The organism is Sulfuriflexus mobilis, assembly GCF_003967195.1.
In the GTDB taxonomy this organism is placed as follows: domain Bacteria; phylum Pseudomonadota; class Gammaproteobacteria; order AKS1; family AKS1; genus Sulfuriflexus; species Sulfuriflexus mobilis.
Map to the genome: position 1 here is coordinate 1 of NZ_AP018725.1, position 230,027 is coordinate 230,027.

Annotated in this window: 223 protein-coding genes and 3 tRNA genes (1 of these 226 running past the window's edge); 126 read left to right on the forward strand and 100 right to left on the reverse strand. The window is 53.4% G+C overall.

The genetic code is table 11. The features are described from left to right. Positions 1-50 precede the first annotated feature (50 nt). The 4 genes from dnaA to gyrB all read left to right on the forward strand — a co-directional run bounded on the left by dnaA (position 51) and on the right by gyrB (position 6,288). A complete protein-coding gene (gene dnaA, locus EL386_RS00005) occupies positions 51-1,394 on the forward strand; it encodes a chromosomal replication initiator protein DnaA (protein ID WP_126452037.1) in 1,344 nt (447 codons plus the stop codon). Positions 1,395-1,626: 232 nt separating this feature from the next. Continuing rightward, complete coding sequence (gene dnaN, locus EL386_RS00010) at positions 1,627-2,733, forward strand: DNA polymerase III subunit beta (protein ID WP_126452039.1); 1,107 nt, start codon at positions 1,627-1,629, stop codon at positions 2,731-2,733. Between the two features lie 39 nt (positions 2,734-2,772). Then, entirely contained in the window at positions 2,773-3,846 is a 1,074-nt protein-coding gene (gene recF / locus EL386_RS00015; protein WP_126452041.1) for a DNA replication/repair protein RecF, read from the forward strand. 27 nt (positions 3,847-3,873) lie between these two features. After that, positions 3,874-6,288, forward strand: a complete 2,415-nt coding sequence (gyrB, locus tag EL386_RS00020; RefSeq protein WP_126452043.1) for a DNA topoisomerase (ATP-hydrolyzing) subunit B — start codon at positions 3,874-3,876, stop codon at positions 6,286-6,288. Between the two features lie 3 nt (positions 6,289-6,291). Here gyrB and EL386_RS00025 read toward each other — a convergent pair whose 3' ends face one another. From EL386_RS00025 to glyQ, 5 genes are read right to left on the reverse strand one after another with little or no spacing between them, the layout of a single operon-like run. Beyond that, positions 6,292-7,005: a lysophospholipid acyltransferase family protein gene (locus EL386_RS00025; RefSeq protein ID WP_126452044.1), complete on the reverse strand. Its 714-nt coding sequence runs from the start codon at positions 7,003-7,005 to the stop codon at positions 6,292-6,294. A 2-nt stretch (positions 7,006-7,007) separates the two neighbouring features. Beyond that, positions 7,008-7,562: a D-glycero-beta-D-manno-heptose 1,7-bisphosphate 7-phosphatase gene (gene gmhB, locus EL386_RS00030; protein WP_126452045.1), complete on the reverse strand. Its 555-nt coding sequence runs from the start codon at positions 7,560-7,562 to the stop codon at positions 7,008-7,010. A gap of 2 nt (positions 7,563-7,564) precedes the next feature. Then, positions 7,565-7,903, reverse strand: coding sequence for a MazG nucleotide pyrophosphohydrolase domain-containing protein (locus EL386_RS00035; RefSeq protein ID WP_197722123.1), 339 nt, complete (start codon positions 7,901-7,903; stop codon positions 7,565-7,567). Positions 7,904-7,920: 17 nt separating this feature from the next. Beyond that, positions 7,921-10,011, reverse strand: a complete 2,091-nt coding sequence (glyS, locus tag EL386_RS00040; protein ID WP_126452049.1) for a glycine--tRNA ligase subunit beta — start codon at positions 10,009-10,011, stop codon at positions 7,921-7,923. Then, on the reverse strand, positions 10,008-10,919 hold the full coding sequence (glyQ, locus tag EL386_RS00045) for a glycine--tRNA ligase subunit alpha (RefSeq protein ID WP_126452051.1): 912 nt from the start codon (positions 10,917-10,919) through the stop codon (positions 10,008-10,010). Before glyQ ends, glyS begins: the two co-directional genes overlap by 4 nt. 160 nt (positions 10,920-11,079) lie before the next feature. Between glyQ and EL386_RS00050 the strand changes: the two genes are divergently transcribed. The 7 genes from EL386_RS00050 to glnG all read left to right on the forward strand — a co-directional run bounded on the left by EL386_RS00050 (position 11,080) and on the right by glnG (position 18,617). After that, a complete protein-coding gene (locus EL386_RS00050) occupies positions 11,080-12,126 on the forward strand; it encodes a tRNA (5-methylaminomethyl-2-thiouridylate)-methyltransferase (protein ID WP_126452053.1) in 1,047 nt (348 codons plus the stop codon). Between the two features lie 17 nt (positions 12,127-12,143). Beyond that, the gene (locus EL386_RS00055; protein ID WP_126452055.1) at positions 12,144-12,377 is read left to right on the forward strand and encodes a sulfurtransferase TusA family protein; all 234 of its coding nucleotides are present in this window, start codon (positions 12,144-12,146) and stop codon (positions 12,375-12,377) included. Next, entirely contained in the window at positions 12,378-13,541 is a 1,164-nt protein-coding gene (locus EL386_RS00060) for a cation diffusion facilitator family transporter (RefSeq protein ID WP_232020216.1), read from the forward strand. 232 nt (positions 13,542-13,773) lie between these two features. Next, on the forward strand, positions 13,774-15,183 hold the full coding sequence (gene glnA / locus EL386_RS00065; protein ID WP_126452057.1) for a glutamate--ammonia ligase: 1,410 nt from the start codon (positions 13,774-13,776) through the stop codon (positions 15,181-15,183). 137 nt (positions 15,184-15,320) lie between these two features. After that, positions 15,321-15,914 (forward strand): DUF4124 domain-containing protein, encoded by a 594-nt coding sequence (locus tag EL386_RS00070; protein ID WP_126452059.1) that lies wholly within the window; start codon positions 15,321-15,323, stop codon positions 15,912-15,914. A gap of 221 nt (positions 15,915-16,135) precedes the next feature. Further along, entirely contained in the window at positions 16,136-17,224 is a 1,089-nt protein-coding gene (gene glnL / locus EL386_RS00075; protein ID WP_269471109.1) for a nitrogen regulation protein NR(II), read from the forward strand. Continuing rightward, positions 17,217-18,617 (forward strand): nitrogen regulation protein NR(I), encoded by a 1,401-nt coding sequence (glnG, locus tag EL386_RS00080; protein ID WP_126452061.1) that lies wholly within the window; start codon positions 17,217-17,219, stop codon positions 18,615-18,617. Before glnL ends, glnG begins: the two co-directional genes overlap by 8 nt. 185 nt (positions 18,618-18,802) lie before the next feature. On the opposite strand, the gene EL386_RS00085 is transcribed toward glnG, so the two are convergent. From EL386_RS00085 to EL386_RS00140, 12 genes are all read right to left on the reverse strand, one after another. Continuing rightward, positions 18,803-23,182 (reverse strand): LamG domain-containing protein, encoded by a 4,380-nt coding sequence (locus EL386_RS00085; protein ID WP_172597561.1) that lies wholly within the window; start codon positions 23,180-23,182, stop codon positions 18,803-18,805. 102 nt (positions 23,183-23,284) lie between these two features. Then, entirely contained in the window at positions 23,285-23,704 is a 420-nt protein-coding gene (locus EL386_RS00090) for a pilus assembly protein MshP (protein WP_126452066.1), read from the reverse strand. A gap of 17 nt (positions 23,705-23,721) precedes the next feature. Then, complete coding sequence (locus EL386_RS00095) at positions 23,722-24,633, reverse strand: type II secretion system protein (protein WP_126452068.1); 912 nt, start codon at positions 24,631-24,633, stop codon at positions 23,722-23,724. Continuing rightward, entirely contained in the window at positions 24,630-25,106 is a 477-nt protein-coding gene (locus EL386_RS00100) for a type IV pilus modification PilV family protein (RefSeq protein WP_197722124.1), read from the reverse strand. Before EL386_RS00100 ends, EL386_RS00095 begins: the two co-directional genes overlap by 4 nt. Positions 25,107-25,170: 64 nt before the next feature. Then, positions 25,171-27,123, reverse strand: a complete 1,953-nt coding sequence (locus tag EL386_RS00105) for an O-antigen ligase family protein (RefSeq protein ID WP_126452070.1) — start codon at positions 27,121-27,123, stop codon at positions 25,171-25,173. 151 nt (positions 27,124-27,274) lie between these two features. After that, positions 27,275-27,748 (reverse strand): pilus assembly FimT family protein, encoded by a 474-nt coding sequence (locus tag EL386_RS15835; protein ID WP_126452073.1) that lies wholly within the window; start codon positions 27,746-27,748, stop codon positions 27,275-27,277. 39 nt (positions 27,749-27,787) lie between these two features. Beyond that, positions 27,788-29,794 (reverse strand): O-antigen ligase family protein, encoded by a 2,007-nt coding sequence (locus tag EL386_RS00115; RefSeq protein WP_126452075.1) that lies wholly within the window; start codon positions 29,792-29,794, stop codon positions 27,788-27,790. Positions 29,795-29,863: 69 nt separating this feature from the next. Continuing rightward, positions 29,864-30,289 (reverse strand): type II secretion system protein, encoded by a 426-nt coding sequence (locus tag EL386_RS00120; protein ID WP_126452077.1) that lies wholly within the window; start codon positions 30,287-30,289, stop codon positions 29,864-29,866. Positions 30,290-30,344: 55 nt separating this feature from the next. After that, on the reverse strand, positions 30,345-30,968 hold the full coding sequence (locus tag EL386_RS00125) for a prepilin-type N-terminal cleavage/methylation domain-containing protein (protein ID WP_269471110.1): 624 nt from the start codon (positions 30,966-30,968) through the stop codon (positions 30,345-30,347). A 13-nt stretch (positions 30,969-30,981) separates the two neighbouring features. Next, positions 30,982-32,202: a type II secretion system F family protein gene (locus tag EL386_RS00130; protein WP_126452081.1), complete on the reverse strand. Its 1,221-nt coding sequence runs from the start codon at positions 32,200-32,202 to the stop codon at positions 30,982-30,984. Positions 32,203-32,208: 6 nt separating this feature from the next. Further along, the gene (locus tag EL386_RS00135; protein WP_126452083.1) at positions 32,209-33,993 is read right to left on the reverse strand and encodes a GspE/PulE family protein; all 1,785 of its coding nucleotides are present in this window, start codon (positions 33,991-33,993) and stop codon (positions 32,209-32,211) included. Between the two features lie 132 nt (positions 33,994-34,125). After that, positions 34,126-35,055 (reverse strand): dihydroorotate dehydrogenase, encoded by a 930-nt coding sequence (locus EL386_RS00140; RefSeq protein WP_126452085.1) that lies wholly within the window; start codon positions 35,053-35,055, stop codon positions 34,126-34,128. A 91-nt stretch (positions 35,056-35,146) separates the two neighbouring features. Between EL386_RS00140 and trmL the strand changes: the two genes are divergently transcribed. Next, positions 35,147-35,611 (forward strand): tRNA (uridine(34)/cytosine(34)/5-carboxymethylaminomethyluridine(34)-2'-O)-methyltransferase TrmL, encoded by a 465-nt coding sequence (gene trmL / locus EL386_RS00145; protein WP_126457173.1) that lies wholly within the window; start codon positions 35,147-35,149, stop codon positions 35,609-35,611. Positions 35,612-35,782: 171 nt separating this feature from the next. Here the strand turns inward: trmL and EL386_RS00150 are convergent, their stop codons facing one another. Further along, on the reverse strand, positions 35,783-36,754 hold the full coding sequence (locus tag EL386_RS00150; RefSeq protein ID WP_126452087.1) for a cyclase family protein: 972 nt from the start codon (positions 36,752-36,754) through the stop codon (positions 35,783-35,785). Between the two features lie 152 nt (positions 36,755-36,906). On the opposite strand from EL386_RS00150, the gene EL386_RS00155 reads away from it, so the two are divergent. Both EL386_RS00155 and EL386_RS00160 read left to right on the forward strand, forming a co-directional pair. After that, a complete protein-coding gene (locus EL386_RS00155; protein ID WP_126452089.1) occupies positions 36,907-38,073 on the forward strand; it encodes a dipeptidase in 1,167 nt (388 codons plus the stop codon). Positions 38,074-38,099: 26 nt separating this feature from the next. Continuing rightward, complete coding sequence (locus EL386_RS00160) at positions 38,100-38,621, forward strand: rod shape-determining protein (RefSeq protein ID WP_126452091.1); 522 nt, start codon at positions 38,100-38,102, stop codon at positions 38,619-38,621. Positions 38,622-38,733: 112 nt separating this feature from the next. On the opposite strand, the gene gpsA is transcribed toward EL386_RS00160, so the two are convergent. From gpsA to EL386_RS00185, 5 genes are all read right to left on the reverse strand, one after another. Continuing rightward, complete coding sequence (gpsA, locus tag EL386_RS00165; protein ID WP_126452093.1) at positions 38,734-39,732, reverse strand: NAD(P)H-dependent glycerol-3-phosphate dehydrogenase; 999 nt, start codon at positions 39,730-39,732, stop codon at positions 38,734-38,736. Between the two features lie 15 nt (positions 39,733-39,747). Continuing rightward, entirely contained in the window at positions 39,748-40,221 is a 474-nt protein-coding gene (gene secB / locus EL386_RS00170) for a protein-export chaperone SecB (protein ID WP_126452095.1), read from the reverse strand. Between the two features lie 29 nt (positions 40,222-40,250). Beyond that, entirely contained in the window at positions 40,251-40,511 is a 261-nt protein-coding gene (gene grxC, locus EL386_RS00175; RefSeq protein ID WP_126452097.1) for a glutaredoxin 3, read from the reverse strand. A gap of 61 nt (positions 40,512-40,572) precedes the next feature. Beyond that, positions 40,573-41,010, reverse strand: coding sequence for a rhodanese-like domain-containing protein (locus EL386_RS00180; protein WP_126452099.1), 438 nt, complete (start codon positions 41,008-41,010; stop codon positions 40,573-40,575). 106 nt (positions 41,011-41,116) lie between these two features. Further along, positions 41,117-41,443: an ArsR/SmtB family transcription factor gene (locus EL386_RS00185; protein WP_126452101.1), complete on the reverse strand. Its 327-nt coding sequence runs from the start codon at positions 41,441-41,443 to the stop codon at positions 41,117-41,119. A 315-nt stretch (positions 41,444-41,758) separates the two neighbouring features. Between EL386_RS00185 and gpmI the strand changes: the two genes are divergently transcribed. The 5 genes from gpmI (at position 41,759) to EL386_RS00210 (ending at position 47,292) form a co-directional block, all read left to right on the forward strand. Next, positions 41,759-43,309: a 2,3-bisphosphoglycerate-independent phosphoglycerate mutase gene (gpmI, locus tag EL386_RS00190; protein ID WP_126452103.1), complete on the forward strand. Its 1,551-nt coding sequence runs from the start codon at positions 41,759-41,761 to the stop codon at positions 43,307-43,309. A gap of 41 nt (positions 43,310-43,350) precedes the next feature. Beyond that, positions 43,351-44,541 (forward strand): murein hydrolase activator EnvC family protein, encoded by a 1,191-nt coding sequence (locus EL386_RS00195; RefSeq protein ID WP_126452105.1) that lies wholly within the window; start codon positions 43,351-43,353, stop codon positions 44,539-44,541. 132 nt (positions 44,542-44,673) lie between these two features. Further along, positions 44,674-45,993: a S41 family peptidase gene (locus tag EL386_RS00200; RefSeq protein WP_126452107.1), complete on the forward strand. Its 1,320-nt coding sequence runs from the start codon at positions 44,674-44,676 to the stop codon at positions 45,991-45,993. A gap of 40 nt (positions 45,994-46,033) precedes the next feature. After that, positions 46,034-46,807: a divergent polysaccharide deacetylase family protein gene (locus EL386_RS00205; RefSeq protein WP_232020217.1), complete on the forward strand. Its 774-nt coding sequence runs from the start codon at positions 46,034-46,036 to the stop codon at positions 46,805-46,807. Beyond that, a complete protein-coding gene (locus EL386_RS00210; RefSeq protein ID WP_126452112.1) occupies positions 46,753-47,292 on the forward strand; it encodes a DJ-1 family glyoxalase III in 540 nt (179 codons plus the stop codon). Before EL386_RS00205 ends, EL386_RS00210 begins: the two co-directional genes overlap by 55 nt. 374 nt (positions 47,293-47,666) lie before the next feature. Here the strand turns inward: EL386_RS00210 and ubiB are convergent, their stop codons facing one another. From ubiB to lptM, 11 genes are all read right to left on the reverse strand, one after another. After that, positions 47,667-49,289 (reverse strand): ubiquinone biosynthesis regulatory protein kinase UbiB, encoded by a 1,623-nt coding sequence (gene ubiB, locus EL386_RS00215; RefSeq protein ID WP_126452114.1) that lies wholly within the window; start codon positions 49,287-49,289, stop codon positions 47,667-47,669. 13 nt (positions 49,290-49,302) lie between these two features. Further along, positions 49,303-49,926 carry a ubiquinone biosynthesis accessory factor UbiJ gene (locus tag EL386_RS00220; protein WP_126452116.1) on the reverse strand — a complete coding sequence of 208 codons (624 nt, stop codon included), beginning with the start codon at positions 49,924-49,926 and terminating at the stop codon, positions 49,303-49,305. Beyond that, positions 49,923-50,681, reverse strand: a complete 759-nt coding sequence (ubiE, locus tag EL386_RS00225) for a bifunctional demethylmenaquinone methyltransferase/2-methoxy-6-polyprenyl-1,4-benzoquinol methylase UbiE (protein WP_126452118.1) — start codon at positions 50,679-50,681, stop codon at positions 49,923-49,925. The genes EL386_RS00220 and ubiE overlap by 4 nt, the downstream gene beginning before the upstream one ends. Before the next feature lie 28 nt (positions 50,682-50,709). Next, the gene (locus EL386_RS00230) at positions 50,710-51,096 is read right to left on the reverse strand and encodes a gamma-butyrobetaine hydroxylase family protein (RefSeq protein ID WP_126452120.1); all 387 of its coding nucleotides are present in this window, start codon (positions 51,094-51,096) and stop codon (positions 50,710-50,712) included. 50 nt (positions 51,097-51,146) lie between these two features. Then, a complete protein-coding gene (gene hslU / locus EL386_RS00235) occupies positions 51,147-52,481 on the reverse strand; it encodes an ATP-dependent protease ATPase subunit HslU (RefSeq protein WP_126452122.1) in 1,335 nt (444 codons plus the stop codon). A 20-nt stretch (positions 52,482-52,501) separates the two neighbouring features. Beyond that, on the reverse strand, positions 52,502-53,050 hold the full coding sequence (gene hslV / locus EL386_RS00240; RefSeq protein WP_126452124.1) for an ATP-dependent protease subunit HslV: 549 nt from the start codon (positions 53,048-53,050) through the stop codon (positions 52,502-52,504). A gap of 112 nt (positions 53,051-53,162) precedes the next feature. Next, positions 53,163-54,068 (reverse strand): tyrosine recombinase XerC, encoded by a 906-nt coding sequence (gene xerC / locus EL386_RS00245; RefSeq protein ID WP_126452126.1) that lies wholly within the window; start codon positions 54,066-54,068, stop codon positions 53,163-53,165. Positions 54,069-54,080: 12 nt separating this feature from the next. Continuing rightward, positions 54,081-54,779, reverse strand: coding sequence for a DUF484 family protein (locus tag EL386_RS00250; protein WP_126452128.1), 699 nt, complete (start codon positions 54,777-54,779; stop codon positions 54,081-54,083). Next, a complete protein-coding gene (dapF, locus tag EL386_RS00255; protein ID WP_126452130.1) occupies positions 54,776-55,606 on the reverse strand; it encodes a diaminopimelate epimerase in 831 nt (276 codons plus the stop codon). The genes EL386_RS00250 and dapF overlap by 4 nt, the downstream gene beginning before the upstream one ends. 169 nt (positions 55,607-55,775) lie before the next feature. Further along, the gene (gene lysA, locus EL386_RS00260) at positions 55,776-57,029 is read right to left on the reverse strand and encodes a diaminopimelate decarboxylase (protein WP_126452132.1); all 1,254 of its coding nucleotides are present in this window, start codon (positions 57,027-57,029) and stop codon (positions 55,776-55,778) included. 9 nt (positions 57,030-57,038) lie between these two features. Then, positions 57,039-57,167 (reverse strand): LPS translocon maturation chaperone LptM, encoded by a 129-nt coding sequence (gene lptM / locus EL386_RS00265; protein WP_126452134.1) that lies wholly within the window; start codon positions 57,165-57,167, stop codon positions 57,039-57,041. Between the two features lie 133 nt (positions 57,168-57,300). On the opposite strand from lptM, the gene EL386_RS00270 reads away from it, so the two are divergent. The 5 genes from EL386_RS00270 (at position 57,301) to EL386_RS00290 (ending at position 62,459) form a co-directional block, all read left to right on the forward strand. After that, the gene (locus tag EL386_RS00270) at positions 57,301-59,232 is read left to right on the forward strand and encodes a sensor histidine kinase (RefSeq protein WP_126452137.1); all 1,932 of its coding nucleotides are present in this window, start codon (positions 57,301-57,303) and stop codon (positions 59,230-59,232) included. Beyond that, complete coding sequence (locus tag EL386_RS00275) at positions 59,225-60,577, forward strand: sigma-54-dependent transcriptional regulator (RefSeq protein WP_126452139.1); 1,353 nt, start codon at positions 59,225-59,227, stop codon at positions 60,575-60,577. The genes EL386_RS00270 and EL386_RS00275 overlap by 8 nt, the downstream gene beginning before the upstream one ends. Positions 60,578-60,763: 186 nt before the next feature. Continuing rightward, entirely contained in the window at positions 60,764-61,234 is a 471-nt protein-coding gene (gene soxY / locus EL386_RS00280) for a thiosulfate oxidation carrier protein SoxY (protein ID WP_126452141.1), read from the forward strand. Between the two features lie 29 nt (positions 61,235-61,263). Continuing rightward, a complete protein-coding gene (gene soxZ, locus EL386_RS00285) occupies positions 61,264-61,578 on the forward strand; it encodes a thiosulfate oxidation carrier complex protein SoxZ (protein WP_126452143.1) in 315 nt (104 codons plus the stop codon). Between the two features lie 206 nt (positions 61,579-61,784). Beyond that, on the forward strand, positions 61,785-62,459 hold the full coding sequence (locus tag EL386_RS00290) for an alpha/beta hydrolase (protein WP_126452145.1): 675 nt from the start codon (positions 61,785-61,787) through the stop codon (positions 62,457-62,459). Here EL386_RS00290 and EL386_RS00295 read toward each other — a convergent pair whose 3' ends face one another. From EL386_RS00295 to EL386_RS00315, 5 genes are all read right to left on the reverse strand, one after another. Next, the gene (locus tag EL386_RS00295; RefSeq protein ID WP_126452147.1) at positions 62,460-63,056 is read right to left on the reverse strand and encodes a DUF938 domain-containing protein; all 597 of its coding nucleotides are present in this window, start codon (positions 63,054-63,056) and stop codon (positions 62,460-62,462) included. A 61-nt stretch (positions 63,057-63,117) separates the two neighbouring features. Continuing rightward, positions 63,118-63,579, reverse strand: coding sequence for an RT0821/Lpp0805 family surface protein (locus EL386_RS00300; RefSeq protein WP_126452149.1), 462 nt, complete (start codon positions 63,577-63,579; stop codon positions 63,118-63,120). Between the two features lie 162 nt (positions 63,580-63,741). After that, complete coding sequence (locus EL386_RS00305; protein ID WP_126452151.1) at positions 63,742-64,689, reverse strand: homoserine kinase; 948 nt, start codon at positions 64,687-64,689, stop codon at positions 63,742-63,744. Between the two features lie 66 nt (positions 64,690-64,755). Beyond that, the gene (locus EL386_RS00310) at positions 64,756-65,103 is read right to left on the reverse strand and encodes a DUF2782 domain-containing protein (RefSeq protein WP_126452153.1); all 348 of its coding nucleotides are present in this window, start codon (positions 65,101-65,103) and stop codon (positions 64,756-64,758) included. A gap of 37 nt (positions 65,104-65,140) precedes the next feature. Next, entirely contained in the window at positions 65,141-65,866 is a 726-nt protein-coding gene (locus EL386_RS00315; RefSeq protein ID WP_126452155.1) for an LOG family protein, read from the reverse strand. Between the two features lie 124 nt (positions 65,867-65,990). Between EL386_RS00315 and polA the strand changes: the two genes are divergently transcribed. After that, positions 65,991-68,705 carry a DNA polymerase I gene (polA, locus tag EL386_RS00320; protein WP_126452157.1) on the forward strand — a complete coding sequence of 905 codons (2,715 nt, stop codon included), beginning with the start codon at positions 65,991-65,993 and terminating at the stop codon, positions 68,703-68,705. A 176-nt stretch (positions 68,706-68,881) separates the two neighbouring features. On the opposite strand, the gene yihA is transcribed toward polA, so the two are convergent. After that, entirely contained in the window at positions 68,882-69,484 is a 603-nt protein-coding gene (yihA, locus tag EL386_RS00325; RefSeq protein WP_126452159.1) for a ribosome biogenesis GTP-binding protein YihA/YsxC, read from the reverse strand. A gap of 257 nt (positions 69,485-69,741) precedes the next feature. Between yihA and EL386_RS00330 the strand changes: the two genes are divergently transcribed. The 9 genes from EL386_RS00330 to EL386_RS00370 all read left to right on the forward strand — a co-directional run bounded on the left by EL386_RS00330 (position 69,742) and on the right by EL386_RS00370 (position 80,029). Beyond that, positions 69,742-70,059: a c-type cytochrome gene (locus EL386_RS00330; protein ID WP_126452161.1), complete on the forward strand. Its 318-nt coding sequence runs from the start codon at positions 69,742-69,744 to the stop codon at positions 70,057-70,059. Positions 70,060-70,106: 47 nt separating this feature from the next. Then, complete coding sequence (locus EL386_RS00335) at positions 70,107-70,709, forward strand: c-type cytochrome (RefSeq protein ID WP_126452163.1); 603 nt, start codon at positions 70,107-70,109, stop codon at positions 70,707-70,709. A gap of 78 nt (positions 70,710-70,787) precedes the next feature. Continuing rightward, a complete protein-coding gene (locus tag EL386_RS00340; RefSeq protein ID WP_126452164.1) occupies positions 70,788-72,800 on the forward strand; it encodes a cytochrome c biogenesis protein ResB in 2,013 nt (670 codons plus the stop codon). A gap of 8 nt (positions 72,801-72,808) precedes the next feature. Next, entirely contained in the window at positions 72,809-73,978 is a 1,170-nt protein-coding gene (ccsB, locus tag EL386_RS00345) for a c-type cytochrome biogenesis protein CcsB (protein ID WP_126452165.1), read from the forward strand. Positions 73,979-74,028: 50 nt separating this feature from the next. Beyond that, positions 74,029-74,682 (forward strand): thiol:disulfide interchange protein DsbA/DsbL, encoded by a 654-nt coding sequence (locus EL386_RS00350; RefSeq protein WP_126452166.1) that lies wholly within the window; start codon positions 74,029-74,031, stop codon positions 74,680-74,682. A gap of 112 nt (positions 74,683-74,794) precedes the next feature. Continuing rightward, positions 74,795-76,426 carry an acetolactate synthase large subunit gene (locus EL386_RS00355; protein ID WP_126452167.1) on the forward strand — a complete coding sequence of 544 codons (1,632 nt, stop codon included), beginning with the start codon at positions 74,795-74,797 and terminating at the stop codon, positions 76,424-76,426. A 3-nt stretch (positions 76,427-76,429) separates the two neighbouring features. Further along, positions 76,430-77,194, forward strand: coding sequence for an endonuclease/exonuclease/phosphatase family protein (locus EL386_RS00360; RefSeq protein WP_126452168.1), 765 nt, complete (start codon positions 76,430-76,432; stop codon positions 77,192-77,194). A 9-nt stretch (positions 77,195-77,203) separates the two neighbouring features. Beyond that, positions 77,204-79,108 carry a sensor domain-containing diguanylate cyclase gene (locus EL386_RS00365; protein ID WP_126452169.1) on the forward strand — a complete coding sequence of 635 codons (1,905 nt, stop codon included), beginning with the start codon at positions 77,204-77,206 and terminating at the stop codon, positions 79,106-79,108. Positions 79,109-79,129: 21 nt separating this feature from the next. Then, positions 79,130-80,029 (forward strand): DUF368 domain-containing protein, encoded by a 900-nt coding sequence (locus tag EL386_RS00370; protein WP_232020293.1) that lies wholly within the window; start codon positions 79,130-79,132, stop codon positions 80,027-80,029. Between the two features lie 146 nt (positions 80,030-80,175). Here the strand turns inward: EL386_RS00370 and EL386_RS00375 are convergent, their stop codons facing one another. Further along, entirely contained in the window at positions 80,176-80,442 is a 267-nt protein-coding gene (locus EL386_RS00375; protein WP_126452173.1) for a hypothetical protein, read from the reverse strand. A 117-nt stretch (positions 80,443-80,559) separates the two neighbouring features. On the opposite strand from EL386_RS00375, the gene EL386_RS00380 reads away from it, so the two are divergent. The 18 genes from EL386_RS00380 to EL386_RS00465 all read left to right on the forward strand — a co-directional run bounded on the left by EL386_RS00380 (position 80,560) and on the right by EL386_RS00465 (position 98,256). Next, positions 80,560-81,243 carry a Crp/Fnr family transcriptional regulator gene (locus EL386_RS00380; RefSeq protein ID WP_126452175.1) on the forward strand — a complete coding sequence of 228 codons (684 nt, stop codon included), beginning with the start codon at positions 80,560-80,562 and terminating at the stop codon, positions 81,241-81,243. 182 nt (positions 81,244-81,425) lie between these two features. Beyond that, positions 81,426-81,860: a c-type cytochrome gene (locus EL386_RS00385; protein ID WP_126452177.1), complete on the forward strand. Its 435-nt coding sequence runs from the start codon at positions 81,426-81,428 to the stop codon at positions 81,858-81,860. A gap of 13 nt (positions 81,861-81,873) precedes the next feature. After that, on the forward strand, positions 81,874-83,253 hold the full coding sequence (locus EL386_RS00390) for a cbb3-type cytochrome c oxidase subunit I (protein WP_126452179.1): 1,380 nt from the start codon (positions 81,874-81,876) through the stop codon (positions 83,251-83,253). A gap of 199 nt (positions 83,254-83,452) precedes the next feature. Next, a complete protein-coding gene (locus tag EL386_RS00395; protein WP_126452181.1) occupies positions 83,453-84,274 on the forward strand; it encodes a CbbQ/NirQ/NorQ/GpvN family protein in 822 nt (273 codons plus the stop codon). Then, on the forward strand, positions 84,255-84,677 hold the full coding sequence (locus EL386_RS00400) for a hypothetical protein (RefSeq protein WP_126452184.1): 423 nt from the start codon (positions 84,255-84,257) through the stop codon (positions 84,675-84,677). The genes EL386_RS00395 and EL386_RS00400 overlap by 20 nt, the downstream gene beginning before the upstream one ends. Positions 84,678-84,832: 155 nt before the next feature. Beyond that, on the forward strand, positions 84,833-85,648 hold the full coding sequence (locus EL386_RS00405) for a 4Fe-4S binding protein (protein ID WP_197722125.1): 816 nt from the start codon (positions 84,833-84,835) through the stop codon (positions 85,646-85,648). Then, complete coding sequence (locus EL386_RS00410; protein WP_232020218.1) at positions 85,648-87,555, forward strand: nitric oxide reductase activation protein NorD; 1,908 nt, start codon at positions 85,648-85,650, stop codon at positions 87,553-87,555. Before EL386_RS00405 ends, EL386_RS00410 begins: the two co-directional genes overlap by 1 nt. Before the next feature lie 82 nt (positions 87,556-87,637). Continuing rightward, the gene (locus tag EL386_RS00415) at positions 87,638-89,134 is read left to right on the forward strand and encodes a NosR/NirI family protein (protein ID WP_126452188.1); all 1,497 of its coding nucleotides are present in this window, start codon (positions 87,638-87,640) and stop codon (positions 89,132-89,134) included. Positions 89,135-89,305: 171 nt separating this feature from the next. Continuing rightward, complete coding sequence (locus EL386_RS00420) at positions 89,306-91,030, forward strand: nitrite reductase (RefSeq protein ID WP_126452190.1); 1,725 nt, start codon at positions 89,306-89,308, stop codon at positions 91,028-91,030. Between the two features lie 74 nt (positions 91,031-91,104). Then, complete coding sequence (gene cobA / locus EL386_RS00425; RefSeq protein WP_126452192.1) at positions 91,105-91,905, forward strand: uroporphyrinogen-III C-methyltransferase; 801 nt, start codon at positions 91,105-91,107, stop codon at positions 91,903-91,905. Between the two features lie 40 nt (positions 91,906-91,945). Next, positions 91,946-92,263, forward strand: coding sequence for a c-type cytochrome (locus EL386_RS00430; RefSeq protein ID WP_269471125.1), 318 nt, complete (start codon positions 91,946-91,948; stop codon positions 92,261-92,263). Continuing rightward, positions 92,260-93,429 (forward strand): cytochrome D1 domain-containing protein, encoded by a 1,170-nt coding sequence (locus EL386_RS00435; protein WP_269471111.1) that lies wholly within the window; start codon positions 92,260-92,262, stop codon positions 93,427-93,429. Before EL386_RS00430 ends, EL386_RS00435 begins: the two co-directional genes overlap by 4 nt. Before the next feature lie 17 nt (positions 93,430-93,446). Further along, a complete protein-coding gene (locus EL386_RS00440; protein WP_126452196.1) occupies positions 93,447-93,941 on the forward strand; it encodes an Lrp/AsnC family transcriptional regulator in 495 nt (164 codons plus the stop codon). Next, positions 93,938-94,480, forward strand: coding sequence for a siroheme decarboxylase subunit beta (ahbB, locus tag EL386_RS00445; protein ID WP_126452198.1), 543 nt, complete (start codon positions 93,938-93,940; stop codon positions 94,478-94,480). Before EL386_RS00440 ends, ahbB (EL386_RS00445) begins: the two co-directional genes overlap by 4 nt. A 2-nt stretch (positions 94,481-94,482) precedes the next feature. Further along, positions 94,483-94,926, forward strand: coding sequence for an Lrp/AsnC family transcriptional regulator (locus tag EL386_RS00450; protein WP_126452200.1), 444 nt, complete (start codon positions 94,483-94,485; stop codon positions 94,924-94,926). 12 nt (positions 94,927-94,938) lie between these two features. Next, positions 94,939-95,466, forward strand: coding sequence for a siroheme decarboxylase subunit beta (ahbB, locus tag EL386_RS00455; protein WP_232020219.1), 528 nt, complete (start codon positions 94,939-94,941; stop codon positions 95,464-95,466). Between the two features lie 10 nt (positions 95,467-95,476). Next, positions 95,477-96,673 carry a heme d1 biosynthesis radical SAM protein NirJ gene (nirJ, locus tag EL386_RS00460; RefSeq protein ID WP_126452202.1) on the forward strand — a complete coding sequence of 399 codons (1,197 nt, stop codon included), beginning with the start codon at positions 95,477-95,479 and terminating at the stop codon, positions 96,671-96,673. Between the two features lie 11 nt (positions 96,674-96,684). After that, on the forward strand, positions 96,685-98,256 hold the full coding sequence (locus EL386_RS00465; protein WP_126452204.1) for a cytochrome D1 domain-containing protein: 1,572 nt from the start codon (positions 96,685-96,687) through the stop codon (positions 98,254-98,256). Between the two features lie 128 nt (positions 98,257-98,384). On the opposite strand, the gene EL386_RS00470 is transcribed toward EL386_RS00465, so the two are convergent. Then, a tRNA-Arg gene (locus EL386_RS00470) sits at positions 98,385-98,461 on the reverse strand. 359 nt (positions 98,462-98,820) lie between these two features. On the opposite strand from EL386_RS00470, the gene EL386_RS00475 reads away from it, so the two are divergent. Continuing rightward, positions 98,821-99,306, forward strand: coding sequence for a c-type cytochrome (locus EL386_RS00475; protein ID WP_232020220.1), 486 nt, complete (start codon positions 98,821-98,823; stop codon positions 99,304-99,306). A 221-nt stretch (positions 99,307-99,527) separates the two neighbouring features. Here EL386_RS00475 and EL386_RS00480 read toward each other — a convergent pair whose 3' ends face one another. From EL386_RS00480 to EL386_RS00490, 3 genes are read right to left on the reverse strand one after another with little or no spacing between them, the layout of a single operon-like run. Further along, on the reverse strand, positions 99,528-100,286 hold the full coding sequence (locus EL386_RS00480) for an alpha/beta hydrolase family protein (protein WP_126452206.1): 759 nt from the start codon (positions 100,284-100,286) through the stop codon (positions 99,528-99,530). A gap of 60 nt (positions 100,287-100,346) precedes the next feature. Next, the gene (locus EL386_RS00485) at positions 100,347-101,855 is read right to left on the reverse strand and encodes a YifB family Mg chelatase-like AAA ATPase (RefSeq protein ID WP_126452208.1); all 1,509 of its coding nucleotides are present in this window, start codon (positions 101,853-101,855) and stop codon (positions 100,347-100,349) included. Between the two features lie 60 nt (positions 101,856-101,915). After that, positions 101,916-102,161, reverse strand: a complete 246-nt coding sequence (locus EL386_RS00490; RefSeq protein WP_126452210.1) for an accessory factor UbiK family protein — start codon at positions 102,159-102,161, stop codon at positions 101,916-101,918. A gap of 270 nt (positions 102,162-102,431) precedes the next feature. On the opposite strand from EL386_RS00490, the gene EL386_RS00495 reads away from it, so the two are divergent. The 3 genes from EL386_RS00495 to EL386_RS00505 all read left to right on the forward strand — a co-directional run bounded on the left by EL386_RS00495 (position 102,432) and on the right by EL386_RS00505 (position 104,827). Further along, positions 102,432-103,133, forward strand: a complete 702-nt coding sequence (locus EL386_RS00495) for a TorF family putative porin (RefSeq protein ID WP_126452212.1) — start codon at positions 102,432-102,434, stop codon at positions 103,131-103,133. 62 nt (positions 103,134-103,195) lie between these two features. After that, positions 103,196-103,534 (forward strand): P-II family nitrogen regulator, encoded by a 339-nt coding sequence (glnK, locus tag EL386_RS00500; protein WP_126452214.1) that lies wholly within the window; start codon positions 103,196-103,198, stop codon positions 103,532-103,534. 18 nt (positions 103,535-103,552) lie between these two features. Continuing rightward, positions 103,553-104,827 carry an ammonium transporter gene (locus EL386_RS00505; protein WP_126452216.1) on the forward strand — a complete coding sequence of 425 codons (1,275 nt, stop codon included), beginning with the start codon at positions 103,553-103,555 and terminating at the stop codon, positions 104,825-104,827. A 65-nt stretch (positions 104,828-104,892) separates the two neighbouring features. Here the strand turns inward: EL386_RS00505 and EL386_RS00510 are convergent, their stop codons facing one another. Further along, entirely contained in the window at positions 104,893-105,132 is a 240-nt protein-coding gene (locus tag EL386_RS00510) for a CDGSH iron-sulfur domain-containing protein (RefSeq protein ID WP_126452218.1), read from the reverse strand. A gap of 46 nt (positions 105,133-105,178) precedes the next feature. Here EL386_RS00510 and EL386_RS00515 point away from each other — a divergent pair, with 46 nt between their 5' ends. From EL386_RS00515 to EL386_RS00540, 6 genes are all read left to right on the forward strand, one after another. Then, the gene (locus tag EL386_RS00515) at positions 105,179-105,781 is read left to right on the forward strand and encodes an ABC transporter ATP-binding protein (RefSeq protein WP_126452220.1); all 603 of its coding nucleotides are present in this window, start codon (positions 105,179-105,181) and stop codon (positions 105,779-105,781) included. Continuing rightward, the gene (locus tag EL386_RS00520; protein WP_126452222.1) at positions 105,778-106,569 is read left to right on the forward strand and encodes an ABC transporter permease; all 792 of its coding nucleotides are present in this window, start codon (positions 105,778-105,780) and stop codon (positions 106,567-106,569) included. The genes EL386_RS00515 and EL386_RS00520 overlap by 4 nt, the downstream gene beginning before the upstream one ends. A 69-nt stretch (positions 106,570-106,638) precedes the next feature. Then, positions 106,639-107,610: a hypothetical protein gene (locus EL386_RS00525; RefSeq protein ID WP_126452224.1), complete on the forward strand. Its 972-nt coding sequence runs from the start codon at positions 106,639-106,641 to the stop codon at positions 107,608-107,610. Between the two features lie 83 nt (positions 107,611-107,693). After that, positions 107,694-108,104, forward strand: a complete 411-nt coding sequence (locus EL386_RS00530) for a DUF4124 domain-containing protein (RefSeq protein ID WP_172597564.1) — start codon at positions 107,694-107,696, stop codon at positions 108,102-108,104. After that, positions 108,058-109,017, forward strand: coding sequence for an NAD(P)-binding domain-containing protein (locus tag EL386_RS00535; protein ID WP_126452228.1), 960 nt, complete (start codon positions 108,058-108,060; stop codon positions 109,015-109,017). Before EL386_RS00530 ends, EL386_RS00535 begins: the two co-directional genes overlap by 47 nt. Positions 109,018-109,125: 108 nt before the next feature. Continuing rightward, positions 109,126-110,304, forward strand: a complete 1,179-nt coding sequence (locus tag EL386_RS00540) for a methyl-accepting chemotaxis protein (RefSeq protein ID WP_126452230.1) — start codon at positions 109,126-109,128, stop codon at positions 110,302-110,304. 10 nt (positions 110,305-110,314) lie between these two features. Here the strand turns inward: EL386_RS00540 and EL386_RS00545 are convergent, their stop codons facing one another. The 3 genes from EL386_RS00545 to EL386_RS00555 form a co-directional block, all read right to left on the reverse strand. Further along, entirely contained in the window at positions 110,315-110,890 is a 576-nt protein-coding gene (locus tag EL386_RS00545) for an SPOR domain-containing protein (RefSeq protein WP_126452231.1), read from the reverse strand. A gap of 2 nt (positions 110,891-110,892) precedes the next feature. Then, a complete protein-coding gene (argS, locus tag EL386_RS00550) occupies positions 110,893-112,662 on the reverse strand; it encodes an arginine--tRNA ligase (protein ID WP_126452233.1) in 1,770 nt (589 codons plus the stop codon). A gap of 113 nt (positions 112,663-112,775) precedes the next feature. Beyond that, the gene (locus tag EL386_RS00555) at positions 112,776-114,989 is read right to left on the reverse strand and encodes a primosomal protein N' (protein WP_126452235.1); all 2,214 of its coding nucleotides are present in this window, start codon (positions 114,987-114,989) and stop codon (positions 112,776-112,778) included. 506 nt (positions 114,990-115,495) lie between these two features. Here EL386_RS00555 and EL386_RS00560 point away from each other — a divergent pair. After that, positions 115,496-117,175 (forward strand): HDOD domain-containing protein, encoded by a 1,680-nt coding sequence (locus EL386_RS00560; RefSeq protein WP_126452237.1) that lies wholly within the window; start codon positions 115,496-115,498, stop codon positions 117,173-117,175. Positions 117,176-117,178: 3 nt separating this feature from the next. On the opposite strand, the gene EL386_RS00565 is transcribed toward EL386_RS00560, so the two are convergent. Then, positions 117,179-118,378: a GGDEF domain-containing response regulator gene (locus EL386_RS00565; RefSeq protein WP_172597565.1), complete on the reverse strand. Its 1,200-nt coding sequence runs from the start codon at positions 118,376-118,378 to the stop codon at positions 117,179-117,181. 402 nt (positions 118,379-118,780) lie between these two features. On the opposite strand from EL386_RS00565, the gene EL386_RS00570 reads away from it, so the two are divergent. The 3 genes from EL386_RS00570 to EL386_RS00580 all read left to right on the forward strand — a co-directional run bounded on the left by EL386_RS00570 (position 118,781) and on the right by EL386_RS00580 (position 121,425). Continuing rightward, positions 118,781-119,377, forward strand: a complete 597-nt coding sequence (locus tag EL386_RS00570) for an HNH endonuclease (protein WP_126452241.1) — start codon at positions 118,781-118,783, stop codon at positions 119,375-119,377. Between the two features lie 17 nt (positions 119,378-119,394). After that, positions 119,395-120,282, forward strand: coding sequence for a fructosamine kinase family protein (locus EL386_RS00575; RefSeq protein WP_126452243.1), 888 nt, complete (start codon positions 119,395-119,397; stop codon positions 120,280-120,282). 129 nt (positions 120,283-120,411) lie between these two features. Continuing rightward, a complete protein-coding gene (locus EL386_RS00580; protein ID WP_126452245.1) occupies positions 120,412-121,425 on the forward strand; it encodes a tetratricopeptide repeat protein in 1,014 nt (337 codons plus the stop codon). A 141-nt stretch (positions 121,426-121,566) separates the two neighbouring features. On the opposite strand, the gene EL386_RS00585 is transcribed toward EL386_RS00580, so the two are convergent. From EL386_RS00585 to EL386_RS00650, 14 genes are all read right to left on the reverse strand, one after another. Continuing rightward, a complete protein-coding gene (locus tag EL386_RS00585) occupies positions 121,567-124,080 on the reverse strand; it encodes a bifunctional diguanylate cyclase/phosphodiesterase (protein WP_126452247.1) in 2,514 nt (837 codons plus the stop codon). 155 nt (positions 124,081-124,235) lie between these two features. Next, positions 124,236-125,300, reverse strand: coding sequence for a uroporphyrinogen decarboxylase (gene hemE / locus EL386_RS00590; protein WP_126452249.1), 1,065 nt, complete (start codon positions 125,298-125,300; stop codon positions 124,236-124,238). Positions 125,301-125,412: 112 nt separating this feature from the next. After that, a complete protein-coding gene (locus EL386_RS00595) occupies positions 125,413-126,813 on the reverse strand; it encodes an FAD-dependent oxidoreductase (protein ID WP_126452251.1) in 1,401 nt (466 codons plus the stop codon). Between the two features lie 26 nt (positions 126,814-126,839). Then, positions 126,840-131,309 (reverse strand): glutamate synthase large subunit, encoded by a 4,470-nt coding sequence (gene gltB, locus EL386_RS00600; protein ID WP_126452253.1) that lies wholly within the window; start codon positions 131,307-131,309, stop codon positions 126,840-126,842. Positions 131,310-131,491: 182 nt separating this feature from the next. Continuing rightward, entirely contained in the window at positions 131,492-133,084 is a 1,593-nt protein-coding gene (locus EL386_RS00605; protein ID WP_126452255.1) for an AAA family ATPase, read from the reverse strand. Next, complete coding sequence (locus tag EL386_RS00610; RefSeq protein WP_126452257.1) at positions 133,081-133,338, reverse strand: hypothetical protein; 258 nt, start codon at positions 133,336-133,338, stop codon at positions 133,081-133,083. Before EL386_RS00610 ends, EL386_RS00605 begins: the two co-directional genes overlap by 4 nt. Before the next feature lie 37 nt (positions 133,339-133,375). Beyond that, positions 133,376-134,533 (reverse strand): deoxyguanosinetriphosphate triphosphohydrolase, encoded by a 1,158-nt coding sequence (locus EL386_RS00615; RefSeq protein WP_126452259.1) that lies wholly within the window; start codon positions 134,531-134,533, stop codon positions 133,376-133,378. A 3-nt stretch (positions 134,534-134,536) separates the two neighbouring features. Next, positions 134,537-135,631, reverse strand: coding sequence for a 3-dehydroquinate synthase (aroB, locus tag EL386_RS00620; RefSeq protein ID WP_126452261.1), 1,095 nt, complete (start codon positions 135,629-135,631; stop codon positions 134,537-134,539). Positions 135,632-135,683: 52 nt separating this feature from the next. After that, complete coding sequence (gene aroK / locus EL386_RS00625) at positions 135,684-136,217, reverse strand: shikimate kinase AroK (RefSeq protein ID WP_126452263.1); 534 nt, start codon at positions 136,215-136,217, stop codon at positions 135,684-135,686. Between the two features lie 55 nt (positions 136,218-136,272). Next, complete coding sequence (locus EL386_RS00630; RefSeq protein ID WP_232020221.1) at positions 136,273-138,384, reverse strand: type IV pilus secretin PilQ; 2,112 nt, start codon at positions 138,382-138,384, stop codon at positions 136,273-136,275. A gap of 11 nt (positions 138,385-138,395) precedes the next feature. Then, positions 138,396-138,947: a pilus assembly protein PilP gene (locus tag EL386_RS00635; RefSeq protein ID WP_126452267.1), complete on the reverse strand. Its 552-nt coding sequence runs from the start codon at positions 138,945-138,947 to the stop codon at positions 138,396-138,398. Further along, a complete protein-coding gene (locus EL386_RS00640) occupies positions 138,944-139,543 on the reverse strand; it encodes a type IV pilus inner membrane component PilO (protein WP_126452269.1) in 600 nt (199 codons plus the stop codon). The genes EL386_RS00635 and EL386_RS00640 overlap by 4 nt, the downstream gene beginning before the upstream one ends. Next, positions 139,540-140,112 carry a PilN domain-containing protein gene (locus EL386_RS00645; RefSeq protein ID WP_126452271.1) on the reverse strand — a complete coding sequence of 191 codons (573 nt, stop codon included), beginning with the start codon at positions 140,110-140,112 and terminating at the stop codon, positions 139,540-139,542. Before EL386_RS00645 ends, EL386_RS00640 begins: the two co-directional genes overlap by 4 nt. Further along, positions 140,112-141,182 (reverse strand): pilus assembly protein PilM, encoded by a 1,071-nt coding sequence (locus EL386_RS00650; RefSeq protein WP_126452273.1) that lies wholly within the window; start codon positions 141,180-141,182, stop codon positions 140,112-140,114. The genes EL386_RS00645 and EL386_RS00650 overlap by 1 nt, the downstream gene beginning before the upstream one ends. A 201-nt stretch (positions 141,183-141,383) precedes the next feature. On the opposite strand from EL386_RS00650, the gene EL386_RS00655 reads away from it, so the two are divergent. Together EL386_RS00655 and EL386_RS00660 are read left to right on the forward strand one after the other, a co-directional pair. Further along, entirely contained in the window at positions 141,384-143,942 is a 2,559-nt protein-coding gene (locus EL386_RS00655; RefSeq protein ID WP_126452275.1) for a penicillin-binding protein 1A, read from the forward strand. Positions 143,943-143,996: 54 nt separating this feature from the next. Next, on the forward strand, positions 143,997-144,623 hold the full coding sequence (locus tag EL386_RS00660) for a hypothetical protein (protein ID WP_126452277.1): 627 nt from the start codon (positions 143,997-143,999) through the stop codon (positions 144,621-144,623). A gap of 44 nt (positions 144,624-144,667) precedes the next feature. Here the strand turns inward: EL386_RS00660 and EL386_RS00665 are convergent, their stop codons facing one another. The 8 genes from EL386_RS00665 to trxA form a co-directional block, all read right to left on the reverse strand. Further along, on the reverse strand, positions 144,668-145,078 hold the full coding sequence (locus tag EL386_RS00665; RefSeq protein ID WP_126452279.1) for a DUF4124 domain-containing protein: 411 nt from the start codon (positions 145,076-145,078) through the stop codon (positions 144,668-144,670). 111 nt (positions 145,079-145,189) lie between these two features. Next, positions 145,190-146,434 (reverse strand): malic enzyme-like NAD(P)-binding protein, encoded by a 1,245-nt coding sequence (locus EL386_RS00670; protein WP_126452283.1) that lies wholly within the window; start codon positions 146,432-146,434, stop codon positions 145,190-145,192. 63 nt (positions 146,435-146,497) lie between these two features. Then, positions 146,498-147,973, reverse strand: a complete 1,476-nt coding sequence (locus EL386_RS00675) for a M48 family metalloprotease (RefSeq protein ID WP_126452285.1) — start codon at positions 147,971-147,973, stop codon at positions 146,498-146,500. A 25-nt stretch (positions 147,974-147,998) separates the two neighbouring features. Next, complete coding sequence (locus EL386_RS00680; RefSeq protein ID WP_126452287.1) at positions 147,999-148,802, reverse strand: thermonuclease family protein; 804 nt, start codon at positions 148,800-148,802, stop codon at positions 147,999-148,001. A 23-nt stretch (positions 148,803-148,825) separates the two neighbouring features. Beyond that, the gene (rpmE, locus tag EL386_RS00685; protein ID WP_126452289.1) at positions 148,826-149,041 is read right to left on the reverse strand and encodes a 50S ribosomal protein L31; all 216 of its coding nucleotides are present in this window, start codon (positions 149,039-149,041) and stop codon (positions 148,826-148,828) included. A 101-nt stretch (positions 149,042-149,142) separates the two neighbouring features. Next, positions 149,143-149,502, reverse strand: coding sequence for a DUF3135 domain-containing protein (locus EL386_RS00690; protein WP_126452291.1), 360 nt, complete (start codon positions 149,500-149,502; stop codon positions 149,143-149,145). A gap of 254 nt (positions 149,503-149,756) precedes the next feature. Further along, positions 149,757-151,016 (reverse strand): transcription termination factor Rho, encoded by a 1,260-nt coding sequence (gene rho, locus EL386_RS00695; protein WP_126452293.1) that lies wholly within the window; start codon positions 151,014-151,016, stop codon positions 149,757-149,759. 270 nt (positions 151,017-151,286) lie between these two features. After that, a complete protein-coding gene (trxA, locus tag EL386_RS00700) occupies positions 151,287-151,613 on the reverse strand; it encodes a thioredoxin TrxA (protein WP_126452295.1) in 327 nt (108 codons plus the stop codon). Positions 151,614-151,772: 159 nt separating this feature from the next. Between trxA and rhlB the strand changes: the two genes are divergently transcribed. The 12 genes from rhlB (at position 151,773) to gspM (ending at position 163,202) form a co-directional block, all read left to right on the forward strand. After that, positions 151,773-153,068, forward strand: a complete 1,296-nt coding sequence (gene rhlB, locus EL386_RS00705; RefSeq protein WP_126452297.1) for an ATP-dependent RNA helicase RhlB — start codon at positions 151,773-151,775, stop codon at positions 153,066-153,068. A gap of 131 nt (positions 153,069-153,199) precedes the next feature. Then, complete coding sequence (locus tag EL386_RS00710; protein WP_126452299.1) at positions 153,200-153,727, forward strand: type II secretion system protein N; 528 nt, start codon at positions 153,200-153,202, stop codon at positions 153,725-153,727. 121 nt (positions 153,728-153,848) lie between these two features. Further along, entirely contained in the window at positions 153,849-155,837 is a 1,989-nt protein-coding gene (gspD, locus tag EL386_RS00715) for a type II secretion system secretin GspD (protein ID WP_172597566.1), read from the forward strand. Continuing rightward, on the forward strand, positions 155,827-157,347 hold the full coding sequence (gene gspE / locus EL386_RS00720; RefSeq protein WP_126452301.1) for a type II secretion system ATPase GspE: 1,521 nt from the start codon (positions 155,827-155,829) through the stop codon (positions 157,345-157,347). Before gspD ends, gspE begins: the two co-directional genes overlap by 11 nt. A gap of 26 nt (positions 157,348-157,373) precedes the next feature. Beyond that, on the forward strand, positions 157,374-158,585 hold the full coding sequence (gene gspF, locus EL386_RS00725) for a type II secretion system inner membrane protein GspF (protein WP_126452303.1): 1,212 nt from the start codon (positions 157,374-157,376) through the stop codon (positions 158,583-158,585). Between the two features lie 26 nt (positions 158,586-158,611). After that, positions 158,612-159,043, forward strand: coding sequence for a type II secretion system major pseudopilin GspG (gene gspG, locus EL386_RS00730; RefSeq protein WP_126457179.1), 432 nt, complete (start codon positions 158,612-158,614; stop codon positions 159,041-159,043). A 14-nt stretch (positions 159,044-159,057) separates the two neighbouring features. Next, positions 159,058-159,564 (forward strand): type II secretion system minor pseudopilin GspH, encoded by a 507-nt coding sequence (gene gspH, locus EL386_RS00735; RefSeq protein ID WP_126452305.1) that lies wholly within the window; start codon positions 159,058-159,060, stop codon positions 159,562-159,564. Beyond that, positions 159,554-159,928 (forward strand): type II secretion system minor pseudopilin GspI, encoded by a 375-nt coding sequence (gspI, locus tag EL386_RS00740; protein ID WP_172597567.1) that lies wholly within the window; start codon positions 159,554-159,556, stop codon positions 159,926-159,928. Before gspH ends, gspI begins: the two co-directional genes overlap by 11 nt. Next, a complete protein-coding gene (gene gspJ, locus EL386_RS00745) occupies positions 159,928-160,560 on the forward strand; it encodes a type II secretion system minor pseudopilin GspJ (protein ID WP_126452309.1) in 633 nt (210 codons plus the stop codon). Before gspI ends, gspJ begins: the two co-directional genes overlap by 1 nt. 17 nt (positions 160,561-160,577) lie before the next feature. Next, complete coding sequence (gspK, locus tag EL386_RS00750) at positions 160,578-161,504, forward strand: type II secretion system minor pseudopilin GspK (RefSeq protein ID WP_172597568.1); 927 nt, start codon at positions 160,578-160,580, stop codon at positions 161,502-161,504. Positions 161,505-161,508: 4 nt separating this feature from the next. Beyond that, the gene (gene gspL / locus EL386_RS00755) at positions 161,509-162,726 is read left to right on the forward strand and encodes a type II secretion system protein GspL (RefSeq protein WP_126452313.1); all 1,218 of its coding nucleotides are present in this window, start codon (positions 161,509-161,511) and stop codon (positions 162,724-162,726) included. Then, on the forward strand, positions 162,723-163,202 hold the full coding sequence (gene gspM, locus EL386_RS00760) for a type II secretion system protein GspM (RefSeq protein WP_126452315.1): 480 nt from the start codon (positions 162,723-162,725) through the stop codon (positions 163,200-163,202). The genes gspL and gspM overlap by 4 nt, the downstream gene beginning before the upstream one ends. Before the next feature lie 13 nt (positions 163,203-163,215). On the opposite strand, the gene EL386_RS00765 is transcribed toward gspM, so the two are convergent. Beyond that, positions 163,216-164,907 (reverse strand): ATP-binding protein, encoded by a 1,692-nt coding sequence (locus tag EL386_RS00765; RefSeq protein ID WP_126452317.1) that lies wholly within the window; start codon positions 164,905-164,907, stop codon positions 163,216-163,218. A 33-nt stretch (positions 164,908-164,940) separates the two neighbouring features. Then, complete coding sequence (gene yrfG / locus EL386_RS00770) at positions 164,941-165,594, reverse strand: GMP/IMP nucleotidase (protein WP_126452319.1); 654 nt, start codon at positions 165,592-165,594, stop codon at positions 164,941-164,943. Positions 165,595-165,744: 150 nt separating this feature from the next. Here yrfG and EL386_RS00775 point away from each other — a divergent pair, with 150 nt between their 5' ends. Genes EL386_RS00775 through cysQ form a run of 3 tightly spaced genes read left to right on the forward strand, consistent with a single transcriptional unit; the run spans position 165,745 to position 167,885 of the window. Beyond that, complete coding sequence (locus EL386_RS00775) at positions 165,745-166,488, forward strand: hypothetical protein (RefSeq protein WP_126452320.1); 744 nt, start codon at positions 165,745-165,747, stop codon at positions 166,486-166,488. A gap of 39 nt (positions 166,489-166,527) precedes the next feature. After that, positions 166,528-167,082 (forward strand): ADP compounds hydrolase NudE, encoded by a 555-nt coding sequence (gene nudE / locus EL386_RS00780; protein WP_126452322.1) that lies wholly within the window; start codon positions 166,528-166,530, stop codon positions 167,080-167,082. Continuing rightward, positions 167,082-167,885 carry a 3'(2'),5'-bisphosphate nucleotidase CysQ gene (gene cysQ, locus EL386_RS00785; protein WP_126452324.1) on the forward strand — a complete coding sequence of 268 codons (804 nt, stop codon included), beginning with the start codon at positions 167,082-167,084 and terminating at the stop codon, positions 167,883-167,885. The genes nudE and cysQ overlap by 1 nt, the downstream gene beginning before the upstream one ends. 9 nt (positions 167,886-167,894) lie before the next feature. On the opposite strand, the gene EL386_RS00790 is transcribed toward cysQ, so the two are convergent. Both EL386_RS00790 and EL386_RS00795 read right to left on the reverse strand, forming a co-directional pair. Next, positions 167,895-168,086 (reverse strand): hypothetical protein, encoded by a 192-nt coding sequence (locus EL386_RS00790; RefSeq protein WP_126452326.1) that lies wholly within the window; start codon positions 168,084-168,086, stop codon positions 167,895-167,897. Positions 168,087-168,233: 147 nt separating this feature from the next. Beyond that, positions 168,234-168,309, reverse strand: a tRNA-Phe gene (locus tag EL386_RS00795). Between the two features lie 167 nt (positions 168,310-168,476). Between EL386_RS00795 and amrS the strand changes: the two genes are divergently transcribed. Further along, a complete protein-coding gene (amrS, locus tag EL386_RS00800) occupies positions 168,477-169,565 on the forward strand; it encodes an AmmeMemoRadiSam system radical SAM enzyme (RefSeq protein WP_172597569.1) in 1,089 nt (362 codons plus the stop codon). A 275-nt stretch (positions 169,566-169,840) separates the two neighbouring features. Here amrS and EL386_RS00805 read toward each other — a convergent pair whose 3' ends face one another. The 7 genes from EL386_RS00805 to EL386_RS00835 form a co-directional block, all read right to left on the reverse strand. Continuing rightward, entirely contained in the window at positions 169,841-170,113 is a 273-nt protein-coding gene (locus tag EL386_RS00805; protein WP_126452330.1) for an oxidative damage protection protein, read from the reverse strand. Between the two features lie 32 nt (positions 170,114-170,145). Further along, the gene (gene mutY / locus EL386_RS00810; RefSeq protein ID WP_126452332.1) at positions 170,146-171,237 is read right to left on the reverse strand and encodes an A/G-specific adenine glycosylase; all 1,092 of its coding nucleotides are present in this window, start codon (positions 171,235-171,237) and stop codon (positions 170,146-170,148) included. A 2-nt stretch (positions 171,238-171,239) separates the two neighbouring features. After that, positions 171,240-171,812, reverse strand: coding sequence for an SRPBCC family protein (locus EL386_RS00815; protein ID WP_126452334.1), 573 nt, complete (start codon positions 171,810-171,812; stop codon positions 171,240-171,242). 14 nt (positions 171,813-171,826) lie between these two features. Further along, positions 171,827-173,929, reverse strand: coding sequence for an AsmA family protein (locus tag EL386_RS00820; RefSeq protein ID WP_172597570.1), 2,103 nt, complete (start codon positions 173,927-173,929; stop codon positions 171,827-171,829). Between the two features lie 91 nt (positions 173,930-174,020). Beyond that, positions 174,021-174,094, reverse strand: a tRNA-Gly gene (locus EL386_RS00825). 16 nt (positions 174,095-174,110) lie between these two features. Further along, positions 174,111-175,073, reverse strand: a complete 963-nt coding sequence (locus EL386_RS00830) for a GGDEF domain-containing protein (protein ID WP_126452338.1) — start codon at positions 175,071-175,073, stop codon at positions 174,111-174,113. Then, complete coding sequence (locus EL386_RS00835; protein ID WP_126452339.1) at positions 175,073-176,887, reverse strand: AMP-dependent synthetase/ligase; 1,815 nt, start codon at positions 176,885-176,887, stop codon at positions 175,073-175,075. Before EL386_RS00835 ends, EL386_RS00830 begins: the two co-directional genes overlap by 1 nt. Before the next feature lie 100 nt (positions 176,888-176,987). Here EL386_RS00835 and thiS point away from each other — a divergent pair, with 100 nt between their 5' ends. The 10 genes from thiS to EL386_RS00885 all read left to right on the forward strand — a co-directional run bounded on the left by thiS (position 176,988) and on the right by EL386_RS00885 (position 184,704). Beyond that, complete coding sequence (thiS, locus tag EL386_RS00840; RefSeq protein ID WP_126452341.1) at positions 176,988-177,188, forward strand: sulfur carrier protein ThiS; 201 nt, start codon at positions 176,988-176,990, stop codon at positions 177,186-177,188. Between the two features lie 88 nt (positions 177,189-177,276). Then, positions 177,277-178,083: a thiazole synthase gene (locus EL386_RS00845; RefSeq protein ID WP_126452343.1), complete on the forward strand. Its 807-nt coding sequence runs from the start codon at positions 177,277-177,279 to the stop codon at positions 178,081-178,083. A gap of 106 nt (positions 178,084-178,189) precedes the next feature. Next, the gene (gene trmB, locus EL386_RS00850; protein WP_126452345.1) at positions 178,190-178,891 is read left to right on the forward strand and encodes a tRNA (guanosine(46)-N7)-methyltransferase TrmB; all 702 of its coding nucleotides are present in this window, start codon (positions 178,190-178,192) and stop codon (positions 178,889-178,891) included. Positions 178,892-179,108: 217 nt separating this feature from the next. Next, the gene (locus EL386_RS00855; RefSeq protein WP_126452347.1) at positions 179,109-179,561 is read left to right on the forward strand and encodes a hypothetical protein; all 453 of its coding nucleotides are present in this window, start codon (positions 179,109-179,111) and stop codon (positions 179,559-179,561) included. A 254-nt stretch (positions 179,562-179,815) separates the two neighbouring features. Continuing rightward, positions 179,816-181,177 carry a KAP family P-loop NTPase fold protein gene (locus EL386_RS00860; protein ID WP_126452349.1) on the forward strand — a complete coding sequence of 454 codons (1,362 nt, stop codon included), beginning with the start codon at positions 179,816-179,818 and terminating at the stop codon, positions 181,175-181,177. Between the two features lie 110 nt (positions 181,178-181,287). Next, a complete protein-coding gene (locus EL386_RS00865) occupies positions 181,288-181,509 on the forward strand; it encodes a hypothetical protein (RefSeq protein WP_126452351.1) in 222 nt (73 codons plus the stop codon). Between the two features lie 346 nt (positions 181,510-181,855). After that, entirely contained in the window at positions 181,856-182,509 is a 654-nt protein-coding gene (locus EL386_RS00870) for a hypothetical protein (RefSeq protein ID WP_126452353.1), read from the forward strand. Between the two features lie 91 nt (positions 182,510-182,600). Then, entirely contained in the window at positions 182,601-183,062 is a 462-nt protein-coding gene (locus EL386_RS00875; protein ID WP_126452355.1) for a GNAT family N-acetyltransferase, read from the forward strand. Positions 183,063-183,576: 514 nt separating this feature from the next. Beyond that, entirely contained in the window at positions 183,577-184,053 is a 477-nt protein-coding gene (locus EL386_RS00880; protein ID WP_126452357.1) for a methyltransferase family protein, read from the forward strand. 120 nt (positions 184,054-184,173) lie between these two features. After that, positions 184,174-184,704, forward strand: a complete 531-nt coding sequence (locus tag EL386_RS00885) for a P-loop NTPase family protein (protein ID WP_126452359.1) — start codon at positions 184,174-184,176, stop codon at positions 184,702-184,704. A 113-nt stretch (positions 184,705-184,817) separates the two neighbouring features. Here EL386_RS00885 and sthA read toward each other — a convergent pair whose 3' ends face one another. The 4 genes from sthA to hemW form a co-directional block, all read right to left on the reverse strand. Then, positions 184,818-186,203, reverse strand: a complete 1,386-nt coding sequence (gene sthA / locus EL386_RS00890; RefSeq protein WP_126452361.1) for a Si-specific NAD(P)(+) transhydrogenase — start codon at positions 186,201-186,203, stop codon at positions 184,818-184,820. A gap of 275 nt (positions 186,204-186,478) precedes the next feature. Further along, on the reverse strand, positions 186,479-186,730 hold the full coding sequence (locus EL386_RS00895; protein ID WP_172597571.1) for a transcriptional antiterminator, Rof: 252 nt from the start codon (positions 186,728-186,730) through the stop codon (positions 186,479-186,481). Further along, the gene (locus EL386_RS00900) at positions 186,720-186,905 is read right to left on the reverse strand and encodes a CPXCG motif-containing cysteine-rich protein (RefSeq protein WP_126452365.1); all 186 of its coding nucleotides are present in this window, start codon (positions 186,903-186,905) and stop codon (positions 186,720-186,722) included. Before EL386_RS00900 ends, EL386_RS00895 begins: the two co-directional genes overlap by 11 nt. Beyond that, positions 186,902-188,080, reverse strand: coding sequence for a radical SAM family heme chaperone HemW (gene hemW, locus EL386_RS00905; RefSeq protein ID WP_126452367.1), 1,179 nt, complete (start codon positions 188,078-188,080; stop codon positions 186,902-186,904). Before hemW ends, EL386_RS00900 begins: the two co-directional genes overlap by 4 nt. 122 nt (positions 188,081-188,202) lie before the next feature. On the opposite strand from hemW, the gene EL386_RS00910 reads away from it, so the two are divergent. Further along, the gene (locus EL386_RS00910; RefSeq protein WP_126452369.1) at positions 188,203-188,880 is read left to right on the forward strand and encodes a BamJ family beta-barrel-assembly machinery protein; all 678 of its coding nucleotides are present in this window, start codon (positions 188,203-188,205) and stop codon (positions 188,878-188,880) included. On the opposite strand, the gene EL386_RS00915 is transcribed toward EL386_RS00910, so the two are convergent. Further along, positions 188,877-189,824 carry a phosphoribulokinase gene (locus tag EL386_RS00915; protein ID WP_126452371.1) on the reverse strand — a complete coding sequence of 316 codons (948 nt, stop codon included), beginning with the start codon at positions 189,822-189,824 and terminating at the stop codon, positions 188,877-188,879. The genes EL386_RS00910 and EL386_RS00915 overlap by 4 nt on opposite strands. Positions 189,825-189,912: 88 nt before the next feature. Here EL386_RS00915 and EL386_RS00920 point away from each other — a divergent pair, with 88 nt between their 5' ends. After that, positions 189,913-190,494, forward strand: a complete 582-nt coding sequence (locus tag EL386_RS00920) for an NUDIX hydrolase (protein WP_126452373.1) — start codon at positions 189,913-189,915, stop codon at positions 190,492-190,494. Beyond that, positions 190,487-191,275: a spermidine synthase gene (locus tag EL386_RS00925; protein ID WP_126452375.1), complete on the forward strand. Its 789-nt coding sequence runs from the start codon at positions 190,487-190,489 to the stop codon at positions 191,273-191,275. Before EL386_RS00920 ends, EL386_RS00925 begins: the two co-directional genes overlap by 8 nt. 420 nt (positions 191,276-191,695) lie before the next feature. Here EL386_RS00925 and EL386_RS00930 read toward each other — a convergent pair whose 3' ends face one another. The 4 genes from EL386_RS00930 to EL386_RS00945 are packed head-to-tail and all read right to left on the reverse strand — an operon-like array spanning position 191,696 to position 194,848. Then, positions 191,696-192,286, reverse strand: coding sequence for an XTP/dITP diphosphatase (locus tag EL386_RS00930; protein WP_126452377.1), 591 nt, complete (start codon positions 192,284-192,286; stop codon positions 191,696-191,698). Between the two features lie 4 nt (positions 192,287-192,290). Then, positions 192,291-193,010, reverse strand: a complete 720-nt coding sequence (gene rph, locus EL386_RS00935) for a ribonuclease PH (RefSeq protein ID WP_126452379.1) — start codon at positions 193,008-193,010, stop codon at positions 192,291-192,293. A 42-nt stretch (positions 193,011-193,052) separates the two neighbouring features. After that, positions 193,053-193,937 (reverse strand): PP2C family protein-serine/threonine phosphatase, encoded by an 885-nt coding sequence (locus EL386_RS00940; RefSeq protein ID WP_126452381.1) that lies wholly within the window; start codon positions 193,935-193,937, stop codon positions 193,053-193,055. 5 nt (positions 193,938-193,942) lie between these two features. After that, a complete protein-coding gene (locus EL386_RS00945; RefSeq protein WP_126452383.1) occupies positions 193,943-194,848 on the reverse strand; it encodes a serine/threonine protein kinase in 906 nt (301 codons plus the stop codon). A 109-nt stretch (positions 194,849-194,957) separates the two neighbouring features. On the opposite strand from EL386_RS00945, the gene EL386_RS00950 reads away from it, so the two are divergent. The 15 genes from EL386_RS00950 (at position 194,958) to EL386_RS01020 (ending at position 210,082) form a co-directional block, all read left to right on the forward strand. Next, the gene (locus EL386_RS00950) at positions 194,958-195,824 is read left to right on the forward strand and encodes a YicC/YloC family endoribonuclease (protein ID WP_126452384.1); all 867 of its coding nucleotides are present in this window, start codon (positions 194,958-194,960) and stop codon (positions 195,822-195,824) included. A 17-nt stretch (positions 195,825-195,841) separates the two neighbouring features. Then, positions 195,842-196,453 carry a guanylate kinase gene (gmk, locus tag EL386_RS00955; protein WP_126452386.1) on the forward strand — a complete coding sequence of 204 codons (612 nt, stop codon included), beginning with the start codon at positions 195,842-195,844 and terminating at the stop codon, positions 196,451-196,453. Between the two features lie 76 nt (positions 196,454-196,529). Further along, the gene (gene rpoZ / locus EL386_RS00960; RefSeq protein ID WP_126452388.1) at positions 196,530-196,820 is read left to right on the forward strand and encodes a DNA-directed RNA polymerase subunit omega; all 291 of its coding nucleotides are present in this window, start codon (positions 196,530-196,532) and stop codon (positions 196,818-196,820) included. A gap of 56 nt (positions 196,821-196,876) precedes the next feature. After that, positions 196,877-199,009 (forward strand): bifunctional GTP diphosphokinase/guanosine-3',5'-bis pyrophosphate 3'-pyrophosphohydrolase, encoded by a 2,133-nt coding sequence (spoT, locus tag EL386_RS00965; protein WP_232020222.1) that lies wholly within the window; start codon positions 196,877-196,879, stop codon positions 199,007-199,009. A gap of 19 nt (positions 199,010-199,028) precedes the next feature. Then, a complete protein-coding gene (locus EL386_RS00970) occupies positions 199,029-199,412 on the forward strand; it encodes a RidA family protein (RefSeq protein ID WP_126452392.1) in 384 nt (127 codons plus the stop codon). Between the two features lie 27 nt (positions 199,413-199,439). Then, positions 199,440-201,515, forward strand: a complete 2,076-nt coding sequence (recG, locus tag EL386_RS00975; RefSeq protein WP_126452393.1) for an ATP-dependent DNA helicase RecG — start codon at positions 199,440-199,442, stop codon at positions 201,513-201,515. A 38-nt stretch (positions 201,516-201,553) separates the two neighbouring features. Next, the gene (locus tag EL386_RS00980) at positions 201,554-202,105 is read left to right on the forward strand and encodes a chorismate--pyruvate lyase family protein (RefSeq protein ID WP_126452395.1); all 552 of its coding nucleotides are present in this window, start codon (positions 201,554-201,556) and stop codon (positions 202,103-202,105) included. A gap of 116 nt (positions 202,106-202,221) precedes the next feature. Further along, positions 202,222-203,079, forward strand: coding sequence for a 4-hydroxybenzoate octaprenyltransferase (gene ubiA / locus EL386_RS00985; RefSeq protein WP_197722185.1), 858 nt, complete (start codon positions 202,222-202,224; stop codon positions 203,077-203,079). A gap of 245 nt (positions 203,080-203,324) precedes the next feature. Then, positions 203,325-204,251 (forward strand): pilus assembly protein PilM, encoded by a 927-nt coding sequence (pilM, locus tag EL386_RS00990; protein ID WP_126452399.1) that lies wholly within the window; start codon positions 203,325-203,327, stop codon positions 204,249-204,251. 3 nt (positions 204,252-204,254) lie between these two features. Beyond that, the gene (locus EL386_RS00995; RefSeq protein ID WP_126452401.1) at positions 204,255-204,869 is read left to right on the forward strand and encodes a PilN domain-containing protein; all 615 of its coding nucleotides are present in this window, start codon (positions 204,255-204,257) and stop codon (positions 204,867-204,869) included. Beyond that, positions 204,866-205,543, forward strand: coding sequence for a type II secretion system protein GspM (locus EL386_RS01000; RefSeq protein WP_126452403.1), 678 nt, complete (start codon positions 204,866-204,868; stop codon positions 205,541-205,543). The genes EL386_RS00995 and EL386_RS01000 overlap by 4 nt, the downstream gene beginning before the upstream one ends. Positions 205,544-205,547: 4 nt before the next feature. Then, the gene (locus EL386_RS01005; RefSeq protein ID WP_126452405.1) at positions 205,548-205,904 is read left to right on the forward strand and encodes a hypothetical protein; all 357 of its coding nucleotides are present in this window, start codon (positions 205,548-205,550) and stop codon (positions 205,902-205,904) included. An 18-nt stretch (positions 205,905-205,922) separates the two neighbouring features. Then, entirely contained in the window at positions 205,923-207,713 is a 1,791-nt protein-coding gene (mshL, locus tag EL386_RS01010; RefSeq protein ID WP_126452407.1) for a pilus (MSHA type) biogenesis protein MshL, read from the forward strand. A gap of 33 nt (positions 207,714-207,746) precedes the next feature. Then, positions 207,747-208,667: an ExeA family protein gene (locus EL386_RS01015; protein WP_126452409.1), complete on the forward strand. Its 921-nt coding sequence runs from the start codon at positions 207,747-207,749 to the stop codon at positions 208,665-208,667. Continuing rightward, the gene (locus EL386_RS01020) at positions 208,601-210,082 is read left to right on the forward strand and encodes a tetratricopeptide repeat protein (protein ID WP_126452411.1); all 1,482 of its coding nucleotides are present in this window, start codon (positions 208,601-208,603) and stop codon (positions 210,080-210,082) included. Before EL386_RS01015 ends, EL386_RS01020 begins: the two co-directional genes overlap by 67 nt. On the opposite strand, the gene EL386_RS01025 is transcribed toward EL386_RS01020, so the two are convergent. Further along, positions 210,079-211,179 carry a GGDEF domain-containing protein gene (locus EL386_RS01025; protein WP_126452413.1) on the reverse strand — a complete coding sequence of 367 codons (1,101 nt, stop codon included), beginning with the start codon at positions 211,177-211,179 and terminating at the stop codon, positions 210,079-210,081. The two genes, EL386_RS01020 and EL386_RS01025, sit on opposite strands and share 4 nt — an antisense overlap. 108 nt (positions 211,180-211,287) lie before the next feature. Next, entirely contained in the window at positions 211,288-211,968 is a 681-nt protein-coding gene (locus EL386_RS01030; protein ID WP_232020223.1) for a ComF family protein, read from the reverse strand. 148 nt (positions 211,969-212,116) lie between these two features. On the opposite strand from EL386_RS01030, the gene bioB reads away from it, so the two are divergent. From bioB to EL386_RS01080, 10 genes are all read left to right on the forward strand, one after another. Further along, positions 212,117-213,124, forward strand: a complete 1,008-nt coding sequence (gene bioB / locus EL386_RS01035) for a biotin synthase BioB (RefSeq protein WP_126452417.1) — start codon at positions 212,117-212,119, stop codon at positions 213,122-213,124. A gap of 23 nt (positions 213,125-213,147) precedes the next feature. Next, positions 213,148-214,296 (forward strand): 8-amino-7-oxononanoate synthase, encoded by a 1,149-nt coding sequence (bioF, locus tag EL386_RS01040; protein ID WP_126452419.1) that lies wholly within the window; start codon positions 213,148-213,150, stop codon positions 214,294-214,296. Continuing rightward, on the forward strand, positions 214,293-215,087 hold the full coding sequence (bioH, locus tag EL386_RS01045) for a pimeloyl-ACP methyl ester esterase BioH (protein ID WP_126452421.1): 795 nt from the start codon (positions 214,293-214,295) through the stop codon (positions 215,085-215,087). Before bioF ends, bioH begins: the two co-directional genes overlap by 4 nt. Continuing rightward, positions 215,080-215,940 (forward strand): malonyl-ACP O-methyltransferase BioC, encoded by an 861-nt coding sequence (gene bioC, locus EL386_RS01050; protein WP_126452423.1) that lies wholly within the window; start codon positions 215,080-215,082, stop codon positions 215,938-215,940. The genes bioH and bioC overlap by 8 nt, the downstream gene beginning before the upstream one ends. 2 nt (positions 215,941-215,942) lie before the next feature. Further along, positions 215,943-216,626, forward strand: coding sequence for a dethiobiotin synthase (bioD, locus tag EL386_RS01055; protein ID WP_126452425.1), 684 nt, complete (start codon positions 215,943-215,945; stop codon positions 216,624-216,626). Between the two features lie 242 nt (positions 216,627-216,868). Continuing rightward, positions 216,869-217,342 carry a DUF2244 domain-containing protein gene (locus EL386_RS01060; RefSeq protein WP_126452427.1) on the forward strand — a complete coding sequence of 158 codons (474 nt, stop codon included), beginning with the start codon at positions 216,869-216,871 and terminating at the stop codon, positions 217,340-217,342. A gap of 56 nt (positions 217,343-217,398) precedes the next feature. Continuing rightward, the gene (gene coxB, locus EL386_RS01065) at positions 217,399-218,544 is read left to right on the forward strand and encodes a cytochrome c oxidase subunit II (RefSeq protein WP_126452429.1); all 1,146 of its coding nucleotides are present in this window, start codon (positions 217,399-217,401) and stop codon (positions 218,542-218,544) included. A 23-nt stretch (positions 218,545-218,567) separates the two neighbouring features. Beyond that, on the forward strand, positions 218,568-220,142 hold the full coding sequence (gene ctaD / locus EL386_RS01070) for a cytochrome c oxidase subunit I (RefSeq protein ID WP_126452431.1): 1,575 nt from the start codon (positions 218,568-218,570) through the stop codon (positions 220,140-220,142). Positions 220,143-220,299: 157 nt separating this feature from the next. Beyond that, a complete protein-coding gene (locus EL386_RS01075) occupies positions 220,300-220,938 on the forward strand; it encodes a cytochrome c oxidase assembly protein (RefSeq protein ID WP_126452433.1) in 639 nt (212 codons plus the stop codon). Positions 220,939-220,994: 56 nt separating this feature from the next. After that, positions 220,995-221,882 carry a cytochrome c oxidase subunit 3 gene (locus tag EL386_RS01080; RefSeq protein ID WP_126452435.1) on the forward strand — a complete coding sequence of 296 codons (888 nt, stop codon included), beginning with the start codon at positions 220,995-220,997 and terminating at the stop codon, positions 221,880-221,882. A gap of 73 nt (positions 221,883-221,955) precedes the next feature. On the opposite strand, the gene EL386_RS01085 is transcribed toward EL386_RS01080, so the two are convergent. After that, positions 221,956-222,165, reverse strand: a complete 210-nt coding sequence (locus tag EL386_RS01085) for a DUF2909 domain-containing protein (protein ID WP_126452437.1) — start codon at positions 222,163-222,165, stop codon at positions 221,956-221,958. Between the two features lie 75 nt (positions 222,166-222,240). Between EL386_RS01085 and EL386_RS01090 the strand changes: the two genes are divergently transcribed. The 3 genes from EL386_RS01090 to cyoE are packed head-to-tail and all read left to right on the forward strand — an operon-like array spanning position 222,241 to position 224,541. Next, positions 222,241-222,990, forward strand: a complete 750-nt coding sequence (locus tag EL386_RS01090) for an SURF1 family protein (RefSeq protein WP_126452439.1) — start codon at positions 222,241-222,243, stop codon at positions 222,988-222,990. Between the two features lie 2 nt (positions 222,991-222,992). Then, on the forward strand, positions 222,993-223,616 hold the full coding sequence (locus tag EL386_RS01095; RefSeq protein WP_126452441.1) for an SCO family protein: 624 nt from the start codon (positions 222,993-222,995) through the stop codon (positions 223,614-223,616). A 10-nt stretch (positions 223,617-223,626) separates the two neighbouring features. Then, the gene (gene cyoE / locus EL386_RS01100) at positions 223,627-224,541 is read left to right on the forward strand and encodes a heme o synthase (protein ID WP_126452443.1); all 915 of its coding nucleotides are present in this window, start codon (positions 223,627-223,629) and stop codon (positions 224,539-224,541) included. 125 nt (positions 224,542-224,666) lie between these two features. Here cyoE and rpoH read toward each other — a convergent pair whose 3' ends face one another. The 5 genes from rpoH to ftsY all read right to left on the reverse strand — a co-directional run bounded on the left by rpoH (position 224,667) and on the right by ftsY (position 229,811). Further along, on the reverse strand, positions 224,667-225,506 hold the full coding sequence (rpoH, locus tag EL386_RS01105; RefSeq protein WP_476756003.1) for an RNA polymerase sigma factor RpoH: 840 nt from the start codon (positions 225,504-225,506) through the stop codon (positions 224,667-224,669). A 154-nt stretch (positions 225,507-225,660) separates the two neighbouring features. Then, on the reverse strand, positions 225,661-227,022 hold the full coding sequence (locus tag EL386_RS01110; RefSeq protein WP_172597572.1) for a diguanylate cyclase: 1,362 nt from the start codon (positions 227,020-227,022) through the stop codon (positions 225,661-225,663). 130 nt (positions 227,023-227,152) lie between these two features. Continuing rightward, positions 227,153-228,076, reverse strand: coding sequence for a permease-like cell division protein FtsX (gene ftsX, locus EL386_RS01115; protein WP_126452449.1), 924 nt, complete (start codon positions 228,074-228,076; stop codon positions 227,153-227,155). Continuing rightward, on the reverse strand, positions 228,073-228,750 hold the full coding sequence (gene ftsE, locus EL386_RS01120) for a cell division ATP-binding protein FtsE (protein WP_126452451.1): 678 nt from the start codon (positions 228,748-228,750) through the stop codon (positions 228,073-228,075). The genes ftsX and ftsE overlap by 4 nt, the downstream gene beginning before the upstream one ends. Before the next feature lie 35 nt (positions 228,751-228,785). Continuing rightward, positions 228,786-229,811, reverse strand: a complete 1,026-nt coding sequence (ftsY, locus tag EL386_RS01125) for a signal recognition particle-docking protein FtsY (RefSeq protein WP_126452453.1) — start codon at positions 229,809-229,811, stop codon at positions 228,786-228,788. A 120-nt stretch (positions 229,812-229,931) separates the two neighbouring features. Here ftsY and EL386_RS01130 point away from each other — a divergent pair, with 120 nt between their 5' ends. After that, positions 229,932-230,027 carry the beginning of a M16 family metallopeptidase gene (locus tag EL386_RS01130; RefSeq protein ID WP_476756009.1) on the forward strand. The gene runs 1,299 nt beyond the window's last position, so 96 of the gene's 1,395 nt are visible here — the first part of the coding sequence; it begins with the start codon at positions 229,932-229,934; its stop codon lies off the right edge, out of view.

The window sequence follows — 230,027 nt, forward strand, 5'->3', positions numbered from 1 at the left end:
GGTAAACTCCGGGTTTTACATCAAAGAACAATCAGGGGAAAACCTCGTCCGTGTCCGCACCATTGTGGCAAGCCTGTCTAAACCAGCTCGAAGGTGAACTCACCGCCGAACAGTTCAATACCTGGATCCGCCCCTTACACGCGGTCGAAGATAATGATTGTTTGCGGCTGTTGGCACCCAACCGCTTCGTCCTCGACTGGGTCAATGAGCAATTTCTTCCGCAAATTACGGACATCGCCAGCCGCCTGGCGAATGGCTCAAGCCCGGCGATTCTGCTCGAAATCGGCAGTCGCCGTGTTGCCGACAAGGCCGTAAGCAGCCCGGAACCGGTAGCCGGCCAGCATCGGCCACGCGAGGAAAAACCGCCACAACACTTCAGTGCCCTGAACAAGTCCTTCACGTTTGAGAGCTTTGTTGAGGGTAAATCTAACCAGTTGGCGCGGGCGGCCTCCAGTCAGGTGGGTGAAAACTCCGGCGGCGCCTATAACCCACTGCTTATTTACGGTGGTGTTGGCCTCGGCAAAACCCATCTTATGCACGCCGTGGGGAATCTCATTGTCGAACGTAACCCCAATGCTCGTGTGGTGTATCTGCATTCCGAGCGCTTTGTCGCCGACATGGTCAAGGCCCTGCAACATAACGCCATTAACGAATTCAAACGCTATTACCGCACGCTTGATGCGCTGCTCATTGACGATATCCAGTTTTTTGCCGGCAAGGAACGCTCCCAGGAAGAATTTTTCCATACATTTAATGCCTTACTAGAACGCCAGATGCAGGTGATCATGACCTGTGACCGCTACCCGAAGGAGGTCAATGGCCTCGAGGAGCGACTGAAATCACGTTTTGGCTGGGGCCTGACCGTGGCCATTGAGCCACCGGAACTGGAAACACGTGCCGCCATCCTCATGAACAAGGCCTCGCTGGCCCAGATCGAATTGCCCAGGGATGTCGCCTTCTTTATCGCCAAGCGTATTCACTCCAATGTGCGCGAGCTGGAAGGGGCCCTGCGTCGCGTGATCGCCAACGCGCATTTCATGGGCAAGGCCATCACCGTAGATTTTGCCAAAGAATCGCTGAAAGACCTGCTTGCCATGCAGGAGCGGCTAGTCAGTATTGATAATATCCAGAAGACCGTGGCAGAGTATTACAAAATCCGGGTGGCTGACCTGCATTCAAAGAGCCGTACCCGTTCGGTCACTCGGCCACGACAACTGGCCATGGCCCTGGCCAAGGAATTGACCACGCATAGCCTGCCTGAGATCGGTGATGCCTTTGGCGGTCGTGATCACACCACGGTTTTGCATGCCTGCCGCAAGGTGACGGAATTGAAAGAAGCGGATAATCGCATTAACGAGGATTATGCGAACCTGTTGAGAACCCTGTCAACATAGTTGTTGATAAACTGTGGACAGTATTGTGGATAAATATTTTACATGACTTATCCACAACCCATACACAATTTATATAGATGTTTACATACGTTATTAACAGCCTTTGTTTGTTTTTAACATATTGACTAATAAGGGTATTTTACGGTTTTCCACAGGAAGGCCTTGGACTAATAATAACAATAATAAATTAAATATATATAATATATATTAATAACTAATCAGGATAAGAGATATGAATTTCACCATACAACGCGAAGCACTGTTAAAACCTTTGCAGACCATATGCGGTGTTGTTGAACGCAGACAGACCTTACCTATTCTGTCGCATGTCCTGATTCAATGTGATGGTCAGAAACTGACCATGACCACGACGGACCTGGAAGTTGAAATGGTTGCCTCGGCGATGGTCGAGGCCTGTGAGGCAGGTGAAACCACTCTGCCGGCAAGAAAATTCATGGATATTTGTCGAACCTTACCGGAGGGGGCAAAGATCAGTCTCGCCGTTGAAGGGGAACGGGCTATCCTCCGGGCCGGTAAAAGTCGCTTTACCTTGTCTACCCTGCCGGCGGGGGATTTCCCGAATATTGAGGCGGTGGCCGATAGTCTGAATTTTTCTTTGCCGCAACGGGCGCTGAAGTCGCTTATTGACCATACTGCCTTTGCCATGGCCCAGCAGGATGTTCGTTATTATCTCAACGGCCTGATGTTAGAACTGGATGAGGGAGTCTTGCGCAGTGTCGCCACAGATGGCCACAGGTTGGCCATGTGTGAGCAGGAGGCGGATCTCGAGGGCGGCAATGCACGCCAGATCATCCTGCCACGCAAGGGGGTGACCGAATTGGCCCGCCTGCTCGAAGAGGATGATACGCGGGTAAAACTCGAAGTGGGCAATAACCACCTTCGTCTGAGTATCAATGAGTTGATTTTTACCTCGAAGCTGATCGATGGAAAATTCCCCGATTATCAACGGGTTCTGCCACAAAAACCGGATAAATTACTGGTCGGTGAACGTGAATTATTGCGTCAGGCCCTGGCCCGTGCCTCGATCCTCTCTAATGAAAAATACCGTGGTATCCGCCTGTTACTCGATACCAACGCCTTGCGTATCGTGGCCAATAATCCGGAACAGGAGGAGGCCGAAGAGGAGATTGAGGTCGAATATGGCTACGATGCCCTGGAAATAGGCTTTAACGTTAACTATATCCTCGATGCCCTGAATACCATCGCCAATGATAAGGTTCAAATCGCCTTTAGTGACTCGAACAGCAGCTGTCTGATCACTGCAGCGGGTGAAACAGCCGGCCAGTGCAAATATGTTGTTATGCCGATGCGCCTCTAAGTCGCTATTGCCTGATCTCAACAGCCGCTTGTTGCTCCAATGACCCTGGAACGCCTGGACATCCAGCAACTGCGTAATATTCACCAGACACGCCTGCTTTTTGGTGAGCAACTCAACCTGATCGTGGGTGCCAATGCCAGTGGCAAGACCAGCCTGCTGGAAGCCATTTACTTGTTAGGTACCGGCCGCTCGTTTCGTACTAACCGTTTGCAGCATGTCATCGAGGCGGAAACCGACCAGTTTACGGTGAGTGCGAGGATCCGTGCCGAAAGCGGTGCCCTGATTACGGCGGGCATGGCCTTGAACAGGCAAGGGCGTATCCTGCGCGTCGACGGTAAAAATGCCCGTAGTAGTGCCCAGTTGGCTGAAATATTGCCCTTACAGCTGATTAATCAGCAATGTTTTAACCTGATTGATGAGGGCCCTGCTCATCGCCGGAAGTTCCTTGACTGGGGTGTGTTTCACGTGGAACAGGGTTTTTTTGTCATATGGCAGCGCTATATGCGGGCCTTGAAACAGCGTAATGCCGCCTTAAAGCGTGGTAATACCAATACCCGTGCCTGGGAAAAAGAAATGTCGGAGGCGGCGGTGCAATTGCATGGTATGCGCGAGGCCTATGTCGAGGCCTTAAAACCCATCCTGCATGAAAGCATGCTGGATATGCTGGAAATCGAAGATATCAGTGTGGATTACCGACCAGGCTGGGATACCGGGCGGCCTTTGGCAGATGTCCTGGCCGAGGAGGCGGAACAGGACCGTGGACAGGGGTTTAGCCGTTATGGACCACAGCGTGCTGACCTGATCTTCAGGCGAGGTACGGTGGCGGCTAAAGAAAGGTTGTCACGCGGTCAGCAAAAACTCCTGGTCAGTGCACTGATATTGGGCCAGGCCCGTTTGCTGGCAAAAAGGCAGACCCGCCGTAGTACCGTGCTGATTGATGACATTACGGCAGAACTTGATGCCAGACATTGCGCGCGCCTGATGAAGGCCCTGGCGGATACCGGTGCCCAGTTAGTGGTGACCGCCATCGATGCGGAATCCATACCCAAGGTGGAAAACATGGATAGCAGGATGTTTCACGTGGAACACGGTGTACTCAAAACAATGGTATAATGAGCCGCTTATTCATGGAGAATGCAGATGTCTGAGGAAAAAACCTACGACTCGTCGAATATCAAGGTCCTAAAGGGTCTGGATGCCGTTCGTAAACGCCCCGGTATGTATATTGGTGATACCGATGACGGCACGGGCCTGCATCACATGGTCTTTGAGGCCGTCGATAATTCTATTGATGAGGCACTGGCGGGACACTGTAGCGAGATTCGCGTGGTTATCCACGGTGATGACTCGGTGACGGTTTCTGACAATGGCCGTGGTATCCCGGTCGACATGCATAAAGAAGAGGGTATCCCGGCCGCGCAGGTCATTATGACCGTGCTGCATGCCGGGGGTAAATTTGACGATAATTCTTATAAGGTTTCCGGGGGGCTGCATGGCGTGGGTGTGTCTGTGGTCAACGCCCTGTCAGATGAGCTACGCCTGACCATTCGTCGTCACGGCAAGATTTATCAACAAGATTACAAACTCGGTGATCCGGTGACGGGACTCGAGGTGATCGGTGATACCGATACCACGGGTACAGAGGTGCGCTTCAAACCGAGCCCGACAATCTTCACCAATATTGAGTTTCACTACGATATTCTCTCTAAACGATTGAGAGAATTGAGTTTTTTGAACTCCGGGGTGCGTATCGTCCTGTTTGATGAGCGCAATAGTAAGGAAGATATATTCGAATACGAGGGCGGCATCCAGGCCTTTGTGACCCACCTGAACCGAAAAAAGACCCCTTTGCACGACAACGTGTTTTACTTTGATGTCGAGCGCGATGACATCACGGTCGAGGTCGCAATGCAGTGGAATGACTCCTACCAGGAGAATATCTTCTGTTTCACCAACAATATCCCTCAGCGCGATGGCGGCACACATTTATCCGGTTTCCGTGCTGCATTGACCCGTACGCTGAATCAATACATCGAGGGCGAGGCGGTCGCCAAGAAGGCCAAGGTCTCCACAACAGGTGATGATGCCCGCGAGGGGCTGACGGCGGTGTTGTCGGTAAAGGTGCCGGACCCGAAGTTTTCCTCGCAGACCAAAGATAAGCTGGTGTCTTCCGAGGTCAAGGGTGTGGTCGAGTCGACCATGAATGAAAAGCTGGCGGACTTCCTCCAGGAACGTCCGGCGGATGCTCGAGCGATTGTAGGTAAAATTGTCGATGCGGCCCGTGCCCGGGAGGCGGCCCGCAAGGCCCGTGAAATGACCCGTCGTAAGGGTGCGCTGGATATCGCCGGCTTGCCCGGCAAGCTGGCCGATTGTCAGGAGAAAGACCCTGCACAATCTGAGTTATTTCTCGTCGAGGGTGATTCCGCCGGCGGTTCGGCCAAACAGGGCCGTGATCGTCGTACCCAGGCCATCCTGCCGCTGAAGGGCAAGATCCTCAACGTCGAAAAAGCCAGGTTTGACAAGATGTTATCGTCCGTTGAGGTCGGTACGCTGATTACGGCACTCGGCTGCGGCATTGGTAAGGATGAGTATAATCCGGATAAGTTACGTTACCACCGCATTATTATCATGACCGATGCGGATGTCGACGGCTCCCACATCCGCACCCTGTTACTGACTTTCTTCTATCGCCAGATGCCCGAGATCATTGAGCGCGGTTACATGTACATCGCCCAGCCACCGCTATACAAGATGAAAAAGGGTAAGCAGGAGCGCTATCTGAAGGACGATGCTGAACTGAGTAATTACCTCGTACAGGAGGCCCTCGACGGCGCCGGCCTGTATGTGAACAGCGAGGCACCGGCCATTAGCGGTCCGGCGCTCGAGACCCTGGTTAAGCAGTACCAGACCGTGATGGCCACCACTCGCCGTCTGGCAAAGCGCTTTAATCTTGCCGCACTGGAAAAGATGATCTACGTGCCGGGCCTGGATGAAAACACGCTGCAGGATCAGCCGGCCTTCAACACCTGGGCAACGGAATTGGCGGATCGTTTGAATAGTGATGAAGATGGCTCGCACTATAAGGCAAGCGCCGAACAGGATACGGATCATGGTGGCCTGCGCCTGCGTCTGACCATCACCAAGCACGGTCTCGATAACGATGTTGTGTTTGGAAACGATTTCTTCGCCTCGGGTGAGTACGCGGCCATTGCCGATTTGTCGCGACAGCTGGAAACCTTGATAGGCGAAGGCGCCTATGTGCAGCGCGGTGATCGTAAGCAGGATGTCAGTAGTTTCCGTCAGACGGTTGAGTGGTTTATGAAAGAGGCCAAGCGTGGCCAGGCGATTCAGCGCTACAAAGGACTGGGTGAAATGAACCCCGACCAGTTATGGGAAACCACCATGAATGCCGAGACACGTCGCCTGATGCAGGTGCGAATTGAAGACGCCGTGGCGGCCGACGACCTGTTTACAACCTTGATGGGTGACCAGGTTGAACCACGCCGCGAGTTTATTGAGCAGAATGCATTATTGGTGACGAATCTGGATGTTTGAGGTTTAGATAGTGTTGAGCGAGGCGCGGGTGGTGTTGATCCACTGCTCAGCTTCAGCATTGATCTCGGCGGGCTTACGTCCCGCGGTTTGAATGGGTTTACCGATAACGACCTTGATGGTGCCGGGTTTTTTCAGAAAACCGCGCTTCGGCCAGAATTCACCGGCGTTGTGTGCAACGGGGATGACGGGATAACCACTCTTCGCGGCGAGAAAGGCCCCGCCAACGCCAAATTTCTTTGTTTCCCCCGGTGCGGTGCGAGTCCCCTCAGGGAAGACCACGATCCAGCGCCCGGCATCAAGCCTGGCAATACCTTGAACGATAATCTGGTTAATCGCCTTGCGGCCGGCATTGCGATCAATGGCGATGGGTTCGAGTACCGCCAGTGCCCAGCCAAAAAAGGGCACCCATAATAATTCACGCTTCAGCACCCAGGCCTGTGGTGGAAAGATCTTGGTCAGGGCCAGGGTTTCCCAGGTCGATTCATGTTTGGCGAAGATGATCCCGGCACGCCCCTGCGGAATATTTTCCAGCCCTTCAATTTGATAACGAATCCCGCAGGTGAATTGTAACCACCACAACACCGCACGATGCCAGACACCGACAATACGGTAACGTAGCCGATAGGGAAGTACATAGCTGAGGCAACTGGGGATGGCATAGATCACGGTGATCAAGATCATGCCGATGGAAAACAGTAACGAACGAAGAAAGCGCATAGTTAAATATTTTCGAGCAGCTTATCCGCGAGTAGGGCATTAGCCGCCTGTTTCAGGTCACAATAAACCGGTACGCCTTCCAGGCCTTCACCCTTATAAAGCGTCTCTGTACCCTTGCCGGTTCGCACCAGCACCGGTTGTGCGTTAACAGCCTGGGCCGCCTGCAGGTCACGCAATGAATCACCGATAACAGGAACACCATTAAGCTCGATACGCAGTCGCTGCGAGATTTGTTCAAGCATGCCGGGTTTCGGTTTGCGACAATCACAATGGTCTTTCGGCGCATGTGGGCAAAAGAATACAGCGTCAATGACACCGCCGTATTCATTCACCATGCTGTACATCTTGTCGTGAATGGCATTGAGGGTATCAATATCGAATAGTTTACGTGAGAGACCGGACTGGTTGCTAGCCACGACCACACGCCAGCCTGCATTGCTCAGTTGTGCAATGGCCTCAAGACTGCCAGGTATAGGTATCCATTCATCCGGCGATTTGATGAACTCATCCGAGTCTTCGTTAATCACACCGTCACGATCGAGGATGACCAGACGCATGGCTAGTTTACATCCCGGAATTCAGAAACACGGATACGGCCGTTTACCATCTTTGCTTCGCGTTGCATGATCTTGTCTATCTTCTGCCAGAAGGCGGCGTTCAGATCAAACTCGGCGGAGATGGCCGTGCCCATGAGCAGGATAAACAGGTCGGCGCACTCTTCGGCCAGCTGCTCGCTCGACTTGCCCTTGGTCACAGCCGAGGAGATTTCACCCAATTCCTCGGCCATGAGGGCGACGCGGTAGGTCAGGTCTTCACCGCCGGTGCCCTTGAAGTCGTGTTTGTCATGGAAAGCCTGAATGGCCTTTAACATGTCGGCGTAGGAATCCGGGTTGCTCATAATAACCTCTGTGGGCGTTAGGCTTGCAGTCGCGACAAATCGGCAATACGTAAGAACAGTGTACGCATGCCATCGAGTAATGCCAGTCGGTTATTACGTACCGCGACGTCATCGGCCATGACCATAACATTGTCGAAGAAGGCATCGACGGGGCCGCGCAGGGCTGCCAGTTCGGTCAGTGCGGTGGTGTAATCACCTTTGTGTAGCAGGGGTTCGAGTCTTTCGCGCATACTGGTGATGACTGTGGCGAGGGTCTTTTCACTGTCTTCGCTCAACAAGCTGTTATCGACCTGCTCCGGCCAGGAACCGTCTGCCGCCTTTTTCAGGATATTGGTAATGCGGGTATTCGCCGCCGCCAGGCTTTCCGCCTCCGGCAGCTTGCGAAAGGCGGCGACAGCGCGTAGACGCTGGTCAAGTTCATGCAGGCGACCCGGTCGCAGGCTGAGCACGGCATCGATCTCATCGGCGGCAAAGTCCTGGTTACCGTAATAAACATGCAAGCGACCAAGGATGAAATCAAAGACCTCGTCCAGGGTGGTCTCGGGCACGACAAGCTTCGGCGCCAGGCTCTGGTAATTATGCAGCGCCTCACGGATCAGTTCGCGGACATCGAGGTCCAGGTCACACTCCATGCAGATACGCAGTACGCCGAGGGCGGCACGGCGCAGGGCGTAGGGGTCTTTTTGCCCGGTCGGTGGCTGGCCGATGGCAAACAGGCCGAGCAGCGAATCCAGCTTGTCGGCAATCGAGACGGCCTGTCCGATCACCCCGGCAGGCAGCCGGTCACCGGCGAAGCGCGGCAGGTAGTGGTCTTCAATGGCCTGGGCCACGGCCGGGTCTTCACCATCATTGGTCGCATAGTAACGGCCCATAATGCCCTGCAGTTCGGGAAACTCGAAGACCATTTCACACAATAGGTCACATTTGCACAACTGTGCTGCCCGTGCAGCCTGTTGCGCATTGGCACCGAGTTGCGCGGCAATACTGCCGGCCAGTGCGGCGATGCGTGCGCTCTTGTCGCTGAGTGTGCCGAGTTGTTTCTGAAACACTACGGTATTCAGGTTAGCCACACGATCAGCCAGTTTGTGTTTTTTATCCTGATGCCAGAAAAATTCTGCGTCGGCCAGGCGTGGACGGATCACGCGCTCGTTACCCTTGCGCACCTGATCGATATCTTTACTGTCGATATTGCTGACGGTGATAAAACAGGGCATCAGTGCACCCTTGTCATCGACGACATGGAAATATTTCTGGTGGCCCTTCATCGAACTGATCAGGCACTCGGCGGGCACATCGAGGAAACGTTCATCGAAGTTACCGAGCACCGCAATTGGCCACTCGACCATGGCGGTGACCTCATCGAGAAGGTCGGCATCCATCACGGCCTTGCCGCCATGCTGGATGGCGATCTCCTGAACCTGCGCCTGCACGGCCTCGCGACGACTGGCGAAATCCGCGATGACATGGCCCTGTGATTCGAGCAGCGGCGCGTAGGCCTGGGCCTCGAACAGGGTCATGGCGGTCGGGTGGTGGAAACGATGGCCGCAAGTTGTACGGTCGGCCTTAACGCCGAGGACCTCGGCATCAATCACCTTGTCACCAAACAGCAGCACCACCCAGTGCACCGGGCGAACAAACTCGGCCGTGCCCGCGCCCCAGCGCATACGCTTTGGGATCGGCAGGTCATCCAGGGCTTTCTGCACAATAGCGGGGATCAGCGCTTCGGCCGGCTTGCCGTTTTCATGAACGGTATGGGCGAGCCAGGCACCCTTGTCGGTTTCGAGTCGATCGAGTTCATCGACACTACCAAGTCCGCAGGAGCGAGCAAAACCCTCGGCGGCCTTGGTCGGGCAACCATCATCGCCAAAGGCGGCAGTCAGCGCCGGACCACGGCGCTGGGTTTGACGGTCGGCCTGCCTGTCTTCCAGTGCCTCAACCAGCAGGGCCAGGCGGCGCGGTGCGGCATATTCCTTGGCGGTGATAAAGGCCAGGCCCGCCTCTTCCAGGCCTGACGTCACCCCAGCTAAAAAGGCGGCAGAGAGTTTTAGCAGGGCCTTTGGCGGTAGTTCTTCGGTGCCGATTTCAACTAACAGGTCACGGTTATTCATGATTTGGCCCCTTTGGTCATCGGGAAGCCAAGGGCCTCGCGGGCGGCATAGTAGGCCTCGGCGACGGCACGTGACAGGCTACGTACACGCAGGATATAGGCCTGGCGCTCGGTGACCGAAATGGCATGGCGGGCATCGAGCAGGTTAAAGGTATGCGAGGCCTTGAGGACCTGTTCGTAGGCCGGCAGCGGCAGGCCGGCTGCGATCAGGCGCTGGCTTTCGCGTTCACAGGTATCAAACCAGCCAAACAGTGACTCAACATCGGCGTGTTCGAAGTTGTAGGTCGACATCTCGACCTCATTCTGGTGGAAGACATCGCCATAGGTGATGGTGCCGTGTTCACTTTTTGACCACACCAGGTCGAAGACGCTGTCGACACCCTGGATATACATGGCCAGGCGCTCGAGGCCGTAGGTGATCTCACCCGTGACCGGGCGACATTCAAGGCCGCCAACCTGCTGGAAATAGGTAAACTGGCTCACTTCCATGCCGTTCAGCCAGACCTCCCAGCCCAGGCCCCAGGCACCGAGCGTCGGGGATTCCCAGTTATCTTCAACAAAGCGGATGTCGTGCACCAGCGGGTCGAAGCCCATCAGGCGCAGCGAGTCGAGATACAACTCCTGGATATTGTCCGGCGAGGGTTTTAGCGCGACCTGGAACTGATAATAATGCTGCAGGCGGTTCGGGTTTTCGCCGTAACGGCCATCGGTGGGGCGGCGCGAGGGCTGCACATAGGCGGCGCGCCAGGGCTCCGGGCCGATAGCGCGCAAAAAGGTAGCCGGGTGGAAGGTGCCGGCACCGACCTCCATATCATAGGGCTGGAGTACGGCACAGCCGTGCCCGGCCCAGAAGGCCTGCAGACCCGCAATCAGGCCGTGGAAGGTCGAAAAATCTGTATGGGTAGTCATGGACGTTTAATGATTGCCTGAAAATCCTCAATAAGCGCGCAAGTATACCGTGAGCGAGCGCAGAGTTGTATGCAGGCGATACCTTTTATATAAGGGTCTATTGCCCGTGATGGCGCGACCTCTGCTATAATGGCCGCCCTTTTCGTCGCATTTTACCAGCATGAGCTCACCACAACGTAAAGCCGTCGCCCTCATTTCCGGAGGCCTGGATTCCCTGCTCGCCGCCAAGGTGATCATGGAGCAGGGCATCCATGTCGAGGGTATTAATTTCTTCACCGGTTTTTGTGTCGAGGGGCATACCCATGCCATTCGCAAAAAAGACCGTGCCAAGCCAAAGCGCAATAATGCTTTGTGGGTAGCGGAACAGCTGGGCATAAAATTACACATTGTTGATGTCATCGAAGAATATAAAGACGTTGTGATTAATCCAAAACATGGCTATGGCAAAAACCTGAATCCCTGTCTCGACTGCAAGGGTTTTATGGTGCGCAAGGCACAGGAGTGGATTGAGGCTAATAACTTCGATTTTATTATCACCGGTGAAGTGATGGGTCAGCGCCCGATGTCACAACGTAAGGACACCATGCCGGTGGTAGCCAGAGAGTCCGGAGCCGGCGATTTATTGTTACGCCCCCTCTGTGCCAAACATATGTCACCGACCAAACCGGAAACAGAGGGTTGGGTTGATCGTGAACAGTTACTCGACTTCAGTGGCCGTACACGGAAACCACAGATGGCACTGGCCGAGAAATATGGTTTTACGGATTACGCTCAGCCAGCGGGTGGTTGTTGTTTCCTTACCGATGCGCAGTATTCGAAAAAGATATCCGACCTGTGGGAGTCGCGAGGTAACCGCGATTACGAACTCGATGACATTATGATGCTCAAGGTCGGTCGGCATATTCGTCCACGTCCGCACTTCAAGTTGATCATCGGCCGTGAAGAAGGTGAGAATAATTTTCTTTCTGGTTATCGCAAGAGCTTTGCCAGTTTGAAACCCACTAGCCATGCCGGGCCACTGGTATTACTCGATGGTGAGTTAACGGCTGAGGATATTGAGTTCGCCGCCCGTATCGCGGCACGCTATAGTCAGGGTCGCGATGCAGAGAAGGTTGCGCTTGAATACACCAGTAAAGACGGTGTCGCGAAAATCCTGGAGGTAGTACCCATGCCGCAGAGTGAGATCCCTCCGGCATGGCATATATAAGGTAATAACAGCCTAAAATGGCCCACTATACACTCGATGCGCACCGCTTGATGTGCCCGATGCCGGTGATACGTACGCAGGATCGTGTTGCCGAACTGCAACCGGGCGATACGCTCGAAGTATTTTGCACCGATCCTGGCGCACTCAACGATATCCCGGCCTGGTGCCGTATTAATGGTCATGAAGTGATCGAGACTAAAGAACAAAAAGGCGAAGTCATCATTACCGTGCGTGTCGGAGAACAAGACTAAATGGCTCATTCACATGTTGAAGACATGAACCCGCAGGATGTGCGTTACAGGGAAGTTCGCAAGGTCACGCTGATCGGTAGCGTTGTCGACTTGCTGCTGGGCGTGGCCAAGATCGTCGTTGGCTCTATTGCACATTCGCAGGCCCTGATCGCCGATGGCATCCATTCGCTGTCAGATCTCGCCACCGACTTTATGGTCTTGTTTGCGGCCAAGCATGCCAGCCGCGATGCCGATGACGAACACCCCTATGGGCATGGCCGTATAGAAACCGTAATGACCGTGGTGCTGGGTGTGGCACTCATACTCGTATCAATCGGCATCGGTTGGGATGCCGTGCGGCGCCTGTTTGCACCCGATACCTTATTACAGCCGGGCTGGTTGGCATTACTGGTTGCAGCTATCTCGGTCGTTGCCAAAGAGGCGATTTATCATTACACCATGCATGTCGCGCGCAAGCTGCGCTCGCGTCTGTTGCGCGCCAATGCCTGGCACAGTCGCTCCGATGCAATCTCTTCGATTATTGTGTTTGTGGGTGTGCTGGGTGCGATGTCCGGCCTGGATTATCTTGATGCGATTGCCGCCATCGGTGTGGCCTTCATGATTACCAAGATCGGCTGGGATCTGGCCTGGCACAGTATCCGTGAATTAATCGATACGGCACTGGATGAAGAGCGTGTCGAGAAGATCCGTGAGTCCATCAAGGGCGTGGGGGGTGTCGAGGCCCTGCACATGCTGCGCACCCGGCGCATGGGACCCGATGCGCTGGTTGATGTCCACATCCAGGTAATGCCGAAACTCAGTGTCTCAGAAGGGCACCAGATCAGCGAAATGGTTCGTCAGCAGGTGATCGAGGATATCGAGGAGGTCACGGATGTCATGGTGCATATCGACCCGGAAGACGATGAACTTGCTACGCCCTGTTGCCATTTACCCGATAGAGGGCAGATAATGGCCCGCCTGCAACAGTACTGGGCCGGCATCCCTGAGGCGCAACAGCTGACGGTTGCTGACCTGCATTACCTGAATGGCAAGATCCACCTGGAGGTAGAGCTACCCCTGGCGGTGTTAAGTGAGATCGCTGCGGCTGGGCCATTGGTTCAGCGCCTGCAAGACGCAGCGGGCAACGATAAAGATATTGCAGAGGTGAGGGTCGCCTTTGTATAAAGCGCACTAGTATGGTGCGCTTTGTGGGGTATCGCACCAGTACGGTGCATATGTACGGGTTTTTATTAGTATTTTTATAGTAAATTTTAATGAATTCAGTGGGTTATCTTGTGGCATGGTTCATGCACTAAGGTGATACCAAGTTTAATAGCGTCGCCCGGCAAAGCTAAGGCCTAACCCTAAGGCGACAAACACTCGTTCAGGACAATCGGTTGATTTCGGAGGAGACAAAATGTCCGTAGCAAAAGTTAACAAGATGATGAAAGACAACGATGTCGCATTCGTTGACATGCGTTTCACAGATACACGCGGTAAGGAGCAGCACGTTAGTTTACCGGCTTCACAAATTGATGCGGGCTTTTTCAAAGAAGGCAAGATGTTTGATGGTTCATCGATTTCCGGCTGGAAGGGCATTAACGAGTCAGACATGATCCTGATGCCGGACGTGACCACCGCATTTATGGACCCGTTCATGGATGAGCCAACCATGATCATCCGTTGTGACATCCTCGAACCCGCCACCATGCAGGGTTATGAGCGTGATCCACGCTCCATCGCCAAGCGTGCCGAGGCCTATCTGGCATCAACCAAGATCGGCGATAACGCCTTCTTTGGTCCTGAAAACGAATTCTTTGTGTTTGATGACGTTCGCTGGGGCGCCGACATGAGCGGTTCCTTCTGCAAGATCGATTCTGAAGAAGCCGAGTGGAACTCCGAGCGTGTCTACGAAGACGGTAACATCGGTCATCGTCCTGGCATGAAGGGGGGTTACTTCCCGGTTCCGCCCGTCGATTCCCTGCAGGACATGCGTTCTGCCATGTGTCTGGCCCTGGAAGATGTCGGCCAAACCGTAGAAGTGCATCACCACGAAGTGGCAACAGCCGGCCAGTGTGAAATTGGTGTTGGCTTTAATTCGCTGGTGGCCAAGGCCGACGAAGTCCAGGTTCTCAAGTATGTCATCCAGAACGTCGCCCATGCCTATGGCAAGACAGCGACCTTCATGCCGAAGCCACTCGTTGGTGATAACGGCAGTGGTATGCATGTGCATATGTCGATTGCCAAGGCTGGTAAGAACCTGTTCACGGGTAACAAGTACGGTGGCCTGTCTGACATCGCCCTTTACTACATTGGCGGTATCATCAAGCATGCCAAGGCCCTGAACGCCTTTACCAATGCCTCAACCAACTCTTACAAGCGTCTGGTTCCGGGCTTTGAAGCCCCGGTTATGCTGGCTTATTCTGCCCGCAACCGTTCTGCTTCGATTCGTATCCCATTCGTGTCTAACCCGAAGGGCCGCCGTATTGAAGTGCGTTTCCCGGATTCAACGGCCAACCCCTACCTGGCCTTCTCTGCCATGCTCATGGCCGGCCTTGATGGTATTCAGAATAAGATCCACCCGGGCGATGCCATGGACAAGGACCTGTATGACCTGCCGCCGGAAGAAGAGGCCCAGATCCCACAGGTTTGTCACTCATTTGATCAGGCACTGGATGCCCTGGATCAGGATCGTGACTTCCTCAAGGCAGGCGGTGTATTCACCGATGACGTGATCGATAGCTACATCAAGCTGAAGATGGAAGAAGTCACCCGTATGCGTATGACCACGCACCCGGTTGAGTTCGATATGTATTACAGCCTGTAAAGTCGGTTATCAGCCATACTGAAAACGCCTCCCACTCGGGAGGCGTTTTTTTTATGTGAAAACGTGACCGCGTAGCCAGATAAAATATTGAGTACTGTCACAGACTTGGCTATGCTCAGGGCAGGAGAGAGACCCTTATGCGCAAAATCATCGTATTCTGTTTGCTGGCCGTGTTTGCACAACCGGTACTGGCGAAGCTGTATAAGTGCAAGGATGCCGAGGGTAATACCGTCTATACCGATGAACCCTGTGCTGATGGCAAGGAACTCAAACTGCCGCCGCTGCATACCTATACGCCGGTGATCATCCCGCCTGCATTCCCGACGACTAATGAGGCTGATAAAAAGGCTGTGACCTACGAGTCGTTAAAGATCCTCGAGCCGGCTAATGACAAACCCGTCTACAATAATACAGGGACAGTGACCGTCAGTTATCAGCTCAAACCCTCACTTGATACCAGTCAGGGCCACCAGTTTTCGATTGCCCTGGATGGCAAGCAGTTAAAAACCAAGGGTGTCACCAACCAGATCCAGCTCCAGAACCTGGATCGTGGCAGCCACAGTGTGCAGATATTTGTCGTCGATAAGGATAACGGCATCCTCCTCTCATCGCCGACCGTGACCTTCCATTTGCGCCAGGAAAGCCTTCTCAACACACCTCTGCCGGGCAGCCCGCAAAAGGCCCCCCAGGCACCAAGTGTCCCCGCCGCGCCGCGCGCCACGGGTCTATAAATCCTCACACACAGCCCCTATATGCACTATAATGGTGCAATACCTGCCCGTTATCGGCGCGATTAGTCCAAAGAATTTTCAGAGATACCTGGATAGTGGCGTAAGTCACGATCATGTGTTCGTATATTATTGTTTTAATTAGAGTTTCATAATCGAAAAAAGTGCCGAATTTTTTACCAGGAAGGCATGAAAATGGTTCGAGAATTGCACAAGGGGTAGGCATGATGGTGAAGCAGACACGCCCGCTTAAATTGGGGGGCCTGGTTTTAGAATACATGAATACCGCCGTATTGGTGTTCGATGCGGAACTGCGCCTGAACTACCTGAATCCCGCCGCCGAGATGTTGTTTGCCGTCAGCGCCAGGCAGATGGTGGGCACGAGTGTTCAGGAGTTGTTGCCGGCCGAACCGACCTTTCGCGAGAACCTGCACCAGGCCCTCACCACGGGCCAGGGCATGACCGAGCGTGAGCTGACCCTGATGCTGAATAGTGAGAAAAAGATCACGGTGGACTGCTCGGTAACCTCGATAAGGGGCGAAGCAGAGGATGACCTGGTGTTGGTCGAGATCATGCAGGTTGATCATCATTTGCGTATTTCGCGTGAGGAACGTCTGCAGGCGCAGAATCTGGCAACCCGGGCCCTGGTGCGCGGCTTTGCGCATGAGGTGAAAAACCCCTTGGGTGGCCTGCGCGGTGCCGCGCAGCTTCTCGAGGGCGAATTGGCCGAGGAGTCACTAAAGGAATACACGCAGATTATCATCGGCGAGGCCGACCGGCTGCAGAAATTGGTCGATGAAATGCTGGGCCCAAATCGCCTGCCGAAAAAGTCATTGGTCAATATTCATGAAATCCTGGAGCGGGTGAGGAGTCTTGTCCTCGCAGAGATGCCGGAAGGTGTGCAAATTAAACGCAATTACGACCCCAGTATTCCTGAATTTACCGCAGACCGGGATCAGCTCTTCCAGGCCATTTTGAATATTGTCAGAAATGCCATTCAGGCCGTTGAGGGTAAAGGCATTATAGAGCTGAGCACACGAATAGAAAGACAGTTCACGATTGGTAATGTCAGGCATCGCCACGTGTTAAGACTGGATATCAGTGATGATGGTCCGGGTATACCAGAAGACATGATACAAAAGATTTTTTATCCCATGGTAACAAGCCGCGCAGAAGGTACCGGCGTCGGTTTGTCTATCTCACAATCACTCATAAGTCGCCATGACGGCCTTATTGAATGTAGTAGTAGTAATGAAGGCGCAAATTTCAGGATATTGCTGCCGTTAGAAACGGAGATGAAAGACGATGGCTAAGGAAAAGGTATGGGTCATTGATGATGACCGATCAATTCGCTGGGTGCTGGAAAAGGCACTTGAAAAGGCAGACATGGACGTGGTGTGTTTTGAAAATGCAAACCGGATCATGGCCAAGCTGGCAGAGGGGAAGCCCGATGTTATTCTTACCGATATTCGCATGCCGGGCATCAATGGCCTGGAATTACTCAATGACATCAATACTGCCTACCCGGACCTGCCGGTGATTATCATGACCGCGCATTCCGACCTGGATAGTGCGGTCTCGGCCTATCAGGGCGGTGCATTTGAATATCTGCCAAAACCCTTCGATATCGATGATGCCGTTGACATGGTCAGGCGTGCGGTGGATCTAAAGAGAACGCAGGAGCCCGTAAGCCTGGATAGCCAGGTAACCAAGACCGAGATCATCGGTGAGGCACCGGCTATGCAGGAGGTGTTCCGCGCCATTGGCCGGCTGGCCCGCTCAAACATCACCGTGCTGATCAACGGTGAGTCGGGTACGGGTAAAGAACTTGTGGCCCATGCCCTGCACCGCCACAGTCCACGTGCAGACAAACCCTTTATTGCGATCAATACCGCGGCGATACCCAAGGACTTGCTGGAATCTGAATTATTCGGCCATGAAAAGGGCGCCTTCACCGGCGCACAGGCTATGCACCGCGGCCGTTTTGAACAGGCCGACGGTGGCACGCTATTTCTGGATGAGATTGGTGATATGCCGGCCGAGTTACAGACACGCCTGCTGCGTGTGTTGGCAGAGGGCGAGTTTTACCGGGTAGGTGGGCGAACGGCCGTTAAGGTCGATGTACGCATTATTGCAGCCACGCACCAGGACCTGGAGAAACTGGTGAAGGAAGGTCGCTTCCGTGAGGACCTGTTTCATCGTCTGAATGTCATACGCATTCATGTCCCGGCCCTGCGTGAACGCAAGGAAGACATCCCCGCGCTATTAAGGCATTTTATGGCACAGGCAGCGAAGGAGTTGAATACCGAGGTCAAGACGCTCACGGCCGAGGCAGAGAAATTTTTAAGCCAGGTTGAATGGCAAGGTAACGTCCGGCAGCTTGAAAACTTGTGCCGATGGTTGACGGTGATGGCCGCGGGTCAGGAAGTTATGGTCGAAGACCTGCCGCCGGAAATAAACAAGGCCGAGGAGCCTCGCGGCAATGAGGGCAGCTGGCAGAAATCACTCGAGCGCTGGGCAGACCAGCGCCTGAACGGTGGCGAAAATGGAATTCTGGATACTGCCGTGCCGGATTTCGAACGCATCATGATCCGTACCGCGCTGCGCCATACCGGTGGTCGCCGCCAGGATGCCGCCAAGTTGCTCGGCTGGGGACGCAACACCCTGACACGCAAGATCAAAGAGCTGGGGATGGAGCTTAATTGATTGATGATTTCCTGGCTCATAGAATCCCTTCGGGTTACACCATAGAACCTTACAGGTTCATCATGGATACCTCACCCATTTCCAATGGGTCGAGGCAATTATGAGTACCCTAACCTTCGTCCAGAAGATTCAGGGCAATTGGTGGTTGATGATTTTATAGGGTGAATTACTATCATCAATCTTTTTTAATAGAGTTCACGACGGTAAATGGTTGCATCATTGCCACGGAAGATGCCAAAGGTAGCGGTGGCGGAAGGATCATCATCGTAAGGACCATCTTCCAGACCATCGGTATTATCCCAGTCAAACTGTAACCAGGGCTCAACCGTCAGGCTTATCGTGGCACTGCCGTCATTGCCGGCGCCCGGGCCGAGGGTAACATCGCCCGGCAGGTGCAGGACAAGTGGTTTAGCGGGGTCACTGAGACCACTTATCAGGTCTGCAGGCGGCATGGTGACGGTGGCGGCGACCTCACCGGCATCGAGGCTACCAAGATAATTCGAGAATACGAGATTGTTGGCATTGGAGACGGGGTTGTTGGCGACATCATAGCTGACGCAGACATCATTCGCGTTGGTTATGAAACCACCCCCGCCAGCATCGCTTAAGAAATATTCCGTCGACAAGGGAATCGACAGTGGCAGCAGTTCCGAACCATACGCATTTGCGATGCGGAAGCGCCCGAAGCGCACGTCCGTCGGCATACCTATGGTGATACTGTCGCAATCACCCACCATAGTGCAATCACTCATTACGCCAGGCTTTTGATCACGACCGGCAATATTACGGCTGTCCAGTTCATCGTTCATCTGCAGGCTCAACTGCAAAGTTTGAAAGGCACCATCCGGGCCGGCGGCTGCGCGATCAAAGCTCGCCGCCGGGTCATTGACGCTGTATTCACCGGCAACCCAGTTGCCCGCTACACTGGACACGCGTGCCGTCATGTCGACACCGTCATTGTTATCCTCGGCATGCAGGCTCAGCGTGTCATTGTCCATCGAATCAGTCGTCTTATAGCCAGCAGCAGTATCGTAGTTATCCGTTTTGTTGTTGTTTAGGCTGCGTGCCTGAAGCGAATAACTGATGCTCAGCTCGGGTTGGCTCATATAGGTAAAGGCACCACAGGCCGCCGCGACGTTGCTCGCCGTTAACGTAAAGTGGTCCGGGAAGAAACGGCCAACAACGCCAGCACCCATATTGGGAACAATGATGTCATCATACCGGCTGGTACCATTAATATTAACACCGGGCGAATTCAGGTAGTCGCTTGCATCGGCCTGCATGAAAATACTGCCGACCTCGCTATAGGCCATGTTCATGATAGTGACCTGGCCATCGGCAAAGGTCCCCTTTGCAAGCATGGTCGGAGTCAGGCTACCGAGTATGCCGCCAGCAGGGGTATCGAGTATCGGACTCAGCGCGGTATCCCAGTCATAATGGGGGGTCAGGCCATTATTGGTGAGATTGGTTATCGGTGTGTCAGGGACACCGTTATTATTCAAATCGTCGGCGGTCTGCCACAGATAGGCGCCCAGCGTGGCATTGAAACTGGCATCGGCGGCGACAAAGCCGTCACCGGCGGTGGCAGTGCCTCGCGGGTTGGGTATGCCGCCGGCATCCTGAATATTCGTAAAGGCAAAACCAAACGGCCGGGTGGTGATGCTGTCCGAACTGCCACGGCGGTTACCGTCACGAATATTCAGGATATATTTACCCACATCGGTCGTGTCGAGGTTAAAGCTGGCGACGCCGTTGATGAAGTCGAGTTGGTTGGCGCCGGTTAGATTGTTACCTCCGGGGTCGGCATTGGGTAATGATACGCCATTGATGCTGGGGGCAATGCCGTTGGGGTCATTGATGTCACGCGTGATCCAGGCACGGACCTGGCGGTCATCATTAAAATTGGTATCAATCATGCAATTGTTATCCAGCCTGGCCACGCTCATGGCTTCTGGTCGTCCAGCGATATTGATCGGGTCTGCAACTATGAGCGGATCAACACTAAGAATTCTGTTGGTTACGAGTAATGAGCGGTTGCCGCGACGAAAATCAATGGTTGCAGAGGTTGAAATGATCCCGGCAAAAGCATCCTGTACCGTGATAGCGACATCAGCATCATCAGACATGCCGAGGTCGAGTACAACAATGCCGTTATCAATAGCGACAAACTGGTAAGTGCCGGCACCATCATCGGCAGCGCCATTACTCAGGGGGCCGTTACCCGCGACCAGGCTCCAGTCACCGAGGCCGTTAGAAGTCGAGAGGTTAATCAGCCCGGTGTAATCGGTTATCGTATTGCCGAGGAAATCCCTGGCGATAATCGTGATCTCGGAATTATTCGTATTACAGACACTGCCAAAAACGGGGACGATGATATCAAAGTGATCAAGTATCCCTAGCGCACAGCCATGGGTTGCATTCCTGTCAGCCTGTATTTGTGCGGTTGTCTGCACGAAATTATAAATACGTGCTTCGTCAATGGAGCCATTAGCCGAACGATTGCTTGAACCCGAGGCAAAATAGGAGCTTCGATTATCACCAAGGTAAATTGTATTGAGTCCGCCTAATTCCCCATTGGTATTGAAGGTAGTATCTTCAGCGGCCAGGTTGCCATCGATATAGATCTGCAGCGTGTCGTTCGGCAGGTCCCAGGTAATGGCGATATGTACCCAGTCATCGGCGAGAATAATGTTGTCGCCGGTTTCAAGCTGAAAATCACCGTCATTGCTGTCTTCGAGGGCAAAACGTAAGCGGCTGCCGTTGCGGACTTGCAGGAAGAAGTACTTTTGGCCATTGGCGGTCGTCGAGGCATCGAGCAGTTGCCGGTTCTCGCCGCCGTCCCAGTCGACGTTGCTCTTATACCAGAAACTAATCGAACCGGTATTACCGACATCGGTAGTTACATTGACACGCGTATCGACAGCTTCAGTGGTACCGGTGGCATTATTCTCCGGAATTTCTCCATAGCGACAGGTGCCAGGACTGCCCGGCCGCGCCGGGCTGACAGAACGGGTACTAATGCCATCCACCGCTGTGCCGTGCCGTCCATTCCCTGACAAATCCACCACCTCACCAGCAGAGCCGCCCCAGGAGATCTCATCCATGCGGAAATAGGCAAGCAGTTGTGGCGGCGGTGGCGGTGCGGGTAGCAGGGAGATGGACTGGGTCGCCCCTACGTCGGCGTTACCACCGACGCTGGCCGTGCGCGGCCCGGTAGCGCTGGCCGTGGGACGAGCCTCATAATTGATCTCCATTGCGATACCAATGGCATTGTTTGGCGGCAGTGACGAAACATCAACGGCTTCCGTCATGCCGGCCGGCGGGGTCCACATCCTGGAACTGGTGAACTCGTGAGTCGTTACCAGCATGCCGCCGTCTTGCGTGGTGGTGATATCCGGTGCGGTATGTGTCGTGCCGTTGGGCGTGGGGTTGCCCAGCTCGGCATCGATGGGCGTGGCGGTATCCACGCCACTGAAGCTGGCAATGCCGCCGGCGGCGCCGGTAAATCCTGCAGCGGAGAATGTCCAGGTATAATCGGCTGGCTCGCTGGCACCGGCTACCCGGTAGTAGGTTTCCAACACACTGGAATTGGCGTTAGGCTGGGTAACTTTCCGGATCAGTGTCCAGCCAGCCGGTGCGGTAATGGTGATACTGGCGGGGCGGGCAGCGACCGAGGCGATCATGACATCGTCCCGAATGGTCCCGGTAGGGACGTTGATGGCAAGTCCCGCCGCACTGACTAAAGGTGCAGGGCTCAGGGCAAAAATGGCACCGATGTTCTCATCGGTACCACCAGTAGGCCAATTACTGATGCTTCTCGGACCTGCGGTGGTTTGCCGCTGGTAATTCAGGGTGATGCCCAGGTCTGGCTCAGCACCACCGTCGTTATAAGCGAAGTCGAAGGCTTCGCTCCAGTTTCCGTTTGCATCTGCTTGTTCAGTTACGTTGCGGTTATTACTGATAAACCCGGCAACAAGTAGCATGGCTGTAGGCGAGGTTGTGGTGATAGACCCCGTATCGATATTGTTGGAATCCTGGGCGACGACGCCCGGTCCAGGTGTTTCGAACGGGCTGGCGGGATCCACGCCCCGGAAACGGGAGATTTGGCCACCCAGACCGCTGCCATCGCCGGCGTTACAGAAAGAACCGGCCTGTGTGATCGTGTTCGGGTCAGTACTGTTAGCAAAGCGCCAGAAGATACGCACCTGCATTTCGTTAGTATCACTAGGGTTGCCCGGATACGTCGCGGCGTAATAGGTGTTCCAGCCGGGCATGGTCACGTCATTGCCGCCATCATCTTCCTTGGCCATCGCCAGGGCGATCAGCAGATCACCGTTTGTACCTGGGGGGATTGAAGGGTTGATACTGCCACAGCCCGTGATCCCCTGAGGGGAGCCGGTACCAATGTGGCTGATAGTCGTGGCCGTAGGTATCGTGTTAATGGCATTTTGCGCAGCGGCGCGAAAATTGACGGCAGCCTGTGCCAGAGCCGTGAACAGCAGGCAGCCGATGAGGCTGCTAATCAGTAATAGCCAAGATAGTAGAGGTCGTCTAGGTAGATTCATAGGCATTACTATTGCTTACGCTGAGTGGGCTGCCAAATATTCTCTAATTTTAGCATTTTGTAAGGCCATGGGCCTTGATCAGGTTTTTTCAACGACCCGGCCTCAGGGGGGCGGCAGCGAGATCGTCGCCGTGATACGCCGTCGCACGAAATCCGCACTGCCGTAATTGCTGAAACGGGCCTCAGAGGTGATAACAAAAATATTGATGTTGTTGCCAGCCTCGGTATGGGAGCTGGACGTGCACATAACAGTGACAGCAAAGCCGCCCTGGCCCGGTGCAGTAGCTGCGAAGCTCGGATTGTCGGTAATGCTTGTACAGGTGGCATTGGGTACCAGCACTCGTGCTATGGCCCACTCGATACCGCTACGTGCCGCCTGAAAGGCACGTGCCCCCTGGAGGGCGGCAGTCGTAGTGGTGCGTTGTGTACCACCAATGGTGACCATGAAAGCACCGATCGCAGAAAGGACCACCAGCAAAAAAATTGCCGTCACCAGTGAAAAGCCTTTTTGCCTAGGTAGCATAATATTGTCTGGCCTGATCATGGCGCATTATCCACGTGGACCTGGTGCAAGAGACGAATTTGTTCGCCCGTAGCGGCATCGAGAATGGTCAGGTCAAGGGTTGCCAGGCCGGCACGCTGGCTGGTGCCCGGTGCATAGGTAAAAGTGCATGAATCCACATTATCGGCCATGAGATTGCGCATTGTGTTGGGACCAACAAAGTCTGCTGCCTGCACGGGTTGGGTGACATTGGTGAAGTTATAGCCGGTGTAACGTAGCAATTGGCCATTTTCGCAGACATACGAAACAGGCGTATCGACGATATATACGCGGTGATTTAAAGAGGAGTCATGTCTGAACTGGAAACCACCATCAATGTTAACATGGTCTTCATTTCCTGAGTCAGAATAAGTAATCTTTCGACCCATGGGCGTGATGACATTTCGACCCAAACCATCAGGACCGGCATAGGCATTGGAGCCGGCGACGGGCACGCCCATGGCGTCAACCTGACCAATATTGTAAATAGCGATGCGATGGGTTGTGGAATCAAATGGCATCGTGGGAAAGGGCGCGGGTAAATTGCTAAAGTTGCCAAGGATATCGAAATCGCTGTCAAGTATGTTGAACTGAAGGCGGTTCAAAGGGTTTCCGGGTGGTGGCATAGCGCGGTAGCGTGCGCCCTCGAGCGTATGCAACAGCTCAAGTGCTGTATCGCCTGCATCAACGCGAACCCGTACACTGTTCGGCAAGGCACGACGGACATCACGCTGCATACGGCGCAGGGCGCTTTCTGCCGAATAGACCAGCGTCGCACGTCGACTCAGGTCGATAAAGCCCTGAATCGGCTGGGCAATAAACACCGACACGATACTCAACAGGATACCGCTGATGACGATGACAATAATCATCTCCACCAGGGTAAAGCCTTGCTGTTTCAGGCGCATCATGGGTACGCTGTCCGGTAACCGGCCAATACAATATCCGCCCCATCAGGCGGCGTAACGGTAACGGTGACGCGCAGGGCCGGAACCTGTGCGACGACAGGGCCGAGCATTTCGGCAACGACATTGACATTGACTGCGTAATTATCAAGACCGGCAATCGCCTTACCGTTAGGGTTAGCGGCATCACCTTGATCACGTACAACACTGTCCGGCAGACCGTTATAGTCATCGACATCATCAAACAGGTAACGCGATGCCTCGCCATCGGCATCCGGATCGGTAAATGCCTTGGCAAGTATCTCATCAAGATAAGACTCGGCAATCGCAATCGCCTGATGGCGCAGCATCGGGTCGGCACTGGAGCGGGTATTAATAGTCATGACCTGCAAGACCCCCGTCACGGCAATGCCGATCACAATGATCGAAATGATCAGCTCAACGAAGGTCACACCCTGTTGGTTGCGAAGCTGCCTCACTATAATTTCTCAATAAAGCCAATGGTTTTGATCATAATAAGCATTAAAAAATTAATCTGTCCCTTTATAGTTTGTAATTATCAAGACTAACGGTGCTGACGGCGTCGTAGATATCCTCAGCTGTCAGATTAGTATTATTGGGTACACGTTCATGTATCATTTTGGCTATCTCCATAGCACCATTGAAGTCATTATGCATAAACCGTTGTCTTAATGTTAATTCAAGATAAGGAACGAAATGCTTACCTTCATGAGGATAATACTCTGCAATTCCTGCATTCAAAATATTTAGCGCTTTCTCGCTTTCATCGCGGCGCAGGAGTGAAAGCGCGTATGCGTAGCGAATTCGATATTGACGAGCATCTAACGACAGGCATTTTTTAAAATTTAAGATTGCCAGGTCAGCTGAATTGGCCGGACCAAGATCGGGATTTTTAGCATAGAGCCAGGCCCTTAATTCATAGATTATGCTTCGATAATGATTAAGGTTTTCAGATGCGACCAGCAATGAAAGTGCTTTGTTGAATAATAATTTACGCGACTGTATTTCTGATTTTGGATAGGAAGATAAAACCGTATAAATAATATTCGCATGCGTTAAAAGCAGGGCATCATTCGCATGTAAGCTTTCAGCCTTTAGTAAGTTCTGCTCAGCAGATGCATAGTCGTTCTTTTCTATGAATGCATTTGCAACACGTTGATATTCATTGGATTGCCACATTTTAAAAAGGATTAAGGAAAGACTTAAAAATGCTGCAGATAAAATGATTTTATATATTATTGGTTTTACAGCCCTATGGAGTGAAATAGGTACTTTATTATCGTTGGACAGTAATTCATTCAGTCTGCCAATGAATAATCCTGTGATGATAATATGAGCGGTTATAAAAAAATTAAAAGTAAATAGACTGTGCATGCTCACAGCAAGAATCGCACAAAATATCCCGGCCGCCTCTGTTAATCGATCGGGTTTGTTTAGAGCAAATTTTATAAAAGAAACACCAATAGTGATTAATATTAGAAGGAAAAGTAACAGTCCTGGAAGCCCTGATTCAAGCCACATTTGCATATAATCATTATGGACAAAATATCCCCCGCTGGAGTCTGAGGCAAGGCGGTATTGCGGATATATTAACCAGAACATGCCTGGGCCAATTCCCAGAATTGGATGGTCTTTAATCATTTCCCAGGCTTGTTGCCAGATAACAAAACGATTGGCACCGGATGACTCGATATCAGTCATGGAAGAGAGGCGGGAAAATAATTTTGCATCAGAGAAGATGTCAGAAATAAACAATGTGATAGGCACAACCAGCGCGAGGAACATAATATGTTTTCGATTCGAGGGTTTTGCCGCAAGAAAAAGCAGAATTGCCAGTGCTATGAGCAGGCTTAGCGAAGCCCCGCGACTTTTCGATAGTCCGGAGACAAAAGTCATTAGTAAGATAGTCGCAGCAAGGAGCAGAGTAGACAGGTTGATTTTCTGGCTATTTATTGCGATTAAATACCTGGAGCAGGTCAGTAAAATAATGATATTTAATAGCGCGGCAAGAGAGTTGCGGTTTATAAATACAGAGCTTGGACTTAGGCCAAGGGCATACTGCTGATATATGGCGTGTATAGAGAGTGCACAGGCAATAAAGATTAAGAACAGACTAATATTTCTCCACCCGGCATCGTTTATTTTTGCGAACTGATATACGAAAAAACTTGCCGGCAACAGGCTGAGTATAAATACATTGTGTCGGCTGATGTGCGGCGATTCGCTCCAATTAACAGACAATAGAAACCAAACCCAGAATAAAAACAGGAAGAGACTCAAATAATTCCTGGTCAGGCTGATCGGGGATTTTGGCAGATTAAAAAAAATATAAAAATATGTAAGCAGGAATACAAATTGTGTTAATAACAGCAGCCTGTAATCTACGCCGGTGAAAAAAAGTGCTGACAGCCAGGCGATCAATAAGGCGATACTTATTAGTGAGGAACGGGCAGGTAAGATTTTTATATTGTTCATATTATATAAGGCTCAAGCAAAGAATGATGTCCTGCCGAATAGACGGGTGGTGCACGACGGCTCAGGCAGATAAGGCTCGACATGGTAGTGTTGGTGATGAACGGGATGATCAATTCAATTAAGGTAATGCCTGACTGTCGTTTAAACACCGTCACGGGAGTTCCTCTATGTAACCGGTTGCTTGATGAACTCTGAACGTATATCCATCAACATCACCGACAGTTATATCAATACCAATATCTGCTGCTCCCAGCGCATCAAAGATGATAGTTGCCGCTGTAATTGATACATCAGGATTACTACCTGTAAACCCAGGCTGTCCAGTAACAGGGTTCGGGGCAGCCGTTGTAAGAGAATCTCCGGGACAAGCATCGTTTGGTTTATCTGGTTCATCATCAATTGTGACGGTATAGGTGTTGTCCACAATAGCGACCTGGGTATTGCAGTTAATGGCCACGGCGAGTTGCTGGGCATAACGCACGGCGTTTAAGACCTCAGTGTAAAAGCCGCGGTTTTCAAAGCTGTCCTGGTTAAAAAAGCGAGGCAGGGCGGTGGCTGCTAGCAAGCCGGCAATGATCATCACCAGAACCAATTCTATCAGGGTAAATCCACGTTGATGCAGCATGGTTAAAGGTCCTGTTTCCTTATCATTTAAGCCTATAAGTTATTTGGCAATTGTCAATTCTGACGGGTCAATAGCTATATTCAATTCATTCGACTTATCGGGGCTGTCATCATTCAAAATAGTTTCTATATCCTTTCGTTTGTCTTCGGCTTGTCGTGTTTGGATAGAAAGCGCAAGATTGCGTGCCCCAGCTTCATTGCCTTGGCTTAGGCGCAATGCCATGGTTAGTTTTAGATATGGTGTAATATTTTGTCTAGGTAAATAGGTTTGTATTAGGCCCTGTTCCAGCACCTCAAGTGCCTCGTTTTCCCTGTTCTCAGCCAGCAATAGTTGTGCCAGTAAGTAACGGACTTTGTAAAGACGTGGATTGAGATAAAGCGCGTGTCGGTAGGCGTTACTGGCAAGTCTCAAGTAGTCTTTTCCGGTAAATTCCGGGTAAGATGAATATAAATGGCCACGGACGTGATATTGATATGTTCTAAGCGGGTTGATGGTCTCTGCTTTATCAAGTAGTTGTAGTGCCTCATTGTACAAGGCCATTCTCTTTTCTACAGCAGACTCAGGCCAGGTATGTATAGAGTCAATAAGAAGGCTGGCGTGTGATACGAGCGAGGCATTAGTAGCGTTTAACCGTTTTGCTAAGGTAAAGCTCTTGTCGGCAGCCTCGAATTGTTTCTGCTGGTATTCCTTTATTGCACGACGGTAGTAGTGTTGGTGTGCCCAGTCTGAGGCGAGCAATATCAATGCAATAAGGCTGATGATAATAATCAGCAGGCGTATTAAAGATGGTTTTATATATAGCTCTGGTCGTATATAAATATATGAGTTGGAATCTTTAATGCAAAGCTGATTTAAGCGCCCAAGAAACAAACCTGCAAGAACAAGAATAGAGAGAATATATAAGTTAAAGGTAAAAAAACTATGCAAGGCAACACTTAGCAGGCCACAAAATAAGCCACTTATTTCTAGGCGTGTTGGTAGGTCAATTGATCGCCGTAATGTTCCTCGAAAGGTGGTGATTGTGCTGATAAGCAATGCGATCAGAATTAGCAGGCCGAGTAGGCCCATCTCGAGCCAAATCTGTAGATAGTCATTATGTACATATTTTCCGCCACTGATTTCTTCCGGCAAGCGGTATTGTGGGTATAGCAATGAAAACATACCTGGCCCATGTCCAAGCCAAGGTGACTCCTTAATGATGCTCCAGCTTGCTTGCCAAATGTATAAGCGGTCAAGACCAGCGGAGCCGAGATCACTAAGTGTTAATAGTCGGCCAATAAGACCACCTTCAGTTTGTATATTGGCCAGTAGCAGGGCAACTAGTAGTATAAAAAGCAAGCTGAACCAGATGCCTTTATCAAGCCGGCGGTAAATGAGAATGCCCAGTAATGATTGACCAGCAAAAAGAGCGGCCAAGGCACCACGGCTTTGTGTTATGCCTACTGCGTAGGCCATCATGAATATCGAAGCCCCGAGCATTATTTGAATAACAGGATGTAGTCTCTGTTGCCTAAGGCTTAGAAACGTTGCACTAGCTGTAAGGAGAACCAGATTGAGCAGGGCTGCGAGTGTATTTCGAGTATAAAAGACAGAGGCACTACCAGAGTTATCATGGAATGTTGCACCAGAAATTAGCTCATAGGTATAGTGAAGTGAGAGCCCTGTAGCAATGGCAACAACAAGCGCCAGGATAAGATTCCACCGCTGTTTTTTGATGTCGGCAAGCTGGAAAAGGAAAAAAGCCGCCGGCAACATACCAATTAACCAGGCTGTATACTTGTTGTATATAGGAATTGAGCCAAGTGGAATAGAGAGTATTAGGTATAACCAGAATAGTGCAGTAGCCACGGCCAGACTGTTACGTGGTAGTTTTATACCAGGCTTTGCAGAACTCCAAAAAATATAGGCAGCGAGTAGCACAAATGAGGCCTGGGCAAAAACCAGGTAGCCGATGTGCACGCCGTGATAAAAGACGGCAGCTAACCAGGCGCTGCCCAATAAAATAGTGGGCAATAGACTAAGCAGACGGCTAACAGTGGCTGTCATAATGAAAAGCCAGACTATATAAAGAAGGGCGCATCATGCGCCCTTCTTTATTTATAACAATACTGATTATTACTGACAGCCTGTGACGTCACCACTGATTGTTGGTCCGCTCGTTGCAGAGGTGGCTTCTGCATAGGTGACCGTACAGTTCGGGGCGATTGTCCATGTAACGGGAGCGGTACCAGTAGCGGTTATGCTTGAATCTAAGGCAACGGTAATGCCGTCAGTCTCATCAGGATAGCCGTAGGCAAGGTTAACGGTTTGGCCTTCCATTACAATTGATGCAGTCGCTCCTGTTGCACCTTCTACCAGTGCCTGCGCGTGGGCGATGGCGCTGGCAGAGCGAACACCACCCAAGACACCGTCACGTGAAGCGCGTTCGGCATCTTCGGTCAGGTCGGCAAAACGCGGCAGGGCGGTCGCAGCCAGCAGGCCAAGGATGACGATGACGATAACGAGCTCAATCAGGGTAAAACCGCTTTGTTGCTTTTTCATACTCATACTCCTCAAATCTTCAATAATAAATCCGTCGCGAAAGGTGATGGCGCAGTCACTTGCTATGGGTATAGTCCTCTACAGTGACCGGCTCATTCAACCATGTGTATGGCTCAACGGCCGCCAGTCTTAAGCCGTGAATTTCATCGATGCCCGCGTTGTATTGCCCGTCATCATCGATATCAGTGTAGTCCAATTCTACCCGGAAGCGCGCGACGGCCGGGCCCTTCAGGTCACTCTTGAAATATTCCGCATTACTGACGCGATATATCAGGTAACCGTAATACTGGTCAAAATACCAGTGAGCGGGCGCAATGTCGGCCGGGTCGGCCTCGTTCTTGAGCCCGAGATAGTTATCCGGCCGTGTCGACAGCCAGCGCATCGGGTTTTTACCCCGCTCCCCGGCAATCGCCTGGATATTGCCCCCGGCGATCTTGTTCGCCATATCGATGCTCATCGCGCTGCGCAGGTTGCCCAGGACCTGCTGCATGCTGGTGCGTTCGGCCTCGACACGCAGCAGCAGTAGCCGGTCGATAGCCAGAATGATCAGCAGGCTGATGATCGCAATGACCAGCACCAACTCTAAAAATGAAAAGCCGCGCTGCGAATGCCTGGCTTTCCAGCAGAGTATTTTGCTGTTACCACAATAGCTTATAGCACATATCTTAGGCGATTTCACAGCTTTGTCAACGTCAGCCCCTGGCCACGGCGGCCAGGTCCCACATCGGCAGGAACACCCCGAGGGCAAGGACAAAGACCATGATGCCGATGATGACGATCATAATCGGTTCAATCGCCGAACTGAGGTTTTTCAGGTCGTAATCGACCTCGCGTTCGTAGTATTCCGCGACCTCGAGCATAAGTTCATCAATGGCGCCGGTTTCCTCGCCAACGGCCATCATTTGCAACACCAGCGGGGTAAACATGCCGGTGGCGGCGGCGGTGCGGGTCAGGGTGTCGCCGCGTTCGATGCCATTACGCATCTGCAGGATACGCGCGGCCAGGTAGTCATTATCCGCCGCGCGTGAGACCACGGTCATGGTCTGGATCAGCGGCACGCCCGCCCGCATGGCCATGGCAAAGGAACGGGAAAAACGGGCCAGCAGCGAGCGGTTAACAATGCTGCCGACAATCGGCAGGCGCAGTTTGTATTTGTGCCATTTGTACCGGCCTGCCTCGGTCTTCAGGTACATATTGATACCGACACCGCCAAGGATAAGGCCGGCGAGGATGTAGGGCCAGTTGGCGACAGTGAAATTGGAGGTGGCGATCAAGAACTTGGTGGCCCAGGGCAGGTCGGCATGGAACTTGGCGTAGATCTTGGCAAAGGCCGGAATCACGAACAGGTTAATAATGGCGATGGCGGCGACAATGGTAAGGATCACCACTATGGGGTAACGCATCGCGGTCTTGATGCGATCACGGGTGTCCTTTTCCAGCTCCTGGTAGGCCGCTATCTGCTGGAAGGACTCATCGAGACGCCCGGTATTTTCCCCGACCTGGATGATGCTCACATACAGGTTGGTGAATATCTTCGGGTGTCGCGACAAGGCATGGGAAAGTTCGCGGCCCGATTCAAGGTCTTCTACGATGTTGCGCAGCACCTTCGACAGGGCCGGGTTGCGCGTGGATTCGGCAAGACTGGTGATGGAGCGGACGATAGGCACGCCGGATTTCATCAGGGTGTACATCTGGCGACTAAACAGGACCAGGTCATCGAGTTTTACACCCGGCCCAAACAGGTTGCCAAGATGGATATCTTTACTCTTGGTGACCTTGGTTTCAGAAATATCGATCGGGGTAACGCCGGAGTTAAGCAGTTGCGCGGCAACGACGTCGGCATTCACCGCCTCAATATTACCCTCGATGGCATCACCGTGGTTGGTACGTCCCTTGTAATGAAAGCTACCCATGTGGTGTTAGTCCTCGGCGAGGACGTCATCCACCTCTATGGGTGCTAAGGGCAGGTCAAATTCCTCCGCGTCGGTGTTGACATCACCGGCAATGCGCATGACCTCTTCTATCGTGGTAATACCGGCCTCGGCATTAGCCATTGCTGCTTGCGCCAGGGTACGGAAGTTCTTTTGGCGTTGGGCCGCACGGGTAAAGCCGGCGGGGTCATTTCTGCGCAGGGCATCGGCCAGGGTATTGGTGATTTCGAGGAGTTCATAGACACCGATACGGCCACGATACCCCGTATTATTGCAGTGCGGACACCCTGCGCCGTGTTTAAACTGCACCGTGTCGGCGCGGCCATCAATCAGTTGTTGTGCCCAGGCCCATTCATGGGTCTGCGGCGTATAGTCTTCAATGCAGCCTTCGCAAATACGCCGGATCAGGCGTTGTGCAAGGACACCACGCAGGGCCGAGGCAACGAGGAAACCCTCGGCGCCCATATCCAGCAAACGCAGGGCGGTACTGACCGCGTCGTTGGTATGCAGGGTAGATAATACCAGGTGCCCGGTCATGGCGGCACGCAGACCCATCTCCACCGTTTCATGATCACGCATCTCACCGACCAGCACGATGTCCGGGTCCTGGCGCAGGGCGGCGCGCAAGACGCGGGCAAAAGTCAGGTTAATGGTGGGATTGATCTGGACCTGGTTTATACGCGGCAGACGGTATTCGACCGGGTCTTCGACGGTAATGATCTTGCTCTCAGGGTGATTTAACAGGCTCAGTGCGGCGTAAAGAGTCGTCGTCTTACCGCTACCCGTTGGCCCGGTAACCAGGGCCATGCCATGCGGCTGCTGGATGATGCGTTTAAAACGCGTGGCGATGTCTTCTGGCATGCCGAGCTGGTTCAGGTCCAGCATGCCATGCGACTGATCGAGCAAACGCATGACCACCGATTCACCAAACTGTACCGGCATGGTCGATAGACGCACGTCGATATTTTTGTCTTTAACCTTGATATTAAAGCGGCCGTCCTGGGGCATGCGTCGTTCCGAAATGTTCAGTCCGGACATGAGTTTCAGACGAGAAACCAGCGCGTTGGCAATGCGTTTTTCCTTCATTACCGTTTCATGCAAGATACCATCGATGCGCTGGCGCAGGCGCAATACGGTTTCATCCGGTTCAATATGGATATCCGAGGCGCCGACCTGTGCGGCATCTTCAAACATGGATTGCAGCAGCTTAACGACCGGCGCATCGGTAATGTCAGCGGCTTCGCTGAGTGCGGCAATATCAAAGTCGGTATCAGAAAGTTCGTCGCCGAGCTCTTCAGCAAATTCGGAAATCTCCTGGGTACGGCGAAACACCGCATCGATCGTCTTCAGCAGGTCTGTTTCACGTACCAGTGCCTGGCGGATGGGGCGCTTGAGGATACCGGCGATTTCGTCATAACCGAAGATGTCGGTGGGGTCGGCCATGCCGACCAGTACGTCATCGCCATTCGAGTCGAGGGCGATGGCGCGGTAACGCCGGGCATAGGTCTCCGGCAGCAGGCGCACGGTATCGGCATCGTACTTATAGTATTTGAGATCGATAAACGGGATGCGCAGTTGGCGAGAGAGGACGTCGAGCATTCTGCCCTCATCGGTAAAGCCATTTTCGATCAGGACCTTGCCGAGCTTGCGGCCGGATTTTTTCTGGTCGGCGAGGGCCAACATGAGCTGTTCCTCGGAAATGACCTTGTGCTCGACGAGCAGGTCACCGAGACGAATTTTTTTACGTGTTTGTCCAGTTAACTCTGGTTCCATTTACCAAACCCCGTCAACGGCAAGCAAATTGCCATTTATCCCTGACGATAAGACTAAAATAAGCATGAAAAATCAAGAAGTTTTATGTCAAACTTCGTGAATTATCTTAACGTATTGGTCACCCGCGGGTATCTACCCGTTCAAACTCAGGCTGCCGACCAGTTCCCCCACAGAATTAAGGCCGTGCCTTTGAAGATAGTCGAGTATGCCATGATTGATAGTCTGGCAGGCCAACGGCTCGTAAAACAGCGCCGTGCCGACCCCGACCGTGGTCGCCCCGGCGATGAGGAACTCTAGCGCATCCTCGGCGGTGGTGATGCCGCCCTGGCCGATGATGGGGATATTGTGCCCCTTGGTCGCCTGGTAGACCTGGTGCACCTTGAGCAGGGCCACGGGTTTGATGGCCGGGCCCGACAGGCCGCCCTGGTTGTTACCGATCACCGGCCGACGCTGTTCGATATCGATGGCCATGCCCATCAGGGTGTTGATCACGGCCAGGCCATCGGTACCCGCCTCGATACAACGTCGGGCATTTTCGGCGATATCGGTCTGATTGGGCGATAACTTGGTGATAAGTGGTTTGGAGGTATTGGCGCGGCAGGCCTCGACCACACGCGCCGACATATCCGGGTCGTTGCCAAAGGCGACGCCGCCTTCCTTCACATTCGGGCAGGAGATGTTGATCTCCATGGCGTCGATGGCGGAGTCGTCGAAGATCTTCGCCACCTCGGCATATTCCTCGACACTGGAGCCGGAGATATTGGCGATATAGCGGGTCTCCGAGAAATCCAGTGTCGGCAGGATCTCGTCGACCACGTAGCGGGCGCCCGGGTTTTGCAGGCCAATGGCGTTGAGCATGCCGGCCGGGGTCTCGTAGACGCGGTGCGGCGCATTACCGAGGCGCGGCTCGAGGGTGGTGCCCTTCAGGCAGACCCCACCGACATCGGCATGGGAAAAGCCCTCGACGCGGGTATATTCGTGCCCAAAGCCGACACAGCCGGAGAGCAGCATAATGGGGGTATTGAGTTTCAGACCACAAAAGTCGATAGCGAGTGGATTCATGGGGCTTATTGTATAGCAGATAAAAGCTAAATTGATGAATTATGATCGCTGATCGAGGAATGCAACGTGATCATCCATGTACTATAGCGCTATGTTTCATATCGTCCTTTTTGAACCCGAGATCCCACCGAACACCGGCAACGTCATGCGCCTGTGCGCGAACACGGGCATGCGCCTGCACCTGATCCACCCGCTGGGTTTTGATTTGAATGAAAAGAGTGTCCGCCGTGCCGGGCTGGATTACCGTGACATGGCCACCGTCACCGAGCATGAAAGTCTGGAACATTTTATCGAGCAGATAAAACCCAGACGCCTGCTGGCCTGCTCGACAAAAGGCACGCAAAACTACGCCGAGATTAACTATATAGAAGGTGATGCCCTGTTATTTGGCCCCGAGACACGTGGCCTGCCACAAGCGGTGCTGGATAGTTTGCCCAAGGAGCACTGCCTGCGCGTGCCCATGCAGCCCGGCTCGCGCAGCCTGAATCTGTCCAACACCGTGGCGGTGATCGCCTACGAGGCCTGGCGACAAAATCATTTTCCAGGCAGTGTTTGATAAAGTAAATGAGTCGATAAGAGGTACGGGATTAACGGTTTACGCCCATCGCGGAGATAGTGAAAATGTCTACTGCAGGCGAAAGTGCTTTGTTTATTACGAAAACAAGAGAGGCCCAGGACATAGATACAGGTAGTATCTATGTCCTTGATCCCGCCTGATCAATTTGTGTCAGTGATCGGATTTATCCTCTGCGGCCAATGCAAACACACGCAGCGCTGAGCCGGTTCCACCACGAATTTTTAAGGGCGGCACAACGGCAATAAACGTATAGACCTTCTCAGCGGCGAGCTCTTCAAGTAAAAGATTTTCAATAATATAAATGCCATGATCAGCAAGCAGCAGCATGTGGACAGGGAAGACCTGAAACCGCGGTTCAAATATTAGCGGCGGACGTTTTTCAAACGTCAGCGTATCATTACCCACGACCCGTGCACCTTTATCAACCAGATACTGTGCCGCACCAACCCCCAGCCCTGCGGCCTCATCTGCGAGATACAGCTGTGGGTTGTCACGAAAATATTGTCCCCATCCGGTACGAATGAAGACGGTATCACCGGGCTTGATACGAACTTTTTGCGCTTTGGCGGTCTGTTCAAGGTGTGCGGCGGTGATCTCAAAGTCGGCGGCCAATGGCGTGTCATCATTATTAATAAATCTCGCTACATCCAGCAGGACCGCTCGGTTTGCCAGTAAGTCGCGAGGAAAATGATCAATGTCCAGCTCTGCACCGATACCACTTCGCCCCAGGCCTCTGAGGTCACTGGTTGCCGCGGCGGCATCAACGGCACCGAAGAGGTGGCCGTCACGGCCAATATGACCGATGGCATCAATGCTCGGTGCGCCATGCTGACCACTCCATTGCATGATTTCTGAAGTAAAAGACAATTGGCCGCCGTCACCAAATATGCCACGTGTTGATTCATGCGTAGCATTTAATGACATGGAAAAGGGTGGGTTTACAGAGGCGACAGGGGAGTTTTCATCCCAGGTGTGGGATAAATCAAATGTCTGTGCGGTGCTTATAGAGTGAATCCAGGCTTTATTTTCTCTATCGTCATTATCTGATGCATTGGCAAGACCGGTAAAAAAAGACACAACCAGGAGAGTAGCGGATACAGTATGCAGAGCGGTATTGAACATAACATCAATCCCTTGTTGCTGATAGATAGTTTATTTCCATCACAACGATACCTGAGAAGCGGCGGTGTGGGTATATGAAATACGTGGGAATCGCCTAGAAATATTAAGCCTTCGGCCATCAATCTAGATTCCATGATGATAGTATTGAAAATATGATATCAAAAAAACAATACATTCTAGCCATCACCATTATCGTGCTTGTCGGCGTTGTCGCGGTGTTACCCCGATATGTTGAACAGCGGCATAACCGGGTAACAGCCGGGCCCTTGCCGGAAATCACCGCCGCCGCCAAGCGGCTGCATAAATCCCTGCTGGTTGCAGACCTGCATGCTGACTCGTTGCTTTGGGACCGTGACTTAGCCAGTTCATCAACCTACGGCCATCTTGATTTGCCCCGCATGCGGCGCGGTGGCGCGGCCTTACAGGTTTTTTCTATCGTCAGCAAAACCCCGCACGGGCTTAATCTGCATGAGAATGCGGATGATTCGGATGACATCACCTGGCTGGCCATGGCCCAGCGATGGCCATTGAAGACCTGGTTTAGCCTGCATGAGCGCGTGTATTACATGAGTTCACGCCTGACAGCACTGGCCGCAGACCCTGATAAGCAGTTTATGCTTATTCGAAATCAAGGTGATCTGGCCGAGTTTTTGTCACGCCGCCAACAGCAGCCCGAGATGTTGGCCGGGCTCCTCAGTATCGAAGGCGCGCATGCACTGGAAGGCTCTTTGGATTTGATTGATGCGTTTTATGCGCGCGGTATCCGTCTGGTCGGGCTGACACACTTTTTTGATAACGAAGTAGGCGGTTCGGCACATGGTGAACGCAAAGGCGGGCTAACGCCGTTTGGTAAACAAGCCATTGCCAGAATGCAGTCCCTGGGCATGCTTATTGATTTGGCGCACAGTTCTGAAAAACTCTTTGCTGACGTTGTCAGCATAAGCCGGTACCCGCTGATTGTCAGCCATACCGGCGTGGCCGGAACCTGTAATAAAAGTCGGAATTTATCCGATACGCAATTACGCCAGATTGCTGCCACCGGCGGCGTTATAGGTATCGGTTACTGGCCAAGTGCAACATGTGGCAGCGACGTCGAGTCTATCGTGCGCGCCATCGACTATGCGGTGAAGGTTGCCGGGATTGATGCTGTCTCGTTGGGTTCGGACTTTGATGGTTCTGTGAGCACGCCCATTGATGTCACCGGCCTGCCGTATCTGACCGATGCCTTGCTACGACATGGCTTTAGTGAAGTAGAGGTCAGCAAGATTATGGGCGGGAATTTTTTTCGTCTTTTGGGTACGGCCCTGCCTGCTGCGTGAGGCTAAATATTTTTTAAGGGTTACGGATGATTAAAAGATTTATAAATAGCTTCGGCACTACGATGTATGTGCAAATATGGGAAAAACGCATCAAGGTTACCAATATTGAGACAGGTAAGATATACGATGAAGCACCATTGGTAGCGATCGAAACAGTCAATAAAGATAAGAAAGCTGTAAATGCTGTGGGTAATAAAGCAGCGTTGCTAATGGGGAAAAATATTGAAGTAATTAATCCCTTTTCTCACCCAAGAGTTTTATTTTCAGACTTTCATGTTGCTGAGAAGCTGCTTCAGCATATTTTCAAGCTATTAACAGGTGGAAAAATATTCATATTGGCACCAGCTGTGGTTATTCACCCAATGGAAAAAACGGAAGGTGGACTTACCCTGATCGAAGAACGCGCTTTCAGAGAGCTCGCCCTTGGTGCGGGCGCCCGGGACGTGGTTATTTATCAAGGCTCTCCGTTGCCAATTCATGGATTTAATTACGAGGCAATAAAAGCTATGGATAAAGAATCAACGATAAATAGGGGCAGTAGTTTTTAAATACATCAATGATGTCTGGCGAAACCATAAACAATCATCACTCAGCAAGCCGTTCCCAGGCGTCCATGGCTCACACGGCATAAGTACATCTGACCGCCATGGTCAGTCCGTTTTACTCTGCCTTCTGCGCCCGATGCAGTAAATCCCGCACGGCCCGATGCGGGTCATGGCCTGCATAGATAACCTGGTAGACTTGCTCGCTGATGGGCATATCGACAGCCAGTGACGCCGCTAAATCATGCAGAACTTTTGCCGTCTTGGCACCTTCAACAACCTGACCAATATCGATGTAGGCCTGTTCGGCACTGTTGCCGGCGGCAAGGGCCTTGCCAAAGCGGCGATTGCGGGACTGATCATCGGTACAGGTCAGGACCAGGTCACCGAGGCCTGCCAGTCCCATAAAGGTTTCGGCCTCGGCACCGAGGCGATGGCCCAGGCGCGACATTTCGGCCAGGCCACGTGTGATCAGTGCCGCACGGGTATTGGCGCCAAAACCCAGGCCATCGGCGATGCCGGCGGCGATGGCAAGCACGTTTTTTACCGCACCGCCGATCTCAACACCGACCACATCCGTACCGGTATAGGCCCGGAAGGTTTCGGTGTGCAGGCGCGCGGCAAGCTGTTCGGCAAAGTCGCTATCCTTGGAAGAGACGGTGACGGCGGTAGGCAGGCCCATGGCAACCTCACGGGCAAAGGTCGGGCCCGATACCACGGCAAGCGGATAGTGCTGGCCCAACTCTTCTTCGGCAATTGCGTGGAGCAACTGGTGGGTGTCGGTTTCAAGGCCCTTGGTCGCCCAGGCAACACGCTGGCCTTTTTGCAGGAAGGGTTGAATCTGTTTCAGGGTGTCGCGAAACACGTGGCTGGGGACAACGATAAGCAGGGTTTCCGAAGCGGCAACGGCGGCCTGGGTATCAGGCTCTATCTGCAGGCTGTCAGGAAACGGGATACCCGGCAGATAGCCCTCATTGCATCGCGAGGCGGCCAGTGCCGCCTGGTGTTCGGGGTTATGTCCCCAAAGCACGGCGGGGCGCTGGTTTTTGGATAACAGGATAGCCAGCGCGGTGCCCCATGAACCGGCACCGAAGATACTGACGCTGTTGGCATCCATGATGGTCACCGCCGCTTATTGCAGGGTTTCGCTGCTTGCCGATTCCTGTTCCTGCTGCTGGGCAAACAGGGCATCGAAGTTAACCGGTGACAACAGTAGCTGTGGGAAGCCGCCGCGGGTTACCAGATCGGATATAACCTCACGGGCAAACGGGAAGAGGATATTGGAACAATAGCTGCCCAGCATGTAGGACATTTCTTCATCCCCAAAGCCGGCAACACGGAAAATACCTGCCTGCTGAACTTCGGCGAGATAGGCGGTAGTGTCATCATCGACTTTAGCCGTGACCGTTACCATCAAGACGATTTCAAAGACATGCTCATCGAGTGATTTGGAACGGCTTTGTAGTTGCAGATTGATGTTGGGTTGCCAGTTATCTTCACGGAAGATCTCGGGCGTATTCGGTGTCTCGAATGAAATATCCTTGGTATAGACCTTCTGGATAACAAAGACCTGTTCAGGTGTTGCGTTTGTGTTTTCTTCGCTCATGATGGCTTCCGTTTTTAATTCGGTGGTCGTTAATTCAGGCCCAGCATGGGATCGAGTTCGTCATCAATATCCAGTTCCGAGAGGTCATCAAAACCGCCAACGTGAATATCATCAATAAATATTTGCGGTACGCTGCTGCGACCATTGGCGCGGGCTTCCATTTCAGTGCGTCGCTCGGGAAATTGATCAACGCGGATCTCTTCGACTTCGACGCCCTTATTGGCGAGTAACTTCAGGGCGCGTACACAATAGGGGCATGCAGCAGTGCAGTAAACAGTAACATGGGGCATAGATATTTGACTCAGATAAAAGTGATAATGGTTAGGTTATTTATTACGCTTATTTTTACGACTATTTTTTACGGCCATTTTTACTCAGGGGCAAACTGGCATTTTGCCAGGCCATCACGCCGCCTTTGAGGTTGGAAACGTTTTCAAAGTTATGTTTGCGCAACCAGCCGCATACGGTACCGGAACGTGCGCCACTGCGGCAACTAACGATAACCGGCTTTTGTTTGTATTTTTCTATTTCAGCAATGCGTTGTTGCACACTGCCCATCGGTATGTGTAGTGAGTTGATGATATGTCCTTCAGCGAATTCTTTATCTTCTCGTACATCAATGACGATACCACCCTGGTGGTTAATCAGTTGTGTCGCCTCAGCGGGACTGATCTGTTTAATACCGCGAATGACACTTATCAGGTTTGTGCCCGAGAGCATGAGCAGAATAATCAGCAGGGCAAGAAATAGATCCCAGTGGTTAGTGGCGAATTCGATGAATTGTTGCATAGTATTTGTCTTGAGAGTCAGAAGTCGTGCTGAAAAAAAGGTATGATGAGAACGATCAGAACAGTCGCTCACCTATGTTACAGATTGTAAATGTACCGTCCCTGGATTAGCTACTAGGGTTACAAAAGACTTCACGCATCATGCCTATCAGGCGCAGGGTACGTTCATCACCCACACGATAAAACACGCGGTTGGCATCTTTGCGCGAAGCGAGAATGCCCTTGTCGCGTAATATCGCCAGATGTTGAGAGATATTACTCTGCGAGGTGCCGACATTTTCGACAATGTCCTGTACGCTGATTTCTCGTGCACCGAGGGTGCAGAGGATCTTTAGTCGCAGCGGGTGAGACATGGCCTTGAGTGAACGCGAGGCGCGATCGATGTCTTCATCACGAGATATAAGCAAGGTATCTATAACTGTAACTGTATTCATACTGACTACCTGTATAAATTAACCGGCCAGCGCCGGACTTCCATGTTTGCCCCAAGGAAATGCAAGGCGCACGTAGTTTCTATATGTTCATATATAATAAAAAGGTTATACAATAATGTACCGTTTTTAAAGGAAGTGCAAACGTACGGCACGGGGCGTGCCGCACGGCCGGAGGCGCTTGTGTTACACTACGCGCCCTTTTGAGGATGACGTCTTTCCCGCTTTCGAGTTAGACTTAGTCTAAGACGAAAGAGGAACAAATGTGTCACCATTTAGCAACCAACAAATGGAAATAAGTCATTGATTCCTAAACCAATGATGCTCATTATTCTGGATGGCTGGGGGTATAGCGAAGACCCGGAGGCCAACGCGATCGCGGCGGCCAAGAAGCCCGTCTGGGATAAGCTCTGGAACGATTACCCGCACACGACGATCCGTGGCTCGGGGGCCGAGGTCGGCTTGCCCGCCGATCAGATGGGCAATTCCGAGGTCGGCCACCTGAACCTGGGTGCCGGGCGCGTGGTGTATCAGGAATTTACCCGCGTTTCGCGCGCCATCAAGACCGGATCCTTCTTCAAGAATCAGACCCTGACCGACGCCGTCGACGTGGCGATTGAGAACGACAAGGCCGTGCATATCCTTGGCCTGCTCTCGCCCGGTGGTGTACACAGCCACGAAGAACATATCCAGGCCATGGTGCGCCTGGCCGTGGAGCGCGGCGCGAAGCGGGTCTACCTGCACGCCTTCCTCGATGGTCGTGATACCGCGCCGAAGAGTGCAGAGGGTTCCATCAAGGCCATGCAGGCGGTATTCGACGAGCTCGCTAATGGCTGTTTTGCCTCGGTGATTGGCCGCTACTACTCGATGGACCGTGACCACCGTTGGCCACGTATCCAGGCGGCCTACGACCTGATCACAGAGGGTAAGGGTGAGTTCACGGCGGCCACAGCCAGCGAGGCGCTCGAGATGGCCTATGCCCGTGAAGAGACCGATGAATTTGTAAAGGCCACGGCGATTGTCCCGAAGGGCGGCACGCCGGTACAGGTCGAAGACGGCGATGTGGTTGTCTTCATGAACTTCCGCTCGGACCGCGCCCGCCAGATCACGCGCCCCTTTATCGAAGAGGATTTTGACGGTTTTAAGCGCGAAAAAACACTCAAGCTGGGTTCTTACGTCAGCCTGACCGAGTACAAGGAAGACTTTAACGTGCCTGTGGCCTTCCCGCCCGAGCGCCTGAAGAATGTCTTCGGCGCCTATATCTCAAGCCTGGGTCTGCGCCAGCTGCGTATCGCCGAGACCGAGAAATATGCCCACGTCACCTTCTTCTTTAATGGTGGTGAAGAGGACCCGTTCGAGGGTGAAGACCGCATCCTGGTCAATTCACCGAATGTCGCCACCTATGACCTACAGCCAGAGATGTCAGCCCCGGAACTGACAGACAAGCTCGTCGACGCCATCGAAAACGGCAATTACGACGCGATCATCTGCAACTATGCCAACCCCGATATGGTCGGCCACACCGGTAAACTTGAGGCCACGACCAAGGCTATCGAGGCCCTGGATGCCTGCCTCGGGCGTGTCAAAAATGCCCTGGACAAGGTGGGCGGCGAGATGTTTATCACCGCGGACCATGGCAATGCCGAGCTGATGCGAAACAAGGAAACCGGTCAACCACACACCGCGCACACGACCAACCCAATACCGCTGATTTACGTCGGTCGTCCGGCCAGCTTTGATATAAACCACGGGGCACTGTCCGATATTGCGCCGACCATGCTTTATTTAATGGGTTTGCCGCGGCCAGAGGAGATGAGCGGGCCGTTATTGCTGACCCTCGATGCCGACCGCGACGCCGCAGACGCCTGAACGGCGTGACGCGGCAGGTCTGCTCGTGGCATGCTAGCGCCGTGCAGAGTCCAGGCAGAAAATTCCTACCCCTTAGCGCCTTGCTACTGCTGGGCCTTGCCGCCGGTTTGCCGTCCGACGCCCGGGCCGAGAGTGACGAGCAGGAGCAGATCGAGGCCCAGCGCCAGCGTGACAGACTGGTCAAGCTGAAAAAAACCATTAGTGAAATGCAGGGGACACTGGATCGTGACCGTAGCAAACACGGCAAGTTGGGCAGCCAGCTACGCCATGCGGAAAAGGCCATAGGCGGGCTGATTCGCCAGATCGATATCATCGATCGCAAGCTCAGACAGCAAAAACAACGTATGAAAGACCTGCAGGGCGAGCGTCAGTCCCTGTGGACTGACCTGGCACGCCAGCGCCGGGTGCTCGCCGGACAAATTCGGACGGCCTATGCCATGGGGCGCCAGGAATACATGAAGTTGCTGCTGAATCAGAAAGACCCGTCGGTGATCGGTCGCACCCTTGTCTATTATGATTACCTGAACCGGGCCCGTACCGCCAAGATCGGCGCCATTGACACGGCGGTGCTCAAGCTGGAAAGGATTGAGGCACACATTCAGGATCAGACGGCGCGCCTGCAACGGACCCGTGAGGAGCAGCTTGCGCAAAAGAAAAAACTGGAAAAGAGCCGTATTGAACGCACCCGGGTGCTGGTCAAGCTGGACAAGCAGATAAAGACCCGAGAGGAAAAGCTGCAGCTCTACCGCGCCGACGCCAAGCAGCTTGAGCAACTTATGCAGGGCCTGCGTGAGGCGCTGGCCGATGTCCCGGCCAATGCCGGGCAGCGCCAACGCTTTAAAAGCCAGCGCGGACGCCTGCGCCTGCCGGTACGGGGGACGATCACTGCCAATTTTGGCTCACACCGCAAGGCCGGGGGCTTTCGCTGGCAGGGTGTGATGATCCGTGCCAAACAAGGCGCCGACGTGAAGACGATCTCGCATGGCCGGGTCGCCTTTGCCGATTGGCTACGCGGTTTTGGCCTCATGGTGATCGTCGACCACGGTGATGGCTATATGTCCTTATATGGTCATAATGAGAGCCTGTATGTGGAAACCGGGGACTGGGTCGAGGCCGGGGACGTGGTGGCCGCAGTCGGCAGTAGTGGTGGACAAAAGCGCACGGGACTGTATTTCGAGATCCGCGCCAATGGCAAGCCCACCGACCCCTTGCACTGGTGCAAACGTCGCTAGGACCCGGGAACCGGGGTTATTTACCGGTGCCTTTTCCGGTGCCTTTTATAGAGTTCACAGGATCGGTGCTTGTATATGGCCGGATTTTAGAAAATACTTAGGCTTTGAGGCCTTAATTGCATGGAGCAGTGGATGAACGCGCTCATTCGTAACTTTTTAGTACTGACCGTTGGGTTGATGTTGGGGGTATCGTTGGCCATTGGCCGTAGCGGTCTGGCAGAGCGTAGCGAGGCACCGGGGCCACTGCCGCTGGATGACCTGCGCGTATTCACCGAGGTCTTCGAGAAGATCAAGAATGACTATGTCGAGGCCAGGACTGACAAGGACCTGATCGAATCGGCCATCAGCGGTATGCTGACAAATCTTGATCCACATTCCGCCTACCTCAACGAAGAGGCTTTTACCGAGCTACAAGTTGGCACCACCGGCCAGTTCGGCGGTCTTGGAATCGAGATCAGCATGGAAGACGGTTTTGTAAAGGTCGTGGCACCGATTGATGATACCCCTGCACAACGTGCCGGCATGCAGGCCGGCGACCTGATTATTCGCCTGAATGAGAAATCCGTGAAGGGCATGACCCTGACCGAGGCCGTGAAGATCATGCGTGGCGATGTCGGCACCAGCATTGAGCTGACCGTAGTGCGCGAGGGTGCCGAGAAACCGATCAAGTTCAACATCACCCGCGCCATTATCCGCGTCAAGAGTGTGAAATTCAGAACCCTGGACAAGGGCTATGGCTATATCCGCATCACCCAGTTCCAGAGCCGCACCGGCGATAGTCTCGCCAAGGCGATCAGCAAGCTGAAAAATGAAAACAAAACCCTCAAGGGTATCGTGCTTGACCTGCGCAACAACCCGGGTGGGGTACTGAACGCCGCGGTACGTGTCTCGGATGCCTTTATCGACAAGGGGCTGATTGTTTACACCGAAGGCCGTACCGAAGACTCGGATAACAAGTTCCACGCTACCCCGGGCGACCTGCTCAAGGGTGCACCGATTGTGGTGCTGATTAACGGTGGTTCGGCATCGGCGTCGGAGATCGTCGCAGGTGCCCTGCAGGATCACAAACGTGCCGTGATCATGGGTACGCGCAGCTTTGGTAAAGGTTCGGTACAGACAATTTTACCGATGAACAACGGTACCGCCGTGAAGCTGACTACCGCACGTTACTTTACGCCGAATGGTCGTTCGATTCAGGCCGAGGGCATCGTTCCGGATATTGAGACCGAACGCCTGAGTGTGAGTAATGCCGACAAGCCCGCCCTTGATCGCATCAAGGAGGCCGATTTGAGTGGCCACCTGGAAAATGGCAATGGTAAGAAAAAGACGGCCGACAAGGAGAAAACGGACAAGGAAGACAAGAAGAATCTGGCCAGTGAAGACTACCAGCTCTACGAGGCGCTTAACCTGCTCAAGGGTATAAACATCATGCATACCCGTATGGGTCGCTAGGGTCGGCCTTCAGGTGAAGCGACGGGGAAAAATGCTGGCAATGGCCGGGTTGTTACTCTGCAGCGGCCTTGCCTTTGCGCAGCGACCGGCCATCGCCATCATTATTGATGACCTTGGTAACAATACCAAAGATGAACGCGCGGTAGACCTGCCTGGTGCTATTGCCTGCGCCTTCCTGCCTTATGCCCCCTATACAAAGGCCCTTGCAGGTAAGGCTCATAGCCTGAACAAGGAAGTCATGCTGCATGCGCCGATGGAATCCCTGCATGGCCATGCCATGGGTCCCGGCAGCCTGACCCTGCACATGACCGAAAAACAATTTATCAGCACTTTGCAAGAAGACCTGGCTGCGGTGCCACACGTGCAGGGTATTAATAACCACATGGGCAGCCTGCTGACACGTCACCCCGGTCACATGCTCTGGCTGATGCAGGAGATGAACCGCCACGGTGATTTGTTTTTTGTCGATAGTCGCACAACCCTTGGCAGTGTCGCGCAGAGTGTCGCGGCAGAGAACAGTATTCCAAACCTGGATCGCGACATCTTTCTCGATGCCGAACCGGGTGCTGAATTTGTTGAGAAGCAGTTTGCACGCCTGCTAAAGATCGCCCAGACGCAGGGCATGGCCCTGGCCATTGGCCATCCTTATCCCGAGACAATGAAAGTACTGGAACAGCGCCTGCAACAGCTGGATACACACGGCATTGACCTGGTCTCCGTGGCTGAACTCATTCAACGTAAAAAACAGGAGCCACCCTCATGGCAACTGTCCTCGTCCCCCTTGCACAAGGTTGCGAAGAGCTCGAAGCCGTAACCATTATTGACCTGTTACGCCGTGCCGGCATCGAGGTCATCTCGGCCGGACTCGACGACCAGCCCGTGCGTGCCAGTCGCGGCACGGTACTGATCCCCGATACCGATCTTGATAGTGCACTGCAACAGGAATTCGATATGCTCGTCCTGCCTGGTGGCCTGCCCGGTGCCGATCACCTCGACAAGGATCCGCGTATCCAGTCCCTGGTAAAGGCGATGGCGACAAAGGATAAATATATTGCCGCGATCTGCGCCGCGCCGAAGGTCCTGGTCAGCAGCGGTGTGCTGGAGAATAAAAAGGCCACCGCCTACCCGGGTGTGCTCGATGCACTGGGCAGGGCCGCCGAGGCCGAGGCGGTGGTGCAGGATGGCAAGGTCATTACCTCGCGCGGCCCCGGCACGGCGATGGACTTTGCCCTCAAACTTATAGAAGTACTGGTGGGTAAGGCGAAATGCGATGAGGTAGAGGCGGGGCTGGTTAGATAACTTGATGATTTGTAAATGGGTGTACGAATGTCACGAGAGGGCAGGCAGCCCGGAGTGAGGAGTGACTGGCCGAGAACGGCTTGCGAAATGTTGATGGATGGATGATTGATTACCAATATTGAAGTAAACAGCTCATTTAAATTTCATAGTTAGTAATGCAGAGGTCGCAAAGACGCAAAGGATGCAAAGGTTTTTAGTTAAAGGCATACAGGCGAATAAACACTATCGAGCCTGTTCTCCGGATCGATAGTGTTTTTTAATATTTTCTTTGCGACCTCTGCGTCTTTGCGCGCTTTGCGTTTATTACCAGAAAGCAAAACCTGGCTGTGTAGATCATAATGGCATAGTAGCTTTATTTACGATCAGCAAATCATCTATTTCGACCAGGTTATGAGTAATATTGCGGCACCAAGTCCGGCACTGACATAACTCACTAATGGTTCATTGGACTGAAACAGGATCGCGGCGACGATGATCAGTGCGGCACCACTGATACCTGCAACGGTGCGGCGATTGTTCTGACGCATCTCCTGACGCAATTTTACCAGTTCTTCAGACTTCCACTCGATCTCGAGTTTGCCGTCGCGTGCCTTGTCCAGTACCTCGTGCAGGAGCAGCGGTAGCTCCGGCAACTTTTCCGCCATCAGCGGTGCGTTACGACGCAGGGATTTGGCAAGGCCACGCCAGCCGACGTGTTCATTCATCCAGCGTTCGAGGAAAGGCTTGGCCGTGGTCCACAGGTCGAGGTCAGGGTAGAGCTGGCGACCGAGGCCCTCGATGTTCAACAGGGTCTTCTGTAGCAGCACCAGTTGTGGCTGGATCGGCATGTCGAAGCGACGCGCGGTCTGGAACAGACGCAGCAATAGATTACCAAATGAGATTTCCTTTAATGGCCGTTCAAAGATCGGTTCACACACGGAACGGATCGCGGCCTCAAATTCGTCGACGCGGGTAGTGCGCGGTATCCAGCCGGACTCAACATGTAACTCGGCGACGCGGGCATAGTCGCGGTTGAAAAAGGCAAGGAAGTTTTCTGCCAGGTAACGCTGGTCATCGGGGTTGAGGGTACCCATGATACCGAAGTCAACGGCGATATAACGGCCGCTGTCTTCGACAAAGATATTTCCCGGGTGCATATCGGCGTGGAAGAAGTTGTGGCGGAATACCTGGGTGAAAAAGATCTCGACGCCGCGCTCGGAGAGCTCCTTCAGGTCGATGCCCTTGGCACGCAGCGTGGCGATGTCGCTGACCACGGTACCGTGTATGCGTTCCATGACCAGCACGTTACGCCGTGCCAGTGGCCAGTAGACTTCGGGGACATACAATTTGTTCGAGCCACTAAAGTTGCGGCGCAACTGCGAGGCATTGGCGGCCTCGCGCATCAGGTCGAGTTCATCGAGGATAGTGTGTTCGTAATCGCTGACCACTTCGCGTGGCCGCAGACGGCGACCATCGGCCCAGTAAGACTCGGCGAGGCGCGCCAGTGTATGCAACAGGGACAGGTCGCGGCGGATGACCTTTTCTATGCCGGGGCGCAGCACCTTGACGATAACGCGCTTGCCGCCGGGCAGGGTGGCGGTATGCACCTGGGCAATCGAGGCCGAGGCCAGCGGGGTTTCATCAAACTCGGTAAACAACGTGTCGGTGCTCTCACCGAGCGCCTTTTCGATAATGCGGCGCGCCTCGGCACCGGGGAAGGCGGGCACATTGTCTTGCAGTTGCGCGAGTTCATCGGCGATATCATCGGGCAACAGGTCGCGACGCGTCGAGAGGATCTGGCCGAACTTGACGAAGATCGGGCCGAGGTCTTCGAGGGTGCGACGGATACGCTCACCGCGCGAGGCCCTGATGCGTCGGAACCAGGTCCACGGCGCAAAAATATACAAAAAGCGTAGCGGTCGCAGCAGGTGCGTGGCGAATACCAGTTCATCAAGGCCATGCCGGGTCAGGACAAAGTTGATATGTGCCAGACGTAGCAGTTGTCTCGGTCCAAACATTATTCGTGGTCGCTCAGGCGTTGTTATTATTCATACGTTGCTCGAAACGAGCAAGACGCAATTCAAAACGTTCAAAGTCGGCGCGTAGCATATCGACCTCATCAAGGAATTGTTCAACGTCGACGCGTTGCGGCAGTATGCGCATCTCGTGTTGTAACAGCTCGGCGAGGTCTTGTTGCAGGCTGTCGGCGGCCTGTTCGCCCCAGTTGATCAGCCCACGTACTCCGCGCCCAACCTGGTGGGCGGCGACATCGCCGACAAGCTTTGACAGCAGTTCTTCCCAGTCGATATCGATAGCGCCGAGCAGTTCCTGAATGGACTGACCGAACTCCACGTCACCGACAATCTTCACCTCACCCTTAAACATCGCATCACTCGCCTCTGTTTGCAGGGCAAGGCGGGCCAGACCAAGCGGGGTCGCGGAGATGGTCGTATCCACATGGCCCTCGGCAAAGGCGTGTACCTGCAGGCGGCCATCGACCGGTAACAGGTACACGGTCAGGTTTGGGCCACGGATGTGCAGGGCCAGGAGTTTGCCCTCGAGGGCATGAATGCGTTGTGCGGCCTGCGGGTCGAGTTGCAGCACACGATTCAGTGCTACATCGAGTGCCGACACCAGCGGCACCGGCGCTCTCACAGTTTATAACCCTTGTGCAGGGCGACCACACCGCCGGTCAGATTGTAATACTCGCAGCGTTCAAGGCCGGCCTGCTGCATCATGCCGAGCAGGGTCTCCTGATCGGGGTGCATGCGAATGGACTCGGCGAGGTAACGATAACTGTCGGCGTCATCGGTGATGAGTTTACCCATCATCGGCAAGAGCTTGAAGGAGTACAGGTCATAGGCCTTGGACAGCAGGGGCAGGGTGGGTTTGGAGAACTCAAGGATGAGTAACTTGCCACCCGGCTTGAGAACACGCTGCATGGCGCGCAGGGCCTTGTCCTTGTCGGTGACATTGCGCAGGCCGAAACCGATGGTCACGCAGTCAAAATAATTGTCCGGAAAGGGCAGCAGTTCGGCATTGGCCTGCACGTATTCGACATTACCGACGATACCCTCATCGATAAGGCGTTCACGACCGACACCGAGCATGCTGCCATTGATGTCGCTGATGACCACGCGGCCCTTTTGGCCGACACGCCTGGCCATGAGTGCGGTCAGGTCACCGGTACCCCCGGCGAGGTCCAGCACCTGCTGGCCCGGACGTAACGCGCTGACCTCGACGGTAAAACGTTTCCAGAGGCGGTGCACACCGAAAGACATGACATCGTTCATGATGTCATAACGGCTGGCGACTGAATCGAATACGCCACGAACACGGTTTTGCTTGTCCTTGCGGTCGACGGTCTCGAAACCGAAGTGCGTGGTAGGACCCTGTTGTTCGTTGCTCATGTCGTGCCCCTGTTATGGTTGGCGGGTGTTAAATATTACTCAGGTCTTTCGCCAGGTCGCGTCGTGAACGGCCAGCCGCCTTCAGGCGTTGCAGGTAGTCTTCCCACATGGCATCACGGTTCATGCCGAAATTATACAGGGTATCCCAGGCATAAATCCCGGTATCGTGGCCGTCATCGAAACGCAGCAGCACGGCATAACTGCCAACCGGCTCGATGGCCTCGATGTTGACGCCTTCCTTACCAACCTGCAACACGCCCTCACCGGGGCCATGTCCCTGTACCTCGGCGGACGGGGAGTTTACACGCAGGAATTCGCAGCTGAGTTCAAAGTGCTTGCCATCGTCGAAGGTCAGCTCGAGCATACGTGCCTGTTTGTTAAGTTTAATCTCTGTGGGTATAGGTTTTTTTGACATGGTACTTACCTCGTTGGACCCGGGCGACTACTTTCACCCCGAGAGTGTATTTAGAGTATATAACGGCTCATGTCTTCGTCACCGGCCAGTTCACCAAGGTGTTCGTCGACATAGCCACCATCAATGGTGATGCTTTCGCCAGGCTTGTCGCAGGCCTCGAAGGAGATGGTTTCCAGCAGGCGCTCCATGACCGTGTGCAGGCGGCGGGCACCGATGTTCTCGGTGGTTTCGTTGACCTGGAAGGCCATCTCGGCGATACGCGCGATGCCGTCGTCGGTGAAATGCAGCGTCACCGACTCGGTCTGCATCAGGGCGATGTACTGCTCAGTGAGCGAGGCATCCGGTTCGGTAAGGATGCGCACGAATTCTTCAGCGCCGAGGGAGTCGAGTTCGACACGGATCGGCAGGCGGCCCTGCAATTCCGGGATCAGGTCGGAGGGCTTGGTCAGGTGGAAGGCACCCGAGGCGATAAACAGGATGTGGTCGGTCTTGACCATGCCGTACTTGGTGGAGACGGTGCAGCCTTCGACCAGGGGCAGCAGGTCGCGTTGCACACCCTCGCGGGAGACATCCGGGCTGCTGCTGTGGCCGCGTTTGGCGATCTTGTCCATTTCATCGAGGAACACGATGCCGTTTTGCTCGACCGCCTCCATGGCACGGGCCTTGAGGCTGTCTTCATCGACCAGCCGTGCGGCCTCTTCCTCGATGAGGATCTTGAGGGCGTCAGACACGGCGAGTTTCTTGGTCTTGGTACGCGTGTTGCCCATGTTCTGGAACATGTCCTGCAGCTGCGAGGTCATTTCCTCCATGCCGGGCGGGGCCATGATCTCGACGCCGACACTGCTGGCGCGGGTCTCAATCTCGACTTCTTTGTCATCGAGTTTGCCCTCGCGCAGCATCTTGCGGAATTTCTGCCGGGTCTCGTTAGTGTCCTTTTCGGCGTCATCAATACCGCGCGGGGGTGGCAGCAATAGGTCGAGGATCTTGTCCTCGGCGGCGTCCTCGGCTCGATGACGGACCTTGTGGGTTTCCTGCTCACGGAACATTTTCATTGCGAGGTCTGCAAGATCGCGGATAATCGACTCCACATCGCGTCCAACATAGCCGACTTCGGTGAATTTGGTCGCTTCAACCTTCATAAACGGTGCATTCGCCAGTTTGGCAAGGCGGCGGGCGATCTCGGTCTTGCCGACCCCGGTCGGGCCGATCATGAGGATGTTCTTCGGCGTGATCTCGTTGCGCAGGCTGTCTTCAACCTGCATGCGGCGCCAGCGGTTGCGCAGGGCAATGGCTACGGCGCGTTTGGCGGCGGCCTGGCCGATGATGTGCTTGTCGAGTTCCTGCACGATCTCGCGCGGGGTCATGGATTGAGTGGTATCAGGCATAGTGCTATCGGCGACGCGACTTATTTGGCCGCGCCGTTCAGTTCTTCAATGGTCAGGTTGTCGTTGGTGTAAACGCAGATCTCGGCGGCGATCTTCAGGCCCTTTTCGACCACCTCGCGAGCCTCGAGCTCGGTATTCTGCAACAGGGCGCGGGCCGCGGCCTGGGCAAAGGGGCCGCCGGAGCCGATGGCCATGATGTTGTTTTCCGGCTCGATGACATCACCGTTGCCGGAGATGATCAGCGAGGTCTCCTTGTCGGCGACCACAAGCAGGGCCTCGAGGCGGCGCAGCATGTTGTCGGTACGCCATTGTTTGGCCAGTTCCACGGCGGCACGGGTCAGGTTACCGGAGTGTTTTTCCAGTTCGGCCTCGAAACGCTCAAAGAGGGTAAAGGCGTCGGCGGTACCGCCGGCGAAACCGGCAATGACCTGGTCGTTATAGAGGCGGCGGACCTTGCGGGCATTGCCCTTCATGACCGTGTCGCCCATGGAGACCTGGCCATCACCGCCCACGGCGACTTTGCCGTTGCGGCGCACGGAGAGGATCGTTGTGCCGTCAAACTGTTTCAAGACTGTATTCCTTAAATGAATTGCAAAAAAGGGTGGTCGATTGTACACGAGATGGGGCCGGGTATGGATTTTTTCAAGCGAATCAGGGAGTAACCCTGTACCGCAAAAGGGTTCAGGGACGCTTGCGCTTGGCCCGCGGGTGAGCGGCATCGTAGACCTTGGCGAGGTGCTGGAAATCGAGGTGGGTATAGATCTGGGTGGTGCCGATATCGGCGTGACCGAGTAGCTCCTGTACCGCACGCAGGTCGCCGCTCGATTCGAGCAGGTGGCTGGCAAAGGAATGACGCAGGCGGTGCGGGTGGACGCGGACATCGAGCCCCTGTTTCAGTCCCCACTGCTGCATGCGCTGTTCGATACCACGCCCGGACAGGCGTGTCCCGTTGCGGCTGACAAACAGGGCCTGCTCATCCGCCTTAGCCAGTCCGTCGCGCCGCCCAAGCCAGTCCTTGAGGGCCTTTATGGCAAGACGACCGACAGGCAACACGCGGGTCTTTGCGCCCTTGCCGGTGACGCGCACCAGTGCGTCGGCGTAATCGATATCGTTCAGGTCGAGACCGGCCAGTTCAGAGAGGCGCAGGCCGGAGGAGTACATGAGTTCCATGATGGCACGATCCCGGATCGACAAGGGGTCTTTGGCCTTGATCTCGAGCAGGCGATTGACCTGGTCGGCATCCAGTACCTTGGGCAGGCTGCGTTTGACCTTGGGGGCGCTGACCCCCTCGGCCGGGTTGTGTGTGACCTGTTCCTCGCGCAACAGGTAACGGAACAGGCTTCTTAGCGAAGACAGCAGGCGTGCGATACTGCGTCCATGCAGGCCCTCGCGGTGCAGCTGTGCCACCAGCGCCCGGACCTGATGGATATCCAGTTGCGGCCAGTGCTGGATGTGCCGTGCCTCGCAAAAGGCGCAGACGCGCCGCAGGTCGCGACGGTAATTAATAACTGTCTGTGGAGAAAGACGCCGTTCGAGCTCAAGGTGGCTAAAGAATTTTGTCAGCCAGTCTGTTTTGGTCTCTGGCATGTTGACGTCCGCTTACAGATGGGGGCGCAGGGTGCGGCCGACCATATCACCAATGTGACTCAGGAAAACCGTGCCCATTGCCGGATTAAAGCGTTGCTCGTCATAACTGCCGATGGCGAGCAGACCGAAGCATTCCTTGTCGCATACCGGCACCAGCGCCGCCGAGGCGATATCCGTGGCGGCATCGACAAACAGGAAGCGAGCCTGGGCCTCATCGAGCGCGCCACAGAGCGGCTTCTTCTGGCGGAAGAACTTGCTGAATAATTGCTCGAGCATCTCGTCACGAGTGATAAACGCAACATCATTGACGTCACTGGCCTGTTCTGGCGAGTTGAACAGGCGCAGGACAACGCTGTCGGCGAGGAATTCACTGCGCAAGCTATCTTGTACGGCATAGAAAACCTCATCGAGCGAGGTGGTTTCCATCAGGGCCAGTGCCATCTTCTGGATGCGGGCATTGAGTTTGTCGTTGTCGCGGGCGATTTGGATCAGGTTATTGAGTTTTTGTTCCAGCTTCTGATTATTGTCACGCAGGATATTGACCTGGCGTTCAATCAGGGAGACGGCGGTACCACTTGGGTGTGGCAGGCGCATCTCGGCGAGCAGGTTGATGTTATTCTCAAAAAAGCGTGGGTGCTTTTGTAAAAATTCGGCCACATCCTTCTCGGAGGCGCCATCGATATTCAGGTCTTTTCCCTGGTGTGAGCTCATATTTCTATCTGGCCATCAAATACATGGGTGGCGGGGCCGGTCATCCAGACAGGGCTGTCGTCACCTGCCCAGCTGATCTGCAGCGTGCCGCCGCGTAAAGCTAGGGCTACCTTATCATCAACCAGCCCCTGTTGACGAGCGACAACCATCGCCGCGCAGGCACCACTGCCGCAGGCCTCGGTTTCTCCGGCGCCGCGTTCATAGACGCGCAGGCGCATATGTGTACGGTCTACGACCTCGGCAAAGCCGACGTTAACCCGATTGGGAAAATCGGGGTGCGCCTCGAGCCGTGGTCCGAGCTCGGCCACCGGTGCGCTATCGACATTATCGACAAAAAGCACGGCATGCGGGTTGCCCATGGAGACGGCAGAAAAGTGGACTATCTCATCATCAATGTTCAGGCTGTACTCGGTCTCAACCGTATCATGGTGCATGGGGATATCGGCCGGTGCAAAGCGTGGTTGGCCCATGTTGACGGTCACCTCACCATTGGCCTCGACCTGCAGGCTGATACGGCCGGAGGCCGTATCGACGAGAATGGTGTTGTTGTCGGTTAGCCCCTTGTCACGGACGAAACGGGCAAAGCAGCGCGCACCATTGCCACACTGTTCTACCTCGCCGCCATCGGCATTGTAGATGCGATAAAAGAATTCGCTGTCGCTTTGCTGCGGCCTCTCAACAATCAATAGCTGGTCACAACCGATGCCGCGGTGGCGATCGGCAAGGTGACGGACCTGTTCCGTATCGAGCGATACAGACTGGTTGATGGCATCGATAACGACAAAGTCATTACCCAGTCCATGCATTTTGCTGAAGTTGAGTATCATGTTGCCAAGGGTAGCGCGCCCGCCCGGTTTTGCAAAGCTATTGTGTATAAAACAAAAAAATGCAATGGACAGGATTCACTGGATTAACGTGATATTTTGAGTGTAAATAAATACGTCGTTTTTTAATCCAGTGAATCCGGTCCAAATAGATTTTGCTCTTAGTCCGGTCTTAATCGGGCAACAGATGTTCGCCCCTGGTGAGGTCGGCGAGGCTTTCTCGCTCACGGATCACATGCACCTTGTCGGCATCGATCATGACCTCGGCGGCGCGCGGTCGTGAGTTGTAATTCGAACTCATGCTAAAGCCATAGGCACCGGAAGAGCGTACCGCGAGCAGGTCGCCTTGCTGCAGGGCCAGCAGACGCTGTTTGCCGAGGAAGTCTCCGGTCTCACAGACCGGGCCGACGATGTCATACATCTGCGCCATCGGTGCCGGCCGTGGGCAGACAGCATCTATAGCCTGCCAGGCACCATACAACGAGGGTCGCATCAGGTCGTTCATGGCCGCATCGACAATGGCAAAGTTACGTTCATCGCCGTGTTTGAGGAACTCGACCCGGGTCAGCAGCACACCGGCATTGCCGACAATGGCCCGGCCCGGTTCAATAATGATTTCCTGCGGGCGGTTGCCGAGTACCTCTGTAATCGTCCTGGCATAGTCAGCCGGGCTCGGCGGGGTCTCGTTGGCATAACAAATACCGACACCGCCACCGATGTCGATGTGCTGCAGGCTGATGCCACCTGCGGCGAGTGTGTCGACCAGCGTCAGGGTGCGGGCCAGCGCCTCGGCAAACGGCGACAGCTCGGTCAGTTGCGAGCCGATATGGCAGTCAATACCGTGGATCTGGAGGTGTTCCAGTTCGGCGGCACGGGCATAGGCATCGGCGGCCTTTTCAATGGGAATACCGAACTTGTTCTCTTTCAGGCCGGTGGAAATATACGGGTGCGTGCCGGCATCGATGTCCGGGTTGACGCGTAGCGAGACGGGCGCGGTCTTGCCGACTCGCCCGGCAACCTGGTTGATACGCTCCAGTTCTGCTTCGGATTCGACATTGAAACAGCGAATACCCACCTCGAGTGCACGGGCGATCTCGTCCGGGCGCTTGCCGACGCCGGAGAAGACCACGCGGGAGGCATCACCGCCAGCGGCGAGTACACGCTCAAGCTCGCCGACCGAGACGATGTCAAAGCCCGAGCCAAGGCGGGCGAGGATGTTCAGCACCGCGAGGTTAGAGTTGGCCTTGACCGCGTAGCAGACCAGGTGGGCGCGCCCGGCAAAGGCCGCATCAAAGGCGCGCCACTGGCTCTCGATGGCCGCGCGCGAGTAGACATAACACGGGGTGCCACACTGCGCGGCGACCGCCTCCAGCGAAACAGCCTCGGCGTGCAGCACCTTGTCTGCATAGGCAAAAAAGTCAGTCATGGACGTCGATCAGGCCTGGGTGTGTTGCGTCTGCTTGGCCACAGGCAGATATAAATCGCCCTTTTGGCCACAGGCCGTGAGCAGTGGCAGGCTGAGCAGTAGGGCAAAAACAAGTCGGCCGAGTCTTTTGTTATTCATTACGCGATACCATATAAAGGTGACTTGTGCGGGAGTATACCAAACGGCGCGGCTCGCGCACGCGGCTACGTGTTTCGCTATATTGGGGTCCTGTCGACGAGAATGACCTCAGCCAACAGATAAAAGGTGCAGTTTGCAGTTAAGGACCCATATATTCCTGCGTGTCGCCCTGGCCATCCTCCTGCCGATGACCTTGCTGGTCTTTGCCGCGACCTATTACAGCGAGCAACGCTACCGGCAGGAGGTCGAGGCCGGGCTGAACGGCAGCCTGAACACGATCATCGCCGAGATCGACCGTCGCCTGGTCTATGAGCGTGAGACCTTCCGCGCCCTGGTGAATGCACCGGTCTTTGAACAGTACCTGCCGGTTATGCACGATGCCAACGAGGGGCGCTTGCACGCCGAGTTCTTTGCCCGCACGGAACAGATCAACGGTTTTCTCGAAACCTTTCAGCAGATCGTGCCTTCACTACATACCCTGCGCATCCTCGATTCGCAGGCCAATACCCTGGTTAAGGTGCGCTACGGTCAGCGTAGTCCGGCACTGTTCGATGGTATCGAGAGCTTTCCCCTCGCAGAGGAAGAGATCGATGATGAGGAATACCTGGAACGGCTTTATACATTACCGAATAACGAGATCGGCGTCACCTTGTTAACCCAATCACGACTCGAACAGGAAGAGGACGGTAGCCTGCCGATGCTTGATTACATCATGCCGATTGCCCGTGATGGCGAGTTTCTTGGTTATGTCGTGGTGAACATACTTGGTGACCAGATTGATCGCATACTTGACCTGGCACCACGACCCAATAAAGGTCAGTTAATGATCGCGGAGATCAATCCCGAGGATCGGGACCGTAATGGTGTGATCCTTTATGACGATGCAGCTAAGTTACGATTTGTTGACGTAAAGTCACAGCAACGTCGCCTGCAGGATCTGTTTGCCGGCCAGCTTTATGATGCGGTACAGGAGTTTCCCTATGGCAGAATCAAGACCAGCCAGGGGCAGGAAGAAATCTATTACATCGAGTACTTGCCCTACCCGGACCTGCTGGTGCACTGGGTTGTGGCCTTGCGCATCGACAGCCAGGCGATTAGCGCACCCTTTGATCGTTTTCGTATTGCGATTGCAACTTTTGCCTTTATCGGCGTGCTGGTGAGCTTGTGGCTGGCCGGCATAACAGCGGGGCGGATCGCGAGGCCGATTACCCGGCTTGCACAAACCTTAAAGAATTATGCTAACGGTGATAACAAGGCACGTAGTCGGCAAACGGGTAGTGATGAAGTGCAGCAGCTGGCAGAATCATTTAATTATATGGCCGACACACTTGATCGTGCCGCTGCAGATCGTGATCAGGCACAACATATTATGTTGCAACAGGCCAAGCTGGCGAGTATTGGGCAGATGGCGGCGGGCATTGGACATGAGCTGAATAATCCGCTGAATAACATTTTGACGATTAGTAAATTACTTGAACGCGACAATAAAGATAAGGATCCGGGTTTGCATCAGGATATCGAATCCCTGCGTGATGAAACACTTCGCGCCTCGGAGATCGTCAAGGGCGTGCTCAACTTTGCCCGCCAGGTGCCACCGCAATTTTCATGTTTCAGTATTCGGGAATGGCTGAAAAATACCGTGTCCCTGGTTCAGCAGCAGGCCAGATCACAACATATTAATCTGTATATAGACTGTGAAAATGATTTGAATATTACCGGTGACCGTGCACAGTTACAGCAGGTGCTGATTAATCTGCTATTAAACGCTATACAGGCCAGCGAAAGAGGTGCGAAAATTATAATCGAGACAGAGGTTTCTGATAAGAAATGTGTGGTAAGCGTAAAAGATGAGGGTGACGGTATCGCTGAAGAGGATCTGGAAAAAGTTTTTGACCCGTTCTTTACCCGCAAAGTGGTGGGTGAGGGTAATGGTCTTGGTCTATCGATAAGCCTTGGCATCATGGAACAGCATGGGGGTAGTCTTGATATTGTTAATAACTTGGACAAAGGGGTGACAGCAAGCATGCGCCTGCCAATAGAGTGTTGCGAGGTGGAACATGGCTGAAAAAGAAAAAAGGCCATTGATACTCTTTATTGATGATGACGTGCGCGCCGGCGAACTCATGCAACGCTTTATGGCAGATTCGCCATACCGTTGTGAAGTCTTTCAGAATCCGGACTTTGCGATCGAATATTTTAACGAGCACGGCGCAGACCTGATCATTACCGATCTGCGTATGCCGGGCATGACCGGTATGGAAGTGCTGGCCGAGGTCAAGTCACAGAATGCCGATACGCCGGTGATAATAATCACAGCATTTTCGACGGTGGATAATGCGATTGAGGCCATGCGTCTGGGGGCCACAGATTTTATTAAAAAGCCCTATGACATGGATGAATTATTTGTCTTGATTAACAAGACACTTCAGCATCATCATCTCGAACAGGAAAATCTGTTACTCAAACGTCAGCTTAGTGACGAAAAAAACCGTTATGGCATGATCGGCCATAGCCAGGCCATGCAGGATGTCTATGCCCTGATTGAAAAAATCGCCGACATTCGTTGTAACGTAATCATTGAGGGTGAGTCGGGCTGTGGCAAGGAACTGGCCGCGCGTGCCATCCATTACCAAAGTCGCGATGCGGAAAAACCCTTTATCGTCATTGACTGTGGTTCACTGTCAGACACCCTGCTCGAGTCTGAGTTGTTTGGCCATGAAAAGGGTGCCTTTACCGGCGCCACGCAAAGCAAGCCGGGTATGCTGGAAATGGCTTCGGGCGGAACCGTGTTCCTTGATGAAATCTGTAATATTTCCGACGCCATGCAAACCAAACTCATGCGCGTAGTCCAGGAACAAACCCTGCAACGTGTCGGTGGGGTAAAGCCAATTCAAATCGATGTGCGTTTTCTTGTCGCTACCAACCGCAACCTCGAGGAGATGGTGGCACAGCAACGCTTTCGGCATGACCTTTATCACCGCCTCAATGTGGTGAAACTGCGCCTACCGTCATTGCGTGAACGGCGTGATGATATCCCCGAGTTAATCCAGCATTTTGTCGAGCACTTCGCCGAACGCTTCCAGCGTGAGGTAAGAGGCTTTGATGCCGCCTCGGTGCAACAGTTATGCGAGTACGATTGGCCGGGTAATGTACGCGAGTTGCGTAATCTCGTGGAACGTCATGTGGCCTTGGCCGATGGCCCGGAGTTGCATCTCGAGAGCCTGCCGGTCATGCCGCGGGGCGAGGCGATTGATAGTGATAACCCGACACTCGAGGAACTGGAGCAGCGTTATATCCTCAAGCTACTCGATAAGTTTGACGGTAACCGGGAAAAGACCGCGGCCGCGCTAGGGGTCAACAAGTCGACGTTGTGGCGGCGCCTGCAACAATACCAGGCCGTGGGTGAGTAAAGCAGAGACCGGGAAAAACTAAAATTGCAATGCGGGGATTGCATATTGCAATCTGCAACGGGTAGAATTAACGAATATATCATCAGTAAAATCACTATCTATATGATTATTAAGTGAATAATAAAGTTGGTACGCGAATTGCGATAGAGTAAGTGAGAGCAAATTTTATTTTAGGAGTTATAAGCGATGATTGAATCACGTCGTACATTTTTAAAAGGCAGTATGGCCGGCAGTGCCATTGCTGTGGCAGTGGGCGCAGGCCTGCTGACCCCGCAAAGCGTCCTCGCGGCCTGGCCGAAAGAGGCCTTTGAAGCCAAGGGCGTGGATAACGCCATGAGCACCCTGTTCGGCAGCAAAGATTCAGCCGCCAGCAAGGACATCAAGATCAAGGCCCCGGACATTGCCGAAAACGGCGCCGTGGTCCCGGTCAGCATCACCGCCGCGCAGTCCGGCATCGAAAGCATCTCCATCCTGGCGGCGGCCAACGCCTCGCCACTGTGTGCGAGCTTCGACATGGGCGCCAACGCCGAAGGCTATGTCTCCACCCGCATCAAGATGGGCAAGACCTCCAAGGTCATCGCCGTCGTCAAGGCCGGTGGCAAAGTCTACAGCGCCAGCAAAGACGTCAAGGTCACCATCGGCGGCTGCGGCGGCTAAGGCAAACAGGAATTTAAGAGGAAACTATCATGGCAAAAGGTATCAAAATCCGCGCCACGGCAAAGAAAGACTCCACCACGGTCAAGGCCCTGATGAGTCATCCGATGGACACGGGTCTGCGTAAAGACAAAAAAACTGGCAAGGTGATCCCCGCGCACTTCATTCAAGAAGTGAAGTGTGAGCACAACGGCAACGCCGTGCTGACCGCCCTGTGGGGTCCGGCGATCTCGAAGAACCCGTACCTGTCGTTCAAGTTCAAGGGCGGCAACAAGGGTGACAGCATCAAGATCAGCTGGGTCGACAACAAGGGTGAAAGTGCTTCCCAGGAAGCTCAGATCCGTTAAGTATTGCTTGTTTTACCCGTAAAAAAGGCCGCCTTGTGCGGCCTTTTTTTATGAAAAAAATATACCGCAAAGGATGATGCATCAGGGCTCGGGGTGTACTACTTGACTACGCGTAAAAGAAAATACGCTACACTCTGCAAATGAGAGCGGTAAAGTCACTCCTGATTCTGTTAACACTTATAACAAACCCCGTGTGTGCAAAGATAATGAATGCCCCCCTGGAAACAATAGAAATCAATCCGCCTGAGAAGGCTGATGCCGTGGTGATCTGGTTGCATGGCCTGGGTGCTGACGGTCATGACTTTGAGGCCATTGTGCCTGAGCTGGCCCTGCCACAATCTGCCAGGATACGCTTTGTCTTCCCGCATGCACCGCTGCGACCTATTACAATTAATGGTGGTTATGTTATGCGTGGCTGGTATGACATTGCACAGGCTGATCTCGGTGCACAGCAGGATGCCGAGGGTATCAGGGTATCGCAACGACAGCTTGAGGCACTGATAGAAGCCGAAATAGCCGCGGGTATTCCGGCTCACAGGATCATCCTGGCCGGGTTTTCGCAGGGCGGGGTGACCATCCTGCACACCGGTTTGCGCTACCCGGTACGCCTGGGCGGATTGATGGTGTTATCCGCTTATGTACCACTGGCAGAAACGCTGCAGACAGAGCGACATGCCGCCAATCAGGAGACGCCAGTATTTATGGCCCATGGCAGGAATGATGACATCATCCCCTTTGCCCTGGCTGAGCAATCACGCGAACAACTTATCAAGCTTGGCTATCAAGTAGAGTGGCATGGCTATACGATGCCGCATGGCGTCCTGCCGGAAGAGATCGAAGATATCGCGAGTTGGCTGCGTAAGGTCCTGAAGCTGGACTGATCAGTCCCTTTGCCAGACCAGGATACGGTTGTTGGCCGGCATTTCATGGTCGTTGCGTAAAGAAAGCCCGATTTGCCGGGCGAGCGCATCAAGCGCTTCAAAATCACGGATGCCGCTTTGCGGGTCACGTTGTTTTAGCCAGACATCAAAGCGGGCGTTACTCTCGCTGCTATAGTCTCCAGCGTAGTTAAACGGGCCATACAGGCAGAGTAAACCCTTTTCTTCCAGAATCTCGCCAATACCATTAAACATGGCCTCGACGGCAGGCCAGCCCATAATGTGTACGGCATTGGCGCTGAATACGCCGTCAAATTGCCTCTCGGGCCATGTATCGGCGAGGACATCGAGTTGCAGGGGTGGCGGGGTGTTAGCCAGGTTGGTCTCGTCCAGCCAGGTACGGATGCCGGCAAGGGTTTCTGCGCGGTCACTGCATTGCCAGACCAGGTGGGGGAGGTGTCGGGCAAAGAATACGGCGTGTTGCCCGGTACCACTGCCAACTTCAAGCACACGGCCTGTATGGGCAAATTCTTCACGCAGGATATCGAGGATCACCTGCTTGTTCTGCTCGCAGGGCTCGGCAAAGGGTTTGTTGGGCATGGCCTTAAGACAAAACAGCCGGTGCGAACACCGGCTGTGATGCAAGGATTGTCGTTATCGATTAATTAATGACGCGCCAGGTACCGTTTTCGCGGCAGGCGGTACCGGTGGCCGTTTCACGGCGGCCGTCTATAACAACATCAGTCGTGTATTCACGGCAAGCATTACCGCTGGCCGAATTATAGGTTTTGGTGGGTGTAACGGTATAGGCATTGCCCGAATCCGGGTTACGCCAGCTACTGGCCTGGTTGGTCGGGTTGTTTTCGAGGGCGTTGTAGGCCTTCTGGCGGTCGACTTCATCCATGGTCTTGCCGATCTTGCCGCCGAAATAGGCGCCGGCCAGGGTTCCGGCAATGATCGCCGCGGTACGGCCCTTGCCCTTACCGACCTGGGAACCGAGTACGCCACCGAGCACGCCGCCCACGACTGTGCCGGTGCCTTCACTGCTGGGGGTGGACTGGCAGCCAAGCAGCGACAAGGTCATGATGCTGGCAAACAGGGTGATTAGCGTTTTCTTTAACATGGTAATTCCCTCTGGGTGGTTCATTAAATAGTCAGTTATCGAGCTAACAAATTGGACCAGCAAGGCGGTCGCGGGTTCAAAAAGAAGATGGGTAAATTCTGTTACAATTTTTTTAATAGAACAAGAGAAATAGTTGGCATAAATGGAGCTTATTGAAACTCTTTATAGGCAATCGTGGATACTCCCTACATCCTCGATGCGGAGCTGCAGGATACGGCGAAAGGCCTCGGGGTCTTTGATGTGCGTCAATTCGCCCTCTTTCGGAAAGTGCTTGTCCAAAAGGCGTGAAAGCCAGAAGCGTAGCGCCGCGGCACGTAACATGACCGGCCAAGCGGATTTTTCTGCGTCATTGAGTGGCCGCTGCGAGGTATAGCTACCGAGCATGGCGGCCAGGCGTTTAGCATCCAGTGAACCGTCGCCGTTTGAGCACCAGTCATTTACCGTCACGGCCAGGTCGTAAATCAGCACATCGTTACAGGCATAATAAAAATCAATAATCCCGGTCAGTTCATCACCGACGAACAGGGCATTGTCACGGAACAGGTCGGCATGGATCACGCCTGTCGGCAGCTCATCGTGGCGATGGCTGTCCTGAAAGGCCAGCTCGCTATCCAGGAGGTCGCGTTCACTACTGCTCAGGTGCCCATGCAGGGCCTTGGCCGTCTCATGCCACCAATGCGGACCGCGGACATTTTCACGTCGCCCCGTAAACTGATGGCCGACGGCATGCAGGCGGCCGAGGGCGGCACCGAGGGCTCGACACTGCGCGACATTCGGTTGTTCGACCCCGGCACCGTTAAGGCGGTCGACGAGGGCGGCAGGCTTGTCCTTGAGCTGTCGCAGGTAATGCCCGTTTCGATCGGCTACGGGATGCGCACTGGGCACCTCGTGCTCGGCAAGGAATGCCATTAAATCAAGGAAGTAGGGGAGCTCATCGGCACTGAGTTGTTCAAAAATGGTCAGTACATAACGACCATTGCTGGTGGTAACAAAATAGTTGGTATTTTCAATGCCGGCAGTGATGCCATGAAAGTCGGTAAGTGTTCCTACATTATAATTTTGCAGGAAGGCCTCAAGCTCGTCTTGCTCGATGAGTGTGTAAACAGACATAGTTGTAATGAATAACTGATAGTGCCAAACGGCTTGCCTTTACAGCCCGGCCGTCTCGACACATGATTATTTCCAGCTAAAGATTATCCACTGCGGGACTTGCATGCCGCGCTCGATATCATTGTTGCGGGTTTCCAGGTCACCATCACCATCGGTATCGATCAGGTAGTAGGCGGGACCGCTCTTGGGTGTGATCTTCACGGCATAGACACGGCCATTGACGCTGTATTGCTCAATGCGCTCTTTGCCATTTTCGATAATGGTCACATCCGGCTCAATCGCCTCGCCACTTTGCACGCGCGGTGGTGGTGGTGGCACGATGGCATCTTCAGGGACCTTATTGTCCGCATGGGCGGACAGGCTGAGGCCGCTGGCAAGCAGCAGGCTGGCGAATGTCTTGATTCCGTATGGCATGATCATTTCCTGTTTCTTGGATAGGCCCATTATAACGCTACAATTCGAGCAGAATCTCCTGTTCTTCGGCAGAAGGCTCAAATCCGCGTGATCCATAATGCTCAAAGATAGCATCCACGACCTCTTGCGGCTTGTCGAGTACCCTGAACAGTTTGAGGTCCTCCTGGCTAATTGTCCCTTCCTCGACCATGGTATTGGCAAACCAGTCGATCAAGCCGCTCCAGAAGGTGCTATCGACGAGGATCACCGGGATGCGGCGGGTCTTGCCAGTCTGCACCAGGGTCAGGATCTCGGCCAGCTCGTCGAGGGTGCCGAAGCCCCCGGGCAGGACGACGTAGGCCGAGGCATATTTAACAAACATGACCTTGCGCGAAAAAAAGTGTCTAAAATGCAGCGGAATGTCCTGATAAGCGTTGTCAGTCTGTTCATGCGGCAGGAGGATATTCAGGCCGATACTTGGCGATTTACCGGCATAGGCACCCTTGTTGGCGGCCTCCATGATACCGGGGCCGCCGCCGCTGACCACGGAAAAGCCGGCATCCGACAGCAGGCGCGCGATCGCTTCGGCCTGCCGGTAGGAGGGGTGCCCGGGGGCCGTGCGGGCTGAGCCGAAAATGCTCACCGAGGGCTTGATACGCGCCAGTCGCTCAAAGCCTTCGACAAACTCGGCCATGATCTGGAAGATCTTCCAGGATTCGCGAGTCAGCTGCGCATCATTGATCGGCGACATGCCCGGGTGAGCGGATTTCGGTTTTTTTTCCATATACTGACGTCCTTATTTCTCTGCCTGCCGGCGTGTAATCATGCAGGCTTTCCGACATAATCAATCACTCGCGGCCAGGCGCCGTTCTCTATTTTTAATTAAAGCATTTCCACACCGAATACGCATGACTAAAACCACGAAAAAACCACTCATCCTCGTCGACGGCTCTTCGTATTTGTACCGCGCTTTCCACGCCATGCCTTCGCTGACCAATTCGCAAGGCCAGCCTACCGGGGCGATTTACGGGGTTATTAACATGTTACGCCGCCTGTTGCGCGAACATGAGCCGCAACACATCGCCGTGGTCTTTGATGCCAAGGGCAAGACCTTTCGCGATGCGATGTATAAGGAGTACAAGGCCCACCGACCGCCGATGCCGGATGAGCTGCGTGGTCAGATCCAGCCTATTCACGACATCATCAAGGCCATGGGGTTGCCGATCCTGGTCGTAGATGGCGTCGAGGCTGATGATGTGATCGGCACCCTGGCCGTTGAGGCGAGCAGACAGGGTATGCCGACACTGATATCCACTGGCGACAAGGATATGGCACAGTTGGTGGATGATTCGGTGACCCTGGTTAACACCATGACCGAACTCGTCTCCGACCCGGCGATGGTCGAGGAAAAGTTTGGCGTGCGCCCGGATCAGATCATCGATTACCTCACCCTCATCGGCGACAAGGTCGATAACGTGCCGGGTGTGCCCAAGGTCGGGCCGAAGACGGCGGTGAAGTGGCTGGCCGAATACGGCGATCTGGAAACCATCATGGCCAATGCCGATCAGATCAAGGGCAAGGTGGGTGAATACCTGCGCGACAGCCTCGAGCAGTTACCGCTGTCAAAGCAGCTCGTGACCATCAAGTGCGATGTCGAACTGGGTGATGGGCCGAACAGTTTGCAGCGCCAGCCGGTGGATAGCGAGGCCCTGCGTGAGCTGTACAGCCAGTTTGAATTCAAGACCTGGCTGGCCGAGTCGCTTGAGAGTGGCGATAAAAAGCATGGCAATCCCGCAGCGAATGCCACCAAGGCTGAGTATGTAACGGTTTTAAAGAAAAAAGAGTTTAATGCCTGGTTGAAGCAGTTGCAGGCGGCAGGCCTGTTCGCCTTTGATACCGAGACCACCAGCCTGGATTATATGCAGGCCGAGATCGTCGGGGTATCGTTTGCCATTGAAAGTGGCAAGGCGGCTTATGTGCCGGTTGCACACGATTATGAAGGCGCGCCTGTGCAGCTTGAGCGTGACTGGGTGCTCGAACAACTACGGCCATTACTGGAAAATCCAAAGCAGGCCAAGCTCGGTCAGAACCTCAAGTACGACATGAATGTGTTGGCAAATTACGGTATTCGCCTGCAAGGTATCGCACACGACACCATGCTCGAGTCTTATGTGCTCGACAGTACCGCCACCCGTCATGATATGGATTCACTGGCGCTGAAATACCTGTCATACAAGGCCATTTCTTATGAAGACGTTGCCGGCAAGGGCAAGTCGCAGGTGACCTTTAATAAAGTCGACCTTGAAACCGCCGCACCGTATGCTGCTGAAGATGCCGACATCACCCTGCGCCTGCATGAAAGCCTGTGGCCAAGACTGAAAGGCGATGCCCCCTTGCAGTCCGTGTATCGTGATATGGAAATCCCCTTGGTGACGGTATTGGCAGACATAGAGCGTAACGGTGTGCTGGTTGATGCCAAGATGCTGGGTAAGCAAAGCGAGCTGCTGGCAACGCGCCTAATGGAGATCGAAGCCGCCGCCTATAATGAGGCCGGTGAAGAATTTAACCTGAGTTCACCTAAACAGATTCAAACCATTCTGTTTGAGAAACAGGGTTTGCCGGTGTTAAAGAAAACACCCAAGGGACAACCGTCAACCGCCGAGAATGTCTTGCAGGAACTTGCCGAGGATTACGATTTTGCGCTGCCGAAACTGATTCTTGAGCATCGAGGGTTGAGTAAACTCAAATCGACCTATACCGATAAACTGCCCTTGATGATCAATGCAAAAACGGGTCGCGTCCACACCTCTTATCATCAGGCCGTGGCGGCGACCGGGCGACTTTCGTCGAGTGACCCGAACTTGCAAAACATTCCGGTACGCAGCGAAGAGGGGCGGCGAATCCGCCAGGCCTTTATTGCACCGAAGGGCCACAAGATTGTTGCCGCTGACTATTCGCAGATTGAGTTACGTATCATGGCGCACCTGTCGGGCGATCAGGGCCTGTTAACCGCCTTTGCCGAGGGCGAGGATGTACATCGTGCCACCGCCGCCGAGGTGTTCGGGGTCGGTCGTGACGCCGTCACGTCCGGCCAACGACGCAGTGCCAAGGCGATCAATTTCGGTTTGATCTATGGCATGTCGGCCTTTGGCCTGGCCAGACAACTCGATGTCAGTCGTGGTGAGGCGCAAAACTATATCGATCTGTATTTTGCCCGCTACCCCGGTGTTAAAAACTTTATGGAAGAAACCCGCGAGCGTGCACGTGAGCAAGGTTACGTTGAGACGGTGTTTGGCCGTCGCCTCTATGTACCGGACATCAAGGCCTCGAACATGCAGCGCCGCCAGTATGCCGAGCGTACCGCGATCAATGCCCCCATGCAGGGGACCGCGGCGGATATTATCAAACATGCCATGATCGCCTGCGCCAACTGGATTGGGCGTGATAACAGACAAGTACGTATGATCATGCAGGTTCACGATGAACTCGTGTTTGAAATCGCCGAGGCCGCTGCAGATGAGGCGGTCGGCCAGATCACGGCTTGCATGAGCCAGGCCGCCGAACTGGCCGTGCCACTCGAGGTCTCGGTAGGCATGGGTAAGAACTGGGACGAGGCCCATTAAAAATTTGCAGGTAGACGTGGGAACTTTTCTCCCCCTGGGGCATCTTATTTGTATACGCCATTTGGCGTCTTTCCGGCCCACTCCCTGGTCGGAAGGAAGGTTCGGCCCCCCTCATTGCCGAACTTTTATTTTGGCCCCGTTCACCCCCCTGAACGGGGCTTTTTTATGCCGCTAATTTATTTCGTTGGCGCACCCAACCAGTTTGCAATATGCTCGCGGGCCTCTTCAACCCCTTGTTTATTAAGGGAAGAAAACAACTGCACGGTACTATTAGGATAGTCCTTATTCAGTTGATGACGAAGTTTTTGCAGTATCCCGCCGCCGGCACCGCGTGAGAGTTTGTCGGCCTTGGTGAGGAGGATATGCACGGGTAGCTTGGAGGATTGGCACCAATCGAGCAATTGGCGGTCATACTCTTTAAGTGGATGACGGATATCCATAAGCAGGATCAGGCCCCGTAAGGCCTGGCGCTTTTCGAGATAGAGGGTAAGTTCACGCTGCCACTCCTGCTTGACCCGTTCAGGGACCTTGGCGAAACCATAGCCGGGCAGATCAACCAGCCGGCGTTCGTCATCAAGGGCAAAAAAATTGATTAACTGGGTGCGTCCAGGTGTCTTACTGGTACGTGCGAGGCTGCGAACACCGCTAATGGTATTCAGTGCACTGGACTTGCCGGCGTTGGAACGTCCGGCAAAGGCCACTTCGGCACCACTGTCGGCGGGGCACTGATTGAAGCGTTGAGCGCTAACCAGGAAGTTGGCGCGTGAAAAATCGATCATAGTCCGAACCGGGGCATAATTGAATGAAGGGCGTAATTTACTGTAAATATTGGTAAAAATACAGAAAAACCGAATTGTACGGAGGGTTTTCAGGTTGACCGCGACAAGCCCCCTCTGGTATATATTCAGGCCATTTTTGCGCACCGTGAGCGGCGCGGGTCAGCGAAGCCGTTTCTGCACACAAAGGGGCAGGGCGGCGCGGCCCAGATGACAGAATTTTTAGCTAACTAGAGCCCCTTGTGGGCAGGAGTAAAACGATGAAAAAGACAGTATTGTTTGCAGCCCTGGCTGTTGTGAGTGTTTCTGCACAGGCTACAGATATACAGGCCGGCAAGAAGACGTATGACACAGCCTGTTTTGCCTGTCATGCTACGGGCGCCGCGAATGCCCCGAAGGTGGGTGACAAGGCTGCATGGAAAGACCGCATCGCCCTGGGCGAAAAGATGATGAATGAGCATGCCATCAAGGGCTACCAGGGCAAGAAGGGTTTCATGCCTGCCAAGGGTGGTCGTTCTGACCTGACCGATGAGGCCGTCAAGGATGCCGTTGCTTACATGATTTCACAAAGTAAATAAGCGTTAATACCGGTGCTGCCGGTGAATATATTTAAGGTGTACATCACATGATGAAGCGAATCGCAACAGTTGCCATGTTATTGGGTATGGTCAGCACAGCTTGGGCAGCCGGTGACCCTGTCATCGGTAAACAAAAGGCCGCCCTTTGTATTGGTTGTCACGGCGTTGACGGCAACAGCTCAAACCCGGATTGGCCAAACCTGGCCGGTCAGCATGCCGAGTATCTGGCCAAGCAGATCAATGATTATAAATCCCAGGCACGTAAAGACCCTACCATGAATGCCATGGTGGCCAGTCTCAGTGCTGACGATACTGCAAACATTGCGGCGTTCTTTGCCAGTAACAAGGTAAATATCACGGGTGCGAACAAGGGCTCGATTGAGCTGGGCAAAAAAATCTACCGTGGCGGTATCGCCAAGCGTGGTATTGCCGCCTGTGCCAGTTGTCATGGCCCAAGCGGTGCCGGTAATCCGGCCGCCAAGTTCCCGGCCGTATCCGGTCAGCACGCCAAGTACACTGCCAAGGCCCTTAACGATTTTGCTTCGGGTGCCCGCAGTAATGACCCACAGAGCATGATGCGTGATGTCGCTGGCAAGTTGAAGGCAAACGAAATCAAGGCTGTGGCGGAATACATCGCTGGCCTGCATTAATCAATGGCATGATAGTTGTGAAAAAGGGTGGTCTCGTGCCACCCTTTTTTGTTGAAGGCATAAAAAACCATAAATACCGTGACACAATTGAGTAAAGCAAAAAACAAAAAACCGACAGGCGCTATTCTGCTTGAGTTCCTGGGTTCCATGAACCTGGCCATTACCGTGCTGGTGACGATCGCGATCGCCTCGGTGATTGGAACGGTGTTGCAGCAAAACAAGCCCTACGAAGATTATATTATCAAGTTCGGCCCTTTCTGGCACGATACCTTCAAGACGATTGGATTGTACGATGTGTACAGCGTCTGGTGGTTTTTGCTCTTACTCGGGTTTTTGCTTCTGTCGACGAGTGTTTGTGTCTATCGCAACGGTCCGACCATGTTGCGCGAGATGAAGCAGTTCCGGCTCAATGCGGCGCGTAATTCCCTCAAGGCATTTCATCATCAGACCAGCTGGCAGTTAACGCAATCAGAGGATGAGAGTATCAGGCTGATCACCTCGCAGTTGGAAAACGAGGGTTTCAAGGTTCGTCGTAAACAACATGATGATCATGTCTTGTTGGCCGCCATGAAGGGAGGGGTTAACCGTCTTGGCTATCTATTCACACATATTGCAATCGTTGTGATCTGTGTTGGCGCGTTGGTCGATGGTAACCTGCCACTACGTCTGGCGATGCTGAGTCATGACATTGAAATTGAAACACGCAACATCCCCGCCTCGCAGGTACCGAAAAAAAGTGTTCTGGGTAACGATAACCCGGCCTTCCGCGGTGCGGTAAGTATCAACGAAGGCGAATCGGCGAATATTGTATTCATCAACATTCGCGATGGTTACCTTGTGCAAAAGCTGCCGTTTTCTGTCGAGCTGAAAGATTTTCGTATTGAGCACTATGCAACCGGACAACCCAAGTCGTTTGAAAGTGATCTGGTTATTTATGATAAGGATCTGCAAGAACCGCTACAACAGACTATCGCCGTAAACCACCCGCTGATCTATAAAGGCTATCGTATCTTTCAGGCCAGCTTCAGTGATGGGGGTTCCAAGCTGGTGATGAAGGCCTGGCCGCTGAGGGATAACGGCCTGGAGACACTGGAGTTGAAGGGCGATGTTTTCGGCAAGTTACCACTACAGGTCGGTGATGATGTCATGACGATTGAGTTGACCGAATTCCGCAAATTCAATATCAATCCGGTAACAGGCGAAGACGGCAAGACTGAGCAGAAGAACTTTGGCCCCAGTTTTGGCTATAAGCTGCGTGATCAGAGTGGTCAGGCCCGCGAGTTTATTAATTATATGTCACCGATTCAGCAGCAAGGCCGCTGGTATTATTTGAGTGGTGTGCGTGAAAGTGTGGCTGATCCGTTCCGCTATCTGTATATCCCGACGGATAGTGATACCAGTATTAATCGTTTTATGAAATTCCGCGCCTTGCTACTCGATGCCGACCGTGTGCAAAAGGCTGCCGAGTTAACAGTGAAGGACTTATTGCTTGATGTTAAACAGGCCGAGGATCAGGTACAGCAGGGCATGGTCACTACGGCCAATCGCCTGGTTACGATGTATGCGGCGAATGGTCTGACAGCGGTAACGAAGTTTATCGATACCAATATCCCTGAAGGTCAGCGAGAAGTGGCCGCACAGGCCTATTTTAATATGCTGCGCACGGTGCTTGGTAACCTTTATGTAGAGATACTGGAAGAAGAGGGCGTAGACCTGCAGCAGGGACTCACTGAGAGCGATTCGATCTTCTTTGATGACGCCATTAGCGTTATGGGTAATCTTGAGGCCTATGACACCCCCCTTTATCTGCAGCTGACGGATTTCGAACATATTCAGGCATCGGGCCTGCAGATTACCCGTGCACCGGGTAAGGATACCGTCTATCTGGGCTGTGTTATGCTGATTATGGGTATTTTTATGATGTTCTATATCCAGCACCGCCGGTGTTGGGCATGGGTCGGCAAGACCGACAATGGTACGGAAGTGATCTTTGCCGGTTCGAGTAACCGCAATGAACGTGATTTCGCCGAGGACTTTGCCCGTATCAGTGGGCGAGTCGCCGCACGGCTGGGGCTGAATAAACAGGAGTGAGGTGAGACATGTCTGTGACACATGATTCAATACAAAATGAATTCAAGCGCAAGGCCTTCATAAAAACACTGAGCGTGTACGACTGGTTGTTTGCGGTGGCCACCCTGTACGGGACGTATTTTGCCTGGGATGAATACAAAGCATTGATGGATGTCTATGAGGTTGGCATCCTGTTTGGTACGGGCCTGGCAATGATTGCCCTGGGCTGGTTATGGAAGCCCTCCCGCACCTTGATGCTGGTAGTGGCAGGTTTGAGTCTGTTTGGGGTGATGCAGTACGGCAGCGGTCTGGCACCGGCCGAGACCAATTTCTTCCTGCGTTTTCTGCTCTCCAGTCAATCGGCGATCATGTGGATGAGCGCCCTGTACGTATTGGCAACGGTTACCTACTTCATTGGTTTGTTCATGCAGTCTGAATTTACCAATAAGGTCGCCTCAGCCATGACCTGGTCGGCAACGACAATGGGACTAGTAGGGCTGATGGTGCGCTGGCGCGAGTCTTACCTGATCAGCCACGACGTCGGCCACATTCCGGTGAGTAACCTCTATGAAGTCTTTATCCTCTTTGCCATCATTACCGCCTTGCTCTATCTGTTTTATGAGGCCAAGTACAAGACTCGCGCCATGGGTGGTTTTGTATTGCTGATCATCAGTGCTGCCGTGGCCTTCCTGCTCTGGTACACCTTTGACAAAGGTGCCGACGAGATCCAGCCACTGGTACCGGCACTGCAAAGTTACTGGATGAAAATTCACGTACCCGCCAACTTTATTGGTTACGGCTGTTTTGCCCTGTCGGCGATGGTTGGTGTGATCTTCCTCATCCGCGAACGTGCCGGCGAGGGCAGTTATGCCGCGCGTATTCTGCCGCATGGTGATTTGCTCGACGACGTTATGTACAAGTCGATTGCGCTGGGTTTTGCCTTCTTTACCATTGCGACGATACTCGGTGCGATGTGGGCCAACGAGGCTTGGGGGGGTTACTGGTCATGGGACCCGAAAGAGACCTGGGCGCTGATCGTCTGGCTGAACTATGCGGCCTGGTTGCATATGCGCCTGACCAAGGGCTGGCGCGGCGCAGGGATGGCCTGGTGGGCGGTCATTGGCCTGTTTGTGACCCTGTTCGCCTTCCTTGGTGTGAACATGTTTCTCTCCGGCCTGCATTCTTATGGTGAACTTTAAGGCTGGGTCTGTGGTCTTTTAGTCTGGAAGTGATTAAAGGAAGCTGAATAATGAAAAGACGCCTGTTTATCCTGTTTGCCCTGCTCAGCCTGTCGCTGCCGCTGGCGGCCTATGACGAGGGTTTCGAATACAAACAGATCACGCCTGCACTACCGACCAGTAGCAAGGACAAGGTCGAGGTAGTGGAATTATTTTGGTATGGCTGCCCGCATTGTTATGACTTTGAGCCAAGCCTGGGCGAGTGGGCCGGGAAACTACCTGAAAATGTGGAGTTTATCCGTATCCCGGCAATCTTCCGCCAGGGCTGGCTGCCACATGCACGTGCCTATTACACGGCCGAGGCGCTGGGGGTATTGGACAAGACCCATGCCGCCTTCTTTGATGCCGTGCACAGGCAAAAGCGCGCCCTGCAAACCGAAAAGGACATTGCCGACTTCTATGCCCAGCATGGCGTGAAGCGAGAAGACTTCAAAAAGGCCTGGGATTCCTTTGTGGTGCAATCCAGGGTGCAGCGCGCGGTCAGTATGACCAAGCGTTACGGCATCACCGGAGTGCCGGCCATGGTCGTTAATGGCAAGTACCGTACCGGTGGCCCGGAGGCCAACATCAACAGCCCGGGCAATACCAAGCAAGAGCAGCACGAAAATGTCCTCAAGCTGGTCGACTGGCTGGTCGCGCGCGAGGTGGCGGCTATCAAGCAATAAGTCCTGCCACCATCCTGTGGCAACTCACTTGACAGAGTGGGGCGGCAGGACGGGCATCTTGTCCACGGGTAGGCTAGAATAATCCTTAGTTCATTTTCTGGCGTAGTAACCCATGAAGGCTGCGGTTCTCTTTGTAAAATGCCTGGAACACGAGGGCGTCGAATACATTTTTGGTATCCCGGGTGAGGAAAACCTCGACCTTATGGATGCCCTGCTGGATTCCAACATCCGCTTTATTACTACCCGTCACGAGCAGGGTGCGGCCTTTATGGCCGATGTCTATGGCCGCCTGAGCGGCCGCGCCGGTGTCTGCCTGGCAACACTCGGCCCGGGCGCCACGAATCTGGTGACGGGTGTCGCCGATGCGAATATGGACCATGCCCCGGTCGTGGCCATCGCCGGGCAGGCCGGCACGGATCGCATGCACAAAGAGTCTCATCAGGTGCTGGACCTGGTCAGTATGTTTGCGCCGATCACAAAATATGCCTCGCGACTGCCGACGCCCGATATCATTCCCGAGGTGCTGCGCAAGGCCTTCAAACTGGCGCAGAGTGAAAAGACCGGTGCCTGCTTTGTCGAGTTTCCGGAAAATATTGCCAAGATGGAGACCGAGCATGAGGTCTTGCCGATCAAGGTGCCGAGTCGTTCCGAGCCCGCCGCTGATCGTGTGGCGTACGCCATTGAGCTGATTTCAAAGGCCAGACACCCGATGATCCTTGCCGGCAACGGCGTCGTCCGGGCAGGTGCCTGGCACGAACTGGCCGACTTTGCCGAACGGCTGAACATCCCGCTTGCCAATACCTTTATGGCCAAGGGCGTGATCCCCTTTGGCCACCCGATGGCCCTGGGCAGCGCCGGCCTGCAGTCGTATGACTACGTAAATTGTGGTTTTGATCGGGCAGACCTGATTATCTGCGTCGGTTATGACCTGGTCGAATACCACCCCTACTTATGGCACCCGACACGAGACCGCCAGATCATCCACATCGACACGACCTCTGCCGAGGTCGATGAGTCCTACCCAATTGAGTGTGGTGTGGTCGGGGATATCAAGCAAAGTCTCATACGGATTGCCGCAAAGGCCAAGCCGCATAAAGGCCACCTGATGCGACCCCTGCGTGAGGCGCTGATCAAGGAAATGAACCGTCATGCCGATGACACGGATTTTCCTATCAAGCCACAAAAGCTGATCTGGGAACTGCGTACCGCCATGGACATGAACGATATTGCCATTTGTGACGTCGGTGCACACAAGATGTGGATGGCACGCATGTTTCGTTGTGAGCACCCCAATACCTGTATTATTTCCAACGGTTTTGCCAGTATGGGCATCGCCGTACCGGGTGCGGTCGCCGCCAAGCTGAGTTTTCCTGAACGGGCGGTGGTAGCGGTGACCGGTGATGCCGGCTTCCTCATGAACTCACAGGAGATTGAAACCGCCATGCGCCTGCAGACGCCGATTGTGATCCTGATCTGGAATGATGGTGGCTATGGTCTAATCGAATGGAAGCAGATGGCCCAGTTTGGCCGCAAGTCACATGTTGACTTTACCAATCCGGACTTCGCCAAATACGCCGAGGCCTTTGGTGCCAAGGGTTACCGTGTGGAAAAAGCACAGGACTTGGCGGGTATATTAAAAACCGCACTGGCCGATAATACAGTAAGTATTATTGATTGCCCGGTCGACTACAGCGAGAACCTGAAGTTGACTGAGCAGCTGGGTGAGATGGTTTCACCCATATAATATATGCCAACAGAACATAAATTACGTCTGCTGAGTTACAACATCCAGGGAGGCATCGGTACAGCCGGTTACCATCACTATGTTACCCAGAGCTGGAAGCACATCCTGCCTCACCGGAGTAAACACAGAAACCTTGATCGGGTCGCTCAGATTGCCAGTGATTACGACATAGTGGCCTTGCAGGAAACCGATGCAGGCAGCATACGGAGTAATTTTATTAATCAGGCCGAGTATATTGCCGAGGAGGCAGGTTTCCCTTTCTGGCATGATCAGATCAACCGGAACATGGGAAAATTTGCCAAACACAGTAACAGCCTGCTGAGCAAGATGCGCCCCAGTGAAGTGGTAGACCACAAGTTACCGGGACTGATACCCGGGCGCGGTGCCTTGATGGTCCGGTTTGGAAACAAGAATGCTTCGCTGGTGATCTTTGTGGTGCACCTGGCACTGAGTCGTCGTACGCGCAAGAGCCAGCTGGCCTTTATCAGCGAGCAGGTTCAGGAACATAAACACGTAGTCATGATGGGTGACATGAATTGCGAAGTCGACAGCCATGAAATGAAGCTGTTATTCAGGCAGACACATTTAAAAGAACCTGAGTGCCGCCCACATACCTTCCCGAGCTGGCGACCACAGAGGCACATTGACCATATTCTGGTAAGTGATGAGGTGCATGTTCTGGATGTACAGGCACTGAACCAGGGTGTGTCGGATCATTTGCCGATGGTGATGGAAATTGGTCTACCAGATACGATTAAACTTGTTTGAGGATAAGTAATGGCGGATTGGAAAGAAAAATATTTTGCCAGCCTTGAAAATCTCGAGGAAAAGGAAAAAGGATGGCATGAGACCGATCAGTTATTAAGACGCTGCCTGTCACGTATTACACTGTCCGCGGATGGCCAGGATAAAAAACTCGACGACTTGCTTGAGCGGTTACGTAATTCTGTACGCAATGAAAAAAACCTGTCACGCATCCAGAATACCGTCGATGCCATCATCGAAACTGCAGCGGAGATTGCAGATAGCAAGCCTAAAAAAATTACTGTGCCACAGGTGTTGCTGGAAATACTGAAAAAGATTGAATTCCCCAAGAAATTTGCCAATGATGTAAAGCGAGTTCGCAAGAAAATTGAATATGCGAACGAGAATCGTGATCCCGCTGAGCTGATAGACAGCCTGGTAAGTCTGCTATCCGAAATAATTGAAGAGGCTGAAGATTCCGCAGGCGTGGAAAAAGAGAAAAAAGGTCTGTTTAGTGGTCTGTTTGGTAAAGGTGATAAAGCCCCTATAGAAGAGAAACAGCCGGATGTCGGCGTTGCTAAAAGTGAAGAAGTTAACAGCGAAGTTAACAGCGAAGTCAAACAAGCTAAGCAGGCAGATATAAAGCCGGGCACAAGCGATGTTGATGAAGCCTTAGTGCTGGTAAGGGATGTATTGACGGACTACCTGCGACAGATACAGGTGCTTGAACCTGATGCAGCCAGCATGGGTAAGGTGCGATTACGCGTACAGAGTATTAGTGCCCGGGGTGAGTTAAAGCAACTTGTTGCTGATATGGCGAAGATAATAAAGCCGGCCAACCCGGAACACGGGCAAGAGGATAGTGCAGGAAATTCAGAAGAAAAACATGGCTTCGAGATAAATGAGATCCTGATCCAGTTACTGGAAAGAATGGGCCTTCCAGTAGAACTGAATGAGCGCGTTGAAGCACTAAAGTTAAAATGGCAGGATGGTGTCAGCGAAGATCAAATTGTTGATGCGCTTGAAGATATTGCCGAACTGGTAATAGAAATACGTACCCGGATAGAGCGGGAAAAGAACGAGATTCAGTTATTTCTACAACAGGTTACCGATCGACTTCTTGAGTTAGACAAACATATTCAGGAAGATACTGCGCTGAGTGCAGGTATCTTTGAAGAAAACAAGAGCTTTGGTGAAGCCGTCGATGGTCAGGTAAAGAATATTCGTAGTGATGTACAGGATGCCACCGACCTTGCAAAACTGAAACTCAGTATTTATGAAAAACTCGAAATTATAAACGGACATGTTGAGGGTTTCAGAGGCAAGGAAGAGCAGCGTAAAGAGGCGATGCAGGCGCGTGTGGAGGCATTGACGAAGAAGGTCAGTGAACTTGAAGGTGAATCCAGCCAGCTACGAGAAAAGATCGTTGAAGAAAAGCAACAATCCATGCTCGATGCACTGACCCGGATACCCAACCGGCTGGCATGGAACGAAAGAATAACCTTGGAATACAATCGCTGGCGTCGCTACAAGTCACCCCTGGTGATTGCGGTGTGGGATGTAGATGACTTCAAGAAGATCAATGATACCTACGGCCACAAGGCTGGTGATAAGGTGCTAATGACCATTTCCAACGTATTCAAGGATCAGGTTCGTGAAACAGACTTCCTGGCCCGTTTTGGTGGCGAGGAATTCGTCGTGTTGCTGACGGAAACAAGCCTGAATGACTCCGTTGCGGTGATGGAAAAGTTACGCAAGGCCATTGAAGGCTGTCAGTTCCATCATGGTGAAAAGGCGGTAAAGATCACGGTGTCAGGCGGCTTCACCGAGTTCAAGGGTGATGATACGGAGGAATCGGCCTTTGAACGCGCCGATCAATTTATGTACCAGGCCAAGCGTAGCGGCAAAAATCGCTGCATCAGTGATAATGATAATTAAAAGGCTCGCCTGTTGAAGTTAATGGATTCTGCCTGGCTGGTGGTGAAGGGCTTTTGCATGGGTATGGCCGATCTGGTGCCCGGGGTCAGTGGCGGTACCATGGCCTTTATCCTTGGCATCTATGAACGTCTGCTGGCCGCTATCCGTTCATTCGATAAGGCCTGGCTACTGGCGGTACTCCGCCTCGATATGCTGACGGCCCTCAGGCGCCCGCACTTTCACTTTATCCTGCCCTTGCTGGCGGGGATAGCGGCCGCGCTGATCTTTTTTACCCAGGTGGTGCCCTTGCCGGTATTGCTGCGCGAATCACCCGAACTGGTGTATGGTCTGTTCTTTGGACTTATCCTCGGTTCCATAATTGTCCTAATGGGCGAACTCAAGGGCTTTGGTCCGGGCGATGCGATCACCTTATTGATCGGCACGGTAGTGGGACTGTTGGTGGTTAACATGGTGCCTGTCGAGACGCCGGATGCCGGCTGGTTTATTTTTCTTGCCGGCGCGATTGCGATCTGCGCCATGATTCTGCCGGGTATATCCGGCTCCTTCCTGTTGTTGCTCATGCACAAGTACAGCACCATCATCACGGCCATAGGCGAACTGAATGTCTCCATCCTGCTGCCGTTTGCACTCGGTTGTATTGCCGGCCTGGCCAGTTTCTCGCGCCTGTTGGGCTGGTTGCTGGGGCATTTTTACCAGCGGACCTTATTGGTCATAAAGGGGATTCTGCTTGCCTCGCTCTGGGTGATCTGGCCATTTCAGCTACGCGGTTATGAAATTGTTGCGGACAAGGAACGCCTGGTCAGCAGCCTGCCGCAGTGGCCAGGTCGCCTCGATGAGACGGTCATCGCTTCGTTGGGACTGATGCTTCTAGGTCTTTTCGTCGTATTAGGCATCCATGCCCTGAGCCGGCGTAAGTCTTGAAATAACATGTCTGCGAGAGCAGGCGAGTGTGTTGAATCACTTGGAGGAGGCTGGGTAACGTTCTCCTATCACATATATAGACGCTATTAGTGGTTTATTCCCGTTGCGTTACAGGTGTCACGCATACGCAACACATTTGTAATACGTCATATCTCTTTCCTAGCCATCCTCAAGTCAGCGATGATTCTTTCAGCAGTGTGCTTGTCAGGATGGCCAACAGCGATCACTGTTGTATCAACGATTAGTGCGGGAAAGGATTTCAGATTAAGTTGTTTGGCGAGGCCTTGTCCATTTTCATCTTCTAAAGAAATCACATCAAGTTCGATATGATATTTCAAACATTCCATGTTCCATATCTGCTGTGTATTTTCACAGGAAGAATAGGGGCCAGCGAGTATCAATACTAATTTCATATATTATAAATATCTTATATACCTTGTGCGCTATTTTGGATAAAAATGTTACTATAATTGCGGCACTGAAAATGATCCTTGATCAAGGTCAAGTCATTAATTACATAGAATGAATTTATGCAATACGACAAAACTATATTAGACGAGTTTCAACATATTCCTCTATTCGAAGCATTGGATGATTCGCAGCTTGAGGAAATACTTGCAACGACGCTGAAAATTTCCTTGCCTGCCAAGACAACTTTATTTGAAAGGGGCGCGCGGGCAGAACACTTTTATATGGTACATAGCGGGCAGATAAAGCTATTTTGTCTATCACCCCAAGGCGATGAAAAGGTAATGGAAATCCTGTACCCAAAACAAACTTTTGCAGAAGCGGTAATGTTTATGCCTGGGCATGTTTACCCCGTCAGTGCCGAGGCCATCGCAAATAGTGAAGTTTTCCGCTTTGATATGAGCTTGTTCCACAGAATACTAAAAGAGTCACAAGAAAGTTGTTTTCGGTTATTAGGTATTATGAGCATGCACTTACATGCAAAGATTAGTGATATCAATAATCTCACCTTACATAATGCGACATATCGCTTGATTGTCTATTTATTGGGGCAATTGCCGGCCGATGCGGCAACATTATCCGATATTCATTTAAGTACCCCTAAAAACATTATTGCTTCACGGCTATCAATTAAGCCAGAGACTTTTTCCCGCATCCTGCTGCAATTAAGCAAGCAGAACCTGATAAAAACCCACGATAATGATATTACCTTACTGGATGTTGACGGCCTGCGAGCCTTGTTATAGCTGAATCCTTATATATCCGCCCCTGCAAGCCCAGAATTTAGCCATTTATCTGCATCCTCTCAGGTTTGGGTAAGGTACTTGATATAGATCAAGGCTGTTACCTTGCTACTATGAGTAAATCAGGCTATTAGATTTGGCTATAAACTTTACGTATATAGAGTCAGGGGATAAGGGAGTCAGTCATGAGTGAAAAATTCACAAAATCCATGGCCCGAAACATCTTTTATGGTGGGACGGTCTTTTTTTTCCTGTTCTTCGTGGCGTTAACCTTTGATACGACGGGCGTACTGCCGGAGCGTGATCACAGAGAAAACATCACAGAACAGGTGGTCTTGGGCAAGAAGGTCTGGGAAGTAAATAATTGTATTGGTTGCCACACCTTACTGGGTGAGGGTGCGTATTTTGCGCCGGAACTGGGTAATGTCTACCAACGCTTTGGTAACAGTAAAGAGGCCATTATTGGCTTTATCAAGAGTCGACCAGTTAATGGCATTAAAGGACGTCGCAGTATGCCTCAATTCAACCTGAGTGACGAAGAACTGGAAGCAGTGGCAGAATTCCTGAAATGGACCTCGGAAGTTAATACGGCTAATTGGCCACCAAATATCCAGGGTTAAGGGGGATAATAGAATGCAATATCAATCACAAGCTGTTTCCAAACCGTACTTTATTGCGGCCATTGGTTTGTTTGTCGGACAAATTTTGTTCGGTGTCATACTGGGGATGCAATATGTCATTGGGGATTTTCTATTTCCTGAAATTCCCTTTAACGTCGCCCGCATGGTGCATACCAACCTTTTAATTGTCTGGTTGTTATTTGGTTTTATGGGTGCCACCTATTTTATGGTGCCGGAAGAGGCTGAAACAGAGCTATATAGCCCCAAGCTGGCGATAGGGCTGTTCTGGATATTCCTGATTGCCGGGGCATTAACCATTGTAGGTTATCTGGCGGTGCCTTATGCAACACTCGCCAAGATAACCGGTAATGACTTATTGCCAACCATGGGCCGTGAGTTCCTTGAACAACCCACGATTACCAAGATTGGTATTGTCATCGTCGCCTTGGGATTTCTGTTTAATATCAGCATGACGGTGCTTAAAGGCCGTAAAACCGCTATCAGCATGGTGCTGTTACTGGGTTTATGGGGGCTGGCAGTGTTCTTCCTGTTCTCATTCTACAATCCTGACAACCTGATTCTGGATAAATACTTCTGGTGGTGGGTTGTGCATCTGTGGGTAGAAGGTGTATGGGAATTGATCCTCGGCGCTATCCTTGCCTTCGTGCTTATCAAGATGACGGGTGTGGATCGCGAGATTATTGAAAAATGGTTGTATGTCATTATTGCCATGTCCCTGATCACCGGTATTATTGGTACAGGGCATCATTATTACTGGATTGGTGCCCCGGAATACTGGCAATGGTGGGGCTCTATATTCTCTGCCCTTGAACCTATTCCATTTTTCATGATGGTGATTTTCGCCTTCAATATGATTAACAAACGTCGGCGTGAGCATCCCAATAAGGCGGCGATGTTATGGGCGATGGGTACGCCGGTGATGGCATTTCTCGGCGCAGGCGTCTGGGGTTTCATGCATACCCTGGCACCGGTAAATTACTATACTCATGGCAGTCAAATTACCGCTGCACATGGTCACATGGCATTTTATGGTGCCTATGTCATGGTGGTGCTGGCTATCATTTCCTATGCGATGCCCTTGCTACGTGGTCGTGCGGCGGCCAATAGTAATAAATCCCAGGTTATGGAAATGTGGTCATTCTGGTTAATGACGGTTGCTATGGTATTTATTACCTTGTTCCTGACCGGGGCCGGCATTCTGCAAACATGGTTACAGCGTATTAGCGATAACCCACTACCCTTTATGGAGGTGCAGGATAAGATCTCGGTTTTCTACTGGATGCGCGAAGTCGCGGGTATAGTCTTCCTGATTGGCTTGATACTTTATATCATCAGTTTCTTTATCGGTGGTAAGGAAGAGGCCAGGGCATAAACATAACTGGATTAACCCGGGGCCATTCTTTATGGCCCCGGTGTTAGTAATCAATGCCCCAATCAGGTCCTAATCTCAAAAATATCTTCCAGGTGAATTTTCCACCTGAATAATTATTTTTGCAGAATTAACAGCCGGTTATTGTAGTGATTGAGTGTAATAATGTATCTATGGATAGGTATTTCATAGGGGAAGCCTGATGGCAGATTCGGCAAAAGAGGTAACGGCAGTGTCTGAGACGCAGGCTGCGCCGTATTATTTATCAACTGGAAACGAAGAAGCCCTGTTCGAGCATGCCTGGCAACACCAATTACCCGTACTGATTAAAGGCCCTACAGGTTGTGGCAAGACCCGTTTTATTCGCTATATGGCAGAAAAATTGGGGCGTCCACTTTATACCGTTGCCTGTCATGATGATTTGACGGCCGCTGATTTAGTGGGTCGTCATCTTATCGGCGAGGGCTCGACCTACTGGGTAGATGGCCCGTTGACCCGTGCAGTGCGTGAAGGGGGGATTTGTTATCTGGATGAAGTGGTTGAGGCTCGAAAGGATACCACCGTTGTGTTACATCCACTCTCAGATGACCGGCGAATATTACCGATAGAGCGTACCGGCGAAACCCTCGAGGCATCACCGGACTTTATGCTGGTGGTCTCGTATAACCCGGGATACCAGAACTTGCTCAAGGGAATGAAACCCAGTACCCGGCAGCGATTTGTTTCAATGCGGTTTTCCTACCCAGGGCCCAAAAAGGAACAGGCCATTATTCTGGCTGAAACCGGTATCACCGAGCATCGGGCCAAGCAGCTGGTGTCATTGGCGAATGCACTTAGGGCCTTAAAGGATCATGACCTGGAGGAAAGTGCCAGTACCCGCTTATTGGTCTATACGGCAACCCTTATCAAAGGTGGGTTTGACCCGGTAGAGGCCTGCCGGGCGGCATTGGTTGAACCCCTGACCGATGATGAAGAAACTGTTAATGCCTTAATGGAAGTGGTCTATGCCACGTTTGGCCGCTGAAAATAACAACCTGCCCCCATCAGATGAAAAACCGGGGCAGGGTTTGGCAACCGTTGCAGAACTATTGTATCTGTTTAACCTGCTATTGTTGCCAGGCATTGCTTTTATTATTCTGTTGCTTGTTTATATGCGTTATCGCAACACCTCTCCACCATTGGCTGTCTGCCACCTGCGTCAAACAGTATCGGCCAGCATATGGGCTGGTGTAATGCTGGTGCTGGTCAATGCATTAATCATCCTGCTCGGCGGCTATGATTCCCCCTCAACCTGGATAGTCGTAATCCTTTATTTCACAACCATTCATGCGACACTGATTTTGCTTGGCAGCCTCGGGTTGGCTAAGGCCATGGCAAATAAGCATTATCATTTTCCATTGATTGGGCGTAGTTGTTCGGGGGAGTAGGTATAATGAACTCCTGTTCTTCATGTGCATCGGCAACCACATCTGAATCAAAAGAGGCAATTGCTCCCCGTTTGCAGCTGAGACGACGTTTATTTCAGAGCAGTTTCTTCATCTTTTTCATCTTTGCGCCTGTACTCGACATATTCAGACTGGATTTGACACTGGGTCATTTTATCTTCTTTGGATATAACTGGACGCTGGGCCTGGATCCGCTGCTGGCAGGAGAAGCAAGCTCGCTCGAGGCGGTATCCAATATCATTGTACGTGGATTTTTACCCCTATTAGGGGTTGTGCTGGCTTTCGGCTGGACCTCATGGAAATATGGCCGTCTTTACTGTGGCTGGTTATGCCCGCATTTTTCGGTAGTGGAAATGGTTAACGGCCTGATGCGGCGTGCCAGTGGGAAGCTCAGCATTTGGGACAGACAGAAACTATCAAGGCAACGCCCCGATGGGCAGATAGTCGAGACAAATAACCGATACTGGTGGCTGGTGTTTATCGCCGTTGTGGGGTTTGCTTTTTTATGGGCTGTGGTCTTTCTGACGTATTTATTACCGCCAAAAGAGATTTATCATAATCTTCTGAATTTGAGTTTAACGCGTAATCAAATGCTGTTCATTAGCGTGGCAACGTTGTTACTCAGCATCGAGTTCATGTTTGCCCGTCACCTGTTTTGTCGCTTTGCCTGTGCTGTAGGGGTTTTTCAGAGCCTGGTATGGATGGCCAACAAACACGCGATGGTTGTCAGTTTTGAGCGCCAGAGTGCAGCGGACTGCCTGGGTTGTCATCATGCCTGTGAAGATGAATGCCCTATGCGCCTTAAACCCCGATCTATTAAACGACGTATGTTCAACTGTACCGAGTGCGCACGATGTCTTGTTGCCTGTGAACAGGTGCAGTCAGAGAAAAGCAGGCCCTCATTGCTAAAGTGGCAAGATGGGCAATCTGCATTGCAGGAAAGTGACCGCTAATGGCACTCAGGGCACCGAGGGCATTACAAGTTATACACCGCCTGGTAGAACTGGAAGAGCATGTTGGTACCTTATGGCATCGTTTGGTAACGCAAACAGCAACGCAACGTTATCCTGATGCGGCGGTATATCTGGAAGATGTGCGACGTAGTGTTGGTGTGCTGTTTCGAGCTATGGGTGGCGATGGTGGTCTCAAGATAGCATCGACACCGGCCACAGAATACGGTGCGCAACGTACCTGGTTGCAACGCATTGCCGGTACGAATAAGCATGTGGAGCTGGCCTGGCGTAATGAATCATCATTAAATCTTCCGGCCTGTATTGATGTATTTGCCAAACAGGAACTAAACCATGATCTGTATTTGTGGCTGGCTGCACTGGCATCGGCAGATGGTGGCATCAGGCAAGAGCAGAATGACTGGATTAATTATAACCAGTGGTTGAGTTGCAAGGTATTAAAACGCTTTCCGGGCCTGATAAACCGTTATCAACGTCTGGTCGAGGCGCAGTTGGCATTACGACCCGATGTGAGAAATTTAACTACTGATGCCGCCAAACTGGAACTCGCTATCCAGCATGCTTTAGAGCATCCGGGGCAGGCAAGAGCCTTACCCGATCTATCAAAGCCTCCACGTTATCTACCGCAGCCCGTTTTCCTGTGGCTGCATCCCTCACCGCCGCTGTCTGCAACGGCTTCAACCTTACCCCAGGATGATGAAGCTATGCCCGAGGCTAATGGAGAGGTTATTGACCCACAGGAACAACGTCGCTATCGGGCGGAAAAAGTCGATATGCCTGATGGTAAAAACGGCCTGGTACTGGATCGATTTGAAAATATATTCAGCTGGGCCGAATACATCAAGGTTGATCGTAGCACGGACGAGGATGAAGACCTGGAATCAGCAGAAGATACGGCAAAAGACCTTGAACAGCTGAGCGTCGCACGTGACAGTAAAACCACGGCAAAACGCATACGGTTTGACCTTGATCTACCATCGGCTGAGAGTGATGACAGCCCCTTGGGGGAAGGTATCCTGTTACCAGAATGGGATTACCGAAAAGGTGAATTAATCAAAGACTATTGCTGCCTGCAGCCAATGATTGCCGATACAGCGGAGGCAATAGAATTACCCACAGCATTGCGTAGCACAGCAAAGCGGCTTCGCAGTCAGTTTGAAGCACTGGTTCCATCACGGATCTGGTATCGCGGCCAGCAGGAAGGCAGTGAAATTGATCTCGATGCTTACCTTGATTTTATTACTGAGCAAAAACAGACGCGGGCAATTGCCGAGCAGGGTATGTACCGTGAATTCCGTGGCGGGATACGTGACCTGGCCTGTTTATTACTTGCGGATCTGTCACTCTCAACCGACTCCTGGGTAAATAATCATGCAAGGGTTATTGATGTAGTACGTGATAGCCTGTTGTTATTTGCCGAGGCACTTTCGGCCACGGGTGATCAATTTGCCATGTATGGATTTTCATCACGTTATCGGCAACATATTCGTTTTCATACCTTAAAGACATTTAACGAAGCGCATAACAATATTTCGCGTGGCCGTATTAATGCCATCAGGCCAGGTTTTTATACTCGCATGGGTGCGGCAATCCGGCAGGCAAGTGAGATACTAAGTAAGCAACCCGCCAGCCAGCAATTATTATTATTGCTCACTGATGGCAAGCCCAATGACCTGGATCAGTATGATGGGCGTTATGGTATTGAAGACACACGCATGGCGTTGATTGAGGCACGTCGCCGAGGCCTGCAGCCATTTTGTGTGACCATTGACGAAAAGGCAGGCGATTATTTACCCTATATGTTTGGCGCGGATAATTATGTAGTGATACGTAAACCCTCTGAACTGCCACGTGAATTACCTTTGTTGTATGCGCGACTCACGCATTAGTTAATTATGAATATTAAAGAATTACTCATGCTACGCACTGATGTCTAAAATTAAATGATCATTTTCATTGTATGGTGAAACATTGAAAGAATATCTACACAAAGTCCGAAACCTGGCAATCATCTTTATATTACTGATTGTCAGCGGGCAGGTTGCTGCTGCGGGAATTCAGGATCATTTTCCATTAATCCAGAAATTCTTTCCAGAAGCTGATGGTGTTGGTGATCTTGAAGGCCAACCAGCATCTGCTGCGGTACTTAAAGGCTCGAATGTCCTGGGTTATGTCTATTACACAGATGATGTTATAAAAATTCCCGCCTACTCAGGTAAACCAATACGAACCCTGGTTGGTTTTGATATAGAGGGCAAGATCGTGGGGTTGAAGATAGTACACCACGAGGAACCTATTCTTGTGGTGGGTATATCCGATGCGGATTTACAGGCGTTCATAGATCAGTATCTAAATAAATATGTTAATGACAAAATAAAAGTTGGTGGCAGGGATCGAGATGGATATAAATCGATTGATTCCATCAGCGGTGCAACCATTACGGTTATGGTGCTTAATGCGACGATAAATCAATCAATGCGTAAAGTCGCAGAGGCACGTGGCCTGTTGAGTCTCGACGGTGAAATATTGGCCCAGACGAAAGCATTTGATGAAGAACCAATTTGGATTTATGTCTGGCGCGGCAAAGTGTTCCAGATTTCAGTTTTAATTCTTGGTCTGGCCGTATTGATGCTGATTCTGGTTATGCAGGACTGGATTGCACAGCACCCAACTTTTTTAATCTATTTGCGTACTGGATTCCTCATCTACACGGTAGTCTTTATTGGCTGGTATTCGCTGGCACAACTTTCAATTGTCAATATCTTTACCTTTGTTAATTCTTTTATGCATGGTTTCAGCTGGGATAATTTTCTTATTGACCCGATGATGTTTCTTTTATGGGGCTTTGTTGCAGTCACGGTTCTATTGTGGGGCCGTGGCGTGTATTGCGGCTGGCTTTGCCCTTTTGGCGCCATGCAGGAATTGATTTTTCGTATTACGGAGCGTTGTAAGTGCCCAACATTCGAATTCCCTGAAGTCGTGCATGAACGTTTATGGGCGATTAAATATATTATTTTGCTGGGATTATTTGCAGTATCGATGCAGTCATTGGTTATGGCGGAAAAACTGGCTGAAGTAGAACCTTTTAAAACCGCGGTAACATTACGCTTTGCCCGGGAATGGAGTTATGTGCTCTATGCTGCTGGATTGTTATTGATATCTGCATTTAATCGAAAATTTTATTGTCGCTATGTTTGCCCGCTTGGGGCGGCACTAACGTTCCCGTCTAAATTTCGAATTTTTGAGTGGCTACGACGCTACAAAGAATGTGGGCGACCCTGCCAGATCTGCAGAAATGAATGTGAAGTCCGCGCCATACGCTCAACTGGTGAGATTAATGCCAATGAATGCCATTATTGTCTGGATTGCCAGGTCACCTACTGGAATGCCTATAAATGCCCACCGCTGGCAGAAAAACGTAAAAAAAGAGAACGTACCAGTAAATTGAGTGAGTCTATGCAGAAATAATATATTGATATATATAGTTATTTATATATGTAGGGATTTTTTTATTTTTTCCGCGCCTCCTCAGGTTTTCTCGCTTGACCTATATCAAGGAACTTCTGAAATATAAGTAATAGTTTTCCAAACATAGGGGATTGATATTTCTAACCATAACCACTCTATGAGGAAGCTGTTATGAACTATACGAAACTGTCTATTACAAGCGTGATACTGGCCGGGGTTCTAGCCGGTACTGCGGGGTATGCGGCAACGGGTGAGCATCCTGGAACGCCTGAAGAAGAAATGCGTTACAAGGGTGCGCCAGTACCTATTGACCCAGGCGCAGCAAAGGAGCAACTCACACCCGGTGCACCAGCAATAAGCGAGGATGAATTTGCCCGTGCCAAGACAATCTTCTTTGAACGTTGTGCCGGTTGTCATGGTGTTTTACGCAAAGGCGCCACGGGTAAGCCGTTAACCCCGGATATTACCTTACCCAAGGGAACTGAGTACCTGAAGGCTTTCATTGGCTATGGTTCCCCTGGTGGTATGCCAAACTTTGGTTCGTCAGGTGAGCTAGCACAAAAAGATGTCGATTTAATGGCGCGTTATTTGCAGCATGAGCCACCCGTGCCCCCAGAATATGGCATGAAAGAAATCAGGGATAGCTGGAAGGTTCTTGTTCCGGTAAATAAGCGCCCTAAAAAGCAGGAGAACAAATATAATCTGAAAAATGTCTTCTCGGTCACCCTGCGTGATACAGGGGAGGTCGCCATCATTGACGGTGATAGCAAAAAGATTATCAACATAGTCAAGACAGGTTATGCGGTTCATATATCACGCATGTCAACCTCAGGTCGTTACCTTTATGTTATTGGTCGTGATGCCAAGATCAATCTGATTGACCTGTGGATGAAGACGCCTGACAACGTTGCCGAGATCAAGGTCGGTATGGAGGCGCGATCAGTAGAAACCTCCAAATACAAGGGCTATGAAGATACTTATGCCATTGCAGGTTCATATTGGCCACCGCAGTACACCATTATGAAGGGTGATACCCTGGAACCGCTGAAAATCGTGGCAACGCGTGGTATGACTGTAGATACACAGGAATATCATCCGGAACCTCGTGTAGCCGCAATTGTTGGATCACACGAGAAACCGGAATTCATTGTCAACGTCAAGGAAACCGGCAAGATCCTGATGGTGAATTATTCGGACCTGGAAAATCTCCAGGTTACTACTGTGAATGCAGCGCGTTATCTGCATGATGGTGGCTGGGATTCATCTTTGCGTTACTTCCTGACTGCAGCCAACAAATCAAACAAGATCGCGGTAGTGGATTCAAAAACCTCCAAGCTGGAGGCATTGGTTGATGTTGGTCAGATTCCTCATCCTGGACGTGGCGCCAATTTCAAGGATTCAAAATACGGTCCGGTATGGGCAACCAGTCACCTGGGTGATGACACCATCTCTTTGATTGGCACAGATCCAAAAGGCCATAAGAAGAATGCCTGGAAAGTTGTGCGCACACTGAAGGGGCAGGGGGGAGGCTCGCTGTTTATCAAGACTCATCCAAAATCCAGCCATCTGTATGTTGACACACCTTTAAATCCAGATAGCGCAGTCAGTCAATCAGTTGCCGTGTTCGATTTAAAGAACATCGACAAGCCTTATACGGTTCTGCCAATTGCTGACTGGGCGAAGCTGGGTGAGGGCCCCAAACGTGTTGTACAGCCTGAGTTCAATGCCAAAGGTGATGAAGTCTGGTTCTCCGTCTGGAGTGGCGCAAAGCAGGAATCAGCGATTGTTGTTGTTGATGACAAGACTTTGAAGCTTAAAAACGTCATTAAAGATAAACGTCTGGTAACACCAACCGGTAAGTTTAATGTGTATAACACTATGCATGATGTTTACTGAACGTAACTGAAGCTGGATTGGCGGGGGGATTACTCTCCCCGCCTATTCTTAAGTCGCAGGCCAGAGGCAATGTAATGAATCAGTCAAAAAAAGTGTATCTGGTAGGAACCGGGCCTGGAGACCCTGAATTATTAACCGTTAAGGCTTTGCGTTTATTGCAAAATGCTGATGTGGTTATTTATGACCGACTGGTATCCGAAGCCATCCTGGAGCAGATCCCAGCAGGCGTTAGCCGGATTTATGTTGGCAAGAAGTCAGGCAATCACACCTTGCCACAAGACGAAATTAATCAATTATTATTAAATCTGGCAGAAGGCCAGCGCAGTATAGTTCGCTTAAAAGGGGGCGACCCTTTTATCTTTGGACGGGGTAGTGAAGAAGCCTTGTCACTAGCAAAACATGGTATCGCATATGAAGTTGTACCCGGTATAACGGCCGCATCTGCCTGCACGACATATGCGGGTATCCCGCTTACACATCGCGGACTGGCACAGGGGGTGCAGATTGTTACGGGGCATAGTCAGGCAGGTCAAGCCCTTGAACTGGATTGGGCGGTCCTGGCCGACTCGAATAAAACAATCGTTATTTATATGGGTCTGGCAAATATCGATTTAATTACCAGTAAGCTGATGGATGCAGGTCTGGATGCGAATATTCCTGCTGCAGCTATCCAGAATGGTACTACAGCACGCCAGCAGCGGGTATTATCGACCTTGTCTTTGCTATCAGCCGATGTAAAAAAAGCAATGTTACAACCACCTGTTATTTTCGTCATTGGCAAGGTTGTTTCACTCGCCAGGGAACTAGACTGGTTTGAGACTGAAGACGCTATGAGCGATTATTTTGCAGACAGGAATCAAAGTCTGCATGGCTAGTCTAAATATGAAAATCTTAAGACTATGCCTTTCGATCATGATGACGTCACTGTTATGTAGCCCGGTTTATTCCGCAGACAGTCATACTAACGACTATCAGTCATTATCCAAACAGAGGCGTGAAGAATTACACAACCTTCTTCTCCAGGACTGTGGTTCCTGCCATGGTATGACAATGAAGGGCGGCTTAGGTCCGGCATTGACACCGGATGCGCTCAGTAACAAATCTCGGCAGATGATTGAGGCGACGATATTATATGGGCGGCCGGGGACGCCAATGCCACCCTGGAATACATTATTAACCAAAGAAGAAGTGCGATGGTTAGTTGATACATTATATTCGGGTATAGCGCCATGAATATTATGCCTAAAGTGTTTTTAGGTTGTTCGTTCAGCCTGTTGGCAGCCTGTACAAGTTTGCGCGGCACGGGTGACCTTGGTGTTGTTATTGAGCGCGGCAGCGGCAGTGTTCAGATCGTGGAAACAAGCAATATAACAGCCTTGTCACAAATTGATGGATTAGGTGACCTGTCCCATGCTTCTGTCGTGTATTCGCGTGATGAACGTTACGCCTACATCTTTGGACGTGATGGCGGGCTTACCAAAATTGATATTCTTACAGCAAAAATAACCAAACGTATTATCCAGGCCGGCAACAGTATAGGCGGCGCAATCTCGCAAGACGGGAAGCTCGTGGCCGTGTCAAATTACAAGCCGGGGGGGGTGAAAGTCTTTGATTCCAATAGACTCGAACTGCTTGCAGATATCCCGGCCACTTATGCCGATGGCAAGCAGAAATCAAAAGTGGTGGGACTGGTTGATGCACCGGGTCAACGTTTTGTATTTTCACTCTATGACGCAGGCGAAATCTGGCTGGCAGACCTTAGTCATGGAACACCGGAAATTACCCGGTTTAAAAATATCGGTAAGCAGCCTTATGATGGTTTGATTACACCGGATGGTCGTTACTATATCGCCGGCCTGTTTGGAGAGGATGGTTTGGCTGTATTGGATCTATGGCATCCGGAACAGGGTGTGAAACGCATCCTGAATAATTATGGTCGTGGTAGTAAAAAAATGCCGGTTTATAAAATGCCTCACCTGGAAGGTTGGGCTATGACCGAGGACTATGCATTTCTGCCGGCAGTTGGTCGTAATGAGGTCCTGGTGGTGAATCGTCGCAACTGGAAGCAGGTTGCGTCAATTCCTGTGCATGGCCAGCCGGTATTTGTCATGGCGCGGCCGGATGGCAGGCAAGTATGGGTGAATTTTGCCCACCCACGCAATGATACAGTACAGGTGATTGATACTGAGCGTCTGCAGGTCGAGAAAATACTTAAACCGGGTAAAGCCGTGCTGCATATGGAATTTACCCCTCGAGGCGAGCATGTCTGGATATCGGCACGTGATGCCGGGAAGGTCACTGTTTATGATACAGAGAGCTTTAATGTCATTAAGACAGTACCGATGGCAAAGCCCAGTGGCATCTTCTTCACAAACCGTGCGCACCGTACTGGATTATAAGTCAGCTGGAGTTTTTCATGCATAGAGCGAATACTGACATTGAACAATTTGCTAAGTATCAGCCTGACAGTCTGGAGAAGCGCTTATTAAACGATTTTCAGCATAATTTTCCACTAATATCACGTCCATTTCAGAAAATTGCTGAGAAATTAAACACCAGTGAAGAAGTCATTATTGACGCCTTGGCTCAGCTACAGGAGCAGGGGTTTATCAGCCGTGTGGGTGCGGTGTTCCGGGCTAACAGCGTTGGTGCCAGTACCCTGGCAGCGATGGCCGTACCGGAGCATCGACTAGAAGAAATCGCAGCAATGGTCAGTGACTATAGCGAGGTCAACCATAACTACCAGCGTGAGCATCACTTTAATCTGTGGTTTGTGCTGACTGCCAGCGATGAACAGGTACTCAATGCGGTGCTTGATGATATTGAGCATCGTAGTGGCATTCCTGTGATGTACTTACCGATGCTGGAGGATTATCACATCGACCTGGGATTTGACTTGAAATGGACATGAAAGTCACACTTCGCCTGCCGGAATTGCCTGCGCAGGCCATACTGGATGAACAGGATCAGTCATTAATCACCTTGATCCAGACAGGCCTGCCTCTCAGCGCAACGCCTTATGCTGATCTGGGTAAGCAGCTTGGTATGGACGAATATGAGGTTATCGAGAGACTGAAACGATTAACCAGTGAAAATATTATCAAACGTTTCGGCGTAGTAGTACGCCATCATGAACTCGGGTACCACGCCAATGCCATGACGGTATGGAATATCCCTGATGAGATTGTCAGTGAACTGGGTTCATGCATGGGGCAGTTTGAATTTGTGACCTTGTGTTATCGTCGTCCGCGTCGATTACCGGAATGGCCGTATAACCTGTTTACCATGATTCACGGGCAGGATCGGGATGATGTGTTGGCTAATATTCGATTATTGATAGAACGCTGCGGCCTGGATGCGATTGAGCATGATGTGTTGTTCAGTACGCGCCGATTCAAGCAACGCGGCGCTATTTACCATAAGACGAATACTATACATGCGGCAAGCTAACCATGGATGAAATTGACCGTAAAATCATTAACACATTGCAGACAGGCTTCCCCTTGAGTGAAGAGCCCTATGCAGAGGTTGCGGATCAGCTAGGCGTAAGTGAAAAAGACTTGTTAAATCGCCTGTCAGGCTTGCTTGAGAATAAAGTGTTAACCCGTTTTGGTCCGATGTACGACGCACAAAAGCTAGGCGGTGCATTCAGCCTGGTAGCCGTGCGTGTGCCTGAAGGGGATTTTCACAGGATTGCCGAGATAGTGAATAGCTATCCGGAGGTGGCGCATAATTACCAGCGTGATCATGACTTTAATATGTGGTACGTGCTGGCAACGGAAACGCCCGAGAAAATTAATGAAGTCAATTACGACATTGAGCAACGCACGGGCTTGAAAGTATTTAATATGCCCAAGCTGGATGAATATTATATTGGTCTCCAATTACCGGTTTGATGTGAAGAAAATATGATGAATACCGTAGCTACAGCGCACAAGTCAGAATTGGAGCAGGGTGCCCTGCTGGACGAGATTGATCGAAAGATTATTCGTGCCACCCAGTCGGGTTTGCCGCTTGTTTCCCGCCCGTATGATGATGTCGCCAGTCGTGTAGGGATTAGTGCTGGCGAGGTCATTGCACGTATGCATACTATGCAGCAACGGGGCATCATTCGTCGCATTGCCGCCGTGCCGAATCATTACTCCCTGGGTTATAAAAGCAATGGTATGACTGTATGGGATGTACCAGACGATCGCGTCAATGAGCTTGGCCGGCAGGTCGGGGTACTTGGGTTTGTCAGCCATTGTTATCATCGCCCACGTTATTTACCTGACTGGCCGTATAACCTGTTTGCCATGGTGCATGCGCATAATCGTGACGAAGCGATGTTGCTGGTATCCAGAATTGCCGATTTGCTGGGGGATGCCGACCGGGGACATGATGTCCTGTTTAGTCAGCGTATCCTGAAAAAAACCGGCCTGCGACTGTCCACCTGAGAGATTAACTATGTTTCGTATAAGCGAATACATGCGCGAGCTGAAAGCCCCGAGCCCGATTGGCAATAAACGCAATCCGCCGGGGCCAGTCGTTATCTGGAACCTGATACGGCGTTGTAACCTGACCTGTAAGCACTGTTATTCGATTTCAGCTGACAAAGACTTCCCTGGCGAGCTCTCGACACAGGAAGTATTTGATGTAATGGACGATCTGAAAGCATTCAGGGTGCCGGTTTTGATTCTATCCGGCGGGGAGCCGTTATTGCGCCCCGATATCTTTGACATTTCCAAACGGGCTAAAGAGATGGGCTTTTACGTAGGCCTTTCTACCAACGGAACCATGATCGATGAGTCCAATATCGATGCCATTGCCGGAATAGGCTATGACTATGTTGGCATCAGTATTGACGGTGTTCGTGAAACCCATGACAGGTTTCGTCGCAAGCAGGGCGCATTTGATGAATCTATGCGGGGTATACGCCTCTGTCATAAGGCGGGGATTAAAGTCGGCATGCGCTTTACCCTCACCATGGATAACGCGCATGAGCTCCCCGAGCTATTAAGCATTATGGAGCAGGAACAGATTGACAAATTTTACCTCTCACATTTGAATTACGCAGGGCGCGGCAATAAAAATCGTAAAGATGATGTTATTCATCAGCTTACTCGAAATGCGATGGACTTGTTATTTGATACCTGCTGGCTTCATATTGAAGAAGGGCGCAGACGTGAATTTGTCACGGGTAATAATGATGCAGACGGTGTTTACCTTTTATACTGGATAGAAAAACATTTCCCCGAAAAGCTGGAGCATATGCGGGCAAAACTGGCACAGTGGGGAGGTAATTCTTCCGGGGTTAATATTTCCAATATTGATAACCTGGGCAATGTTCATCCCGATACCTTCTGGTGGGATTATGATTTGGGCAATGTTAAGGATCGTCCCTTCTCTGAAATCTGGCCGGACCGTACAGACCCGCTAATGGATGGACTAAAGTCCAGCCCGCGCCCGTTAAAAGGCCGTTGTGGCCAATGCACGTACCTGGATGTATGCGGCGGTAATACCCGCGTACGCGCCTACCAGTTAACCGGTGATTTCTGGGCAGAAGACCCCGCCTGTTACCTTGACGATGAAGAAATTGGCGTGGAGACGACTGAAGCGCGTTTACAGGTCACACCCTGGTCGCGAAAGAAAAAACTCGCATGACGACTCCCAGTATGAATAGATTCGTTGGCGCGATTTTTTTCAGTTATTTGTCGTTAATTTCTATCAGCAGTCATGCCGAAAAGGCTCACACAGAAATAAATGCAGCACAGGGGGTGTATCAGCAACATTGTGCAAGTTGTCATGGTATCAGCCGCCTGGGCGGTATGGGGCCGGCACTGTTACCGGAAAACCTGAAACGGCTGCGAAAAGGTAAGGCGCTGGAGGTTATTAAGAGCGGCCGTGCAGCAACCCAGATGCCTGCCTTTGGTGAAATTATAGCGCCCGAACAAATAGCGTTACTCGCAAAATACATCTATACGCCATTACCCAGCATTCCGCACTGGGGGATGTCTGAAATAGAAAAATCCCATCTTATCCATTACAAAACAGGCAGTCTCGGTAATAAACCCGTGTTCAAGGCGGATATGCTCAACCTGTTTATCGTGGTTGAGCTGGGTGATCACCATGCCACGTTACTGGATGGCGACAAGTTCGAGGCCATTCATCGCTTTAAAACGCGGTTTGCCTTGCATGGTGGCCCCAAATATTCACCCGATGGACGCTATGTCTATTTTGCCTCTCGTGATGGCTGGATCAGCAAGTTTGATATCTACAATCTGAAAATGGTCGCGGAGATAAGGGCCGGCATTAATACCCGTAACCTGGCCGTATCCGGTGACGGTCGTACCGTCATGGTAGGCAACTATTTGCCCCACACACTGGTCGTGCTGGATGCAGAAAACCTGAAGCCCATTGAGGTGATCCCGGTCAAAGACAAAACCGGCAAGACATCACGGGTCAGTGCTGTTTATGCGGCGGCGCCACGTAACAGTTTTATTGCAGCACTGAAAGATATTCCCGAGGTCTGGGAGGTTTATTACAACGATAAACATGAACCGGTTTATAACGGCCTGGTTCATGATTACCGGCAGGCTGAGGGTATTGAAGACAAGGGGGCATTCCCGATTCGGCGGATACCACTGGATGATTATCTTGATGATTTTCAATTTGACCAGTCATATACCCATTTAATGGGGGCCGCACGTAATGCAAAAAATGGTCAGGTCATCAATCTGGATATCCGCCGCAAGGTCGCTGATTTGGAACTAACCGGTCTGCCGCACCTGGGTTCCGGTATCACCTGGCTGTACAAGGGTCACCCGGTGATGGCAACACCCAACCTGAAGAAGGCCGAAATCAGTATTATTGATATGACAACCTGGAAAACCATTAAGCGTATCAAAACGCTGGGGCCGGGCTTCTTCATGCGTAGCCACGAAAACTCACCATATGCCTGGGCAGATGTGTTTTTTGGGCCAAATAAAGAAGCCGTACACGTGATCGATAAACAAAGTCTTGAAATCATAAAAACCCTCAGGCCTTCCCCGGGCAAGAATGCGGCGCATGTTGAGTTTGACCGTTATGGTAAACACGCCTTACTGAGTGTGTGGGATATTGACGGTGAATTGATTGTTTATAATGCAGATACGCTAGATGAAATTAAGCGCCTGCCTATGAAAAAACCATCGGGTAAATATAATGTGTTTAACAAGATCAATCGTTCAGCGGGCACTAGTCACTGAATAGGATTGATGAAAGCCCGGTAGTGGTCACGGGTGGATGGGTATCGAATTGCCTCTCAGTGCTGTGGGACGGCTGAATGCCCGCCTCACAGGCCCTGATAAGATTGTCGCTAACGTATTGATTTAAATGGCGCGCTCGGCGGGAGTCGAACCCACGACCTTTGGCTTCGGAGGCCAACACTCTATCCAGCTGAGCTACGAGCGCATAATGTAGTTGCAAAGCGATGAGTCGCTTAAGGTGATTGGCCCCTGGTCGGCCAGCACCACACCGCTATGGCGGCCTATCGATCCCCGGCATCCGTGATGCTTGGGGGCCTGGAGATATCCATGCTGCATATATGGATAAAAGGGAGCCACAGGTATCCCACAAATCCCGTAATAAACGCGGTCAGGCGGGGCTAGGATACCGTTGTGGCCGCGCGGCGTCTATCTTTGATGGGACTATTACTTATTTTTCCGTAGTTTAGTGTTTTACCCATGCCCGTTTGTAGCTATACTTTGCCCCTGATTTTTAGTGGGCGGCCTGTTGTCGCCTCTCTGGCCATATTTTCAAGGGGAAAGACCGTGGGACAGCAAGATAGCCATGTAATGAAGACCCTGACACAGTTCATTCTGGGTCTGGTAGCCTTTGCCGTAATTATTTTTGTCATTGCCCAAATCATGACGGGTGGTTTCTACAGTGGCGACAAGCCCGCCGCCAGTATGAACGATGATGCCGCGATCGCCGAGCGCATTGCGCCTGTAGCCAAGGTCATGGAGGCCGGTGCGGCACCCGTGGCGGCTGCTGCCCCTACTGAGCAGAGTGGCAAAGACGTATACAACAGTGCCTGTTTCGCCTGTCACGGTACCGGTGCCGCCGGTGCGCCAAAACTGGGTGACAAGGCCGCCTGGTCTGCACGTATTGCCCAGGGGCTGGATGTGCTGTCTGGACACGCCATTAACGGTTTCCAGGGCAAGAAAGGCTTCATGCCTGCCAAGGGTGGTAACCCGGCCCTGTCTGACGATGCCGTCAGCGCCGCAGTGAAGTACATGGTCGATGAAAGCAAGTAATGCCCTGAACCATCGTGGGTGGTTAGGGTTGCCTCGACCTCATTTTTGGGTGAGGTACTCATAATGAAGCCTGCAAGGCTTCTATGAGACAGCATAATGAACCCGTAGGGTTTTATGCCCGACCTGAACCATCGTGGGTGGTTAGGGTTGTCTCGACCCATTTTTGGGTGAGCATCTTGATATAAAAAAGGTCAGCCTCGGCTGGCCTTTTTTATTGCCCGCTAGAGATAGCGGGCGGACCAGGCGGTGATGATGTGAGCGAGATAGCTGGCGTCTTCGCGAACCTTAAGCAGATGATCGGCGTGTTCCAGACTGAAAATCGAGGTAGGTTTACCGGCGTGTCGGTAAATACGTTCGGCGTGTGTAAAGTCAATTAATTCATCATCACGTGACTGACAGATTAACAAGGGTTTTTGAAAGGCACTCAGTGTCGAACCGTCTTCGGCATAGGCGAGGTCCTGAAAAAACTTTTCACCGATTTCAAAATGATTACCGCCCACAGTGATCATGGCCTTGCCGGTCTTGCTGACCTCCGGGCGTTTGCCGATAAAATGCCGCGCCACATGCCCGGGGTCGGCCGGGGCGGCAAGCGTCACGGCGGCCGTGCAGCTGGGGATACGTGCGGCGGCATGCAGCATCGCCGTGCCGCCCATGGAGTGACCGATTAATAATTTTACCGGCGCATAATTAGCCGCCATGTATTCGGCAACGGCAACGATGTCATCGACATCGGTAGCAAAATTGGTTTGAGAAAAGCGTCCTTCACTGTCGCCAATGCCGGTAAAGTCAAAGCGCAATACGGCAATGCCCTGCCTGGCGAGTTCCTCGCAAATAACATGAAAGGATTTCAGGTTACGTGAACAGGTAAAGCAGTGACTGAACAAGGCATAGGCACGTGGGGTGTGTGTATCAGGTAAGTCGAGTTCAGCACCGAGTACTGCACCGAGGCTGCCCGGTATCCGGAGTCGTTTTTTGAGCATGGGTCAATCATTGGTGATGAGGTAGGGCAATAATAAAACAAAGCCGAGCAGAATGCAGGTTTAGTGACCGAGGGCCCGGTCAAGGCGACGCAGACCGATGGCCTCTTGCAGGTGTGCGGTACTGATCTGATCGGCCTGATCAAGGTCGGCAATGGTGCGGGCAAGTTTGAGGATACGATGCCAGGCACGTGCCGACAGGCCGAGTTTTTCAATGGCCTGTTCGAGCATTTGCGCATCAGAAGTATCGAGTTGGCAGTATTGTTCGATCTCACTATTACTGAGTAAGTGATTGGCCCGGCCGCTACGGGAAAGTTGTCGCTGCCGTGCCAGGGTGACACGTTGTCGAACACTGGCGCTGTCTTCACTCTGACACGGGCGATGTAATTGTGCCTGCTTCAGGCGCGGCACTTCGATATGCATATCAATACGGTCGAGTAGCGGGCCGGATATCCGCGAGCGATAACGCAGTACCTGTTCGCTGCTACAGTGACAACGTCCCCCCGGGTCACCGAGGTAGCCACAGGGGCAGGGGTTCATGGCGGCGATCAGCTGAAAGCGTGCAGGAAATTCCGCCTGGCGTGCCGCGCGCGAGATAGAGATCTGTCCACTCTCCAGGGGTTCACGCAAGACCTCGAGTACGCGGCGTTCAAATTCAGGTAACTCATCGAGAAACAGGATGCCGTGGTGGGCGAGCGAGACCTCGCCGGGCCGGGGCTGGCTGCCACCACCCACCAGGGCCACGGCCGAGGCGGTATGGTGTGGGGCACGAAAGGGGCGATGTCGCCATAGCGACTTATCGAAGCCCTGTGCACTGATAGACAGTACCGCCGCCGATTCGAGCGCCTCAAGGTCTGACATCTCCGGCAGGATGCCCGGCAGGCGACGGGCCAGCATGGTCTTGCCGGTGCCGGGTGGGCCGATCATGAGCAGGCTATGGCCCCCTGCCGCGGCGATCTCGAGTGCCCGCCGGGCATGGTGCTGGGCGCGTACGTCGCTGAGGTCATCCTGCAAGATACGGCTATCCAGGTTCAGGGGCATGTCTGTGGTCGCCAGGGGTTCACTGCCGTTGAGGTGGGCGCAGACCTCAAGCAGGTGCCGGGCGGCGTGTTGCCGTACATCCCGTATCAGCCCGGCCTCAGTGGCATTGTCTAGCGGCAGGATCAGGGTACGTGAGGCCTCGCGTGTGGCGAGGGCTATCGGTAGGGCACCGTGCACAGGCCGCAACTCGCCGGTCAGGGCCAGTTCGCCGCAGAACTCGTAATCCCCAAGTTGGGGTGCCTCGAGCTGACCGGAGGCGATGAGGATACCGAGGGCGATCGCCAGGTCGAATCGTCCGCCCTGTTTGGGCAGGTCGGCCGGGGCGAGGTTAATGGTGATACGGCGTGCCGGGAACTCGTAGCGTGAGTTGAGGATGGCGCTACGCACGCGGTCCTTGCTCTCGCGGACCTCGGTCTCGGCAAGGCCGACGATGGAGAGCGAGGGTAGGCCATTGGAGATATGAACCTCAACCCGTACCAGCGGGGCGGCGATCCCCGCCGCCGCACGGCTATAGACAATGGCGAGTGACATGGCAGACTTCCTTGTAGTGTCGTTTGGGCGTCCAGCCCGAATACATTATATAGAGTAGCGTTACAGCTTATTTTCCATTTCCTGCAGCTGCGCGGTTAACTGCTCGAGTTTCTCGCGGGTGCGTGCCAGTACAGCAGCCTGGACATCAAACTCCTCTCGTGTGACGAGGTCCATTTTCTGTACCGCGGCGGAGATGGCCGCGCGCAGGATGTCATCAAGGTCATCACGGGCGGTATTCAGGCTGCTGGGCAAGGTCTCGCGCAACTGCCGGGTCAAATCCTCAATAAAGCTTTGTGAACGGTTCATAAAGGTTTCCTGTAATGGGCCTGCTAAGTGTATCGAAAAATGACGGAGTTGGAATCCTGCATAAGCACCAAAACAGGGCACCATCTTTGTGCGTTGTTTCTTATTGGTGCATAGATAGCCTTAAAAAAATCCAGAAAAATCTGTAACCTATTGTTTTTAAATTAAAACTAAAAGATGGCATAGCTTGTGCAAAACACGGGCAGGTCGCAGAGGGCGTCCGTCAGAATTCAATACATTTACATATTTATTTAATATTAAGGGGTAACGACAATGAACAAGACACTTACAAGCATCGCAGCGGCCGGCCTGCTGGCTGGCTCCGGTATGGCAATGGCTGAGGTCACATTTAGTGGCAATGTCGGTATTACATCAAATTACATTTTCCGTGGTGTTTCACAAACTGACAATGCGCCAGCCATCCAGGGTGGTTTTGATGTTGAGCATTCCAGTGGCCTGTACGCCGGTATCTGGGGCTCAAACGTGGACTCAGGTTTTTACTCTGGTGCCGAGGCAGAGTTTGACCTGTATGCGGGCTTTGGTGGCGAGTTTGCCGGTGGTATCGGTTATGACATTGGTTACCTGGCCTACCGTTACCCGGATACAACCTTTAATCCCAACGATACCGAAGAAGTCTATGGCTCACTGAGCTATGACTTTGGTCCTGCTGCGGTCACTGTCGGCCTGGCCTACTCAGACGACTGGTTTGGCACGGATGAAAGCCTGTATACGAGTCTGGATGTTGATATCCCCTTAGCCTATGACTTCTCCCTGGGTCTGCATTATGGCGTGGAAGATTTCGATCAGCTCGACGATTATGATGAGTGGAAGGTAAGTCTGGGCAAGTCATACGGTGGTTTTGACTTCGCTCTCGATTACACCGATACCAACATTGATGAGAACGATGCTCAGGCAGCGGCAACTGATGCGCTGGCAGACGACAAGATCGTCTTCACCATTTCCAAGAGCCTCTAAATATATTCTAAAGTGGTTATGCCTGCCCTGTAGGGCAGGCATAACAATTGGGAGGAGATGTAATGAAACTAGTTAGTGCGATTATTAAACCCTTCAAGCTCGATGACGTGCGTGAAGCGTTGTCTGATATTGGTGTGCAGGGGATCACCGTAACCGAGGTCAAAGGCTTTGGCCGCCAGAAGGGGCATACTGAATTATATCGTGGTGCAGAATACGTAGTGGATTTTCTGCCCAAGGTAAAACTCGATGTTGCCATTAATGATGACCTGGTTGAACAGGTACTGGAAGCTATCGCCAAGGCAGCCAATACCGGCAAGATCGGCGACGGCAAGATCTTTGTTTTTGACCTGGAACAGGCCGTGCGTATTCGTACCGGCGAAACCGGTCCAGAAGCACTTTAATCAAGGGGAGCAAGAAAGATGGAAAATAATATTTTTGAATTGCAGTATGCCATCGATACCTTTTACTTCCTGGTATGTGGTGCACTGGTTATGTGGATGGCAGCAGGGTTCTCGATGCTTGAAGCCGGTCTGGTTCGGGCCAAGAATACGACCGAGATCCTGACCAAAAACGTGGTCTTGTTTGCGGTAGCCTGTACTGCCTATATGGTCGTGGGTTACGACCTCATGTATGACGGCGGTCTGTTCCTGGCAGGTATCGCCGGTGGTGAAACGCTGGCCGCTGATGCCCTGAAGGCCTCGGCCGAGAATGGTTTCGCTGGTGATTCAGTCTATTCATCCGCGTCAGACTTTTTCTTCCAGGTCGTGTTTGTTGCCACCGCGATGTCGATTGTCTCCGGTGCCGTGGCCGAACGCATGAAACTGTGGGCCTTTGTCCTGTTTGCCGCGGTTATGACCGCCTTCATCTACCCGATGGAAGGTGCCTGGACCTGGGGCGGTAAGGCAGTATTCGGTATGTTCAGCCTGGGTGATGATTTCGGCTTCTCCGACTTTGCCGGTTCCGGCATTGTGCATATGGCCGGTGCGGCCGCTGCCCTGGCGGGTGTACTGCTGCTTGGCGCACGTAAGGGCAAGTACGGTGCCAATGGCCAGGTTAACGCCATTCCGGGTGCCAACCTGCCATTGGCCACACTCGGTACCTTTATCCTCTGGATGGGCTGGTTCGGTTTCAATGGCGGTTCAGTACTGAAACTCGGTGATATCGCCAGTGCCAATTCCGTTGCCATGGTGTTCCTGAATACCAATGCGGCAGCTGCCGGTGGTGTCATCGCGGCACTCATCGTTGCCAAGCTGATGTTCGGCAAGGCTGACCTGACCATGATTTTGAACGGTGCCCTGGCCGGTCTGGTCGCGATCACCGCTGAGCCGTCAACACCCACGGCACTTGAGGCTACCTTGATCGGTGCCGCTGGTGGTGCCCTGGTCGTGTTCTCTATCATCGGCCTCGACAAGCTGAAGATCGATGACCCGGTCGGTGCCATCTCGGTTCACGGTACGGTGGGTATGTGGGGTCTGCTGGCCGTGCCGCTGACCAACACCGGTGCAACTTTTGTGGGTCAGTTAGTCGGTCTGTTGACTATCCTTGTTTGGGTATTTGCTGTCAGCTTTATTACCTGGATGGTGATTAAACTCATCATGGGTATCCGCGTCAGCGAGGAAGAAGAATACGAAGGTGTGGATTTGGCCGAATGTGGTATGGAGGCCTATCCGGAGTTCACTGCCTCGAAGATATAAACCTTTCCTCTCAACCATGGTGGTTGATATTAGCGGGCGCCTCGGCGCCCGCTTTCTTATGCGTATCAGGGCAGGTTATTATGGCTGCCGTCGCAAAAGGGCTGGTCGGCGCTGTGTTTGCAGCCACAAAGCCAGAATTTGGCTTTTTCGGCCACGGTAAATTTAACCGGCTCAAAGTCCGTACCCTTATGTGAGCCATCACAAAACGGCTGGTTTGCCGAACGGCCACAAGAACACCACCAGTAGTCACCGGCCTCGAGTTCAATATTATAAGGTGTCTTCTGGGGGATCGTCGGTTCTGCCATAATGCTCTCCTGAGGTTTGCGAAGGCGCTATTCTAAAAAAGAAATCATGAAACAATTACGTGCAGAAGGTGTGGCTACTGACCACTTGCCAGAAATGGACCTGACCCTGGAGGCGGGTGAGCGGCTATGCCTGAGTGGGCCGTCGGGTGTCGGTAAATCATTATTATTACGCGCGCTGGCCGACCTGGACCCGCATCGCGGCAAGATCTGGCTCGATGATAGGGAACAGGTCGAGATACCGGCTGTGGCCTGGCGAAAACAAGTGGGTTTACTGCCGGCGGAGAGTGCCTGGTGGGCAGAGACAGTGGGCGAACACTTTAGCGAGCCGCCCGCGGAGGGCCTGCGACAATTGGGATTTGATGAGAGCACCCTGGGCTGGTCGGTAGAACGGCTGTCGAGCGGTGAAAAGCAACGTCTGGCCTTATTACGCCTGCTGGCGAATATGCCCAGCGTCCTGTTACTCGATGAACCAACGGCCAACCTGGACCGGGAGAGCACGGCCAAGGCCGAGGCCTTGATTAAGGACTACAGCCAGCGGCACCAGGCAGCAGTCTTGTGGGTGAGCCATGACCCGGAGCAGATTAGGCGGGTTGCGACACGTCATGTGCGTCTCCAGGCAGGTAAACTCGGGGAGGTCGCACTTTCATGAGTATTATCAGTCTGTCGACACTGGACCTGTCACTGGCGGCGCTGTTGGTCGTGTTACTGGCGGCTCTGAGTTTATGGTTACAATTGGGCATTGCCCGCCAGTTACTGGTAGCCGCACTCAGGACCACCGTGCAGTTGATGTTGATTGGTGTGGTCCTGAAAGTCTTGTTTGATAGCGTTAATCTGCTCTATATGACACTGGTGGCAACGGCGATGTTGCTGCTGGCCGGGCGCGAGGTCATGGCGCGACAGACGCACCGCTTCAGGGGCATCTGGGGATTTGCGATGGGCACCGTGTCGATGTTTTTCTCGACCTTTGTCGTCACCCTGCTGGCCCTGACCATCATTATCAATACCGACCCCTGGTATACCCCGCAGTATGCCATCCCCTTGTTGGGCATGATGCTGGGAAACACCATGACGGGTATCGCGCTGGGCCTGGAGCGCCTGACCCAGGCGGCACGTGAGCAGCGCCGGCAAATCGAGGCACGCCTCGTGCTTGGGCACAGTTCGGCACAGGCGATCAGCGGCTTGAGAAAAAACGCCATGCGCCTGGGCATGATACCGATAATTAACGCTATGGCGGCGGCGGGCATTGTCAGTCTGCCGGGCATGATGACCGGTCAGATCCTCGCCGGCACGGCACCGCTGGAGGCAGTGAAGTACCAGATACTGATCATGTTTCTCATTACGGCCGGTACAGGTTTCGGCACGGTGGCCGCCGTGATGCTGGCAGGTCGTCGCCTGTTTGATGGCCGGGCTCGCCTTCGTCTGGACCGCCTGAGTTAAACAGCCGCCCTTGCTGCGGCTATCATGCTAAAGTTATTACGACATACTAGGTGTAAAAAAGGCGAGAGGATGGATAAACACACATTACAGGGGGCCGTAGTCAGGGGCATTATCAAAGATGAACAGGTTGAACCCCTGCTGGTCTTTCTTAATGAAGATGAACAACAGACGGCAGATACGGGTACAGGTGAGGAACAGCTGCGATTTGTCAGGAGCTTTGGCGATATCTTTATTACCCTGGGTATTCTATTCGTTGCTGTCTCGCTAAGTCGTTTTGAGTTACAGGCCTATGCCAACCTGATCCCGGTGGCCGCATTTGCCCTGACGGCCGAGTGGCTGGTTCGTGTGCGGCGTCTGGCCTTGCCAGGTATCGCAATTTTGCTTTCAATGTTGTATTTCACCAGCCAGGTCGGTGATTTTCAGACGCAGCAACATGGCCTGTTTACGGCTGGCCTGATGACAGCCGTGGCAGCGGCTTTTTACCTGCGGCACAAGATGCCCTTTAGTCTGTTACCCATTGCTGCAGGGATCATAGGTATTGTTACCTTCTTGCTGCGTATCGATCTTGGCGAATTATCGATAGTCCTGGCTGGATATGGCCTGGCAATCTTTGCTGTGGCAATGTGGTTTGATATACAGGACACCGCGCGGCAGACACGTCTGAGCGACTGCGCCTTCTGGTTACACTTGTTGGCGGCACCGCTAATTGTGCACGGTGTCATGGTCAGCCTGTTGAGTCCGGCCGGGATAGAGGCGCCGTATAGGGAAATCCTGACGATCCTGTTCTTTATTGGCTTCTTCCTGCTGGCATTGTATGTCGATCGCAGGGCGCTGTTAGTCTCGAGTATTTCCTACGCCATTTACGCTGTCATTCAGTTGGCTGAGGGCCACGTGATCCGGCTTGAAAATATCACCCTGTTTGTTTTTTTACTGTTTGGGGTGTTTATTGTCTTTTTTGGCACCTACTGGTATAGGGCGCGCAGTTTGATCTTTGCACCCATCGCCAAAAAGTCAATTTCAGCTTACGTGCCACGTATATAAAGGTTGTGTGAAGACGGTCACGGCCATGGAGGCGCAGCTCAGTGAAATTAATTAAGTTCTTAATGTGGCTAGGCCTTGTCGCGATGACAGCATTTGTTCAGGCTGGCGTTTACAAGTGGGTCGATGCAGACGGTCGTGTGCACTATGGTGACAAGCCCACCTCAAATCAGGCCGACGAGATAAAGATAAAAAAACAGCCGGCGAGCGGCCAGACAGATCAGTCGGCCAAGCGTAAGGACTTGCGTGAGCGTTTCTTGCGTGCCCGTGAAGAAGAGCGAGCAGAAAAACAAAAGGCTCGCGCGGAGGAAAAACAAAAAAAGGCCGAAGCGAAACGAAATTGCGCACAGGCAAAAAAGGAATATGATAAATACCGTCATGCCTCGAGTCTTTATATAAAAGGTAAGGATGGCGAGCGCCAACATCTGTCTTTCAAGGAAAGGGATGAATATGAAAAGTCACTCGCCGCCAAGGTCAAAAAATGGTGCGGTAAATAGTCAGGGTAGTGGGCCGGTGCCGGCCACGATGAAGGCCTCGGTGATCGGCCTGGGTGCCATGGGTGCGCCCATGGCAAAGAATCTACACAAGGCCGGCTTATTGCAAACGGCCTGGAATCGCAGTCCGCAACGGGCAAAAGCCTTTCAACAGGAAACCGGTATTTCAACGGCCGAGACACTGCAGGCCGTCGCTGAGCAAAGCCAGTGCATTATCATCAGCGTCTCTGCCGATAATGACCTGCGAGAAGTGATTCATGCACTCTTACCACATTTAAATACCGGCACCTTAATCATTGATACCTCGACCGTGGCCGTGGATACGGTGCGCGAGCTGAGTACTGTGCTCACCGACAAAGGTTGCTTTCTGCTGGATGCACCGGTGTCCGGTGGTGTGGAAGGTGCCCGGGATGGAAAGCTGGTCATGATGGTTGGTGGTGAAGAGGCCGTGCTGGAAAAGGCCCGCCCGTTATTAATGGCGATCAGCAGCAAGCAGGCATGGATGGGGCCCACAGGCAGCGGCCAGGCGACCAAGGCCGTCAACCAAGTCATGGCGGCCGGCATCAACCAGGCCGTGAGCGAGGCGCTGGCCTTCGCCGAGGCGATGGGCCTACCGCTGGATCAGGTCATTGATGTGATCGGTGGTGGCGCGGCCGGAAACTGGTTTCTCAGCAAGCGCGGCAAGAGCATGGCCAAGGGACTCTTTGCCCCGGGTTTCCGTGTCGCCCTGCATAAAAAAGACCTCGAATTATGCCGGCAGATGGCCGAGGCGGTCAGCGCCGATGATATGCGCCTGCCTCTGGTTGAAATGACCTGTCTGCACTATGCCCGGTTGATGGAACAAGGTTATGCCGATGAGGATATTTCGGCGCTGTATCGCCTTAAGCAGGCTTTATTTACTGGAAAAAAGGCCTAACTTCAGGAAAAACCTAAAGAAAAAAGTATTAAAGTATGGGCTGGTATGGGCCGATAAATAACAATAATTCTCGTTAGGTTATTTTCGCGTTCCTAAGCAGGTGTCTCCATGAAGCCCAGTATTCTCCGTAATCTGTTTGTCTCCTTTACCGGGTTTGGCCTGCTCATGGGCATCGTCTTCCCCTTCTATGCGCAGTTTTTTGTTGAATGGAAACCCGGCATGCACCTCTGGTTTGCCGTGGGCTGTCTGGTAGCGGGCATCTCAATCGGGCTCATCAATTACCTGCTGGTGAAGATGGTCCTGCTGAAAAAAATGGACAGGCTGTCAGATATCGCCAATGCCATTAGCGGCAATGATTTTTCTCAAACTTGTTCAATACGAAGCAATGATGTCATTGGCAGAATTGTTGATAGTGTAAATCGTATGGTGGCCAACCTGCAGACAATGGCAAGTTCAATGGGTCAGTCATCACAACGTCTGGATACGTCGGTTACGCATATTGGTGAACTGGTTGACAACACCAATGAGGCCGTCGCAAATCAACAAAGAGAAACCGGGCTCGTTGCCAGCGCAATACAAGAAATGAGCCAGGCCAGCGAGGATGTGGCGAGCCATGCAATGAATGCAAGTATGGCTGCTGAGCAGGCGAGTGCCGATGCGGTTCACGTACGTGAAACCATGAAGAGCAATGTGGAATCAATAGCCGTGCTGGCAAGTAATGTTGCTGAAGCCTCATCAGTGATTGAAGTATTACAAACGGACAGTGCTGAGATAAACAAGGTACTTGATGTCATTATCTCTATCGCGGAAAACACTAACCTGTTGGCCCTGAATGCAGCGATAGAAGCGGCCCGTGCCGGCGAGCAAGGACGGGGCTTTGCCGTAGTGGCCGACGAAGTGCGAGTATTGGCGACACGTACACAAGAGTCTTCACAAGAGATTCGAGATATCATCGAACGTCTTCATACAGGCATCAAGCAGGTGGTTGATGTCATGGCAAAAGGCAGCCAACAGGCGGATACATCGGTAAAAGGTGCAGAACAGGCTGATAGTGATATCGCAAAAATGCTTGAGGCATTCACCAGTATTACGGCAATGAACAAACAGATTGCTGAGAGTACGCAGACTCAGCACAGTCGTGCAGGTACAGTAAATAACAGTGTGCGTAGTGTGGATGAGGCCGTGCTGGTCACCAGTCAGGTAGCAAATGAACTTTCAGCTATGAGTGCAGAGCTTGGCCAGGTAAGCCAAGAACTCAATGGGATGGTCAGGAAGTTTAGTTTTTAGCGCGGTCGTCTCAGGTTTTCAGTTTTAATAACAACACATCAATATTGTTTTGCTTCAAACGACTACGGGTGCGATTCAGGGCATCGAGATTAGTGTACGGGCCGATACGCACACGATGCCAGCTTTCTTTATTATTGATCGTCACCGACTCGATGTTGGCCTCGACTCCGAGCAGGGCAAGGCTGGCCTTCATGCGGTCGGCCTGCTCGAGGGTCTTGAAGGAGCCCGCCTGCAGGATATAGGTACCCGGTTTGGTCAGGGGTTTGGCCGCTGTACCGGGGCGTTTATCCAGCTCATCCTCGGGGATGGCGATTTCCATCTCCGGCAGTATGGTATAGAAATCGAAACGGGTTTTTTCTTTCGTCGGCGCGGTTAACGAGGCCTGTTTACGTACGGCACGGGCATCACTACTGGAGGAGGACGGTTTATTGTCCTTTAGCGTCAGGCCGGGATAGTTGTCCTTGATATGGACCAGGAAGGCGATGAACAGGCCGATCATCAGACCGGTGCTCAGCCAGACCCAGCCGGGCAGGGGCGTTGAGTTATTCGGTTTTCTTTTTTTCTTTGCCATAGATTTTTCTGACATGGCTACATGGTATCCGGTGCGCTGACACCAAGCAATTGCAGGCCATTCTTCAGGACCTGTTGTGTCGCCGCAATCAGCGCCAGACGTGCATCACGCAGGGCCGCATCCTCGACAATGAACTGGTGGGCGTTGTAATAGGTATGGAAGGCCGTCGCCAGCTCACGTACATAGTAGGCGATCTGGTGTGGCTCATGGTTGCGCGCAGAGGCCTCAATGAGTTCCGGGTAGCGGGCCAGTGCGGTCATCAGGTCGGTTTCATGTGTCTCACCGAGTTTGTCGAGATTCGCCAGACCGTTGGCCTTGTCCCACTCGACAGCCTTTTCCGCCAACTGACGGTAAACACTGCAGATACGCGCATGTGCGTATTGTACGTAGTAAACGGGATTATCATTACTCTGCGACTTGGCCAGATCCAGGTCGAAGTCCATGTGTTGTTCACACTTGCGCATGGCATAGAAGAAGCGCGCGGCATCATTACCGACCTCATGACGCAGTTCACGCAGGGTCACGAACTGGCCGCTACGCGTCGACATCGGTACTTTCTTGCCACTACGATAGAGCACGGCAAACTGCACCAGTAGCACGTCGAGCTTGGAGGGGTCGTCGCCGATCGCGGCCAGTGCCGCCTTGACGCGTGGCACGTAGCCGTGGTGGTCGGCGCCCCAGATATCAATAACACGATCAAAACCGCGTTCGAGTTTTTCCATGTGGTAGGCGATGTCCGCGGCGAAATAGGTCTTGACGCCGTTGTCACGGACCACGACACGATCCTTTTCATCACCATAGTCGGTGGAGCGAAACCAGAGTGCGCCAGCTTGTTCATAGACGTGGCCGGAGTTTTGTAAACGCTCGATGCACTCGTCGATGCGGCCACTGCTGTGCAACGTACGTTCGGAGTACCACTCGTCGTAGTCAACACCGAACTCGCCGAGGTCCTGGCGGATGTCGTCAGTAATGCGGTTCAGGCCGGCATCGAAGATCAACAGGTAGTCGTCCTCACCGAGCAGTGTGCGGGCACGTTCGATGAGGCCATCGATGTGGCGTTCCTTGTCGCCGTCCGGCTGGCCTTCATCGGGCGGCAGGTCGGCAAACACGGCATCGATGTTATGTTCAAAGCGATCAGAATATTCATTTCGTAACGCAGTGCTGATGTCGCGCACGTAATCGCCCTGGTAGCCATTGGCCGGGAAGCGCTCTTCAAAATCGGCATTGCCGAGTTCGAGGTAACGCAACCAGACACTGGCGGCGAGGATGTTCATCTGCCGGCCGGCATCATTGACATAGTATTCGTTGTGAACCTCGTAGCCGGCGGCGCGTAGCAGGTTGGCAAGCGAGGCGCCGTAGGCTGCGCCGCGGCCATGACCGACGTGCAGTGGCCCCGTCGGGTTGGCCGAGACGAATTCGATCTGGATGCGCTGGCCTGCGCCGAGCTTGACGCGGCCATAGGCCTCAGCCTGTTCCAGCACCGTCTGCACCACGGTACTCTGGGCATCCTCGGCGAGGGCAAAATTGATAAAGCCGGGACCGGCGATCTCGACCCTGGCGACGGCAGGGTCGGCGGGCAGGGCCTTGACGATCATCTCGGCCAGCTGACGCGGGTTCATGCCGGCGGGCTTCGCTAGCACCAGGGCAATGTTGCTGGCAAAATCGCCGTGGCTCTTGTCGCGGACACGGTCGACATTGATCTGGTCGGGGATCTCACATTTGATCGCCTCGTTGCTGGCAAGGCCGGCAAGCGCGGTATGGAGAAGGTGTTGTATGGCCTGTTTCATGGCAGTGAACGATACCGGAAGCTGTCGATGGGTACAAAGTAAAGGCGGCTATTATCCTTGCCTGCTGCGGGCTTGCAAGTTCTGTTAGCGCGGTTTTGCGAAGGGGTCGCTTTCTAGAGCGTATCGATGGGGTCGACATCGATCGACCAGCGGACCTTGCGTGCCTCGCTCAGGGCATCCAGTTGTGGTAGCAGGGCACTGAGCAGCTGTTGCAGGGGGCCGCGTTGCGGGGCCTGTAACAGCAGCTGGGCGCGAAAGCGCCCGGCACGCCTTTCCATGGGTGCCGGCAGCGGGCCGAGCAACTCAACCTGTTCGATGCCCAGGGCATGGGCCAGTTCGTAGGCGCGACGCAGAAAATGCTGTGGGCTGTCGCGGTCAGCGGCCTCGGCCCGCAGTAGCGCCATGGCGGAATAAGGCGGTAGCTCGGCCTCGCGGCGCTCGTGCAGGGCCTTGTTGGCAAAGGCGGCATAGCCCTCGGTGAGCAGGCTACGTAAGAGCGGGTGATCCGGATGGTAAGTCTGCAGCAGGACCTGGCCAGGTTTGTCGGCGCGCCCGGCGCGGCCAGCGACCTGGATAATCAGCTGTGCCATGCGTTCACTGGCACGGAAATCGGCCCCGAACAGGCCCTGGTCGGCATCGAGGATCCCGACCAGGGTCACGTCGGGGAAGTGGTGACCCTTGGCGAGCATCTGCGTGCCAACAAGCAGCTGGTTTTCGCCGCTGTGAATGCTGTCGAGAATGGCCTGCATGGCACCCTTGCGTCGCGTGCTGTCCCGATCAATGCGGACAATGCCGGTATCCGGGAACAGCTCCGCCAGGGTCTCCTCGATGCGCTCGGTGCCCTGGCCGAGGGCGCGCAGGGCGGTGCTGCCGCAGTCCGGGCAACTCGGCATGAGGCGCTGTTCGGTGCCACAGTGGTGACAGCGCAGGCGCTGGCTGCCGGCATGGAAGGTCAGGCGCGCATCGCAACGCGGACAGTCGGCCAGCCAGCCACAATCGTGACAACACAAGGTCGGTGCGTAGCCGCGGCGGTTGATAAACAGCAGGGCCTGTTCGCCCCGGTCGAGGTGTGCGTGCAGAGTATCGATGAGTGTTTTCGACAAACCCTGGTTGAGCGGCTGACGACGCAGGTCGATGGTCTGGATCGGGGGTAACTCGGCACCGGTGGCACGGGTCGGGAGCTTGAGTGACCGGTAACGGCCCTGTTCGACATTGACCAGGCTTTCCAGCGAAGGGGTTGCTGAGCCGAGCACGATCGGGCGCTGCAGGCGCTGGGCGCGGAGGATGGCCAGGTCACGGGCGTGGTAGCGGACACCATCTTGCTGTCGGAACGAGGCGTCGTGTTCCTCATCGATAATGATGACGCCGGGTCGGGCGAGGGGCGTAAACAGCGCCGAGCGTGTGCCGATGATGATCCCGGCCTCGCCTTTGCCGGCGGCCAGCCAGGCATCGAGGCGTTCGCGGTCGCTCAGGCCCGAGTGCAGCACGGCGATTGGGCAGGCAAAGCGCCGTCGAAAGCGTTCAACCGTTTGCGGGGTGAGGCTGATCTCGGGGACCAGCACCAGTGCCTGTTGGTCCCGATCGAGCACCTGTTGAATAATGCCAAGATAGACCTCGGTCTTGCCACTGCCGGTCACCCCATCGAGCAAGTGACAGGAAAAGACCTCAGGCTTGGCCGTGACGGCATCAATGGCGGCCTTTTGCCCGGCATTCACCGGCAAGGCGGCCTCGATGGTGCCGGTCTGTTCACTCAAACCATAGAAAAGCACTTCCTCGACCCAGCCACGCTCGAGCAGGGCGCGAAGGGGGGCACGCCAATGGCTATGTTGGGCGGCAAAGTCGGAGGCCGAGAGGGGCGCTGGCCGCGCCGCATGCAATTGGGCCAGTAAGGCGGCCTGTTTGGGTGCCCGTTTCAGCACATCCTGGTCGACGTCCCCGCCCGAGGAGGTCAACTGCCAGCGGACCTCGGCCCGTGCCTGGGCGGGCTCGCCCTTGCGCAGCAGCGCGGGCAGGGCATGGGCCATGACCTCGCCAATCGGCTGGTGGTAGTAGTCACTGGCCCAGCGTAGCAGGCCGAGTAGTTCCTCGGGCAGGATCGGCGCGTCATCGAGGAGCGCGGCGGCGCGGCGCAGGCGCTCACTATCGATATCGGTTTTTCCACTGACCTCCAGTAAGACGCCGACTTGTTCGCGGCGACCGAAGGGGATGCGTAGCCGTTGTCCGGCCCGTAGCAGGGCGGGGTCGACCTTGGCCGGGGGCAGGTAGTCAAAGCTGCGTCGCAGGGGAGAGGGGACGGCAATACGTAAATAGACCGGTGCGGATGACATGGGGCGCACTCTAGCATGCCGCCGGGGCCAGGTACGAGTAAGAACCGGCCTTGCGCGGCTAGATTGATGTGCAGAGGCAGGTAACATCGCTAAGTGATTGAGCGGCCATCAAGAATCAATCTTATGCACAAAATCTGTGGATAACTTTGTGGATGAAGTGAAAAAAATCGCTGTTTTTCCGGTTCATGATAAGCATTTTGTTGGATTGCTCAGAAAACCGCCAATCAAGAAAAAGATAATTAAATCAATATGTTTAACTATATCCATAGGTTTTTTTACAGTTCCGTGACGGCCCCGATGGGGCTAATTACTTGATTGTAAAGTGACTGTGTATAAAGTCGTTTGATGAAATGTGTGACCAGTGGGTATAGAGGGAAGTGAAATAGGGTTACGGGCTTGTGGTTTCTGGTCTTGGGCGACGCCGGGCGGGGCCATGCGGTATTAATGCTTCGGGCTCAGGTGTCGATATATTACATGGGTCTATTAATAAAGCTGGAACAGATTTTATGGTTGGACGTGGCGCGCATAGCAGTACAGAAGCCGTAAAGCTCAAAGACACCTTCAGGGAGATCGACAAGCGCATGGAGCAACTTGGCGATTTGCCGATTTTCAGCGCTACCGTGAATCGCGTCAATCACGTTAGCAGCGACCAGGATAGTGACGCCATGGCCCTGGCGGTAGAGGTCATGCGGGATGCCAACCTGACCACAAAGCTGTTGCGGCTCGCCAACTCGCCATACTACAACCGTGGACTGGGCAAGATCTCGGCGGTCTCACGTGCCGTGGTGCTGCTCGGCTTCGAGACGGTGAGTAACCTGTGCCTGACCCTGAAGCTCATAGACAGCTTTCATAGTGAAAACCCTGATATCGATATGAATGCGATGCTGGTGAATGCCTTTCTCACCGGCGGCCTGATGCGGGAGGTCGCGGCCAAGGCTGGTGTCGAGGATATTGAACAGAGTTATATCTGCGGACTGTTGCACGGCCTGGGTGAGATTATCGTTGCGTACGCACTGCCGGAAAAATACATACAGATGCAGCGTCTGCGTGAAAAGGGCGATGACAGCTGGGTAGATATTCAGAAGTCTATGCTTGGTGGCCCATTTTCTGAAGTCGGTCAACGCCTGGCGAAGAGCTGGGAGTTTCCACATACCGTGGTCAATACCATGGAGCCGGTAGCGCTGAGCCATGCGATTACCAAGCGTGACAGGAAAGAGATTAATCGCTCCATGGCGACTCTCGCGCAGATCAGTCTCGATATGGTATACGGACGTGCAGATATAAGCAGTGAAACCTTAGGCGAAGTGCTGCATGACATGGGTGAACTGGCCGGTGTTTCGCGCGCAGAGATAGAAAAATCTCTGACCAAGACCTTCCATACCTGTTGTGAACTGGCCAGTGACTATGGGTTGGATACCCGGACACTCATGCCACCGGTAGAGGAAACGGATGACCCCTTGCTGAACAGGACGGCACGCCAGTTTGCCTATTACGCGGGAACAATGCTTGGTAATAGTGAGCCGAAAACTGCCGAGTCGTCTTCGCCACCAGGGGGTAATGGGAAGGCGCCTGACTCTACTGTCACGGTGACAGCTAAGGAAAAGGCTGCCCTGGCGCAGGCACCAGCCGTGGTTGAAACCTTACAGAAAAAATCTGCCAGTCACGGCAGCCCACAGGTCCAGCTCGAAATCCTGCAACAGATTACCGGTCTGATGGCTTCACAGGCCGGTGTTCATCACGTGTTTTCTAAAACAGTGGAGGCGATCCAGCGTGGTGTAGGATTTGATCGGGCAATCCTTTGCCTGCTGAATGCAGACCATTCACAGTTAATCGGGCGCATCAGCTATGGTGATGGGGTCGAGGTGCTGAAGGATTACTTCACTTTACCGGTACGTGATCAACGTAACCTGTTTATACGTATATTGCGCGACGGTAACGAGGTCTTTGTGCCGAATCTCACGGAAGATACCTGGAAAAAAACGGTTCCTGAAACATATCAGACAAAAGTGGCTGCACCCGGTTTTGTGATAGGTGCCCTGCGTGCGGGAAAACGCCCGGTAGGATTGTTCTATGCCGATAATGGCATGTCACGACGTCCTATCAATGATGCTGAATACCAGGGTTTTCTGCAATTCGTCAATCAGGCGAGGCTTGCATTACAGGTGGCAGAGCTGAGTCGTAACTAGAGGCTAGTCACGCCGGCGAACATGCTGGCGAATCTTTTCGAGGGCCTCATCGATGCCCAGTTGTAAGTGCCGGTTACAATAATCAAGCAGCGGTAACAGTCTTTCCAGCAAGGCGGAGAGGTGGGGTTGCAGGGTGGCGCTGTCATCCGAGTTTGCCAGCGCTGTCGCCGTTTCCAGGTCGGGCGCCTCGGTAATGGTAACTGCTGACGCATCGGTACTCGTTGTGCCAACCGGCGCCGCCTCTTCCATGGGACTGTCAGAGGCCTCTTTAAAAACTACGCAATTAGTGCGTTCGAGCGCAGTGCGTAGATATTCTTTTGCGACGTCCATGATCTCATTAAGGCTGGTATCACGCTGTATAGCCACCGCGGCAATGCCCGCACTGATCGTCGTTGGCAGGGTAGTGTTGTCATAGACAATATTGAGTTCTTCGATTTGCTTGCGAATACGTTCGGCCAGTTGGCGTGCACCAATCCGGTTAATGGATGGCATGAGAAAGGCAAGCTGGGCAACACCGATGCGTGCCACGGTGTCTTCATGGCGAACATTTTCGAGCATGATGTGACCGACTTCCTTCAATACATGGCTGGCCGCATCCTTGCCGAAAGAGGTGAAAAGCTTGTTGAAGTTGTCAACCTGGATCAGGAGTATCGATAACTCGCCATGGTGTCGTTTGGCAAAGGCCAATTCCTTGTTGGCGTGTTGCTGAAAATAATTTTTGTTGGCCAGACCGGTGAGTTCATCGCGGCTGGTTTGTTCTTCCAGCTGGTTGGCGGTTTCATTAAGTTGCCGATGGGTACTGTCAAGTCGCAAGTGAGTAGTGGTACGCGTGCGTAATTGAATAGACTCAAAAGGCTTGCTGATAAAGTCTGAGGCACCCCTGGCGAGGGCACGCTGTTTGGTCTCCTCATCATCTTCGGCACCGGTGATGATAATGACCGGGACATTTTGTATCCGCGGGATATCACTGTTACGAATGCGTTCGAGCAGACCATAGCCATCGAGGTTTGGCATGGACAGGTCGGAAAAGATGATTTGTATATCTTCCTGTTCCTGTAATATCTTCCAGCCCTCTTCGCCGTCACTGGCCTCGGTGAGTCGATACTCCTTGCCCAGGATCTTGGTAATGGCGCGTCGCATCAGGCGCGAATCATCGACGACTAATATATGCGGTCGTTTATCGGCAGTGACTTCATTGATCATACATTTGGTATTTTTATGGAAAAAACCTTTATAAAGCATAGAGCTTAGCACAGACTCTTCAAGTAAAATTTTTATACAAATAGTAATGGATTTGTCATCGTTTTGGCGTGTCGAGTCGGCTTAGTGACATATAACCATTTTAAATTAATGGTTATATGGAATAAGTCTATGATTCGCCACTTCGTCTGGCTGGCATGGGCATTGCATCATCCAGTTCAAGGTGCCGGCCGGACCACTGGCGGGCATCGACAGTGTTTATGTGTTTCTCCTTCTCGTAACATATTTGGGGTGCCGGTCAGGCACCCCATTTTTTTTGCCCTTTTACTTGATTATTTTGCGTAAAAGAGAGTAGCGTATTGGCAGCGTAAAACCCGTAAGAGCACCGCACAGATGGAGTAGAGCATGATCGGTTTATCGCAACAGGTACTACGTACAGATGCCTCGGGTATGCCCCTGGAGTGGGTGGATTATCAGGCCGCCGTACGGCTTTATCACCTTGGCCAGGTTGCCTATAGTTGTGGCAGCCTGCTTTACCGTGTGCATGGTGGTATCAATGCCCGGACCGGTCTGCGCAGCCGAATCGAGGTGAACTCGATCATTGCCACCTATGGCAATAGTCGCGCGCTCAAGCGGGTGCGCGCCCACTACACCCCACCATTAAATAACCCGGCCCTGTTCAAGCGTGACGCCCATTTATGCATGTACTGTGGTGAGCACTTCCCCCGCGCTGAATTATCCCGCGACCACGTCACCCCGATTAGCCTGAAAGGTCAGGATATATGGAGTAACGTGGTCACGGCCTGTAAACGCTGTAACAACCACAAGGCGGGGCGCACCCCGGAACAGGCCGGGATGGAGTTACTGGCGGTACCGTTTATGCCCACTCACGCCGAATATGTTTATCTGCAGGGCAAGCGCGTCCTCGCGGACCAGATGGAATTTTTGCTCGCCCACTTTCCCCGCAAGAGCCCCCTGCATGCCCGCCTGAGCCTGCGCTAGTCGTCCGGAGAATAGTCATGTCAGTCACCGACGCCATTTGCGCCGAGATCAGTGCGACCACCGGACAGGCCTTCAGCCTTGATGCTGAGACTCAGGTCGGCGGAGGCTGTATCAATGCCAGTGCCCGTTTCAGGGGACGCTGTGGACGGGAGTTTTTTGTGAAACGCAATGCCGCAGACAAACTGGACATGTTTGAGGCGGAGGCCGAGGGCTTACAGGCCCTGGCCGGGGCGCGTGCCATCCGTGTGCCCGCGGTCGTCTGTGTGGGTAAGGTCGGGACTGAGGCCTTTATTGTCATGGAGCATATCGAGTTTGGCCGAGGTGATGCGGGTTCTCAACAACGCCTGGGCAAGGAACTGGCGGCCCTGCATCGACACACGGCGAGCCGATACGGTTGGCACCGCGACAATACGATTGGTGCTACCCCGCAGATAAATACCCAGACAAGTGGCTGGGTCGAATTTCTGCGTGACCAGCGTCTGGGTTATCAGTTGCAACGTGCTGAGACGAAGGGCGCCAAGGCGGGTCTATTAAAAAAGGGCCGACGTCTGCTCGATGGTCTGGACTATTATTTTGAGGCCTACAGGCCAGAGGCCTCGTTGCTGCACGGTGACCTGTGGTCAGGAAATTACGCCTTTGATAGTGAAAATGCGCCAATCATCTTTGATCCTGCGGTGTATTTCGGCGATCGTGAGTTTGATATGGCAATGACAGAGCTGTTTGGTGGTTTTCAGCCCAGCTTCTATATGGCGTATGAACGGGCCTGGCCGCTAGACTCGGGTTATGTACGACGCAAGGGGCTATACAAACTTTACCATATCCTCAATCATTTTAATCTGTTCGGCGGTGCTTATGCCGACCAGGCAGAATCCATGTTAGATGAATTACTGCACTGTTTGCCTTGAGAATCCGCCAATTCCAGACTATATCTAGTAATACTATCTAAACATCTGTAATTCAAAAAAAAGATGCCAGTGGATAGAGGCGCCGAGAAGGCCTGGGCGTATGTTATGTAAGGTGGGGATGGAAATTATATGAAGAAGATCATCGCAATCTCGATACTGTTGTTCGCTGCCGTGGTGGAGGCTGACACCAGTGACTATATTTGGAACCAGCAATTTGAGAAAAAACTCGCCCTCGCTCAGCAAGGCGATATGAAGGCGCAGTATGATATTGGCAACATGTACCTGAAAGGCCAGGGCACGGCGCGTGATGCAAAAGAGGCCTTCAACTGGTTTGGCAAGGCCGCGGAACAGGGGTATTCGAGGGCCGAATACAAACTCGGCTATCTTTACCAACGGGGAAATGGCGTCACCAAGGACCAGGACAAGGCCTATCACTGGCTGCGTAAATCTGCCGACAAGGGTTATACCCCGGCGATGTTCTACCTGGGCAAGCTGTATGTCAGTCGTGGTGATTATGAAAAGGCCCTGATCTGGTATACGCGCGCCGATGAAAATGCCTATCACCCGGCGAAAGATGAGATCCCCAAGGTCAAGGCCAAGATTGCCAAGTTGCAGGCACAACGTAGCCCGGTAAGCGTAGTAAAGCCACCGCCCGCGGCAAAGCCGGTGCCAGTAGCAAAGCCGGCGCCTGCTGCTGTGGTGAAACAGGCCCCCGCCCCGGCAGCAGCAGCTAAAACAGCCAGTAAGCAGGCGCGCTATGCCAGGGCGATGGTCAGTACCGGTAGCTGGAAGCTGGGTGGAAAACCGGCCGATGTATTGCCCTCGGATAGTAATGTTTGCCAAAGTCAGGGCAACAAAATTGTCTGCCAGAGCGATGAGCTGGAGGTCGAGGAGAAATACGGCGTCGTCTCCTACAAGCTGAATACCGAGATCACTGATTTTAATAACGAGGGTGAGTTTAATATCGAGTACCAGAAGAATGTAACCCTGATCTTTCCGAGTGACCCGGATAATCCCGATCTCGTGATCCCCATCAATTATGGCCTGCAGGCCAAACAGCTGATGCGTTGCAAGGTCATCAAGAATGACATTACCTGCTATCGTGGCAAGACTCGGGAGCGAGTGACCTATATCCGTAGCTAGATATTGGCTTGGAAAAGGGTAAAAAAACAGGTTGCTTTCGCAACCTGTTTTTTTTGTGAAAAATTCACGTTTTAACCGTGGCGAGACCCATCAAAAGAAAACAGCGCAGACTACGCCTGTGATGAGGGCAAAGGCAACAAACTAGGCGGCATGACAGTTAATGAGTTCCTGGAATTGATCGGCAGGGATGGGCCTGCCAAGGTGAAAGCCTTGTGCAATATCACAACCAAGTCTCTCAAGAGTGTCGAGGGTCGCCTGACTCTCTACACCCTCGGCGACGACATTCATGCCAAGATTATGGGCAAGGTCGATGGCTGAACGTACAATAGAAGCTTTACCTTCATCAGTATGCATTTCAATGACGAAGGATTTGTCAATCTTGAGTTCGCTTAGCGGTAACTGTTTAAGGTATGCAAGTGACGAGTAACCGGTACCAAAATCATCCAATGAGATATTAATACCCAGTGTGGCCAGTGCAGTCAGGATGATCCTGGCCCGTTCCGGGTCAGTCATGAGGGCATTTTCAGTGATTTCGAGTCGCAGGTTACCCGGGTATACCTGGTACTTATCAAGAATTGCCTTGATATGTTTTTCAAGGCTTTGATCCTGGAGACTGGAGGGGGACAGGTTGATTGAAAGGCTAAAAGGGGTTCCACCTTTATCCCAGAGTGCATATTGCTGAAGTGCCGCATCAATTACCCATAAGGTCAGCGGCCTGATAAGACCGGTCTGTTCGGCAAGAGAAATAGTTTCCATTGCCGATGCAGGAGTCTGGGCCGGATGAGGCCAGCGTAGTAGTGCCTCTGCCCCAATCAGTTTACCCGTATGGACTGAAAATTTCGGCTGGTAATGAAGTTCGAGCCGATCATACTGAAGGGCATGACGAAAATTGTTTATGCGTGTCAGACGGTCAAGGCTATGTTGATCCTGCTGAGTATTGTAGAAGCTATAATGTTTATTGGCCGCCTTGGAAATATACATGGCAACATCCGCATGTTGAATGAGGCTGTTGGAATTATCGCCATGTTCAGGGAATACAGCGATACCCAGGCTGGCGCGGGCATAGAGCTTGTGACTATCTACAGTGAAGGGTGCTTCGAGCTCCTGAATAATTTTTTCGGCTACCAGTTGTGCATGTGCGGCATCAGTATTAGGCAGCAGGATCGCAAATTCATCGCCACCAAGACGGGCAATGGTATCTTCCTCGCGCAAGGCGTTTGTCAGGCGTAGACCAACCTGCTGCAGGATAGCATCACCAAAATGATGACCAAGGGTGTCGTTAATTTCCTTGAATCGATCAAGGTCCATGATCATCAGGGCACAGGTGGAGTTATCACGAATACCCCTGGCGATGGTTTGCTGCAAACGGTCCTGAAGAAGAACACGGTTCGGCAGGCCAGTCAGGGAATCATGCAGGGCCTGATATTCAAGCGCCTCCTGACGGGTCTGCACCTGATCACGCATATCCAGAAAGGCAGAAATAAGCTGGCGTGTCTCTATGGTATTAAATTGCGGTAGAGGATTTTCAGTATCCTTTAGTGATTCGCTGCGCAGGGCCGTGGTAATCCGCGAAAGTGGTGAAAGGATGTTTCTGGACAGGAAATAATAACCAATAATGATCGAGGAGAGTGTAAAGATGATGACAAACCAGAAGGTATTCAAGACACTTGATGAAACCTTACTGAGTACACCGAGGTCTTCTTTGTTTGAGAGTTCTATTGCGATATCCAGTCTGACCAAACGTTGCTGAATACTATTTTGTATTGGAAATATTTTCTGGTGCATATAGGGGGCGTCTGCACGCCATTTAGAAGTGCCGTAAATTTCCCTGACATGCTTATATGCCTGATACCAGGTCTGGGCGGCAGTGTGCATCTGCATTAGTGATTCTATGGTCTGAAAACCAAGTTCATTCCGGTCAAGTGCCTGCAGCTCATGAAGGACGTCCATCACCTGTACATAAAGAAGTTCTATATTTTTTTCCTGTTGCAGGATATCCGGATTATCGGGGCCAAAGGTACCGGTAAGCAGGGCAACATAACCCCGAAAGGTAATAATCATATTGGCCCAATGTTGCCTGGCCGCAGAGATTTTTTGATAAATGGGGTCGTCGATCGGATTGAATAGCTCACTGGCCAGGTCATCGTGCGCGAGGCTGGCAGCCGTATTAAAAGATACATTATTCGGCGTTAACACATCACGCAATAAGGTCATGGCAGGAAACAGGCTTTCAGTATTATCGCGTAGTTGCATGAGTGCAATGCCATGCTCACGCAGTGAGCCCAGATCGGCAATGAGCAGTTTGATGTCTTCCGCCTGTTCGCTAATGTAGTGCCAGTTCTGAATGGAGAGTTCTTGTGAGGCCTGAATGGAATCGCCAATACGGGTCTTAAAAACCTGGCGCATACTTTCATTCGGTGAAAGCACATAGGCATTCAGGGCATTTACTGCATCATGCACGGCATAGCGGATAGCGCGATTAATCGGCAGGATATGGTTGCGCTGGCTGAGATTATGATGGCCGCTGTGACTGGCGCTGTTGACATAGATCTCAGTCAGCCAGGCGCTGATAAGCATGAGAAAGGCAAGTGATAGGGTGGCCAACAGATAACGGCCGCGAAGGCTATGTAGGGGGTTGGATATAAAGCGAGTCATATCGTTCTACTACCCTGCAGTCGTTGGCCCAATAAGGCGTATTGACAAGGAGCTAGCCGATAGTTTTCTTTTCGCCCCCCGGCTAAGTATTAAGCATAGCAGCCCGCTCCATGGCTGCCAGTTAACAGCAAAGATTGTAAGTATTTAGTGAAGGGTTATTTGTGTAGAGGGCGGCTCAATTCGTGTACTGCATCCACCAATACCTTTACATTATCAGGGTTAACGTGCTGATGAATACCGTGACCGAGGTTAAAGACGTGGCCACTGCCCGGGCCAAAGTCATCCAGGATGGTCTGCACTTCCTGGCGGATGCGCTCGGGCGAAGCATACAGGATAGACGGGTCCATATTGCCCTGCAGGGCGATCTTGTCACCCACAGACTTGCGCGCCGCACCGATCTCGGTGGTCCAGTCGAGGCCGGCGGCATCAGTACCGGTAGCGGCGATATCCTCCAGCCAGCAGCCACCACCCTTGGTGAACAGCACGACAGGTACGCGGCGACCATCGTGTTCACGGATCAGGCCATCGATGATGCGCTGCATATAGCGCAGTGAAAATTCGCGGTAGTCACGTGGCGTCAGAACCCCGCCCCAGGTATCAAAGATCATGGCAGTCTGTGCACCGGCCTTGATCTGCGCATTCAGGTATTCGGTGACCGTATCGGCGAGCAGGTCCAGCAGTTTGTGCAACAGTGCGGGCTGATCAAACAGCATGCCCTTGCTCTTGGCAAAATCCTTACTGCCCGAACCTTCGATCATGTAGGTAGCGAGTGTCCACGGGCTACCGGAGAAACCGATTAGCGGCACGCTGCCATCGAGCTCACGGCGTATGGTGCGTACGGCATCCATGACATAGCCGAGGTCGTCTTCCATATCCGGCATGCCGAGCTTGTCGATATCGGCAGCGGTGCGGACGGGGCGGGAAAATTGTGGGCCTTCACCGGTAGTAAACGTCAGGCCGAGGCCCATAGCATCCGGGATGGTCAGGATATCGGAGAACAGGATCGCCGCATCAAGGTCAAACCGCTCCAGCGGTTGCAGGGTGACCTCGCAGGCCAGATCGGGTGTCTGACACAGGGTCATGAAGTCGCCGGCCTTTTCGCGCGTCGCACGGTACTCAGGCAGGTAGCGTCCGGCCTGGCGCATGATCCAGACAGGGGTTTGGTCTACAGGTTCGCGCAGCAGGGCACGCAGGAAACGATCGTTTTTTAATTTTGACATATGGAAATCCAACGCTAAGGTGCAAAAGCGCAGAATGCGCAAACTGTCTTAACGATTTTGTTATTAATTATTGTTTCTTCCTTGGCGACCTTAGCATCTCTGCGGTGGGTGTTTATACATCAAGGTAATTCAGGATGCCTTCGGCGGCCTGACGGCCTTCATATATTGCGGTAACAACGAGATCAGAACCACGAACCATGTCGCCACCGGCGAATATCTTTGGGTTACTGGTCTGGTAATGGAATTCACCATCGGCTGGTGCAGTAACGCGATCCCACTGATCGAGTTTTACTTTATGATCGGCCAGCCATGCCGGTGGATTCGGTCTGAAACCAAAGGCGATCAAGACGTGATCGGCCGGGATGATCTCCTCCGTGCCGGCAACCGGTTCCGGGCGGCGGCGACCACGCTCATCAGGTTCGCCGAGGGCCGTGGTAACGAACTTGATGCCCTCAACCTTGCCGTCACCAACGATCTCGACCGGCTGTCGGTTCCAGAGGAACTGCACACCTTCTTCCCGGGCATTGGCAACCTCGCGCCGGGAACCCGGCATGTTGGCCTCGTCACGGCGGTAGGCACAGGTCACGCTGCTGGCGCCCTGGCGGATGGAGGTGCGGTTACAGTCCATGGCGGTGTCGCCACCGCCGAGCACAACCACGCGTTTGCCCTTCATGTCGATGCAGTCAGGTTTTTCACCGAGCACGCGCTGGGAGTTGGAAACCAGAAATGGCAGGGCATCGTACACGCCGGGGAGGTCTTCACCAGGGAAGCCACCCTTCATGTAATTGTAGGTGCCCATGCCAATGAACACGGCATCGTAGTCATCGACAAGCTGTTGCATGTCGATGTCTTTACCGACTTCGGTATTCATCCGGAACTCGACGCCCATTTCCTCGAATATCTTGCGGCGAAGCTTGATCACATCCTTTTCAAGTTTAAAGGAGGGGATACCATAGGTGAGCAGGCCACCGATTTCCGGGTAGCGATCAAACACGACAGGCTTGACGCCGTTGCGGACGAGGATATCGGCACAACCGAGGCCGGCGGGACCGGCACCGATAATGGCGACTTTCTTGCCGGTGTCCTTGGCGGCCGACATGTCCGGGCGCCAGCCTTGCGCGAGTGCGGTATCGGTAATGTATTTTTCAATGTTACCAATGGTGACGGCGCCGAAGCCGCCTTCACCGAGTGTGCAGGCACCCTCGCAGAGACGGTCCTGCGGGCAGACGCGGCCACAGACCTCGGGCAGGCTGTTGGTACGATGCGAAAGTTCTGCTGCCTCGAACAGGTTACCCTCGGCGACCAGCTTCAGCCAGTTAGGGATGTAGTTATGGACCGGGCACTTCCACTCGCAATACGGGTTACCACACTCCAGACAACGATCAGCCTGTTCTCCGGCATGAACGGCATCAAACTCTCCGTAGATCTCGGCGTATTCCTGGATACGCACCTCAACGGATTTCTTTTCCGGGTCGTGACGTTCGACTTCTAGAAACTGAAAATTATTACCCATAGTCTTATCTTCGTTAGAGTGGCTGTTTAAGCAGCGCGACGCTGTAAATCATCCATCAGTGACTCAAGTTTGGCGGCCTTCGGCTTGACCAGCCAGAATTTGCCAATGCAGTCAGAGAAATTATCAAGAATAAACTGGCCGCGTTCGCTACCGGTCTCCTCGACGAAGTCTGCGATAAGCTCACGCAGGTGGTTACGGTGTGCCTCCATGTGTTCCGGCATGATGCGGTGGATATCCACGTCCTGGTTAATGCTGTCGGTGAAGTTATTGTCTTCATCATAAATGTAGGCAAAGCCACCAGTCATTGCCGCACCAAAGTTAATACCGGTCTTGCCGAGTACGGCCACCAGGCCACCGGTCATGTATTCACAACCGTGATCACCGATACCTTCAACCACAGTATGACAACCGGAGTTGCGGACTGCGAAACGCTCACCTGCCAGGCCAGCGGCATAGAGTATGCCACCGGTGGCACCGTACAGGCAGGTATTACCGATAATAGTGGTCTCGTAAGACTTGAAGACACTGCCCTGCGGAGGACGGATGACCAGTTGGCCACCGGCCATACCCTTGCCGACATAGTCGTTGGCATCGCCCTCAAGATACATATTCAGACCACCGGCGTTCCAGACACCGAAACTTTGACCGGCGGTGCCTCGCAGCCTCAGGGTGATCGGTTGGTTGTCCATACCAAGGTTGCCATGTCGCACGGCGATTTCTCCCGACAGGCGTGCACCGATGGAACGGTGGATGTTACGCACTTCGTAATTAAACTCGCCACCCGTCTTGTTCTCAATCGCATTGAGTGTGTCTTTGACCATTTCCTCGGCCAGTTCGCCTTTATCAAATGGCTCATTAAATGGCACGTTGCAAAACTGTGGCTTGTCGGCGGCGACACCGGCATCTGACAATAAGGCAGAAAGGTCGAGTGAGCGTTGTTTGCTGGTATTGCCGTCGAGCATTTTCAGCAGGTCAGTGCGACCGATGATCTCGGTGAGTGAGCGGGCACCAAGCTTGGCCAGGTACTGACGCACGTCTTCGGCGATGAACCTGAAGTAGTTCATGACGGCCTCAACTTCACCGATGAAGTACTTGCTGCGCAGGATATTGTCTTGTGTGGCGACACCGGTGGCACAGTTGTTCAGGTGGCAGATACGCAGGTACTTGCAACCCATGGCGATCATCGGCCCGGTACCAAAGCCGAAGCTCTCGGCACCGAGGATGGCGGCCTTGACGACGTCGAGACCGGTCTTCAGGCCGCCGTCGGTTTGCAGGCGGACCTTGCCGCGCAGGCCATTGGCACGCAGAATTTGGTGTGTTTCGGACAGGCCCAGTTCCCAGGCACCACCGGCATACTTCACCGAGGTCAGTGGCGAGGCCCCGGTCCCGCCATCATAACCGGAGACGGTGATGAGGTCGGCATAGGCCTTGGCGACACCAGCGGCGATGGTACCGACACCCGCCTCGGCGACAAGTTTTACTGAGACCAGGCCATCCGGGTTGACCTGCTTGAGGTCATAAATCAGCTGGGCCAGGTCTTCGATAGAATAAATATCGTGATGCGGTGGTGGTGAGGTCAGTGATACACCCGGGTTGCAGTAACGCAGACGGGCGATGAGCTCATTGACCTTGTGGCCAGGTAGCTGGCCACCTTCACCGGGCTTGGCACCCTGGGCGATCTTGATCTGCATGACCTCGGCAGAACGCAGATAGGCCGGGGTGACGCCGAAGCGACCCGAGGCCACTTGCTTGATCTTGGAGCGGCGCATCGTGCCGTAGCGTTCCGGGTCTTCGCCGCCTTCACCGGAATTGGAGCGTGCACCGAGTCGGTTCATGGCCTCGGCCAGGGTCTGATGGGCCTCGGGTGACAGGGCGCCGAGTGACATGGCGGCAGAGTCGAAACGTTTAACGATCATGTCGATCGGCTCGACTTCGTCAATACTGACCGCGGTGGTGTCGTCAGACAGTTTTAACAGGTCGCGCAGGTTCAACGGCTGGCGGCTGTTTACCAGGCCGGTATAGACCTGCCATTTTTTGTAATCACCGCTCTTCACGGCCTCCTGCATGCTGCGCACCACATCCGGGTTGTAGGCGTGGTCTTCGCCGCCGTGGATGTATTTGAGAAGACCACCCTGGGAAATTGTCTTGCGCGGGTTCCAGGCAAGCTTACAAAGCTGCTTCTGGTCGGCCTCAAAATCGTCAAAGCGGATACCAGAGACCCGGCTGGTGGTGCCGGTGAAACACAGCTTGACGACGTCCTCATGCATGCCGACGATCTCAAACAACTGCGAGCCGCGGTAACTGGCGATGGTGGAGATCCCCATCTTCGAGGTGATCTTGTACAGACCCTTATTGATGCCCTTGCGGAAATTGGCTTCCAGCTTCGTGACGTCGCCGTCTTTAATCGTAGCATTACGGACCATGTCGTTCAGGCATTCATAGGCCATGTACGGGTAGATGCAGGTCGCGCCGTAACCGATCAGGACGGCACAGTGATGCGGGTCACGTGCGGTGGCGGTCTCAACAATGATGTTGGCATCGCAGCGCAGGCCTTCTCGCACCAGGCGATGGTGCACGGCACCGGTGGCGAACAGGGCGTGCACCGGATATGTAGTTTCACTGATGTTACGGTCACTGAGGATCAAGATGACTTTGCCGTTCTGAACCGCGGCAGCGGCCTTATTCGTGATGTCCTTGATCGCTGTCTCGATAGCGGTGCCCTGGTCGTAGTTCAGCGAGATCGTTTCCGAGGCGTAATCGGCCTCGTTCTGACTGAGTTCAAGCAGTTGCTTGAATTTGCTATGAGACAGGATCGGCGAGTCGACCAGTACGCGTGACGCATGTTCCGGGGTTTCCTCGAACATGTTGTGTTCACGGCCGAGGCAGGTCTCCAGTGACATGACGATCTGCTCACGGATCGGGTCAATCGGCGGGTTGGTCACCTGGGCGAATTGCTGACGGAAGTTGTCATACGGTGAGCGGACCTGGCGCGACAGGACCGGGAACGGGGTGTCATCGCCCATAGAGCCAATGGCCTCCTGGCCACTTTCGCCGAGGATGCGGATGATCTCGTCGCACTCTTCATAAGTGACCTGGAACATTTTCTGGAAGACGTCGAGTTCCGCGCTTTGCATACACTCGGTCAGGCAGCTCTCCTCGAGCGTCGACTCGAGGTGGCGTGAATACTCGGCCATCCATTTTTTGTAGGGCTGACGGGCCTTGAGCAGGTTGTCGATGTCTTCCGGCAACAGCAGCTGGCCGGTTTCGGTATCGGCGGCAAACATCTGCCCGGGTTTGAGGCGGCCCTTGGCGACGACGTCTTCCGCCGCGTATTCATATACACCCACTTCTGAGGCCAGGGTGATGTGGCGATCCCTGGTCATGACCCAGCGGGCCGGGCGCAGACCGTTACGGTCGACGGTGCAGGCGGCATAACGGCCATCGGTGAGGACGACACCGGCCGGACCATCCCAGGGTTCCATATGCATGGAGTTGTACTCGTAGAAGGCGCGCAGGTCGGCGTCCATGTTTTCCACGTTCTGCCAGGCGGGCGGAATCAGCAGGCGCATGGCGCGAAAGATATCCATGCCACCGGCGAGCAGGGCCTCGAGCATATTGTCCATGCTGTTTGAGTCGGAGCCGCTCATCGATACCAGCGGGCGCACGTCGGCCATCGGGATAGTATCGGTCTCGAACTTGTGGCCGCGGGCTACAGACCAGTTGCGGTTACCCTGTACGGTATTAATTTCACCGTTATGCGCCAGGTAGCGGAACGGCTGGGCCAAGCGCCACTGCGGCCAGGTGTTGGTGGAGAAGCGCTGGTGGAACACGGCAAGGCTTGAGGCCATGGCCTTGTCGCCCAGGTCCTTGTAGAACACCGGCAAATACTCCGGCATCACCAGACCCTTATAGGAGATCACCTTCGAGGACAGCGACGGGATGTAGAACATCGGGTCAGCGTTCTCAATGGCCTTTTCGGCACGGCGGCGGGCAATATATAGGTGGCGCTCAAAGGTGGTTACATCCATACCGTCGGCGGCATTGACGAAAATTTGCTCAATGACTGGAAGCGAAGTAAGTGCTTCCTCACCACAGGCGCTACTATCTGTAGGGACAATACGCCAGCCCTGCACGTCGAGGCCCTCGGCCTGCAGTTCGGTTTCCAGCGTGGTTCGGGCCGTGTGTGCCAGGGCGCGATTGTTATTGAGGAAGACCATGCCCACGGCGTAGTTGGCCTTGAGGCTGAAGCCGAGCGTCTTGGCAGCAGTCTGCAGGAAGCTGTCTGGCTTGCTTAGCAGCAGGCCACAACCGTCCCCGGACTTGCCGTCGGCAGCCACTGCACCACGGTGGGTGAGGCGGGCCAAGGCACCAATAGCGGTACTCAAGAGCCAGTGGCTGGGTTTGCCGTCCATGTGGGCGATCAGACCAAAACCACAGTTGTCTTTTTCGAATTCTGGCCGGTAGAGGCCGGATTTTATTTTGTCGCTATAGCTCACGTACGCAACCTGCTAATTATGCTGTTAGGCATTTGATTACCGCCCGCAACCATGTGGCCCAGGCAAAAGGGCAGTAATTATACAGTTGAGATAGGGTGCATTCAATTCGCAGATGATAAACAATGGCTGAAAATACAGGTGAATCGAAAGGGAATGCACCTTTATGGTGCATGTCGGTGAGATTATTTTACTTGTTTGATTTCGCCGATTTTGCGTGGCCAAGGTGTAACCAATGAGGTCAGCCGGGGTGGCAGGTCGCGAATGTGCGATTTTGCCACTTGTGGCCCGCTATAAGCACCGTAGACGAGGATGTACCAAAGTGTGCCCTTGTGGCGGGTTTTGATGATCGCGGCCTGCTTGCCCAGCTTATAGTCCTGCAGGACCCTGGCGACAGCGTCGCGTTCCCGACTGCCCATAATCTGCAGGGTGTAATAATTCGGGTTTTGTTGTGCGAGCCAATCGACTGTGACAGCCTTTTTAACCACGGGTTTGGGGGCCGTGTCCGCATTCGTCACTGGTGAGGGCGTAGGGGGCTGCGGTTTAACGCGGTCGGCAGCGGCAACTGCTTTATCCGCAGCAGTGGCCTCGTCGATTGTTTCTGACCTGGCCGGGGGTTGTGTCGCTTCAATCGCCGGGCTGATCTTGTCTATCGGCTGGGTCTGAATATCGGGCTGGCGCAGGGCATAGGCATTGGTGGGCGCGGCACCGGCCTTGCTGCTATCGCCGGGTGCTCCCGCTGCAGCAGGCGATTCCGCTGGGCTAATGGGCTTGGCAGGGAGCAGGGGCAGGTCCAGGTCTTTTTTCTCTTCAGCAGTAACAATAGTGTCTTCCGGGCCGACAGGGCTTGTCAGGTGTTCATAGAGTTTGTTGAATGCATCGCGGGTGAAGACCCAGGTGACGCCGCCAGTAATGACGAGTATCAGCAATACCAATACAAATGAGCGTAGCTGGCTAGCGGCGTTAATCTTGGTATCACTACGATTACCGGCCGGTTTGGTACCGAGCAGGATTTCATGTGCATAGAGGTTTATCTTGCCAGGTATGCCGCCTGATTGACGGTAGATCTTTTTTAACTGGCTTTTACTAAAGGGGAAACCACTCTGCAGGCCCGCAACAGCAAGCCGGTGGTGAATATAATCGCTGGTTTCCGCTTCATTCAGTGGCGGCATATCCAGTGTATGCGTAACACGGTAACGCACATCTTTCAGTGACGAGGCATTCAAAATGGCAGTCAACTGAGGCTCACTGAAGAGGACAATACGCAGTAGGCCCTCGTTGGCATCAGAGAGTTCCGAGAGTTTCATGAGCAGAGTCAGGGAGGCGGCCGGGAGCTCGTGGGCATCATCAATGATGAGCATGCTGATTAATTCGCTACGCTTCATCTCAATAAGGCGTTTTTTCAGCATATCGAGACCGCTGCCAAAATTGACACTGTCCTGAGGCAGGCCAAAACCTTCTGCGATCTGGATAAGTAACTGCTCTGGATTCAGCATGGCATTGGCATCGATCACACAGCTGCGCCAGGATTCATCTCCCATGTCTATGAAATGTTGCAACAGGCTGGTCTTGCCGCTGCCGGTGACACCCGATACCACCAGTAACAATTCGCTGTTCTGGGCAAGGTGGTAGAGCATGTTGAGGAGTTGACTACGTGAGCTGCCGAGCAGAAAGAAATCCTCCTCAACAGAGTCTGAAAACGGCTCGATACTCAGGCCCAGTTTGCTCAGGTAAGGAGCAAGCCCGTTATCGGTATATTGATTGGCAGAACCGTTCATAAAGCACTCCCCTGACCTTCAACAAAGACGACGCGATAACCGCGTTTCAGTTGTTTGTCTCTTTCCATCAGCATGGCGTCAGTAGCTGTTTCGGCATCATTAAAGTGCATGCGCGTTAGCTTGCCTGATGCACCCTGATAACCGGCCTCCTTTACCAGGTTCCAGCCATCGATCAGGTCTTCCTGTATGTGCAGGTGTAAAAAACGCGGTGCACGACCTGCCTCAGTGGGTAATTGCTGCATATAGATGCGCATTGTTATTTTAACGTCAGAGTATTGTAGCCGGAAACAGTCATGTTAACTGTTCGGGCTTAAAAACTTTGTCGTATTCCGATATGGCATAGCGGTCCGTCATGCCGGCGATATAGTCTGCAATAATACGTGCCTTGCCAATTTCGCCATTTTCGAGCTCTTGCTGCCCGGCCTTCTTACGGTGCTCAGTTGGTAGCAGCTGAGAGTCTGTCATGAAGGCCTCAAACAGCGCGATGATGATACGCTTGGATTTGGCACTCATGCGCAGTACCCGATAATGGCGGTAAAGGTTCTCGCGCAGAAAACGCTTAAGGGCAAGATTGTGTTGTTTCATTTCATCACTGTAGGCCATGATCGGGCCGGGGTGCAGTCGCACTTGCTGGATATCCTGTGGTGCAACCGTGGTTAAGTTGGCGACACTGGTTTCAATCAGGTCAACAACCTGGCATCCGATCAGGCGGCGAACGATTTCATAGATGGCACGGCGGCCATCGAGATCGGGATAATGCTGCTCAACGTCTTCATACAGGCTGTTGAAAAGCGCCACTTCCCTGAGTTGTTCGATTGTAATAAGGTTTGAGCGCAGACCATCGTCGACATCATGGCTGTTATAGGCAATCTCATCGGCCAGGTTGGTCAGTTGCGCCTCGAGGGATGGCTGGGTCTTGTCAATGAAACGCCGACCGACATCACCGAGCACTTGCGCATTCTTCAAAGAACAGTGTTTAAGGATGCCCTCGCGGGATTCAAAGGTCAGGTTGAGTCCGTCGAAGGTTGCATATTTTTCTTCCAGCTCGTCGACTACGCGTAATGACTGCAGGTTGTGTTCAAAGCCACCGTAATCACCCATGCATTCATTAAGGGCATCCTGTCCGGCATGGCCGAAAGGCGTATGACCGAGGTCATGGGCAAGGGCAATGGTTTCTGTTAAATCTTCATTAAGTCTCAGGGAGCGGGCGATGGTGCGACCGATCTGGGCGACCTCAATTGAATGTGTCAGTCGGGTACGAAACAGGTCGCCTTCATGATTGACGAATACCTGGGTCTTGTATTCAAGGCGGCGAAAGGCCGTTGAATGAATGATGCGATCCCGGTCACGCTGGAATTCGCCGCGGTAAGAGGGGGAGGGTTCTTTATAACGACGTCCAAGACTCGTTGCATCCTGGGCGGCATAGTCAGCGAGTAATCTGGAATCCATGCCTTAGGCCTTTTGAGATTCAGTCAGCAGCTCTTCAATGGTCTGTTGCAAGAGCGTGTAATCATAATCATCACTGATAACGCTTTGCCCCAGGCCTTTCATGAGAATGAGACGAATGCGTTTATCTATATTCTTTTTATCAACGGCCATGATCTCGAGGAATTGCCCGACCGACATACTGGCAGGTGGCAATACCGGCAGTTTGGCCAATTCAATGAGTGCCTTGATACGTTGCAATTGGGATGCATTAATCCAGCCCTGGTGATGCGAGAGGCTGGCCGCCATGAACATACCACAGGCGACCCCTTCACCATGCAACCAGTTGCCATATCCGGTGCCGGTCTCGATGGCATGGCCAAAGGTATGGCCGAGATTGAGCAGGGCACGCATGCCGGCCTCACGTTCGTCGGCGGCGACCACTGCCGCCTTGTCGGCACAGGAGCGTTGAATGGCATAGGCCAGGGCCTGTGGCTCACGTGCCAGCAGTGCCGGCATATTGGTCTCCAGCCAGGCAAAGAATTCCGGGTCGTTAATCAGGCCATACTTGATGACCTCGGCAATGCCGGCTGCGAGCTGGCGTTCATCCAGCGTGTTCAGGGTCTCGATGTCGGCGAGTACACACTGGGGCTGGTGAAAGGCGCCGATCATGTTCTTGCCCAAGGGGTGGTTGACGCCGGTCTTGCCGCCGACCGAGGAATCGACCTGTGCCAGCAGGGTGGTCGGGATCTGGATAAAATTGACGCCCCGCTGGTAACTGGCCGCAGCGAAGCCGGTGATGTCGCCAATGACACCACCACCGAGGGCGACCAGGGTGCAGCGGCGGTTAAAGTGTCTTTCCAGCAGGGCGGTAAAGACCTGATTGAGGGTGTCGAGGTTTTTGTACTCCTCGCCGTCGGGGAGGATGACCGTTGCCGTCTCATAGTCCGCAAACAGGGCAAGGGTGCGCTGAAGATACAGGGGGGCAATCGTCTCATTCGTGACGATCATGACCTGGCGGCCGTGAACGTGAGGCCTGATGAGTTCGGGGTCATTCAGCAGGCCCGTACCGATATGGATAGGGTAGCTGCGATCATCGAGTTCAACCTGTAGTGTCTTCATGGTACCGGGCACATCCGAAAAAATGTCTCTGGATTATATAATGGTTTATGTATCAGTGTCTTGCGCGATATTCAGTCGGCATTTTTTCGAGTATGCGATCCACGACCCAGCGGACGTTATGACCATCGGTGTCGAGGATAATATCGGCCGTTTCCCGGTAGAGCGGGTCGCGGAGCTCGAGGAGTTCGGTGATACGTTGGCGGGGGTTCTCGGTTTGCAGCAGGGGGCGGTTACGGTCGCGCCGGGTGCGTTTGAAGAGCTGCTCGACGCTGGCGGCCAGGTAGACCACGGTGCCACGCTGCTTCAGGTAGTCGCGGTTTTCAGCGGTGAGGATGGCGCCACCCCCTGTGGCCAGGACGATGCCCTCATACTGGCTGAGCTCATCAATTACTTGTTGTTCCCGTTTACGGAAACCGGCCTCGCCCTCGATATCGAAAATGGTTGGGATATTGACCCCGGTGCGTGCCTCGATCTCGCTGTCGCTGTCAAAAAATTCACAGTGTATGGCCTTGGCTAGTTGTCGGCCAACACTGGTCTTGCCTGCGCCCATCGGGCCGACGAGGAAAATGTTATTGCTCTTGCTCATAAAAAAATCGGGGCCTGTTACCAGACCCCGATTGTGACGTCAGAGAGAAAAGTTATCAATTCAGCTGTAAGGCATCCTTGATGATCTTCGGCGTGACGAAGATCAGCAGTTCACGCTTATCATCCGTTTGCGCCTTGTTACGGAAGAGAAAACCCACGTATGGAATGTCGCCAAAGAAAGGTACTCGTTCGCTACGCTCGGACTGGACGCGGCTATAGACACCGCCGAGGACGACGGTTTCACCATTATCAACCAGTACCTGGGTAGTGACTTCCTGGGTATTAATACTCGGTACCGAACCACCACCGACGGGGACGAGTGCGCCAAGCGTGTCTTCGGTGACGGTCAGGTCCATGATGATGCGGTCATCCGGTGTGATCTGTGGGGTGACCTTGAGGCTCAGCACGGCCTTTTTGAAGGAAACGGTGGCCGCACCACTCGATGAGGCCTCAAGGTAGGGGATCTCGGTACCCTGCTCGATATAGGCCTCTTTCTGGTTACCGGTCACGACACGGGGATTTGAAATGGTCTCACCACGACCCTCTTCCTGCAGGGCAGAGAGCTCCAGCTGCAGCAGGTTGCCAAAGGGTAGCTTGGCGATGGCCAGGGCAATCGAGGCCGCATTAACATTGTTTGCCGGCAGGTTTACGTTCAGGCCATCGGTATTGGTCAGGGTATCAAAGTTCAGCAAATCAGTTGTCCCGGTCAGGTTACCGGCAATGACCCTATTAGTACTCCCGGTGTTCGGGTTATTGTCTTCGCGGTTGGCAATACCAAAGCGAACCCCGAGGTCCTTACTGAAGTCGTCATCAGCCACGACTACACGTGACTCAATCAGGACCTGGCGAATCGGGATGTCGAGTTTTCCCACCAGGATACGGATTTCTGCTAATTTGTCAGCAGTATCCTGAACCAGCAGGGTATTGGTACGTTCGTCGATGCTGACATTGCCGCGCACTGATAACAGGCTGTTACTTTCTGCCTTGAGCAGTGCAGCTAAATCCGCAGCCTTGGCATAGTTGACCTGGATGTACTCGGAACGCAGCGGTGCGAGTTCCTCAATCTGTTTCTGGGATTCGAGTTCGAGTTTTTCGCGTGCGGCGATCTCTTCGGTTGGCGCGACCAGGATCACGGAACCGGTTTGGCGCTTGGACAGGCCCTTGGTCTTGAGGATGATGTCCAGTGCCTGGTCCCAGGGGACATTCTTCAGGCGCAGGGTCAGGTTACCCTGGACTGTGTCACTGGTGATCAGGTTCAGGCCGGTAAAATCGGCAATCAGTTGCAATACCGAACGGACCTCGATGTTCTGGAAGTTCAGGGAGAGTTTCTCACCGACGTAACCGAATTTTTTCTTCTTCAGCTCGGCCTGTTTATCCTTGCTGATTTGGCGCACGTCGATGGTCAGGACATTATCGGCCTGATAGGCGAGGTGTTCATACTCGGCAATACCTGGCTCGATGACCATGCGAACATTCTTGCCGTGTTTGAAGGTATCGATATTGGCGACAGGGGTGGCAAAGTCACCCACGTCCAGACGTTGTTCGAGTTGCTCGGGCAGTTGGGCATTGAGGAAATCGGCAATGATCTTGCCCCCCTCTTCGCGCAGGTCGACAATGGTCTTGGGGTCGGACATGGTCACGACGACGCGGCCCTCACCCTTGCTGCCACGGCGGAAGTCCACATTGCTGATATCATGCGAGCCGGTATCTGCGGCGACGGCAGCCGGTGTGGCGGAGGCGGTGCTGGTGCCACTGCTGTTACCACCGGTATCGAGGGTGATAAAAACATCATTACCGCGTTTTTCAACATTGTATGGAACGAGACGCACCAGGTTGAGTACGACGCGGGTACGACCACCCGCCTCTACGGCCGTGACGCTACGCGCCACACCGACACCGATGGCCTGGGTCTTTTTCGCCAGTTTGTTGTTCGTATCAGCGAAGGTAAGGGCGATGCGCGCAGGGTCATCGGTGGTGAAGCTGATGGGCTCTGCGGTTTCTCCAGAGAGGCTGAGTTTTATCTGCACCTTGTTGCCCGGCAATGTGGAATAACTGATGTTATCCAGTGTCGCCGCCGCATAGGCCGATGCCGGTAGCAGGAACAACCAGCTTAACGTGACCAGTGAAGTAAATAGCTTGCGCAGTGTTTTATATGTGCTTCCACTCATTGTGTTTTCCCTCATTCTTCGCTCAGGGCGATGGAGGATTCGCTTTCACGCCAACCCCCAAGTCCATTCGGAATGATTTCTACGAGTTCAATTTGCTCTTCAGAGATACGAACGATTTGACCATGATTCTGGCCCATGTAATTACCGGTGATGACACGATGGATGCCACCATCCGGGTCATTGATGACCTTGACGATGGCCCATAGCTGATCCTCGCGTTGCAGCGTGCCGACCATGCGCAAGGAGTCCAATGGATAGTTTTCCAGGGCCTCTTTGCGCCGATTCGGGTCCGGATGAATACCATCGCCTGTCGCTGTTTCGGTGGTCTCGTCAATAACCAGGGTAGGCGTAAACGGGTCACGTTTGCTGTCTGCCTTATACAGATAGGTTTCATAAGGCTTGATGTCGGGTAGCGGTTCGACAGAGCTAGATTGCTGTGCCTGCTTTTTTGTCGTGTCGACAAAATTTTGCAGGTCCTGGTGGTTGCTACCGCCACAGGCGCTGACAAGTCCGGCCATCGTAGTGATCAGCAGGGCATGTGTGAAATGTTTTGGCGTACTCATTTCGCGGCCCCCTTCGCTTCTTCCTCTTCATCAAGGTAACGATAAGTCTTTGCCGTTGCCTCCATGACCAGTTTGCTGCCAGCGGGCTTAATACTGAAGTCATGCAAGGTCACGATACGTGGCAGTGCAGCGATGCCGCTGACAAAATTACCAAACTCATGGTATTGGCCGGTCACGCGCAGCTTGATGGGCAACTCGGCATAGAACTCGAGCGGTATCTCGGCGGTTGGCTGGAACAATTCGAACTCGAGGCCGCTGGCGAGGCCGGTTTGTGAGATATCGACCAGCAATTCAGCCACCTCGGTCTTGCTTGGCAGTTGTTTGAGCATGGCACCGAATGACTGCTGCATATCAAGCATTTGTTGCTTATAGAGTTCGAGGCTGGCCGCCTTGCGGGCGTTGGTCATGAAGTCCTGTTTAAGCTGCTGTTCTTTTTGCTCAAGACGTTCAATCTCAGCCTGTTGGTCTTTGGTATCAAACCAGTAACCGGCAAACAGTATCAAAATACACAGGAAGGCAATGGCGATAGCCTTGGCCGGCAGTGGCCAATTGCCCATATCCTGAAAATCGAGTTCATTGAGGTCATTCAGGTTCATTGAACGCCCTCCCCGGTTGCCTGGTTACCCGGCGTGGTCTGCTGAACCTTGAGGATAAATTTGCTGATGCGTTGCCCTTTTTGATCTTTGGCCTCAATCACATTCAGGCGCGGGTCGGTCAGCCAGGCGGCACTGTCTACCTTGCGCATATAAGACGAGACGCGGGCATTGGACTGGGCAAAACCATCCAGGCTAATCGCAGAGCCCTTATTACTAATATTGGTCAGGTAAACACCATCCGGTAATGTGGTGACCAGTTCATCAAAGACGTGCACGACTTGTGGGCGGCTGCCCTGCAATTGCTGGATAATGTCCATGCGCGCCAGCAGCCGTGCCTTTGCCTTTTCGAGGTCCTTGATCTCCTTGATGCGCTTGTCCAGTATCTTGATTTCGTTCTCAAGGTAGCTATTACGCGATACTTGATTATCGATCACGGCACCCATACGGATATGCACCAGCATAATAATGGCCAACATGAGGACGGCGGCCAGACCAGCGACCATTTGAAATTGTTTTTGCCGTTCTTGGCGCAGTTCCTCGCGCCACGGCAGCAGGTTAATCCTTGCCATTAGTCAAAACTCCTTAAAGCCAGACCGCAGGAAATCATCAAAGCCGGTGCATCGTTACTCAGCGTCTGTGCCTTGACCCGGGGGGACAGTGACATATTCGCAAACGGGTTGGCGACAGTGGTATTCGTGCCAAGTTTGGCTTCAATCAATTCATCGACCCCGGCAATTGAGGCACTGCCACCAGCCAGGACAATGTGATCGACACTGTTATATTGGCTTGAAGAGAAGAAGAATTGCAGTGAGCGACTGACTTGTTGCGCCATGGCCTCCTTGAAGGGCTCGAGGACTTCCGGCACATAGTTATCCGGCAGTCCGCCCTGGCGCTTGGCCATACCGGCCTCTTCATAAGACAGGCCATAACGACGTTGAATTTCCTCGGTGAGTTGCTTGCCACCAAACACCTGCTCGCGGGTATAAATGATCTTGTTGTCATGCAGCACGCTGAGCGTGGTCATGGTCGCGCCGATATCAATAATGGCCACGGTCTTGCCGGCGCCACGTTCCGGCAACTGGCTGGCGAGCAAGCCGGCGGCATTTTCCATGGCATAGGCCTCGACATCGACAACCGCCGCCTTCAGGCCGCCGATCTCGCAAGCGGCGATACGTACATCGACGTTTTCACTGCGCGAGGCGGCAAGCAGGACGTCGACACGTTCATCGTCATTTTCGGACTTGCCCATGATCTCAAAGTCGATATTCACCTCTTCGAGCGGGTAGGGGATGTACTGGTCGGCCTCCAGCTCGATCTGGCTGGCCATATCCTCATCTGACAGCGAGGCGGGCATGGAGATAATCTTGGTGATGACGGCCGAGCCGGCCACGGCCACGGCGGCGTTTTTGGTCTTCGAGCCAGAGCGTTTCACGGCTCGCTTTATGGCCTCGCCAACGGCCTCGACATCACTAATGGTCTTTTCAACCACGGAATTTAAGGGCAGCGGCTCGACGGCGTAGCTCTCCACGCGGTAGCGACCACCCGACTGGCTCAACTCCAGCAACTTCACCGCCGTGGAGCTGATATCGAGCCCCAGTAACGGGGGCTGCTTTTTCTGGAACAGACTTGAGAACGCCACCTTGATTTTCCTTTTATCATCCGTGTGCTTAGCGGACTTATATGTTTAACTACATTAAATACCAGAGTCAACTATTTATCAATATTAAATTAGTCACTTTCTCTGGTATCGCAATGTTTTGGATTCCCTTTATAATCCATCCATCAGTTCAACACTTTGAAGCAAGTCACACACCGGGAATCAAGCGCTTACACGTATTTCATGAAATTTTTCCTTAAATTCCTTCGCCTTAGCCTTATCGGGCTGTTCAGCGCCTTTACACTCGGCGTGGTCGCGACTGCGGCGGCCTATTTATATCTGGCACCACAGCTACCTTCTATAGAGTCATTGAAGGATGTGCGCCTGCAGACCCCTCTGCGGGTCCACTCGAGGGACGGCGGCCTTATCGCCGAGTTTGGCGAAAAGAAACGGGCCCCCCTGAAATTCGAAGAGGCCCCTGACCTGATGCTTAAGGCCATCCTTGCCGCCGAGGATAACCGCTTTTATGAACACCCCGGCGTCGACTACCAGGGTATTTTGCGTGCCGTGGTGCATTTAATTAAGACCGGCCAGAAAGGTCAGGGGGGCAGTACCATCACCATGCAGGTGGCGCGTAACTTTTTCCTCTCCCGCGAGAAGACCTACCTGCGCAAAATCAGTGAGATATTCCTGGCCCTGAAGATAGAACGTGAACTGAGCAAGCAGGATATTCTCGAGTTATACCTGAACAAAATCTACCTGGGACATCGTTCCTATGGCGTGGCGGCTGCCGCCCAGGTATATTATGGTAAGAATATCAATGATTTATCAGTCCCTCAGGTGGCCATGATAGCCGGTCTGCCAAAGGCCCCCTCGCGCTACAATCCGATCACGAATATTCGCCGCGCCACCATCCGCCGCGATTATGTCCTTGGCCGCATGTTCGAGCTGGGTTTTATCGGCAAGCAGGACTATGAGCAGGCCGTGGCCAGTGTCGACAACGCCCGTCTGCACGGGCAGAGCGTGGAACTGGCCGCCCCCTACATGGCCGAGATGGTGCGGGCCGAAATGTATGAACGTTATGGCCAGGAGGCCTATACATCGGGCTACCGCGTCTACACCACCCTGGACACCCGCCTGCAGCGCTATGCCGACAACGCCGTGCATCGCAATCTGCTCGAATATGATCAGCGCCACGGCTATCGGGGTGTAGAGGGGCATATGACGTTTAGCCCCGAGTTATTGGCCGCCTTGCCGCCTATTGAGTCGCCAACGCTGAACAAACCAAAAGGTCTGGATTCCACGCCGGTAGTCATTAAGACCTTATCGGAAGCACTTATCGAGCCGCTACGGGCAGAGCTGAACCAGCGCCAGATCAGCGGCGACCTGCTACCTGCCGTGGTACTGCATCTGGAAGACCAGGCGGCCAGTGTTATACGCGAGAACGGCGAGGTGATCCGCATCGACTGGAACGGCCTGAAGTGGGCGCGCCGCTTTGAGGATGAAAACACCCGTGGCCCGGCACTGCGGTTTGCCGCAGACATCCTCCGCCAGGGGGACGTGATACGCATTCGCAAAGACGTACAGGGTAACTGGCAGTTGGCGCAGCTGCCGAATGTCAGCGGTGCACTGGTGACCCTGGACCCGGAGGACGGTGCCATCCAGGCCCTGATCGGCGGTTTTGATTATTACCTGAGCAAGTTTAATCTGGCGACCCAGGCGCGCCGCCAGCCGGGCTCCAATATCAAGCCGTTTATTTACTCAGCGGCACTGGAAAACGGCTTTACCGCCGCGAGCCTGATTAACGATGCGCCGGTCGTATTTGAAGACCAGGGGCTGGAAAATACCTGGCGACCTGAGAACTACAGCGGCAAGTTCTTTGGGCCGACACGCCTGCGCGTCGCCCTGACCAATTCACGTAATCTTGTCTCGATTCGTCTGTTACGCGCTATCGGAATTAAAACTGCCATCAGTTACCTGCAGCAGCTGGGTTTTGATACCGACCGGTTACCGAAGAACCTTTCACTGGCGCTTGGCAGTGCCTCCTTTACACCACTGGAAGTGGCAAGCGCCTACGCGATTCTTGCCAATGGCGGCTATCGGGTTGAACCGTATTTTATTGAGCGCATTGAAGACAGCGAGGGCAATATTATTTTTCAGCATGAGCCACTCCGGGTCTGCCGTGAATGTGAAAAGATACGTGCCGAGACAGAACCCAGGGCAGATACAGACAAGCCTGCCGGCACGCAACCGGACGGGCTTGGTGAAGAGAGCGGGGCAAAGCCAGCAGCTGTTGCGCCACGCGTCATGACAGCGCAGACCAATTACATCATGCGCACCATCCTGCGTGACGTGATCTTGCTGGGCACCGGGCGGCGTGCCCTGTCTATCGGTCGACGAGACCTGGCCGGCAAGACCGGCACCACCAATGATCAGAAAGATGCCTGGTTTTCGGGCTTCAGCAGCACCCTGGTCACTACGGCATGGGTGGGTTTTGATAAACACGAGCCATTGGGTAAACGCGAAACCGGTGCCAGTGCCGCACTGCCGATGTGGGTATACTTTATGGAGAACGCCATGAAGGGTGTCCCGGAAAAACAGGTCGAGATGCCAGCCGGTCTGGTCACTATCCGGGTTGACCCGGAGACCGGTCTACTCGCTGCACAGGGACAGGAAAACGCTATCTTTGAAACCTTCCGTAGCGATAATGTACCCAAGCAGACGGTTGAGGTAAACAAGGGGGCGGGTCCGGTTCATGAAACAGCCAGCCCGCCATCGGCAATACCGGAACAGCTGTTTTAATTTGTCATTGCTGGTATAACCTGAGCAAGAATAATCAAGAAGAGGGCCTTCAATATGGGCCGCCACTCACAACGGCGTGATGAAGAGATTCGCCAGCGCATCGCCCAGGATGCCGCACGGCTCATGGTCGAACACGGTATCAAGGATTTTCTTACCGCCAAGCAAAAGGCCGCCGATAGCTTAGGTATCACTGATCGGCAGGTCATGCCACGGAATACCGAGATCGAAGAGGCCATCCTCGAATACCAGCGCATCTTCAAATCCCATGCCCAGCCGCAACGCCTGCAGGCATTGAGGGAAACCGCCATAAAGGCTATGGGCCTGTTAAAAGACTTTCAGCCGCGCCTGGTAGGCTCGGTATGGCGCGGTACCGCCGGTGAGCACTCCGATGTCAACCTGCACGTATTTGCCGACTCCCCCGAAACAGTCAGTCACTTTTTGACCCGTCACAAGATTCCGCACGAGCAGCGCGAAAAACGTTTTCGCACCTCGAAAGATAATTATGAACTGTTTACCGCCTACAGCTTTATCGCCGGTGATGTGCCGGTAGATATTGTTGTCTTTCCGATAGACGGGCAACGGCAGGCACCCTTGTCACCGGTGGATGGCAAGCGCATGGAGAGGGCGAGTATTAGTGATGTGGAGGAGTTGCTTCATGAGGATGAAATTGGCTTTCTTTAAAAACTTAAAAGCCTTTAAAAAAACAAACCAAAAAAATAGCTACGCTATTTTCTTCTCAAATATCGACTACACCAATAATCCCGCTTCTCAGAATATTTAATCAACTTGGCCTTGTATTTCCCCCAGTCATCATTACCCCCGCGACCACGATAATTCTGATACCGGTATCTGGCCGTCTGGCACTTGCTGCGTAACTGGTCAAAACTCAGTTTTGGCGCGGTCTTCTTTTTACGTTTTGCCTTGTGTTTTTTCTTCTTGCGCGCCTTCGGTGGGGTGTAGTCAAACTGATGCCAGTCATAATCATTGGTTTGTTCAATAATGACCTCATCATGTGGACGGTCAGGCGCGCTATCGCTATAGACACTGCGACCCTGGGTATCGGTGGAATGATAGATGGGGCCGGCCTGGGCGCGGCCGGTCAGGCACAGCAATAGAATAATGATTGAGCGGACCATCCGTGGTCTCCCTCTGCATATTGATGGATTAACTATAGCTGTGCGGAAAAAAAACCATGCCAGTTATGGGCGATGATCTTTGTAGGAAATGGCGGACAGAGTGATCGGGGGTTACTTAGGGTAGTCGGCCGGGTAGGGCAGCCCGGCGACGCCGCTGTCGACGGCGGCACGCGCCACCGCGGCGGAGACAAAGTCTTTCAGGCGCGGGTCGAGCGGCTTGGGGATGATGTAATCAGGGCCAAACTGCATGGCCTTGCCACCATAGGCCTTGATGACCTCTGCCGGCACGGCCTCACGACTGAGTGCGGCCAGTGCGTTGACGGCCGCCACCTTCATCGGCGCATTGATCTCGCGGGCACGCACGTCGAGCGCGCCGCGGAAGATGAACGGGAAGCCGAGCACATTGTTGACCTGGTTGGGATAATCCGAGCGGCCGGTACCCATGATGAGGTCATCGCGCGCGGCCATGGCATCGGCCGGGCTGATTTCCGGGTCGGGGTTAGACAGGGCGAATACAACCGGTTTGCTGGCCATGCTCGTGATCATGGCCGGGGTAACGAGGTTCGGGCCGGAGACACCGATAAAGACATCGGCCCCGCGCATGGCCTCCTCGAGTGTGCGTTCCGAGTGGCCGCTGGCGAAGGCCTGCTTTTGTGCATTCAGGTCATCGCGGCCGGCGTGTACCACGCCCTTGCGGTCACACAGCAGGATGTTTTCCCTGGGCGTGCCCATGGCGACGAGCATGTGCATGGCGGCGATCCCGGCGGCACCGGCACCGAGGCAGACCACACGGGCCTCGGCGAAGGTCTTGCCCTGCAACGCGAGGGCATTTTTCAGGCCGGCGGTAATGATAATGGCCGTACCGTGCTGGTCATCGTGGAAGACCGGGATATCGAGCTTTTCTATCAGGCGTTTTTCGATATCGAAACAGTGCGGGGCGGCGATATCCTCAAGGTTGATGCCGCCAAAGCCGGAGGCGATACGCGCCACGGTGTCGACAAAGTCATCCGGGTTGTCGGCGTCGACCTCGATATCAAAACAGTCGATGTCGGCAAAGCGCTTGAACAACACCGCCTTGCCCTCCATGACCGGTTTGCCGGCCAGTGCGCCGATATTGCCGAGGCCGAGCACGGCCGTACCATCGGTGATCACGGCAACGAGGTTGCCCTTGCCGGTATAGAGGTAGGCATTCTCGGCATCGGCCTGGATCTCGCGACAGGGTGCGGCCACGCCCGGGGTATAGGCCAGTGACAGGTCCTCCTGCGTGGCACAGGCCTTGCTCACGGCGGTTGCGATTTTACCGGGCTTGGGCTCGGCGTGATAACGCAGGGCGGCGGTCTTTAAGTCTTCGGGCATGGGTCAGGGCCTTGAATGATGAGCGGCTATTTTACATGGCTCGGGTAAATGCACCAGGCAGGTTTATTTCACCACCTTCAATGGCGTGCCAGCGGCCGGTTCACCCGTTGGGTAGTAGTGGTTGAGCAGGCGCAACTGGTTCTCGGCATCATTGGCCAGGCGCGAATCCTTGCCAAGTTGGGCAAAACGGGTCGCGTCTTTGGCGGTAATGATATGTAACCGGTGAGCCCTGGCCAGTTCGTATTCTTCGCTGGTGAGGGTACGAAAACTCTTGGCGGTGTCGATAAACAGGCGGTCGAAGTGGAATGGATTTTGCTCGTCTTTCGCCACGCCACTGAAGACCCAGGCCTTGTCCTTGAGGAACACGACCACAACCCGTACCAGTCGCTCTCCGTAGCTTGTACGTGTACGGGCAAGGGCGGTATAACCCTCGAGGTCATGATGACGGAAGGCCTCACCCTGTTGCAGATTGTCGAGTTTCAGTCGGTCCTGCATGAACTGCTGTGGTGTCAGCCGACGGTTCAGGTCCAATGCGGTGACCTGCAGCAAGCCGGCATTCTTTGGGGCGATGGCGACTAGCTGCTCGGGCCGGTTGTCGATACGCCAGCCCTCGGGAAAGGTGAGGGTAACGTTTAGTTCGCGGTGATAAAAACGGTTTTTATGCAGAATGCCCTGTTCCTCGCTGTCACCGAAGACGAGACCTTCGAGATGACGCAGGAAGCTGACGAGGTTGATCTGCTTGGGACCGTTTTGTTTTTGCAATGCCCGGGCACCCCCGACGACTTGTTGTAGTCGCGTGTCGTTATCGGGGTGCGTGGCAAACACGCCGTGATACACACGTGGCTCACGGTCCTCGCGCTTGGCGAGTTCACGATCATAAACCTCCTGATTTTTTAATACACGAATGACCTCGAGCATGGCCAGCGGGTCGTAGCCACTACGTGCCAGGTATTCGGCACCGAGTCGATCCGATTCGAGTTCATGTTCGCGACCGTAACCGCGTACCAGGGCGGTACCGATGACATTAAACAGGTCACCGGCACCAGTGACCCCGGTCTGCGAGGCCAGCACCCCGGCGAGGATGCCGGTCGCGGTGGCGGCACTGTGCTGGCGGACGCCGTGGCGTGCGGTGACATGGCCGATCTCATGGCCGAGTACGGCGGCCAGTTCGGCCTCGTTGTTCAGGTAGGCGAGCAGGCCGCGGGTGATGTAGATATAACCGCCGGGCAGAGCAAAGGCATTGACCTCGGGACTGTCGAGGACGGTAAAGCGATAGATCAGGTTACTGCGATGGCTGACGGCCGCCAGGCGTTCACCAATCTGCTGCACATAATCCTGGAGTTTTTGTTCTTTATAGCGGCCATAACGCTTGATGATCACGGCGTGGTTCTCGCGGCCGATGGCGATCTCCTGGTCTTCGGAGAGCAGCACAAAATCAGACTCCCCGCTCACCGGGTTGACGGCACAGCCACTATTGAACAACAGGCTGCCAAGTAACAGCAGTGATGCAAGCACAGGTAAATTAGTTGGGTGTCTCATGGCTCTCATTATAGATAGTCATTCGTCATTCATCACTCATCAATTCTAATGAATAAGGGTGGCGCACCCGCATGCGTTGCTCGCCCTTGCGGGCATAAAGCCAGCCACGGGCAATAACGGTCTTGCCGGCAAACGCGCGCGGGTTTTGCGGCTCAAACCAGTGCAGGTCATTTTTATCGATACGTAGCGCCATCCCACCGGCGAGGTTCAGCCACAGGTTCTGCCGGCCCTCACCGATACGCACGACCTTGCCACGCACGATTTTAAACCCACGGGCATGGCGCGACAGAGCAGACGAGTCGGTGATGTTCGGCAGGCCCCATAGTCCAAGCCTGCTGCTGCGCGCCATTTTCTCTGCCTCGGCATAACAAGACAGGTCATGCACATTGGGTGGTATGGCGATCAGGCTGGCCAGCCCCTTGTTAAGCAGGTGGGTGCCGAGGCTTTCACCTTGCGGGGTATAGGCATGGGCCAGCAAGCGGCCGTAACGGTCGCGTCGTTGTTGCCCATAACGCAGGTCGATTTGGTATTCGTGCTGTTGAAGCAGTTTGAGCAATGCCTGGCGGGCTGCACGGGCCAGTGGTTCGGCAGGGCGCTCATCGCGCGCCATCTCGGGTGTGTTGATGCCGATCAGGCGGACCTTGTCACCGGACTGCAGGCGCACGGTGTCGCCATCGTAGACATGACTGACGTGTGCCCGGGCATCGATACGAGAAGGCGGGCAATGGATCTCAGCGGCGGCAAGGGTGCTGAGGCTGGTCAGCCACAGGCCGAAATAAAAAAGGCGTCCGTAGCGGGACGCCTTTTCTAAAAATGCTTGTGGCAGCATCGTCAGCGGGAATTGCGCGCTATTTAGCTGCTTTTGCGACGGCCATACTTTTGCTTGAACTTGTCCACGCGACCGGCGGTATCCAGCAATTTCTGCTTACCGGTGTAGAACGGGTGGCATTCTGAGCAGACTTCAACCGTCATGGCATCGCCACCGCGGGTGGAACGGGTGTCAAAGCTGTTGCCACAGCTGCAGGTGACCTTGACGGCCTCGTATGTAGGATGAATTTCCGGCTTCATATCTGTATACCTTAGGAATTCTACTGGCGCTTCTGGGCGCACGGTTAAGGGCGGGCATGATACGAAAAAGCTGGCGGCGGGGCAAGCACTATAAGACGGTTTCAGTCCGTTTTCCCCGGTTTGCATTGAAAAGGGAGGATTTTCGCCGCTGTCTGCGGGCTGGGTCCTGGTCGCCGGCTATCCATAGACTGCATGGTCTCGAGCATACCTTTTTCCCCGGCCAGGCGGTCCCACATCATACTGTAAATATCCAGGCAGGCTGCCATAGGGTTGCTGCTGCGCTGACGAATCATATCGATGCGCCACTGCAGGCAGCGCAGGCGTTTGCGCGAGTTACCTGGAATCGAGGCAAGAAATTCCTCGATTACCGCATCGCGGGCGGTCTCGAAGGCTTCCGGGTCCTTACTGGCCAAATCACACCAGTCATCAAACCCCATTTCGGTGAAAAGACTGCTATTCATCGTGCTGCCCGTTTCCGATTCACAATCATAATTACCGGATTTTCAGGGCATGTCAAAACACCCTGTTGGTACTGATAACAGTCAGTTACTTAGAAGGGTTTTCTAGAATAGTTTTGAGATTAAGATGCCCGTCAGGACGCTCATAGAACCCCAAAAACGGGTTCATCATGAGTACCTCAACCATCTCCGATGGTTCGAGGCAAAAAAACCCGGCCAAAGGCCGGGTTTTTGCGATGTTGCTCGTGAGAGAGTTTTTAACTGCGCTTCATCGAATCAAAGAATTCGGCATTGGTTTTGGTCGCCTTTAACTTATCGAGCAGGAATTCACTGGCAGCGGTGTCCTCCATTGGATGCAGTAGTTTGCGCAGGATCCACAGTTTCTGTAGTTCAGCCGCATCCGTGAGCAGTTCCTCGCGGCGCGTGCCGGAGCGGTTCAGGTTGATGGCCGGGTAAACGCGTTTCTCGGCAATGTTGCGGTCGAGGTGCAGTTCCATGTTACCCGTGCCCTTGAACTCTTCGTAGATCACATCGTCCATACGCGAGCCGGTCTCGACCAGCGCGGTGGCGAGGATGGTCAGTGAACCGCCTTCCTCGATGTTACGCGCGGCGCCGAAGAAACGCTTCGGCCGCTGCAGGGCGTTGGCATCGACACCACCGGTCAGTACCTTGCCGGATGAAGGCACGACGGTGTTGTAGGCACGGCCGAGACGGGTGATGGAGTCGAGCAGGATCACCACGTCTTTTTTATGTTCCACCAGGCGTTTGGCCTTCTCAATCACCATCTCGGCGACCTGTACGTGACGGCTGGCCGGTTCATCAAAGGTCGAGGAGACCACCTCACCGCGTACCGAGCGTGACATTTCAGTTACTTCTTCAGGGCGTTCGTCGATGAGCAGTACAATCAGGTGACAGTCCGGGCACTTGGCGGTGATCGACTGGGCAATATTCATGAGCATCATGGTCTTACCGGCCTTCGGCGGCGAGACGATCAGACCGCGTTGCCCCTTACCTATCGGCGAGACCATGTCGATGACGCGGGCGGTAATGTCTTCGCTGCTGCCGTTACCAATTTCCAGCGCCAGACGTTCGTTTGGGTGCAGCGGGGTCAGGTTTTCGAACAGGACCTTGTTCTTGGCATTTTCCGGCTTGTCGAAGTTGATGTCCTGCACCTTGAGCAGGGCGAAGTAGCGTTCACCGTCTTTCGGCGGACGAATCTTGCCGGAGATGGTGTCACCGGTACGCAGGTTAAAGCGTCGAATCTGACTCGGTGAGACGTAGATATCGTCCGGGCCGGCAAGGTAGGAACTGTCGGCGGAACGCAGGAAGCCAAAGCCATCCTGAAGGATTTCGAGGACACCATCACCATAGATATCTTCGCCGCTTTTTGCGTGAGCCTTGAGAATGGCAAAGATGATGTCTTGTTTACGCGAGCGGGCCATGCCTTCGACTTTCATTTCTTGTGCCATGGCAACAAGTTCGGCGGCGGATTTTTGCTTGAGTTCGGTCAGGTTCATGATGTTTTCAGATTGGTTTGAGGGAGGGTGGTTAGCGAGATTTGAACGATCCAGATACAGACCGGACACGCCAAGCCCTCGACGTGTTGGTTTAAGGGTTTTAAGGTTAGGTTAAATCAGTTCGTTATTAGGGTTGTCGGGGCAGGCCGGTAATGAGAAAAAGGCTCAGGCGAAATTTATAGGGTATTTCTACGCCATGCGTTTCCGACGCCTGTAACACTAGCACCAAATACCGGGCGCGTCCAGAAACACAGTGCGCGCCCGGGTTATTCAGATGTTGCTGTCAATAAAGGCTGTCAGTTGTGACTTGGATACAGCCCCCACCTTCGTCGCTTCGACGTTGCCGCCCTTGAAAATCATCAGGGTCGGAATACCACGGATACCATATTTAGGTGGCGTCCCAGGGTTTTCATCGATATTGAGTTTGGTAATGGTGATCTTGCCGGCATATTCCTCACAGATCTCATCGAGGATCGGCGCGATCATCTTGCATGGACCACACCAGTCTGCCCAGTAGTCTACGAGTACAGGGCCTTCGGCGTTAATGACGCTGGCCTCAAAGGTGTCGTCTGTAACATGAACGATACTGTCGCTCAAAACCTTGCCTCCAATTCTTATTTAAAGATATCTGTTTATGGTGTTCTGCCGGATGGGCAGTTATCGGGGTGTTGTTTATTCTCTGAATAAGATTTGAGCCTAATCAGTTCGGTATTGCAAGCCCCATGACGGCTTTAATTCTGCTATGCTCCTTTCCCCATGAGTGATACACACCTGACAGAAACACAGTTTTCTTCTTTCGAACTGCCCGCGGAACTCCTGCAAGGTCTTGATGATGCAGGCTTTTCATATTGTACGCCGATCCAGGAAAAGACCCTGCCGCTTGCTCTGGCCGGGCAGGATGTGGCCGGCCAGGCACAAACCGGTACCGGTAAAACCGCCGCATTTTTATTGGCGACCATGACGGTTTTGTTGCGCAAGCACGCCTCCGGCAAGCGCAAGCCAAACCAGCCGCGGGCACTGATCCTCGCGCCGACACGTGAACTCGCCATCCAGATCCACAAGGATGCCGAACAGCTTGGCAAGCATACCGGTCTGAAGCTGGCGCTGGCCTATGGCGGCACCGGTTACGAAACCCAGAAACAGACCATTGAAGAGGGTTGCGATATCCTTATCGGTACGCCGGGGCGCATCATCGATTATTTCAAGCAGCATGTCTTTAACCTGCAGGAAACGCAGGTGGTGGTGCTGGACGAGGCCGATCGTATGTTCGACCTCGGTTTTATCAAGGACATCCGTTACCTGTTGCGGCATACACCGAAGCCGGAAAAACGCCTGGGTCTGTTGTTCTCGGCAACCCTCTCTCATCGCGTCATGGAGCTGGCCTACGAGCACATGAACCGCCCGGAAAGCGTGGTGATCGAGGCCGAGACAATGACGGCGGATAAGGTGACACAGCTGGTTTATCACACCGCCAACGAGGAAAAGATCCCTTTATTGCTGGGGTTGATGAAGAGCATGGACCCGAGCCGTTCTATCGTCTTCACCAATACCAAGCGTGCCGCTGAGCGGGTCTGGGGTTTCCTTGAGGGTAATGGCATCGGTGCAGGTATCCTCTCCGGCGATGTGCCGCAGACAAAGCGTCAGAGCCTGTTAAATGATTTTACCGAGGGTAGATTGCCCGTGCTGGTGGCGACCGATGTCGCGGCGCGCGGCCTGCATATCCCGGGTGTCAGCCATGTCTTCAATTTCGATCTGCCGGATCAATGCGAGGACTATGTGCACCGTATTGGCCGAACTGCGCGTGCCGGCGAGTCCGGTGACGCCATCAGTTTTGCCTGCGAGACCTATGCCTTTAACCTCATGGATATCGAGGAGTATCTCGGGCATAAACTGCCGGTAGGCTATGTCGATGCCAGTCTCCTGGTTGAGCCGAAACCGATGGTAAGGCTCGAGCGCAAACCCCTGCCGAATCGTCATGGCAAGCCCGGTGCAGGCGGAAAGCCGCACCGTAGTCGTGGCGGGCCGCGCAGGTCGGGCCAGCGAAGCTCGTGACCGCGGTGCAAAACCGCAACGAATAGCGTTTTACCCCCCTCATAAAGCTGCTATTATCAAACACATACAAAGGAAATCGGGAATGATTCCCGATTTTTTTGACACAAAATCACTATCTTTGCTGACGGATTATGGCCGAAGGATTACGGAAAATAGCCAGTCGCCTCGGGGGGCGCCAGCTGGCATGGGCAGTGAACCTGCTGCTGCTGCTATTGCTGGCGCAGACCATCATGGGGGCGCTCGGGCAACGCAAGGCCTCGACCGTGGTACACAACCCGGTCCAGCCAGCGCGCCCGGCAGCGCCACAACACGGACCCTCGGCGCAACAGTTGGCACAACAGATCGCCAATTGGCATTTGTTCGGCAATGCCGGACTCGTGGCCGTGAGCAAGGGCCCGACCGTCGCACCCGAGACCAAGTTGAACCTGTTACTGCGTGGCGTGATCGCCTCGCCCGAGCAGGTCAACGCCGTCGCGATAGTCGCCGATGGCAATAAGGCCGAGGACAAGGCCTATGGCATTGGCGACAGTTTGCCAGGTGGTGCAGAAGTAAAAGAAATATACAGTGACAGGGTTATTATCGAGTACCGTGGTCGAGCCGAGACCCTGACCCTGCGCAGAAAATTACTCAGTAATGAAGAGTTCACAATAAAAAACTGAATGGATGGTCGCACAGGCTGTCACGGGAGACTCTACAAGGTTTTGTCTTATCGCCGGGTTCACGGGGGGTAGGGCTGTCGCCAAAAAAGGTTGCTGGCGGTTAACTAACGGCAGGATGCGAATGATAAAAACAAACAACAAGGTTTTCACGGTACTGGTGAACGGCTGTCTGTCGCTATGCGTGATGCTGGCGGTGTCGGTGACCGCCATACAGGCGGAACCGCTGGTCGATAAGGAAACCGCGGTCCTGAATATGGAAAACACCGATATCAAGACGCTGATATCGACGGTGGCTGACAAGACCGGTAAGAACTTTATTATTGACCCGCGCGTGAAGGGCAAGGTTACGGTGATCTCGCATAAACCGGTATCGCGTGACGAACTGTACCAGATATTTTTATCCATTCTTGAGGTACATGGTTTTGCCGCAGTGCCTGGCGACAAGGCGATCAAGATTGTCCCGGATGCGACGGCCAAGCAGACTGGGATCCCGACGGCCACGGCAAAATCGCCGGGCCAGGGTGATGAGCTGGTGACACGCGTGGTTAGCATTGATTATGTTAATGCCACGCAACTGGTGCCGATCCTGCGCCCCCTGATCCCGCAACAGGGACACATGGCGGCCTTTCCCTCATCGAATGTGCTGATCGTCTCTGATCGTGCAGAAAATATTTCGCGCATCATGAAACTGATTCGTCGCATTGATCGCCCGGGAAATGAAGACGTCGAGGTGATCTCGCTACAGCATGCCTCAGCCACTGAAATGGTGCGCATCCTTACCGCCCTCAACAAACAGAATGCGACCAAGGGCGGCCCAGAAGAGCCGGTGCTGGTGGCCGATGAGCGCACGAACAGTGTCCTGCTCAGTGGCGACAAGGCAAACCGTTTGCGCCTGCGTGCCCTGATCACCCACCTGGATACGCCGAATGATGCCGGTGGTGATACGCAGGTGATCTATCTCAAGTATGCCGACGCCAAATCACTGGTACCGGTATTGACCAGTGTCAGCGATAGCATCGGTGGCGGCAAGGCGAAGGCGGCAACGGCCTCAGCAACATCATCACCGGTCAATATCCAGGCCGATGAGAATACCAATGCCCTGGTCATCACCGCGCCACCGGACCAGATGCGCTCCCTGCAGGCGGTGATCCGCCAACTGGATATCCGTCGTGCACAGGTTCTGGTTGAGGCCGTGATCGCCGAGATATCCACGACCAAGAGTTCCGAGCTGGGTGTGCAATGGCTGGCGAATGATTTTATTCTGGGCGGCGATAATCCGGGCGCAGTGTCACAGTTCCCGGGCAGCGGAGTCGGTATCGTCGACCTGGCCACCGACCCCACTACTGCAGTGGGTAATGGTCTGACGCTGGGCATCGGCGATCTTGTCGGTACCAGCCGTTTCGGGGTACTGGTGCGCGCGATTGCCTCAGATGACGATACGAATGTGCTCTCCACGCCAAGCCTGGTGATGCTGGATAACGAAGAGGCCGAGATCGTCGTGGGTCAGAATGTACCGTTTGTGACCGGCACTCAACAGACCACGGGTGGCCTGGCCAATCCCTTCCAGACCATTGAACGTCAAGACGTTGGTCTGACCCTGAAGGTCAAACCGCAGATCAATGAGGGTGATGCGATTAAACTCGAGATCACCCAGGAAACATCGAGTGTTGTCACAAACAATACTACGGGTTCCTCTGATATTATCACCAACAAGCGCTCCATCAAGACCACCGTACTGGCCGATGATGGTGATATCGTCGTGCTCGGTGGTCTGATTACCGATGACCTGGCGGAAGGGGTCTCGAAGGTACCCTTGCTTGGTGATATCCCTATCGTCGGCAATCTGTTTCGTAGCAGGACCGCGACCAAGGTCAAGCGCAATCTGATGGTCTTCCTGCACCCGGTGATCATGCGCGATGCCAAGGCCAATGCAGCCTTTACCAGTCGTAAATATAATTACATTCGAACTCAGCAAATACAGGCGAGGCAGGATGGTGTGCATCTGTTACCCGATGACGTCGCCCCGGTGCTACCGTCTTTGGATGAGTTCCTGATATTACCACCGGCATTTGAGCCAACCACACCGGTACAGCAAGGCGATGTTAACTGAAGCACTAAATGACGAGGCTGACACGGTGGATGAAATTCCCGTCACGCTGCCATCATTACCGTTTGGGTTTGCCAAGCGGCACGGTGTTTTGTTGACTGCACAAAACGTCCAGCAGTTGACCCTGACATGTCGTAACAGTGTTACGGCCACGACGCTGGCAGAGGTACGTCGTCATTTCGGTATCGCACTGAAACTCGACTTCATTAGCGATGAAGCATTCGAAGCCTTGTTACAACGTGAATATGAGCAGGGTTCGAGTGGTGCCATGAATATTATGGACGACATCGAGGGCAATGACCTGCTAAGTATTGCCCAGGACCTCCCCGAACCCGATGACCTGATGGAAGATGAAGACGATGCGCCGATCATTCGTCTCATCAATGCCCTGCTAACCGAGGCAATAAAAGAGAATGCCTCGGATATTCATATTGAACCGTTTGAGAATCGCCTCGTCGTGCGCATGCGTGTCGACGGTGTGTTGCGCGAGATACTCGAACCGAAACGGGCACTGGCACCGTTACTCGTTTCGCGTATCAAGGTGATGGCAAAACTTGATATTGCCGAGAAACGTCTGCCACAGGATGGCCGTATCTCGCTGCGGATTGCCGGACGCGCTGTCGATGTGCGTGTCTCGACGCTACCGGCTGGTGGCGGTGAGCGAGTGGTCATGCGCCTGCTCGACAAACAGGCCGGACGACTCAATCTTGAACACCTGGGGATGCCACCGCAAACGCTGAAACTGATCAATGATGTCATCCATCGCCCGCATGGCATTGTCCTGGTTACCGGCCCGACCGGTTCCGGTAAGACTACCTCGCTATATGCCATGTTGGCGTGTTTGAATGGCAAGCAAAGTAACATCATGACCGTCGAAGACCCAATCGAGTATTACATCGATGGCATTAGCCAGATGCATGTAAACACGAAAGTGGATCTGACTTTTGCCCGCGGTCTGCGTGCCATCCTGCGCCAGGACCCGGATATCGTCATGGTCGGTGAGATCCGTGATCTGGAAACAGCCCAGATCGCCGTGCAGGCCAGTCTCACCGGACACATGGTGTTATCGACCCTGCATACGAATACAGCTGTCGGTGCCGTGACACGTCTGCGTGATATGGGTGTCGAGCCTTTCCTGATGTCATCAAGTCTGAATGCCGTACTGGCACAGCGGCTGGTGCGTGTCCTGTGTCCGGACTGTAAACGCCCGTATGTGGCGCAGCCCAGTGATTGTGCGGCACTCGGTATTGAGGCGGATAAGGCGCCGACACTGTATGAAGCGGTCGGTTGTCCAAATTGTAATAACATTGGTTACCGTGGCCGTATTGGTTTGTACGAGCTTGTCATCATAGATGAAACCCTGCGCGGCATGATCCATGACGGTGCCAGTGAGCAGGAAATGGAACAACAGGCACGGAAGAGTACCCAGGGTATCCGCGAGGAGGGACGTCGCCTGGTGTTAAGTGGTACCACGTCATTGGAAGACGTATTGCGGGTCACTCACGATGACTGAGCAAGCGAGCCTGGATTGTCAACGCTATGAGTGCCTTTGAATTTACCGCGCTGGATGCAGCAGGCAGTACCCGCAAGGGTGTGCTGGAGGGTGATAGCCCTCGGCAAATTCGTCAACAGCTACGTGATCGTGGTCTTAGCCCGTTAAATGTTGAAGAGGTGCGCCAGCGCGAGTCGCGTCGTGGTACAAAACGCGGTGGGCGCGGTATCAGTGCCACTGACCTGGCCCTGTTTACACGCCAGTTAGCGACCTTGCTCGAGGCGGGTTTGCCACTGGAAGAATCGCTGCACGCAGTGGGCAGGCAAACAGAAAAGCCCCGTATGCAAAATACGATTCTGGCGGCGCGGTCACGTATCAAGGAAGGTCATAGCCTGGCTGATGCGCTGGGAGATTTCCCGAATATCTTTCCTGAACTGTACCGGGCCACGGTAGCGGCCGGTGAACAGACCGGCCACCTTGAGGTGGTGTTATCACGCCTGGCCGATTACACCGAAAACCGACAGGCCCTGATTCAGTCCATATCACAGGCATTGATCTACCCGGCGGTACTTACCTTTACGGCATTGGCAGTGGTGACCCTGTTGCTCGGTTACGTGGTACCGCAGGTGGTACAGGTCTTTACCGATATTGGTCAGACCCTGCCATGGCTGACCCGTGCGCTGATCGCCACCAGTGATTTTGTCCGGAACTTTGGACTGTTCGTGGTGGGCTTATTAATTGCGGCGGCTTATGGCTGGAAGCGTTTGTTACGCAATGAGGTCATACATACTCGTTATGATGCCTTGCTGTTACGCCTGCCCCTGATCCGTCGATTGGTGCAAGGTGTAAACACCGCACGTTTTGCCCGTACCTTCAGCATCCTGACTTCAAGCGGCGTCCCCATTCTTGAGGGCATGCGGATCAGCGCCAACGTAATGGCCAACCGCCCTATGCGCAAGGCGGTAGAACAGGCGACGGCTCGTGTACGCGAAGGCAGCAGCCTGCAACAGGCCCTGGACAAGAGTGCCTGTTTTCCACCAATGGTCATTCACCTGATCGGCAGTGGCGAAACCAGTGGCCGTCTCGAGGATATGCTGGATCGCGCGGCACAGAATCAGGAACGCGAACTGGAAAATCGTATCAATTTATTGATGAAGATATTTGAGCCCGCACTGATCCTGGTCATGGGCGCGGTCGTATTGATGATTGTACTGGCGATTTTGTTACCCATTTTCGATTTGAACCAGTTAGTCAAATAAGCAGATAAAGGCACAAGGTAATGACTATGAAGCAAGGCAACAAACAAAGACGTGAGGCGGGTTTCACCCTGATCGAGGTCATGGTGGTCGTGGTTATCCTCGGCATTCTGGCATCCGTTGTCGTGGTACGTGTGATCGATAAGCCGGATGAGGCGCGTATCACCAAGGCACGACAGGATATCCTCGCCCTTGAGGGAGCCCTAGGTTTCTACAAACTCGATAACCATGTCTACCCGTCAACCGACGAGGGCATTGAGGCGCTGGTCAACAAGCCAAGTTCCGCACGTAACTGGAAACAGGGCGGTTATGTCGCGCGCCTGCCGAAAGACCCCTGGAATACACCGTACCAGTACCTGAACCCGGGTGTGCATGGTGCCATCGATATCTATTCGCTCGGCGCCGATAAACAGCCCGGTGGTGAAGGTCTGAATGCCGATATCGGTAACTGGGACCTCTGAGAAATATTTCGGCGATGAAATCACGCCTGACAGGTTTTACCTTACTCGAGTTACTCGTCGTACTGGTAATCGTCGGCATCACAATGAGCTTTGCGGTGTTGTCACTCGGCCTGCGTAGCGATAAAGATATTGTATTGGAAGAATCACGGCGGCTTACGGCTTTAATGCAGTTGGCCAGTGAAGAGGCGGTTGTGCAAGGCCGTGAACTGGCCATGCAATTTGACGGGCCGGATTATCGTTTCCTGGTACTGGATAATAAAAACAAATGGCAGGCCATCGAGGAAGATGAAGTATTACGTGAGCGTAGTTTACCTGATGGCCTACAGGCAGAGCTGGTTGTAGAGGGTCTCGGCAAGACCAGTGCGACCTCTACCGGCCAGCTGATTTATTTTTATAGCAGTGGTGAAGTCAGTCCGTTCCAGTTAAGCCTACAGGACAGCCAGCGTAAATATCTTTATACCATCAATGGCGATGCACAGGGTCTGATCCAACATGCCGAGGATGATCGTTATGCCGGTTAGGCGGGGTAGCGAGCAGGGAATGACCCTGATCGAGGTACTGGTCGCGCTGGTGATTGTGGCGATTGCCCTGGCAGCGGTGATCCGAAGTGTTAATGCGGGAGTGGTGAATACCGATTACCTTAAGCAGCGCAACATTGCCCATTGGGTGGCGATGAATTATGCCAGCGAGCTGCAATTGCAACTCAGCACGGCGAAGGCCAATGGCCAGCATGAAATCGAGATGGCGGGGCAGACCTGGCAGCTGCAGAGTAAGGCCAGCCAGACGGCGGATAGTGACATACTGCGGGTTGAGATACGCGTTAAAAAAGACGGTGATGCCGAGTCGAGTCTAGCCAGCCTGATTACTTACGTGGCTAAACCCTGATGTGTAGTACAAGACAGGCGGGTCTGACCCTGATCGAACTTTTGGTCGCGGTGGCGATTTTTTCCCTGCTCGCGGCATTGTCGTACGGTGGGCTGGTCAATGTACTCGATTCGCGCCGCGCCGTGGATGTGGAGTCGCAACGGCTGGCGACCTTGCAGCGTGCCTTTTTGCGTATCGGCCGGGATCTCGAGCAGGCTGCACCGCGTGCGATCCGGGATGCCTTCGGTGATCAACAGCCGGCACTGCATAACCAGGTGGATAGCTACGAGGGCATGCAAACCGTCATCGAGCTGAGCGTCGCCGGGCGCAGGACCTTGCCCGGTGAAACCAGAGGCAGCTTACAACGTATCAGTTATGTATTACGCGGGGATGCCTTGCTGCGCTTAAGCTGGCCGGTACTGGATCGTGCACAGGATACGACGGCGCACGAATCAAGCTTGCTGGATGGGGTTGAAGACCTGCAACTGCGCTACCTGACAGAGGACGGTGACTGGCTGACACAGTGGCCACCTGTGGCCAGCGCAACACCAGCAGTGGCGGCCTTGCCGCCAGCCTTACCGAGGGCGATTGAGTTAAATATAGAACTTAAACACTGGGGCAGCCTGCGCCGACTTTACCGGGTGGCAGGATGAGGAGTTTGCCTATTCAAATGAACGGCACGGCGCTCATTACAGCGCTGCTGGTTGTGGCGCTGGCCAGTGTGGCGGCGGCGGCAATGCTGAAACAACAGCACCTGGATATTCGGCGTGCCGGTAACGTATTTAACGCCGATCAGGCCGGCTTGTATACGCAGTCGGCAGAGGCCTGGGTGATCCAGGTACTGCTGCGCGACAAGCGGGACACTAAAACGGATAGCCTCGCGGATAGTTGGGCTACGCTTCGTGAGCCTATTGATATAGAAGATGGCAAGATACAGGTGCAGGTAGAAGATTTGCAGGGCCGCTTCAACCTGAATAACCTGCTGGACAAGGCGGGCAAGCCGAGCAAGGATGAACGTGAACGCTTCCAGCGTCTGTTGGGCCTGCTTGAACTGGATACAGACCTGGTGTTCCCGATACTGGACTGGATCGATAGTGATATTAATGCCAGTTTTCCGGGTGGTGCCGAAGATAATGAATACTTGCGACTTGAGCCGGCACACCGTACGGCCAATGCGCCTTTTGTCAGCAGTAGTGAGCTCTTGCAGGTCAAGGGCATCGGTAGCGCGGATTATGAGCGCCTTAAACCTTACGTCACGGCCTTGCCTGGACAGGTGGAGATAAATATTAATACCGCCTCTGCGGTTATACTGGCGGCAAGTATACAAGGCATGGACCTGGCGGAGGCAGAGGCACTCGTCGAGGCGCGACCGGAAGAGGGCTATGCGGATGTGAGCACCTTTCGCAGCACGCAGGCCCTGAACGGACGTACGGTGAAAGGTATCAGCGTCAGTAGTGACTATTTTTCGATCAAGGTTGATGTGTCACTCGACAGGCACCAGTCCAGTGTAGGCGCTGTCGTAAACAGGACGGCTGGCACAACAAGTGGTGGTAGTGGACAATTACGCGTGCTTCGACGCAGCCGGGCGGAACTATAAAAATATGCAGGAATTATTCATACACCTACATGCAGAAGACGCCAGCTGGGCCTTGCGCCAGGGCGCCAGTGGCCTGCCGGCGGAGATCCAGCGTGGGCCCTTGTCGGCGATACCTGCGGTGAAGGACGATACCGAGGTGATCGTGTTTGTCCCGGCGAGCGATGTATTGCTGGCCAGCGCCCACTTGCCACGCCAGTCCCGGCAACGCCTGCAGCGTGCCGCCCCGTATGCCCTGGAAGAACAATTCATTGACGATGTGGAATCCCTGCACGTGGCCCTGGGTGAGCAGGATGATGAGGGCAATCTGCATACCGCAGTCGTTTCTCACCAACGCATGCAGACCTGGCTGGAGGGTTTAACACAGGCGGGTATCCGCCCGGCCGTGATGCTGCCGGAAAACCTGTCCCTGCCACGTATCAATGGTGACTGGTCGGCGCTGCAACGGGCCGACGGACTGGTGGCCGTGCGCAGTGGCAGGCAGAGTGGTTTTTGCTGTGACCGGGCCAATCTTGCGGCCCTCGCCAGGCGCCATGCCGCCGAACTGGGGAGCCCGGTGCATGCCGTCAGTGTTACCGATTGCTCGCAAACCGCCGGACAAGACGGCGGGCTTGCAGAGGACTTTGCTGCACCGGTCAATGTCCAGGCCTGTAATGGTGATGCCCTGGCCAGTCTTATCGAGGGCTATAAACGTGAGCCGGCCATAAACCTCTGCCAGGGGCCATATCGAAAGGCGCAACAATGGCTGAAGGGTGGCCGACGCTGGTTACCGGCCGCGGTGTTGCTCGGTTTGTGGTTAGTGGTGAGTTTTACCGCGGTGATTATTGACTACTGGCAATTACGTGAACTTGATGCCGACTATAAAGACAAGATTGAACAGCTTTATCGGCAGAGCTTCCCGGAGGCGAAACGTGTTGTTAATGCCCGGGTGCAGATGGAACAAAAACTTAAGGCCTTACGTGGTGGTGCAGTCGATGAAGAGGGTTTTCTTGAACTCATGGCCCAGGTGGGTACCGTGCTGACCAAGGTCAAGGGCATGGAGATTAAAAACCTGAGTTACAAGCAGGGCAAGATCGATATGGAACTTCAGCTGACGGACCTGCAGCAACTGGACAAACTGAAACAGCACCTTGAGGCCTTGCCGGCGATCGAGGTGGATGTGCAGTCGGCAACGGTGAAGAATAATCGTCTGGAAACACGTGTGCGCATCGGGAGGCAGAAATGAAACAGTGGCTGGCCGGTCTGAATGAACGCGAGCGGCAGATAGTTTTTGCCGGGGCGGCGCTCTTGTTGCTGATGCTTGTATATTTGTTGATGTGGGAGCCGCTGCTCAATAAGCGCGCACAACTGCAAACCTCGGTAGCGGCCCAGGCGGCGACATACCAGTGGATGCAGCAGGCCGCCGGGGAAATCAAACAGCTGTCACACCGGCCCGGTGCCAGTGTTACCAGCAAGGGTTCCGTGCTCGGCACGATCAACAGCACGGCCAAGTCCTTGTTGCAGGGGGCTATTGTCAAACGGGTCGAGGAAGACCGTCAACAGGGCGTGCGTGTGTGGATTGAACAGGCGGCCTTCGATGACCTGGTCCGCTGGCTGGGTGCACTCCGTCAGCAACACGGTATTCATGTCACCAGCCTGGTGACAGAACGCCATACCAAGCCCGGGCGGGTCAATGCACGCCTGATCCTGCAGCGTGGCTGAATAAGCGGCTGGCCTAATCGGCAGCCTGGGTCGCAAAATTTTCCAAAACATTAAAGAGTCGTTCCGGACTGACCGGCTTGGAAAGAAACTCGTTCATGCCCGCCTGCAGGCAGGCCAGGCGATCATCATCGCTGATATTAGCGGTCAGGGCGATGATCGGCACGGATTTATCAGACGGTTCTTCCGCTCGCCATTGACGTGTTGCCTCAATCCCGTCCATCACGGGCATATGCATATCCATGAAGACAATATCATAGTCTTGCTGGCGTAAACGCTGCAGGGCCAGTTTACCATTCTTGACCACCTCGACATGATGGCCGCCATCAGTGAGTGCGGTGGAAATAAACAGTGCATTGACCTCGCTATCCTCAGCCAGCAGGACACGACGTTTCTTCTCAGCGCCGGTCGGGGATCTGACCGAGACGGCCTCATCTTCATCGCGAAGTGTGGCCTGGTTACTGGCGAGCCTGAGTGGTATCTCAAACCAGAAACTACTGCCTTTGCCAAATTCACTGTTGACACCAATGTCGCCACCCATCATGCGAACCAACTCACGGGCAATGGTAGTGCCCAGCCCGGTACCACCAAAGCGGCGGGTGGTAGATGAATCGGCCTGGGTAAAACTATCAAAGATATGTGACAGGTGTTGCTCGTCGATACCGATACCCGTGTCGGTGATCTCGACGCGCAGGCTATTTGAGGTAGTAATGATACTAACCTTGATAGTGACGCCACCTCGTTCTGTAAACTTGATGGCATTACCGGCAAGGTTTAACAGTATCTGGCTGAGGCGGTATGAGTCACCAAGCAGGTTTTTTGGTACAGCCGGGTTAATTTCATAATTGAAACCGATGTGTTTTTGTTTGGCCAGCGGGCTGAGTACAACAGAAACCTCCTGCAAGGTGTCTTCGATGCTGAAGCAGCGTTCCTCAAGGGTGATCTTGCCGGCCTCGATCTTGGAAAAATCAAGAATGTCGTTAATGAGCATATGCAAACGATTGGACGAGGTGGTCAGGCCATTAACATAAACTTTTTGATCGTCACTCAAGTCTGTTGTTTTAAGCAAGTTGATCATGCCAATGGCACCACTCATCGGCGTGCGTATTTCGTGACTCATGGAAGCAAGAAACCGGCTCTTGGATTCACTGGCGGCATCGGCCGCCTGACGTGCACGTTGAATCGTTTTCAACATGGAATCCAGGTAGAGCGGCAAGACAATGAGTGCAATAAGCTTAAAGGTGCTTTCCAGTGCATGAGATGAGAAGTTCGGATCCAACACACACACAAGGCTGTAAGACAGGGCGCTGAGACCGGCAGCGACAAACAGGTAGGAGCGACCAAAACGACCACCCTGACTGATAAAGATAATGATGTAGAGAAGGTAGAACGGGCTATCAGACTTACCGACCATGATACTGGATATGGTGACGTAAACGATATCAATAAAAGTCACAAGATAGCGGCGTGGGACATAGCCGGGACGGCGCATAATATAGATCAGCACAAAGATCGAATACACCATGAAGCTGAGCAGCAAAATAGAAAAATTATAGGTAGTAATTTCAAAGTAACCGAATGTCGTGCCCATACCCAGATAGATGGACATAAACACGCCTATGCTCAGGCGGACGATCGCGGATTTGTACTCCTGATCCTGGCGGATCGAAGCAGGCATCCATTTGTCGATAAAACTTTTCAACATCATGTTGCGACGACGACCTTCCTCGTGGCGGGAATTTTATGTAGGCATAATATCATTAAAACTGTAAATGGCATTGAATTCGCCTACATCCTTGTTGGGCGCCTGTGTGTCGGGCTTATGGATCGCGAGCAGGTGAGTAATACCGTAAGCCATTGCAGAGCGTAATACCGGCAGGCTGTCATCTATGAGCAGGGTATGCGCTGGCTCAAAGGACTCCCTGGATTGCAGCGATTGCCAGAACTCCCGGTGTTCCTTGGGCATACCCAGATCATGTGCACAGATGATGCTATCAAAATGCCCGCCAAGCCGGGTACGTTTCATTTTCAGGTCGAGGCTCTTGGCGTGGGCATTGGTAACGAGTACCACGCGCTTGTCGACGGCGCGCACAGCATCGAGAAAATCGATAACATACGGGTGTATGGCAATAAGATGTTCAACCTCGCGTTTCAGCTCGGCGATATCGAGTCCCAGTTCCTGGCTCCAGTAATCCACGCAATACCACTCCATGGTGCCTTCAGCGGCACGAAAACGTGGAAATAACTCTTCTTTGGAGCGATCAATATCCAGGCCATGGTATTCGGCATAGCGCAGCGGCACATGCTCCTGCCAGAAATGGTTATCAAAGTTGAGGTCCAGCAAGGTACCGTCCATGTCGAGAAACACGGTATTTATGGCATTCCAGTCAAGCATCTTGGTCTTCAGGGCTTTTGTTACAGTGTCTTTACTTTAACAGAGATTACAGCAGCGGCGACAGGGTTTCTGGACCTCGGCTTTTCCTTAATAAATATTCGGCTATAGTTAATACTAATAGGCCTCATAGGTCGCCAGCGGAGAAGGGCGATGTCAATGAAATCAGCCGTTTTGCTTACTGTGACATTATTTTTTGCAGGGCTTTCTCTGCCGACAGTTGCCGGGCAACTCAGCCCGCAGGAAATGGAAGAGTGGTTGTTTGATGATAGCGACAGCCTGATCGCAGAGGTCAACGAGGGTGAACTGGAGTTCCTGGCAAAGTCCCCGCAAGGCCCGGTACATCATCATCATAATCGTGTGAGTATTACCGATGCCAGTGTCGAGGATGGCTGGGTTGGTCTGGAGCAATGTCATCGGCACCTGGACCAGGTGACACTCGCGCAAATCGTCTTTCGCCCGGACCGGGTACGTGGTCTGAAGGTGACCCGGGCGGAGAACATCAACAAGGCCTGGGTAGAGGGTCCCTCGATACAGCTGCAGGGGGTGCAGGCCAATGCCCTGTTATGCGTCCAGGCCGAGACCCGCAGTTTTGTCTACAATGGTGACGGTACATTCAGTCTGCACAGCGGGCCGTTCATGCGCAGATTCCTCGATGGTTATTACCCGATGCAGGTGACACTCGATGTCAGGGTCGAGAGCCCGCGTTTGCAGTTCTACCAGATGTTGCCGCGGAGCAGGGATGGCCTGACGGTTCGGCATGCCGATAAAACCGTTCATTACGAGGCCCTGTTTGAGGGGCGGCTGCGTACCGAGATCATGTTCCATGACCTGGTGGTGGAAAATGTCAGTGCAGACCAGCACGGCCGTGGTAAGATCGCCGCACAGATTAAATAATGATGTCCGATATGTGGGCAGCCAGGTTAGTTGCAGTCCATGCGCGAAAAGCCAGAAATCCTGAAAATAGAGACTATCGCCGAGACCCGGATTTTTCGTATAGAACAGGTCGGTCTGCGTTTCAGTAACGGTAACCAGGTAGAATATGAACGTGTGCGGGGCTCAGCACATGGTTCGGTACTCATTGTGCCTATGCTGGATGATGATACGGTGCTCCTGATCCGTGAATACGCCGTTGGTGTAGATCGTTACGAACTCACCCTGCCGAAAGGGCTCATTGAAAAAGCCGAGTCTCCGCTTGATGCCGCGAATCGTGAAATAATGGAAGAAGTGGGTTACGCCTCTCGCTCACTTGAACAGTTGACGACGTTTACATTGGCACCCGGTTATCTGGGTTCAACAACGCATATAGTCCTGGCACAAGACCTTTATCCCCAACGCTGTGAAGGCGATGAGCCCGAGGAAATCGAAGTCGTGCCCTGGTCGTTGCGGCGGCTGGATGCCTTGTTAGAAGATAATGCCTGCAGTGAGGCAAGAACCATTGCCGCTTTATATATGGTCCGCGATCGCCTGTCGGCAAAAGAGCGTATTTGATGATCCAACCTGATGACAAATTACTGGAAGATGTCATGCAGCTTGCGGTTGAGGCCGGGCATGAGATATTGCGTATCTATGAAACGGATTACGCCATCGAGCACAAAGACGATAAGACCCCGTTGACCGAGGCGGATATGGCGGCGCATCATATTATTGATGCCGGCCTGCAGAAATTAACACCGGGTATCCCGATCCTTTCAGAAGAGTCCGCCGAGATCCCATTCGCAGAACGTCGGCAATGGTCTTGTTACTGGCTGGTTGACCCACTGGATGGGACGCGTGAGTTTATCAAACGCAATGGTGAATTTACCGTTAACATCGCCCTGATCGAAAATGGTGAATCGGTTCTTGGCGTAGTTTATGCGCCGGTACTGAAGACGAGTTATTACGCGCGTCGCGGTGCCGGTGCCTTTCGTAAGGAAAATGGTAAACCTGCAATACCCATTCAAACCCGTCGGCCCAGTGCCTCGCCGGTATTGGTCGCCGGTAGTCGCTCGCACCGCGGCGACTCGTTGAACGCCTATCTGGAATGCCTGGCAGACTATGAGATTATCAGTGTGGGCAGTTCGCTTAAGTCTTGTATGGTCGCCGAGGGTAGTGCAGATATCTATCCGCGCCTGGGACCGACCTCGGAGTGGGATACGGCGGCGGCCCAATGCGTTGTTGAAGAGGCCGGTGGTCGACTCACCGATACACGTATGCAGACCCTGCGCTACAACACCAAGGATTCCTTATTGAACCCGCACTTTTTTGTGTTTGGTGACCCTGATCGTGACTGGTCGGAATATCTTGAAGACTGAAGGCGGCGGCTAGTTGCGTTCGTCGTAGACGGCCATGATGGCCTTGAGTTCATTGAGGACGGTGGAGGCCTCCTGTTCGTCCAGTTCGTGGGTCTGCTCGATTTCCATACCCAACTCCATGCTGCTGATCGTTGCGCGCACGGCATCACAGCCGCTCTTGCACAATGCCTCAACGCATTGATTGACCTTGCTTGAATTCATACCAATCCGGACTACCACCAACAGGGCCGGGAATTATGCCAAATTGATGCCCTGGATGCCAACACCAATCAGTAACAAATTGTTATTTATGGAAATATTCTGGTTATATCACAAGCGTGGGGGTAGCTTGGGGACTATACGCCAAGATGGTGGCCGGGGACGGAATCGAACCGCCGACACGGGGATTTTCAATCCCCTGCTCTACCAACTGAGCTACCCGGCCAGACTTGTTGCAGGCTCCCGAGTCTCGGGAGCGCGCTATTAAAGCGGTTGAGGCGGGTGGAGTCAAGCGACAACACACAGAAACAGGCGGGATTTGGGGCTTGCAGGCAGAGACAGCATGCAATACCGTGTCTGCCTCACCGAAAAGCTCACGAAATGGTTCTCCTTATGTCCGCCAAGATGCCGCCGAATATACCCCTGACGATAGCCCCGGACAGCTATCAGCTGGTTGAGACTCGCCTGCAGGAAAAACTGCCGGATGGCACGACGCGCTGTCACCTGTGCCTGTGGCGCTGCAAGCTCAAGCATGGTCAGCGCGGCTTTTGCCAGGCGCACGTGAACCGAAATGGCACGCTATATAATCTGTCCTACGGCATCCTCTCGGCCATCGACACCGGGCCGATTGAGGAAAAACCGGTCAAACATTACCGCCCGGGTACTCGTGTCATGTCGATTGGCAGCTATGGCTGCAATTTCCGCTGTGGTGGCTGCCACAATCTGGAAATATCCTGGGGCGTGTCGGCGCTGGATGACCTGGCTCGCGGTGAATCGACCGCCGCCTGGGTGACACCTGCGGAGATGGTGGCGGTGGCACAACGTCATGAGGTACAGGGTATTGCCTTTACCTACTCAGAGCCGGCCGTATGGCTCGAGTACGTGATGGATGTTTCCAGGCTGGCTCACGAGGCCGGGCTATATACGCTTTATGTCTCGAACAGCTTCGTCACCAATGAGGCGCTGGAGATGATGGCGCCGTACGTCGATGTGTTGTGTTCGGACATCAAGAGCCTCAGGGATGATTTTTACCATGATATCTGCCCGACCGCGAAGGTCAGTCAGGTACTCGATTCTATTCACAAGGCCCACCAGTTGGGTATCCATGTAGAAACGCGGACGAATATTATCCCGGGCAAGAATGATGATATTGCAGAGCTGCGACAGATTGCCGAGTGGATTTATACGCATCTCGGTGAAGACAGTCCGTGGCATATCACGAAGTTTTTCCCGGCCTATAAACTGTCAGATGTGCCGACTACGCCAGCAGAAATCATGTGGGCGGCACATGATGCCGCGCGTGAAGTCGGCCTGAAGAATGTTTATGTCTATGATGACAAGGGTTGTGACTGTGCCGAGAGTAATATGCCGATTGCGGAATATTTAACGGCCGATGCCGGCACGATTCACGAGATCAAGAAATGCGCGGCCAGTTGTTGTGGTGATGAAGGCATCGTTTTAAAGAAATACGAGAAAGAGTGAGGTGTAAGCAGCGGTTGGTTTATTATTATGGCTGCTCATAGAAGCTTTAAAGGCTTAGACCATAGAACCTTGCAGGTTCATCATGGATACCCTACCCATCTCCGATGGGTCAGGGCAATTATGCTGTCTCACAGAATCCTAACGGATTCATTATGAGCACCCTACGCTTCCAGCGTCAGGGCGACCCTACTCCACCATAGAACACTACGTGTTCATTATGGATACCTTACCTGCCTATATGGCTGGTCAAGGCAACTTCCAGTGCCGTCAGGGCATTACTCTGAAGGTGGCACAAAGGCCTCTGGGGTATCGGCACCGGCGCCAAACAAAAACTTTTCCATCTGCTCTTCAAGAAAGGCACGGCCCTTCGGGTCGATGACACTAATCCGGTATTCATTAATGAGAATGGTCTGCTGGCCCATCCACTGCTGCCAGGCCTCTTTGCTGATGGTTTCAAAGATACGCTGGCCAAGTTCACCAGGATAAGGTGGCTTGTCGAGACCTTCAGCCTCTTTACCGAGTTTTACGCATTGGACGGTACGACTCATGTCCTGTCTCCTGTAAGGTTACTTGCAAGGCTCTACAGCGTCCCGCTGTCACACTTGCCTGCGTCCATGTTGGCATAGCTATCGAGTAATTTCTTTACCGGTGCGGCAAGACCCCGTGCATCCGGCTGGCGTGTGTTATACCAGACCGCATTGGCAGAATCCATTATCGAGCTATTTAAAAATTCACCGCGTATGTGTACGGGAGTGATGTCGAGGTGAAAGTGACTAAAGCTGTGCCGCAGGCCCGGCCATACCTGCACATCGCGCAGGGCAAACTGCAATTGCTCGCGGCACCACTTTTTCAGACTGTCCCTGCGTAGGGCACAACCGGCCTCTGGCAGGCCCCACAGGCCGCCCCACAGGCCGGTGGGGGGCCGCTGTTGCAGGTAGATGTGTCCCGCGTTGTTGCTGAGCAATAACATAATGGTCTCGCGTTCGGGCAGGGCCTTGCGAGGTTTTTTGCCGGGATAATCACTGACGGTCGCGGATTGATATGCGAGACAGTCGATGGCAACCGGGCAGTCCGTGCAGCGGGGTTTGCTGCGCGTGCAGAGTGTCGCCCCCAGGTCCATGATCGCCTGTGTATAGTCGGCGCTACGCGTGGCCGGTGTGAGTTGCTCGGCCTGTTGCCATAATTGTCTTTCCACCTCACGTTGGCCCGGCCAGCCGGCAATGGCGAAAAAACGCGTCAGCACGCGTTTAACATTGCCATCGAGGATGGCATGTTGCTGTCGACAGGCGATACTCAGGATCGCCGCCGCCGTAGAGCGGCCAATACCGGGCAGGTCCATCACCTGTTCGAGTTCATCGGGGAAGTGACCGGCGTGCTCATCGCGAACCCTCTGTGCTGCACGGTGCAGGTTACGGGCGCGTGCGTAATAACCCAGCCCGGTCCACAGGTGTAAGACGCTGTCGATGTTGGCGTTGGCCAGAGAGAGCACATCCGGGAACTGTTGCATGAAACGCTGGTAATAGGGGATGACGGTATTGACCTGGGTCTGTTGCAGCATGATCTCGGAGACCCATACCCGGTACGGATTGATATCCTCTTGCCAGGGCAGGTCATGGCGACCATGCTGGTCATACCAGTCAAATAACCGTTGGGAAAAATCCGGGGTCGACATCTCTAGGACTTTCCGGCGAGGCGTTCCAGACCTTCGATGGTTCGCAGGGCCTCTTTACGCAGTTTGCCCTCGATCAGGGGCGGGCCGATTAATGGTGGTATCCAGAAAGAGGGTTTCAGGTCGGTATTAAAATAAATGCGTGTACGATCACCTTCGGCACGGATTTTCCAGCGTGCGTGGGCATAATCAAAATCACTCTTTTCCGGCACGGTGGTGGCAACAATGACATCCCCGGGTAATTCTTCGATATCCTGCACCTGGACAATACTCTTGCAAAAAAAAGTGATACAGGCCTTGGTTTTGACATAGACACGGTGGCTGACATCATCCAGGGAATAAATGATATAGCTTTGCTTGATAATGTCATTCAGGCGTTGCAGGTGGTTGTAATCGGTCAGCAGGCGCTTGACGATAATGCTGTCGGCATCAATGAGCGCCTCAATTTCCATGAAATAGCGTTTTTCCTGGTGCTCGACCTTGGCCGTGATGATCTCACCCGCCTGCAGCGGCGACAGTGGGCCGAGCAACCCCGGCAACAGGGCCGCCGCCAGCCAGGTTCGGGGCAGGTTAAACAAACCGCATCTGCTCATCAGAGGCCCAGCAGGTTTTTGAGCTTTTGTTTGGTCTCTTCTTTCTCTTTTTGCTTGCGTTCACGGCGTATTTCTTCTGCGGTCTTGGCGGGTGCCTGAGGTTGCGAAGTCGGGCTATCTGTTTTTGTTGCCGGTGCAGTCTGCTCGGGTGCGGCGTCCTTCTTTTTATTGAACAGCGAGTCCAATAGCTTCTGTTTCTGCTGTTTTTCGATGATGCGGCCAATCGCACGTGTCCAGTCGATTTGATAAGAAGGTTTTAACAAGTTGCCCGTGAGGTTCACCCGCAGCGGCACACCGACGTATTCCGCTTTCAGTCCGAGTTGCTCGGCTAGGCCCTGGTCAATCGAGGTCTTGAGGGTGTAGTCGATGCGATTGGTGACGATGTCGATCATGCCTTCACCGCGGATCCGTGGCAGCTGCGATTCAATGAGCAGGTCCTCGCTGCGCAGGATACCGTTTTGTGCCTGCATACTGATACTCAGCTTGCTGAAATCAGTTTTGTTCTCACCGCTTGCCGCTGGGGCTTGCTGTCCTTTGTACAGGGCATAGGTCTCCTTGATGACCTGGCTGATATTAATGCCATTCAGGGCGCCCTTGTCCAGTTGTAATGCGATCTCGCCATTCAGGGTCTTTTTCATGGCAAGGATATCCTGGCCCTGCGCAGTGAGCTTGGCGCTGACATTGCCCTCACCGACGATCAGATCGGTGTCATACATGGCCTGGGTGACGGGGCCGAGTTGCACATTACTCAGGGTTTCATTTACGGACAGGCGTGGTTGACTCCCCTGTTTCTGGCTCGCATCAACACTGATATTGCCCTTGTATTTGCCGCCATACAGGTCGGCACTGATTGGTGAGAGTTGCAGGTGACCACGACTCAGGTCGATGTCGAGCTTGACGTTTTCCGTCTGCAGGCGATTGACGATGATGGCACCGGCCTGTAGTGAGCCCTTGATATCCACACTGCGTAATAACGCCACCGGGATCAGCGCGGCCTCTGCGGCCTGCGCCGTATTCACAAAACGGAAGCCCTGAGCCTGTGCACCACTGGCCGGTGGCAGGTAGCGGTCCAGGTCAATACGGTCCAGATTGAGTTTATGCGAAAGGCGGGTGCGCTGGCCGCGTTGCAGGCCTAGCTGGCCACTGAGCAGGGTATCGTCAAGAACCAGTTGCAGGTCCGTCAGTTGCAGCGTGTTCAAACTGCCGCCGATCAGGCTGTCGAGGCTCATGCGTTGCAGCGCCTTGCCATCTGCGGTGGGCGGGAGTTTGATGCCGAATTGCCCAAAGACCTGGCGTGGGTTGAAGCTGGCCAGTTTGAGCTTGCCGGTAATGCTCGGGTCATCGCCGAGCAGCCTGCCCAGGGTGACCTCGCCGCTGAGGGCCAGCTCACCGAGTTTGAGTGCCAGCTTACCCAGGGAAAGGGATTGTTTGTCGAGATCGGCGGTGAGTGTGGTCTTGAGGTCGATGGTGGTATTAATGGCCGGGTCGCTACTTTGTAATTTTCCATCGAGTGCGACATCGACGGCCTGGCCGGGTTGGAGTGCACCACTATTCAGGTTGAGCGATGAGAGGCTGAAGGATTTGGCATTGGCCGCGTCCTGGAATTGTATGCGGGCGTTATCCAGTTTGATACCGCCAATGGCGAGTGCAGCGATCGGTGTGCCGGCAGTGGGTTTTTTCCCTGTCGGGGCAGGCTGTGCACCGGCCAGGTCGGACCAGTTATCCTGGCCCTGTTTATTCCTCTGCAGGTTCAGTTCCAGGCCATTGAGGACCAGGGTATCCATTTCAATCTTTTTGCTCAGCAGTGGCAGCAGGCGGACACGGATCTGGGTAGAGCCAACTTTGGCAAAGGCCTGCTGGCCAAAACCCTGGGCGTTACCCAGTTCAACGGCGCCGGTATTGATACCAAGCCAGGGGAAGACACTCAGGCTCAGATCACCTTCAATCTTCATACTGCGACCGGTGGACTTGGTCACGGCCTCGGTGATTTCCCCACGAAAATCATTGGGATCAACGAGGAGCGGGATAACAATGATGGCGACGATCAGCAGCCCAACGAGACCGGCAATGAGACCGAACAGGAGTTTAAGTAGTTTGCTCATAAGTGGTGCTTCCATTTTGAGGCTGTTACCAGCCGGTGTTTTATGCTGACTGGGGCCGATATGATAGTGCTATATAGAATAATGTAAATAATGGAGCGGGTGAGGAGAATCGAACTCCCGTATGCAGCTTGGGAAGCTGCCGTTCTACCATTGAACTACACCCGCATAAACCTTTTTGCCTTCAGAACAACTCGATATCGTTACTGTCCTGTGCTGTCATCGCAATCTTGCCCTGCGCGAGCAGGATTTCGTAGGCATTGACCTGATTGCGGCCGTTGTCTTTTGAATAATAAAGCGCCTTGTCGGCGTGGGCAATCAAATCCGTGGTATTCGGCAGGCGTGTGATGGCCGTGAAACCGATACTGACCGTTACCTGGCCGACCTGTGGAAAGTCATATTTGGCAACCTTGTCGCGAAAACGATCGAGGATAGAGGCGGCCGTGGCAATATTCACATTATTCAGGACCACGGCAAACTCTTCTCCACCATAACGAAACAGCATATCTTCATGGCGGAAGACTTTTTCCATCATTCCGGCAAACAGGATCAAGACCTCATCCCCATACAGGTGGCCATAGTCATCATTCACCCGTTTGAAGCGATCAATATCGAGCAGGGCAAAACAATAGCTGTGTTCGTCATCATGGTCACGATGCTGATGTGACATGAGCAGCTGTGTCAGACGCTCCTCAAAGGCCCTTCGGTTCAATAGCCCAGTGAGGGCATCGTGATCATTCTTGTCCAGTAACAGGAACTGGCTGTTAAAGAGGGTGATTAATTGAATCAGTGACTGGTGTTCCAGCTCATCAAGGACACGCCCCCGAATATCTACCAGGTGTTTGATATGGCCAATACCGTGAATCGGGAAGATGTAACGATGCTCGCCATCAGGCAATGGCGCAGAAATGCCTTTCTGTGCGCGATAACACTGCACAAGCCATTCGTCATCAATGACGTCGACTTCATTTTCATGTTGGCGAATCTTTATCGGCCCCTTGCCAATTACATCGTATAGTGCAGACTGGTGCAGGGGTAAATGTTCTTCAAGAAAATCCAGCAGGGTCAATAATAAGGCCGATTGCTCTCGTTGCCGGGCAATCGCGATCGCGACGTTGAAACAGTTGGTCGACAGGTTGTTATACATCAGCGATAGAGGGCATCAACGGCGGTTTGGAACTGTTCCAGTACCTTGTTGCGCTTGACCTTCATGGTCGGCGTAAGCAAACCGTTATCGATCGTCCAGGGTTCAAGGGTCAGGACCACGCGGCGAATTTTTGCACAACCGGGAAACTCGTGTAGCAGTTTGCGCAAATGGGCAGTGATGTGGTGGTGCAATGCCGTGTCGTGCAGGCTTTCTTCCTTATAAGGGTCAATCAGGAGTTTATTGGCCAGGATTATCCATTCCTCCCGATTCAGGACGATGATAGCGCCCAGAAAGGATTGTCCCTCACCGACGACCATGACCTGTTCATACAGGGGTTCCATGCAGAGGGTATTTTCGATATCGGTCGGCGGCAGTTTCTCACCATTGGAGAGCACCAGGATATCCTTGATGCGACCGGTGATATAAATGTGGTTATTGATGATCCTGGCCTGGTCGCCGGTATGCAGCCAGCCTTCGGCATCGATCATCTGCGCGGTAGCGGCGTGGTTATTCCAGTAACCGAGCATCGTGCCCGGTGACTTGACCAGCAATTCATCATTTTCGCCAATGCGTGGCGTGACCCCGCGTAGGGGGATGCCGACACTGGCCGGGTCATTATCGTCTAGCGGGTTACCGCAGATCACCGGGCTGGTCTCGGTCAGGCCATAACCCTGGGTAACGGTAATGCCCATGCCAATCATGGTCCTGGCGACGGTCAAAGGCAGGGCCGCACCGCCACTGACAGCGAGGCGAAGTCGGCCCCCCATACGCTGACGAACCTTTTCTGCGACGAGTTTATCGAGCAGAGGGTTCAGCATGAAGGCGATCAGGCTGGGCAGGACCCGGCCGCGCCCCTGTTGTTGCTGGAAACGCCACCAGCCGGTGTGTGTCGCCAGTTTGAACAGGCTACGGGCAATAACGGATTTCTGTTCCAATTGCTGGCGGATGCGACTGTGGAAACGTTCGAAGATGCGTGGCACAACGATCATGGCGGTGGGCCGAAGTTGTTGCAGGTCTTCGGCAAGCAGGGCAACGGAGCGCGCATAGTCGACCGAGGCACCGGCCATCATCGGCAGGTAATAGCCCACGGTGCGTTCAAAGGTGTGTGACAGGGGCAGGAAAGATAAAAACTCGTCATCGGTATAGATGCTATAGGTGATCAGTGCCGAGTGGGCGATGGAAAGGATATTGTAGTGACTGAGCATGACGCCCTTGGGTCGGCCGGTAGTCCCCGAGGTATAGACGATAGTGGCTAGAGCATTTGGGTCGGCCTGACGTTTTTGCAGTGCCCGTGGGGTCTTTGCCAACCATTCACGGGCCGCGAAGACGTGTGGCTCACCGGCTTCGTTGGACGCCTTGTGTTCACCGCTGCCCACGGTCACCACGCATTTTAATGAGGTCACGTCGGCACAGGCATCACTGACGCGTCGCCACATCGAATTGTTGGCGATGAGGATGCGCGCGGCCGAGTCTTCAAGGATATAGGCGATGTTATCCGGACGGTCATCGCAGTACAGCGGTACGATCACCAGGCCCAGGCCGAGGGCCGCCTGTTCGGCCATGACCCACTCGATACTGTTGCGCATGAGCAGGGCAACCCGCTCCCCGGATTGAATGTCCTCGGCCTGTATGGCCTGTTGCCAGCAGGAGACCTGTTCGGCGACGGTTCGCCAGTTGAACGCCTGCCACTCGCCACTGGCCTTGTCGAACTGGCGGTAGGCGATGGCATCGGGGCTACGTTGGCTGCGAGTGTAAAACAGGCCGTCGAGTGTACCGGCGCTGTCCGCGCTGATCAGGTCTTCATCTTGTGGCATAGGCTGTGGAATTTATTGTTATATGAGCTTACGTCATTGTATAGCCTGGGAAAAGATTTTGCATTGACCGGACAAGCCCTCAAACGGTAGGCTTGGCGCCATGAAAATTGTACTAAATGGTGAAAATCACGAGATTCCAGAGACTTGCACGGCCGCCGCGCTGGTTGAGCAATTGCAGCTCGGTGGCAAGCGTATCGCTATGGAGGTCAACATGGAGATCGTGCCGCGCAGTGAATACGCCTCTTATCCCTTGAATGCAGGGGATCGGGTCGAGATCGTCCACGCCATTGGTGGGGGTTAGCTAACGCCGGCGGGTCCGTTCATGGCTGCGCAGGTGGCTATAGCTGTTATAATCCGGGCCTGTTTTCGTTTTATTTCGGGAAGTATCCATGAGTCAGGCCCCACAGACCCCAACTATCGACAAACCCCTCGTTATCGCCGGTGTCGAGTACCAGTCCCGGCTATTGGTGGGTTCGGGTAAGTACAAAGACCTCGAAGAGACCCGCCTGGCCACCGAGGCCAGTGGTGCCGAGATCGTCACCGTCGCCATCCGCCGCAGCAATATCGGCCAGAACCCGGACGAGCCGAACCTGCTCGACGCGATCCCGCTGGACAAATACACCCTGTTGCCGAACACCGCCGGTTGTTACAGCGCCGAGGATGCCATACGCACCTGCCGCCTGGCCCGTGAACTGCTCGACGGCCATTCACTGGTAAAACTGGAAGTGCTGGGTGATGAAAAAACCCTGTTCCCCGACATCGTGCAAACGCTGCAGGCCGCCGAGGTGCTGGTGAAGGACGGCTTTCAGGTTATGGTTTACACCAATGATGACCCGATCATCGCCCGGCGACTGGAAGAGATGGGCTGTGTCGCGGTGATGCCGCTGGCCGCGCCGATTGGCTCCGGCCTGGGTATCCAGAACCCGAACAACATCCTCACCATTGTCGAGAATGCCAGGGTGCCGATCCTCGTCGATGCCGGTGTCGGCACCGCCTCGGATGCCGCCGTGGCCATGGAGCTCGGTTGTGACGGTGTACTCATGAACACCGCCATCGCCGGTGCCAGGAATCCGGTCCTCATGGCCTCGGCCATGAAGAAGGCCATCGAGGCAGGGCGTGAGGCCTTCCTCGCCGGGCGTATCCCACGGAAGCGTTTCGCCAGTGCCTCCTCGCCGATCGAAGGGACTATTTTTTAAAAAATCAGACCGCGAAGTACGCAAAGGCACGCAAAGAAAACCTGTTTTATAACGTCGCGTTACTTTGCGCCCTTTGTGGTTAAAATTTTTTATATAAAGATTCTAGATGTCTGAATCAGAACAAAAACCATTTCTCCGGCGCATCCGCAGCTTTGTGCGTCGCGAGGGCAGATTGACGCCCGGTCAGCAACGCGCGCTGGATGAGCTGTGGCCGCGGTTTGGCATTGAACATAATGAAACGCCGCTGGACCTGGATGCGATTTTTGGTCGTGTGGCACCGCGTGTGCTCGAGATCGGCTTCGGTAACGGTGCCTCCCTGTTAAAGATGGCACAGGACAACCCGGGCACAGACTACCTGGGTATTGAGGTACACCGTCCCGGCGTAGGCAACCTGTTACTTAATATAGAACGTGAAGGCGTAACAAACATCCGCGTTATGAGTGAGGACGCGGTGGATATCCTCAAACAACAAATCCCCGATGCCAGTCTCGATCGGGTGCAGTTATTTTTCCCCGATCCCTGGCACAAGAAAAAACATCACAAGCGGCGCATCGTGCAGCCGGACTTTGTGCAGTTATTATATAAAAAGCTGAAACCGGGCGGCCGGTTCCACATGGCCACCGACTGGCAGCACTATGCCGAGCACATGCTTGAAGTGATGACAGCGGCTGAAGGTTTCAAAAATATATCAGCCACAAATGACTATGTAGAACGCCCCGGGTCACGACCGTTGACGAAGTTTGAACAGCGCGGCCATCGCCTCGGCCATGGTGTATGGGACCTGATATTCGAAAAAATAGACGCTTAAAATATTTAAGCGTAAATTGAAAAATATAAAGCACTAATAATAAAAGGGATAACGCAGTTATTGCAGATCTGCCATATAACACACCTTAACTAATACGGAATATTGGTGCATAAGAATATGAAAGCAAAGGAATTATTTCGAGGTAAACTCCAAAAATCACAAAAATCGGGCGTGCTATGTGGCAGTTATGCCCGATATATATAGTTAGGCGCAATATATGAAGCGGGACGATGACATAGTAAGGGCACTTGGTTTTGTCGCTTTATATGCAGCATACGTTGAGGAAGGCGTAGATGTTGTAATGGAACGCCTTGCGCTTATAAAAGAAATAACTGATAAAGAACGAAAGTGGCCTATAAGTCGGAAAATCAACTGGTGTATTGATGTTCTCGAATCGCTTGAAAGTGATGAGCTAGAACAGCTTGTAAATCTTCTTGGTGAAACCAAAGAATTTTTAGAGCGGAGAAATGAAGTAATTCATGGTCGAATATATGCTGGGAATGAGAGAAGTGAGAACCTAAAATCAGGTCGCCCTGGTGTACCTGAAAGAGAAGTAACAGCAGACGAATTATATGATCTTGCTGAAGATCTTTTTGAGCGGCAGGCAGCAGTTCCTAATATTAATATGTTCGCTACTTTGCGGGCAATTACAGAGAACAAGAGCGCCTAACAAGGCGCTCGTGTGGGACGGCTTGCTTCGCTGCGCCGCCCCATAGCTTAAACGTTGAATGTCCGCTTCCAAGGGGAAATCGTCTCCGATGAAAGTATACTGACCGGCTGCAATTGGCCGATCGGCGATATAGCCATGCAAGAATAGGCTAGAATGAAATGAGCGGCAGGAGCCGACCCGTAGCGGTCATTCAATATCCAGTTAAATGACTGGTATCTTTTCCAGCCAGGTCGTAGATTCAACGGAAATACAAAATGAAAATCGTCATACCTCAATTATTAGTAGAAGAATCTGAGTCATTCCAGAATGACTTGTTTGAGAGGCAGCCATTTGGCGACGCCTTGCTCAATGTTGTGGATAGAAGCAATGGTGAGTTGGTTATTTCCATTGATGGGCAGTGGGGCGAAGGCAAGACAACTTTTGTAAAGATGTGGCAAGGCCACTTAAAAAATTCCAATATATCTAGCGTGTACATAGATGCATTCTCTAATGACTATATTGACGATCCATTTATATCAATATCTAGTGCCATAACTTCATTCGTAGAGAGTAATGAGCTTGATGACCAAGCATCAGAGGAATTTAAGGATAAAGCCAAAAAAGTAGGCGGCAAACTAATTTCATGGACCGCAAGATTGGGCGTAAAGGCGGCAACGCTCGGGCTAATCAAAGATACTGAAATTGAAGAGCTTAATGATATAAAAGGTGACATTGCCAAAGATACATCATCGTTAGTTAATAAATTTATAGAAGAGCGCCTTGAATCGCACAATGCTGATATTGAACTCATGTCATCGTTTAGAAATGCACTATCAGAGCTACCTAGTGCTATCCCGAACAATGAGAACAAGCCATTAGTTGTCATCATCGACGAATTAGATAGGTGTAAACCAACATACGCTGTTGACCTCATTGAAAAAGTCAAACACTTGTTTGCTGTTCCAAATATAGTATTTGTTTTAGTAATGCATAAACAACAACTGGAAGAGTCAGTAAAATGCATTTACGGTCAAAACATTGATGCAAATGCGTACCTTCAGAAATTCATCCATATCGAGACAACGATCCCTAAACGTGTTGGCACAAGGCATACAAATGATCTTGGGCGGTACTGCCGGAGGCTATTAGAACTTCACGAGTTGGAGACTTGGGGTGATGATAGAAATATTGTTGATTGCGTTGAGTCTCTCGCCAATCATTTCAATGTCTCATTACGCCAACTAGAGAAAGTATTTACAAACATAGCAATACTGTATGGGTCTAGCTCGGAAAGGCATTTACGCTTAGTTCCGATAATTGTGTTTCTCTCAATATTAAAAGTGATTAACTATTCTATATACGTACGACTCCAGAACAGCAGTGTCACTTATGAAGAAATATGCAAAGAAACCGGCCTTACCGATGAGATAGACGCAGACCAGAACGAGCATAGCGAAAAACTAAAGTGGCTAATGATGTGGATTAAGTATTCTTTGATGCCTGATGGTGAATTTAACTCACTTGATGAAGAAGATAGATTGCGTGATTTCGGGCAATCACTCTGGGAGTATGGGGTTGATAGGCATAATTTAATACCTATTTTCATTCAGCAGCTCAACATGTTCAGAGTCGAATAACATATATAACAACTCACTTCACAGGACATCGGCGCTATCGCGTCTTTGCCTGTGTGTTCAATCGTCAAATGACCGCTATTGGCCGAATTCAGACATGAGGTATAAAAATAATGATGGAAGTTGTTATCGAAGGACCGAGCTTTTGCGGTAAAGAAGGTGAAGAAGTTTTCTTTAATTGTCTGTATTCATTGCCTGATTATGAAAAAGTAACAGGGAAAGGCATAAACCTTCATTTGCAATTAAGAGAACCTGTCAGCGATGAAACCATCAAGCAAATAGCAGATATTTGTAACAAGTGGGAAATATCTAACCCTTTAGATGAACGAATATAAATGACCGCTAATGGCCGATCGGCGACATAGCCAGGCAAGAATCGGCTAGAATGAAATGAGCGGCAGGAGCCGACCCTTTGCTGCCGGTTGAAGATAACCATTGATCTATACACAATTTCCACATAGCGGTCATTCAAAACTATTTCTATCCAATGCTAGATACCTTCGTATCCTCCTAAATCTACTAGATTGGATGTGTCACGACTTTCCGGAATGAATAACGCGCTAAAAACCTGCTATATCATTGATATGGCAATGAATTTAGTGCTATAAACGAGGTCTCGCTGTAAATGTATAACGGGACACGGGGTCCCGTTAATATAACTATTAGGCTTCCGAAATACTTATGAACAGTAATTGGAAATCAATCGAAGAAAAGGAATGGGGTCATAAATCAGATACGATTGAAGTTGCAGAACTGATTGAAGAATTTAGGAAGCATGTTTTAGACGGAATACAAGAATATAAAATACTGCCGGATGGGCCTGAGCCATATACTGGCGATAAATGTAAAGGATTTGAACGAGTATCAGTAACTATTCCTGTCAGCGAGCGTTTTTACGACCAATTTTTTAATGGGAAAGGTGGGTACCGCGCACAATATTATTTATGGATAGAGAATGGAGAGTCATTTAATAGAGCATTGGTCGAAGCTGTAGCTCCGTTAATAATAAATGCAGAGCAATTATACAACGACAAATTCGCTCGCGAACTGTGCGAAAAGTCTCTGCTTGGTAAATATAGTAAATTCTGGTTTAGTAAAGACATTACTGATCCGTCTGCCGAAGAATATTTAAACAGAATGAAAGAGGGAATTACTGTAAAAAGATGGTTAGAATACTGGAAAAATAAACAACAACCTCGCAAGGGAATATTGCTTATTAATCCAGAAAGCAAAGTTATTTTGCTAAACGGGACTTTTGTAAATATGAATACAGATGAAGAGTGCGAACAAAAGCCTTTTCGATCAAAAGAACTTTATGAGAAGGGCTGGACATAAATTGATGGTAAAAAAGCCTAACAATGGCATCAAAAGCGACTCGCTACCGCTCGCGCTTTATGCCAGACGTTAGGCAACCATTGAAAATCACATGAACAGCATAGCTTACGTAAAGTTTAACGAAATAAGTTCTAATCAATTCATGCCATTGTTAAATAAACAAAAGCTTAGAAAACATTTAATGGGCCATGATTTATTTAATGAAAGTACAACAAAAGAATGGATGGAAAGTAAAGTAAAAGTAGATTCTTCTCACGGCTGCAAAGTACGAGCTATCTTAATAGATAAACAGCTTGCTGGCTGGTGTGGAATACAACTTGAAGACGGAAAGTATGAAATTTCTATAGTAATTGATGAAAATTATTGGGGGCTTGGTAAAAAAATATTCAGAGATGTAATGGCTTGGGCAAAAGATTTTGGCCATAAAACAGTATATATACACTTTCTCTATACGCGACCAGAATATAAATTTTTAAGAAAAATATCTAAAAATGTTTATGAAAGTGAACTGTTTGGTAATAAATTTACAACGTATGAGCTGGCGGTAAGTTAGTTTTGCCTAACAAGGCAATCAACCCCGTTCGTTTCACTCACTCGGACGCGCAAAAAGCCGCGCGCCGGTTATCTAGTCGTTAGAACCCAAAATATGAATTTAATTAAGACATGCCCATATTGCACTAAACGACTTCCATTTCTAAACATGGTAAGGCAACGACTCTCTTTTTCTGAAGACAAGGCATTGGTTTGCCCTAACTGCACATCAATAATTTCAACTAAAGGGCACGCAAGCATATGGGTACCGCTTGGGGCGGCTACAACAAGCGGTTATCTTTTCGGTAAATTTTTAGGTGGTCAAAGTTTAGAATCATTAATTATCGGAGGAAGTGTTGGTGTTGCGATCTTACTGGTGTTAGTTTACTTCACTGCTCCTATAAGGAATGCGTAATTGGGTTCTACAAATGACTTCATCGGACGCACTTGTCTGTCACGCCTTTTGCGGAGAAAAAGCCTTGCCAGCCTGCGTTCGTCGCTGAGCTCAACCGTTAGGTGATATATAGGAAATATCCATGCAAAAGGATTCAGCACATAAATCAATATGGCAAACAACAGATGCTATGATTTTAATAACACTGTTTATTAGTGTTATATTGGATAAATTCGTTATTAATATAGAAATAGCATCTATACCAACATCATTACGCCTGGTTGTTGGAATATTATTTGTATTTGTTGGTCTATTAATAATAACTCTTGCTAAAAAAGAGTTTTATAAAGAAAAACAGCCTTCAGGTCCAGGCAAGCCAACTAAGAAAATGGTTAATAGTGGTGTTTTTAAATACTCAAGAAATCCACTTTACCTAGGAGTTATTATAACTATTATTGGCCTAGGCTTTAGCTTTCATAATTATTGGCTTGTAGTTTTGGTTCTTCCATTAAGCATAGTAATTCATTATGCATTAATAATACCTGAAGAACAGTATTTAGTAGATGTATTCGGTAATTCTTATAAAGAATATTTAAAAAATGTCAGGCGTTGGCTATAAAAAACACCTAACACTAAAATTAACATGGATAAAATACAGCGCCGCTTCGCTATGCTTTATTTTGCCAGTTATTCTAACGTTATATGCAATCAAGGCCCGAGCGAAAGGAAGCATCACTAAATGAGTAAGGTTGTTGTATTTGGGAAGCCTGGAGGAGGAAAATCAACGCTGAGTAGAAAGCTTTCTGCTGAAACAGGTATTAAACTGTGTGCGTTAGATTTAATCGAGTACAAGAAAAATGGTGAGCGTGTTTCACCTGAAGAGTATTCAAAAAAGCACGCCGATTTGATAGATGCTGACAACTGGATAATTGAAGGGCTTGGTACATTAGAATCTTTTTGGTTGCGTATTGATGCCGCAGATACACTCATTTACGTTGATTTACCGTACTATGTGGGCTACTGGTGGGTTACTAAAAGGCTGCTAAAGAGCCTATTTGTAAAACCGGAAGGGTGGCCAGAAGGGTGTTCAGTTTTGAAAGGTACATTTGCAGGCTGGAAATATCTGAGATTATCGCCCAAGTTTTGGACTCCCGAGTTCTTCGAGGAGATTCAGCTTCGTGGTAAAGGTAAAGATATTTATAGAATTACATCGGTTAAAGAAATTAACAATTTTGCAAGGCAATTTGGTAGCACCGATGTTCGTATATAACAATTGGGTCAAATCGTTCGCTGCGCTCACTGGGACGCTGCGCCGCTACGCGGCTTGCGCCCTTTACCCAAGACGTTATTGGCCTAACGAATTCCCCCGCTGATAAGCAGACATCAGCAACTTAATTTATTCCAGGCATCCAGTGCCGCGATCTTGTAGGCCTCGGCCAGGGTTGGATAGTTAAAGACATTATTCAGGAAATAATCCAGCGTACCACCGAGCACTAACGCGGCCTGACCGATATGGATCAATTCGGTCGCGCCTTCGCCGATGATGTGCACGCCCAGTACCCGATGATCGTCGAGGCTAAAGAGAATTTTCAGGGTTCCCTCCTCAAGCCCGAGAATTTGCCCCCGGGCCGTCTCACGTAAACGGGCAATACCGATTTCGTAACCGATATTCTTGTCGCGGAGTTGTTCCTCGGTGCTGCCGACCATGCTGATTTCCGGTACGGCATAAATTCCGAAGGGGAAAGATGTCGCCATTTTCGGGTCATGGTTACCAAAGGCATGGGTTGCCGCCAGCCGCCCCTGTTCCATCGAGGTTGAGGCGAGGCTGGGAAAACCGATGACATCACCGGCGGCATAGATATGCGGCACGCTGGTCTGGAAGTGTTCGTTAACCTTGATAAGCCGTCGTTTGTCCGTTTCCACCCCGGCATTTTCGGGTTTCAGTGCCCAGGTCGAGCCGATGCGCCCGGCGGCGAACAGCACCAGGTCGGCGCTAATGTGCTTACCGCTTTGGGTCTTTACCGTTACGCCACACTCTCCGGGCTCGATAGTCTCGATATTCTCACCGAGACGTATCGACACGCCGCGGTCACGCAGAGAGTGCACCAGCTCATCGACGATTTCGTTATCGAGAAAACCGAGCATGGTGTCACGTCCATCGAGCAGGGTGACATTGACGTCGAGGGTGCTGAATATCGAGGCGTATTCGACACCGATCACGCCGGCACCGACGACGACCAGACTGGAGGGCATATCCCGGACCTCGAGTATGCCGTCACTGTCGACGATGTGTTTGTCATCAAAGGGGATACCTTCCGGACGCACCGGCCGGCTGCCTACGGCGATCAGGTAATGGTTGCTGCAGTATTCTTCCGTATGGCCATCTTCATGCTCGACGCTAATGGTGTGTGCATCGATAAAACTGGCCGTGCCTTCGATGATCTGCACGTTGTTGCGCGTCAGCTGGTTATGGATAACTTCGGTCTCGTGTTGCAGGGTGATATGCAGGCGATGCATGAGGTCATCAATGGTCAGGTCTTGTTTGAGGCGGTAGTTCTGGCCGTACAGGCCGCGTTGATCCCAGCCACTCAGGTACAGCGCTGCCTCGCGCAGGGTCTTACTGGGGATGGTGCCGGTGTGCACAGAAACCCCGCCGAGCATGCCCTGGCGGTCGACGATCGCCGCCCGTTTGCCGAGTTTGGCGGCCTGGATGGCGGCACGTTGTCCGGCCGGTCCACTACCAATTACAATGAAATCATAGGCTTGCATGGCGCTCTTCCTGAGAGGGTTTCATGACGAAACAGGTATATATAAGCATATCGGTAGCGGCGATGAATAGATTACATTGTTAAACATAGAGTATTTACTCTCGCGGGGTAAATAAGCCTCTACGTAGCGGTGAAATTCTGCCCTGGGTGAAATTTTTGCCGGCGATACGGCTAACGTTGCAGGGAGGTTTTTGTGAGCAAAAATCCATTCTGAGCCGGAGTGTGCCGCTTTTTTGTAGCGTGTTTGCCTGGCCTGTAGCGCGAATGAATTAAACATTATTGATTTGTTATTGGCTGCGCCCGGATAATTTTATCGAGGCGTATTTTTTTGTGTTCACCATGGGGGCCACGCGCTGACAGGTATTCGCTCTTCTGTTCGCTGAACAGGTCACAGGGCTTAAGGGGCATACTCTGTATCCGGCCATGCCCATCCTGCCAGGTGATGTGTAATACCTGTCCGTGCATAACAGCGAGTTCATATTCGCTATGCTGTTCACAGGAAACGGGGAGGTAGTCATCATTCATCATCACGCCTCGCCTCGACATTAATTAATGTCGTGTCGGATACCTGCAGCGCGATCAGGATGGGTCGGCAGCAGATCTGACAGTCCTCTATATACTCTTGATCGCCGGCAGAACAGTCGGCGGTGGTCTCGAATACTTCGCCACAATAGGGACAGCTGATGTTTATAGCCTCGATCATGTTTCATTCTCCGCGTTGTCGACGAGAAACAGTTCGGCAAGGTCATTATAAAACCGGTAGCCGGTCTCCGTAGGTCGTATATGTTCAATGCTGTGTTCGAGCAGGCCGCGTTGTTCGGCCTTGGCCAGTGCATCACTGATCACGGTAATAGGCAGACCGGTATGTTGATTAAACAGTCGAGTCGGGAAGCCGGCCTTCAGGCGCAGGGCATTGAGCATGAATTCAAAGCCGGCATCTGCAGGGCTGAGTAGTTTGCGTTCAGCCACGTGTTTGCCACCGCTAATGCCCGCCATATAACTGGCCGGGTGTTTTTGTTTCCAGCTGCGGCGGATGTTTTGTGTATCGGCGGCCGAGACCTTGCCATGCGCCCCGGCACCGATGCCGAGGTAATCACCAAACTGCCAGTAGTTGAGGTTATGCCGGCTTTGTTGGCCGTCGCGCGCATAGGCTGAAATCTCATATTGCCCATAGCCGCGTTTGGCAAGGGCTTGTTGAGCCGCTGTTTGCATACCCCAGATCGTGTCATCTTCCGGTAACGGCGGTGGTGAATGATGAAACAGGGTATTGGGCTCAAGGGTAAGTTGATAATAAGAAATATGCGCGGGTTCGAGTGCCATGGCCGTTTCGATATCAGCAAGGGCCTGTGGCAGGAATTGCCCGGGCAGACCAAACATCAGGTCAAGGTTAAAGTTATCAAGTCCTGCCTCGTGCGCGGTCTCGGCGGCACGAATGGCCGCCTTGCGGTCATGGATACGTCCGAGCGCCTGCAGTTGCTCGTCATGGAAACTCTGGCAACCGATAGACAGGCGATTGATCCCGGCGGCACGGAATTCATGAAACTTGCCGCTCTCCAGCGTCCCCGGATTGGCCTCCAGGGTGATCTCGGCATAGGCATCGATCGACAGGCGCATGCGCAACCCGGACAGGAGCCGATCGAGGGCCTCGGCGGAGAGCAGGCTCGGCGTGCCGCCGCCAATAAAGATGCTGCTGACTACACGCCCCCAGATCGAAGGCAGGTCCTGTTCGAGGTCGGCGAGCAGGCAATCGACATAGGCAATATCCGGTATATCGCCATCCAGGGCATGCGAATTAAAATCGCAGTACGGACATTTGCGTACGCACCAGGGTATATGGATATAGAGTGCCAGCGGCGGCAGGGCAGTGAAATGAAACATTTGCCTATTCTACCTGTCTTATCGCCTAATACCGAGCCGGCCAAGAGGATATCGACGGCCGATGCTGGTAATATCCAGCTCGCACTATGCAAACAGATTTTGACTCATCACGGGGAGTGATAATGAAACGAACATTGATGTTACTGGCCTGCTCGACAATCCTAGCCGCACCGCTGCAGGCTGCCGAAGCACTAAAACTGGACGATGACGCGAAAAAACTTAGTTATACCCTGGGCTTTCAGATTGCAAAAAACCTGGCTCGTCAGGGCATGGCACTGGATGCCGAGGCGGCCTCACGTGCCGTACATGATGTCTTCTCCGGTGCCAAGCCCATGCTCAGTGCTGAAGAAATGCAGGCTGTGGTACAGCGTGTCCAGCAGGCCGCCGCTGAGAAACGCAAGACGGCTGCCGAGGCCAGCCTCAAGGTCGGTGAGGCATTCCTTGCCGAGAACAAGAAGAAAGCCGGCGTGAAAACCCTGGCCAGTGGCCTGCAATACAAGGTCATGACCGCAGGTAGCGGCAAATCACCTGCGGCCGAAGACACCGTTGAAGTGCATTATGAGGGCAAGCTGATTAACGGCAAGGTCTTTGACAGTTCTATTCAGCGTGGTAAGAGCATCAGCTTCGGCGTTAACAAGGTCATCAAGGGCTGGACCGAGGCCCTGCAATTGATGAAGGAAGGTGCCAAGTGGCAGGTGTATATCCCCTCCAAATTGGCCTACGGTGAAAACGGTGCGGGTAATGCGATTGGCCCGAACGAAACCCTGATCTTCGATATCGAGTTAATTAAGGTTAACTAAGCCTGGGGATTGCGCGCCGCAGCGATCAGTTCAAGGATCCGCGGCGTGCAGATCACCTCCAGCGCCATACGTAGTTTTCCACCCGGGATCACCAGCGTATTCGGCCGTGACATGAACGAGTCTTCAAACTCTCTTAACATCATCGGGAAGTCATAACGTGCCGGTTCGCGGAAGCGGCATACCAGCATACTCTCCGAGGGCGTGGGCACATCACGACTGATAAACGGGTTGGAGGTATCGACCAGCGGCACACGCTGAAAGTTGATATCGGTCAGTGAAAATTGCGGGGTCATAAAATATACATAATCCTGCAGGCGACGCAGGATAGTAGTGGTGGTTTCCTCGGCCAGGATCCCCTTGGTGTGCATGTCGCGATGAATCTTCTGGATCCACTCGAGGTTAACCACTGGCACGACGCCGATTAGAAAGTCCACATATTGTGCGACATCTACGCCATTTTGTTTATTATGCTTGCGACGTTCGATGACGACCGGGTTGTGCGAGGCTGACATGCGCCGCCGTGTCCAGGTGCGGGCGACCACACCACCGTGCAGGCCCTCGTAAACCAGCAGGTCACTGTCTGTCGGGAATGCCTGTGGCGGACCGAAGTTGCCGGGCGTGAGTTTGTCATCCGTAATACTGTCTTCGCGCAGGTATTCGCGTACTTCACCCCGGCCGGTTTCGGCATAGTCCCTGAAGCACGTCTCGAGCAAGTCAAAGCGGTTGACCTCCGGGCCAAAGTGGCTGATGGGGCGGCCAGTGCGGTTGGCCTCTTCAATCGCTGCACGCATTTCCTCACGTTCATAGCGCAGAAAACTGTCGCCATCGACATAGGCGGGTCGGAGGCCCTCGCGGCGGAAGATATCACTAAAGGCATCACGGACCGAGGTGGTCCCCGCACCAGAGGAGCCGGTAATGGCGATAATTGGATGTGCCTGGGACATATGCTATCTGCCGTGATTGGGAGGGTTTATTTAATGCCAACACGCTGCTGTAGTAAAGTAGCCACATACATTAAAACGGGTCCGTGATATGAATTATTGTAGTCAATGTGGTGGCGGGGTGATCCTGAGTGTCCCCGAGGGGGACAATCTGCCGCGACATGTGTGCGGCCAGTGTGGTGAGATCCACTACCAGAACCCGAAGGTCGTGGTGGGCTGTATCCCGGAATACGGGCAGCAGGTCCTGTTCTGCAAGCGGGCGATTGAACCACGCCTGGGTTATTGGACCCTGCCGGCGGGTTTTATGGAAAACGCCGAGACCACTGCCGAGGGGGCGGCGCGCGAAACCCTCGAAGAGGCCGGTGCCCGGGTCGAGATCCTTGACTTGTTCAGCATGTTCAGCCTGCCGCATATCAACCAGGTTTACCTGCTCTATCGCGCCAGACTAATGGATCTGGATTTTGCCCCGGGTATCGAGAGCCTTGAAGTGGAATTGCTCGATGAAGAGCAGGTGCCCTGGGGAGATATGGCCTTTTCTGTGATAACTGAAAGCCTGAGACGCTATTACGCTGACCGGCGTGCCGGGCGCTATGGGTTTCATAGTGGTGACATGCTTCGTTTGCCGGGTGAAACACCCCGTTTCGAAGTACGTATGCTGAATGCGGATGGCTGAAAATTTTTCAGCCGGCAAGTGCGTGGCCCGTCAGCAGGGCCTGCATGGTGAGATCAGCATAGTCGAAAACAGCGAGTACCGCTGGTTGTGTTATGGCGATGATGTCATGCACAGCTGTATGTCGCGTAGCCGGCCACAGCAACTGGTATTGCCTTATCAGCACTACATGGCGGCCTGGCAATTATTTCTGCCACACTTACCGCCCGCCTCGGCCCTGTTACTGGGTACCGGTGGCGGTGACAATATTCGTTTCCTTCAGCATTATTATCCACAAACACGGATTCAGGCCGTGGAGCAGGACCCCGAGATATTGCGCCTGGCCTGCCAGTGGTTTGCCCTGCAACCCACGCCAGGGCAATTGGAACTGGTGGTGGAGGAGGCCGGCGATTTCATGCTGCGCCAGCATGCCCAACACGAACTGATTTTTATCGACATGCTGGCTGGTGAGAATATGCCTGCGTGCCTGCACACGGAAGAGTTCTGGCGAGCTTGTCAGCAAGCGCTGTCTGCACAGGGGCTGTTATTGATCAATGGTATCTTTGCCGACAGTGACGGTTTTATGTTGCTGATGAAACAGCTACAGGCGGCCTTTGGCGTGCTGCCCCTGTGCATGGGGGTGCCCGATTACAACAATGTGGTGTTACTGCTTGACAGGGGGGATGTGCTGGCAAACAGGCCGCTTGTGTTACAACGTTCGCAGAACCTGGCGGAGGCAAGCGGCCAGGATTTTTCAGCCATCCTGCAAGCCCTGCAAAGTGATAATCCGGAGTTTAGATTTTAGGGGGTTAGGGGGGATCTATGATCCCTTATTCGAGGGGCTTTTGGTTCCGTGGTTATAGGGGCTTTCTTGGCTGCCTGATTCACCACTCATAGAATCCCTTCGGGCTTCATCATGAGTACCTCAACCATCTCCGATGGTTCGAGGCAAAAAAAAGCGCGGCATAAAATGCCGCGCTCAAAAAACCGACATGCAGGGGGGGAGAGGGGGGGAAGCATGTCGGTAAAGCTATCCGTCGATATTGCACTACTGTACCGTCTATCTGGGGTTAATTATACAAGCTTTCAAGTGTGCGCCTAGGTGGCAACTGTGATTAATTGTTACAAATAATGCTGGTTTCTTGACGATTGGAAAAAGTCTAAGCCTAAGATATTGAATTTAAAAAGCCTTATCGGTGTAGCAAAAGTATCAGGATATCTGGAATTATTTTGCCATGGCTGCCAGCAGTTGTTTTAGCGCCTTGCCACGGTGACTGAGGCGGTTCTTGGTCTCGGCATCAAGTTGCGCCGAGGAGCAGTCGCGCTCCGGTACGTAAAATACCGGGTCATAACCAAAGCCGTTTTTGCCTTGCGCGCTTTCAAGGATACGCCCTTCCCATGTGCCCTGGCAGATCAGCGGCGTCGGGTCTTCGCCGTGGCGCATAAAGACCATCAGACACTGGAAGCGTGCTGTGCGCGCGGACTCGGGCACACCCTGCAGGGCCTCGAGCAGTTTGTTCAGGTTGTCGGCATCCGAGGCACCCACACCGGCATAACGTGCCGAGTAGATGCCCGGTGCACCCTGCAGGGCATCGACCTCGAGGCCGGAGTCGTCGGCGATCGCCGGCAGGCCGCTCAATTGTGCGGCATGGCGGGCCTTGAGAATGGCGTTTTCCACAAAGGTCAGACCGGTCTCGTCGGCCTCGGGGATAGCAAACTCGGCCTGGGGGACGACCTCAATATCCAGGCCGGCGAGGATCTGGTTGATCTCGCGGACCTTGCCGGCATTGTTACTGGCCAGGACGATCCTCTGCATGGGCCTATGCCTCGGCCAGCGCGGCGCGTTGCGCCTCGATGAGTTGCTGGATGCCATCAACGGCCAGGTCCAGCATGCCATTCAGCTCATCACGCTTGAAGGCAACGCCCTCGGCGGTACCCTGTACCTCAATGAAGTCGCCCTGCTCATTCATGACCACATTCATGTCGGTTTCAGCATTGCAGTCTTCCGGGTAGTCGAGGTCCAGTACCGGCGTACCTTTAAACATGCCAACCGAGACCGAGGCGATCATGGTCTGCAGAGGATTTTTCTTGATCGAGCCGTCTTTTTGTAACACGGCGATGGCATCGGCGAGTGCCACATAGGCGCCGGTGATCGAGGCGGTGCGGGTGCCGCCGTCGGCCTGGATGACATCGCAGTCGATGTGAATGGTGCGTTCACCGAGGGCCTTCATATCCACGGCGGCACGCAGGGCACGGCCGATGAGGCGCTGGATCTCCATGGTGCGGCCGCCTTGTTTACCGCGTGCGGCCTCGCGCCCCATGCGTTCGGTGGTGGAACGAGGCAGCATGCCGTATTCGGCGGTGACCCAGCCCTGGCCCTTGCCGCGTAAAAACCCCGGGGCCTTGTCCATGATGCTGGCGGTACAGAGTACCTTGGTGTCACCAAATTCGATGAGCACCGAACCTTCGGCGTGTTTGGTGTAGTTACGGGTCAGGCGGATTTGACGTAGTTCATTCGGGGCTCGGCCACTGGGACGCATGGGAATTCCTTTGGTTGTGGTGTATTGCTTGGCTGCAAAGACTTATTTAGTTTTCGGATCATAATCCATTTCGTCACTGTAATCCTCTAATGCCTTATTGATGGCACTGATGGCATGACTGATGTGATCATTGTCGGCCTCGGTTTGTTCGTCCTGCGGTAGGCGGCTGTTTGCCGGGGTGTCGACATGACAGTCGAGCATGCGTAGCGCGATGGCACTGATATTATCGCTTTGCGGGTAGCTATTACTCTCGGCGCGGCTGGCCAGGTCATTCAGGGTAGTCTCAAGGTCACCCTCTGCAGACAGTTGCCGAAGCTGTTCGGCCTTCAGGGCTGACCACAGGCCATCACTACAGAGCAACAGGACATCCCCCTGTTGCAGGTCATCACGGTGGTGATAACTGATATCGGGTAAATGCCTGGGGGCACCGACACACTGGGTAATGTAGCTGCGTTTGGGGTGCGTGAGCATGTCTGACTCGCTGATAAGGCCCTGGCGAAACAGTTCTTGCACGTAGGAATGGTCGATGGTGCGTGCCAGCACGCGGCTATCACGTAACAGGTAGAGACGGCTGTCACCGACATGCGCCCAACTGATCTCATTACCCTGGATCAGACAGGCGACACAGGTCGTGCGCGGCTCAAGTACCGGTCGCTGTTTTTTTCCGGCCTTGAGGATATTGCCATGCGCGGTGCCGATGGCATTACGAAAAAAGGCCTGCGGGTCGGTAATCGGTTTCTTGCTGCGGCGGAAATACTCGTCGAGGGTATCGACCAGTATCTGTGCCGCGATATCACCACCGCCGTGCCCGCCCATGCCGTCGGCGACAACCAGCAGGATACTGCTATCGGTCTCGGCGACGATCAGGCGGTCCTCGTTTTGCAGGCGGTTACCGAGCCGGTTGACCTGTGCAATCAGGGTTTTCATAACACTCAGGCCGTTTCTTCTCGTTGCTCGCCAGGCAAGTCGAGGCCGGGCATGACCTCGAGCAGGGCATCCACGCTTTGTGGGCGCAGCAGTGGGTCAACTTCCATTGACCAGTCGATGGCCTTGAGCAATTGCGGGGAATAATGTTTGCGAAAAAGTTCGGCGGCCGGTTTCATTGTGTCGTGTTCATGTCGATCCACAGCGGCTAGTGGCGGGCGGTGATCGATACAGTTACGCATGGTTGCACCGAGGGCATAGATATCGCTCCACGGTCCGACATAGCCACGGTTGGTATATTGCTCAATGGGTGAGAAGCCGGGCGTCACGACCTGGGTCGGCTGGTCGCTGCGTGTCTGCATGATAGGGTGCACTGCACCGAAATCGAGTAGTAGCGGGCTGCCGCCAGGGCGCAGGTGAATATTGCCGGGCTTGATATCCAGATGCAGGAAACCCGAGGCGTGAATGTTCTTCAGGCCATCGAGCAGGGGCGGAAACACGGTAAGCAAAAATTGTTCGCTGAGAAAACCCTTATGCTTCTTTATATAGCTGTGCAGGTTATGGCCCTGTTCGAATTGCATGACCATATAGACCGTACCGTTGGCACTGAAGAAGTTGATGACGTTGACGATATTCGGGTGTTTTAGGCCGGCCAGGGCATTGGCCTCCTGGAGAAACAACTTGCGGCCATGTACGAAATGTTCGATAGTTTCTTCGCTATGAGCGACCACGCGCATTTCAGTATCGCGCTGGGCGAGGCGGGCGGGGATGTACTCCTTGAGCACAATACGCCTGCCATCGCTGACATCACTGGCGAGATAAACATAACTGAAGCCGCCACGACTCAGCGTCTTGGTGATGACATAGTCATCAATGCGGGTGCCATCGGGCAGGCTTGTTGGTGGTGTCTTCATGGGCAAGTAGTCTAGTATTCGTCTACACGGTAAAGCCTAGCACAAGACCCCGGCCGGCGAAGCCTGACGGGGTCACATCTTTAAGCTGAATAACAGAAAAAGGGTTTTTATGATCCGTAGTATGACGGCCTTTGCCCGTTGCGACCGCAATACCGAGTGGGGCACCTTGAGTTGGGAAGTGCGGTCCGTTAACCATCGCTACCTCGAGCCGAGCCTGCGTATGCCGGAGGAAATCCGGCCGATCGAGTCCAAATTGCGTGAACATCTGGCAAAGCGCCTGGGACGAGGCAAGGTCGAGTGTAACCTGCGTTTCCAGGCGGGTGGTGAGGGAAAGGCCGGCCTGGATATCAATGTCGAGCTGGCCCAACAGGTCGTCGATGCCAGTCGCGAGATCGACCACCTGCTATATAACTCGGCGGCGATCAATGCCATGGATATCCTGCGTTGGCCGGGGATACTCGATAGTGGCCGTGCCGATTGGGAGGCCCTGCGCGGGCAGGCCCTCGACTTATTCAACGAGGCCCTCGACGAACTGGTTGCTACCCGTGAGCGTGAGGGTGCGCGTTTGCGTGAGATGATCCTCGAGCGTCTTGAGGGCATGGGCAGGCATGTCACCGAGGTGCGTGCGCAGATCCCGGTGATCATTGTTGCCCAGCGCGAGAAGATCCTCGAGCGCCTGAGCGAGCTGGACGTGAAACTCGACGAGGGCCGTCTTGAGCAGGAGGCCGCACTGCTGGTGAGTAAGATGGACGTCGATGAGGAAATGGACCGTTTGGCCACGCATATCGATGAGGTCAGGCGCAACCTTGATGCGGACAAGCCGGTCGGCCGCCGCCTCGACTTCCTTATGCAGGAGATGAACCGTGAGGCGAACACGCTCGGCTCGAAGTCGATCAGCATCGACACGACCCGTGCCTCGGTCGACCTGAAGGTGCTCATTGAGCAGATGCGTGAGCAAATCCAGAATATCGAATAAACCGGAACGGATCAGACATGTTTGCCACTCTATATATCATCGCCGCGCCCTCCGGGGCCGGAAAAACCAGCCTGGTCAAGGCCCTGGTCGGACGGGATAACCGGGTTATGGTGTCGGTGTCGCACACGACCCGCGCGCCACGTGAGGGCGAGGTCGATGGCGGGGACTACAATTTCACCACACCGGAGACCTTCCGGCAGATGGTTGAGGCCGGCCAGTTCCTTGAGCACGCCCAGGTATTTGATAATTTTTACGGTACCTCGCGTGAGTGGGTTGAACAGCGCCTCGCCGAGGGCACGGATGTGATCCTCGAGATCGACTGGCAGGGTGCCCGCCTGGTGCGCGAGGCCTTTGCCGAGGCGGTCGGTATCTTCATCCTGCCGCCTTCGCGTCAGGCGCTGGAGGCGCGCCTGCGTGGCCGTGGCCAGGACAGCAAGGAGATCATCGCCCGCCGTATGCGCGATGCGATCAGCGAGATCTCACACTATGACGAATTTGATTACCTGATTGTGAATGATGATTTCGACACCGCGCTGGGGGAGCTGGCCAGCGTGATCCTGGCCCGCCGCCAGCGTCTGGAGGTACAGAAATCCGTCCATCAGGCCATGATCACCGATTTACTGGCGTGAAGGGCGTGTTTTCAGTACAATCTGCCGCCCGCCACCTGAAAACTGGTGAAAAATTGTACAGCCCGGAGATGAGCAAATGGCACGTGTAACCGTTGAAGATTGTCTGGATAACGTTGATAACCGTTTCGACCTCGTACTCGTTGCGACCCGTCGTGCGCGTCAGTTGGTCAACGGCAAGGAGCCATTGGTTGAATGGGAAGGTGATAAGCCGACCGTCGTTGCCCTGCGCGAAATCGCCGAGGGCCTGATCACCACCAAGATCATGGATGATATCGAAACCCGGGCCCGTGTCGCCGCTGCCGAGGCCGCTGCGATGGAAGTCGATATGTCAGCCATTGGTGATGATATCGCGCCACTGGCCGAGTAAGTTCCCCGCTTTACACGCCACGCCTCGCACCACACAATAGTTTCCTGGACATGGAAATGAATCAGGAGGCGTCGGTGTTTCTAATCAGTGATCTGTGTGATCTGCTCGAAGAATACCTCGAGCAGGATCAGGTCCGTGAAATCTACCGAGCCTACCTGTTTGGCGCCGAGGCGCACGAGGGCCAGCACCGTATGTCCGGTGAGCCCTATATCTATCATCCCATCGAAGTGGCGCGCATTCTCGCAGATATGCGTATGGATCCGCAGACCATCATTGCCGCCTTGCTGCATGATGTCATCGAAGATACCCCGGCCGTTAAGGAACAATTGAGTTCCGAGTTTGGTGAAGAGGTTGCCGAACTCGTCGATGGTGTCAGCAAGCTGACCCAGATCCAGTTTGAGAGTAAGGCCGAACAGCAGGCCGAAAATCTGCGCAAGATGATGCTGGCCATGACGCGTGATATCCGTGTCATTCTCGTCAAGCTCGCAGACCGCCTGCACAACATGCGTACCCTCGGCGTCATGAAGCCAGAGAAAAAGCGCCGCATTGCCCGCGAGACCCTCGACATTTATGTACCCATCGCTGCACGCCTGGGTATGAACACGATCCGAATCGAACTCGAAGATCTGTGCTTCAAGTCCATATACCCTATGCGCTACAAGGTGCTGGATAATGCATTAAAGCGTGCCCGAGGTAACCGTAAGGAGCTGGTCAGCAAGATCGAAACCTCGATTAAACACCGTCTGCATCAGGAAGGTTTTGAGGGTGAAGTGATCGGGCGTGAAAAACACCTGTTTAGTATTTATCAAAAGATCCGCAACAAGGTGCAAACCTTTTCCGAGGTCTTTGATGTTTATGCCTTCCGTATCATTGTCGATAACGTTGATGCCTGTTACCGCGTGCTCGGTATTGTGCACAATCTGTATAAACCGGTGCCGGGCAAGTTCAAGGACTATATCGCCATCCCCAAGGCCAATGGTTACCAGTCCCTGCACACAGTCCTGTTCGGACCCTACGGTGTGCCGATAGAGGTACAGATTCGCACCCGTGAGATGCATACCGTGGCCGAGGGTGGTATTGCCGCACACTGGCGTTATAAAACCGGCGAGGCAGCAGGTTCTACTGATCATGTGCGTGCCCGTGAGTGGTTGCGCAATGTCCTGGAAATGCAAAAGAGCGCCGGTGATTCACTTGAGTTTATCGAAAATATTAAAATTGATTTGTTCCCTGATGAGGTCTATGTCTTCACCCCACAAGGTTCGATCATGGAAATGCCACGCGGTGCGACAGCCGTCGATTTTGCCTATGCCGTGCATACCGATATCGGCAACTCCTGTGTTGCGGTGAAGATCGATCGACGCCTGGCACCATTACGCACGCCGCTGTTCAATGGTCAGCATGTCGAGATCATTACCGCACCGAATGCCAAACCGAATCCGGCCTGGTTGAACTTTGTCATCACCGCCAAGGCGCGCTCAAACATTCGTCACTTCCTGAAAAACATGCAACAGGATGAGGCTGAGCAACTGGGCCTGCGCCTGCTCGACAAGGCATTGTCCGTTTATGGTGTGTCGTTTGACGAGGTACAAGAACGACGTGTCAGCCGGTTGTTAAACCAGTATGGTTTTGAAACCCCGGAACAACTGCTCGTCGATATCGGCCTGGGTGGCCGTATGGCACAGCTGGTGGCACGTGCCCTGATGCCAGACGAAGAGGGCAAACTCGAGAGTGTCGCCGGCGAACCGCATTCACAGGCACTGGTGATTAAAGGCACGGAGGGCATGTTGGTGAACTATGCCAAGTGTTGTCACCCGATCCCCGGTGATCCGATTATGGGATTTTTAAGTGCCGGTCGCGGCATTGTTATTCATACCAGTAATTGCAGTAACGTCGCCGACTTCCGCAAGCACCCTGAGAAATGGATCGATGTGCAGTGGGAAGATGAGATTGAAGGTGAGTTTCCGGTTGGTCTGCGTGTTGATGTTTCCAATCAGCGCGGTGTACTGGCGATGATCGCTGCGGCCGTTGCCGACATGGGCGCGAATATTGAGAACGTGGTCATGGACGAGCGTGAAGGCAAGTTTGTTACTATGGCCTTTACTCTGACGGTGCGCAACCGCACTCACCTCGCGCAGATTATGCGTCACCTGCGCAGTAGCAAGCAAGTTCATAAGCTAATCCGTAGCTAAATGTTTCAAGGGGAAGACAATGGCACGAGAAATTATTTCAACTGATAAGGCCCCGCAGGCCATCGGTACTTATTCACAGGCAGTTAAAGTGGATAACACGGTTTATCTATCCGGGCAGATCCCGCTGCTGCCGGAAACCATGCAACTGGTCGAGGGTGATATAGAAGCTCAGATTGTACAGGTGTTTGAAAACCTCAAGGCCGTTGCGGCGGCGGCAGGTGCTGATTTTTCTCATGTCGTTAAGCTGAATGTATTTTTAACTGACCTGGCGAATTTCCCTGTCGTCAATGAAGTCATGGCACGTTATTTCCATGAACCTTATCCGGCGCGTGCGGCGATCGGAGTGGCGGCCCTGCCCAAGGCCGCCGAGGTGGAAATGGATGCCGTGCTGGCTATTGATTGATCGGCCGATTATATTTTTTCATTCTGAATGAGTAACGATCCGGCCAGCCTGTCTGTCACCTGCCTCAAGGGGGTTGGTCCCAAGGTAGCAGAGAAGCTGGCCAGGCTGGGCCTGCATACCGTTCAGGATATCCTGTTTCATCTGCCGTTGCGTTATGAAGACCGCACCCGCGTCGTGCCGATAGGCAGTCTGCGTCCAGGTGATGCAGCAGTGGTGCAGGGTGAGGTTCAGCTTACCGAGGTCAAGTTTGGTAAGCGGCGTAGCCTGTTATCACGTATCAGTGATGGCACCGGTTCGCTGACCATTCGCCTGTTTCATTTCAATGCCGCGCAAAAGGCCTCACTTGAACGCGGTGCGAGTGTGCGTTGTTATGGGGAGGCGCGGCGTGGTACCTCGACACTTGAATTGATCCACCCGGAATACCGCCTGATACAGGCCGAAGAGTCACCAGAAGTGGCAAGCAGTCTTACCGCGGTCTATCCGACGACGGAGGGTGTACATCAACTGAAATTGCGCGACCTGAGTGAACAGGCCATGTCGCATATTGGCGGGTTACGCGAGTGGCTGCCGGCCGAACTACTTGCATCGCTGGGCATGCCGACCCTGGGCGAGGCGCTGCGCACCCTGCACCGACCCACACCGGATGTGTCTTTAAGCGGCCTGAGCGAAGGTGAACACCCGGCACAGCAACGCCTGGCCTTTGAAGAATTGCTCGCCCAGCACCTGAGCATGCGCCAGTTGCGTGAACGCATGCAGGCACACCAGGCACCGGCATTGCGAAATAACGGTGAGCTCAACAATCAGTTTCTGCAGCAATTGCCCTTTGAGCTCACGATTGCACAGCAGCGCGTGATCAAAGAGTGTTTGCAGGATCTATCTCGCGCCGTGCCCATGCAACGCCTGGTGCAGGGCGATGTCGGTTCTGGCAAGACCGCGGTGGCGGCCTGCGCGGCCCTGCATGCCGTTGAGTCAGGATATCAGGTTGTGGTGATGGCGCCGACCGAGTTGCTGGCCGAACAACACCATAAAAATTTTTACGACTGGTTGGCGCCGCTGGGGATCAAGGTCGCCTGGCTGACCGGCAGTCTGAAGGCCGCCGAACGGCGCGAACAGATGGCCGTGATCAGCGGCGGGCAGGCCCAAGTCGTGGTCGGCACACATGCCCTGTTTCAGGCCGAGGTCGAGTTTGATCGTCTTGGACTCGTTATTATTGATGAGCAACATCGCTTTGGTGTGCATCAGCGTCTGGCCCTGCGCGAGAAGGGTCGTGGTGAAGACGGTCACCCGCATCAGTTGATCATGACCGCGACACCGATCCCCCGCACCCTTGCCATGACCTTCTATGCCGACCTTGATTGCTCGGTGATCGATGAGCTGCCACCGGGGCGTACCCCGGTGACTACTGTCGTGATCCCCGACAGCCGCCGCGCCGATATCGTGCAACGCGTCGAGCAGGCCTGCGCCAGTGGTCGGCAGGTGTACTGGGTGTGTACCCTGATCGAGGAGTCCGAGGCCTTGCAGTGCGAGGCCGCCGAGGATACCGCGCAGGCCCTGGCGGCGGCCCTGCCGCAGCTTCATGTCGGGCTGGTGCACGGGCGCATGAAGGCCGCGGACAAGGAGGCCATGATGCGTGCCTTTAAGGCCGGCGAGATTGATTTACTGGTGGCGACGACCGTGATCGAGGTCGGGGTCGATGTGCCGAATGCGAGCCTGATGGTGATAGAAAATGCTGAACGGCTGGGGCTGGCACAATTGCACCAGTTACGCGGCCGGGTCGGGCGGGGCGCGCACGAGAGCAATTGTGTGTTGTTGTATCGTGCGCCGCTTGGCCAGCGGGCCCGTGAGCGCCTCGCGGTGATGCGCGAGACCACCGATGGTTTCGAGATCGCCCGCCATGACCTGGAACAGCGTGGCCCGGGTGAAGTACTCGGCACGCGCCAGACCGGCCTGGCGATGTTACGCATTGCCGATCTGGTGCGTGACCAGGCCTTGCTGCCGGCGGTGGAGCAGGCCGCCCGCCAACTCATGCAGGATTATCCCGGCCACGTGGACCCGCTGGTGCGGCGCTGGATAGGTGAGGCGACCCGTTATGCCGACGTCTGAGACATGTCTGTATAACAGCCATCGTGGTAAGGTTTGTTATGCATCATCGTGAACCCGTCTGGCGCCGCTCGCGCCGCCTGTTACGCAGTCAGGTGCCGACCGGCTGGTGGGAATGGTTGCTCGACCCCGCCTCGCTGACCCGACGTCTGCAACGTGCCTGTGAGGGCTGTTTCAGTGTTGAGGTGATCCGCCAGGGGTGGGACAAGCCACTACATAACGAGGCGCGTGCGATGGGTCTGCTGGAGAGCCGCCGGGCATTGATACGTGAGGTCTATCTACACTGTGATGGCAAACCCTGGGTGTTCGCCCGCACTGTGATCCCGGATACCACCCTCACCGGTCGGGAGCGACGACTCATGCACCTGGGCAACAAACCACTCGGTGCGGTGTTGTTCGCCGCCCCCGACATGCAGCGTGGCGAGGTCGAATTGGCCTGTATTCACCCCGGCCAGCGTTTGTTCCGTGTGGCCACACAGCGGCAAAGACAAAAGCCAGCGGCGATTTGGGGGCGCCGTTCGGTATTCCGCCTGCATGACAAACCCTTGCTGGTCAGCGAGATCTTTTTGCCAGGCACCCCAAAACACACCTAGGTGCGTCGCGGCATGTTAAATGCTGGCACCATCACGGCGGCTTGGCGATAATAGCCGTAATGCAAAACCCGCTAAGAAGATTACACGCCCTATACGTCGAGTCCGTGCCTGCCACCTTGCGTCACCGCCTGCGGCAATATGCCTTGTTGATGCGACTCGATAAGCCGATCGGCATTCTCCTGTTACTCTGGCCGACCCTGTGGGCACTGTGGATCGCCGCTGAGGGTGAGCCGTCCATTGATGTGTTTATCGTCTTCAGCCTGGGTGTGTTGCTGATGCGCTCGGCCGGTTGCGTCATTAACGACTACGCCGATCGTAAGATCGACCCACACGTGGTGCGTACGCAAGGACGGCCCATGGCCACCGGGGACGTCAGCCCACGTGAGGCCCGGTGGCTATTTGTCGGCCTGTGCCTGAGCGCCTTCGCGCTGGTGTTGTTCATGAATGCCCTGACGATCCAACTGTCCATCATCGGTGCGCTACTGGCCTTTATCTATCCGTATACCAAGCGTTACACCTATCTGCCACAGGTATTTCTCGGCCTGGCCTTTGGCTGGGCCGTGCCAATGGTGTTTGCGGCGCAGACCGGCGGGGTGCCGCAGCTGGCCTGGTTGTTGCTCACGGGCACCGTGTTGTGGGCAACGGCCTATGACACCATGTATGCCATGGTCGATAGAGACGATGATATCCGCATTGGGGTGAAATCCTCCGCGATCCTCTTCGGTGAGGCGGATCGGCTCATTATCGGCCTTATCCAGGCCTTGTTGATCCTGGTCTTGCTGTTGGTCGGGCGGCAGGCGGAAATGGGGGGCTATTATTACCTCGGTGTCCTGGTCGCCTTGGGTCTGAGTGCCTATCAACAGGTTTTAATCCATGATCGGCAGCCCAAGGCCTGTTTTCGTGCCTTTTTGAATAATAACTGGCTGGGTATGGCCGTGTTTGCAGGGATTTTACTGGATTACTGGCTAAGGTAAGGCCGGGGCTTTGTAGGCCAAATCTTGCCGTTCTCATCTATATTATTGCATTGACAACAGTGATTTGCTGTGTGAATCTTAGAAACTACATGAGTAATATGCTGTTAACTCATGGAAGATTAAAGATTAATCCGGACGATTAGGCTAACGTTGGCCTTCAATCGAGACTACATGGGTCGAAATTGACCATCGCCGAGGACAGCACTCTGTTTGCCTTACTAAAACGAAAGCCTCAGGGCAGGGGTTTGACGGCTGTCAGCCTGGACGCCGAGGGTATTGCTATTGCCCGGGTTCAGCGCGAGGAGGCTCACCGGCCACGGCTCGATGTTTGTCGTTACCTGCCAACGGAGCCCGGTGCCGATACCGCCACGGTACTGGAGGGGCTGGTGAGTGAGCTGGGTCTTGAACAGGGCCGGGGTGTGATCGTCATGCAGCCGGATTCTCATTCGCTGTTATTGATCGAGGCCCCGGATGTGCAACCGGCCGAACTCAAGGCCGCCGTGCGCTGGCGTATCAAGGACCTCATCGACTTTCATATTGATGATGCCGTCATTGATGTTTTCGAGATCCCGGAGCAGGGTGTGGCCCCGGGCAAGGCGCGCCTGATGTATGCGGTCGCGGCCAGGTCATCCTTGATCCAGGAACAGGTAGGCATCCTCGACAAGTCCTCGCTGGCGCTGGAAATTATCGATATCCCTGAACTGGCGATTCGCAACATCGCCGCCCTGCTTGATGAAGACGTGCGTGGCGTGGCCCTGCTTTATTTTGGGCAACGCAGCGGCCTGATCACCCTGACTCGCCAGGGCTCGCTATACCTGTCACGGAATATCGATATCGGTTTGCAACAGATGGTGGCCGCGGGTAGTCACGATGGCGAATTGCACCCGCAAACACGGCAGGCCCTGGAGCGCATTGTTCTCGAGGTGCAGCGCTCCCTGGATTACTATGAGAGCCATTTTTCACAACCCCCGATCAGCAGCCTGATACTGGCGCCCCTGGAGCAGGATATCCCAGGGGTGATCCCCTATCTGTCGGCCAATCTCGGCATGGCGGTAAGTATGCTCGATTTGAACAGTATCTTTGATATGGACGATACGATTGACGTGGCGACCCAGGCACGTTGCCTGACAGCCATCGGTGCGGCCTTGCGTCTGGAACAAAAGGCCCTGTAGCAAATGAATGCACAACAGCAAATCAATCTCTACCAGCCGATTTTCCGCAAACAGGAAAAGGTGTTTTCGGCACGGACCATGTTGTTTGTCTTTGTCGGCAGTATTGTTTTTTTTACGGGGATTTATGCCTATGCGCGCTGGAATGTCTATGACCTGGCGCATCAGTCTGAAAGACTCCAGCAGCAATATGTCGGCGAAGTGGCCCGGCTGGAAGACCTGTCACGCCGTTACCCGGCAAAACAAAAAAGCAGGCAGATCGAAGAACAACTGGCCGAGCTGAAAAAAGAGCGCCGGGCCAAGCAGTTTTTGCTCAAGACCCTGTCCAGCCGCAGTATCGGTAATGACAAAGGGTTCTCTGCCTATTTTGAGGGCGTGGCAAGACAACGCCCGGAGGGAATGTGGTTACGCCATTTTGAGCTTGAAGAGGGTGGCAATGTGATCGGGATTCATGGCAGTTCCCTGAAACCGGAACTGGTGCCTGAGTTTTTGCAGCGCCTCGCCGGTGAGACATCCTTTAGCGGTAGTAGCTTCCGTATCTTCGAGATGAAGCGAGACACGGACAACCCTGCGGCCATTAACTTCAGCCTGCGGAGTATTTCCGGGGGCAAACAGCCATGAGGGAACGCTGGCAACAACTGGCAAACTGGATTGATATGCTGAGCCTGCGTGAGCGAGGTTTTTTGTTGCTGGCGCTGATCATCGCGATATTTTTAATCTGGAATCAGGTACTGCTGGACCCACTGGAAAAACAAGCCAAGGAATTACAGGTCAAGCTGAAAAAACAGAACAAGGACCTGGAACGCCTGCGGGCCAGGCAAAAAGATGTTATTGACCATTCTGCGGCGGACCCGAATGCCCAGGACAATCTTGAGATCATGGCTATTAAGAAGGTCGTGCAGACACTCGATGCACAACTTCAGGAAATGACCATAGACCTGATTAGTCCGCAACAAATGGCCAAGGTGCTTGAGGAAGTCCTGACCCGCGAGACCGACCTGAAGCTGGTTAGCGTACAATCGTTGCCGCCGCTGGCATTAACCGAGGCGGAAGATGATGTGGCAAAAAACAACAAACGTGGTAAGAGCATAGTGCCGGGTGTCTACCGGCATGCGCTGAAGATTGAATTCAAGGGCAGCTACCTGTCTACTTTGCGTTATATGCAGGAGCTGGAAAAACTGTCGAGACGCTTTTACTGGGGCAGTGTGGATTTTGTCGTAGAGGACTATCCGCATGCGCGTGTTACGATAACAGTCAATACGCTGAGCCTGAACGAGGCATGGATTGGTGTTTGAAAAAATGATGAAACAGCAGTCATCTTCAGGCACGCGCTTATTTGTATCAGCATTGCTGTTATATGTCGGAGTATCACTGATGGCGCATGCCTATGAAGACCCGACACGGCCGCCCGACTTTGCCGGTACAGGCGCGGATACGCAACAGTTGAATGCGCCTGTCTGGCAGCTTAGTTCGATTTTGATCTCGGCAGAACGCCGCCTGGCGGTAATTAATGGCCAGACTGTCAGACAAGGCGAACAGATAGGTAATGCCCGTGTGATTCGGATTGGCGCAACCGGGGTAACACTGCGAAATAATACGGAAACATTCACAGTGAAATTATTATCGCTGCCGGTTAAATCCGTTAGCGATAAATAGAAACAGGACAGAAGGATTATGCATACATCACAACATAAAACATCAGCATCGAAGCGACCTGTGTGCTGGCCTGTATTGGCAGGCGTTGTGGTTGCAGTATTCCTCTCGGCTTGTGCGACGAAGGATCCCAAGGGCGGCACCACCATTGATGATATACACGCAACCCTCCAGGAAGGCATCGATAATGCAGAACAAGGCATGCAGCAGACACCACAGTCTGTCAGTGATGCCCTGGTGCCGCCGATCAATATTAATGTTCCCGGTGAGGTTGATATACCGGAGTCACGTTTTGATATTGCCGTCAAAGAAGCCGAGGCGCGGAGTTTCTTTATGGGACTGGTCGACGGCACACATTTAAATATGGTCGTGCATCCGGATGTGACCGGCAGTATATCCCTGACACTCAAGGATGTGACCATTCCGGAAGTTATGACTGTCTTGCGTGATGTCTATGGTTATGAATACCGTCAGAATGGCAATGTCTACCAGGTCTTGCCACGCCGTCTGCACTCAAGAATATTTGAGGTTAATTACCTGAATGTGATCCGTAGCGGCAAGTCGCAGACCCGTGTGAGTTCGGGCCAGGTATCACAGCCAAGTGCTGAATCAAGCACCAGTGGAACAACAAATGGTACGACACGTACCACGAGTTCGAATAACGCGTCATTAGCAGAGATATCCGGTAGCCAGGTTGAGACCAACTCCGAGGCGGATTTCTGGAGTGAATTAAGAACCTCATTGGGTATTATCATTGGCAATAGTGGTGGCCGTAGCGTGGTGATCAACCCGCAGTCGGGTGTCGTCGTGGTGCGTGCCATGCCTTCCGAACTGCGTGATGTCGCCAGGTTTCTCAATACCACCCAGGATGTGGTCGAGCGCCAGGTGATCCTCGAGGCGAAGATCATCGAGGTCGAGCTCAGTGATGGTTTTCGCTCCGGCATAAACTGGGCGGCACTGGGTGAACCGGGGCGTGGCAAGACCATCGTAGGCGGCCAGACCGGTGGTGGCAGCCTGTTCGGCAATGGCGCGAGTGAGATCCAGGGCCAGACCGGAAACCTGAATCCACAAAATCTGCTGCCCGTCGATAATGCCCTGACGTCGGCCTTCGGTGGTGTGTTCTCACTGGCCCTGAACCTGAATGACTTTACCGCCTTTATTGAACTGCTCGAGACACAGGGTAACGTACAGGTACTTTCCAGCCCACGCGTCTCGACAGTGAATAACCAGAAGGCCGTCATCAAGGTCGGTACCGACGAATTTTTTGTTACCGAGGTATCCAGTACCACGATAACCGGTACCACCACGACCAGTACGCCCTCGGTTACCCTGACACCGTTTTTTTCCGGTATCGCCCTCGACGTGATCCCGCAAATTGACGAGGACAACAATGTCATTCTGCACATTCACCCGACAGTCAGCGAGGTGGCTGAACAGATAAAGGTGATTACGATCGGTGGTGAACAGCAATCCCTGCCCCTGGCACAAAGCAGTGTGCGTGAGTCGGACAGTATTGTTCGGGCACAGAGTAACCAGATCGTGGTGATTGGCGGGTTGATGCAGAATAGTACCCGTGAAGATATCGGTTCAACGCCATTACTCGGTGATATCCCGGTAGTGGGTTCCCTGTTTCGACACACCCAGCAAAGTTCCCGCAAGAGTGAACTGGTGATTTTATTGCGTCCTATCGTGGTAGACTCTGATTCGGTATGGAAGGGTAGTCTGCAAAAGTCGTCCGATCGTTTCCATAAACTGGACCAGGGTTTTCATTTCGGCGGTAAGTCAGAAGTCTTTGGCACGCGGGCTGAATAGCGGTTCGTCGTGGTAGTCTTGATGGGGTAAGGCATGTACCTTGAACATTTTGCGTTGCGTGAGCTGCCTTTTTCTATCACTCCTGATACAAGTTATTTTTTTAACAATACCGGTCATCAGGAGGCAATGAATGTCCTGCTGGTGGCACTGCGCAGTGGTGAAGGTTTTATCAAGATCAGTGGCGAAGTGGGTACCGGTAAAACCCTGCTGTGCCGCCGCTTGTTGAATCTGCTCAGCGTCGATAAGCACTTTGTTACCGCCTATATCCCCAATCCCTACCTGAGCCCGGCCGCCCTGACGATGGCCCTCGCTGAGGAACTCGATATTGATTGCCCGCGTGATATCGGCCAGCATCGCGCGCTCAAATTGATCACCGATCATCTAATTGCGCTTACCGCCAAGGGCAAGCGAGTGGTGCTGATGATTGACGAGGCACAGGCCATGCCCGAGCAGTCGCTGGAGGCCTTGCGCCTGCTAACCAACCTTGAAACCGAGAAGTATAAGTTGTTGCAGATTGTCCTGTTTGGACAGCCGGAACTGGACAATATCCTGGCCAAGCCATCCGTCCGACAATTTCGCCAGCGTATCGCCTTTAGTTACACACTACCGTCCATGGACTGTGAGGGCGTCAAGGCCTATGTTGCGCACCGGCTGGTGGTGGCCGGTTATGGCGGTGCACCGATGTTTGCCGATAAGGCCATGAATGTTTTGTGTCGTGCCAGTCGTGGTGTGCCACGCCTGGTGAATATCATTGCGCACAAGGCCTTAATGGCCGCCTACGGGCAGGGTGCCAGAACCATACAGGTACAACACGTCAGGGCAGCCGTTGCCGATACGGAGGACGCAAACCTGTATAGCCGGAAAAGGATAGGCTGGCCGAGATATGTATGGTTGGGTATGGCGGTGTCGGCTATCGCCAGCGGCGCATGGTTCTTCTTGAGGGTGGCACAATGAGTGTGATTAACCAGATGCTCAAGGACCTTGAGCAACGGCGTGCCGAAGGTTTTGCTAACCCGGGTGGCATCCTTAATGACCTGGGTGCGAACCCCAATGCACGCGGCGGCCGGCGTGGTCAGTGGCTGGTGCCGCTGTTGTTGGTGGTGGTCGTCGCCTTGCTGGCCTGGCTGGTCTGGGAACATTATTATCAGCCGACCATGCCTGTGACACCGGCACAGGCCAGTGAGGTGGTGTCCGCCCCGTCACGTGCGCAGGTGGTGAGGGTCGAAGCGCCTCAGCCGGCCCGGGTCGTTGCCGTCGAACCTCCCGCCCTCGTGGCAATGCCGGAGGAGGCCATGTTGACGCCACCCATCGCCTCAGCCCCCACTGCACCCACTGCAGCAGATAAAGACGCATCGGCTGTGGTGCCGACGGCAACGATGTCGGTCGAACCGGTAGTGAGTGAGCCCGTCGTCAAGGCGCATATTCAGCGATTTGAGCCCTCACCCTTGATGGCGACCGGCAGGCGAGAGACCGTGAATGTCTATGGTGAAGGATTTATTAGCCCTCTGCAGGTGTTGCTGGAATGGGATGGTGGCCGGTCTTTCAAGACACTCGACGCGGATCAGGTAGAGATTATCGACAGTACACACCTGCGGCTGAGATTTAACCCCGGTAGCGAAACCGATGCCTGGACGGTGCAGGTGGAACCTGAGGCCGGAAACAGCTCACAAACGTATGTCTTTAACGTCGTTGCACCACCGAAGGTCACGGCCGACCCTGAACCACGTGCAGAGCCCCCCGTTCCTGTCGCAGATAAGGTATCAGGCAGTGTTTCCAAGACACTGCGCCAGCAGACAGGTGTAGAAAAGGCCCCGGCCGTATTCATGAAGGCCTCGACCCTGCTCAAACGGGGTCAGGTCGTGGAGGGTTCCAGGCTGTTACGTGAGGTCCTGCAACTGGATAGCGGCCACCTTGCCGCGCGCGAACTGCTTTCAGGGCTGTTGTTTCGGCAAGGGCAATATAGCGAGGCGGCCGAACTTCTACAGGCGGGAATCCGCCAGCAGGCCAGTCATATACCGTTCAATTTGTTATTGGCGCGTGTGCGCATGGAACAGGGGCGCGAGGCCGATGCGATCAATGTGCTTGAGGCGCAACACCCCTCGCCACGCGAGTACAGCGATTATTATGCCTTGCTGGCGGCCTTATACCAGCGTAGTGGCAACCATGCCGCCGCGGCCAGGGTCTACCAGGGCTTGGTAGAGGTCTTTCCATCGCATGCGGTCTGGTGGATGGGACTGGCTATTTCACAACAGGCCCTGAATAACCGGACTGAGGCATTGCAGGCCTATCGACGTGCACTGGCGGCGAAGGGCCTACAGGCGGGGCTGCAGAAATTTGTGCGTGACCGGATTCGTTTGCTGGGCGGTTAATACTTGTCGCCGAGTAGATGTATGCGGTTTCTGCCGGCCTTCTTGGCCTCATAGAGGGCCTCATCGGCACGGGCAATCAACCTGTCGGCGAGTTGCTGGTTATCTGCCTGGGCATCCTTTTCAGGAAGGGTGGTCGCCACGCCAATAGAGACGGTCACGGGGATTTCTTCGTGATTGATACCACTCTGCGGACTGGCCTGTATGGTCAGGCGCAGGCGCTCGGCAATTTCCTCAGCGGCATCCAGGTTGGTATTACAGAGCAGGATGGCGAATTCCTCTCCGCCATAACGGGCCAGAATATCTGAACGCCGCATTTGCTCATTGAGCAGACCGGCAACTTCTCTTAGCACCTTGTCACCACTCTGGTGCCCGTGCTCGTCATTGATCTTTTTGAAGTAATCAAGATCGATGAACAGGCAGGAGAGCGGATTCTGATGACGGCGGGCACGCTCCACCTCTTCATGAATACGCTGATCAAAGAAGCGACGGTTATTCACTGCAGTCAGTCCGTCGGTCAGCCCGGTGTGTTTCAGGCGCTCAACGTTAAGGGTGTTCTCCAGACAAATGGAGACAATGGCCGTTAACCTTTCCAGCAAGTCAGTGCCGCTGCCGTTCACAAAACGCCGACTGTCATGGCTACCGAGGTTCAGGCAACCGATGACGCGTCCCTGTCGCACCAGAGGCAAGAGGGCGACACTGTTCAGTTCTTTGTGGGCGAGCTTGAATAATTCTGCATGTTGCCGGGCATGGTAGGCACCGAGGCTGGGAAACAAGCTGCTGGTATTTTCCGGCATGGCATCACAATCAATCCTGAAGATCAGGTTAGCATTATTAGCGATGCTGCTGTTTTCATCTTCAAGAAAACGACGGATCTCATAGTGGGGATCGATCAACACCAGGCTGACCGCATCGAGGCCGAAATCCTCCCGGTAGCGATGTAGCAGCATGTCGATCAATTCGGATAATGACTCAGCCCCCAGCAGTAATAACTCCAGTGCCTGCAGGCGCTGGAGCTTGTCTTCATTGCGTCTGGCCTCATCGAGCAACACCTTGAGTTGGCGCTGCAAGCTGCGACGGCTGTGGCTGTCATCTAGCATTCTGGCTCTGGCCTATACGACATAAGGTCAGCCTAGGCAAAGCCGCGCTGACATGAAGCGATGTGCATCACATTATGCGAAATCATGCTCTGATTGCCAGTGTTTTTATTATCTATGTTGATCCGTGGTGGCCCGGCAGCAGCACCAGACCGAGACCTCTTCCACGCCCTGGCGCTTCAGTGCCATGGCCAGGGCATTGACGGTGTGACCACTGGTCATGACATCATCAATAATGGCGACATGCTGCCAGTGAGGGGGTGGATTCACTGCAAAGGCATTCCTGATATTGGCCGCGCGTTTCGACAAGGGCAGTGCCGATTGTCCGTGGGTAGGCCGTTGCCGCTGACAGTGTTGGCTATCGATAGGGATACCGAGGCGTTTGGCCAGTGGTCGGGCCAGTTCGATGGCCTGGTTAAAACCCCGTTCACGCAGTCGCTGCGGGTGTAGCGGTACGGGCAACAGGCAGTCCACGTGCCGCACATGCCGATGATGATGCTCGAGGTGCTGCGCCATGATCGCCCCCAGCAGGCGGGCATGGCTGAGCTGGCCGTGGAATTTCAAATCAAGGATCAGGCGATCCAGGGGCGGCTGGTAGCGGAACAGGGCCACGGTTCTGTCGAAAGCCGGCATTTGTTGCTGGCACTGCCCGCAGAGGGCGGTGTGTGTATCGGTGAGGGGATTGGCGCAACGCGGACAGGCCGCGGGCAGCCAGGGCAACTCATGATAACAGCCCGGGCAGATATCCAGATCGGGCCGGTCATGCAGGTCGCCACAAAGCAGACAGGGCACTTGTATGTACCCAAATAGGCGATTTTTTAACCAGTTGTACACTATGGGCATCCTTTCCCGTTGACAGCCGGCCTGTGCAGGCTACCATGCAGGCATTCTATACCGAGTTGGTTGCCGGCTGGCAACCTGAGCTGAACGGAGAGTTCACATGTCTGCCACACCCGAAAATCTGAGCGGCCCAGCCGTTGCAGAGACCATGCTTCGCCACAACTGGCACCAGGCTGAGATCGAGGCCTTGTTTGCCTTGCCGTTTAATGACCTGCTGTTTCGCGCCCACAGTATCCATCGTGACAACTTTGAACCGAATACCGTACAGGTCAGTACCCTGCTCAGTATCAAGACCGGTGCCTGCCCCGAAGACTGTGCCTATTGCCCGCAGAGCGCGCATTACAACACCGGCCTGGAAAAGGAACGCTTGCTGGATACAGAAACGGTGCTGGCTGCCGCCGAACAAGCGAAGAAGAGCGGGGCGACGCGTTTCTGTATGGGCGCGGCTTGGCGCAAGCTGCATGACCGTGATGTGCCGGCAATGAGTGAGATCATCAGCGGGGTCAAGGCCATGGGCCTGGAGACCTGCATGACCCTCGGTATGCTGACCGAGGGTCAGGCACAAAGCCTGCGCGAGTCGGGGCTCGATTATTACAATCACAACCTGGATACCTCGCGTGAGTATTACGACGAGATCATCAGCACGCGTACCTACGAGGATCGCCTCGAGACCCTGCGTCATGTGCGGGCCAGTGGCATGAGTGTCTGCAGTGGCGGCATCATCGGCATGGGTGAGGGGCGCGGCGATCGCGCCGGCCTGTTAATGGAACTCGCCAACCAGCCGGAACACCCGGAGAGTGTACCGATCAATCTGCTGGTGCAGGTGGAAGGCACGCCTTTAAAGGGTGTTGATGAACTTGACCCCTTCGAGTTCGTCCGCATGATCGCGGTGGCAAGAATTATCATGCCGCAATCTCAGGTGCGCCTGTCTGCAGGCCGTGAAAACATGAGCGATGAATTGCAGGCGATGTGCTTCTTTGCCGGTGCCAATTCTATCTTCTATGGCGAAAAACTCTTGACCACAGATAACCCGGAAGCCGAGCATGATCGGGAATTGTTCCGCCGCCTGGGCATTACCGCGGGCAATCCCGAACCCTGTTCACACTAGGTTGTTTATAGTGTTTGCTCCCCGTGTTTAATTTGGCTGCCAGGCTGGCAGAGCAACATCAGCGTGATCTGTATCGTTCGCGGCGCATTGCTGAGGGTGCCAGTGACGTACACATGTGCATCGATGGCCGGGACTGCCTGGTGTTCTGCAGTAATGACTACCTTGGCCTGGCCACCCACCCGGATGTGAAGGCGGCATTTATTCATGCGGCCGATCATTATGGTGTCGGTAGCGGTGCCGCGCACCTGGTGACCGGTCACCAGTATGCCCATCATGCTCTCGAGGAAGAGCTGGCCGGGTTTGTCAGCCGAGAGCGTGCCTTGCTGTTCTCGACAGGCTACATGGCCAATCTCGCCGCGGTTACCGCGCTGACTGATCGGCATGACGAGGTCTTTGGCGACAAGCTCAACCATGCCTCGCTGATCGATGCGGCACAACTGAGTGAGGCAAAACATAGTCGTTATAAACATGCCGATGCCTCAGCACTCGCTGCACGCCTGACGGCGAGTTCGGCAACGGACAAGCTGGTGATCACCGACGGTGTCTTCAGCATGGACGGGGATATCGCGCCCTTACCTGAGCTGGCCACTGCGAGCCACAAACATAATGCCTGGCTGCTGGTCGATGATGCCCACGGCCTCGGTGTGTTGGGCAGCAGCGGTGCCGGTTCGCTGCAGCATTTTGGCATGAGCGATAAGGAGGTACCGGTACTGGTCGGTACACTCGGCAAGGCCTTCGGTACCTTTGGTGCCTTTGTCGCCGGTAGTGAGGATTTGATTGAACTGCTGATCCAGAAGGCACGCAGTTATATCTATACGACGGCCCTGCCGGCTGCGGTGGCCGAGGCGACCCGTGCAAGTTTGAAGATCATTCAGACCGACAGCGCGCGTCGTCAGCACCTGCATGCGCTTATACAACGCTTCCGCACGGGTGCAGCACAACTGGGTTTATCGCTCATGCCCTCGACAACGGCCATTCAGCCACTGCTGGTGGGTGAGGCGTCGCGTGCCCTCGCCATGAGCGAGGCCTTGCTGGCACAGGGGATTATGGTTTCCGCGATCCGCCCGCCGACCGTGGCAGAGGGCAGTTCACGCCTGCGCATCACCTTGTCGGCCGCACACACGGAGACAGAGATTGACCGACTCTTGTCTGCACTGGCGTCGCTGGCATGAGGTTGTTTAGCGAAACAAGCGGGCAGGGGCCCGGTCTCGTCTTGCTGCATGGCTGGGGTGCGCACAGTGGCGTCTGGGCAGGTCTGCGTGAGAGCCTTGCGGAACACTTTAGCGTGACCTGTATCGACCTGCCCGGGCATGGTCATAGCCCGTATCAGGCCGGCGTCATGGATTCCCTCCCGGCCCTGGCCGAGGCGGTATTGGCCATCGCCCCGCTGGATGCCAGTTGGCTGGGTTGGTCGCTGGGCGGCCTGGTGGCACAACAGGCCGCCTTACTCGAACCCGGGCGGATTGATAAACTGATCCTGCTGGATTCAACGCCGAGTTTTGTTAGCCGTGAGGGCTGGCCGTGCGCGGTAGACCCTGCAGTGTTCGAGGCCTTTTATCAGGACCTAATCAATGACTCGCGTGCCACCCTGTTAAGGTTTATTGCCCTGCAAACCCGCGGCAGTAAACAGGCCGGCGAGGATGCGCGCCTGTTGAGGCGGGTCCTGCTGCAGCCGGCACCCGTCAGTGAGGCCCTGCAGGCGGGTTTACAGCTGTTGCGGCAGGCTGATTTGCGCGGGCAGTTGGCCATGATCAAGACCCCGACCTTATTACTGGCCGGTGCGCGTGACACCCTGTTGCCTCGGCAGGCCCTGGCGGAGATGGCAAAGCTGTTTCCCAATGCCGTCTTCGAGATTATTGACAAGGCCGGGCATGCGCCATTTCTTTCACACCATGATGAAACCCTGAATGCCATTAATGCCTTTTTGATGGCGACGCAGACAACAGGACAGCAACATGCCTGAGCCATTTATCGCCAAGCAGCGCCTGGACCGCGAGGCCGTACGACGTTCTTTTTCTGCGGCGGCAGACAGTTATGATGCCTTCGCCTTTCTGCAACGCGAAGTCGGTACACGCATGCTCGAACGACTCGACTATATTCGTGCCGAACCGAAGGTTATTGTCGATCTCGGTGCCGGCACCGGCGAACATACGGCGGCTCTGGCAAAACGTTACCCGCGTGCGCGCACTTATGGCCTGGACCTGGCCGAACCCATGCTGAAAAAAATGCGCAAACGCTCTAGCTGGCGGCGTCCAATACGTCCGCTATGCGCTGACATACAGGCCTTGCCGTTTGCCGATAACAGTGTTGACCTGATCTTTTCCAGCCTGGCCATGCAGTGGTGTGAAGCACTGCAGACGACCTTTACTGAGTTCCGTCGTGTACTGCGCCCGGGTGGGTTTGTTTTATTTTCTACCTTTGGCCCGGATACGCTGACCGAATTGCGACAAAGCTGGGCGATGGTTGATGAGCGCGAACACGTGCATAACTTTATCGATATGCACATTATCGGTGACGCGATGATGCAGGCCGGCCTGGCGGAACCGGTCATGGATGTAGAAAATCTGACCCTGACCTACAAGAGTGTCTATGACCTCATGCGTGAGCTGAAAGGGATCGGTGCACACAATGTGGCGCACGGCCGTCAACGCGGGCTGACGGGTCGTAAGCGATTACAGGCCTTTGAGCAGGCCTATGAAAAATTTCGCTGCGATGGTGTTGTGCCGGCCAGTTACGAGGTGGTCTATGGTCATGCCTGGGCCCCCGTCAATGCGCAATTGGCCTCGGTGAGCATAGAAAGTTTACAGCGGAAATAAACATGCGCGGTTTTTTCATCACAGGTACGGATACCGATGTCGGCAAGACCTGGGTGACGGCAGGGCTGTTGCAGGCCTTTAATCAGCAGGACCTGCGTACTGTCGCCATGAAACCCGTGGCCAGTGGCGGTGAAATAATAGAAGGCCAGCTACGCAATGCCGATGCCCTCTGTCTGATGCAGCACATGCGTGCAAAGGCAGACTACCAGCAGGTTAATCCTTATTGCTTTAGCCCCGCTATTGCCCCGCACATTGCCGCCAGGCAGGCAGGCCAGCGTATTGACCTGGAGCTGATTGACAAGCAATGCCGGCACCTGGCGGCAAGTGCCGATGTGATGCTCGTTGAGGGCGTTGGCGGCTGGCAAGTGCCGTTAAATGAAAGCGAAACAGTTGCCGACCTGGTCGGCAAACTCCGCCTACCGGTCATTATGGTGGTAGCGATCCGCTTGGGCTGTCTCAACCATGCCCTGCTAACCGCAGAGAGTATTGAGGCAAGGGGTATAACCCTGGCGGGTTGGGTCGCGAATATGTGTGACGAAGATGATCCGGTCGCAGGGGAAAATATTTCTACTCTCGAGCAACAACTCGAGTGCCCCTTGTTGGCAAAAATTCCATGGCAGGCCGCGTTTGACGCCGAAGGTATCGCGGAGTGTTTTGATGCCGTGACATTAGGCGACAAGCTCTGATCAGAGCCCTTGATTCACCACACCTGCAACACTGAGTAACCCTTCACACCATGCGTGAATGTGGTAGTCTTAGCACACGTCATTTTTCCGACAAGGCAAGTAAATAATTATATAAGTGCTTGCTAATATGAGAAATTATGATGCACACCTCGAAATGTTTTATTGCGGAGCCTATGGGCATGGTTTAGCATGCCGGTGCTCTGTATGAGGGAATAAACCGGCAGTGAGGGGAGGCCCGACTGATGGTAGCGAAGCAAGTCATTGATGATTCGTGCACCTGTCAGTTTGTAATTCGTCCGAATTGTTCCCTTAGCTGGCGTATGACGGTGCGGTTGATATTGGGATTTTCTGTACTGTCCGCCATTATTGCTACGGGTTTCGCTTTACTGGGTGCATGGATGATTCTCCCGTTTGCAGGCCTGGAAATCATTGTGCTCTATATTGCTCTATATATATGTGCACAACGCAATAACCGTTGTGAGGTAGTGACGGTTGGTAAGGATAGTGTCACAGTGGTGCGCGGACGTAAGGAGCCAGAAGAGGGTCATGAGTTCCGGCGTGTATGGGCACAAGTCGTACATGAGAGGCCGGTGCATCACTGGTATCCCAGTCGTTTGTTGATTCGTTCGCATGGCAGGGAGGTGGAGGTAGGTAACTGCCTTACCGAGGAGGAGCGTAAGCAATTAGCCTGTCAGTTAGAACAGGCCATTGCATAATGCTGAAGTAACCACGAATTTTCTACAAAGTAATTATTAAAAAGAGAGAGTGGAGCATGTCCGTAAGTAAACTAAAAAAGGCAGCCTTGGCGCTTGCTAGTACGGCCTTACTCATGACCTCGAGTCATGTCTGGGCTGACAAAGTCCTGAACATGCGTCAGGGGGTCACCGAGGTAAGTAAGGATATATATGGTCTGCATATGATCATCCTCTGGATTTGCGTCATCTTAGCTGTTGGCGTATTCGGTGCGATGATCTATTCGATGTTCAAGCACCGTAAGTCTCAGGGGGCCGTCGCCGCAACCTTTCATGAGAATCATAAGTTAGAAGTTGTCTGGACCGTGATTCCTTTTATCATCCTGATAGGTATGGCCATTCCAGCCACCAAGTCATTGCTGAAGCTTGAAGACACCAGTAATGCTGATTTGACCGTCAAGGTGACCGGTTATCAGTGGAAGTGGAATTACGAATACATTGACGGACCTGCACAGGGCGTAAAGTACTTCAGTAACCTCAGCTCCACTCATAACGATGCTCGTCAGCTGAAATCTGGCATGAATCCGGCAGAGGTTGAAAATTACCTGCTGGATGTCGATAACCGCCTGGTCCTGCCGGTTGGCAAGAAGGTGCGTTTCCTGGTGACATCAAACGATGTCATTCACGCCTGGTGGGTACCTGATTTCGCCGTAAAGAAAGACGCGATCCCGGGTTACATTAATGAAACCTGGGCACGTGCCGACGAGGTGGGTACTTTCCGTGGCCAGTGTGCGGAGCTGTGCGGAAAGGACCATGGTTTCATGCCCATCGTTGTCGATGTGCTCTCAGAGGCCGACTACAACCAGTGGGCGTCTGCGAAGAAGGTTGCTGCTGAAGCCGAGGCTGCTGCCGCTGCCAGCACCAAGGACTGGAGCATGGCCGAGCTGATGGCCAAGGGCGAGAAGGTTTACAACACCAGCTGTGCCGCCTGTCACCAGGCAAACGGTGAGGGTCTTGGCCCGTTCCCTGCACTTAAGGGTGGCGCAATTGTAAACGGTCCGGCTTCCGGTCACGTTGGTATTGTCCTCAAGGGTAAGAATGCGATGCCGCCATTCGGTGCGCAGCTGAATGACCTTGATCTGGCCGCCGTCATCACCTACGAGCGTAACAGCTGGGGCAACGATGCCGGTATCGTCCAACCTAAAGACGTTAAGGCTGCCCGTTAAGGCGCACCTGGGAGAAAATAAAAATGTCAACAGATACAGCACACGCAGAACATCACGGCGCGCCTAGCGGCCTTAGCCGTTGGTTGTTTACAACAAACCATAAAGATATCGGTACTCTTTACCTGTGGTTTAGTTTCATCATGCTGCTTACCGGTGGTGCCATGGCAATGGTTATCCGTCTCGAACTGTTCGAGCCGGGTATGCAGTGGGTGGACCCAAACTTCTTTAATACCATGACTACCATGCATGGTCTGATTATGGTGTTTGGTGCCATCATGCCGGCCTTCGTTGGCCTGGCCAACTGGCTCGTGCCGATGATGATTGGTGCGCCGGATATGGCACTGCCACGTATGAACAACTGGAGCTTCTGGATCCTGCCATTTGCCGGCACGATGCTGCTCTCTACCCTGTTCATGGAAGGCGGTGGTCCTAACTTCGGCTGGACATTCTATGCCCCCCTGTCTACCAAGTATGGCCCGCCCAGCACTGATTTCTTCATCTTTGCTGTGCACATGCTGGGTTTCTCATCCATCATGGGTTCTATCAACATCATTGCCACCATCCTCAACATGCGTGCCCCGGGCATGACCTTGATGAAGATGCCAATGTTTGTCTGGACCTGGCTGATCACAGCCTTTCTGCTGATTGCCGTGATGCCAGTACTGGCCGGTGCGGTAACCATGATGCTGACTGACCGCAACTTTGGTACATCATTCTTTGACGCATCAGGTGGTGGTGACCCGGTATTGTTCCAGCATGTATTCTGGTTCTTCGGTCACCCTGAGGTGTACATCATGATCCTGCCGGCCTTCGGTATTGTCTCGCACATCATCCCGACCTTTGCGCGCAAGAAACTGTTTGGTTACAGCTCCATGGTCTATGCAACCGCATCGATTGCCTTCCTGTCATTCATCGTCTGGGCTCATCACATGATGACCGTCGGTATGCCAGTGGCGGGTGAGTTGTTCTTTATGTATGCGACCGTGCTGATTGCGGTGCCGACTGGCGTGAAGATATTTAACTGGGTCGCGACGATGTGGAAGGGTTCCATGACCTTCGAAATCCCCATGAAGTGGGCACTTGCCTTTGTGATCCTCTTCACCGTGGGTGGTTTCTCCGGTCTGATGCTGGGTATTGCCCCGGTTGACTTCCAGTATCACGATACCTACTTCGTCGTGGCGCATTTCCATTACGTATTGGTGACCGGTGCCCTGTTCTCCATCATCGCTGCGGTATATTTCTGGCTGCCGAAGTGGACAGGCCACATGTACAACCAGAGTCTGGCGAACTGGCACTTCTGGTTGTCGATGATTTTTGTCAACCTGACATTCTTCCCGCAACATTTCCTGGGTTTGGCCGGTATGCCGCGCCGTATTCCGGACTATAACGTTGCCTTTGCCGACTTTAACCAGTGGTCAAGTATTGGTGCATTCGGCTTCGGTCTGGCCCAATTGCTCTTCCTGGCCCTGCTTATCAAGACTATCAGGGGCGGTGAAAAGGCGACCAGTCAGGTATGGGAAGGTGCCGATGGTCTTGAGTGGACAGTGGCCTCACCTGCCCCGTACCACACCTTCGCAACCGCACCGGAGATTAAATAAGGTATCAATACCCGGCAGCCGTGAGGCTGCCGGGTTTTACCTTAATTAAAGAAGTAATGATGGAAAACACCAAGCGGAAAAAATGGCTAACCGTTGCGATCCTGGTCGGTCTGGCCATGGCATTTTACCTGGGCTTTTTCTTTCTGGTGATTAATCGATGAGTGACGACCAGGCACATCGCAATAAAAAGCTCATACGCAAGCTGGCGCTGGTTGCGGTAGGCATGGTCGGATTTAGTTACGCACTCGTCCCGCTTTATAACCTGGTGTGTGACATCACCGGCATTGGCGGCAAGACTGGCCGGATAGAGAAAGAACAGGCATTGGCACAACGCCCTGACAAAAGCCGTGAAATAACGGTTCAGTTCGATGCCAATGTCAACGCGGACCTGCCCTGGGAATTCAAACCACTGACGAGGATCGTCAAGGTACATCCGGGTGAAGTTACACTGGTTTCATATTATGCGAAAAACATGAGTGTCGAGAACATTACAGGCCAGGCGGTACCCAGCGTAGCCCCTTCCAAGGCCTCAAAGTATTTCAATAAAACGGAATGCTTTTGTTTTACGCAACAAACCTTTGGTCCGGGTGAAGGGCGCGAGATGCCATTACGGTTTATCGTCGATCCGGATCTACCAAAGGATGTACGAACTATAACGTTGTCCTATACGTTTTTTAATACACAGCAGGGTGGGGTGAAGGAGGGCTCTGGCAAGAATGCCGGGGTTACTACACTGCAAAAAAAAGGGTTGGCCTTGAACAGCACATCCCATATAACGACAAGCGCCCTGAACTGAGTAGTCATGGCGTAACAGTTTTGCGACATTAGAAATACTATAAAGAGGAAAACAACATGTCTCATGCAAGCGGTGGATACTACTTACCGGAACCGAGCAAATGGCCAATTATTGGTTCGATTGGCTTGTTCTTAACACTGTTCGGATTTGCCTCAGCCCTGCCACACAACACTACGGGTGCTGTTGGTGACCTGACAATAATGTACATTGGTATGGCGATCCTGGTGTATATGCTGTTTGGCTGGTTTGGGCAAGTGATTGGCGAAAGCGAGGCCGGTGTCTACGATGCGCAGGTTGACCGCTCATTCCGCATGGGCATGATGTGGTTTATCTTCTCTGAAGTCATGTTCTTTGCCGCCTTCTTCGGTGCCCTGTTCTATGTCAGGACACTGGCCCTGCCATGGTTGGGTGGCGCTGATAACAATGCCGCCACCAATGAGTTCCTCTGGAATGGCTTCGTCCCAAGCTGGCCGCTGAATGTCATGCCTAACCCCGAAGGTTACAGCGCCTATAAGGAAATCATCGGCGCCTGGGGGATCCCTGCCCTGAACACGGCCATCCTCCTGACCTCGGGTGTTACCATTACTCTGGCGCACTGGGCCCTGAAGAAGGCTAATCGTGGCGCGCTGATATTCTGGTTACTTGCAACGGTTGTCCTGGGCTTCGTCTTTGTTGGCTTCCAGGTTGCAGAGTATGGCCATGCCTATGGTGAGCTGAACCTGAAATTGTCATCAGGCATCTATGGTTCAACCTTCTTCATGCTGACCGGCTTCCATGGACTGCACGTTACCATCGGTGCCATCATGCTGACGGTGATGCTGTTCCGTGCCATAAAGGGTCACTTTACTGAGGAAAACCACTTTGCCTTCGAGGCTGCAGCCTGGTACTGGCACTTTGTGGACGTGGTCTGGCTGGGTCTGTTTATCTTTGTTTACTGGTTATAAGCGGGATAATGCAAAATAAAAAAGGCGCTGCCATGGCAGCGCCTTTTTTATTTTGTTGCATAGAAATAAGTAATTAGAAAGGAGTAGTGTTTGGCTCGATAATACCCAGGGCGGCCAGGGCATAGAGCAGGCCAACAAGCGCAATCGATGTGCCAATTCTGAAAGACAGGGCACGAACAACGCGAGTGCCTTTACCCTGATCGGTGACCATAAATCGCAGCGCACTACCCAGCATGAACAGGATCCCGAGCAGGATCACAATGACAAAGATTTTCGCTATCATGGTTTTTTCCAAAATAAGTTGAATTTCAGTATAGCTCAGCCAGAGACGAATCTCGACAATCTGTGAACGAATACTATGCGTATCGGTACCCTTGATTTCAGCCCCAAACTGTTGCCAACGCTGGCAACGGCTATATTATTGCCGATCCTGGTGTCCCTGGGTTTCTGGCAATTGGACAGGGCCGTAGAAAAACAACAACTGCAGCTGCTGATGCAGGAACGCCTGCAGGCCCCCGTTAAGCGTATTAAAAGTGCCGGCAGTTTGCAGGAGGATATGAATTTTCGCCGGGCCATGCTGCGAGGGCATTTTGATAATGACCATCAATATTTGCTCGACAACCGCATATACAAGGGCCAGGTTGGTTACGCTGTTTACACCCCGTTCACCTTCGATAGAGGTGAAAGCTGGATAATGGTTAATCGTGGCTGGATTGCCTCTGGCAAGGATAGGGGCAGGCTGCCAAATATCACAGTGAGCGGTGAAGAAACTGAATTGCAGGGGGTGCTGAGCCAACCGCCGGGACAGTTAATGCAGCTGGGTAACAGGGTAGAGTCCAATACTGCCTGGCCAGCGCGCGTAAGGAATATTGATGTAGGGCAGATTCTGGCCGACACAAATAAACGTCTACACGCCTATGTCCTGAATCTGGATACGGGCAGTGAGCATGCCTATTTTCAGGACTGGAAACCCTATGTTGATACACCACAGAAAAATCAGAGTTATGCCATTCAGTGGTTCAGCATGGCAGTAGTATTGTTGTTAATATATATAAGCTTGAATAGCCGGCGGGTGAGAACTTCAACGCCAAAGTCTGACGAGGAATAATTGTGGAAGAAGAAAAGAAAAAATCGGGTATGGACCCGCGCCTGACCATCATTTTAATGGTGTTGATGTTTGTGGTGCCTGTTGGTGCAGCGATTGTCCTGCACAGTATCGAAGGCGGCTGGCGTCCGGGGCGTAGCGTCAATTTCGGCGAGCTGGTCACCCCGGTCAGGGCACTGAAGGATCTGAATTTAAAAACCCTTGATGGCAAGGTCTTCACGGAGAAAGACCTGCAGGGAGTCTGGACATTATTTTATGTCGATAGCGCAGACTGTAACAAGCAGTGTGAGGAAAACCTGTATGAAATAAGGCAGTCGCGCCTGGGCATGGGGGGTGAAAAAGAACGTATTCAGCGCGTCATGTTACTGACGGACAACGACAAGCTGGCTGACATGAAGCCATTACTCGATGAACACTATGGCATGAAGGTAGTGAGCGCCCCGGAGAAGGAATTGGCAGCAGTGCTGGCCCCGTTCGAGTTTGAGAATGAAAAGCCTGCCGCAACGGCCCAGCGCGTATATATTATTGACCCCTTGGGTAATTTGATGATGCGCTACAAGGCTGAGCAGGGCCCACGTGACCTGGTAAAGGATCTGGGGCGCTTATTGAAATATTCCAAAATAGGCTAAGGCAGAGAAAATGACAGACACAACACAAACTGCCGCTATGACGATTACATGGCGTGATTACCTGGAACTGTGCAAGCCAAAAGTGGTGGCATTGATTATGTTTACCGCGATTGTCGGCATGTTTCTCGCTGTACCCGGTATGGTCCCCTGGCAACCCTTGTTATTCGGTAGCATTGGTATCGCTCTGGCCTCGGCCTCAGCGGCCACCATCAATCATGTCGTCGATCAGCGTATTGATGCGATCATGGCGCGCACCAGAAACCGGCCACTGCCTACCGGGCATATGGATAATCGCCGGGCGCTGGCCTTTGCGGTTATTATAGGTGTGATCGCGATGCTGGTGCTGTACTTCCTGGTAAACACCATCACCATGGTCCTGACCTTTATTTCGCTAATGGGTTATGCCGTGGTCTATACGATGTACCTGAAGCGTGCCACACCACAGAATATTGTCATTGGCGGTGCCGCCGGTGCGGCGCCGCCGGTGCTCGGTTGGTCAGCGGTCACCGGGGATATTAATGAACACTCTTTATTGTTATTCCTGATCATCTTCGCCTGGACACCGCCACACTTCTGGGCACTGGCGATTCATCGCCACAAAGAGTATGCCAAGGTCGAGATCCCGATGTTGCCGGTGACACACGGGCTGGCCTTTACTCGTTTACAGATCCTGCTTTATACAATCATCCTCATCATCGTCACTATCCTGCCGTTCGTGACCCTGATGAGCGGGGTGTTCTACCTCGGCGGTGCGCTGGCACTGGGCATGGGTTTCCTCTATTACGCCGTGGCCACACATCGTGCGGAAGATGAAAGCATGCCGATCAAGACCTTTGGTTATTCTATCTTCTACCTGATGGGCCTGTTTGCCTTTTTGCTCATCGACCATTACATCCCGGCGATCATGCATGCCCTGGGGGCCTGATATAAAGTGATGGCTTGCCACGCGTTGTACACGTATCGGCTGTTTGAAAAGGTCCACCTTCCGCGCATAAAAAAGCCCCCGCACAATCGCTGTGCGGGGGCGTTTGTTTTTAGACAGATGACGGGCTAGTCCATCAGTGCAGAACGCAGTTTCTGCATAGCGGCCTTTTCCAGCTGGCGAATACGTTCGGCAGAGATACCGTATTTGTCGGCCAGCTCATGCAAGGTGGTCTTTTCCTCAGACAGCCAGCGACTGGCGAGGATGTCCTGGCTACGCTCATCGAGAGTACTGATGGCCTGGGTCAGGCGCTCTTCGTTATGTGCACTCCAGTCGGCGGCCTCAAGCACGCGGGCCGGTTCCTCGCTGACATCCTGGAGGTAGGCGGCCGGAGCGTAGGCGAAGCTGTCATCATCGTCGTCCTGATAGCCATCAAAGCCAACATCGCGCCCCGACAGGCGGGATTCCATTTCCAGCACGGTCTCGGGTTTCACGCCGAGTTCGTTGGCCACCGTCTGGACTTGCTCGTGGGAAAACCAGCCGAGACGGGTTTTGGATTTACGCAGATTGAAGAACAGCTTGCGCTGCGCCTTAGTGGTGGCCACCTTGACGATGCGCCAGTTGCGCAGGATGAATTCATGCATCTCGGCACGTATCCAGTGCACGGCAAAAGAGACCAGGCGTACGCCGACACTCGGGTCAAAGCGCTTCACGGCCTTCATCAGGCCGATATTGCCTTCCTGGATCAGGTCGGCCTGCTGCAGGCCGTAGCCGGCATAGCCGCGGGCAACGTGGATGACGAAGCGCAGGTGCGGCAGGATCAGCCGACGGGCGGCGTCCAGGTTACCGTTTTCCTGCAGGTCTACCGCCAGCGCATGTTCTTCCTCTGCGGTGAGCATCGGAATGCTATTCGCCGTGGCGATGTAGCTCGTCAGGTTGCTGCCGGGTGTCGTTAAATTCAGTTGCATAGCGTTTGTCATCTGGAATACCTCTTCGACCGTGTCGGGATATATTCACGAATGCTTATATTAGCACTCACATCCTCTGAGTGCCAATACGGGGGAAAGTTCCCGTGGCTTTAGGGCATAATTCATAAATACTTATAAAATCAAAGGGTTATTATCAGCTTGCGAGGGCCTGCACATCCTCGGGGCCCTCGGTACGGGCCACGCAGACCCGGTTTCGGCCGCGTTCCTTGGCCGCATACAGGGCCTTGTCGGCCTGGGCCAGCAATTTGGTGATGTCGGCATTGGGGTACTCCAGGGTGCTGGCGACACCGATGCTGACGGTGACATCGACATTGGCCGGGCTCAAGGCCTCGATCTCATAGCGTAGTTTCTCGGCATGTTGCATGGCCTGCTCGGGGCGAATGTTGGAGAAGATGATCGAAAACTCCTCGCCGCCAAAGCGCACCACCACGTCATCGGGAAACAGCTGGTTGAGCAGTTCGCCGATCGCGGCCAGGACATGGTCACCGGTCAGGTGGCCGAGCAGGTCATTGATCCGTTTGAAGTGGTCAATGTCCATGATCAGCGCCGACAAGGGCTGCTGCTTTTTGGCACAGGTAGTGAGGATACGTTTGCCGTTATCGAGCAGGTAACGCTTGCTGCGCACCCCGGTCAGGCTGTCGGTAGAGGCCAGTCGGCTCATCTCCTCGGCCTGGTGTTTGAGGGCGATGAACTGTTGCTTGATCAGCAACAGCGAGCGGATACGGGCAATGAAGATCTCTTCAAAGATCGGCTTGGTGACAAAGTCGTTGGCCCCGGCATGGAAGACCTCGGCCTGTTTCTTCTGGTTATCGGTGACCGTGATCACGAGCACCGGCATTTCCTGTTGCGAGTAATGGAAGCGGGTGCGGATGGCGTGCAACAGGTCACCCCCGGTCAGTTTGCCCTTGAGAAAGAAGTCGGTGACGATGATATCAAAACCATCCTCCTTGTCGGCCCAGCCATTCGAGACGCCCTCGAGCAATTCCAGTGCCTGTTCGGCATGGGTCACGTGCACGACCTTGAGACCATGTTTTTCCATGATCCGGCGTGTGATCGCTGCTGCGGTCGGGCTGTCCTCGACGTAGAGGATCTTGCCGACCAGCCCGGAATTGCGTTGCAGGAAGGACTTTATGAATTCGACAAAGGCCTTGTAGCCGCTGGACTTGTCAAAGTAATCGGTGACCCCGGCGGCAAAACCCTCACGTAGCAGACGGCTGTCGGCATCACCGGAGACAACAATGACGGGCGTGTAGTGGTGGCGCTCAGAGCTACGGATCTTGCGACACAGGTCGAGCCCGTCGAGGTCTGGCAACATCAGTGAGGTGGTAATAAGGTCGAAGCGTTCCCAGTTACCGAGGTGTTCCAGCGCCTCCTCGGCATTGGCACAGGAGGTGATGCTGACGTTATTCATCTCATTCTCGAGAATGCGACCGATAATGGTCCGCGAGACCTCGGAGCCATCCACAACCATGATGCTTGTTTGTTTTTGCGACATCCAACCCCCCACAGCCGTCATGTCATGTCACGGTATATTAGTAAATTATTGATTTCTTATAAGTTTGTTCTCTTTACTATTGTGGCAAGTGAACGGGGATTACGCAAACAAGGGCCGACCAATGGTGCCGTTATTGTGGCTCAATGGCATTCAGGTGGCGGGTCACGGCCAGCCAGGAACCGCCGAGGCCGAGCAGGATGCTGGCACCGAGCAGGGCCAGTGAACTGTCCAGGTCGAGCCCGGCGAGGGTGTAACGGCTGTCATAGAGTGTTGCCAGCTGGTTAATCGGCCCGCTCAGTAACCACAGGGAGCTCGTGATCAGCAGCCAGCTGAGGATGCCGCCACTGAGGCCATACCAGAAACCGGTATAGAGGAAGGGGCGGCGGATAAAGGCATTGGTGCCGCCGATGAGTTTGATGATCTCGATCTCCTCGCGGCGGGCTTCAATCGCCAGACGAATTGTGTTGCCGACCACCAGCAGTACCGATATCGACAACAGCGTCGCCAGCACCCAGATACCCCGGCGACCGATGTCCATAATGGTATAGAGGCGCTTCAGCCACTGCATGTCGAGTTGTGCGTGCTCGACCTCGGGGCGTTCGCCAAAGGCCTTGAGCATTGCCTGCACGGCGTTGATGTTATCGGCCTCGCTGGTCGGGTAGACCACGACCACCGACGGGAAGGGGTTGTCCTCGAGGGCATCGAGGGCCTCGCCAAAACCGGAATTGAGGCGAAATTCCTCGAGCGCCGCGGCACGGGGGATCGTCGTCACTGAACTCACGTCCTGGCGTTGGCGGATCAATTTGGCCAGTTGCTCTGCCTGTTTGTCAGTGGTCTTTTGATGCAGAAACAAGGAGATCTGCGCGGCACCATCCCACTGTGCGGTGACCTGTTGCACATTCTGTAACAACACATGCAGGCCGGTAGGCAGGGCCAGGGCGATGCCGATCACGGCAATGGTCATCATGTTCGAAAACGGCGCGCGCACCAGTTCGCCGAGCGTGGCGAAGAACACCTGCAGGTGGCGGGCTATATAGACCTTTAACCAGCTCATACCGTTAGCCTCTCATCACCGCCGGCAATAAGGCGCCCATCACTCAGGGTCAGCACACGGTGGCCCATGCGGCGGATGAGTTCCAGGTCATGGCTGGCGATGAGCACACTGACGCCGACCTGCTGAAACTGTTCGAACAGGCTCATGACCTCGCGTGACAGGTCCGGGTCGAGGTTACCGGTGGGCTCGTCGGCGAGAATGATGGGGGGTTTGTTGACCACGGCGCGGGCAATGCCGACGCGTTGTTGTTGGCCGCCGGAGAGGGTGATCGGTAAAGACTTTTCCTTTTCCAGCAGGCCGACCTTGTCGAGCGAGGCGCGCACACGCTTGCCTATCTCGCGGTGTGGCATGCCCTGGATGACGAGTGGCAGGGCAACGTTATCGAATACGGTGCGGTCGAACAGCAGCTTGTGGTCCTGAAAGATGATGCCGATATTCCTGCGTACATAGGGGATACGGCGTTTACTGACCCGGCCAAGGTTTTCATTATTGACGATCACCTGACCGGTGGTCGGGCGGATCAACAGCGCGATGAGTTTCAGCAGGGTACTCTTGCCGGCACCGGAGTGGCCGGTGAGAAAGGCCATCTCGCCACCGTCGATGTGAAAACTGACATTTCTCAGGGCATCGAGACTGCCCGGGTAGCGCTTACTGACGTTGTGAAACTCAATCATAGGGATAGTCAGGCTTTTTATAATTTAATTATGCATTATTCAAACAGCGCCCGGCTGAACTCATCGGCATCAAACGGACGCAGGTCTTCAATGCCCTCACCGACACCAATATAGCGAATCGGTAACTTCGTCTTGTTGGCAATGGAAAATATAATACCGCCTTTTGCCGTGCCATCAAGTTTGGTCAGGGTGATGCCGGTGAGGCCAATCGCGGCGTGGAACTGTTCGGTCTGGACCAGCGCGTTCTGTCCGGTCGTCGCATCGAGCACGATCATTGTTTCATGCGGGGCATTTATATCGAGCTTGCCGAGCACGCGTTTGATCTTGACCAGTTCCTCCATGAGGTTGTCCTTGGTATGCAGGCGGCCGGCGGTATCGGCGATCAAGATATCGATGTTTTTTGACTGCGCCGATTGCAGGGCATCAAAGATCACCGAGGCCGAATCGGCCCCCGTATGTTGCGCGACCACGGGGATATTATTGCGTTCGCCCCAGACCTGTAACTGTTCCACCGCCGCGGCACGGAAGGTATCGCCGGCGGCGAGCATGACCGAGTGGCCCTGTTGCTGAAAACGCCTGGCGAGCTTGCCGATGGTCGTGGTCTTGCCGACACCATTGACGCCAATCATGAGGATCACGAACGGGCCGCCCGTCGAAGGTATTTGCAGTGGCTGGCTGCAGGGCGTGAGCAGGGCGGCGAGGTCTTCCCGTAGCGCGGCGAGCAGGGCATCGCCGTCCTTGAGCTGTTTGCGGGCCACACGCGCGGTGAGGTCATCGATGATCTGGCGGGTGGCATCGATACCGACATCGGCGGTCAGCAGCTGTGTCTCGAGGTCTTCGAGCAGCTCGTCATCGATCTCCTTTTCGCCCAGCACCAGGTTAGCGACGGCATCTCCGAGCCCGGAGCGGGTCTTGCTCAGGCCCTGCTTCAGGCGTGCAAACAGACCAGCCTTTTGCTGGCCTTCGTCTTCCGGGGCACCATCGGGGGCTGTCGAGGCCGGGGTTTGCGCCTGTTCAGGCGTTTTGGGTGTATTGTCTTGCTTTTTTCCGAAACCAAACATGGGTTACTGCTGTCTCAATGATTCGTGAAGCCCGCACTGTATTCCGCGGCCGGCATTATATAAGGTATAGACATGTTATCGTATCATCCCGGCGCCATGCCGGTAACAACAACTAAAGGAATGAAGGAAATCATGCGCTTGCGTTCCCCCCGTACTGCTCTGGCCGCGTTATTGGGCCTGTTGTTTACCCTCTCGTCGCTGAACCTGGTCGCCGCC

What these genes read in the sequence shown, in the direction of transcription:
- gspD (WP_172597566.1), top strand. Translation starts at nt 153,849, where the DNA reads ATGATAAAAACAAACAACAAGGTTTTCACGGTACTGGTGAACGGCTGT.
- bioD (WP_126452425.1), top strand. Translation starts at nt 215,943, where the DNA reads ATGCGCGGTTTTTTCATCACAGGTACGGATACCGATGTCGGCAAGACC.
- yihA (WP_126452159.1), bottom strand. Translation starts at nt 69,484, where the DNA reads ATGATCGATTTTTCACGCGCCAACTTCCTGGTTAGCGCTCAACGCTTC.
- EL386_RS00660 (WP_126452277.1), top strand. Translation starts at nt 143,997, where the DNA reads ATGGGCCGCCACTCACAACGGCGTGATGAAGAGATTCGCCAGCGCATC.
- EL386_RS00210 (WP_126452112.1), top strand. Translation starts at nt 46,753, where the DNA reads ATGGCAACTGTCCTCGTCCCCCTTGCACAAGGTTGCGAAGAGCTCGAA.
- EL386_RS00630 (WP_232020221.1), bottom strand. Translation starts at nt 138,384, where the DNA reads ATGAGTGGAAGCACATATAAAACACTGCGCAAGCTATTTACTTCACTG.
- EL386_RS00120 (WP_126452077.1), bottom strand. Translation starts at nt 30,289, where the DNA reads ATGAAAAAGCAACAAAGCGGTTTTACCCTGATTGAGCTCGTTATCGTC.
- EL386_RS01085 (WP_126452437.1), bottom strand. Translation starts at nt 222,165, where the DNA reads ATGATAGCGAAAATCTTTGTCATTGTGATCCTGCTCGGGATCCTGTTC.
- soxY (WP_126452141.1), top strand. Translation starts at nt 60,764, where the DNA reads ATGATTGAATCACGTCGTACATTTTTAAAAGGCAGTATGGCCGGCAGT.
- EL386_RS00185 (WP_126452101.1), bottom strand. Translation starts at nt 41,443, where the DNA reads ATGAATACAGTTACAGTTATAGATACCTTGCTTATATCTCGTGATGAA.
- EL386_RS00970 (WP_126452392.1), top strand. Translation starts at nt 199,029, where the DNA reads ATGGCACGAGAAATTATTTCAACTGATAAGGCCCCGCAGGCCATCGGT.
- EL386_RS00665 (WP_126452279.1), bottom strand. Translation starts at nt 145,078, where the DNA reads ATGGTCCGCTCAATCATTATTCTATTGCTGTGCCTGACCGGCCGCGCC.
- EL386_RS00930 (WP_126452377.1), bottom strand. Translation starts at nt 192,286, where the DNA reads ATGCAGAGGATCGTCCTGGCCAGTAACAATGCCGGCAAGGTCCGCGAG.
- EL386_RS00580 (WP_126452245.1), top strand. Translation starts at nt 120,412, where the DNA reads ATGAAGAAGATCATCGCAATCTCGATACTGTTGTTCGCTGCCGTGGTG.
- EL386_RS00690 (WP_126452291.1), bottom strand. Translation starts at nt 149,502, where the DNA reads ATGAATAGCAGTCTTTTCACCGAAATGGGGTTTGATGACTGGTGTGAT.
- EL386_RS00910 (WP_126452369.1), top strand. Translation starts at nt 188,203, where the DNA reads ATGAAACGAACATTGATGTTACTGGCCTGCTCGACAATCCTAGCCGCA.
- EL386_RS00350 (WP_126452166.1), top strand. Translation starts at nt 74,029, where the DNA reads ATGAAAAGACGCCTGTTTATCCTGTTTGCCCTGCTCAGCCTGTCGCTG.
- EL386_RS00925 (WP_126452375.1), top strand. Translation starts at nt 190,487, where the DNA reads ATGGCTGAAAATTTTTCAGCCGGCAAGTGCGTGGCCCGTCAGCAGGGC.
- rho (WP_126452293.1), bottom strand. Translation starts at nt 151,016, where the DNA reads ATGAACCTGACCGAACTCAAGCAAAAATCCGCCGCCGAACTTGTTGCC.
- EL386_RS00085 (WP_172597561.1), bottom strand. Translation starts at nt 23,182, where the DNA reads ATGAATCTACCTAGACGACCTCTACTATCTTGGCTATTACTGATTAGC.
- mutY (WP_126452332.1), bottom strand. Translation starts at nt 171,237, where the DNA reads ATGTCGACCCCGGATTTTTCCCAACGGTTATTTGACTGGTATGACCAG.
- EL386_RS00310 (WP_126452153.1), bottom strand. Translation starts at nt 65,103, where the DNA reads ATGCCATACGGAATCAAGACATTCGCCAGCCTGCTGCTTGCCAGCGGC.
- EL386_RS00885 (WP_126452359.1), top strand. Translation starts at nt 184,174, where the DNA reads ATGAGTAAGGTTGTTGTATTTGGGAAGCCTGGAGGAGGAAAATCAACG.
- EL386_RS00275 (WP_126452139.1), top strand. Translation starts at nt 59,225, where the DNA reads ATGGCTGAAAAAGAAAAAAGGCCATTGATACTCTTTATTGATGATGAC.
- EL386_RS00950 (WP_126452384.1), top strand. Translation starts at nt 194,958, where the DNA reads ATGATCCGTAGTATGACGGCCTTTGCCCGTTGCGACCGCAATACCGAG.
- EL386_RS00295 (WP_126452147.1), bottom strand. Translation starts at nt 63,056, where the DNA reads ATGCCCAACAAACCCTTTGCCGAGCCCTGCGAGCAGAACAAGCAGGTG.
- gspK (WP_172597568.1), top strand. Translation starts at nt 160,578, where the DNA reads ATGAACGGCACGGCGCTCATTACAGCGCTGCTGGTTGTGGCGCTGGCC.
- EL386_RS00380 (WP_126452175.1), top strand. Translation starts at nt 80,560, where the DNA reads ATGCAATACGACAAAACTATATTAGACGAGTTTCAACATATTCCTCTA.
- EL386_RS00060 (WP_232020216.1), top strand. Translation starts at nt 12,378, where the DNA reads ATGGCTCATTCACATGTTGAAGACATGAACCCGCAGGATGTGCGTTAC.
- EL386_RS00135 (WP_126452083.1), bottom strand. Translation starts at nt 33,993, where the DNA reads ATGGAACCAGAGTTAACTGGACAAACACGTAAAAAAATTCGTCTCGGT.
- xerC (WP_126452126.1), bottom strand. Translation starts at nt 54,068, where the DNA reads ATGCCAGAGACCAAAACAGACTGGCTGACAAAATTCTTTAGCCACCTT.
- EL386_RS00050 (WP_126452053.1), top strand. Translation starts at nt 11,080, where the DNA reads ATGAGCTCACCACAACGTAAAGCCGTCGCCCTCATTTCCGGAGGCCTG.
- EL386_RS00485 (WP_126452208.1), bottom strand. Translation starts at nt 101,855, where the DNA reads ATGTCACTCGCCATTGTCTATAGCCGTGCGGCGGCGGGGATCGCCGCC.
- EL386_RS00645 (WP_126452271.1), bottom strand. Translation starts at nt 140,112, where the DNA reads ATGGCAAGGATTAACCTGCTGCCGTGGCGCGAGGAACTGCGCCAAGAA.
- bioB (WP_126452417.1), top strand. Translation starts at nt 212,117, where the DNA reads ATGTCTGCCACACCCGAAAATCTGAGCGGCCCAGCCGTTGCAGAGACC.
- hslU (WP_126452122.1), bottom strand. Translation starts at nt 52,481, where the DNA reads ATGCCTGATACCACTCAATCCATGACCCCGCGCGAGATCGTGCAGGAA.
- nirJ (WP_126452202.1), top strand. Translation starts at nt 95,477, where the DNA reads ATGTTTCGTATAAGCGAATACATGCGCGAGCTGAAAGCCCCGAGCCCG.
- recF (WP_126452041.1), top strand. Translation starts at nt 2,773, where the DNA reads ATGACCCTGGAACGCCTGGACATCCAGCAACTGCGTAATATTCACCAG.
- EL386_RS00520 (WP_126452222.1), top strand. Translation starts at nt 105,778, where the DNA reads ATGAGTATTATCAGTCTGTCGACACTGGACCTGTCACTGGCGGCGCTG.
- ahbB (WP_232020219.1), top strand. Translation starts at nt 94,939, where the DNA reads ATGATGAATACCGTAGCTACAGCGCACAAGTCAGAATTGGAGCAGGGT.
- EL386_RS00450 (WP_126452200.1), top strand. Translation starts at nt 94,483, where the DNA reads ATGGATGAAATTGACCGTAAAATCATTAACACATTGCAGACAGGCTTC.
- EL386_RS00375 (WP_126452173.1), bottom strand. Translation starts at nt 80,442, where the DNA reads ATGAAATTAGTATTGATACTCGCTGGCCCCTATTCTTCCTGTGAAAAT.
- ubiE (WP_126452118.1), bottom strand. Translation starts at nt 50,681, where the DNA reads ATGAGCAACGAACAACAGGGTCCTACCACGCACTTCGGTTTCGAGACC.
- mshL (WP_126452407.1), top strand. Translation starts at nt 205,923, where the DNA reads ATGCATACATCACAACATAAAACATCAGCATCGAAGCGACCTGTGTGC.
- trmB (WP_126452345.1), top strand. Translation starts at nt 178,190, where the DNA reads ATGTCTGAATCAGAACAAAAACCATTTCTCCGGCGCATCCGCAGCTTT.
- EL386_RS00595 (WP_126452251.1), bottom strand. Translation starts at nt 126,813, where the DNA reads ATGGGTAATAATTTTCAGTTTCTAGAAGTCGAACGTCACGACCCGGAA.
- ctaD (WP_126452431.1), top strand. Translation starts at nt 218,568, where the DNA reads ATGTCAACAGATACAGCACACGCAGAACATCACGGCGCGCCTAGCGGC.
- trmL (WP_126457173.1), top strand. Translation starts at nt 35,147, where the DNA reads ATGTTTCATATCGTCCTTTTTGAACCCGAGATCCCACCGAACACCGGC.
- EL386_RS00115 (WP_126452075.1), bottom strand. Translation starts at nt 29,794, where the DNA reads ATGACAGCCACTGTTAGCCGTCTGCTTAGTCTATTGCCCACTATTTTA.
- EL386_RS00765 (WP_126452317.1), bottom strand. Translation starts at nt 164,907, where the DNA reads ATGATGTTGAAAAGTTTTATCGACAAATGGATGCCTGCTTCGATCCGC.
- EL386_RS00250 (WP_126452128.1), bottom strand. Translation starts at nt 54,779, where the DNA reads ATGAGCTCACACCAGGGAAAAGACCTGAATATCGATGGCGCCTCCGAG.
- EL386_RS00940 (WP_126452381.1), bottom strand. Translation starts at nt 193,937, where the DNA reads ATGAAAACCCTGATTGCACAGGTCAACCGGCTCGGTAACCGCCTGCAA.
- gspI (WP_172597567.1), top strand. Translation starts at nt 159,554, where the DNA reads ATGCCGGTTAGGCGGGGTAGCGAGCAGGGAATGACCCTGATCGAGGTA.
- argS (WP_126452233.1), bottom strand. Translation starts at nt 112,662, where the DNA reads ATGAAACAGGCCATACAACACCTTCTCCATACCGCGCTTGCCGGCCTT.
- thiS (WP_126452341.1), top strand. Translation starts at nt 176,988, where the DNA reads ATGAAAATTGTACTAAATGGTGAAAATCACGAGATTCCAGAGACTTGC.
- EL386_RS00680 (WP_126452287.1), bottom strand. Translation starts at nt 148,802, where the DNA reads ATGCTGCCACAAGCATTTTTAGAAAAGGCGTCCCGCTACGGACGCCTT.
- cobA (WP_126452192.1), top strand. Translation starts at nt 91,105, where the DNA reads ATGAATCAGTCAAAAAAAGTGTATCTGGTAGGAACCGGGCCTGGAGAC.
- EL386_RS00420 (WP_126452190.1), top strand. Translation starts at nt 89,306, where the DNA reads ATGAACTATACGAAACTGTCTATTACAAGCGTGATACTGGCCGGGGTT.
- gspM (WP_126452315.1), top strand. Translation starts at nt 162,723, where the DNA reads ATGAAACAGTGGCTGGCCGGTCTGAATGAACGCGAGCGGCAGATAGTT.
- EL386_RS00410 (WP_232020218.1), top strand. Translation starts at nt 85,648, where the DNA reads ATGGCACTCAGGGCACCGAGGGCATTACAAGTTATACACCGCCTGGTA.
- gyrB (WP_126452043.1), top strand. Translation starts at nt 3,874, where the DNA reads ATGTCTGAGGAAAAAACCTACGACTCGTCGAATATCAAGGTCCTAAAG.
- EL386_RS00200 (WP_126452107.1), top strand. Translation starts at nt 44,674, where the DNA reads ATGAACGCGCTCATTCGTAACTTTTTAGTACTGACCGTTGGGTTGATG.
- nudE (WP_126452322.1), top strand. Translation starts at nt 166,528, where the DNA reads ATGCGCGAAAAGCCAGAAATCCTGAAAATAGAGACTATCGCCGAGACC.
- lptM (WP_126452134.1), bottom strand. Translation starts at nt 57,167, where the DNA reads ATGAATAACAAAAGACTCGGCCGACTTGTTTTTGCCCTACTGCTCAGC.
- ahbB (WP_126452198.1), top strand. Translation starts at nt 93,938, where the DNA reads ATGAAAGTCACACTTCGCCTGCCGGAATTGCCTGCGCAGGCCATACTG.
- EL386_RS00585 (WP_126452247.1), bottom strand. Translation starts at nt 124,080, where the DNA reads ATGACTCGCTTTATATCCAACCCCCTACATAGCCTTCGCGGCCGTTAT.
- EL386_RS00880 (WP_126452357.1), top strand. Translation starts at nt 183,577, where the DNA reads ATGCAAAAGGATTCAGCACATAAATCAATATGGCAAACAACAGATGCT.
- EL386_RS00525 (WP_126452224.1), top strand. Translation starts at nt 106,639, where the DNA reads ATGGATAAACACACATTACAGGGGGCCGTAGTCAGGGGCATTATCAAA.
- EL386_RS00870 (WP_126452353.1), top strand. Translation starts at nt 181,856, where the DNA reads ATGAACAGTAATTGGAAATCAATCGAAGAAAAGGAATGGGGTCATAAA.
- EL386_RS00305 (WP_126452151.1), bottom strand. Translation starts at nt 64,689, where the DNA reads ATGTCTGTTTACACACTCATCGAGCAAGACGAGCTTGAGGCCTTCCTG.
- EL386_RS00515 (WP_126452220.1), top strand. Translation starts at nt 105,179, where the DNA reads ATGAAACAATTACGTGCAGAAGGTGTGGCTACTGACCACTTGCCAGAA.
- EL386_RS00560 (WP_126452237.1), top strand. Translation starts at nt 115,496, where the DNA reads ATGGTTGGACGTGGCGCGCATAGCAGTACAGAAGCCGTAAAGCTCAAA.
- EL386_RS00430 (WP_269471125.1), top strand. Translation starts at nt 91,946, where the DNA reads ATGACGTCACTGTTATGTAGCCCGGTTTATTCCGCAGACAGTCATACT.
- EL386_RS00945 (WP_126452383.1), bottom strand. Translation starts at nt 194,848, where the DNA reads ATGAAGACACCACCAACAAGCCTGCCCGATGGCACCCGCATTGATGAC.
- EL386_RS00915 (WP_126452371.1), bottom strand. Translation starts at nt 189,824, where the DNA reads ATGTCCCAGGCACATCCAATTATCGCCATTACCGGCTCCTCTGGTGCG.
- glnK (WP_126452214.1), top strand. Translation starts at nt 103,196, where the DNA reads ATGAAACTAGTTAGTGCGATTATTAAACCCTTCAAGCTCGATGACGTG.
- EL386_RS00675 (WP_126452285.1), bottom strand. Translation starts at nt 147,973, where the DNA reads ATGAGACACCCAACTAATTTACCTGTGCTTGCATCACTGCTGTTACTT.
- EL386_RS00540 (WP_126452230.1), top strand. Translation starts at nt 109,126, where the DNA reads ATGAAGCCCAGTATTCTCCGTAATCTGTTTGTCTCCTTTACCGGGTTT.
- EL386_RS00510 (WP_126452218.1), bottom strand. Translation starts at nt 105,132, where the DNA reads ATGGCAGAACCGACGATCCCCCAGAAGACACCTTATAATATTGAACTC.
- EL386_RS00995 (WP_126452401.1), top strand. Translation starts at nt 204,255, where the DNA reads ATGAATGCACAACAGCAAATCAATCTCTACCAGCCGATTTTCCGCAAA.
- amrS (WP_172597569.1), top strand. Translation starts at nt 168,477, where the DNA reads ATGTCCGCCAAGATGCCGCCGAATATACCCCTGACGATAGCCCCGGAC.
- glyS (WP_126452049.1), bottom strand. Translation starts at nt 10,011, where the DNA reads ATGAATAACCGTGACCTGTTAGTTGAAATCGGCACCGAAGAACTACCG.
- EL386_RS00315 (WP_126452155.1), bottom strand. Translation starts at nt 65,866, where the DNA reads ATGGAAAAAAAACCGAAATCCGCTCACCCGGGCATGTCGCCGATCAAT.
- EL386_RS00545 (WP_126452231.1), bottom strand. Translation starts at nt 110,890, where the DNA reads ATGTCAGAAAAATCTATGGCAAAGAAAAAAAGAAAACCGAATAACTCA.
- EL386_RS00845 (WP_126452343.1), top strand. Translation starts at nt 177,277, where the DNA reads ATGAGTCAGGCCCCACAGACCCCAACTATCGACAAACCCCTCGTTATC.
- gspF (WP_126452303.1), top strand. Translation starts at nt 157,374, where the DNA reads ATGAGTGCCTTTGAATTTACCGCGCTGGATGCAGCAGGCAGTACCCGC.
- gmhB (WP_126452045.1), bottom strand. Translation starts at nt 7,562, where the DNA reads ATGCGTCTGGTCATCCTCGATCGTGACGGTGTGATTAACGAAGACTCG.
- EL386_RS00805 (WP_126452330.1), bottom strand. Translation starts at nt 170,113, where the DNA reads ATGAGTCGTACCGTCCAATGCGTAAAACTCGGTAAAGAGGCTGAAGGT.
- EL386_RS00530 (WP_172597564.1), top strand. Translation starts at nt 107,694, where the DNA reads ATGACAGCATTTGTTCAGGCTGGCGTTTACAAGTGGGTCGATGCAGAC.
- EL386_RS00895 (WP_172597571.1), bottom strand. Translation starts at nt 186,730, where the DNA reads ATGATGAATGATGACTACCTCCCCGTTTCCTGTGAACAGCATAGCGAA.
- dapF (WP_126452130.1), bottom strand. Translation starts at nt 55,606, where the DNA reads ATGATACTCAACTTCAGCAAAATGCATGGACTGGGTAATGACTTTGTC.
- EL386_RS00555 (WP_126452235.1), bottom strand. Translation starts at nt 114,989, where the DNA reads ATGTCATCCGCACCGGTCTATTTACGTATTGCCGTCCCCTCTCCCCTG.
- EL386_RS01000 (WP_126452403.1), top strand. Translation starts at nt 204,866, where the DNA reads ATGAGGGAACGCTGGCAACAACTGGCAAACTGGATTGATATGCTGAGC.
- EL386_RS00790 (WP_126452326.1), bottom strand. Translation starts at nt 168,086, where the DNA reads ATGAATTCAAGCAAGGTCAATCAATGCGTTGAGGCATTGTGCAAGAGC.
- rhlB (WP_126452297.1), top strand. Translation starts at nt 151,773, where the DNA reads ATGAGTGATACACACCTGACAGAAACACAGTTTTCTTCTTTCGAACTG.
- EL386_RS00130 (WP_126452081.1), bottom strand. Translation starts at nt 32,202, where the DNA reads ATGGGTAGCTTTCATTACAAGGGACGTACCAACCACGGTGATGCCATC.
- grxC (WP_126452097.1), bottom strand. Translation starts at nt 40,511, where the DNA reads ATGCCCCATGTTACTGTTTACTGCACTGCTGCATGCCCCTATTGTGTA.
- EL386_RS00385 (WP_126452177.1), top strand. Translation starts at nt 81,426, where the DNA reads ATGAGTGAAAAATTCACAAAATCCATGGCCCGAAACATCTTTTATGGT.
- EL386_RS00480 (WP_126452206.1), bottom strand. Translation starts at nt 100,286, where the DNA reads ATGCTCAAAAAACGACTCCGGATACCGGGCAGCCTCGGTGCAGTACTC.
- ftsX (WP_126452449.1), bottom strand. Translation starts at nt 228,076, where the DNA reads ATGAGCTGGTTAAAGGTCTATATAGCCCGCCACCTGCAGGTGTTCTTC.
- EL386_RS01025 (WP_126452413.1), bottom strand. Translation starts at nt 211,179, where the DNA reads ATGCTAGATGACAGCCACAGCCGTCGCAGCTTGCAGCGCCAACTCAAG.
- EL386_RS00875 (WP_126452355.1), top strand. Translation starts at nt 182,601, where the DNA reads ATGAACAGCATAGCTTACGTAAAGTTTAACGAAATAAGTTCTAATCAA.
- ubiB (WP_126452114.1), bottom strand. Translation starts at nt 49,289, where the DNA reads ATGTTTGGACCGAGACAACTGCTACGTCTGGCACATATCAACTTTGTC.
- rph (WP_126452379.1), bottom strand. Translation starts at nt 193,010, where the DNA reads ATGCGTCCCAGTGGCCGAGCCCCGAATGAACTACGTCAAATCCGCCTG.
- EL386_RS00465 (WP_126452204.1), top strand. Translation starts at nt 96,685, where the DNA reads ATGAATAGATTCGTTGGCGCGATTTTTTTCAGTTATTTGTCGTTAATT.
- yrfG (WP_126452319.1), bottom strand. Translation starts at nt 165,594, where the DNA reads ATGCTTGACTGGAATGCCATAAATACCGTGTTTCTCGACATGGACGGT.
- EL386_RS00435 (WP_269471111.1), top strand. Translation starts at nt 92,260, where the DNA reads ATGAATATTATGCCTAAAGTGTTTTTAGGTTGTTCGTTCAGCCTGTTG.
- rpoZ (WP_126452388.1), top strand. Translation starts at nt 196,530, where the DNA reads ATGGCACGTGTAACCGTTGAAGATTGTCTGGATAACGTTGATAACCGT.
- polA (WP_126452157.1), top strand. Translation starts at nt 65,991, where the DNA reads ATGACTAAAACCACGAAAAAACCACTCATCCTCGTCGACGGCTCTTCG.
- EL386_RS00495 (WP_126452212.1), top strand. Translation starts at nt 102,432, where the DNA reads ATGAACAAGACACTTACAAGCATCGCAGCGGCCGGCCTGCTGGCTGGC.
- EL386_RS00230 (WP_126452120.1), bottom strand. Translation starts at nt 51,096, where the DNA reads ATGTCAAAAAAACCTATACCCACAGAGATTAAACTTAACAAACAGGCA.
- aroB (WP_126452261.1), bottom strand. Translation starts at nt 135,631, where the DNA reads ATGAAGACACTACAGGTTGAACTCGATGATCGCAGCTACCCTATCCAT.
- EL386_RS00615 (WP_126452259.1), bottom strand. Translation starts at nt 134,533, where the DNA reads ATGGATTCCAGATTACTCGCTGACTATGCCGCCCAGGATGCAACGAGT.
- EL386_RS00605 (WP_126452255.1), bottom strand. Translation starts at nt 133,084, where the DNA reads ATGAACGGTTCTGCCAATCAATATACCGATAACGGGCTTGCTCCTTAC.
- EL386_RS00160 (WP_126452091.1), top strand. Translation starts at nt 38,100, where the DNA reads ATGATTAAAAGATTTATAAATAGCTTCGGCACTACGATGTATGTGCAA.
- EL386_RS00090 (WP_126452066.1), bottom strand. Translation starts at nt 23,704, where the DNA reads ATGCTACCTAGGCAAAAAGGCTTTTCACTGGTGACGGCAATTTTTTTG.
- glnG (WP_126452061.1), top strand. Translation starts at nt 17,217, where the DNA reads ATGGCTAAGGAAAAGGTATGGGTCATTGATGATGACCGATCAATTCGC.
- soxZ (WP_126452143.1), top strand. Translation starts at nt 61,264, where the DNA reads ATGGCAAAAGGTATCAAAATCCGCGCCACGGCAAAGAAAGACTCCACC.
- EL386_RS01080 (WP_126452435.1), top strand. Translation starts at nt 220,995, where the DNA reads ATGTCTCATGCAAGCGGTGGATACTACTTACCGGAACCGAGCAAATGG.
- rpoH (WP_476756003.1), bottom strand. Translation starts at nt 225,506, where the DNA reads ATGCAACTGAATTTAACGACACCCGGCAGCAACCTGACGAGCTACATC.
- EL386_RS01090 (WP_126452439.1), top strand. Translation starts at nt 222,241, where the DNA reads ATGCGTATCGGTACCCTTGATTTCAGCCCCAAACTGTTGCCAACGCTG.
- gmk (WP_126452386.1), top strand. Translation starts at nt 195,842, where the DNA reads ATGTTTGCCACTCTATATATCATCGCCGCGCCCTCCGGGGCCGGAAAA.
- gpmI (WP_126452103.1), top strand. Translation starts at nt 41,759, where the DNA reads ATGATGCTCATTATTCTGGATGGCTGGGGGTATAGCGAAGACCCGGAG.
- EL386_RS00355 (WP_126452167.1), top strand. Translation starts at nt 74,795, where the DNA reads ATGAAGGCTGCGGTTCTCTTTGTAAAATGCCTGGAACACGAGGGCGTC.
- EL386_RS00440 (WP_126452196.1), top strand. Translation starts at nt 93,447, where the DNA reads ATGCATAGAGCGAATACTGACATTGAACAATTTGCTAAGTATCAGCCT.
- EL386_RS00860 (WP_126452349.1), top strand. Translation starts at nt 179,816, where the DNA reads ATGAAAATCGTCATACCTCAATTATTAGTAGAAGAATCTGAGTCATTC.
- EL386_RS00900 (WP_126452365.1), bottom strand. Translation starts at nt 186,905, where the DNA reads ATGATCGAGGCTATAAACATCAGCTGTCCCTATTGTGGCGAAGTATTC.
- EL386_RS00855 (WP_126452347.1), top strand. Translation starts at nt 179,109, where the DNA reads ATGAAGCGGGACGATGACATAGTAAGGGCACTTGGTTTTGTCGCTTTA.
- EL386_RS00330 (WP_126452161.1), top strand. Translation starts at nt 69,742, where the DNA reads ATGAAAAAGACAGTATTGTTTGCAGCCCTGGCTGTTGTGAGTGTTTCT.
- EL386_RS00710 (WP_126452299.1), top strand. Translation starts at nt 153,200, where the DNA reads ATGGCCGAAGGATTACGGAAAATAGCCAGTCGCCTCGGGGGGCGCCAG.
- bioH (WP_126452421.1), top strand. Translation starts at nt 214,293, where the DNA reads ATGAGGTTGTTTAGCGAAACAAGCGGGCAGGGGCCCGGTCTCGTCTTG.
- gspG (WP_126457179.1), top strand. Translation starts at nt 158,612, where the DNA reads ATGAAGCAAGGCAACAAACAAAGACGTGAGGCGGGTTTCACCCTGATC.
- EL386_RS00360 (WP_126452168.1), top strand. Translation starts at nt 76,430, where the DNA reads ATGCCAACAGAACATAAATTACGTCTGCTGAGTTACAACATCCAGGGA.
- EL386_RS00035 (WP_197722123.1), bottom strand. Translation starts at nt 7,903, where the DNA reads ATGAGCAACCCGGATTCCTACGCCGACATGTTAAAGGCCATTCAGGCT.
- EL386_RS00365 (WP_126452169.1), top strand. Translation starts at nt 77,204, where the DNA reads ATGGCGGATTGGAAAGAAAAATATTTTGCCAGCCTTGAAAATCTCGAG.
- EL386_RS00635 (WP_126452267.1), bottom strand. Translation starts at nt 138,947, where the DNA reads ATGAGTACGCCAAAACATTTCACACATGCCCTGCTGATCACTACGATG.
- gspJ (WP_126452309.1), top strand. Translation starts at nt 159,928, where the DNA reads ATGTGTAGTACAAGACAGGCGGGTCTGACCCTGATCGAACTTTTGGTC.
- glnA (WP_126452057.1), top strand. Translation starts at nt 13,774, where the DNA reads ATGTCCGTAGCAAAAGTTAACAAGATGATGAAAGACAACGATGTCGCA.
- gpsA (WP_126452093.1), bottom strand. Translation starts at nt 39,732, where the DNA reads ATGGATGCCAACAGCGTCAGTATCTTCGGTGCCGGTTCATGGGGCACC.
- EL386_RS00205 (WP_232020217.1), top strand. Translation starts at nt 46,034, where the DNA reads ATGGCCGGGTTGTTACTCTGCAGCGGCCTTGCCTTTGCGCAGCGACCG.
- EL386_RS00025 (WP_126452044.1), bottom strand. Translation starts at nt 7,005, where the DNA reads ATGCGCTTTCTTCGTTCGTTACTGTTTTCCATCGGCATGATCTTGATC.
- EL386_RS01075 (WP_126452433.1), top strand. Translation starts at nt 220,300, where the DNA reads ATGAGTGACGACCAGGCACATCGCAATAAAAAGCTCATACGCAAGCTG.
- EL386_RS00610 (WP_126452257.1), bottom strand. Translation starts at nt 133,338, where the DNA reads ATGCGCATCTATATGCAGCAATTACCCACTGAGGCAGGTCGTGCACCG.
- EL386_RS00570 (WP_126452241.1), top strand. Translation starts at nt 118,781, where the DNA reads ATGATCGGTTTATCGCAACAGGTACTACGTACAGATGCCTCGGGTATG.
- EL386_RS00575 (WP_126452243.1), top strand. Translation starts at nt 119,395, where the DNA reads ATGTCAGTCACCGACGCCATTTGCGCCGAGATCAGTGCGACCACCGGA.
- EL386_RS00490 (WP_126452210.1), bottom strand. Translation starts at nt 102,161, where the DNA reads ATGAACCGTTCACAAAGCTTTATTGAGGATTTGACCCGGCAGTTGCGC.
- EL386_RS01110 (WP_172597572.1), bottom strand. Translation starts at nt 227,022, where the DNA reads ATGTCGCAAAAACAAACAAGCATCATGGTTGTGGATGGCTCCGAGGTC.
- cysQ (WP_126452324.1), top strand. Translation starts at nt 167,082, where the DNA reads ATGATCCAACCTGATGACAAATTACTGGAAGATGTCATGCAGCTTGCG.
- EL386_RS00670 (WP_126452283.1), bottom strand. Translation starts at nt 146,434, where the DNA reads ATGCCCGAAGACTTAAAGACCGCCGCCCTGCGTTATCACGCCGAGCCC.
- EL386_RS00180 (WP_126452099.1), bottom strand. Translation starts at nt 41,010, where the DNA reads ATGCAACAATTCATCGAATTCGCCACTAACCACTGGGATCTATTTCTT.
- EL386_RS00565 (WP_172597565.1), bottom strand. Translation starts at nt 118,378, where the DNA reads ATGATCAATGAAGTCACTGCCGATAAACGACCGCATATATTAGTCGTC.
- EL386_RS00920 (WP_126452373.1), top strand. Translation starts at nt 189,913, where the DNA reads ATGAATTATTGTAGTCAATGTGGTGGCGGGGTGATCCTGAGTGTCCCC.
- EL386_RS00370 (WP_232020293.1), top strand. Translation starts at nt 79,130, where the DNA reads ATGGATTCTGCCTGGCTGGTGGTGAAGGGCTTTTGCATGGGTATGGCC.
- hemE (WP_126452249.1), bottom strand. Translation starts at nt 125,300, where the DNA reads ATGTCAAAATTAAAAAACGATCGTTTCCTGCGTGCCCTGCTGCGCGAA.
- EL386_RS00830 (WP_126452338.1), bottom strand. Translation starts at nt 175,073, where the DNA reads ATGTATAACAACCTGTCGACCAACTGTTTCAACGTCGCGATCGCGATT.
- hemW (WP_126452367.1), bottom strand. Translation starts at nt 188,080, where the DNA reads ATGTTTCATTTCACTGCCCTGCCGCCGCTGGCACTCTATATCCATATA.
- EL386_RS00335 (WP_126452163.1), top strand. Translation starts at nt 70,107, where the DNA reads ATGATGAAGCGAATCGCAACAGTTGCCATGTTATTGGGTATGGTCAGC.
- EL386_RS15835 (WP_126452073.1), bottom strand. Translation starts at nt 27,748, where the DNA reads ATGCTGCATCAACGTGGATTTACCCTGATAGAATTGGTTCTGGTGATG.
- ccsB (WP_126452165.1), top strand. Translation starts at nt 72,809, where the DNA reads ATGTCTGTGACACATGATTCAATACAAAATGAATTCAAGCGCAAGGCC.
- cyoE (WP_126452443.1), top strand. Translation starts at nt 223,627, where the DNA reads ATGACAGACACAACACAAACTGCCGCTATGACGATTACATGGCGTGAT.
- EL386_RS00835 (WP_126452339.1), bottom strand. Translation starts at nt 176,887, where the DNA reads ATGCCACAAGATGAAGACCTGATCAGCGCGGACAGCGCCGGTACACTC.
- EL386_RS01060 (WP_126452427.1), top strand. Translation starts at nt 216,869, where the DNA reads ATGGTAGCGAAGCAAGTCATTGATGATTCGTGCACCTGTCAGTTTGTA.
- lysA (WP_126452132.1), bottom strand. Translation starts at nt 57,029, where the DNA reads ATGACTGACTTTTTTGCCTATGCAGACAAGGTGCTGCACGCCGAGGCT.
- EL386_RS00290 (WP_126452145.1), top strand. Translation starts at nt 61,785, where the DNA reads ATGAATGCCCCCCTGGAAACAATAGAAATCAATCCGCCTGAGAAGGCT.
- glnL (WP_269471109.1), top strand. Translation starts at nt 16,136, where the DNA reads ATGATGGTGAAGCAGACACGCCCGCTTAAATTGGGGGGCCTGGTTTTA.
- EL386_RS01005 (WP_126452405.1), top strand. Translation starts at nt 205,548, where the DNA reads ATGATGAAACAGCAGTCATCTTCAGGCACGCGCTTATTTGTATCAGCA.
- ftsE (WP_126452451.1), bottom strand. Translation starts at nt 228,750, where the DNA reads ATGATTGAGTTTCACAACGTCAGTAAGCGCTACCCGGGCAGTCTCGAT.
- aroK (WP_126452263.1), bottom strand. Translation starts at nt 136,217, where the DNA reads ATGAGCAAGAGCAATAACATTTTCCTCGTCGGCCCGATGGGCGCAGGC.
- EL386_RS00980 (WP_126452395.1), top strand. Translation starts at nt 201,554, where the DNA reads ATGCATCATCGTGAACCCGTCTGGCGCCGCTCGCGCCGCCTGTTACGC.
- recG (WP_126452393.1), top strand. Translation starts at nt 199,440, where the DNA reads ATGAGTAACGATCCGGCCAGCCTGTCTGTCACCTGCCTCAAGGGGGTT.
- EL386_RS01015 (WP_126452409.1), top strand. Translation starts at nt 207,747, where the DNA reads ATGTACCTTGAACATTTTGCGTTGCGTGAGCTGCCTTTTTCTATCACT.
- EL386_RS01020 (WP_126452411.1), top strand. Translation starts at nt 208,601, where the DNA reads ATGGTTGGGTATGGCGGTGTCGGCTATCGCCAGCGGCGCATGGTTCTT.
- EL386_RS00505 (WP_126452216.1), top strand. Translation starts at nt 103,553, where the DNA reads ATGGAAAATAATATTTTTGAATTGCAGTATGCCATCGATACCTTTTAC.
- secB (WP_126452095.1), bottom strand. Translation starts at nt 40,221, where the DNA reads ATGAGCGAAGAAAACACAAACGCAACACCTGAACAGGTCTTTGTTATC.
- EL386_RS00140 (WP_126452085.1), bottom strand. Translation starts at nt 35,055, where the DNA reads ATGAATCCACTCGCTATCGACTTTTGTGGTCTGAAACTCAATACCCCC.
- glyQ (WP_126452051.1), bottom strand. Translation starts at nt 10,919, where the DNA reads ATGACTACCCATACAGATTTTTCGACCTTCCACGGCCTGATTGCGGGT.
- EL386_RS00640 (WP_126452269.1), bottom strand. Translation starts at nt 139,543, where the DNA reads ATGAACCTGAATGACCTCAATGAACTCGATTTTCAGGATATGGGCAAT.
- EL386_RS00400 (WP_126452184.1), top strand. Translation starts at nt 84,255, where the DNA reads ATGCCACGTTTGGCCGCTGAAAATAACAACCTGCCCCCATCAGATGAA.
- EL386_RS00865 (WP_126452351.1), top strand. Translation starts at nt 181,288, where the DNA reads ATGATGGAAGTTGTTATCGAAGGACCGAGCTTTTGCGGTAAAGAAGGT.
- EL386_RS00155 (WP_126452089.1), top strand. Translation starts at nt 36,907, where the DNA reads ATGATATCAAAAAAACAATACATTCTAGCCATCACCATTATCGTGCTT.
- ftsY (WP_126452453.1), bottom strand. Translation starts at nt 229,811, where the DNA reads ATGTTTGGTTTCGGAAAAAAGCAAGACAATACACCCAAAACGCCTGAA.
- gspL (WP_126452313.1), top strand. Translation starts at nt 161,509, where the DNA reads ATGCAGGAATTATTCATACACCTACATGCAGAAGACGCCAGCTGGGCC.
- EL386_RS00390 (WP_126452179.1), top strand. Translation starts at nt 81,874, where the DNA reads ATGCAATATCAATCACAAGCTGTTTCCAAACCGTACTTTATTGCGGCC.
- EL386_RS00820 (WP_172597570.1), bottom strand. Translation starts at nt 173,929, where the DNA reads ATGAGCAAACTACTTAAACTCCTGTTCGGTCTCATTGCCGGTCTCGTT.
- EL386_RS00775 (WP_126452320.1), top strand. Translation starts at nt 165,745, where the DNA reads ATGTCAATGAAATCAGCCGTTTTGCTTACTGTGACATTATTTTTTGCA.
- rpmE (WP_126452289.1), bottom strand. Translation starts at nt 149,041, where the DNA reads ATGAAGCCGGAAATTCATCCTACATACGAGGCCGTCAAGGTCACCTGC.
- EL386_RS00105 (WP_126452070.1), bottom strand. Translation starts at nt 27,123, where the DNA reads ATGAACAATATAAAAATCTTACCTGCCCGTTCCTCACTAATAAGTATC.
- bioC (WP_126452423.1), top strand. Translation starts at nt 215,080, where the DNA reads ATGCCTGAGCCATTTATCGCCAAGCAGCGCCTGGACCGCGAGGCCGTA.
- EL386_RS00395 (WP_126452181.1), top strand. Translation starts at nt 83,453, where the DNA reads ATGGCAGATTCGGCAAAAGAGGTAACGGCAGTGTCTGAGACGCAGGCT.
- gspE (WP_126452301.1), top strand. Translation starts at nt 155,827, where the DNA reads ATGTTAACTGAAGCACTAAATGACGAGGCTGACACGGTGGATGAAATT.
- dnaN (WP_126452039.1), top strand. Translation starts at nt 1,627, where the DNA reads ATGAATTTCACCATACAACGCGAAGCACTGTTAAAACCTTTGCAGACC.
- EL386_RS00095 (WP_126452068.1), bottom strand. Translation starts at nt 24,633, where the DNA reads ATGATGCGCCTGAAACAGCAAGGCTTTACCCTGGTGGAGATGATTATT.
- coxB (WP_126452429.1), top strand. Translation starts at nt 217,399, where the DNA reads ATGTCCGTAAGTAAACTAAAAAAGGCAGCCTTGGCGCTTGCTAGTACG.
- EL386_RS00070 (WP_126452059.1), top strand. Translation starts at nt 15,321, where the DNA reads ATGCGCAAAATCATCGTATTCTGTTTGCTGGCCGTGTTTGCACAACCG.
- spoT (WP_232020222.1), top strand. Translation starts at nt 196,877, where the DNA reads ATGAATCAGGAGGCGTCGGTGTTTCTAATCAGTGATCTGTGTGATCTG.
- sthA (WP_126452361.1), bottom strand. Translation starts at nt 186,203, where the DNA reads ATGCAAGCCTATGATTTCATTGTAATTGGTAGTGGACCGGCCGGACAA.
- EL386_RS00055 (WP_126452055.1), top strand. Translation starts at nt 12,144, where the DNA reads ATGGCCCACTATACACTCGATGCGCACCGCTTGATGTGCCCGATGCCG.
- EL386_RS00300 (WP_126452149.1), bottom strand. Translation starts at nt 63,579, where the DNA reads ATGTTAAAGAAAACGCTAATCACCCTGTTTGCCAGCATCATGACCTTG.
- gspH (WP_126452305.1), top strand. Translation starts at nt 159,058, where the DNA reads ATGAAATCACGCCTGACAGGTTTTACCTTACTCGAGTTACTCGTCGTA.
- EL386_RS00655 (WP_126452275.1), top strand. Translation starts at nt 141,384, where the DNA reads ATGAAATTTTTCCTTAAATTCCTTCGCCTTAGCCTTATCGGGCTGTTC.
- EL386_RS00535 (WP_126452228.1), top strand. Translation starts at nt 108,058, where the DNA reads ATGAAAAGTCACTCGCCGCCAAGGTCAAAAAATGGTGCGGTAAATAGT.
- EL386_RS00150 (WP_126452087.1), bottom strand. Translation starts at nt 36,754, where the DNA reads ATGTTCAATACCGCTCTGCATACTGTATCCGCTACTCTCCTGGTTGTG.